This window comes from Erythrobacter sanguineus (assembly GCF_900143235.1).
Lineage (GTDB): Bacteria > Pseudomonadota > Alphaproteobacteria > Sphingomonadales > Sphingomonadaceae > Erythrobacter > Erythrobacter sanguineus.
Window position 1 is genome coordinate 40,001 of sequence record NZ_FRDF01000003.1, and the last position, 202,642, is coordinate 242,642.

The 202,642-nt window shown below is 64.0% G+C and carries 188 protein-coding genes, 3 tRNA genes and 1 other RNA gene (1 of these 192 only partly in view); 99 read left to right on the forward strand and 93 right to left on the reverse strand.

The window, feature by feature from the left end; translation table 11 throughout:
• The 11 genes from asd to BUA05_RS02720 all read right to left on the reverse strand — a co-directional run.
• Positions 1-295: the beginning of an archaetidylserine decarboxylase gene (gene asd, locus BUA05_RS02675; RefSeq protein ID WP_072673127.1), read on the reverse strand. It extends 554 nt beyond the left edge of the window; 295 of the gene's 849 nt are visible here — the first part of the coding sequence; it begins with the start codon at positions 293-295; its stop codon lies beyond the left edge, outside the window.
• A 121-nt stretch (positions 296-416) separates the two neighbouring features.
• The gene (locus tag BUA05_RS02680) at positions 417-2,279 is read right to left on the reverse strand and encodes a methyl-accepting chemotaxis protein (RefSeq protein ID WP_072673128.1); all 1,863 of its coding nucleotides are present in this window, start codon (positions 2,277-2,279) and stop codon (positions 417-419) included.
• A 94-nt stretch (positions 2,280-2,373) separates the two neighbouring features.
• Positions 2,374-4,179, reverse strand: a complete 1,806-nt coding sequence (locus tag BUA05_RS02685) for a methyl-accepting chemotaxis protein (protein ID WP_072673129.1) — start codon at positions 4,177-4,179, stop codon at positions 2,374-2,376.
• The gene (locus BUA05_RS14880; RefSeq protein ID WP_245790056.1) at positions 4,176-5,054 is read right to left on the reverse strand and encodes a putative bifunctional diguanylate cyclase/phosphodiesterase; all 879 of its coding nucleotides are present in this window, start codon (positions 5,052-5,054) and stop codon (positions 4,176-4,178) included. Before BUA05_RS14880 ends, BUA05_RS02685 begins: the two co-directional genes overlap by 4 nt.
• 90 nt (positions 5,055-5,144) lie before the next feature.
• Positions 5,145-5,687: a GGDEF domain-containing protein gene (locus tag BUA05_RS14885; RefSeq protein WP_245790057.1), complete on the reverse strand. Its 543-nt coding sequence runs from the start codon at positions 5,685-5,687 to the stop codon at positions 5,145-5,147.
• A gap of 130 nt (positions 5,688-5,817) precedes the next feature.
• Entirely contained in the window at positions 5,818-6,681 is an 864-nt protein-coding gene (locus BUA05_RS02695) for a CheR family methyltransferase (RefSeq protein ID WP_072673130.1), read from the reverse strand.
• An 11-nt stretch (positions 6,682-6,692) separates the two neighbouring features.
• Positions 6,693-7,739, reverse strand: coding sequence for a chemotaxis-specific protein-glutamate methyltransferase CheB (cheB, locus tag BUA05_RS02700; RefSeq protein WP_072673131.1), 1,047 nt, complete (start codon positions 7,737-7,739; stop codon positions 6,693-6,695).
• A gap of 71 nt (positions 7,740-7,810) precedes the next feature.
• Positions 7,811-8,176, reverse strand: coding sequence for a response regulator (locus BUA05_RS02705; protein WP_072673132.1), 366 nt, complete (start codon positions 8,174-8,176; stop codon positions 7,811-7,813).
• A 56-nt stretch (positions 8,177-8,232) separates the two neighbouring features.
• The gene (locus BUA05_RS02710) at positions 8,233-8,685 is read right to left on the reverse strand and encodes a chemotaxis protein CheW (protein WP_072673133.1); all 453 of its coding nucleotides are present in this window, start codon (positions 8,683-8,685) and stop codon (positions 8,233-8,235) included.
• Positions 8,682-11,132: a chemotaxis protein CheA gene (locus BUA05_RS02715; protein WP_072673134.1), complete on the reverse strand. Its 2,451-nt coding sequence runs from the start codon at positions 11,130-11,132 to the stop codon at positions 8,682-8,684. Before BUA05_RS02715 ends, BUA05_RS02710 begins: the two co-directional genes overlap by 4 nt.
• Before the next feature lie 60 nt (positions 11,133-11,192).
• Positions 11,193-12,560, reverse strand: a complete 1,368-nt coding sequence (locus tag BUA05_RS02720; RefSeq protein ID WP_072673135.1) for an MATE family efflux transporter — start codon at positions 12,558-12,560, stop codon at positions 11,193-11,195.
• Between the two features lie 97 nt (positions 12,561-12,657).
• On the opposite strand from BUA05_RS02720, the gene BUA05_RS02725 reads away from it, so the two are divergent.
• Entirely contained in the window at positions 12,658-13,422 is a 765-nt protein-coding gene (locus BUA05_RS02725; RefSeq protein ID WP_072673136.1) for a class II aldolase/adducin family protein, read from the forward strand.
• A gap of 31 nt (positions 13,423-13,453) precedes the next feature.
• On the forward strand, positions 13,454-13,999 hold the full coding sequence (locus tag BUA05_RS02730; protein ID WP_072673137.1) for a (2Fe-2S)-binding protein: 546 nt from the start codon (positions 13,454-13,456) through the stop codon (positions 13,997-13,999).
• A 40-nt stretch (positions 14,000-14,039) separates the two neighbouring features.
• On the opposite strand, the gene BUA05_RS02735 is transcribed toward BUA05_RS02730, so the two are convergent.
• Positions 14,040-16,229: a TonB-dependent receptor gene (locus BUA05_RS02735; protein WP_072673138.1), complete on the reverse strand. Its 2,190-nt coding sequence runs from the start codon at positions 16,227-16,229 to the stop codon at positions 14,040-14,042.
• Positions 16,230-16,382: 153 nt separating this feature from the next.
• Between BUA05_RS02735 and BUA05_RS02740 the strand changes: the two genes are divergently transcribed.
• Entirely contained in the window at positions 16,383-16,727 is a 345-nt protein-coding gene (locus BUA05_RS02740) for an arsenate reductase family protein (protein WP_072673139.1), read from the forward strand.
• A gap of 112 nt (positions 16,728-16,839) precedes the next feature.
• Here BUA05_RS02740 and BUA05_RS02745 read toward each other — a convergent pair whose 3' ends face one another.
• Together BUA05_RS02745 and BUA05_RS02750 are read right to left on the reverse strand one after the other, a co-directional pair.
• Positions 16,840-18,213, reverse strand: a complete 1,374-nt coding sequence (locus tag BUA05_RS02745; protein WP_072673140.1) for an MFS transporter — start codon at positions 18,211-18,213, stop codon at positions 16,840-16,842.
• 18 nt (positions 18,214-18,231) lie between these two features.
• Entirely contained in the window at positions 18,232-19,080 is an 849-nt protein-coding gene (locus BUA05_RS02750) for a DUF7847 domain-containing protein (RefSeq protein ID WP_072673141.1), read from the reverse strand.
• 86 nt (positions 19,081-19,166) lie between these two features.
• On the opposite strand from BUA05_RS02750, the gene lipB reads away from it, so the two are divergent.
• Complete coding sequence (lipB, locus tag BUA05_RS02755; RefSeq protein ID WP_084662430.1) at positions 19,167-19,856, forward strand: lipoyl(octanoyl) transferase LipB; 690 nt, start codon at positions 19,167-19,169, stop codon at positions 19,854-19,856.
• Complete coding sequence (locus BUA05_RS14670; protein ID WP_072673143.1) at positions 19,853-20,164, forward strand: hypothetical protein; 312 nt, start codon at positions 19,853-19,855, stop codon at positions 20,162-20,164. The genes lipB and BUA05_RS14670 overlap by 4 nt, the downstream gene beginning before the upstream one ends.
• Here the strand turns inward: BUA05_RS14670 and BUA05_RS02765 are convergent, their stop codons facing one another.
• On the reverse strand, positions 20,165-21,277 hold the full coding sequence (locus tag BUA05_RS02765; protein WP_072673144.1) for an alkene reductase: 1,113 nt from the start codon (positions 21,275-21,277) through the stop codon (positions 20,165-20,167).
• 68 nt (positions 21,278-21,345) lie between these two features.
• On the opposite strand from BUA05_RS02765, the gene BUA05_RS02770 reads away from it, so the two are divergent.
• On the forward strand, positions 21,346-22,248 hold the full coding sequence (locus BUA05_RS02770; RefSeq protein WP_072673145.1) for a DMT family transporter: 903 nt from the start codon (positions 21,346-21,348) through the stop codon (positions 22,246-22,248).
• On the opposite strand, the gene BUA05_RS02775 is transcribed toward BUA05_RS02770, so the two are convergent.
• The gene (locus BUA05_RS02775) at positions 22,245-23,555 is read right to left on the reverse strand and encodes a DUF2254 domain-containing protein (protein WP_072673146.1); all 1,311 of its coding nucleotides are present in this window, start codon (positions 23,553-23,555) and stop codon (positions 22,245-22,247) included. The two genes, BUA05_RS02770 and BUA05_RS02775, sit on opposite strands and share 4 nt — an antisense overlap.
• A 50-nt stretch (positions 23,556-23,605) precedes the next feature.
• Complete coding sequence (gene nadA / locus BUA05_RS02780; protein WP_072673147.1) at positions 23,606-24,607, reverse strand: quinolinate synthase NadA; 1,002 nt, start codon at positions 24,605-24,607, stop codon at positions 23,606-23,608.
• A gap of 482 nt (positions 24,608-25,089) precedes the next feature.
• Here nadA and BUA05_RS02785 point away from each other — a divergent pair, with 482 nt between their 5' ends.
• Positions 25,090-25,938: a response regulator transcription factor family protein gene (locus BUA05_RS02785; protein WP_084662431.1), complete on the forward strand. Its 849-nt coding sequence runs from the start codon at positions 25,090-25,092 to the stop codon at positions 25,936-25,938.
• A 58-nt stretch (positions 25,939-25,996) separates the two neighbouring features.
• Here BUA05_RS02785 and BUA05_RS02790 read toward each other — a convergent pair whose 3' ends face one another.
• Entirely contained in the window at positions 25,997-26,881 is an 885-nt protein-coding gene (locus BUA05_RS02790) for an MBL fold metallo-hydrolase (protein ID WP_072673149.1), read from the reverse strand.
• 54 nt (positions 26,882-26,935) lie between these two features.
• Here BUA05_RS02790 and glpK point away from each other — a divergent pair, with 54 nt between their 5' ends.
• Positions 26,936-28,420 carry a glycerol kinase GlpK gene (gene glpK, locus BUA05_RS02795; protein ID WP_072673150.1) on the forward strand — a complete coding sequence of 495 codons (1,485 nt, stop codon included), beginning with the start codon at positions 26,936-26,938 and terminating at the stop codon, positions 28,418-28,420.
• Positions 28,421-28,426: 6 nt separating this feature from the next.
• On the opposite strand, the gene BUA05_RS02800 is transcribed toward glpK, so the two are convergent.
• Positions 28,427-28,897, reverse strand: coding sequence for a DUF1465 family protein (locus BUA05_RS02800; RefSeq protein ID WP_072673151.1), 471 nt, complete (start codon positions 28,895-28,897; stop codon positions 28,427-28,429).
• A 245-nt stretch (positions 28,898-29,142) separates the two neighbouring features.
• Positions 29,143-29,352: a DUF465 domain-containing protein gene (locus tag BUA05_RS02805; protein WP_036798824.1), complete on the reverse strand. Its 210-nt coding sequence runs from the start codon at positions 29,350-29,352 to the stop codon at positions 29,143-29,145.
• A 285-nt stretch (positions 29,353-29,637) separates the two neighbouring features.
• Here BUA05_RS02805 and BUA05_RS02810 point away from each other — a divergent pair, with 285 nt between their 5' ends.
• From BUA05_RS02810 to tilS, 5 genes are all read left to right on the forward strand, one after another.
• Entirely contained in the window at positions 29,638-29,805 is a 168-nt protein-coding gene (locus tag BUA05_RS02810) for a YdcH family protein (protein WP_072673284.1), read from the forward strand.
• Between the two features lie 93 nt (positions 29,806-29,898).
• Positions 29,899-32,184, forward strand: coding sequence for a phosphoenolpyruvate--protein phosphotransferase (gene ptsP / locus BUA05_RS02815; RefSeq protein WP_072673152.1), 2,286 nt, complete (start codon positions 29,899-29,901; stop codon positions 32,182-32,184).
• 143 nt (positions 32,185-32,327) lie between these two features.
• A complete protein-coding gene (locus BUA05_RS02820; protein ID WP_072673153.1) occupies positions 32,328-33,434 on the forward strand; it encodes a RodZ domain-containing protein in 1,107 nt (368 codons plus the stop codon).
• A 141-nt stretch (positions 33,435-33,575) separates the two neighbouring features.
• A complete protein-coding gene (locus BUA05_RS02825; RefSeq protein ID WP_072673154.1) occupies positions 33,576-34,508 on the forward strand; it encodes a tetratricopeptide repeat protein in 933 nt (310 codons plus the stop codon).
• Positions 34,499-35,491, forward strand: coding sequence for a tRNA lysidine(34) synthetase TilS (tilS, locus tag BUA05_RS02830; RefSeq protein ID WP_072673155.1), 993 nt, complete (start codon positions 34,499-34,501; stop codon positions 35,489-35,491). The genes BUA05_RS02825 and tilS overlap by 10 nt, the downstream gene beginning before the upstream one ends.
• A 42-nt stretch (positions 35,492-35,533) precedes the next feature.
• Here tilS and BUA05_RS02835 read toward each other — a convergent pair whose 3' ends face one another.
• The gene (locus BUA05_RS02835; RefSeq protein ID WP_072673156.1) at positions 35,534-36,433 is read right to left on the reverse strand and encodes a L,D-transpeptidase family protein; all 900 of its coding nucleotides are present in this window, start codon (positions 36,431-36,433) and stop codon (positions 35,534-35,536) included.
• 292 nt (positions 36,434-36,725) lie between these two features.
• Complete coding sequence (gene rimO / locus BUA05_RS02840; protein ID WP_072673157.1) at positions 36,726-38,120, reverse strand: 30S ribosomal protein S12 methylthiotransferase RimO; 1,395 nt, start codon at positions 38,118-38,120, stop codon at positions 36,726-36,728.
• A 69-nt stretch (positions 38,121-38,189) separates the two neighbouring features.
• Here rimO and BUA05_RS02845 point away from each other — a divergent pair, with 69 nt between their 5' ends.
• Positions 38,190-38,588 carry a DUF1761 domain-containing protein gene (locus BUA05_RS02845; protein WP_072673158.1) on the forward strand — a complete coding sequence of 133 codons (399 nt, stop codon included), beginning with the start codon at positions 38,190-38,192 and terminating at the stop codon, positions 38,586-38,588.
• Here the strand turns inward: BUA05_RS02845 and BUA05_RS02850 are convergent.
• The 3 genes from BUA05_RS02850 to serS form a co-directional block, all read right to left on the reverse strand.
• Positions 38,585-39,640 (reverse strand): potassium channel family protein, encoded by a 1,056-nt coding sequence (locus BUA05_RS02850; RefSeq protein ID WP_072673285.1) that lies wholly within the window; start codon positions 39,638-39,640, stop codon positions 38,585-38,587. The two genes, BUA05_RS02845 and BUA05_RS02850, sit on opposite strands and share 4 nt — an antisense overlap.
• A 62-nt stretch (positions 39,641-39,702) precedes the next feature.
• Positions 39,703-40,467, reverse strand: a complete 765-nt coding sequence (surE, locus tag BUA05_RS02855; protein WP_072673159.1) for a 5'/3'-nucleotidase SurE — start codon at positions 40,465-40,467, stop codon at positions 39,703-39,705.
• Positions 40,467-41,750 carry a serine--tRNA ligase gene (gene serS / locus BUA05_RS02860; protein WP_072673160.1) on the reverse strand — a complete coding sequence of 428 codons (1,284 nt, stop codon included), beginning with the start codon at positions 41,748-41,750 and terminating at the stop codon, positions 40,467-40,469. Before serS ends, surE begins: the two co-directional genes overlap by 1 nt.
• A 99-nt stretch (positions 41,751-41,849) precedes the next feature.
• Between serS and BUA05_RS02865 the strand changes: the two genes are divergently transcribed.
• Positions 41,850-42,083: a hypothetical protein gene (locus BUA05_RS02865; RefSeq protein WP_086616507.1), complete on the forward strand. Its 234-nt coding sequence runs from the start codon at positions 41,850-41,852 to the stop codon at positions 42,081-42,083.
• Positions 42,084-42,131: 48 nt separating this feature from the next.
• On the opposite strand, the gene BUA05_RS02870 is transcribed toward BUA05_RS02865, so the two are convergent.
• Positions 42,132-44,474 (reverse strand): TonB-dependent receptor, encoded by a 2,343-nt coding sequence (locus BUA05_RS02870; RefSeq protein WP_072673162.1) that lies wholly within the window; start codon positions 44,472-44,474, stop codon positions 42,132-42,134.
• Positions 44,475-44,595: 121 nt separating this feature from the next.
• Between BUA05_RS02870 and BUA05_RS02875 the strand changes: the two genes are divergently transcribed.
• The 4 genes from BUA05_RS02875 (at position 44,596) to BUA05_RS02890 (ending at position 49,548) form a co-directional block, all read left to right on the forward strand.
• Complete coding sequence (locus BUA05_RS02875; protein WP_072673163.1) at positions 44,596-45,237, forward strand: TetR/AcrR family transcriptional regulator; 642 nt, start codon at positions 44,596-44,598, stop codon at positions 45,235-45,237.
• Positions 45,238-45,463: 226 nt separating this feature from the next.
• Positions 45,464-47,692 (forward strand): TonB-dependent hemoglobin/transferrin/lactoferrin family receptor, encoded by a 2,229-nt coding sequence (locus BUA05_RS02880; RefSeq protein ID WP_072673164.1) that lies wholly within the window; start codon positions 45,464-45,466, stop codon positions 47,690-47,692.
• A gap of 28 nt (positions 47,693-47,720) precedes the next feature.
• A complete protein-coding gene (locus BUA05_RS02885; protein WP_072673165.1) occupies positions 47,721-48,725 on the forward strand; it encodes a DUF6607 family protein in 1,005 nt (334 codons plus the stop codon).
• 145 nt (positions 48,726-48,870) lie between these two features.
• Positions 48,871-49,548 carry a Fe2+-dependent dioxygenase gene (locus tag BUA05_RS02890; RefSeq protein WP_072673166.1) on the forward strand — a complete coding sequence of 226 codons (678 nt, stop codon included), beginning with the start codon at positions 48,871-48,873 and terminating at the stop codon, positions 49,546-49,548.
• On the opposite strand, the gene BUA05_RS02895 is transcribed toward BUA05_RS02890, so the two are convergent.
• Both BUA05_RS02895 and BUA05_RS02900 read right to left on the reverse strand, forming a co-directional pair.
• Positions 49,522-50,268, reverse strand: coding sequence for a hypothetical protein (locus BUA05_RS02895; protein WP_084662433.1), 747 nt, complete (start codon positions 50,266-50,268; stop codon positions 49,522-49,524). The two genes, BUA05_RS02890 and BUA05_RS02895, sit on opposite strands and share 27 nt — an antisense overlap.
• Positions 50,269-50,295: 27 nt before the next feature.
• Positions 50,296-52,923, reverse strand: coding sequence for a M14 family metallopeptidase (locus BUA05_RS02900; protein WP_072673286.1), 2,628 nt, complete (start codon positions 52,921-52,923; stop codon positions 50,296-50,298).
• A gap of 423 nt (positions 52,924-53,346) precedes the next feature.
• On the opposite strand from BUA05_RS02900, the gene BUA05_RS02905 reads away from it, so the two are divergent.
• The 4 genes from BUA05_RS02905 to BUA05_RS14445 all read left to right on the forward strand — a co-directional run bounded on the left by BUA05_RS02905 (position 53,347) and on the right by BUA05_RS14445 (position 56,734).
• A complete protein-coding gene (locus tag BUA05_RS02905) occupies positions 53,347-54,570 on the forward strand; it encodes a site-specific integrase (protein WP_072673168.1) in 1,224 nt (407 codons plus the stop codon).
• Between the two features lie 228 nt (positions 54,571-54,798).
• Complete coding sequence (locus tag BUA05_RS02910) at positions 54,799-55,041, forward strand: helix-turn-helix transcriptional regulator (protein ID WP_072673169.1); 243 nt, start codon at positions 54,799-54,801, stop codon at positions 55,039-55,041.
• A complete protein-coding gene (locus tag BUA05_RS02915) occupies positions 55,038-56,441 on the forward strand; it encodes a hypothetical protein (protein WP_143150243.1) in 1,404 nt (467 codons plus the stop codon). The genes BUA05_RS02910 and BUA05_RS02915 overlap by 4 nt, the downstream gene beginning before the upstream one ends.
• A gap of 110 nt (positions 56,442-56,551) precedes the next feature.
• Positions 56,552-56,734: a hypothetical protein gene (locus tag BUA05_RS14445; protein ID WP_143150244.1), complete on the forward strand. Its 183-nt coding sequence runs from the start codon at positions 56,552-56,554 to the stop codon at positions 56,732-56,734.
• Positions 56,735-56,757: 23 nt separating this feature from the next.
• On the opposite strand, the gene BUA05_RS02920 is transcribed toward BUA05_RS14445, so the two are convergent.
• Positions 56,758-57,543 carry a hypothetical protein gene (locus BUA05_RS02920; protein WP_143150245.1) on the reverse strand — a complete coding sequence of 262 codons (786 nt, stop codon included), beginning with the start codon at positions 57,541-57,543 and terminating at the stop codon, positions 56,758-56,760.
• 56 nt (positions 57,544-57,599) lie between these two features.
• Positions 57,600-57,932, reverse strand: coding sequence for a hypothetical protein (locus tag BUA05_RS15095; protein WP_143150246.1), 333 nt, complete (start codon positions 57,930-57,932; stop codon positions 57,600-57,602).
• A gap of 68 nt (positions 57,933-58,000) precedes the next feature.
• Between BUA05_RS15095 and BUA05_RS02930 the strand changes: the two genes are divergently transcribed.
• From BUA05_RS02930 to BUA05_RS14450, 6 genes are all read left to right on the forward strand, one after another.
• Positions 58,001-59,563, forward strand: a complete 1,563-nt coding sequence (locus BUA05_RS02930) for a DNA cytosine methyltransferase (protein ID WP_072673173.1) — start codon at positions 58,001-58,003, stop codon at positions 59,561-59,563.
• 175 nt (positions 59,564-59,738) lie between these two features.
• On the forward strand, positions 59,739-59,960 hold the full coding sequence (locus BUA05_RS02935) for a hypothetical protein (protein WP_072673287.1): 222 nt from the start codon (positions 59,739-59,741) through the stop codon (positions 59,958-59,960).
• Positions 59,961-59,975: 15 nt separating this feature from the next.
• A complete protein-coding gene (locus BUA05_RS02940) occupies positions 59,976-61,928 on the forward strand; it encodes a hypothetical protein (protein ID WP_072673174.1) in 1,953 nt (650 codons plus the stop codon).
• Positions 61,929-61,931: 3 nt separating this feature from the next.
• Entirely contained in the window at positions 61,932-62,741 is an 810-nt protein-coding gene (locus BUA05_RS02945; RefSeq protein WP_072673175.1) for a hypothetical protein, read from the forward strand.
• Position 62,742: 1 nt separating this feature from the next.
• Complete coding sequence (locus BUA05_RS02950; protein WP_072673176.1) at positions 62,743-63,516, forward strand: hypothetical protein; 774 nt, start codon at positions 62,743-62,745, stop codon at positions 63,514-63,516.
• Positions 63,517-63,533: 17 nt separating this feature from the next.
• Entirely contained in the window at positions 63,534-63,836 is a 303-nt protein-coding gene (locus tag BUA05_RS14450; protein WP_143150247.1) for a hypothetical protein, read from the forward strand.
• A gap of 313 nt (positions 63,837-64,149) precedes the next feature.
• On the opposite strand, the gene BUA05_RS02955 is transcribed toward BUA05_RS14450, so the two are convergent.
• A tRNA-Val gene (locus tag BUA05_RS02955) sits at positions 64,150-64,224 on the reverse strand.
• A 118-nt stretch (positions 64,225-64,342) separates the two neighbouring features.
• Positions 64,343-66,235 (reverse strand): signal peptide peptidase SppA, encoded by a 1,893-nt coding sequence (sppA, locus tag BUA05_RS02960; protein ID WP_072673177.1) that lies wholly within the window; start codon positions 66,233-66,235, stop codon positions 64,343-64,345.
• Positions 66,236-66,354: 119 nt separating this feature from the next.
• On the opposite strand from sppA, the gene BUA05_RS02965 reads away from it, so the two are divergent.
• Together BUA05_RS02965 and BUA05_RS02970 are read left to right on the forward strand one after the other, a co-directional pair.
• Positions 66,355-67,371 (forward strand): aspartate carbamoyltransferase catalytic subunit, encoded by a 1,017-nt coding sequence (locus BUA05_RS02965; protein ID WP_072673178.1) that lies wholly within the window; start codon positions 66,355-66,357, stop codon positions 67,369-67,371.
• The gene (locus tag BUA05_RS02970; RefSeq protein ID WP_072673179.1) at positions 67,368-68,603 is read left to right on the forward strand and encodes a dihydroorotase; all 1,236 of its coding nucleotides are present in this window, start codon (positions 67,368-67,370) and stop codon (positions 68,601-68,603) included. Before BUA05_RS02965 ends, BUA05_RS02970 begins: the two co-directional genes overlap by 4 nt.
• Positions 68,604-68,674: 71 nt before the next feature.
• Here the strand turns inward: BUA05_RS02970 and BUA05_RS02975 are convergent, their stop codons facing one another.
• Genes BUA05_RS02975 through BUA05_RS02985 form a run of 3 tightly spaced genes read right to left on the reverse strand, consistent with a single transcriptional unit; the run spans position 68,675 to position 71,546 of the window.
• Complete coding sequence (locus BUA05_RS02975; RefSeq protein WP_072673288.1) at positions 68,675-70,054, reverse strand: SPOR domain-containing protein; 1,380 nt, start codon at positions 70,052-70,054, stop codon at positions 68,675-68,677.
• A gap of 55 nt (positions 70,055-70,109) precedes the next feature.
• Complete coding sequence (locus BUA05_RS02980) at positions 70,110-70,802, reverse strand: toxin-antitoxin system HicB family antitoxin (RefSeq protein ID WP_072673180.1); 693 nt, start codon at positions 70,800-70,802, stop codon at positions 70,110-70,112.
• Positions 70,803-70,826: 24 nt separating this feature from the next.
• On the reverse strand, positions 70,827-71,546 hold the full coding sequence (locus BUA05_RS02985; protein WP_072673181.1) for a ParA family protein: 720 nt from the start codon (positions 71,544-71,546) through the stop codon (positions 70,827-70,829).
• Positions 71,547-71,797: 251 nt separating this feature from the next.
• On the opposite strand from BUA05_RS02985, the gene BUA05_RS02990 reads away from it, so the two are divergent.
• The 4 genes from BUA05_RS02990 (at position 71,798) to bfr (ending at position 75,263) form a co-directional block, all read left to right on the forward strand.
• Entirely contained in the window at positions 71,798-72,811 is a 1,014-nt protein-coding gene (locus BUA05_RS02990) for an SPOR domain-containing protein (protein WP_072673182.1), read from the forward strand.
• A gap of 116 nt (positions 72,812-72,927) precedes the next feature.
• Positions 72,928-74,223, forward strand: coding sequence for a DUF418 domain-containing protein (locus BUA05_RS02995; protein ID WP_072673183.1), 1,296 nt, complete (start codon positions 72,928-72,930; stop codon positions 74,221-74,223).
• A 216-nt stretch (positions 74,224-74,439) separates the two neighbouring features.
• The gene (locus tag BUA05_RS03000; protein WP_072673184.1) at positions 74,440-74,631 is read left to right on the forward strand and encodes a (2Fe-2S)-binding protein; all 192 of its coding nucleotides are present in this window, start codon (positions 74,440-74,442) and stop codon (positions 74,629-74,631) included.
• A 149-nt stretch (positions 74,632-74,780) separates the two neighbouring features.
• Positions 74,781-75,263, forward strand: a complete 483-nt coding sequence (bfr, locus tag BUA05_RS03005; protein ID WP_072673185.1) for a bacterioferritin — start codon at positions 74,781-74,783, stop codon at positions 75,261-75,263.
• Positions 75,264-75,302: 39 nt separating this feature from the next.
• Here the strand turns inward: bfr and BUA05_RS03010 are convergent, their stop codons facing one another.
• From BUA05_RS03010 to BUA05_RS03025, 4 genes are read right to left on the reverse strand one after another with little or no spacing between them, the layout of a single operon-like run.
• Positions 75,303-75,632, reverse strand: a complete 330-nt coding sequence (locus BUA05_RS03010; protein WP_072673186.1) for a hypothetical protein — start codon at positions 75,630-75,632, stop codon at positions 75,303-75,305.
• Between the two features lie 21 nt (positions 75,633-75,653).
• The gene (locus BUA05_RS03015) at positions 75,654-76,157 is read right to left on the reverse strand and encodes a DUF2721 domain-containing protein (protein ID WP_072673187.1); all 504 of its coding nucleotides are present in this window, start codon (positions 76,155-76,157) and stop codon (positions 75,654-75,656) included.
• Complete coding sequence (der, locus tag BUA05_RS03020; protein WP_072673289.1) at positions 76,157-77,599, reverse strand: ribosome biogenesis GTPase Der; 1,443 nt, start codon at positions 77,597-77,599, stop codon at positions 76,157-76,159. The genes BUA05_RS03015 and der overlap by 1 nt, the downstream gene beginning before the upstream one ends.
• A gap of 60 nt (positions 77,600-77,659) precedes the next feature.
• A complete protein-coding gene (locus BUA05_RS03025) occupies positions 77,660-77,971 on the reverse strand; it encodes a DUF3297 family protein (protein ID WP_072673188.1) in 312 nt (103 codons plus the stop codon).
• A gap of 132 nt (positions 77,972-78,103) precedes the next feature.
• On the opposite strand from BUA05_RS03025, the gene BUA05_RS03030 reads away from it, so the two are divergent.
• From BUA05_RS03030 to BUA05_RS03040, 3 genes are all read left to right on the forward strand, one after another.
• Positions 78,104-78,188, forward strand: a tRNA-Leu gene (locus BUA05_RS03030).
• Between the two features lie 78 nt (positions 78,189-78,266).
• On the forward strand, positions 78,267-79,814 hold the full coding sequence (gene tig / locus BUA05_RS03035; RefSeq protein ID WP_072673189.1) for a trigger factor: 1,548 nt from the start codon (positions 78,267-78,269) through the stop codon (positions 79,812-79,814).
• Between the two features lie 260 nt (positions 79,815-80,074).
• The gene (locus BUA05_RS03040) at positions 80,075-81,349 is read left to right on the forward strand and encodes an acyltransferase family protein (protein ID WP_072673190.1); all 1,275 of its coding nucleotides are present in this window, start codon (positions 80,075-80,077) and stop codon (positions 81,347-81,349) included.
• A gap of 83 nt (positions 81,350-81,432) precedes the next feature.
• Here the strand turns inward: BUA05_RS03040 and BUA05_RS03045 are convergent, their stop codons facing one another.
• Positions 81,433-82,929 carry an amidase gene (locus BUA05_RS03045; protein ID WP_072673191.1) on the reverse strand — a complete coding sequence of 499 codons (1,497 nt, stop codon included), beginning with the start codon at positions 82,927-82,929 and terminating at the stop codon, positions 81,433-81,435.
• A gap of 144 nt (positions 82,930-83,073) precedes the next feature.
• On the opposite strand from BUA05_RS03045, the gene BUA05_RS03050 reads away from it, so the two are divergent.
• From BUA05_RS03050 to BUA05_RS15000, 3 genes are all read left to right on the forward strand, one after another.
• Complete coding sequence (locus tag BUA05_RS03050) at positions 83,074-83,778, forward strand: ATP-dependent Clp protease proteolytic subunit (protein WP_072673192.1); 705 nt, start codon at positions 83,074-83,076, stop codon at positions 83,776-83,778.
• Positions 83,779-83,976: 198 nt separating this feature from the next.
• Complete coding sequence (clpX, locus tag BUA05_RS03055) at positions 83,977-85,242, forward strand: ATP-dependent Clp protease ATP-binding subunit ClpX (RefSeq protein ID WP_072673193.1); 1,266 nt, start codon at positions 83,977-83,979, stop codon at positions 85,240-85,242.
• Positions 85,243-85,415: 173 nt separating this feature from the next.
• Entirely contained in the window at positions 85,416-85,538 is a 123-nt protein-coding gene (locus tag BUA05_RS15000; RefSeq protein WP_281247001.1) for a hypothetical protein, read from the forward strand.
• Positions 85,539-85,670: 132 nt separating this feature from the next.
• Here BUA05_RS15000 and BUA05_RS03060 read toward each other — a convergent pair whose 3' ends face one another.
• The 5 genes from BUA05_RS03060 to mtgA all read right to left on the reverse strand — a co-directional run bounded on the left by BUA05_RS03060 (position 85,671) and on the right by mtgA (position 89,076).
• Positions 85,671-86,225 carry a fasciclin domain-containing protein gene (locus BUA05_RS03060; RefSeq protein WP_072673194.1) on the reverse strand — a complete coding sequence of 185 codons (555 nt, stop codon included), beginning with the start codon at positions 86,223-86,225 and terminating at the stop codon, positions 85,671-85,673.
• A gap of 160 nt (positions 86,226-86,385) precedes the next feature.
• Complete coding sequence (locus BUA05_RS03065) at positions 86,386-87,204, reverse strand: anti-sigma factor (protein ID WP_245790058.1); 819 nt, start codon at positions 87,202-87,204, stop codon at positions 86,386-86,388.
• Positions 87,201-87,788 carry a sigma-70 family RNA polymerase sigma factor gene (locus BUA05_RS03070; protein WP_072673195.1) on the reverse strand — a complete coding sequence of 196 codons (588 nt, stop codon included), beginning with the start codon at positions 87,786-87,788 and terminating at the stop codon, positions 87,201-87,203. Before BUA05_RS03070 ends, BUA05_RS03065 begins: the two co-directional genes overlap by 4 nt.
• The gene (locus BUA05_RS03075; protein WP_072673196.1) at positions 87,788-88,387 is read right to left on the reverse strand and encodes a cation efflux transmembrane domain-containing protein; all 600 of its coding nucleotides are present in this window, start codon (positions 88,385-88,387) and stop codon (positions 87,788-87,790) included. Before BUA05_RS03075 ends, BUA05_RS03070 begins: the two co-directional genes overlap by 1 nt.
• A gap of 5 nt (positions 88,388-88,392) precedes the next feature.
• Positions 88,393-89,076 carry a monofunctional biosynthetic peptidoglycan transglycosylase gene (gene mtgA / locus BUA05_RS03080; RefSeq protein WP_084662436.1) on the reverse strand — a complete coding sequence of 228 codons (684 nt, stop codon included), beginning with the start codon at positions 89,074-89,076 and terminating at the stop codon, positions 88,393-88,395.
• A gap of 102 nt (positions 89,077-89,178) precedes the next feature.
• Between mtgA and BUA05_RS03085 the strand changes: the two genes are divergently transcribed.
• The gene (locus tag BUA05_RS03085) at positions 89,179-90,516 is read left to right on the forward strand and encodes an amidohydrolase (protein ID WP_072673197.1); all 1,338 of its coding nucleotides are present in this window, start codon (positions 89,179-89,181) and stop codon (positions 90,514-90,516) included.
• Between the two features lie 177 nt (positions 90,517-90,693).
• Here the strand turns inward: BUA05_RS03085 and rpoH are convergent, their stop codons facing one another.
• Together rpoH and BUA05_RS03095 are read right to left on the reverse strand one after the other, a co-directional pair.
• Positions 90,694-91,536: an RNA polymerase sigma factor RpoH gene (gene rpoH / locus BUA05_RS03090; RefSeq protein WP_425429512.1), complete on the reverse strand. Its 843-nt coding sequence runs from the start codon at positions 91,534-91,536 to the stop codon at positions 90,694-90,696.
• Between the two features lie 177 nt (positions 91,537-91,713).
• The gene (locus BUA05_RS03095) at positions 91,714-92,679 is read right to left on the reverse strand and encodes an RluA family pseudouridine synthase (RefSeq protein WP_072673199.1); all 966 of its coding nucleotides are present in this window, start codon (positions 92,677-92,679) and stop codon (positions 91,714-91,716) included.
• Here BUA05_RS03095 and BUA05_RS03100 point away from each other — a divergent pair.
• The 4 genes from BUA05_RS03100 (at position 92,678) to rnpB (ending at position 95,105) form a co-directional block, all read left to right on the forward strand.
• Complete coding sequence (locus tag BUA05_RS03100) at positions 92,678-93,103, forward strand: M67 family metallopeptidase (protein ID WP_425429510.1); 426 nt, start codon at positions 92,678-92,680, stop codon at positions 93,101-93,103. The genes BUA05_RS03095 and BUA05_RS03100 overlap by 2 nt on opposite strands.
• A gap of 140 nt (positions 93,104-93,243) precedes the next feature.
• Positions 93,244-93,897 (forward strand): histidine phosphotransferase family protein, encoded by a 654-nt coding sequence (locus BUA05_RS03105; RefSeq protein WP_072673201.1) that lies wholly within the window; start codon positions 93,244-93,246, stop codon positions 93,895-93,897.
• 10 nt (positions 93,898-93,907) lie between these two features.
• Complete coding sequence (locus BUA05_RS03110; RefSeq protein ID WP_072673202.1) at positions 93,908-94,627, forward strand: N-acetylmuramoyl-L-alanine amidase; 720 nt, start codon at positions 93,908-93,910, stop codon at positions 94,625-94,627.
• Positions 94,628-94,672: 45 nt separating this feature from the next.
• Positions 94,673-95,105: RNase P RNA component class A (gene rnpB, locus BUA05_RS03115), an RNA gene on the forward strand.
• Between the two features lie 106 nt (positions 95,106-95,211).
• On the opposite strand, the gene BUA05_RS03120 is transcribed toward rnpB, so the two are convergent.
• The 3 genes from BUA05_RS03120 to BUA05_RS03130 form a co-directional block, all read right to left on the reverse strand.
• Positions 95,212-96,522 carry a UDP-glucose dehydrogenase family protein gene (locus tag BUA05_RS03120; protein ID WP_072673203.1) on the reverse strand — a complete coding sequence of 437 codons (1,311 nt, stop codon included), beginning with the start codon at positions 96,520-96,522 and terminating at the stop codon, positions 95,212-95,214.
• 57 nt (positions 96,523-96,579) lie between these two features.
• Complete coding sequence (locus BUA05_RS03125; RefSeq protein ID WP_072673204.1) at positions 96,580-97,386, reverse strand: metallophosphoesterase family protein; 807 nt, start codon at positions 97,384-97,386, stop codon at positions 96,580-96,582.
• A 190-nt stretch (positions 97,387-97,576) separates the two neighbouring features.
• Positions 97,577-98,329 (reverse strand): SIMPL domain-containing protein, encoded by a 753-nt coding sequence (locus BUA05_RS03130; protein WP_084662437.1) that lies wholly within the window; start codon positions 98,327-98,329, stop codon positions 97,577-97,579.
• Positions 98,330-98,409: 80 nt separating this feature from the next.
• Here BUA05_RS03130 and BUA05_RS03135 point away from each other — a divergent pair, with 80 nt between their 5' ends.
• The 6 genes from BUA05_RS03135 (at position 98,410) to BUA05_RS03160 (ending at position 105,217) form a co-directional block, all read left to right on the forward strand.
• Complete coding sequence (locus tag BUA05_RS03135) at positions 98,410-98,847, forward strand: VOC family protein (RefSeq protein ID WP_072673293.1); 438 nt, start codon at positions 98,410-98,412, stop codon at positions 98,845-98,847.
• Positions 98,848-98,968: 121 nt separating this feature from the next.
• Positions 98,969-100,390 (forward strand): glycosyl transferase family protein, encoded by a 1,422-nt coding sequence (locus tag BUA05_RS03140; protein WP_084662438.1) that lies wholly within the window; start codon positions 98,969-98,971, stop codon positions 100,388-100,390.
• Complete coding sequence (locus BUA05_RS03145; protein WP_072673205.1) at positions 100,387-101,541, forward strand: hypothetical protein; 1,155 nt, start codon at positions 100,387-100,389, stop codon at positions 101,539-101,541. Before BUA05_RS03140 ends, BUA05_RS03145 begins: the two co-directional genes overlap by 4 nt.
• Before the next feature lie 213 nt (positions 101,542-101,754).
• The gene (locus tag BUA05_RS03150) at positions 101,755-102,672 is read left to right on the forward strand and encodes a sulfite exporter TauE/SafE family protein (RefSeq protein WP_072673206.1); all 918 of its coding nucleotides are present in this window, start codon (positions 101,755-101,757) and stop codon (positions 102,670-102,672) included.
• Positions 102,669-103,427 carry a TIGR02186 family protein gene (locus BUA05_RS03155; protein WP_072673207.1) on the forward strand — a complete coding sequence of 253 codons (759 nt, stop codon included), beginning with the start codon at positions 102,669-102,671 and terminating at the stop codon, positions 103,425-103,427. The genes BUA05_RS03150 and BUA05_RS03155 overlap by 4 nt, the downstream gene beginning before the upstream one ends.
• A gap of 95 nt (positions 103,428-103,522) precedes the next feature.
• Positions 103,523-105,217: an ATP-binding protein gene (locus BUA05_RS03160; RefSeq protein WP_143150248.1), complete on the forward strand. Its 1,695-nt coding sequence runs from the start codon at positions 103,523-103,525 to the stop codon at positions 105,215-105,217.
• Between the two features lie 125 nt (positions 105,218-105,342).
• On the opposite strand, the gene BUA05_RS03165 is transcribed toward BUA05_RS03160, so the two are convergent.
• Entirely contained in the window at positions 105,343-106,077 is a 735-nt protein-coding gene (locus BUA05_RS03165; protein ID WP_072673208.1) for a 7-carboxy-7-deazaguanine synthase QueE, read from the reverse strand.
• A 466-nt stretch (positions 106,078-106,543) separates the two neighbouring features.
• Here BUA05_RS03165 and BUA05_RS03170 point away from each other — a divergent pair, with 466 nt between their 5' ends.
• Together BUA05_RS03170 and BUA05_RS03175 are read left to right on the forward strand one after the other, a co-directional pair.
• On the forward strand, positions 106,544-107,077 hold the full coding sequence (locus BUA05_RS03170) for a TetR/AcrR family transcriptional regulator (protein WP_086616509.1): 534 nt from the start codon (positions 106,544-106,546) through the stop codon (positions 107,075-107,077).
• On the forward strand, positions 107,074-108,300 hold the full coding sequence (locus tag BUA05_RS03175) for a serine hydrolase domain-containing protein (RefSeq protein ID WP_072673210.1): 1,227 nt from the start codon (positions 107,074-107,076) through the stop codon (positions 108,298-108,300). Before BUA05_RS03170 ends, BUA05_RS03175 begins: the two co-directional genes overlap by 4 nt.
• 151 nt (positions 108,301-108,451) lie before the next feature.
• On the opposite strand, the gene BUA05_RS03180 is transcribed toward BUA05_RS03175, so the two are convergent.
• Positions 108,452-111,256: a valine--tRNA ligase gene (locus BUA05_RS03180; RefSeq protein WP_072673296.1), complete on the reverse strand. Its 2,805-nt coding sequence runs from the start codon at positions 111,254-111,256 to the stop codon at positions 108,452-108,454.
• Between the two features lie 119 nt (positions 111,257-111,375).
• Between BUA05_RS03180 and BUA05_RS03185 the strand changes: the two genes are divergently transcribed.
• Genes BUA05_RS03185 through BUA05_RS03200 form a run of 4 tightly spaced genes read left to right on the forward strand, consistent with a single transcriptional unit; the run spans position 111,376 to position 114,943 of the window.
• The gene (locus tag BUA05_RS03185) at positions 111,376-112,488 is read left to right on the forward strand and encodes an ABC transporter permease (RefSeq protein ID WP_072673211.1); all 1,113 of its coding nucleotides are present in this window, start codon (positions 111,376-111,378) and stop codon (positions 112,486-112,488) included.
• Positions 112,488-113,294: an ABC transporter ATP-binding protein gene (locus BUA05_RS03190; RefSeq protein ID WP_072673212.1), complete on the forward strand. Its 807-nt coding sequence runs from the start codon at positions 112,488-112,490 to the stop codon at positions 113,292-113,294. Before BUA05_RS03185 ends, BUA05_RS03190 begins: the two co-directional genes overlap by 1 nt.
• Positions 113,295-113,345: 51 nt before the next feature.
• Complete coding sequence (locus BUA05_RS03195) at positions 113,346-114,293, forward strand: MlaD family protein (protein ID WP_072673213.1); 948 nt, start codon at positions 113,346-113,348, stop codon at positions 114,291-114,293.
• Positions 114,294-114,304: 11 nt separating this feature from the next.
• On the forward strand, positions 114,305-114,943 hold the full coding sequence (locus tag BUA05_RS03200) for an ABC-type transport auxiliary lipoprotein family protein (RefSeq protein WP_245790059.1): 639 nt from the start codon (positions 114,305-114,307) through the stop codon (positions 114,941-114,943).
• Between the two features lie 18 nt (positions 114,944-114,961).
• Here BUA05_RS03200 and BUA05_RS03205 read toward each other — a convergent pair whose 3' ends face one another.
• From BUA05_RS03205 to crcB, 5 genes are read right to left on the reverse strand one after another with little or no spacing between them, the layout of a single operon-like run.
• Positions 114,962-115,663 (reverse strand): ATP12 family chaperone protein, encoded by a 702-nt coding sequence (locus BUA05_RS03205; protein WP_072673297.1) that lies wholly within the window; start codon positions 115,661-115,663, stop codon positions 114,962-114,964.
• Positions 115,663-115,902 (reverse strand): hypothetical protein, encoded by a 240-nt coding sequence (locus BUA05_RS03210; RefSeq protein ID WP_072673215.1) that lies wholly within the window; start codon positions 115,900-115,902, stop codon positions 115,663-115,665. The genes BUA05_RS03205 and BUA05_RS03210 overlap by 1 nt, the downstream gene beginning before the upstream one ends.
• Positions 115,899-116,567, reverse strand: coding sequence for an HAD-IA family hydrolase (locus tag BUA05_RS03215; RefSeq protein WP_072673216.1), 669 nt, complete (start codon positions 116,565-116,567; stop codon positions 115,899-115,901). The genes BUA05_RS03210 and BUA05_RS03215 overlap by 4 nt, the downstream gene beginning before the upstream one ends.
• The gene (locus BUA05_RS03220) at positions 116,564-117,769 is read right to left on the reverse strand and encodes an RluA family pseudouridine synthase (RefSeq protein ID WP_072673217.1); all 1,206 of its coding nucleotides are present in this window, start codon (positions 117,767-117,769) and stop codon (positions 116,564-116,566) included. Before BUA05_RS03220 ends, BUA05_RS03215 begins: the two co-directional genes overlap by 4 nt.
• Positions 117,766-118,146, reverse strand: a complete 381-nt coding sequence (gene crcB, locus BUA05_RS03225) for a fluoride efflux transporter CrcB (RefSeq protein WP_072673298.1) — start codon at positions 118,144-118,146, stop codon at positions 117,766-117,768. The genes BUA05_RS03220 and crcB overlap by 4 nt, the downstream gene beginning before the upstream one ends.
• 276 nt (positions 118,147-118,422) lie before the next feature.
• On the opposite strand from crcB, the gene rpsU reads away from it, so the two are divergent.
• The 8 genes from rpsU to BUA05_RS03265 all read left to right on the forward strand — a co-directional run bounded on the left by rpsU (position 118,423) and on the right by BUA05_RS03265 (position 123,794).
• Positions 118,423-118,629: a 30S ribosomal protein S21 gene (gene rpsU, locus BUA05_RS03230; protein ID WP_036798936.1), complete on the forward strand. Its 207-nt coding sequence runs from the start codon at positions 118,423-118,425 to the stop codon at positions 118,627-118,629.
• A 139-nt stretch (positions 118,630-118,768) separates the two neighbouring features.
• Entirely contained in the window at positions 118,769-119,359 is a 591-nt protein-coding gene (locus BUA05_RS03235; RefSeq protein WP_072673218.1) for an FKBP-type peptidyl-prolyl cis-trans isomerase, read from the forward strand.
• Positions 119,360-119,370: 11 nt separating this feature from the next.
• Complete coding sequence (gatC, locus tag BUA05_RS03240; RefSeq protein ID WP_072673219.1) at positions 119,371-119,673, forward strand: Asp-tRNA(Asn)/Glu-tRNA(Gln) amidotransferase subunit GatC; 303 nt, start codon at positions 119,371-119,373, stop codon at positions 119,671-119,673.
• Entirely contained in the window at positions 119,674-121,179 is a 1,506-nt protein-coding gene (gene gatA, locus BUA05_RS03245; RefSeq protein ID WP_072673220.1) for an Asp-tRNA(Asn)/Glu-tRNA(Gln) amidotransferase subunit GatA, read from the forward strand.
• A complete protein-coding gene (locus BUA05_RS03250) occupies positions 121,176-121,331 on the forward strand; it encodes a glutamyl-tRNA amidotransferase (protein WP_245790061.1) in 156 nt (51 codons plus the stop codon). The genes gatA and BUA05_RS03250 overlap by 4 nt, the downstream gene beginning before the upstream one ends.
• 92 nt (positions 121,332-121,423) lie before the next feature.
• Positions 121,424-122,920, forward strand: a complete 1,497-nt coding sequence (gatB, locus tag BUA05_RS03255; RefSeq protein ID WP_072673222.1) for an Asp-tRNA(Asn)/Glu-tRNA(Gln) amidotransferase subunit GatB — start codon at positions 121,424-121,426, stop codon at positions 122,918-122,920.
• Entirely contained in the window at positions 122,920-123,330 is a 411-nt protein-coding gene (locus tag BUA05_RS03260) for a GFA family protein (RefSeq protein ID WP_245790062.1), read from the forward strand. The genes gatB and BUA05_RS03260 overlap by 1 nt, the downstream gene beginning before the upstream one ends.
• 8 nt (positions 123,331-123,338) lie before the next feature.
• Positions 123,339-123,794, forward strand: coding sequence for a tRNA (cytidine(34)-2'-O)-methyltransferase (locus BUA05_RS03265; RefSeq protein ID WP_072673224.1), 456 nt, complete (start codon positions 123,339-123,341; stop codon positions 123,792-123,794).
• A 13-nt stretch (positions 123,795-123,807) separates the two neighbouring features.
• On the opposite strand, the gene BUA05_RS03270 is transcribed toward BUA05_RS03265, so the two are convergent.
• From BUA05_RS03270 to BUA05_RS03280, 3 genes are read right to left on the reverse strand one after another with little or no spacing between them, the layout of a single operon-like run.
• Complete coding sequence (locus BUA05_RS03270) at positions 123,808-125,250, reverse strand: TolC family protein (protein WP_245790063.1); 1,443 nt, start codon at positions 125,248-125,250, stop codon at positions 123,808-123,810.
• Positions 125,251-125,306: 56 nt separating this feature from the next.
• Positions 125,307-126,338 carry an HlyD family secretion protein gene (locus BUA05_RS03275; protein ID WP_072673225.1) on the reverse strand — a complete coding sequence of 344 codons (1,032 nt, stop codon included), beginning with the start codon at positions 126,336-126,338 and terminating at the stop codon, positions 125,307-125,309.
• The gene (locus tag BUA05_RS03280; protein WP_072673226.1) at positions 126,335-128,110 is read right to left on the reverse strand and encodes an ABC transporter transmembrane domain-containing protein; all 1,776 of its coding nucleotides are present in this window, start codon (positions 128,108-128,110) and stop codon (positions 126,335-126,337) included. Before BUA05_RS03280 ends, BUA05_RS03275 begins: the two co-directional genes overlap by 4 nt.
• A 309-nt stretch (positions 128,111-128,419) precedes the next feature.
• On the opposite strand from BUA05_RS03280, the gene BUA05_RS03285 reads away from it, so the two are divergent.
• Genes BUA05_RS03285 through BUA05_RS03305 form a run of 5 tightly spaced genes read left to right on the forward strand, consistent with a single transcriptional unit; the run spans position 128,420 to position 134,097 of the window.
• Positions 128,420-129,574: an FAD-dependent oxidoreductase gene (locus BUA05_RS03285; protein ID WP_072673227.1), complete on the forward strand. Its 1,155-nt coding sequence runs from the start codon at positions 128,420-128,422 to the stop codon at positions 129,572-129,574.
• A 41-nt stretch (positions 129,575-129,615) separates the two neighbouring features.
• Positions 129,616-131,754 (forward strand): FAD-dependent oxidoreductase, encoded by a 2,139-nt coding sequence (locus BUA05_RS03290; RefSeq protein ID WP_072673228.1) that lies wholly within the window; start codon positions 129,616-129,618, stop codon positions 131,752-131,754.
• Between the two features lie 15 nt (positions 131,755-131,769).
• The gene (locus BUA05_RS03295; protein WP_072673229.1) at positions 131,770-132,192 is read left to right on the forward strand and encodes a hypothetical protein; all 423 of its coding nucleotides are present in this window, start codon (positions 131,770-131,772) and stop codon (positions 132,190-132,192) included.
• 21 nt (positions 132,193-132,213) lie between these two features.
• A complete protein-coding gene (locus tag BUA05_RS03300) occupies positions 132,214-133,491 on the forward strand; it encodes a NupC/NupG family nucleoside CNT transporter (protein WP_084662440.1) in 1,278 nt (425 codons plus the stop codon).
• Complete coding sequence (locus tag BUA05_RS03305; RefSeq protein WP_072673230.1) at positions 133,492-134,097, forward strand: CDP-alcohol phosphatidyltransferase family protein; 606 nt, start codon at positions 133,492-133,494, stop codon at positions 134,095-134,097.
• A gap of 4 nt (positions 134,098-134,101) precedes the next feature.
• Here the strand turns inward: BUA05_RS03305 and BUA05_RS03310 are convergent, their stop codons facing one another.
• Positions 134,102-134,905: a DUF1499 domain-containing protein gene (locus BUA05_RS03310; protein ID WP_072673301.1), complete on the reverse strand. Its 804-nt coding sequence runs from the start codon at positions 134,903-134,905 to the stop codon at positions 134,102-134,104.
• A gap of 209 nt (positions 134,906-135,114) precedes the next feature.
• Here BUA05_RS03310 and BUA05_RS03315 point away from each other — a divergent pair, with 209 nt between their 5' ends.
• Positions 135,115-135,660: a c-type cytochrome gene (locus tag BUA05_RS03315; protein WP_245790064.1), complete on the forward strand. Its 546-nt coding sequence runs from the start codon at positions 135,115-135,117 to the stop codon at positions 135,658-135,660.
• A gap of 423 nt (positions 135,661-136,083) precedes the next feature.
• Here the strand turns inward: BUA05_RS03315 and hemA are convergent, their stop codons facing one another.
• From hemA to bchF, 14 genes are all read right to left on the reverse strand, one after another.
• A complete protein-coding gene (gene hemA / locus BUA05_RS03320) occupies positions 136,084-137,304 on the reverse strand; it encodes a 5-aminolevulinate synthase (RefSeq protein WP_072673302.1) in 1,221 nt (406 codons plus the stop codon).
• A 23-nt stretch (positions 137,305-137,327) separates the two neighbouring features.
• Complete coding sequence (gene puhE, locus BUA05_RS03325; RefSeq protein ID WP_072673232.1) at positions 137,328-138,146, reverse strand: putative photosynthetic complex assembly protein PuhE; 819 nt, start codon at positions 138,144-138,146, stop codon at positions 137,328-137,330.
• Positions 138,140-139,213 (reverse strand): magnesium-protoporphyrin IX monomethyl ester (oxidative) cyclase, encoded by a 1,074-nt coding sequence (acsF, locus tag BUA05_RS03330; RefSeq protein WP_072673233.1) that lies wholly within the window; start codon positions 139,211-139,213, stop codon positions 138,140-138,142. The genes puhE and acsF overlap by 7 nt, the downstream gene beginning before the upstream one ends.
• Positions 139,210-139,518 carry a hypothetical protein gene (locus BUA05_RS03335; protein WP_072673234.1) on the reverse strand — a complete coding sequence of 103 codons (309 nt, stop codon included), beginning with the start codon at positions 139,516-139,518 and terminating at the stop codon, positions 139,210-139,212. The genes acsF and BUA05_RS03335 overlap by 4 nt, the downstream gene beginning before the upstream one ends.
• Positions 139,518-140,003, reverse strand: coding sequence for a photosynthetic complex assembly protein PuhC (puhC, locus tag BUA05_RS03340; protein WP_072673235.1), 486 nt, complete (start codon positions 140,001-140,003; stop codon positions 139,518-139,520). Before puhC ends, BUA05_RS03335 begins: the two co-directional genes overlap by 1 nt.
• Positions 140,000-140,764, reverse strand: a complete 765-nt coding sequence (puhB, locus tag BUA05_RS03345) for a photosynthetic complex putative assembly protein PuhB (RefSeq protein WP_245790065.1) — start codon at positions 140,762-140,764, stop codon at positions 140,000-140,002. The genes puhC and puhB overlap by 4 nt, the downstream gene beginning before the upstream one ends.
• A complete protein-coding gene (gene puhA, locus BUA05_RS03350; RefSeq protein WP_072673237.1) occupies positions 140,761-141,567 on the reverse strand; it encodes a photosynthetic reaction center subunit H in 807 nt (268 codons plus the stop codon). The genes puhB and puhA overlap by 4 nt, the downstream gene beginning before the upstream one ends.
• 73 nt (positions 141,568-141,640) lie before the next feature.
• Positions 141,641-143,080 carry a BCD family MFS transporter gene (locus BUA05_RS03355; protein WP_072673238.1) on the reverse strand — a complete coding sequence of 480 codons (1,440 nt, stop codon included), beginning with the start codon at positions 143,078-143,080 and terminating at the stop codon, positions 141,641-141,643.
• A complete protein-coding gene (gene bchM, locus BUA05_RS03360; RefSeq protein WP_072673239.1) occupies positions 143,077-143,781 on the reverse strand; it encodes a magnesium protoporphyrin IX methyltransferase in 705 nt (234 codons plus the stop codon). The genes BUA05_RS03355 and bchM overlap by 4 nt, the downstream gene beginning before the upstream one ends.
• On the reverse strand, positions 143,781-144,677 hold the full coding sequence (gene bchL, locus BUA05_RS03365) for a ferredoxin:protochlorophyllide reductase (ATP-dependent) iron-sulfur ATP-binding protein (RefSeq protein ID WP_072673240.1): 897 nt from the start codon (positions 144,675-144,677) through the stop codon (positions 143,781-143,783). The genes bchM and bchL overlap by 1 nt, the downstream gene beginning before the upstream one ends.
• 19 nt (positions 144,678-144,696) lie before the next feature.
• Positions 144,697-148,338 carry a magnesium chelatase subunit H gene (locus BUA05_RS03370; protein WP_178139132.1) on the reverse strand — a complete coding sequence of 1,214 codons (3,642 nt, stop codon included), beginning with the start codon at positions 148,336-148,338 and terminating at the stop codon, positions 144,697-144,699.
• Positions 148,328-149,989 (reverse strand): ferredoxin:protochlorophyllide reductase (ATP-dependent) subunit B, encoded by a 1,662-nt coding sequence (gene bchB / locus BUA05_RS03375; RefSeq protein ID WP_072673241.1) that lies wholly within the window; start codon positions 149,987-149,989, stop codon positions 148,328-148,330. The genes BUA05_RS03370 and bchB overlap by 11 nt, the downstream gene beginning before the upstream one ends.
• 4 nt (positions 149,990-149,993) lie before the next feature.
• A complete protein-coding gene (locus tag BUA05_RS03380; RefSeq protein WP_072673242.1) occupies positions 149,994-151,319 on the reverse strand; it encodes a ferredoxin:protochlorophyllide reductase (ATP-dependent) subunit N in 1,326 nt (441 codons plus the stop codon).
• Positions 151,316-151,885, reverse strand: a complete 570-nt coding sequence (gene bchF, locus BUA05_RS03385; protein WP_084662441.1) for a 2-vinyl bacteriochlorophyllide hydratase — start codon at positions 151,883-151,885, stop codon at positions 151,316-151,318. Before bchF ends, BUA05_RS03380 begins: the two co-directional genes overlap by 4 nt.
• A gap of 247 nt (positions 151,886-152,132) precedes the next feature.
• On the opposite strand from bchF, the gene BUA05_RS03390 reads away from it, so the two are divergent.
• From BUA05_RS03390 to BUA05_RS03420, 7 genes are all read left to right on the forward strand, one after another.
• Positions 152,133-153,029 carry a cobalamin B12-binding domain-containing protein gene (locus tag BUA05_RS03390; protein WP_245790066.1) on the forward strand — a complete coding sequence of 299 codons (897 nt, stop codon included), beginning with the start codon at positions 152,133-152,135 and terminating at the stop codon, positions 153,027-153,029.
• A 13-nt stretch (positions 153,030-153,042) separates the two neighbouring features.
• On the forward strand, positions 153,043-154,464 hold the full coding sequence (ppsR, locus tag BUA05_RS03395) for a transcriptional regulator PpsR (RefSeq protein WP_072673244.1): 1,422 nt from the start codon (positions 153,043-153,045) through the stop codon (positions 154,462-154,464).
• Positions 154,465-154,704: 240 nt separating this feature from the next.
• Positions 154,705-155,631, forward strand: a complete 927-nt coding sequence (gene chlG, locus BUA05_RS03400; RefSeq protein ID WP_072673245.1) for a chlorophyll synthase ChlG — start codon at positions 154,705-154,707, stop codon at positions 155,629-155,631.
• Positions 155,631-156,992 carry a BCD family MFS transporter gene (locus tag BUA05_RS03405; protein ID WP_072673246.1) on the forward strand — a complete coding sequence of 454 codons (1,362 nt, stop codon included), beginning with the start codon at positions 155,631-155,633 and terminating at the stop codon, positions 156,990-156,992. Before chlG ends, BUA05_RS03405 begins: the two co-directional genes overlap by 1 nt.
• Positions 156,989-158,185: a geranylgeranyl diphosphate reductase gene (locus BUA05_RS03410; protein WP_072673247.1), complete on the forward strand. Its 1,197-nt coding sequence runs from the start codon at positions 156,989-156,991 to the stop codon at positions 158,183-158,185. Before BUA05_RS03405 ends, BUA05_RS03410 begins: the two co-directional genes overlap by 4 nt.
• Positions 158,186-158,197: 12 nt before the next feature.
• Positions 158,198-158,680, forward strand: a complete 483-nt coding sequence (locus BUA05_RS03415; RefSeq protein ID WP_072673248.1) for a TspO/MBR family protein — start codon at positions 158,198-158,200, stop codon at positions 158,678-158,680.
• Positions 158,681-158,690: 10 nt separating this feature from the next.
• Positions 158,691-158,954: a hypothetical protein gene (locus tag BUA05_RS03420; protein ID WP_086616510.1), complete on the forward strand. Its 264-nt coding sequence runs from the start codon at positions 158,691-158,693 to the stop codon at positions 158,952-158,954.
• Positions 158,955-159,167: 213 nt separating this feature from the next.
• Here BUA05_RS03420 and pufM read toward each other — a convergent pair whose 3' ends face one another.
• From pufM to BUA05_RS03465, 9 genes are all read right to left on the reverse strand, one after another.
• Entirely contained in the window at positions 159,168-160,139 is a 972-nt protein-coding gene (gene pufM, locus BUA05_RS03425; protein WP_072673249.1) for a photosynthetic reaction center subunit M, read from the reverse strand.
• Positions 160,140-160,153: 14 nt separating this feature from the next.
• On the reverse strand, positions 160,154-160,978 hold the full coding sequence (gene pufL / locus BUA05_RS03430; protein WP_072673250.1) for a photosynthetic reaction center subunit L: 825 nt from the start codon (positions 160,976-160,978) through the stop codon (positions 160,154-160,156).
• A 98-nt stretch (positions 160,979-161,076) separates the two neighbouring features.
• Complete coding sequence (gene pufA / locus BUA05_RS03435; RefSeq protein WP_072673251.1) at positions 161,077-161,271, reverse strand: light-harvesting antenna LH1, alpha subunit; 195 nt, start codon at positions 161,269-161,271, stop codon at positions 161,077-161,079.
• A 76-nt stretch (positions 161,272-161,347) separates the two neighbouring features.
• Positions 161,348-161,506, reverse strand: a complete 159-nt coding sequence (pufB, locus tag BUA05_RS03440; protein ID WP_072673252.1) for a light-harvesting antenna LH1, beta subunit — start codon at positions 161,504-161,506, stop codon at positions 161,348-161,350.
• Positions 161,507-161,674: 168 nt separating this feature from the next.
• On the reverse strand, positions 161,675-163,120 hold the full coding sequence (bchZ, locus tag BUA05_RS03445) for a chlorophyllide a reductase subunit Z (RefSeq protein WP_072673253.1): 1,446 nt from the start codon (positions 163,118-163,120) through the stop codon (positions 161,675-161,677).
• A 67-nt stretch (positions 163,121-163,187) separates the two neighbouring features.
• Positions 163,188-164,753: a chlorophyllide a reductase subunit Y gene (gene bchY / locus BUA05_RS03450; RefSeq protein WP_072673306.1), complete on the reverse strand. Its 1,566-nt coding sequence runs from the start codon at positions 164,751-164,753 to the stop codon at positions 163,188-163,190.
• A 5-nt stretch (positions 164,754-164,758) separates the two neighbouring features.
• Positions 164,759-165,763, reverse strand: coding sequence for a chlorophyllide a reductase iron protein subunit X (locus BUA05_RS03455; RefSeq protein WP_072673254.1), 1,005 nt, complete (start codon positions 165,761-165,763; stop codon positions 164,759-164,761).
• Positions 165,763-166,710: a chlorophyll synthesis pathway protein BchC gene (gene bchC, locus BUA05_RS03460; RefSeq protein WP_072673255.1), complete on the reverse strand. Its 948-nt coding sequence runs from the start codon at positions 166,708-166,710 to the stop codon at positions 165,763-165,765. The genes BUA05_RS03455 and bchC overlap by 1 nt, the downstream gene beginning before the upstream one ends.
• Positions 166,711-166,836: 126 nt before the next feature.
• A complete protein-coding gene (locus BUA05_RS03465) occupies positions 166,837-167,961 on the reverse strand; it encodes a methyltransferase (protein WP_072673256.1) in 1,125 nt (374 codons plus the stop codon).
• Between the two features lie 113 nt (positions 167,962-168,074).
• Between BUA05_RS03465 and crtD the strand changes: the two genes are divergently transcribed.
• Entirely contained in the window at positions 168,075-169,619 is a 1,545-nt protein-coding gene (gene crtD / locus BUA05_RS03470) for a 1-hydroxycarotenoid 3,4-desaturase CrtD (RefSeq protein ID WP_425429511.1), read from the forward strand.
• A gap of 23 nt (positions 169,620-169,642) precedes the next feature.
• A complete protein-coding gene (locus BUA05_RS03475; RefSeq protein ID WP_072673258.1) occupies positions 169,643-170,458 on the forward strand; it encodes a hydroxyneurosporene dehydrogenase in 816 nt (271 codons plus the stop codon).
• 468 nt (positions 170,459-170,926) lie between these two features.
• On the opposite strand, the gene BUA05_RS14675 is transcribed toward BUA05_RS03475, so the two are convergent.
• The 5 genes from BUA05_RS14675 to BUA05_RS03495 all read right to left on the reverse strand — a co-directional run bounded on the left by BUA05_RS14675 (position 170,927) and on the right by BUA05_RS03495 (position 176,526).
• Positions 170,927-171,091, reverse strand: a complete 165-nt coding sequence (locus BUA05_RS14675) for a hypothetical protein (protein WP_158093685.1) — start codon at positions 171,089-171,091, stop codon at positions 170,927-170,929.
• A 7-nt stretch (positions 171,092-171,098) separates the two neighbouring features.
• Positions 171,099-171,971: an alpha/beta fold hydrolase BchO gene (gene bchO / locus BUA05_RS03480; RefSeq protein ID WP_072673259.1), complete on the reverse strand. Its 873-nt coding sequence runs from the start codon at positions 171,969-171,971 to the stop codon at positions 171,099-171,101.
• Positions 171,968-173,680 carry a magnesium chelatase subunit D gene (locus BUA05_RS03485; RefSeq protein WP_072673260.1) on the reverse strand — a complete coding sequence of 571 codons (1,713 nt, stop codon included), beginning with the start codon at positions 173,678-173,680 and terminating at the stop codon, positions 171,968-171,970. The genes bchO and BUA05_RS03485 overlap by 4 nt, the downstream gene beginning before the upstream one ends.
• Positions 173,677-174,678 carry a magnesium chelatase ATPase subunit I gene (gene bchI, locus BUA05_RS03490; protein WP_072673261.1) on the reverse strand — a complete coding sequence of 334 codons (1,002 nt, stop codon included), beginning with the start codon at positions 174,676-174,678 and terminating at the stop codon, positions 173,677-173,679. Before bchI ends, BUA05_RS03485 begins: the two co-directional genes overlap by 4 nt.
• 207 nt (positions 174,679-174,885) lie before the next feature.
• Positions 174,886-176,526, reverse strand: a complete 1,641-nt coding sequence (locus tag BUA05_RS03495) for an ABC transporter permease (RefSeq protein ID WP_245790067.1) — start codon at positions 176,524-176,526, stop codon at positions 174,886-174,888.
• 74 nt (positions 176,527-176,600) lie between these two features.
• On the opposite strand from BUA05_RS03495, the gene BUA05_RS03500 reads away from it, so the two are divergent.
• From BUA05_RS03500 to BUA05_RS03525, 6 genes are all read left to right on the forward strand, one after another.
• The gene (locus BUA05_RS03500; RefSeq protein ID WP_072673262.1) at positions 176,601-177,620 is read left to right on the forward strand and encodes an ABC transporter ATP-binding protein; all 1,020 of its coding nucleotides are present in this window, start codon (positions 176,601-176,603) and stop codon (positions 177,618-177,620) included.
• 63 nt (positions 177,621-177,683) lie between these two features.
• On the forward strand, positions 177,684-178,733 hold the full coding sequence (locus BUA05_RS03505; RefSeq protein ID WP_072673263.1) for a Fe(3+) ABC transporter substrate-binding protein: 1,050 nt from the start codon (positions 177,684-177,686) through the stop codon (positions 178,731-178,733).
• Between the two features lie 156 nt (positions 178,734-178,889).
• Entirely contained in the window at positions 178,890-179,705 is an 816-nt protein-coding gene (locus BUA05_RS03510) for a ferredoxin--NADP reductase (protein ID WP_072673308.1), read from the forward strand.
• 217 nt (positions 179,706-179,922) lie between these two features.
• Positions 179,923-181,065 (forward strand): acyl-CoA dehydrogenase family protein, encoded by a 1,143-nt coding sequence (locus BUA05_RS03515; protein ID WP_072673264.1) that lies wholly within the window; start codon positions 179,923-179,925, stop codon positions 181,063-181,065.
• Positions 181,066-181,090: 25 nt separating this feature from the next.
• Positions 181,091-181,831 carry an SDR family NAD(P)-dependent oxidoreductase gene (locus BUA05_RS03520; protein ID WP_072673265.1) on the forward strand — a complete coding sequence of 247 codons (741 nt, stop codon included), beginning with the start codon at positions 181,091-181,093 and terminating at the stop codon, positions 181,829-181,831.
• 189 nt (positions 181,832-182,020) lie between these two features.
• The gene (locus BUA05_RS03525) at positions 182,021-182,695 is read left to right on the forward strand and encodes a response regulator transcription factor (RefSeq protein ID WP_072673266.1); all 675 of its coding nucleotides are present in this window, start codon (positions 182,021-182,023) and stop codon (positions 182,693-182,695) included.
• Between the two features lie 161 nt (positions 182,696-182,856).
• Here the strand turns inward: BUA05_RS03525 and BUA05_RS03530 are convergent, their stop codons facing one another.
• Positions 182,857-185,610, reverse strand: coding sequence for a TonB-dependent receptor domain-containing protein (locus tag BUA05_RS03530; protein ID WP_072673267.1), 2,754 nt, complete (start codon positions 185,608-185,610; stop codon positions 182,857-182,859).
• Between the two features lie 117 nt (positions 185,611-185,727).
• Positions 185,728-187,323, reverse strand: coding sequence for a hypothetical protein (locus BUA05_RS03535; RefSeq protein ID WP_072673268.1), 1,596 nt, complete (start codon positions 187,321-187,323; stop codon positions 185,728-185,730).
• A 320-nt stretch (positions 187,324-187,643) separates the two neighbouring features.
• Between BUA05_RS03535 and BUA05_RS03540 the strand changes: the two genes are divergently transcribed.
• The 11 genes from BUA05_RS03540 (at position 187,644) to BUA05_RS03590 (ending at position 200,123) form a co-directional block, all read left to right on the forward strand.
• Positions 187,644-188,069 (forward strand): tetratricopeptide repeat protein, encoded by a 426-nt coding sequence (locus BUA05_RS03540; protein WP_158093686.1) that lies wholly within the window; start codon positions 187,644-187,646, stop codon positions 188,067-188,069.
• A gap of 169 nt (positions 188,070-188,238) precedes the next feature.
• Positions 188,239-188,883, forward strand: coding sequence for a lytic transglycosylase domain-containing protein (locus tag BUA05_RS03545; RefSeq protein WP_072673269.1), 645 nt, complete (start codon positions 188,239-188,241; stop codon positions 188,881-188,883).
• Positions 188,884-188,911: 28 nt separating this feature from the next.
• The gene (locus tag BUA05_RS03550) at positions 188,912-189,223 is read left to right on the forward strand and encodes a TrbC/VirB2 family type IV secretion system protein (protein WP_245790068.1); all 312 of its coding nucleotides are present in this window, start codon (positions 188,912-188,914) and stop codon (positions 189,221-189,223) included.
• Complete coding sequence (locus BUA05_RS03555) at positions 189,220-189,504, forward strand: VirB3 family type IV secretion system protein (protein WP_072673271.1); 285 nt, start codon at positions 189,220-189,222, stop codon at positions 189,502-189,504. Before BUA05_RS03550 ends, BUA05_RS03555 begins: the two co-directional genes overlap by 4 nt.
• A 27-nt stretch (positions 189,505-189,531) precedes the next feature.
• Positions 189,532-191,979 (forward strand): VirB4 family type IV secretion/conjugal transfer ATPase, encoded by a 2,448-nt coding sequence (locus BUA05_RS03560; protein WP_072673272.1) that lies wholly within the window; start codon positions 189,532-189,534, stop codon positions 191,977-191,979.
• Entirely contained in the window at positions 191,976-193,160 is a 1,185-nt protein-coding gene (locus BUA05_RS03565) for a TrbL/VirB6 family protein (protein WP_072673273.1), read from the forward strand. The genes BUA05_RS03560 and BUA05_RS03565 overlap by 4 nt, the downstream gene beginning before the upstream one ends.
• A complete protein-coding gene (locus tag BUA05_RS03570; protein ID WP_072673274.1) occupies positions 193,157-193,978 on the forward strand; it encodes a TrbG/VirB9 family P-type conjugative transfer protein in 822 nt (273 codons plus the stop codon). Before BUA05_RS03565 ends, BUA05_RS03570 begins: the two co-directional genes overlap by 4 nt.
• Before the next feature lie 37 nt (positions 193,979-194,015).
• Complete coding sequence (locus BUA05_RS03575) at positions 194,016-195,146, forward strand: TrbI/VirB10 family protein (protein ID WP_245790069.1); 1,131 nt, start codon at positions 194,016-194,018, stop codon at positions 195,144-195,146.
• Between the two features lie 8 nt (positions 195,147-195,154).
• Entirely contained in the window at positions 195,155-196,198 is a 1,044-nt protein-coding gene (gene virB11, locus BUA05_RS03580) for a P-type DNA transfer ATPase VirB11 (RefSeq protein ID WP_143150250.1), read from the forward strand.
• 152 nt (positions 196,199-196,350) lie between these two features.
• The gene (locus BUA05_RS03585) at positions 196,351-198,570 is read left to right on the forward strand and encodes an RNA degradosome polyphosphate kinase (RefSeq protein WP_084662444.1); all 2,220 of its coding nucleotides are present in this window, start codon (positions 196,351-196,353) and stop codon (positions 198,568-198,570) included.
• Positions 198,567-200,123 (forward strand): Ppx/GppA family phosphatase, encoded by a 1,557-nt coding sequence (locus BUA05_RS03590; RefSeq protein ID WP_072673277.1) that lies wholly within the window; start codon positions 198,567-198,569, stop codon positions 200,121-200,123. The genes BUA05_RS03585 and BUA05_RS03590 overlap by 4 nt, the downstream gene beginning before the upstream one ends.
• Here BUA05_RS03590 and BUA05_RS03595 read toward each other — a convergent pair.
• Entirely contained in the window at positions 200,120-201,019 is a 900-nt protein-coding gene (locus BUA05_RS03595) for a queuosine precursor transporter (RefSeq protein ID WP_084662445.1), read from the reverse strand. The two genes, BUA05_RS03590 and BUA05_RS03595, sit on opposite strands and share 4 nt — an antisense overlap.
• A 61-nt stretch (positions 201,020-201,080) precedes the next feature.
• Here BUA05_RS03595 and BUA05_RS03600 point away from each other — a divergent pair.
• Positions 201,081-201,157, forward strand: a tRNA-Arg gene (locus BUA05_RS03600).
• Between the two features lie 176 nt (positions 201,158-201,333).
• Here the strand turns inward: BUA05_RS03600 and BUA05_RS14680 are convergent.
• Positions 201,334-202,642, reverse strand: a 1,309-nt coding sequence (locus BUA05_RS14680) for an MBG domain-containing protein (RefSeq protein WP_218587356.1), incomplete at its 5' end; no start/stop codon positions are given.

A 202,642-nucleotide genomic window follows, 5' to 3' on the forward strand; every position in this document is an offset into this window, starting at 1 on the left:
GCGTTATCGTGCCCAGCTGGCTGATCGCGCCATCGGCAGGGCTGAGAATGAAGCGGGATGCGTCCGCCAAGGGGCGTGCACCGGGCTTCAGTTCGCGGGTGAAGAAGTCATTGAAGCTCGCAAATTGATCGAAACCGCGAACGGCATCGGCCATGTCGACGCCATAGGAACGCGCAAACCGGCGGATCAGCCGGTCCCTCAACCAAGGACGTTCGCTTGCCGCAGCGCCGCCTGCCCACCGCGAAAGCAGGTGCTGCGGAAGGGCGTGCTGGAGCAGGACAAAGGGAGAGGGCATTGTGCATAACCGTCAGAACCATGCGCAACGAATGGCGCTGGCATGTCCGTAACCGCCCACGCCCGAGGATGATAGGCCAAAGGCGCTATCGACCCGCCTTGCAACCGCGGCAAAGAACCCGTCAGCCCGCGCGCACCCGTGACAAGAACCCGCGCACCTGCTCGCTGAGATGGCTGGCCTGTCCCTCAAGCTCGTTGGCGCTGGACAGCACCTGGCTGGCTGCGGCGCCGGTGGACAGCGACAATTGCCGCACATCTTCAATATGGCCCGCAACCTTCTCCGTGCCGCGCGCGGCGAGATCGATGCTCTGCGCCAGATCGCGTCCGGCGACCGATTGCTGATCGACTGCGGTGGCAATCGAGACGGCGGTTGCCTCCAGCTCCTTGACCTGTCCGGCGATCGATCGCAGCGCCTTGACGCTGGCGCCGGTGGTCGATTGCATCGCGCGGATCTGGTCGGCGACCTTTTCGGTGGCGCGGCTGGTCTGCATGGCGAGCTCCTTGACCTCGCTGGCAACCACCGCGAACCCGCGCCCGGCCTCGCCGCCGCGTGCGGCCTCGATGCTGGCATTAAGCGCGAGCAGGTTGGTGCGCTGGGCGATGGTCTGGATCAGTTCGACGATCTGGCCGACTTCCTCGGCCGAAGCCGCGAGTGCCGAAATCGTTTCATCCGCCTCGCCGGTGGCTTCGGTGGCAAGCCGCGCCAATTCGCTGGAGGAGGCGGCCTGACGGCTGATCTCGCTGATCGACAGCGCAAATTCGTCGCTTGCGGCGGCGGCTGCGGTGGCCCCTGCATTGGCGTCTTCCATCGATGTCGCAACCTCGCCGGTCCGGCGGCTGGCTTCCTCGGCGCTGCCCGCCATCCGGGTTGCGGTGGTGTGCAGCTGGCTGGAGGCCGCCGCGACTCCGTTGACGACATCGCCGACAGTACGTTCGAATTGCAGCGCCACATCCTCAAGCATCGCCGCCTTGCGCGCCTCGGCCTCGATCCGTTCGCGCTCGCGCTCGTTTTGCAATTGCAATTCCTGCTCGGCCTTTTCGGAACGTTCGCGCGCGCGATCCTCCATCCACTTGTTGGCTTTCTTGAACAGGTCGAGCGCGCGGACCATCTGGCCAACCTCGTCCTTGCGTTCGCCGCCCGCGATGGTGAAATGCCGGTCACCGGCGGCCAGCTGGTTCATCCCGCTGGCGATTTCGACGATCTTGCGCGAGAAATCACGCGAGAGGTAGGCAAGGCCGAGCAACAGCACCGCGCCGCCAAACGCCGCCAGCACTCCGAGGATCAGCACCATGTTGAAGAAATAGGCGATGCCGCTTGCTTCCTGGGTTTCGCCGCGGGCCGCCAGATCGGCAGCCAGACGGCTGGCTTCCTCAAGCAGAAAATCGCCCTCTGCCGCAACGCCAGAAGCAACCGCATTGGTGTTGCCACCCGTGCGGACAGCCTCGGCTGCGCGGTCGTTCTCGCTCTTCATCGCGTCAAGGCGGAGGTTGAGATCACCGCCGCGCGATTCCATGTCGGGCAGATGTTCGGCCAGAACTGCCGTGATGGCCGCAACCTGTGCCATGACGTCGGCCTCGCTCGCACGCTGCGCCTCGCGCAGGCTGGGCGAGCGGTCATACAGCGCGCGCACCGAATGGTAACGCAGTTCACCCGCTGCCGATTGCAGCTCGCCTGCGGCAATCACCGCTTCCTGCACGCGGGCCGAAGCATTGTACCGGTTCCACAATTCGCCAAGCCCAAGGCCCAGCACAAGCGACATGGCAAAGCCGACCGCGAAGAAGGTGCCGAAGATCGCATTGATCTTCCTTGCCAGGGACAGATCGCGGAACCAGCCGAGCCGTTCGAGCAGGCTGGTCTTCAGCACGGTTTCCGGGACCGCGGCGTTGGCATGGGCATCTTCGGTTTCGAAGTCGGATCTCAGATCGTGCACGAATTCGGGAACGGCCTGTTCCTCATGGCGCTCCTGCAGGGTCATCATGTTCATGCCGCAATCCCCCGGGGTTTGACTTCAAGCATTTGTGAAGGAAATTCCTTTCCAAAAGCTTGATTCCGGCGATGCGCTTCGGGGAATGTACGGATTATCCGGCGCGGATCCGACCAAGGAAGCCTTGTACTTGCTGGCGCAAGGTGGCCGCCTGGGTTTCAAGACTGGTGGCGCTGGCAAGCACCTGACTGGCGGCCGAGCCGGTCGAGAGGGCCATGGTGCGCACCTCGCAGATATGATCGGCGACCTGCTCGGTGCCGCGCGCGGCCAGATCGATGCTGCGCGAAAGATCCTGCCCTGCGACCGATTGCTGGTCGACGGCGCTGGCGATGGAGACCGCGGTGGTCTCAAGCTGGCGGATCTGCCCGGCAATGGCGCGCAGGGCCGAAACGCTCGCTCCGGTGCTGTCCTGCATGCCGCGGATCTGGTCGGCGATCTTATCGGTTGCGCGGCTGGTCTGGTTGGCCAGTTCCTTGACCTCGCTCGCCACCACCGCAAAGCCGCGCCCGGCCTCTCCGCCGCGCGCCGCTTCGATCGAGGCATTGAGGGCCAGCAGATTGGTGCGCCGGGCGATGCTCTGGATAAGTTCGACGATCTCGCCGACCTGCTGCGCTGACGCGGTGAGCGCGCTGATCGTGCTGTCGGCTTCGTGCGCGGTAACGGCGGCTTCGCGCGCCAGTTCGGCAGATGAAGCCGCCTGACGGCTGATTTCGCCGATCGACATGGCAAACTCGTCGCTCGCAGAGGCGGCGGCGGTTGCCCCGATTCTGGCTTCCTCCATTGCGCCTGCGACCTCGCCCGTGCGGCGGCTGGTATCCTCGGCCGTGGTCGCCATCAGCGTTGCAGTGGATTGAAGCTGGCCGGAGGCTGCGACCACGCCGGTCACCACCTCGCCCACGGTGCGTTCGAACTGGTCGGCCACGTCGCGCAGCATCCGCTCGCGTTCGATCCGGGCTTCTTCCTGCTCGATCTGTCGCCGGGTGTGTTCCTCGCGTTCGGCTGCGGCCCGCTCGGCCCGCTCGCGGCTCAGGCGTTCCAGCTGGCGTCCGGCACGGTGGAACACTTCAAGCGCGCGCGCCATGTCGCCGATCTCGTCGCGGCGTGTCATGCCGGTGATCGCGATATCCTTTTCGCCAGAGGCAAGCCGGGTCATCTGTCCGGCCATTGCGCGCAGCGATCCGCCAATCGTCTGATTGGCATAGCGTTGCGCCGCCAGCGTGATCAGCGTGAGCGTGGCGGCGATTGCGATCCAGGCGAACAGCAGGGTGGAAATCAGATCCGCCCCGGCATCGGACAGCGTATCGGCATCCGCGCCCAGCGATCGGGCCATGTCCCGCCCAGCCTCAAGCACCGTGCCGCCCGTTGCTGCAACTTCGCGCGCCTGGGTGTCGCGCCGGCTGGCACTGCCCGCGTTCGCGCCGAACCCGGCGATCTGGCGGCGGAAATCGGCAATGCCCTTGCGGATCACAGTCAGCTGATCGCGGTCGGGGATGTTGGAGCTGCGGGCCCGGTCTGTCAGTCCGATGACGCTGCGGTCGGCAGCGGCAAGTTCATCCAGCGCCGCGCGTCCCCGTGCGCCATCGCCGCTGGCCACCAGCATTTCGGCATGGCGCTGGCTTTCGCTGAGATGGACCAGCAGGCGCTCGGCCTCAAGCGCGTTATCATGGGTGAGGTTGATGCGGTTCGAGCGGTTGCCAAGCTCGATAAATCCGGCGATCGCGAACAGCCCGGCCAGCAGCGCGAAGCCGAGATTTACGGTGACGAAAAAGGTGATCTTGCCGCCAACCGAAAGGCCTGCGAACCACCCGTGCAGGCCGGCGAATGATTGCGTCGGGTGCGCTTGATGGGCGCCTGCATGTTCAGCCTCAAGCTCGATGGCAATGTCCTGCAGCGCGCTCATGCCACCTGTTCTCCGGCCAGCCCGGCGTTCTGCGCGGCAATCAGGCGATCAATTTCGGCTGCGGGGACGGCGCGATAATACAGCCAGCCCTGAATCTGGTCGCATCCGGCAAGGCGCGCCAGTTCGGCCTGCTCCTCGGTCTCCACCCCTTCGGCGGTGACGGCCATGTTGAGCGCGCGTGCGAGTGCGATGCTGGACAGCATCATGGCCCGGCTGCCGTCATCCCCGCCGGCCAGTTCGATCAGGCTGCGGTCAAGCTTGAGCTTTTCGAAGCGGAACCGCCGCAGGAACCCGATCGAGGCATAGCCCGTGCCGAAATCATCGAGCGCGATCCGCACCCCGAAGGAACGGATCACGTCGAGCGTGCGCTCGGCCACCATGGGGTCGAGCACGAGGCAGGTTTCGGTCACTTCGAGTTCGAGCTGGTGCGGCGGGAAGCCGGTTTCCTCCAGCACCTCGCCAAGCTTGATCGGAAATTCGGGATTGCGCAGCTGGGCCGCGGAAATATTGACCGACAAGCTGATCTCGCCCCAGCGCAGGGCATCGCACACCGCCTGACGCAGCACCCACAGGCCGAGCGGGTTGATCAGCCCCGAATCCTCGGCCACCGGAATGAACACAGTGGGGCCGAGCGGGTCGCGGTTTCCGCGATCCCAGCGCAGCAGCGCTTCGACCGCGACGATCCGGCCATCGCCGGCATCGACCAGCGGCTGATAGGCCACCATGAATTCACCGGCAGCGATCCCGGCGCGAATTTCGTCCTCGATCTCGCGCACACGCTCGCGCCGGCGGTCGAAGGTTTCGTTGAACCAGGTGCAACGCATCTTGCCGCCGCGCTTCGACGTGTACATGGCGACATCGCTACGCCGGAGCATTTCCGAAGACGGGATCCGGTTGTCGCTGGTGCTGCGGGTAAGGCCGATGCTGGCCCCGATTGCGATCTGCCGTTCGCCTACGGCGACCTGTTATGCCAGCCGTTCAAGCAGGGTGCGGCACATGCCTTCCAGGATCGTGCCGGCCACCTTGCCGGCCATCACGGCCGCAAATTCGTCTCCGCCCAGCCGGTAGCAGCGCGCCTCGTTGCCGCACACCTCGCGCAGCAGGTGGGCGCATTGTGCGATCAGCTGGTCGCCAACGGCATGGCCGTAATGATCATTCACCTGCTTGAAACTGTCGAGATCGATCAGCGCCAGTGCGATTTCATCTTCGCTGTGCGACAGCCGTTCGACATCCTCGTGCAGCGCCCGGCGATTGGGCAGCTGGGTGAGCGTATCGGTCATGCCGAGAGATTCCAGCTCGCGTATGTTCGCCATGCTGCTGCGACCAAGCAGCAGCAGCAGCGCGGCATAGACAAGCAGCGTGGAAATCATCAACGGCGCAGAGGCACTGATCGTGAACCGGTCGCTCAGACTGATCGCAAGAACCGCAATGCCGGTGATCGCGCAGGCGACTGCCAGGGGCAGCAGCACCAGCCCGAGGGGGGTCAGGCGCAATGGTTTCTTGGTCACTGACACGTGTGCATCCCTGATCAGCATGGCTTGATCGCTGTCTAATCAGGCAACATCGTAAAAGGGAGCGGCTAAGGAAGCGTAAAGCCTGTTCACCGGGAAGTTCGCCGATGTTGCGCGGCCGCCCCGCTCAACCTGCGTATTGCCTCAGCCGGTCGCGCTGCAGCGCCAGCGGTTCGAAAAAGCTGGTGCGGGCTGATACCGGCTGGAAACGCTCGGTCTGGCCGATCACGGTCTCCCCGGCGCCCAGCATCAGGAAACCGTGGGGCGATAGCGCGCTGGCAAGCCGGTCGAACGCGGTCTGGCGGGTGCTGCGCTCGAAATAGAGCAGCACGTTGCGGCACAGCACGAGATCAAAGGGCTGGCGTCCGGGATGTGGCCCGAGGATGTTGTGCTGGCGGAAATGCACCAGGCGGCGCGCATCCTCGCGCACTTGCCAGCCTCCTGCGGTTTCGTCGAAATATCGCAGCATCTGCGTTACGGGCAGCCCGCGCTGCACCTCGAACTGGCTGTAAAGCCCGCTGCGCGCAGCGTTGATCGCCCGGTGCGATACGTCGGTGCCGAGGATATCGATGGTCCAGCCCTGCCAGCGCTCCCGCTGCTCGGCGAACAGCATGGCGAGCGAATAGACTTCCTGTCCGGTCGAACAGCCCACCGACCAGATCGACAGGCGCTTCACATCGGCGCGGCGGCGGGCGAGTTCGGGCAGGATTTCGCAAGGCAGCTGATCGAAGGTGGGCTTGTCGCGGAAGAAATAGGTCTCGTTGTTCAGCAGCGCCTCAACCACTTCCTGCGCCAGATCGGGGCTTTCGGGGCCCGTGCGCGGTGAGGCCAGCAGGCATACGAGCTGATCGACATTGCTGATGCCATATTCGCGGAACAGCCCGCCAAGCGCCGAATTGACCCGCCAGCGCCGACTTTCGGTCAGATGCTGACCGGTGCGGGCGGCAAGCAGATCGGCGATGATCTGGTGCGAGGCTTCGCTGGTTTCCACGCTGCGTGCCCCTATCCGTGCCGCAGCAAAACGGCGCTGGCCTGCGCGGTGATCGCCTCGCCAAGGCGTGGCGGGCTGGCGATCAATCCGGCCAGCCCGGCCTTGGCGACCGCGCCGGGCATGCCCCAGACCGCGCTGCTTTCCGCATCCTGCGCATAGATCGTGCCGCCCGCGCTCACCAGTTCCTTTGCCCCCAGCACCCCGTCGCGGCCCATGCCCGACAGGATCACGCCCAGCGCGCGGCCATCGCAGGCAAGGGCAAGGCTGGCGAGCATCGGATCGACCGAGGGCAGGCAGCCACTGGGCGCGGGTTCCTGACAGATGCGGGCGAGCAGCCGATCGCCGCTGCGCCTGACCAGCAGGTGACCATGGCCGGGGGCAATCATGATCCGGCCCGGCTGGATGACCATCCCGTCGGCTGCGATGTCGGTCGGGCGTCCGCACGCATTCTCCACCTGCCGCGCGAAGACGGGAATGAACGATGTCGGCAGATGCTGGGTGATGAGGATCGGCAGGATGCAATCGTGCCCCAGCGTGCCCAGCATCTGGCCAAGCGCATGGATCCCGCCGGTCGAGGCGCCCACCGCGATCACTTCCGGGCGCCGCGCGCGCAGGTTGGCGGCGGGCCGTGCAAAGGAGCGTTCGGCGAGCCCTGTCGCCGCGCTGCCGGTTTCGGCATTGCGGGCGCCGAGCGCGCGGATCTTGCCCAGAAGCTGGGTGCGGTAATCCTCGGTAAAGCCGCCGGGGCGGGGTTTCCGCAGGGTATCGGCGGCCCCCATCTGAAGCGCCGCCAGCGTGTGTTCGGCCCCGTCGACGGTCAGCGAGGAAACGACCAGCACCTGCGGGCCGCCGGGCGTAGCGAGGATCGCGGGCAGGGCATCAAGCCCGCCCATACCTGGCATTTCAAGATCGAGCAGCACCACATCGGCAGGTTCGCTGGCAAGCTGGGCAATGGCGCGTTCGGCGCTGCTGGCGGTGCCGATGATCGCCAGCGCCGGATCGCTTTCGACCATGCGCTTGAAGATGGTGCGCACGGTCAGCGAATCATCGACAATCATCACCCGGATCGTGCCCTTGCGCCTGACGGGCGCAGCATGGGCGGCCAGCGGAGTCCGAGGCGCGCCCGGGCTCACGCGAAGCCGACGAGCTGCAGCTTGATCTGGAGGGTCTCGTGGTCGAACGGCTTCATGACATATTCGTCCGCCCCAGCCGCAATCGCCTCGCAGATATGCGCAACGTCGTTTTCGGTGGTGCAGAACACCACCTTCGGCGCATCCCCGCCGGGCCGCTGGCGCAGATGCACGAGGAATTCGATCCCGGTCATCACCGGCATGTTCCAGTCGAGCAGCACCACATCGGGCATCGCATCATCGCAGGCATCAAGCGCGGATTTGCCGTTATCGGCCTCCGTGACCGCGAAGCCGAGCGTTTCGAGGATATGCCGCGAAACCTTGCGGATCACCCGCGAATCATCGACGATCAGGCACGTTTTCATGGCAATTCCTGCTTTGGAGCGGATGCTGAACCTAGAAACATTGGGTAAGCATAGGATTAAGCTGCCACCTCGATTTCTCCGCGTGGGGTGTCCGGGCCAGCGATCAGCGCAGGCAGGTCGATCAGCAGCGCCGGGCCGGTAGCCGTCTCGATCATGCCGGCGGCGATGCGCGACCATTCGGGGCCGAAGCCGCCCGGAACCTGCCCGGGTTCTCCGGTCGCGGTGGTGATATCCTCGATCCCGTCCACCATCAGCGCATAGGAATGGCCGCCGTTGCCGATCACCGCGGCGCGATCATCGGTCGGCCACGGCGCGGCATCGAAACCGATCGCGCGGCGGCAATCGATCACGGTCAGCGACTGGCTGCGCAGTGCGGCGATCCCGGCGATGAAATCGGCGGCGCGCGGCACGGGGGTGATCGCGCCCAGCTCGATCACCGATTTGACGTCATGCGCACTGAGCGCGCATCGGCGCCCGGCAATCTGGACGATTACAAGCAGCTGGTTCATCGGCGGGACGCTCCTGCAATGGCCGCCCGGCGCGCGGCGGCAAGCGCGCCCAGCAATGCCGCGCGGTCATAGCGGTAGATGGTGGCGCTGCCTGCGGGCGCTGCGGGATGATCGCGCAGGCGGATAACCGGCCCCGCGGGCACGCGGCCCAGCGTCTCGGCGGCTTCGAAGACTTCATCGAACATGATCGCCACGACATCGGGATCGCCGCTGTTCTGCGGCACGATGGTGTATCCGGCCGAGGTCACGAGCGGCGCAAGGATGGTGCGGGCCCAGTCGCTTTCGGGCAGAGTGCAGCGCGGCCGCGCGCCGGGGGCGGCCTCGGGCGGTTCGCCGTGACGGGCGAAAACTTCATGCGCGTCGATCAGCGCGACCGGTTGGCCATCGATCAGCGTCATGGCCTCGACCAGCGGATCTTCCGGCACCGGGATCAGCGGTGCGTACAGCACGATCGCATCCTCGACCTCGCGCACCGCATGCAGCAGTTCGCAGTCACCGTCCGACAGCCGCAGCAGCCGCAGCTTGTCGCCCGTGAGCGGGCCTTCGGGAAGGCCGATCAGCGGCAGGATCATCCCGTCGATGACCACGCGCGGACGGGCCGCAGAGCGATTGATGGCGGATAGCGGGGTGGTTTCGATGCGCTGCACCAGTTCCAGCCGCACAGCGCAGCGGCGTCCGGCGAAATCGGTGAACAGCATGGCCCGCAGCATAGCGGCGCCCGGAGCGGCGGCCTCGTCCTCGGCCGGCTGGAGCACGCGCGCCCGCCCGTCGGAAACCAGATCATGCTGCGCAGCAATATTGGTGACATCCAGCAGGAGCACCGGCTGGCCATCATCAAGCAGGGTCGATCCGGCATAAAGCCCGGATTTCATCACCGCAGGCGCCAGCGGCTTGACCACCAGATCGCCGTTGCTGTCGATGCGATCCACCGCCAGCGCGAACAGATCGCCGCTGGCCAGCCGCAGCAGCACCAGCGTCAGCTCACCCGCAGCGGTCTTTGTGCCTTGCAGGCCCAGCACGTCGGCCAGCATCAGGCAGGCAATGCGGTTGCCGCGGAAGGTGACCAGCGCGGCTTCGCCCATCCGGGTGAAATCCAGCGCGTCAGCGCTAGCCTGCACGATTTCCTCGACATAGCCCTGCGGGATCGCGAAGCGCTGCGCCCCGACCTCGACCGTAAGCCCGGCGATGATGCTGAGCGTCAGGGGGATCTGCATCGTGAACACGGTGCCTTGTCCGGGCTGGCTCGACACCTTGATGCTGCCGCCGACCCGTTCGAGATTCTGGCGCACCACGTCGAGCCCGACCCCGCGGCCCGAGACATTGCTGACGCTGTCGGCTGTCGAAAAGCCGGGTTCGAAGATCAGGTTCAGCAGCTTGTCGCGGCTCATTGCGCTGCGTTCGGCCGGGGATACAAGCCCGGTGGCGACCGCCTTGGCAGCGATCTTTTTCTCGTCCAGCCCGCGCCCGTCATCGCTGATCATGATGGCGATGGTGTTGCCTGACTGGCGCGCCGCAATGGCAAGCAGGCCGATCTCGCGCTTGCCACTGGCGAGGCGGGCAGACGGCACCTCGATCCCGTGGTCGATGGCGTTGCGGATCAGGTGGGTGAGCGGATCGCGGATGGTCTCGATCATCTCGCGGTCAAGCTCGACATCGCCGCCGTCGCAGTCGACCATCACCAGCTTGCCAAGATCGGCCGACAGATCGCGCACCAGCCGCGGCAGGGCGTTCAGCAAGGTCTCGATCCGCTGCATCCGCATCCGCGTGATCGCATCGCGCACGTCGGACAGGATCGCGGTGAGCCGTTCGAACGGCCCGTCAATGGTCGGCTGGTTGCCCGCCTGTCGCAGCCGGTGGGCCAGATCATTGCGCGCCAGCACCATGTCGGACACGCCGCTCATCACCCGGTCGAGCAGTTCCACCGGCAGGCGGATGGTGCGCTGGGCGGCGGCGATTTCGTTGCGGCGGGCGGGGGCAGCGGAATCCTCGGCGCGCTCCAGCAGGATGCTCGCAGGGGCGTGCAGGGGTGGTTCAGACCCCTCCTTGACCCCGTCCTGACCCCTGTTTGCCGATGTTTCACGTGGATCATTGACCGCCGCGATCAGTGCATCGTCACCGTCTTCGGGCAATTCCTCGCCTGCCTCGATGGCATCGACCATCTGCGCAATCCGATCGATAATGGCGAGCACGGCGGACACCATCGCGGAATCGGGATCGCGGCGTCCGGCGCGGCAATCGGCCAGCGCATCCTCGGCGGCGTGGCTCAGCGCGGCAAGGCGCGGGAAATCGAAGAACCCGCAATTGCCCTTCACCGTATGGACAAAGCGGAAGATCGTATCGAGCCGCGCGCGATCAGCCGGATCGGCTTCCCAGGCGACGATCTCGCCGCTGGAAGCCTCCAGCATTTCGCGGGTCTCGGCGATGAATTCCGCCAGCAGATCATCCATGCGGTGCGCGCCCCTTGAACCGTGCAGGGGTCTGTATGCGGCAGGTTGGTTAATGAAGGCCTAGCGCGGGCGCGACTGGCCCTTATTGCGCGCGAAGATATACCGCACCAGCAGCACCGCGGAAACCGCGCCGAACAGGTTGGCGGCAAGTTCAGCAGTGTAGATCGCCGCGCTGCCCATGCTGCCTTGCAGCACCAGCGCCACCGGCAGCATCACCAGAAACACCCGCACCACCGACTGCACCAGCGCAAAGCTGGCCTTGTCGACCGCGTTCATGATGCCATTGCCGACGATCAGCAGCCCGAACCCGGCATAGCCCCATGCTGCGATTTCGAGATAGAGGGCGAATTCGCCGACCACCACCGGATCATCGGTGAACAGCCGCGCAAAGCTTTCTCCGGCGAGCACCATGGCGACGGCGACAATCAGTCCCCACAGGATGCAGAACCCCGCCGCCCACAGCGCGGCCTCACGCGCGCGGCCATATTGGCGCGCGCCCCAGTTCTGGCCGACGATCGCCCCGATCGCGCCCGACAGCCCCAGCAGGGGCACGATCACGAAGCTTTGCAATCGCCCGGCCGCGCCGAAGCCCGCCACCGCTGCCTCACCCTCCAGCGCGACCAGCGCGGTCAGGATCGACAGGCCCAGCGGATTGATCGCGTTGGAGAAGGCAGCCGGAAGCCCGACGCGGATGATCGCCTTGGCCGGATCGACCAGGCTGCAATTGCGCAGCAAGCTGAAATCGAGCGGCAGGGCCGTCGTCCGCGTCAGCCACACTGCCACCGCCACGCCGATCGCCCAACCGGCCACAGTGGCATAGGCCGCGCCCGCCATGCCGTAGCCTTCGATGCCAAATGCGCCGGTGATCAGCAGCGGATCCAGCACCCAGTTGGCAGCCGCATAGGCAATGCTGACGGTGCTGGTGCGCCGCGCCTCCCCCTGTCCGCGCAGCACGCCGTTGAAGCCCATGATGACCAGGATCAGCGGGAAGCCGATGGCATAGGGTTGCATATAATCGCGGATGATCGGCATCAGGTCAGCAGGCGCGTTCATCGCGGCGAAGATGTGATCAAGCGCAAACCACAGCGCCAGCCCCAGCACGGCGCCGCATCCGGCCGCAAACACGATCCCGAAATTGGCCCGCCGCGCGGCGCGTTCGTGATCGCCTTCGCCCAGCGCCCGGGCGACCACCGAATTGATCCCGACCATGATGCCCACGCCGAGCGAGGTGATCGCCACCGAGACCGGGAAGATGAAGGAAATCGCCGCCAGCGCATCGCGGCCCAGCTGACCGATGAAATAGGCATCCACCAGCCCGATCGACATGATCGCGGCAACCCCGATCACCATCGGCAGCGTCTGGCTGACGAGGTGCCCGGGGATGCTGCCGCTGACCAGTCTGGGAAGGCTTTGTTCGGGCGCGTTCATCTGGTCGCAAGGCGTAGCGGGACAGCGTCTGGCTTGCAAAGCATTCCCTGCGCGTGCGATACAGCAGCCAAAGCGCAATGCGAAGAGAGGACACGTCATGGCAACCCAGCTCAAGCCCGGAATCGAATGCAGCAAGGAAGAATGGCAGGCGCGTCTGGATCTGGCGGCGTGTTACCGGATTTTCGATCACCTCGGCTGGTCGGAATCGATCTACAACCACATCTCGCTGAAGGTGCCGGGGGAAGAAGATACCTTCCTCATCAACCCTTTCGGGCTGCTCTATTCCGAAGTCACCGCCAGCAATCTCGTCAAGATCGATGTCGAAGGCAATAATGTCGGCGGGTCGCCCTATATGGTGAACAAGGCGGGCTTCACCCAGCACGCCTATTTTCACAAGCATCTGGGCGAGCGCGCACAGGCGATCTGCCACGTGCACACCACCGCGACGATGGCGGTCGCCAGTCACAAGGACGGCTTGCTGCCGACCAATTTCTATGCCTGCAATTTCCAGGGCCGGATCGGTTATCATGATTTCGAAGGCATCACCGTGCGACCCGAGGAAGGCGAACGGCTGGTGGAGAACCTTGGCGATCACACCATCCTGATGCTGCGCAACCACGGGCCTGTGGTGATGGACAAGACCATCCAGGGCATGTTCGTGAAGATGTGGGCCTTGCAGCGCGCCTGCGAGATTCAGGTGGCGACGCTCAGCATGGGCAATCCCGCCGTCGTTCCGCAGGAAGTGGTCGACGTGCATCAGCGCGACCTGTCGGTGATGGCCGGGCAGGGTGGTGCGGGAATCTTCGATTTCGAAGCGTGGAAGCGCAAGGTCGACCGGGTCGATGATAGCTGGCGCCAGTAAGCTGCTTGCGGTCATCTGACAGGAACCATCAATGTCGCGCATGACCGTCAACGAACGGCCCGTGGAATTCGATCTCGATCCGCGCATGCCGCTGCTCTATGCGCTGCGCGAGGCGATGAACCTTACCGGCACCAAGGCCTGTGGCGGCGGCGAATGCGGCGGCGCGTGCATGGTGCTGGTCGATGGGGCGGCGCTCAGATCATGCCGCATCACCCTTGCCGAAGCGGAAGGCCGGATCATCACCACCATCGAGGGGCTTTCGCGCGATCGTTCGCACCCCGTCCAGCAGGCGATGGTGGCCGAACAGGCGATCCAGTGCGGTTACTGCACCCCCGGCATCGTCATCGCGGCGGCCGCGCTGATCCAGCGCAATCCCTCGCCGACGCTTGAGGAGATCGAAAGCGCGATCCCCAATATCTGCCGCTGCGGGGTCTATCCGCGGCTGGTGCGCGCGGTGCAACGGGCGGGCCGTGTGGCCCAGCGCCGCGAAAGCATCAGCGCGGCGCCCGCCCCCGGCATCAGCGCCGAAGATGCGGCCAAGGCCGTCCCCGCGCTGCGCGTGCCGGAGGTTGATTGATCGGGTTGGCTAACACGACCGTCTGAACGCAAACGCCCCCTCAAAACCTCCCCGTGATCGTGAACCGCGCATGGAGCGGCGGGGCCACGGTCAGTTCGGCGGGCGAATGGGCATTGGGGAAATACAACTCGTCGAACAGGTTCTCGACATTGACCTGAACCCGCAGGTTTTCCGAAACGTCGTAAAACGCCGCGACATCGACCCGTGCAAAGGCCGGCAGGGTCGCGGTGTTGGCATTGTCGGCAAAGCTTTCATCCTGCGCGGTCAGGCCGAGGCCGAAGCCCAATCGTTCGGTGGCGCGGAAATTGTTCCAGATCGAGAACATGTTTTCCGGCAATTCGCGCAAGCGCCGTCCGGTCGGCCCAGTGCGGCCCACCTGTTCGCCATCGAGATAGGAATAGCCCGCCGACAGGAACCACCAATCGGTCACCTGCCCTTGCAATTGCGCCTCGAAGCCGCGGATCTTGCTGTCGATCACGTCGAGCGTGTCGGGGTTTGCATCCGAGACCTGCGGCGAGGACTGTTCGATCTGGAACACCGCCCCGGTCAGCGCGAGGCCAGGGAAAATGTCCCACTTGATACCGGCTTCGAGGTTCGAGAAGGTATCCGGATCAAGCGCATCGGCAGGCGGGTTGATATCGGCGAACTGGTCGCCCGAACGCGGCAGGAAGGTTTCCGAATAGCTGGTGTAGAGCGACAGGTTTTCCTGCGGCTTGACGATCAGGCCAAGGCGCGGGGTAATCTCCTCGTCCTTGCGGGTGCGCACCGCGCCGTTGCGGTTGTCGAGCACGGTGATTTCAAACGAATCGAACCGCGCGCCGATCACCACGCGCAGCCAGTCGGCGATTTTCACCTCGTCCTGGATATAGGCCGAGAACACGGTGAGATCGGCCTCGGTATCGTCGTTGACTGCGGTGAACGGCCCGCGCGTGGTGCGCCCGTCGGCCAGCGTGCCGACCCCGCCGCGCAAGGGGAAGGGGCGCACCGCCGGGAAGAACTCGATATCCGGGCGGCGGCCATCGGCCACTGCGGTATCGAACACCGGATTGAAGCGGTCATTATTGTTGCTGGTATCAATGAATTCCCCGCCGACGATCAGCGTGTGGCCGATGCTTCCCGTGGCGAATTCGCCGATCAGATTGCCTGACAACACGAGGTTCTGGCGCTGGGTGGTGTCGATATAGCCATCCATTGCGATAATATTGGTCGCTGCATCGTAGCCCGCCGGGAAGTAGTTCGAATAGACCTTGTCGTAATCGCCCCACAGAGCGGTGACATTGCCCTTGAGGCTGTCGGAGAAAGAGTGCTGCACCGTGCCGCGCAGCACATGCGCGGTGAAGGTGGTGAAGTTTTCCTCCGCATCGCCGAAGGTGACACGCCGCAGGCCGCGCACCGGATCGCCATTGGCATCGGTCGGGATGCCGCGATCGATGAAGCGTTCGTGATCGACATATTCGTAGGACAGGTCGATGGTGGTCTTGCCGCCGATTTCGGCGCGGAAGGTCGGGTTGAAGCCGATCTGTTCGCCATCGAACAGATCGCGGTGATTGTTCAGGCTTTCATAGGCCGCGTTGATCCGCAGCGCCGAATTCTCGCCGGTGGCGATATTGAGATCGGCCCAGATGTCGAACGCGCCGAAGGTGTCGACCGAGGCGCGATACCCGGTGAAGTTTTCTCCCACCACGCCTTTCTTGGTCACACGGTTGAGGATGCCGCCGGTGCCGCCGCGCCCGAACAGCAGCGCATTGGGGCCGCGCAGGATTTCGACCTGTTCGAGATTGTAGAGCCCGCGGTAGTATTCCACGTCGTCGCGGGCACCGTCGACGAAGAAATCGGCGGTTGAGCGCACGCCGCGAAACACCACGGCATCGCGGTGGCCTTCGCCCTGCGAATTGGTGACGCCGGGCGTGTAAAGCACGATGTCGCCGATCGAATCAAAGCCCTGCTGGATGATCTGGTCGGCGGTGGTGATCGAAAGCGATTGCGGCACGTCGATGATCGGGGTGGGGGATTTCAGCGCGTTCAACTGGTTCGAATAGAGCACGTCGCCCGTGACGACGATATTCGATCCGCGGTCCCCCGTGTCGTCCGAACCTGCATTTTCAGCGGTCGCGCCAGCTTCAGCGGCGGAGCCAAGGGCGGTTTCAGCGGAAGCATTTTCGGCAAGTGCGGGGAAAGCGATGGTGGCGCAGCCCAGCAGCAGGGCGGTGCGCGCGAAAACGTGAATCATGAAGGGCCTTTCTCGGATATGCGGGCGAGCTATTGCAACTTACTCGCATCTGCAAGTCTTTCGAGATGAGGCAATTGATAATCATCAAACTGTGGCTTTTGGGTCGCGTGTGGCCTATCCGCGTTGCGGCCCGGCCACAGCAGGAGAGCGGCGATGAAGGCGACCATCTGGCACAATCCCAAATGCGGCACGTCACGCAAGACGCTGGCGATATTGGAAAACCTTAGCGATATCGATCTGACCGTGGTGGAATATCTGAAAGACCCGCCAAGCGCCGAAACGCTCGCCCGGCTTTATCGCGCTGCCGGGATCACCCCGCAAGCCGGCCTGCGCCTGCGCGGCACCGATGCGGCGGAACGGGGGCTGCCTGATGCCGACGATTCGGCCGTGCTGGCGGCGATGGCAGTCGATCCGATCCTGATCGAGCGCCCGCTGGTCGAAACCGAAAAGGGTGTGCGCCTGTGCCGCCCGCAGGACGTGGTGCTGGAGATTTTGTGATTGGGGCACCCGCCTTCCGCAGGTGCGTCCGCTGCGCTGTTCCTTCGCTGCGCCACGGTCGCCCAGTCGGGCTTGCGGCGGCTGCGCCGCCGTCTGGTGCCAAGCTCGGGCCTTAACTGCGTTCGCGGGTCAAATCCCCATCGGCCTGCAAGGCGAACCAGCCATGCACCAGCACCGCAGCGCACAGCGCCACGATCAGGCCAAACCCCAGCCAATCCGAATGGCCATAAAGCCACACCCCCAGTGCAGGGGCATAGATATAACTCGCCCCTGCCAGCGATGCGACAATGCCCGATGCCTGTCCCTGTTCGGCGCGGGTCACCGCGAGCGAGGTGCCTGCGGTGGTGCCGGGCCGGAACAGGCCAAAGCCCAGCGATGCGATGGCATAGCCCAGCGCGATCAGGTGCAGATCGTCCGCGATCCCCAGCACGATCGTGCCGAAAGCGGCGGTGGTGATCCCCCACAAGGTCGCCGCGCGCGGGCCGAGATCGAAGCGCGGGATCAGCCCCCACTGCGCCAGAAGGGTGGCAATCGCCCCGCTCATCAGCACCAGCCCCACCGGCCCCGCGCCCTCTGCCGGCGTGTCGCGCAGGCCCAGCCGATCCAGCACCAGAAAGCCCGAAATCCCCAGCACCATCGCTTGCGCATGGCCGCCAAAAAAGCCCGCGAAAACCCATGGGCGCAGGCGCGGATCGAGCCAGCCGAGGCGGGGCGATTCGCCCCCCGCCTCGCCGCCGGTCTCGCCATCATCGTCCGGATCGAGCGCGGCTTGCGGATCGCTTGGCGCGCCCGAACCGCTCGAATAGGGGGCCGCCTGCCCGCGTGCAGCGAATTGCGGCTCGTCATTGGGCAGCCGCCAGCGCAGCAGCACCAGCGCCACCACCCCGATCAGCGCAAAGCAGATGAACGGGCCGGTCAAGCCGAGCAGCGGCAACACCATCAGCGGCGCAAGCGCCGGGCCAATCACCGTGCCAAGGCCAAAGCTGGACGCGATCAGCGACAGCGCCTGTGTGCGCTCCGCACGCGGTGTGCGCGACGCCACATAGGCCTGCACCGCCGGCGGTGCGGCACTGCCGAACCCGCCATAGAGGCTGCGCGCAGCAGCAAAGGCGATCAGCGCCCAAACGGCCGAAAGCCAGCCCGACAGCCCGGCATAAAGCGCCAGCCCGCATAGCAGCATCGAGATGATGAAACCCACCAGTCCGAGCGCCATCATCGCCTTGCGCCCGCGCTGATCCGACCGCCGCGCCCAGAACGGCGCGCACACCACCCACAGCAGCGCCGACCAGCTATAGGCCAGGCTGATCCACACGTCCGCCACGCCCAGCGCCGTGCCGATCGAAGGCATCACCGATTGCATCGCGGTGTTGCCCGCCGCGGTCACCAGCATCACGGTAAACAGCAATGCCATGCGCGATGGCGGGATCGCACCGCGCGAACCGGCAGTTGCAGTAGCGCGGGTCAGGTCGGAATCGGAATCGGCCATGCCAGCCCGTTCTGCGCGCTATTCGAAGGTTTCGGCGAGCCGTTCCGGCGATGCCCCGGCCAGCTGACGATGGATCGCGGCCAGCACGACCAGGAAGATGACCGTGATGACCGTGTTGATCAGGGCGCTCACCAGCCCGGTGCCGATGCTCGCCACTGCGCCGCCAAAGGCCGACAGGATCAGCACGAGGATACCCTGCACCAGCGCGCCGATAATCACGATGGTAACAAACAGCAGCGCGAAGAAGGCGAGAATGCGCAGGCTGTTGCCCTTGGTCAGCCGCCATGAACGGGCGATCGCGGCAATCGGATTGCGTTCCTCGTCAATCGCGATGACCGGCGCGATCAAGGCAAACTTCACGAACACGTAAACCGCCAGAACCACCAGCACGAGGCCGGCGACCAGTGTGAGCGCCGGCGGCGCAAAAGCGGCGATCAGGCCCAGCGGCAGGCCGATCACAAGGCCCGCAGCCATCGCGCTCAGCAACTGGGCGGCGATATAGGACGGGATGCTTTTCAACCCCTTGCCCAGCGCCTCGCCCACGGTCGGATTGCCGCGGTCGCTGAGCAGGGCAAGCATGCTCATCGAACCCACGAACCCGGCAATGGTGACGCCCAGGAACAAAAGCCAGTTATCGGCATAAAACGCGCCCATCTGGTCGATCATCGCCTGCATCGCCACCTGCGGATCAGCGTTCACCGGGGCGGGCTCCGGCGGATTGATCATCTCGGGCGCAAATAATGCAGCCGCAAAGGAGGGCAGGAAAAAGAACAGCCCGGCCAGCGCACCGATCGTATCGCGGTTGCTGCCGATCAGGCCGGTCGCCTCTGTCCAGGCTCTGCCCATATCCAGCTTGCGGTTTGCCATATGCCCCTATCCGATCCTGAACCTGCAAGGGCGATGGAATTCAATCGCCTCTTGATAAGCGCGCTCAATGCCCCCACCGAAGCGGCATGGCAAGCACTGCTCCCCCGGTTGGAACTCTCGCAAGCGTGGAATGGCGCTGCGATAGCGCGCCGGTGCCTTACGTGGAGGCGATGGAGGCGATGGAGGCGCGCAATCAGGCGGTAGCGGCGGGGGATGTGCAAGAGCTGATCTGGCTGCTCGAACACCCGCCGGTCTATACCGCCGGAACCAGCGCCGATCCGGCCGAACTGGTCGATCCGCGTTTCGATGTGGTCGCGGCCGGGCGCGGCGGGCGCTATACCTATCACGGCCCGGGCCAGCGGGTCGGCTATCTGGTGCTCGATCTCAGCCGGCGCGGCAAGGACGTGCGCTGCTTCGTCCATGCGATCGAGGGCTGGGTGATCGCCACGCTGGCGCAATTTGGCGTCGAAAGCTGGCGGGCCGAGGGCCGGGTGGGCATCTGGACCCGTGATATTGACGGGGCCGAAGCGAAAATCGGCGCAATCGGCGTGCGGGTGCGGCGTTGGGTGACGATGCATGGTTTCTCGGTGAACCTTGACCCTGATCTTGCCCATTTCAGCGGGATCGTGCCCTGCGGCATTGCCGAATATGGCGTCACCAGCATGGCGCGGCTGGGGTTGAAGGTTTCGCCCGAGGTGTGGGACGCGGCGCTTGCCGCCACGGCTGAGGATTTTCTTGACGCGCTTGGCGGCCCTGCGCGAAAGGCGTGCGGATGAAACGTGCCGCCATCCTTGCCCTCGCCCTGCTTGCCGCCGGTTGCGCCGAGGAGGCCCCGCCGCCCCCGCAGCAGCAGGGCGGCGAGGCGGCGGGCGAAGTGCTGGGCGGATCAATCAGCGATGCCATGATCCCGCTTGAACAATTGCGTTCGGAAGCCCCGCTGATGCCGCGCCGGAGCGCCGCATCGCCTGCAGAGGCACAAGCGGGCGAAGCGCAGACAGAAACGGGCGAAGGCGAGCCGCAAAGCGAAGGGGCCGAAGCAGCGCCCGCTGCCCCGACCCCCGAACCGCCTCAGGCTGGCGAGTAATTATTCGGCGGCTTCGGCCTGTTCTTCGGCCAGCGTCGGATAATCGACATAGCCTTCGGGAATCGGGAAGTACCAGCTCTTGGGCACGTCCTTGTTGGGGTTCCAGTGCGCGCCGGCCGCGATCCGCTTTTCCAGATCCGGGTTGGAGATATAGGGCCGGCCAAAGCTCACCGCGTCGCACTTTCCGCTTGTCACATCGGCTTCGGCTTCTGCGGCGGTGTAATCGGAATTGAGGATCAGCGCGCCGGTGTAGATTTCCCGGATCAGCGGGCTTTGCTTGGGCACGTCGGTCTGGCCGAAGGTGCCCTCTGGCCCCGGTTCGCGCAGTTCGACAAAGGCAAGGCCCAGTTCCTCGCACACCTTGGCGGCCGCGCCGAAGGTTGCGGGCGGGTTGCTGTCATCGGCGCCTTGCGAATCGCCGTTGGGCGACAGGCGGATGCCGACGCGATCCGCGCCCCAGACATCGATCAGCGCTTCCAGTACTTCGCGCATGAAGCGGGTGCGTTTTTCGGGGGTGCCGCCATATTCGTCGGTTCTGAGGTTGCTGTTATCGCGCAGGAACTGGTCGACCAGATAGCCATTCGCGCTGTGCAGCTGCACCCCGTCAAAGCCGGCTGCCTTGGCGTTTTCGGCAGCGCGGCGGTAATCGCCGATGGTGCGCTGGATATCCTCGTGCGTCATGGCGCGGGCCTGCGCATAGGGCTGCTTGCCGACCGGGGTGTGGGCATCACCGGGCGCGGTGGTTGCGCTGGCGGAAAAGGGCGGCTCGCCATCGAGGAAATAGGGATGCACGATCCGGCCCATGTGCCACAGCTGCATGACGATCAGCCCGCCTTCTGCGTGCACGGCCTTGGTGGAGGCCTTCCACGCTTCGGTCTGTTCATCGCTCCAGATGCCGGGCGCCGATGGCCAGCCGAGCCCTTCGCGGCTGATGCCGGTCGCCTCGGTCAGGATCATGCCGGCCCCGGCGCGCTGGCGGTAATAGGTCGCCATCAATTCATTGGGCACGAACATCGGCTCGGCCGCGCGGCCGCGGGTCAGCGGGGCCATGAAGATGCGGTTCTTCGCTTCAAGGGCGCCCATCGTGAGCGGTTGGAACAGAGCGTCATGCATGTGGGAAATTCTCCTGTCTCGATATCTTTGGGTTAGGCACTTGGGGCGTGCGAAGCTAGGGCGCAAGCATGGAAAATGAGGGGGCGTCCCAAGCAAACCTTGCCGCCACGCCGGCGCGCCCCCGCAGCATTTTGCTGCTGGCGGCGCTGCTGGGCGGCAATGTGGCGCTGGCGCTGGGACCGTGGTTTGTGCGCATGGCCGATACCGGGCCAGTCTCCGCCGGGTTCTGGCGGCTGTTTCTGGCGCTGCCGTTTCTGATGCTGTTCGCCCGCGCGCGCGGCCAGCGGCTGACGGGGATGGGGCCGAAGACGCTGGCGCTGGTGGCGCTGGGCGCGGTGACCTTCGCGCTTGATCTGGCCAGCTGGCATATCGGTATCGGCATGACCCGGCTGGGCAATGCGACCTTGTTCGGCAATGCCGGGTCGATTGTGCTGCTGTTCTGGATGTTCATCGCCCACCGGATGCTGCCCAGGCGGCTGGAATGGCTGGCGATCATCTTTGCGCTGGCAGGGGCGGCGATCCTGATGGGACGCAGCCTCGAAATTTCGACGGCGACGCTGGTGGGCGATCTGTTCTGCCTTGCCGCCGGGCTGCTCTACGCGGTCTATCTGCTGACGTTGCAGCGCGCGCGCGGGCAGTTCGGATCGTGGAGTCTGCTGGTCTGGGTGTGCCTGTTCGGCTGCCCGGTGCTGCTCGCAATCGCGCTGGCGCTGGGCGAGCCGGTGTGGCCGACCGACTGGACGCCGCTGATCGGCCTGTTCATCGTCAGCCAATTGCTGGGGCAGGGACTGCTGGTCTATGCGCTTGGCCATTTTCCGCCGCTGGTGATCGGCCTTGCGCTGCTGACCCAGCCCGCGGTCGCCTCGCTTTATGGCTGGCTGGCGTTCGGCGAGGTTTTGAGCGCGCTCGACATTATCGGCATGGCGCTGGTCGGCACGGCGCTGGCCGTGGCGCGCGGGCGCAGCAGCTAGGGCTCGCTCAGGGGCGCAAAGAACCGCTCGAACGCGGAGAGCCGTTCTTCGACCAGTGCAAGATCCGGCCCGTCCAGCACCAGCCGCGCCTGATCGCCGAGCAGGCGGCCCTGTTCGCGCAAGGTCCATCGCCGCCCCCGGTCATTGATCGGCGTGGCGGCATTTTCCAGCACGTCGAGCATCACCTGCGCCGCGATCGGGCTGGTGGCCGCAGCGCTGCGGATCCCGCCAAAGCCGCGGCGCGCGAAATGTTCGAAATTGTCGGCGCAGGGCAGAACCGGGCAATCTTTCGTCTTGTCCTTGCAGACATTGCGCCTGAGATCGCGCCGCGCGATTTCCGACGTCGCCGCGCCCAGCCAGTGCAGCGCATTGATCGCGGTGAAGGGATCATTGATGCCCGGCGACAGGGCCCTCAAGGCGATCTCCGTCAGTTCATCGATCAGGAATTGCGGATCCTGTTCAGGCGTGCGGACGGGGCCGAAGGTGAAGGATTTGCGGATCTGGCTTTCGATCGCTTCGGGCGGAACACCCTCGACATCGACCAGTGCCAGCCCGCGATGGACGAAATCGCCGGTCCGCACCCGCAGCGACAGGACGCAATCCTGTTCGCGCGCGGTGCTTTCAAGCTCGGCAAAGTCGATCAGCTGCACGTAACCTTCCGTCCAGGCGTGGAGCGGTTCCCCGCCGCGCGAAGGTTCGGGCTCGCAATAGCTGTCTTCTTCGGGATAGATGTCGCGGATCGTGCGCAGCAACCGATGGCCGATCCCCTCCAGCACGATATTGATGCGGATAGATGAGGGGATGTGGTGAAGGAAATAGACCAGCACCGCCACGCACAGCGCCATCAGCAGATAGGCCACCACCAGCGAGGCCTGCGGCACGAAGCCCGCGCCCGCAGGCCCGGCGGTTTCTTCCGCCACCCGCACGGCGCGCATCACCATCAGCGCATAGACAAAGGTGCCGATCAGCGTGGCGAGGCTGAACTGGTTGCCGCGATCTTCCATGAAATTGGTGAGCAGGCGCGGGCCGTAATTGCCGCTGGCATAGGCGACCGCGGCGATGGTGATCGAAAACACCGTGGCCGCGACCCCGATCATGCTGCCGGCCATCACCGAAAGGATGGTGAGCGAGCCTTCCGGGCGTGCCGCGACGAACCAATCCGCCTCGACCAGAGGCTGCGCAAAGCCGCGCACGTCGATCCAGATCATCGTGATCGCCAGCAGCATCCCGATGATCGCGAACAGCGCCGGATAGAACCAGTAATTGGCGTTGATGCGCGCCCAGAGGAAGCGGAGTTCAGCGGTCATGGTGAAACAACGCGCGAAACCGGGGAAGGGGTTCGGGGATGGAGCAAGCCTCAATCCCCGCTGAAATGCACCTTACCCAGATCGCCCATGCCCACCGTGCCGCTCGCCATGTCGAGCATCCGGTCGAGGCTGCGCTTGGCGCGCAGGCGCAGGCCTTCCTCGATCTCGATGCGCGGTTCCAGATCGCGCAAGGCGACGTAGAGTTTCTCCATCGTGTTCAATGCCATGTAGGGGCAGATGTTGCATGAACAATTGCCGTCGGCGCCGGGCGCGCCGATGAAATTCTTGTTCGGCAGCGCCTTTTCCATCTGGTGGATGATGTGCGGTTCGGTCGCGACGATCAGGGTATCGCCTTCAAACTCCTGCGCATATTGCAGGATGCCGCTGGTCGAACCGACATAGTCCGCGTGGTCGATGATGGTTGGCGGGCATTCCGGGTGCGCGGCAACCGGCGCGCCGGGGTGCTTTTCCTTGAGCTTCAGGAGTTCGGTCTCGCTGAAAGCCTCGTGGACGATGCACACGCCCGGCCACAGCAGCATTTCGCGGTTGAACTTGCGCGACAGGTAACCGCCCAGATGCCGGTCCGGGCCGAAGATGATCTTCTGTTCGGGCGGGATCTGGGCCAGGATCGTCTCGGCGCTGGAACTGGTCACGATCACGTCCGACAGGGCTTTTACCTCGGTCGAGCAGTTGATGTAGGTCAGCGCGATGTGATCGGGGTGGGCTTCGCGAAAGGCGCGGAATTTCTCCGGTGGGCAGGAATCCTCCAAGGAGCACCCGGCGTCCATGTCGGGCAGGATCACGGTTTTCCGGGGGCTGAGGATCTTGGCGGTATCGGCCATGAACTTGACCCCGCAGAAGGCGATAACGTCCGCATCGGTCGCCGCCGCCTTGCGCGACAATTCGAGGCTGTCGCCCACGAAGTCGGCAATGTCCTGAATATCGGGCGTCTGGTAATAATGCGCGAGGATCACCGCGTTGCGCTCTTTGCGCAGACGGTCGATCTCGGCCAGCAGATCGGAGCCGGTGGGGACTTTGGTGACATAGCTCATGGGTTTGATCCCGGTAGAATGATGGTGAGGGCGATATAGGGGCAGGGGAGCCGTTACGCCACCCGCCCTTTGCGCGAAGCCGCTGCGCCCGCTGGCCTGCCCTATTGAGCGCCCTGCATCATGATCCGCGTTCGAGCCAGCGTAAGGCTGGCCCCGGATTTGAGCTGATTATGTTGCCTTAGAAACATTAGAAAAAGACAGCGGATGCGCCGCGTTGTTAAATACATTTAACTAACAACATGCGAAGCCCGGTTCCCAAATTCCAAATTACCGGCAGGGCGCACCGCAGATAAATCTGAAAAACATGGGTAATTCACCAAGTGAAGTACGGCGCTTAACATGCACGTTGTTTATATAAAACTAACAAACGTTACGCGATAATACTTATTCGTATTAACCGCCCTTTAACCAAACTTGAAAAATTTTTAATGTAATATGACTTTGGGTCGGAGTTTGAATTAAATACAAGCTTCCGAGGGATCATGGCAAAGTCTGTAAAATCTGAAGATTTCTTCTCGCCCCCTAGGGCGAGGCATGCCGCGAATGATGTCGATAATGATGTCGATGTGGACCGGCCTGACGTGTCCCTGTTTGAATTTTCTACTGAACCGGCCGAACAGCAATTTGAATATCTCATCAGGGAGCGATCTGCCGGCCCCAACGGTTCGCTGCGCGAGCTGGTGGCCAATATTCGGTTTGTGACGATAGGGACCGGGCACAGGCCGGCGTTGATGGAATTCGTCGAGGCGACTTTCGGGCCGGTGACGATCTATTCCGTCGAGAAAGACAACATCCGCGGTTTTTCCAGCCAGCCAGCTTCATTTTCGATCATTGTGGCCCTGCTGGACGATGTCACGAGAGCCAAGCGGCTGTTTCGGGAGCACAAATCGTTCATGGACAACAAGCTGTGCTACGCGATCATGACCGAATCCAATCCCAAGGCAAGGGCCAGTCTGCTGCGGTTCGCGTTCGACGATGTCTTTGACACGCGGATGAAGCCGGCGGAAATAATTGTCCGGATGCAGGCGCATCTGAACCGCCAGGGTCATTATAATCGCGCCATCAAAGAGGATGAGCATTTTCAGATCTTCTGTGATGAGAACATCGAAGGCCGGGTCTACACCACGCAGATGGAAATCCTCCGGCAGCTTTACGACAATCTGGGCAAGGTGGTCCGGTATCGCGAGCTGGCATCTTACGATTATCATTCCGGCGACTTCCGGTACAAATCGCTGAGCGTAAGGATTCACAATCTGCGCAAGAGACTGAAAAACTATCAAATACGCTGTGAACGGGGAGCCGGATACGCCCTGGTAAGGGGCGGAAACTGAGATTGGGCGGTGCCGACGGGCGCGGCTCCGCTCAGGGAAATCGGGCGGGCGGAACCGGTTAACCGCTGACGAGCCGCCATTCTTGCGCGTCACAGGTGGCCAGCCCCCTGCGTTGCAGATCGATCAGATGGGCGGTGACGCTCATTTCCGCAGCCCCGATCAGGCGCGGGTCCAGCCCCTTGTACATATCCGGGATGAAGCCGCTGACGGGCCGGGCACGTTCGCCCAGCAGGCGCAGAATCTGCGCCTCGCGCTGACGGCGGTGGCCGATCATCCCGCGCACCAGTTGGCGCGGTTTCTCGATCGCGGCGCCGTGGGCGGCATGATAGCGCACGTCATCGCGTGCCATCAGCTTTTCGAGGCTCGCCATGTAATCGCCCATGTCGCCATCGGGCGGCACGACCACGCTGGTCGACCAGCCCATCACGTGATCGCCGGTGAACAGCGCGCCACTCTCCTCCAGCGCAAAGCACAGATGGTTCGATGTGTGGCCGGGTGTCGCCACCGCGGTCAGCGTCCAGGCGGTGCCGCGTACCGCTTCACCATCCTCCAGCACGCGGTCGGGTGCATAGGTGGTGTCGAAACTTTCGTCCGAACGCGGCAGGTCGGTTGCCAGCACCAGCGGCGCGCAGCCGATAATCGGTGCGCCGGTTGCAGCGGCCAGCGGCGCGGCGGCGGGGGAATGGTCGCGGTGGGTGTGGGTGCACATGATCGCGACGAGTTTGCGCCCGGCGATGGCCGCAATGATCGCTTCGATATGGTCAGGCTCGTTCGGGCCGGGATCGATCACCGCGCAGTCAGGTCCATCGGCTGTGCCGACCACATAGGTCTGGGTACCGGTGAAGGTGTAGGGTGAAGGATTGGGAGCGAGCACGCGGTGGACCAGCGGCTCGACTTCTTCGGCAAGGCCCGTGGGCCAGGGTTGCGGAGGGATCGTGACCATGGGCTTGCATATGGAGTCTCGCGTGGCAGAAGTCACGCAAGAGAGAGGTAAGGCATGTCAGACTATCTTCTGGTGCTCGATGAAGGCACCACATCGACCCGAGCGATGCTGTTCGCCAGCGACGGGGTGCTGGTGGCAAGCGCGCAGGCGCCGCTCACCCAGCATTACCCGCAGGCAGGGTGGGTCGAGCACGACCCGCGCGAGATCTGGGACAAGACGCTGGCCTGCGCGCTGGAGGTGATCCCGAAGGCGGGCGGCGCGGCGATGATTGCGGGGCTCGGCATCACCAACCAGCGCGAGACCGTGGTGGCGTGGGACCGCGCCACCGGGGAACCGCTGACGCGCGCCATCGTGTGGCAGGACCGCCGCACCGAACCACTGTGTGCGGCGATGCGCGAAGCGGGGCACGAAGACGGCGTGCAGCAGCGCACCGGCCTGCTGCTTGATCCCTATTTCTCGGGCACCAAGATGCGCTGGATGCTCGACAATGTGCCCGAGGTGAAGGCGGCGGCGGAGCGCGGCACGCTGGCGTTCGGGACGGTCGAAAGCTGGCTCACCTTCAAGCTTACCGCCGGATCAAGTGGATATGGAGCGCATATCAGCGATGCCAGCAATGCCAGCCGCACGCTGTTGATGGGGCTGGAGGACGCGCAGTTCGATGAAGGCCTGTGCGATCTGTTCGGCGTGCCCTTGTCTGCGCTGCCCGGCGTGACCGACATGGCCGGGCCGCTTGCCATGACCGATCCTTCGCTGTTTGGCTGTGCGATCCCGATCACCGGCATGGCGGGCGATCAGCAGGCGGCAACCATCGGGCAGGCGTGCCTTGCGCCCGGCCAGACCAAGGCGACCTATGGCACGGGCGCTTTCGTGCTGACCTGCCGGGGCACGGCGATCCCGCGTTCGTCCAACCGCCTGCTGGGCACGGTGCTGACCCAGATCGACGGCAATCGCACCTATGCCATCGAAGGCTCGGTGTTCGTGGCGGGCAGTCTTGTCCAGTGGCTGCGGGATTCGCTCGGGATCGTCGATCTCGCCGAGGAGACCGAGGCGCTGGCGCGTTCCATTCCCGATAGTGGCGGAGTGGTGATCGTGCCTGCGCTGGCCGGCCTTGGCGCACCACATTGGCGGGCCGATGCGCGCGGGGTGATTGCGGGCCTCAGCTTCGCCAGCGGCAAGGCCGAACTCGCCCGTGCGGCGCTGGAGGCAATGGCGCACCAGACGCATGATCTGTGCGCTGCCTTCACCGCCGACGGAGCGCCGTGGAAGACGCTGCGGATCGATGGCGGCATGGCGGCAAACGACTGGATGGCGCAGGATCTGGCCGATGTGCTGGGGGTTACGGTGGAGCGCCCAGGCTTTGTCGAGACCACCGCGCTGGGCGCGGCGATGCTGGCGGCAACCGGGGCGGGGCTTTACGCCAGTCTGGATGAGGCGGCGAGCGCGATGCGCGGGCAGCTGGCGCGGTTCGAGCCGGGGATGGATGCGGCGGTGCGCGAAGAACGGCTGGCGCGCTGGAGCAAAGCGCTGACGGCCGCTTAGGTCAATTTACCCGATATCCCTGAGACGCCCCAGTTCGCGCCCGATGCGTTCCTGAAACGCGCGCGCGGGTGAAGCCATGTCGAAATGCTGACGCCACGCCTCGTCCAACCGGGCGATGCGCTGATGCAGCCGTTCGGTTTCGGCAATCAGTTCGCGGGTTTCCGGTTCGAGCAGGGCCAGCTGCGCCTCGTCCGACCCGCGATCGGGCGGCAATGCGCCGTGGAGACGCACCTGATTTTCGCTGAGATCGCCCGAGAATAGTGCGCGCTGGTTGAGCAGCCACGCCAGCACATGCATCATCCGGGTGGTGGTCTTCAGCCCCTCGGTCGAAAGCGCGAGGCGCATGGAGGCATCCTCGCCGATCTGCGGCTCGCGCGTGCCGGCGGCGAACACCGCGCGCACCTCGTCAGCGAGGACCAGCGCTTCGGTGTAGAGCGCCTCGATGATCGGGCGGGAAAGATTGGTCGTGCGGGCCATGTGACCGGAACGATAGGCCGCACGTGCCGCGCTCGCCACACGCACATGGTTACTTTCCAAGTAATTTTTGGTTTTGTCCCGCTGCGGAACAGATTTCAGCCTTTGCTAACCATCTCTGGTTCGAGCCACCTGCGGTGGCGCAGACCGCCCTCTCCGCTTCCCCATCCGGCCACCACAACATCGTGGTATTATTGGTGGCCGGGTCGGGAGGCGGGGCGGGAGGTCTGAGCGCGATCCAAGGCACGCTACGCGATGATATCGGGCAGCAGCGTGTCCTCGATGATCGCGATCTGGTCCTTCAGGCGCAGCTTGCGCTTTTTCAGGCGGGCGATCTGGAGCTGGTCGGCCGATGCGCTGCCGCGCGCGGCCTCGGTCAGGGCGGCGATCGCGGCATCGAGGTCGCGATGCTCGGTCCTGAGCAATTCGAGCTTTTTGCGGAGCTCCTGCTCGGTCATGCCTGCCTGTGTTTCCCTTTGATATGCCCGCACCGGGCGTGTCGTTGCGCGCCCGCGCTACGCGTTCCTGCGCGATTCGATAAGATGGCCTGCGCAATTATTCGCCGCTTTCGCCCGGCAGGCCTTCAACGGCTCGTCTCAGGCGAGCACGGATATGGCGATTTACGATGCAGTAGGGCTTTCAAAGCTAGGCTGCTTATGGTTTCAATGAAGCCTGCGGCTCGGCCGCGTCTTTGCCGAGTCGCCTTTGCGAGGGTGTTCCCCCGCGCGGACAGGAGAACTTATATGGCATCGACCGCAGTGTCTTCCCACATCCACGCCCTTCAGGCCAAGCATGCCGAGCTCGACGAGCGGCTGCATCAGGAGATGACGAGGCCCGTGCCCGACACCGCGACGATTCAGGCTCTCAAGAAGCAGAAGCTGCGATTGAAGGAAGAAATTTCCGGTCACTGACCTTTACATCGGGGCCAGCGCGGTTGCCGGGGCGCGGCGCGGATGATCTGCGCTTTTGCATTTGCGGCGAGGAATGAATAAGCCTGCAAGGTGATGAGTGCCGCCGCCTCCGCCCGCCAGATTCTTACCCGCCTGACTGAGATCATGGCTTCGCGCCTGCACGCGCAGGGCAAGCTTGATCAGGTGGTCGAGATCATCGGTGAATGCCTGTCGAGCGAGGTTTGCTCGATCTATCTCCTGCGCGAGGGCATGCTGGAACTGTTCGCCACCCGCGGACTGAACCAGAGCGCGGTCCACGTCACCCGCATGGCCATTGGCGAAGGGCTTACCGGCGCGATCGGGCAGAAGGTGGAAACGCTCAACCTGGCCGAGGCCAAGGCCCATCCCGATTTCCAGTACCGCCCCGAAACGGGGGAGGAAAAGTTCCACTCCTTTGCCGGGGTGCCGATTGTCTATCGTGAACGTGCGGTGGGCGTGCTTTCGGTTCAGCACATTGATCCGCGCCGCTACGAGGATGTCGAGATCGAGGCGTTGCAGACCACCGCGATGGTCTTGTCCGAACTGATCGCCAATGCCGAGCTGGTCGATGAAGAAGAAGCGCGCGGGTTGACCGCCGATCAGACCGGGCCGCAGACCCTTACCGGCCTGACCCTGGTCAAGGGGCTGGGCGCGGGCACGGCGGTCTATCACCAGCCGCGGGTCGAAATCACGCAGGTCATGGCCGATGATACCGAAGCCGAACGCCAGCGGGTCTATCGCGCCTTCGACCGGATGCGCGAGCAGATCGATACGCTGGCCAGCCAGGCCGAATTCGGCATCGGCGGCGAGCACGAGGAGGTGCTCGAAACCTACAAGATGTTCGCCTACGACGAAGGCTGGTCGCGCCGCATCAACGAGGCAATCGATTCCGGCCTGACCGCCGAAGCCGCGATCGAGCGCGTGCAGCAGCATACCCGGATGCGGATGCGCGAGATCGACGATGCGCTGCTGGCTGACCGGATGCACGATCTGGAGGATCTGGCCAACCGCCTGCTCCGGATCGTTGCCGGGCAGATCGGCACCGCCGCCTCGCAGGGGCTGCGCCGCGATACCATCCTGATCGCTCGCAATCTCGGCCCGGCTGAACTGCTGGAATATGACAAGCGGCGGCTGAAGGGCGTGATTCTGGAAGAAGGCTCGCTCACCGCGCATGTGGTGATCGTAGCCCGCGCCATGAACGTGCCGGTGATCGGGCGGATCAATAATGGCAAGGGCGGCGGCGTTCGCACCACCATCCGCGAGGGTGACGAGATCCTGCTTGATGCAACGGCGGGCAATGCGATTGTCCGCCCGTTGCCGCAGGTCGCCGAAGCCTTTCGCGCACGCTTTGCCAAGTCGCGCGAGAAGCAGGCGGCCTATGCAAGCTTGCGCGATGTCGAACCCTTCACCCGCTGCGGCACGCGGATCCAGGTGATGATGAACGCCGGGCTGCGCGACGACATGAGCATGCTGGCGATGACCGGCGCGGACGGGGTCGGGCTGTTCCGCACCGAATTCCAGTTCCTCGTGTCCGCCACCTTGCCGCAGCGTGATCGCCAGACCCGGCTTTATCGCGATGTGCTGGAGGCGGCCGGCGACAAGCCGGTGATCTTCCGCACGGTCGATATCGGCGGTGACAAGTCGGTGCCCTATCTTGCCTCTGAAATCGCCGCGCAGGATGAAAACCCGGCGATGGGCTGGCGCGCGTTGCGCCTTGCGCTCGAACGCGAAGGGCTGATGAAGGTGCAGGCCCGATCCTTGCTGGAGGCATCGGCGGGGCGTTCGCTTTATGTCATGTTCCCGATGGTCAGCGAACCGTGGGAATTCGATGCGGCCAAGGCGGTGTTCGACGAACAGCTCGCCTTCCTCCGGGCCAAGAAACGGCTGCTGCCCGAATGTATCCATTTCGGCGCGATGCTCGAAGTGCCGGCCCTGGCCGAGATGCTCGACGTGCTGCTGCCACGGCTCAGCTTCCTGTCGATTGGCACCAATGATCTTACGCAGTTCCTGTTCGCCGCCGACCGCGCCAATCCCAAGCTGGCCGAACGCTATGACTGGCTGAGCCCGTCGATCCTGCGTTTCCTGCGGCGGGTGATGCAGGCAAGCACGGGCAGCGGCGTCGATGTCGGCGTGTGCGGCGAGATGGGAGGGCGGCGGCTGGAGGCGCTGGCATTGATGGGCATCGGCTACCGCCGCCTGTCGATCACGCCCGCCGCGGTCGGCCCGATCAAGGAACTGGTGCGCAAGGTCGATCTGGCCGAATTGACGGCGGCCATGACCGGCTGGCTGGCCGAGCCGCAGCGCGATCTGCGTGGGCAATTATCCGACTGGGCAGCGGCGCGCGACATCGAATTTGACTGAGGCTTGCGATTGGCCGTGGCCAGCGCGGGCTGCTTTGTCGATACACCGCTTGACACAGCGGCCTGCGACAGGCTGAATCCTGTTCAAGCGCAATTCACACAGACTAACACAAACGGCCTCACAAGAAGGCGTGGACCCGGGTCATGGACAGCGAACAGGATATTAGCGCCGAAGAGCCGCAGGACGAGGCCTATGCCGGGGTCGGTGTGCGGCTGCGTACAGCGCGCGAGGCGGAGCAACTCGAACTTTCGCATATCGCCGCTGAAACCCGGATCCCCATGCGCCATCTCGAAGCGATCGAAGCCGGCGCCTTTTCCACATTGCCCTCGCGCACTTACGCAATCGGTTTTTCGCGCACTTATGCCCGCGCTGTCGGGCTGGACGAAACAGCGATCGCCGATGAAGTGCGGTTGGAGCTCGCCGATGGCGGCATGCAGCGCCTCGCTGCGGGATCAGTGATGGAGCCGGGCGATCCGGCCAAGCTGCCTTCCGCCCCGCTGGCGTGGTTCGGTGCCTTTGCGGCGCTGGTGCTGGCGGTCGGACTGATTGCCTTTTTCAGTTCCCGCTTCGGTGCCGGAACGGGCCCCGCGCCGCTTGTCGCCCCGCTGCAAGACGCCGCCCCGCTCGTGGTTTCCGCGCGCCCGGAAGCGGCAACTCTCGCGCCGGCCACAGGCGGCGAAGTGGTGTTTACCGCGCTTGATGACGAGGTCTGGGTGCGCATCTACGAAGAGGGCGGCGAAAGGCTGCTCGAAAAACGGATGGCAAGGGACGAACGCTATGTCCTGCCGGCTGATGCCACGGACCCGCGGATCAATACCGGGCGCCCCGATGCGCTGGCGATCACCGTGGACGGCAAAAGTGTTGCACCACTATCCGATATGCCGGTGATGGTTTCGCGGGTGTCGGTCTCGGCCGCAGCGCTGCTGGCGCGCACCGCTCCGACTGCCGTTACAGTGCCGACTCCCGCATTCACGACCCCTGCGTCCACGGCCTCGGCATCGGTCCGCGCACCTGCTCCGGCTGTCAGATCATCGCCGTCGCCCGCCGTCACCGCAGCCCGTGCACCTGCTCCGGCAGCGCAGCAGGATGCGGCCCCGCCCGCAGCCCGCCCGGCACCCTTGCAGACTATTGCCGAACCTGTGCCCGCCCCTGCGTCCACCACTGTACCCGTCACTGTGCCCGGTGCAATCCCGACCAGCGCTTCCGAAACATCCGTGGCTGATAGCGGTGAGGATAATTCTGCCGGTTGAACGCAAGGCATGGCGTTTTCCGGTTGATTAGGGGCTTGCACCCTCTCGACTTGCTCCCTCCGAGGCTTCAGGGATCGGGGGTGTGTTCATGTGCTCCGCTGCAAGGCGGGGCGGCCATCGAAAAGGAGCCTTTTTCCGAACATGAAAACCACCTTGTCCAAGCTTCGTCCGGGTCTGGTGCGCGTCATACTGGTCGCCGCCGTCATGATAGCAGCGCCGGTGCCTGCCTTTGCACAGGACAGCGCTGACGAAGCGCGGCTGCGCAAGATCGAGGCCGAAGTGCGCGCCTTGCAGCGCAAGGTTTTTCCGGGCGGGGATGCGCGCTTTTTCGAACCGCAGATCACGCCCGGCGCGCAGGCGGCGCGTGACAGCGGCCAGGTGATGGGGGTGATCCCGCCGGCGACCACTGCGGTCACAGACATCCTCGTGCGGCTCGATACGCTCGAAACGCAGTTGCAGACGCTTACCGCGCGGTCCGAAGAACAGGCCAATATGCTCTCCCAGATGGAGACCCGGATCACCGCGCTTGAGGGCGGGCCGGTCAGTCCGCCGCCGATTGATCGTTCGGAAGTCGCAGGCACAGCAGCCGCGTCCGCCGCTGCCACCCCTCCGCCCGCACCTGTTGCCGAGCCGAGCGCCGAGCGGCTGGTGGCGGTGCAGGCCATTGCCAAGCCGCAGACCGATGATGCGGGCGATGATGAATATTCCTACGGCTTCCGCCTGTGGAACGCGGGCTTCTATCCCGAAGCGCGCCAGCAGCTTACGCAATTCGTCGAACAATATCCCGATCATTCGCGCATCAGCTTCGGCCGCAATCTGCTGGGGCGGGCGTTCCTTGACGACAACCTCGCCGAAGAAGCCGCGCGCTGGTTCCTGCGCAATTACCAGACCGACAAGAACGGTGCGCGCGCGGCCGACAGCCTGCTTTATCTTGCCCAGTCGATGATCGCGATGAAGGACACCCGTCGCGCCTGCATCGCGCTGGCCGAATTTGGCGAGACCTATCCGCTGATCGCCTCCGGACGGCTGGCCGACGACTATCAGACGAGCCGCGCCAAGGTGACGTGCAACTAGCGGCACGTTTTGCCGCCGATCTCGCGGCGCTGTGGCCGGACGAGGAACGCTCCGGCCCGCTGGGGCTGGCGGTTTCGGGCGGGCCCGATAGCCTTGCGCTGATGTTGCTGGCCCATGCCGCACTGCCGGGCCGGATCGCGGTCGCCAGCATCGATCATGGCCTGCGGCCCGAGGCGGCGGGCGAAGTCGCGCTGGTCGAGCGGCTGGCGGGTGAGCGCTCCATCCCCTTCTCCGCCTTCACCCTTAGTCCGCAGCCGGGCAACCTCCAGGCGCAGGCACGTGCCGGGCGCTATGCGGCGCTGGCCGGGTGGGCGCGGGATGCGGGGCTGGGGGCCATCGCCACCGCGCACCATGCCGATGATCAGGCCGAGACCCTGCTGATGCGGCTGAACCGCGGCAGCGGGCTGGCCGGGCTGGCTGGTGTGCGCGCGGTCTCGGTGATCGAAGGCAGCGAGGTCGTTCTGCTGCGCCCGCTGCTCGGCTGGCGCAAGCCAGAGCTTGAGGCGGTGGTCGAAGCCGCCGGGATCATCCCGGTGCTGGACCCGTCCAATGCCAACCCCGATTTCGAGCGGGCGGCGATGCGCGCGCGGCTGGCGGCGGCGGCGGACTGGCTTGATCCGGCGCAGCTTGCCAGCAGCGCGGCGCATGTCGCCGAGGGATGGCAGGCGATCGCGTGGTATGCCGAATGCGACTGGGACGAGATGGTGGTGCGCGACGATAGCGCGCCGGGGGGCGTGGGCTTTGCCTACCACGCCAATGTGCCGCGTGTCGTTGCGATCGAGACGATCATGCGCATCATCGCCGAACTGGGCGGCCATGCCACCCGCGCGGAGGCTGCGCGTGCATGGGACCGGTTATGGCAGGGCGAGAACGCCTCTTTGGGCGGCGTGCTGGCGGTGCCGGGGGTCGAACGGGTGGAGAAGGTCGGCGTGCTGATGCGCGTCTGGCGTTTCCGCCCTGAACCGCCGCGTTCCGTGAACTGACCGCGCTGCCGGGCGGTTTGCGCCGCAGCAGGCGCCCGCAAATCACAGCACTTTGTCGCCAACCCCGATCATCTTGCCACGGGTGATGATCACCTTGTCCCCGCGCCGGGCGGCGGCAAACAGCTTGGCCGCGAATTCGTCTGGCACACCGATGCAGCCGTGGCTGGCATAGCCATTGAGAACCGGCGAGCCGTGGATCGCGATCCCGTCCCACGTCAGCCGCAGAGTGTGCGGCATCGGCGCGTTGTTGTATTTCTCGGAGATATTGTCCTTCTCCTTGGTCAGGATCGGAAAGCTGCCCAGCGGCGTCGGGTGCTTCTGCGTGCCGAGCAGGGCGACCGCAGTGCCGATTTCATGCCCGTCGCGGAACGCGCTGATCACCCGCGCTTCAAGGTCAACGGTGATCACAAGCTTGCCGGTTTTGGGCGCGGCGTCTTCATCCCAGAACCAGTCGCCATAGCGGATGCTGCCCTCGATCGGCAGGATCGACTTGATGACGAAGGGATTATTGCTGGCGGCAGGCGCGGCAGCAGGGGCAGGCGCCGGGGTGGCCACGGGGAGCGGCTGCACCACTTCGCTGGAAATCATCCGCACCGCCGGGCTGCGGGGCGGCTCGGGCGGGGTCATGGCCGGGGCCGGATCCGGCATCGCCGCCGGCGCAGCATAGGTCACTTCATCATCCCCGGCGAGCGGCGGCAGGCCGGCATAGACCATCGCCGCCTCGCTGGCAGGCGGTGCGGGAGGCAGGGCGGTGCCGATCTGCGGGGGCATTTCCGCATCGGGATCGATCCGTTCGAACGCGCGATCCGCACGCGCCGCAATCAGCTGCGCCGCGTCGGCTGCATCCTGCGCGCTGGGGCTGGTTTCAGGCTGGGCCAGCAGCAGCGCGAACGGAGCGACCAGCGCAGCAAGGGCGGCGGAAAGGACAAGAGACCGGTTCATGCGGGTCATTATGCCGCGTAAGCCGCGTTTGTGCCAGCGGTTAACGCCTGCGCGTCCCTTGCGGGGACGGTGGCGGGCGAGGGGTTAACGCGCCCTGGCCCGCGCTGCCCGCCGCTGTTGGAGACACATGAGACACTGTCCAAGGACCAGAAACATGCCCTGGCTGCGGCGATGATGGCGCGGCGGCGGTGAACCCGCAGCGGGCTGCGGCGCAGCATTGCAGGGATGGCAGACAAACAGCGCATCCCGGCAACCTAGCGCGCCCGTTGCAGGTAGGAAATCCCGCCGTTGTTCAATCCTGCGCAATCACCCCGAACAGGTCATGCGCATCGGCATCTTCGATGGTGACTTGCACGATATCGCCGGGGCCGAGGGTTTCGGGGACGTTGCGCAAATATACCGCGCCGTCGATTTCGGGCGCATCGGCCTGTGATCGGCCGGTGGCGCCAATATCGCCATCCTCGTCCGCTTCGCCGACCTCGTCGATGATGACCGGCAGCGTGCGCCCGACCTTGGCGGCAAGTTTCGCCGCGCTGATGCGTTCGGTCACTTCCATGATCCGGGCGTAGCGTTCTTCCTTGAGAGCTTCGGGCACGGGATCGGGCAGGGCGTTGGCGCTTGCGCCCTCGACCGGTTCAAACCGGAAGGCGCCGACACGGTCAAGCTGGGCTTCCTCCAGCCAATCGAGCAGGTAGCGGAAATCATCCTCGGTCTCGCCCGGGAAACCGACCACGAAAGAGGATCGGATCGCGATGTCAGGGCAGATGTCGCGCCACGATTTCAGCCGTTCGAGCACCTTGGCTTCGTTGGCCGGACGCTTCATCAGCTTCAACACCTTGGGCGAAGCGTGCTGGAACGGAATGTCGAGATAGGGCGTCAGCAGCCCCTCGGCCATCAGCGGGATGACCTGATCGACGTGCGGGTAGGGGTAGACGTAATGCAGCCGCACCCACGGCGGGATGCCTTCGGGGGTGCGCAGACCGCCGAGTTCGCGCGCCAGATCGGTCATGTGCGCCCGCACCGGGCTGCCTTTCCAGTCGCGCGGTTCGTGGCGGGTATCGACCCCGTAGGCGCTGGTATCCTGCGAGATGACGAGGAGTTCGCGCGTCCCCGCTGCCACCAGCTTTTCGGCCTCGCGCAGCACCGCGTCGATCCGGCGGCTCGCCAGCTTTCCGCGCAATTGCGGGATGATACAGAAGGCGCAGGAATGGTTGCAGCCTTCGGAAATCTTCAGATAGCTGTAATGGCGCGGCGTGAGCTTGATGTCAGGCTGGGGGATCAGGTCGATGAACGGCCCTTGGCTGGGCGGAGCGTGGGTGTGCACGGCCTCGACCACCTGTTCATATTGATGCGCGCCCGTCACCGCCAACACTTGCGGGTGCGCGGCGCGGATCGCGTCGGCTTCCTCGCCCATGCAGCCCGTTACGATCACGCGGCCATTTTCGGCGATGGCTTCACCGATCGCGGCGAGGCTTTCCTCCTTGGCGCTGTCGAGGAACCCGCAGGTGTTGACCAGCACCACATCGGCCCCGGCATAGTCGGGCGACATGGCATAGCCATCGGCGCGCAGGCGCGTGAGGATCCGTTCGGAATCGACCAGCGCCTTGGGACAGCCGAGGCTGACCATGCCGATGCGCTTCTGGTCGGCCAGAACAGTGGGAGTTATGGTGGGGCCGGTGGTGATCATTGCGGCGCGCCCCTACACCAGCGCGCGGCTTTGCGCTAGCAGGGCGTGCAACCTCGCAAGGAGATGCCCATGAACGACTTTGCCCTGTGGCCGGTGCTGGCGGGAACCGCCGCGTTCTTTGGCGTAGGCGCGCTGTGGTATGGTGTGCTGTTTTCAAAACCGTGGCAGCGCGCGGCGGGCCTTTCCGATGCGCAGCTGAAAAGCGGCAATATGGCGCTGATCTTCGGCCTGACCTTTGCCTTCGAAATGCTGATCGCGATGGTGCTGTGGCACCTCATCGCCCGCACCGATCCGCCTGCATTTGTGGTGATGATGATGGCGGTGGGCTTTGCGGTCGGGGTGATGATCCCGGCGGTGGGGATCAATTATCTCTATCTCAGGAAGCCGCTGGCGATGTTCCTGATCGACGCCGGGCATCTTCTGGTCGGCATGGCGGCAATGGGCGGCGTGTTCATCGCCCTGCGTTAGTTGCCGTTGCCGTCACCCTTGCCATTGCCTTTTCCGTTACCATTCGTGGGCACGATTTCGACCACCGTGTCGCCGGACTGGAGCGATTGGCATTCGTCCTCCCAGAACCCCAGCGCGCGGCCATTGCGGTAGATCCTGAGGCCCTGTCCGCCGCTTTGCAGGTCGGTGATCGGCTTGCCGCATTCCTCCTCGCTCACCGCCCGTTCGACCAGCTGCACCCGCCCGCCGACACTGGCGAGATCGGCAAGGTAATCGGCAATATGCGCGCCCTTGACGCTGCCGGCCAGCAGCAGCCCGGTGAAGCGCACCGGGTTGATGACATTATCGGCCCCCGCCTGCCGCGCCAGCAATTCATTATCATCGGCGCGCACCACCACGCTGATCGGCACATCGGGCGCGAGGTGGCGCACGGTCAGCACGATCAGGATCGAGGTATCGTCGCGCCCGGCAGACACCAGCACGCTTTGCGCCGATCCGATCCGCACCGCCTTGAGCGTTTCGTCGCGGGTGGCATCGGCGGCCATCACGTTGACCCCGAGCTTTTCCGCCTCGGCCAGCCGCTCATCACTCGGGTCGATGACCACGATCCGCGCCGGTTCGATCCCGCGGTCGATCAGCTCGCCCACGCTTTGCGAACCCGATACGCCGTAGCCCAGCACCACGACATGATCGGTCAGCTGTTCCTGGATACGAGCCATGCGCCATTTCTCCCAGCTGCGCTTGATGACGAAATCATAGGCCGCGCCCACGAAGATGAACAGGACAGCGATGCGCACCGGGGTGACGATCACCGCTTCGATCAGCCGCGCGCTGTCCGTCACCGGGGCAATATCGCCAAAGCCGGTGGTGGTGACGCTGATCATGGTGAAATAGACCACATCGAGAAAGCTGATATGGCCATCGACATTGTCGACCAGCCCTTCGCGGTCCCACCAGTGGATCATGATGACCATGCCCAGCAGACCCAGCGCGAGGCCGAGCCTGAGGCCCAGATCGCCCCACACGGGGATGCCCACCGCGCGGCGCAGCGGCTGGAACTGGTCGGCCAGCATCGCCTTGCGGCGGAACGGGTTCTTGCCTGGCTTGCCTGCTGCCATGCGCCCCGGCCTCCGGCTCAGTCCCCGAACCGCTCGGCGAGGATGCCGATGGTCGAATAGTGGGTGAGATCGAGCTGCAGGGGCGTGACCGCGACATAGCCATCGTCAATCGCTTCCAGATCGGTGCCGTGATCCAGCGTGTGTTCGATCGGATCAAGCCCGAACCAGAAATAGCGGTAGCCGCGCGGGTCGCGCCCTTCGACGATGCTGCCGCGCGAATAATCGTGGAAGCCCTGCCGCACGACCCGGATGCCCTTGACCGCGTCGGGGGCCAGCGCGGGGAAGTTGATGTTGATCAGCGTGCGTTCGGCCATTGGTGCGTCCAGCAGCTTTGCGAGCACTTTCGGCCCCCATTCGCGGGCTGCGCCAAACGGCACCTCGTCGCCCATGCCTTCGCGGGCATAGACCTGGCTGAAGGCGATCGAGCGGATGCCCGCCAGCGCGCCTTCGATCGCGGCGGATACCGTGCCGGAATAGGTGATGTCATCGCCCAGATTGGCGCCGCGGTTGACGCCTGACAGGATGATGTCGGGGGCCTCGGGCATGACCGTGCGCAGCGCCATCATGACAGAATCGGTCGGCGTGCCGGTGACGGCAAAGCGCCGCTCATCCAGGCTGTTGAGCCGCACAGGCCGCGTCAGCGTGAGCGAATGGCCCGCGCCCGATTGTTCCTCTGACGGGGCGCAGATCCAGATGTCGTCGGAAAACTGGCGCGCGATGTCTTCCAGCACCTTGAGGCCGGGGGCGTGGATGCCGTCATCATTGGTGAGGAGGATGCGCATTACGTGGCTGGCTCCAGTTTCGTGACGCCGCCCATGTAGGGCAGCAGGGCGTCAGGCACGGTGACGGAGCCATCGGCGTTCTGGTAATTCTCGATCACCGCCACCAGCGTGCGCCCGACCGCGAGGCCCGATCCGTTGAGGGTGTGAACGAATTGGGTCGTCTTCTGCTCGCCCGCGACGCGGTAGCGGGTGTTCATGCGGCGGGCCTGAAAATCGCCGGTGTTGGAACACGAGCTGATTTCGCGGAAGGCGCCTTGGCCGGGCAGCCAGACTTCCAGATCATAGGTCTTGCGCGCACCGAACCCCATGTCGCCGGTGCACAGCAGCAGCTTGCGATAGGGCAGGTTCAACCGTTCAAGGATGGTTTCTGCCGCGCGGATCATGCGCTGGTGTTCGGCCTCGGAGTCTTCGGGCTTTACGATGCTGACCAGTTCGCATTTTTCGAACTGGTGCTGGCGGATGAAGCCGCGCGTATCCCGCCCGGCCGCGCCCGCTTCGGAGCGGAAGCACAGGGTGAGCGCGGTGAGGCGCAGGGGGAGGGCGCTTTCATCGAGCAATTCGCCCATGACGCTGGCGGTAAGGGAGACTTCGCTGGTGGGGATGAGCCAGCGACCATTGGTGGTGCAGAAGCTGTCCTCGGCAAACTTGGGCAGCTTGTCGGTGCCATACATTGCATCATCGCCCACCAGCACCGGCGGGTTGCATTCGGCATAACCATGCTCGCCGGTCTGCACATCCAGCATGAACTGGCCGAGCGCCCGGTGCAGCCGCGCCATGTCGCCGCGCAGGAAGGTGAACCGCGCGCCCGACAGCCGCGTGCCGGTTTCAAAATCCATGCCCAGCGCTGGCGCGATGTCGGCGTGTTCGCCGGGCGTGAAGTCAAACGCGCGCGGTGTGCCCCAACGGGAAACCTCGACATTGTCTTCCTCGCCCGCACCATCGGGCACATCGTCGGCGGGCAGGTTGGGGATGATTTCCAGCGCTGCCTTAAGCTTCGCGGCGAGATCATCGGCGCGGGCCTCCAGCGCGGGCATTTCGTCCTTCAGCGCGGCGACTTCGGCCTTCAGTGTCCCGGCCGTGTCGCGATCGCCCTTGGCCATCGCCGCCCCGATCAGCTTTGATGCTTCGTTGCGGCGGGACTGCGCGGCCTGCACCTGCGTTGTCAGCGCCCGGCGTTCCTCGTCGAGCGCGATCAAGGCAGCGGCCAGCGGTTCGGCCCCGCGCCGCGCCAATGCAGCGTCAAAGGCCTGCGGATGTTCTCGGATCAGCCGTATATCGTGCATGGCGTGGCGCTATGCCCGCTGATGCTTTGCAAGGGAAGGCGCAATTGCCGGGGAACCGCCAAAGCCCCCGATCCGTTGGGCAGGCAGGAGGATATTGCAATGATCCGCAGATTGATTGGCGGCGCCATCGGCGCAAGACTGGCCAAACGCCATCCGGTTCTGGGCGGCGCGACCGGCGCGGCGCTGGCAACCGCCGTGCCATTTGTCATTTCCCGCGTAAGCCTGCCGGCCATGATGGCGCTGGGCGCGGGCGGCTATGTCGCCAAACGGTACATCGACAGGCGCGAGCAGGCCCGGACTGGTTCTGACCAGCGTTCCGCCGATCCCGAATGATCGCAAGCAGGCGGACGGGCGCGCTGCCCATCCGCCCGCTGTTGCGCATCAGAAATTGACCTGCGCGGTTACGAAGATCCGGCGCGGATCGCCGTAGAACCCGGTCAGCGTCCCTTCGAGACCCAGTGTCGGGACAAAGGGCGTGCCCGGCGGCGTGCCGCCTGCGACGAAGTTGTAACCTGCGACGATATATTCCTTGTCGAACAGGTTCTTGCCGTGCAGCCCGATCGAGAACAGCCCGCTGTCCACGGTGTAGACCATGCTGGCATCGACCAGCACGAACCCATCCTGATCAAGGAACGGGTTGGGCGATTCGAACTGGCTGGCGTCCGACCGGAACGAGGCCAGCCCGATCAGGTCGACCATCCCGCTTGCCACCGGCAGGCCGAGGTTGAAGCCCATGTGGCCGGTGAAGTCGGGCGTGTTCTGGAACACGCGGCTGTCGGCCACGTCATTGCCGAAGGCATCGATGAAGGTGTTGAAACCCGCATCGAGATAACCCAGCGACCAGTTGATGCTGAAGCGGCTGCCTTCACCGGCAAAATCCTTGCCCACCAGCGCATTGCCTTCGAATTCGAAGCCGTTGACATCGGCGCTCGCGGCGTTGGAGGTGATGCCGATGAAGCTGTCGTTCACCCCGTCGCCATTGCTGTCGAGGCCGACCGAACCGGGGATCTGGACATTGTCATACTGGCCCAGGAACCCGGCGATGGAGATGTTCAGCCGGTTGTCGAGCAGCGAGGCTTTCCAGCCCAGTTCGAAGCTGTCGACCGTTTCCGCGCCGAAGCGCAGGAATTCGAACTGGTCGTCGAAATTGATCACGCCGTCGCCGTTGAGATCGGGCGCGGCGCTGGTCTGGCCGCGCGGGTCGAACCCGCCGCCCTTGAAGCCTTGCGAATAGGTGAAATAGACATTGTGGTTGCGGTTGGGCTGCCAGCTGATCGAGGCGCGCGGGTTGAAGTCGCTGAAGGTTTCGCTGCCTTCGAAATCGCTGGTCGTGACCAGTGGCACGCCCGACCCGTCAAACAGGTCGGAAAAACCGCCGACAAAGGTGGTGCGCAGCACCCGGCTCGAACGCTTGTCGCTGGTGTAGCGCCCGCCCACCGAGACAGCGATGGTATTGGTAAGATCATAGGTGAAATCGCCGAACACCGACCATGTTTCGGTGCCGACATCGCCCAGCGTCTGGGCGTTGAGGCCGGGCAGGCCAATCGCCGCGCCGGTGTTGAACAGCGCGACATCAAACGCGGTGAAGGCATTGGCGTTGAGATAGTAGAAGCCGACCACGCCGGACAGGCGATCACCTTCATAAAGGAGCTGCAATTCCTGGCTGAACTGGTCGTTTTCATAAATCGCCGGGACATCAAGATCGGCAGCGGGCAGGCTGTCGAAATCGATCGGGGTGGTGGAGGAATCCTCGCGGTAGCCGGTGATCGACTTGAAGGTCAGCGTATCGGACAGTTCAATCGCGACGTTGAGTGCGCCGCCGAAAGCTTCGACCTCCTGATCGACGACGTTGAGGCCGGCGCGGGTGTCAAACACGTTATCAAGAACGGGTGCGCCGGTCAGCTGGCCGGGGATCAGGCGGTGGCCCTGCCGGGCTTCGCTGTCATCTTTCACGTAATCGCCCGACAGGCGGACGAACACCGGCCCGCTGTCGAATTCGATCGTGCCGCGCGCGGCCCAGACGTCCTTGTTGTAATTCTCGGTGCCGAGATTGAGGTTGCGGCCGAACCCGCCGCGCGACAGCCGCGCGCCGCTGGCGCCGATCTTCAGATTGTCGGAAACCGGGGTCGATGCGCTGACGATCAGGTCTGCCTGATCGAACGAGCCATAGGTGCCGCGCACCATGACGCTGGTTTCATCCGGCAGGCTGGCGGTGACATATTTGATCGCGCCGCCGATGGTGTTGCGGCCGTATAAGGTGCCCTGCGGGCCGCGCAGGACTTCGATCCGCTCGACCTGATAGATGTCCAGCACCGCGGCCTGAGGGCGGTTGAGATAGACATCATCGATATAAAGACCGACGCCCGCTTCGAACCCGGCGACCGGATCCTGCTGGCCCACGCCGCGGATGAAGGCGGTGAGCGTGGTGTTGGTGCCGCGGCTGACCTCCAGCGTGATGTTGGGCACCTGCTGGCCGATCTGCACCAGATCCTGCACGCCCTGCTTGATCAGGCTTTCGCCCGAAAGGGAGGTGACCGACAGTGGCACATCGATCAGCCGTTCCTCGCGCCGGCGGGCGGTGACGATGATGACGCCTTCTTCGGCCCGATCGGCGTTGCTGACGTTTTCGCTGACGTCGTCCTGCGCGGCGAGCGGCGCCGCGAACGAGGCAAATCCGGCGCATCCGGCAAGCAGCAGCGCGCGGCGGCAAAGCATATTTGTCATGGGGATGTTTCCTCTCCTACCCTCTTATGAGCCAACCAGTATTGAAAGTTGAACCACCTTTCAAGTTGAGACTTGTGCGTGACCATGTCACAGCCTACCGAAAGCGCGGAGGGAGTAGCTGATGGGCAACACTCGGGCCACCGGGACAAAAGTCGCAGACGCCGCAGTCAGCGACGCCAAGACGCCGCGCACCGAGCGCGGGCGGCGGACATTGCGCAAGCTGCTGGACGCAGCCGCCGAGGAGTTCGGGGAAAAGGGTTTTCACGAAGCGTCGGTCAGCTCGATCACGCGCCGCGCGGGCGTGGCGCTGGGCAGTTTCTACACCTATTTCGACAGCAAGGATGGCTTGTTCCGGGCGCTGGTTGCCGACATGAGCGAGAAGGTGCGAACCAGCGCGCGTTCGGCGCTGTCGGATGATATGGGCGCGCTGGAAATCGAACGCGCGGCGCTCACCGCGTTCCTGCGCTTTGCTGCGGAGCACAAGGAAATCTACCGCATCATCGACGAAGCCGAATTCGTCGATCCTGAAAGCTATCGCATGCATTACCAGACCATCGCCGAACGCATCGCCGACCGGCTCCATTCGGGCGCGGCAAAAGGCGAACTGCGCGAAGGGCTGGGTGAGCTTGAGGCCTGGGCGGTGATGGGGATGAACGTGTTCGTCGGCCTGCGCTATATCGTGTGGGGCGCGGCGGAGATGACGCCCGAACAGGTTGCTGCCGGGGTCAACCGCCTGCTGGCCGAAGGCGTCCTGCGCCGCTGATCGCGCGCCCGGCCCGCCGGATTTCCAACCAGAGAACCGCCCAAAGCGCCGGCACCGTGCGCCGCACCCTTGCGCGTGACGCAATATCTGTGCGAACAACTCGCATTAGCATTCCTATTGACTCTTATTCGCAATAAGGTCACAAGCCCGGCACTTCTCCCCTCATCAGCAGGAAGCCCGGACTTTGAACACCTTGCGCTTGACGACATCCGCCTCTGTCCTTGCCATGATCGCCCTGGCCGGGACGCCTGTTCTGGCCGCCAGTGCCGAAGCTGCCGAAGCGGCTGGCGACGCCGCAGAAGGTCAGCAGCAGACCGGGCGCATCACCGTGACCGCCACCCGCACGCCGGTGTTGCAGGAAGAGGCGCCCGCCACGGTGACAATCATCACCGACGAGGACATCGCCGACCAGCTTGCCACCGACATCAAGGATCTGGTGCGGTTCGAACCCGGCGTGACCGTGCGCCGCGCGCCCGCGCGGTTTGGCGCGGCCTTCGGTTCCACGGGCCGCGCCCGCAACGAGGATTTCGTGATCCGCGGGATCGGCGGCAACCGCGTGCTGATCCAGGTCGATGGCATTCGTAGCCCGCAGGGCTTTGCCTTCGGTGCGCAGGATGCCGGACGCGGCGGCTTTACCGATGTCAGCCTCGTCAAGCAGGTTGAAATCCTGCGCGGGCCTGCATCGGCGCTCTACGGCAGCGACGGGCTGGCCGGGGCGGTCAGCTTCGTCACCTCCGATCCGGTTGACCTGATCGGCGCGGGCAGCTTCGGCGGTTTTGCAACCTCGCAATATTCGAGCGAGGACAATGAATTTGCTCAGACCGCAACCCTTGCCGGACAATCGGGCAATGTCTCGGCCATGGTCGCCTACACCCGGCGCGATTTCAGCGAGCTTGAAAATCAGGGGGTAAACAACGGCACCGGCCCCACCCGCACCGCGCCCAATCCGCAGGACGGAACCAGCAATGCGGTGCTTGCCAAACTGGTGTGGGACAATGGCCCGCACCGCATCCGCCTGACCGGCGAATGGCTCGATGCGGCGGTCGAAACCGAGGTGCTGACCGGTCTTGGTCCCGCCTTCCTGTTCGGCCCCGCGCCGGTGTGGAACGTCGATGCGCTCAATGCCCGCGACACCAACGAACGGGTGCGGGCCTCGCTCGACTGGACCTATGATGGCAGCCCGGAAAACCTGATCGAATATGCCTTTCTGTCGGCCTTCTGGCAGGATGCGGAAGATCGTCAGTTCGCCTTCGAGGAGCGCACGCCGTTCGGCTTCATCCCGGCGCCCGATCGCGAACGGCTCAACACCTTCGAAAACCGCGTCTACGGCGCGGTCGGCGAGGCGCGGTCGTCCTTCGATCTGGGCGGGATGAAGCACCGCATCGCGTTCGGCGGCGATGTCAGCTGGACGCGGCAGGAGGGCCTGCGCAGCGGCACCTTCCCCGGACGCGGCGAAAGCTTCCCGACCCGTGCATTCCCCGCTACCGATTTCACGCAGGGCGGCGTGTTCCTGTCGGACGAGATTTCGCTGCTGGATGGCGCGCTGACACTGTTCCCCGCGCTCAGGTTCGATTTCTACGACTTGAACCCGACCGATGATCCGCTGCTCACCACCTTCAATCCGCAAGGGCAAAGCGACAGCCGTCTCAGCCCCAAGTTCGGCGCGACGGTGAAGCTGGCCGACAACGTGATCCTGTTCGGCAATTACGCGCAGGGCTTCCTTGCGCCGACGCCAAGCCAGGTGAACAATTTCTTCGAATTCATCGCGGGCGGCTACACTTCGATCCCCAATCCCGACCTGCGTCCTGAAACCAGCGAAAGTTTTGAAGTGGGCGCGCGCTATGTCGGCGACATCTTCTCGCTTCAGGTGGTCGGATTTACGGGTGAGTACGACAATTTCATCAGCCAGCAGATCATCAGCGGCGCCTTTACCCCGCAGGACCCGGCGATCTTCCAGTTCGTCAATTTCAACGCGGTCGAAATCGAAGGGATCGAAGCGCGCGCCGAAATGAAGCTCGACAGCGGCTGGAATGCGCGTTTCGCGATGGCCTTTGCCAATGGCGACATCATCAATCCTGGCGGGGCGCGGGTGCCGCTCGACACGATTGACCCGTTCAATCTGATCGCCGGGCTGGGTTATCGCGATCCGGGCGGGCGGTTCGGCGGGGAACTGATCCTCACCCACAACGCCCGCAAGGAAAAGGGCGAGCTGGAACGCGCCGCTGACGGGACCGACCTGTTCGTGCGACCGGAGGCTTCGACGATCGTCGATCTCACCGCCTTCTTCGCGATTACCGACGCGCTCAAACTGCGGCTCGGCGTGTTCAATCTGACCGACGAGAAATACGCCGTGTGGTCCGATGTGCGCGGATTGCGGACGCAGGATGCGGGGATTCTTGATGCCTTCACCCGGCCGGGCAGAAATGTTAGCGTGTCGGCCAGCTATCGATTCTGAATTGCATTAACAACTCATGAGGGACGCCATGAACAGACTGACCAAAACCCTTTTCGCATCCGGCCTTGCCGCGCTCACGCTGGCCGCAGTGCCCGCTCCGGCGCTGGCCGATGATCCGATCATCCGCGCCGAAGACGCCGCCAGGGCCGCCTTCGAGGCTGATCGCCAGACCATCCTCGCCATGGCGGGCGATTTCAAGGTCACCTTCGACATGCAGGAATCGACCGCGTGGATGGAGGGTTACGAGCCGCTTGAGCGCAAGATTTCGGGCGGGTACGAATCCGTCCGCGTGATCGAGGATACGGGCACCAAGATCGTGCTTCAGCATCTGTTGGTGACCGGCGATGATGCCAACCCCTATATCGTCAAGCACTGGCGGCAGGATTGGCAGTACGAGCCTGAAAAGGTCCTGACCTTTTCAGGCGGTGACAGCTGGGAATGGACCGCCGTGCCGGACAAGCTGCGCGCCGGGCGCTGGTCGCAGACGGTCTATCAGGTCGATGACAGCCCGCGCTATGCCGGCTGGGGCCAGTGGGAAACCACGCTGGGGGTCAAGCGCTGGCGTTCCAACTGGACTGCGCGCCCGCTCGCCCGCCGCGATGCGATCCGCAACCCGGTCTATGATCGCTATGTCGGCATCAACCGCCACCAGCTGACCCCGAACGGCTGGATCCACTGGCAGGACAACACCAAGCTGATCACGCCCAAGGATGGTGAGGGCGAGGCGACGCCGGTGGTGCAGGAATATGTGCTCAACACCTATGAACGCTTCGACGGCTATAATGTCGCCGCAGCCGAGGCCTACTGGGACAAGACCAAGGGTTTCTGGGACAAGGTGCGCGGCAAGTGGGACGAGGTGGCCGAAGCCAATGGCGGGGTCCGGATCGAACAGGAACCGGGCGCCGGCACGGCGATTGCCAATGAACTGCTGATCCTTGCCGATCTGATCAAGGCCGGCAAGACCACCCCCGACGAAGCGACCGACAAGGCGCTGGCGATGATTGCCGAAGGCACCGCGCGGGCCGGTGGCTGATCCGGCTTGACCGGATCGGGTGGCAGCCAGTTTCCGGTGGAGGCCAAGTTCCGGCGGAGGCCAGTTTCCGGCGGAGGGACGTGTCCTCTCCCTCCGCCGGTTCCGGCGCTTTCCTCGCGGCCCCGCTCGCGATAAGGCATGATGCATGATCATTGCCATCAATGCCCTTGACGATCCCGGTCATCTTGCCGCCCTGCGCGAACGGATCGCCCTGCTCGAATGGCGCGACGGGCGTGAGACCGCCGGGAACATCGCGCGCGAGGTCAAGCGCAACCTTCAGGCCGCGATGGACAGCACCGCCGGACGAAGGCTGCATGATGAATTGCTGCCGCTGATTGCCGAAAATGCGGTGGTGAAGGCCGCCGCCCAGCCGCGGCGTTTTTCCCCGCTGATCATCAGCCAGACCGGTGTTGACGGGCAATATGGCGCGCATGTCGATAATGCCCTGATGGGCAAGGGCGCTGCCCGCCTGCGCACCGACATTTCCTTCACCCTGTTCCTGACCCCGCCCGAGGAATATGACGGCGGCGAACTGGTGATCCATGCCGCCGGGATGACGCAGGAGATGAAGGGCGAGGCCGGGCATCTGGCGCTCTACCCTTCCACCAGCATCCATGAAGTGCGCCCTGTCACGCGGGGCACCCGGATCGTGTGCGTCGGCTGGATCGAAAGCATGATTGCCGATCAGGGCCGCCGCGAAATGCTGTTCGATCTGGAAAACCTGCGCGCTGCCCTGCGGCAGAAGCTGCCCAGCCAATCGCCAGAGCTGCTGACGCTCGACAAGGCCATCGCCAATCTATTGCGGATGTGGGCGCACGCCTGAGGCCTTGGGCGCGGCTGCGCGCTTGGCCTTGAGCGTGAAATACAGGATCAGGCTGACCCCGATCACGCTTGGCCCGGCCCAGATCGCGGGGTTGAACACGTGTTCGGGCACCATCCGGATCAGCCCGACCGACATGAACGCGGTGTAGGCCGAAATCCCCATCCCGATCAGCGCGCGGAAATGCTCGCCAATATAGGCGTTGCGCGGCGGATCGCTTGCCCGCCAGATGTAAACCTGCTGGATCGCCATTGCGACGATGCCGATGAAGGCGACCAGCACCATCAGCGGATGTTCCACCCGGATGCCATACCAGCCGCACCACGCCCCTGAGATCACCACCGCCGCAATCACCCCCTGATAGCGCAGCGAACGCAGCGCTGTGCGGTTACGCGCTTGGCGCACAACGGCGAGGCCATAATCGACAAAGCCGATGGTGAGCGTGCCGAGATAGAGCATCATCCAGCCGAACAATCCGGCGAACAATTCGCGGTCGGTCACCGACGGGATGCGATCTTCCGGGCCGTAAAGCGAGATGAGGGCCATGGCGATCGCCAGCGCGCCCGCCCCCAGAAAGCCGAAACTAGCGGCCTTGCCCCATTTGCGGTGATTGGCCGCGCCCTTGCGGGTGACGATCGGTCCCCAGAATGCCACCAGCCCCACCGTTCCGGTGATCACATGGAGGACGACGATGGCTTCGAACAGCGCCATGGCCCAAGGCATGGCACAATCCGCGCGTTTAGCCTAGCCTCAGCGAACCCGCGACGGCGCAACCAGCACCGCGTTGGCAATCAGCAGGTCGAGCCCGTCGAGATAGGCGCGGGTCGAGGGATCATGGGCAAAGCCCACCACCAGCCCGCGTCCCTGCCGCTGCGCCATCAGGTATGGCTTGTAGGCCAGCTGCCGCCGGTTCTCGTCCCACACATAGCCGCTGGCGATAAGGTCCTCCGGCGCGGCAAAGCGCAGCACGTTGACCCCGTCGTCACGGCCCAGCGGCGTGAAGATCCGCGTGCCTGTCGCCAGCACCACCGCCCCGCCATCGTAACCGGCGGAAAGGAAGTGATCGCGCTGCGCCACGACATTCAGCAGCGCGCCGGGCAGGGTATCGGGCAGGGCGCGCTGATCCTTGATCACCTCGCGATAATCGGCGTCGGTCGCGATTTCGACCGCCTCGGCCAGCGAAGTGTCACCATCCTTGCCGGCCTCGCCCGGCTCGCGTCCCAGCGCGGCCTCGCGCTTGACGGCAAGCATCGGGCTGTCGCCGCCGCTGAAGGTTTCGACGCTGTCGCCCACCGCCACCAGCACACCGCCCTTGCGCACGAAATCGCGGATGGTGCGTTGTCCGGCTTCGCCCAGTGCCGCCGAAGGATTGCCTTCGGGCACCAGCAACACATCATAATCGGAAAGGTCCGCGCGGGCCAGCCGCTGGGTGCGGATCGGGGTGACCGCCAGGCCGAGCCGCCGTTCGAGCACATAGCGCATCGCGCCCGCACTCAATTGCGAGATACCGTCGTCCCATGCGATGGCGACACGCGGCATGGTCAGCCGCACGAAGCTGTCGCTGCCAAGGTTGGGGCCGTCATCGACCCAGCCCGAATCAAGCGCCACCGTATGCGCGCCGACTTCGCTGGCGAGCGCGGCAAGGCGGGCCATCTGTTCCGGCGTGTTGCTGCCAGCCGGGAACACCACGGTGCCGCGCGGCAAGGTGCGGCCTGCCGTGGTAAAGGCCTTGTCGGTAACGCGGGCCTCGATCCCTTCGCGCAGCGCCAGCGTGACAAACCGCGCCTGCCCGCTGTCGTTCCACGGCACGGCCACGGCAAAGGCACCCGAACCTTCGGAAAGCGGGGCAATCGGGGCATCGGGCGAAAGCGCTGCGCCAGTGGCGGCCGCCTTGCACAGCGTCACATCCGCGCCCGACATCAGCCCGACCGACCATGCCGTGACATCATACAGTTCGTGCGGCAGATCCTGCGACCGGCGGCGTTCCTGTTCTGCAAGGAAATCGGGCGGCAAGGGCGTGTCGCGGTCAAGCAGGCTGCGCACCAGCCGCGCGGCCGGCTGGGCTTGCGGGATGGCAAGATAGCCCTGCGGGAAGCTGCGTCCGCAGGCGCTCACCGTCCCATCGCGGCGCAGCACGGTGATGCCCTGCGCGGCCAGCCGCCGCCCCAGGCTTTCGGCATTCCAGCGCCGTTTCGACAGGTCGATCAGATAGGCCCCGCGCCCGGCTGTCCCGCTGGCATTGGCGGCGCGGTACTGGGCGAAATCCGACAGGAACCGCTGCGGGTTGTCAGCCACCGCGCCTGCGGTCGCAAGGCTGGCGGCGAAGTGGTTACGCACCCCGTCGGCATAGGTCAGCTCGGTCCCGTCGCGCCGCGCGAACACCAGCCCGCGCGCCGATCCCTGTTCATAGGTGCTGCCGATCGCGCCCTGATGCGCATTCCAGGTGTCGCCATAACCGGGATAGAACAGGTCATAGACCTCGCGCGTGAAATAGGGCTCACCCATTGCATCAAACGTGGCGGCATTGGCCCGCCCGATCACTTCGTAGGCGCGTTGCTGCGCGGCGGTGAGATTGGGGTTGAAGGGCTGGGCTGCGGGGGAGAAGAAATAGGTGTTGTCGCCGCCCATTTCATGCAGGTCGACCACCACCACCGGGTTCCAGCTGCGGATCGCGGCGATCTTGCCGCGGGTTTCGGGCTGGGACAGCGTGAACCAGTCGCGGTTGAGATCGAACATGTAGTGGTTGACCCGCCCGCTCGGCCAGGGTTCGTCATGCTCGGCGGCTTGCCGGTCGGCAGCAGGATCGATCCCGCTCGCGGCGAGGAAATTGTTCACGAACCGCGCGCGTCCATCAGGGTTCTGCATCGGATCGATCACCACGATGGTTTCGGCCATGATCCGCGCGGCGCGTTCATCGCCTTGCGCGGCGAGCAGGTGATAGGCGGTCATCAGCGCAGCATCGGTCGAGGATATCTCGTTGCCGTGGACACCATAGGCCAGCCACGTCACCGGCAGCGCCGCCCCGTTCGACCCGCGCCCCGCGGCGACATTGGCAAGGTCGGCCTGAATCGCGTCAAGCCGGGCGATGTTTTCCGGCGCGGACAGGATCACGTAATAAAGCGGGCGACCTTCCCAACTGGTGGCATATTGCACCATCCGCGTGCGATCCGGCGCAGCGGCAACCAGCGCCTTGAGATAGGCATAGGTCTGATCGGGCGAGGTAATGCGGGTGCCGGGCGCATGGCCGACAGTGTCGGTCAGGGTCGGGATGGCAGGATCAAAGCTGCCTTCCACGAAGGACTGCGCCCCGGCAGGTTGCGTCATGGCCCAGATGGCGGCCAGCATGAGGAGGCACCGGCCCCAAAGATTGTTGCGCATTCGCTGTTCCCGCTTGTTCATCGCATCCCGTCCACCACGAGCCTTGCCGCGAAGTCGCCTGCGCGGTCAAGCATGGAGGGGCGTTTGGCTTATAGGGGCGCATGCAGAACAGGCCACTATCCGCGCCGGAACTGGCAGAAATGGTGGGCGCGACAGGGATTGAACCTGTGACCCCACCCGTGTGAAGGGTGGATGTAGATGTTACTGGGGTTGTAGTTCGTTACTGCCGTTCCCAGATTTCCGCCGCTCATGAAATATCTGTGTTAATAGGGTTTTTGCTCGTCACTTGGGTTTATGGGCGTTGCCAGTGGGGAAAGAGTGGGGTAGACTTTTGAGCCTTTTTGTGGTATAATATTACCATACCCCACTGAGTACCCCACTATGAGAATTGTGGGGCTCGGTCAACAAGGAGTGACCCCATCAATGCAACAACCTAAACGTCCAGCAGGACGTCCCCGTCGCTTTTCTGAGTTTGATCGTTTTGAGGCAGAACTGCCGAACGTGATGGCGAAGCGCCCGAAATACCTTCACGGCATCGGCCTGTTTAAGGGCGCCACGGGCTGCACGGTATGGCTCAAGATCAGGCTACCCCACGGCGGCAGTTACAACGGCCGTATGGTACCCGCTGGGGGCTCTGTCGAAATCAAGAAGGGCAAGCGCTCGTCATGGACATGGCAGGAATTGATTCAGGAGCGAGACCGGCTGCAAAGGCTTGCCGACCACGGAGAGCCGCTTGAGGCTGTCCAAATGCCATCCTTTGCCACCTACGCGGCTGAATGGTTGGATCGCAAGAAGACAATGCTCAAGAGTTTCGGCGTCACCCAGGGCAACGTGAACCGGTCATTGATTCCCGCCTTCGGGAAGATGGCGCTTGATGCTATCGCCGTTGGCGACGTCAACAGGTGGATTGGCAATCAAAGGGCAACGCTCAAGCCCGCTACCGTTCAGCGCGAGTTGAATACTTTTAACGCCATTATGAACGATGCAGTAAAAAATGGTCTCATCGATCGGAACCCTGCGACACTCGCTGACAAGCCCAAGGGTGCCGAAGCTCGACAACGCTTCATCACGGCGGAAGAGTATAATGTAATCCTTGCCACCTGTGATCGGATCGAGTGGGAGCAAGAAGAGCGGCGAGAGCAAACGCCGCATCGGATCAGAGGGTGGTTGAGGCACTTTATTGCGTGGGCGTATAACTCTGGAATGCGACGTGCGGAGATCTTAGCCTTGCGCTGGGAAAACATCCGCGAAGTGGATCAGGATCACACAGTGGTTGAGGTGCTCAACACCAAGAGCAACAAGTCGCGTTTTGTCAGCTGTACTCCAGAAATGAAGGCGATTCTTGCTGCGCTACGGGAGTTGCCGCGCGACCCGGAGGATGATCGGCTATTCCCTCTTTCTATGGCAACCTTGAAGCGGAACCTTCGGGCTCTGTGGAAAGCGACAGGCCTCAAGGACGTACGATTGCACGATCTGCGACGCAGTCACGCTACGATCCTTATGAGCAATGGCATTGACCCACGCACCATCGCCGGACGGCTTGGCCATAGCGGCACTGCTATGTTGGCGAAACACTATGCGGTGGACAGGGGAGACAAAGAGGCTGCGGCGAGGTTTGCGGAAGCAACGGAGGTAAGGCTGAGCTAGGCATTGTCTAGCAAAGTCTAGTTTGGCAGTCGGCGAAGCAGGTCAGGCTAAACGCATTTTTGCGACCGCGTTCAGAATTCACTTGACATTTCTGAACAATTATGATATAATATATCATAGGAAGGGAGAGAAAACTCCTTTCCATTCACAAAACCATAGAGCCATTGCTCCGTTCGAAGCAGCCCGCTTTTGAACGGGGCTTTTCCTCGTCCAAGCAATGGAGAAATAATGCAGATTAGAACCACTCACCCAAATGCAAAGCCCAGCTTTTTCAACGATAAAGAAGTTGCCCGGAAACTCAGCTTGTCGCCGTCATGGGTAAGGGTGCAAAGGCACAAGCGTGCCAAGGGCTTGCCCCATATCTTGACGATCGACCCCCGATACATCGGCAGGTGCCCTCGGTATCTCGCCTCCGAGGTTGAAGAGTTTATTGCGGCGATTGCTGCTCAAAATGGCGGAGAGGCTGCGTGAACGCCTTTTCTCGCCCCGATACGACCCCCTTCGCCGCATTCGTTGATCAATCTAGCATCCAACCTGACGCCATTGAGGCACAGCGCGTACGAGCAAAAATTGAGCCATGCACACATGGAACATGGCTTGTTTCATCAATCGATCTTCGTAATCCGGAGGGCGATCTGCTGACCCGTGCCGTATTCGACAAGATCGAAGCGGCCAGGCAGGTTGGAAACCCGCGCAAGCGTCGCCAACCTGAGAGTGGCAAACTCAGGCAGGAAAGGCTTGTGCGTGCCATTCTTGCAAATGGTTTAGCATGCCGTTTTCATCGTGACCCGCCGCTAGTCGCCTATCGCAGAACTTCTGGCTTCTACGGCAAGGAACCGCGCTGGTTGTCCGCTAGGGCCTTGGCGCGGACCGTCGATCAAATGGCATCGCTTGGCCTCCTATACACGAGGCGAGGGAAATGGGGTGACGCATCGTCCACCTACAGCCTCTCTCATAGCCTTTTGGAGCTCTCCGAACAGGTTGGGGTGGTGCTGCATAGCTTGACGTCCAAACTGCCTTCAGAACGGCTTATAAGGCTGCGTGAGGCCAATGCGGGCGGACCAGAGATCACTTTCGAGCACAACCCTGAAACCGAAAGTTGGGCGAAGCAGCTTGCTGCCTACAATGCCTTCGTTGCCCGCCATAATTTGGCAATCGAGCCTTCAGAAATTGAGCTAGCTGGCTGGGTGAAAAAGGTCAACGACTCTCGGAACGAGGGTAAACCGAAATTGGTCAAGCCTGAGCTCTTTAAGACTGACCTATACCGCATGTTCAACAACGCGTCCTTTACCCAGGGTGGGCGGCTGTATGGTGGCTGGTGGATTGGAGCTCCAAAGCATGTCAGGGCTAAGATCACTATCGACGGTAGGCCGACGGTCGAGGCGGATTACTCCGGTTGTGCCATTCGAATGCTCTATCACGAGAAGGGTATCGATTATCGGGATGATCCATACGCCATCGCGCCTCTGGTTGCGTATGCCGAGGAGAATGGACTTGCGCCGGAACACTTTCGTGAAGGCGTAAAGCGGTTGATGCAGGCGTTGATAAATGGCGATGAAGGTGGAGCACCGGAGTTGGCAAGGATTGAAGGCTTCACATTCAAGCCATTTCTCAGGCGGGACGTACGGGCCATGATCGAGCAGGCGCATCCGCACATCGCCGACGCGTTCGGTGGCGGATCAGGCTTGAGATTGCAACGAGCGGATTCAGATTTGGCGCTTACCATAATCTCAAATTTGATGGAGAAGGGGATATTGGCACTTCCTATCCATGACTCATTCTTGGTTGCAAAAGAAAATAAAGACCAATTGATATTTGAAATGAATAATTCATATTTTAATAAATTTTGTTTTAATCCAGTGATTAATTAAATAAATCATGACACCACCCATGGCCGACTTCAATAAACAGAAACATTAAGGCCAGTTCTGAGCCGCCTTGGGGCGCAAGAGTCTAGTGAATCCAGCCTGGATTACCAGTGTTGGCTATGCTGGAGCTTGCGTTCCCTTTGTATCTCTTGTTTAATCACGCGCTGCTGCTGATCGGGCGGAAAGCGGCAGTCTGCAAAGCGCCGCCCAGAGTCCGCGTGATCGATTGCCAGATTGCCAAGATCACCGAAAATGGCGGGTTTCGGGCTGGTTCAGGCAAAAAGATCGATGGCTGAGAGCTGCCGACCCTAAAGCCGTCCTAAGGGAGCTCGGCAAGCTTGGCTGCGAATCTATGCTCGGACAAACCAACCTTGACGACAATGGTCACAGGGCCTCGGCCCATCGCTTTGCGCAACTTCCGAGGAGGATCAAATGCCAAAATTCCGCTAGTTACCTCGCCTGGTTGCAAAGTCGTTTGCCTGAGCATTCCATTCAATGCCTCAATACCTGCGAGTTGCCGGACTTGAATCGCATTGAACGTTGCTTGGCTTTGTTCCGCCGCTGCTATTTGTTCATGCATAGCGAGAACCGGATCATAAGCTGAGTAGGTACCAAAGCCACTGAAGGAGGTGCCGTTGGACGTCGTACCGCTATAGTTAAAACTCCCGCTTGTTTGGCCATTTGCCGAGCCGGCTGCCATTGCACCTGCAAACACAGCCAACGCTTGACGCCTCTTGACGTCTCGGCGGTGCCGCCCCTCAAGTTCTTCGGCGCTTAGCATAGTGAACCGGCCACCATCGGCATCTTCGATCCAGATGTTTTCGGGACTGACAAAGATAGAGGCTTCGCTGGTGTTGAGCACAATCACGCGGAAAGTAGTTTGATTGTCCGGAAGCTGATCCTTTGAGTTGATGACACGGACTACGGTTTCCGGTGTTATACCATCGACATATTGAACTCCTTTGTTCCACGATACCGTTTGCCCTTGGGCGGAGTTGAAATTGAAATTATACTGGTCTTTCGCTTGAACCACTGGTGCGACAGTCAGGGCCGCGAAGGCGCAGGCCATCGCAGACACCGTCTTAAATGTGCTGGTGAAAGTCATTTAGGCCTCCGTGCTTTAGTCGCGCTTAAGGTCACTCAGAAGCTTTAATATACTGTTTACTCGAATTTTCGTTGGCTGAAAGGTCGTCGCCCCCAGAGCCTTTGATCTGATCCACTCGATGCCTTGATAGTGGATGTTACGCCGTTTTTGTGAAGTGACGCATAGCGACAGCCTTCATGACGATGCCAGAAGCAGCCATGAACCTCGATGGTGACCGGCCATTTCGGCAGAGTAATGTCGAGACGACGACGCAGCCGCTTGTTATGAACCTGGAGCCGGAAAGCCATTGCTTGTAATGTCTTGCGTAGCCTGATCTCGGGCTTCGTATCCTTGCAACGTATCCGGGCCATCATCCGAGACCTAATTTGCTTGTCCACCACAGCAGCCACGTTGTGACTGCCCTTGCCTCCAGAACCTGGTATGTCGCCAGACTAGCTGAATTTGTGAGGAGCCGTCGTTGCCTTCGACCTATGGCGTGATTGATTTGTTTGCTGGACCTGGTGGTCTTGGCGAAGGATTTGCTGCGCTTGAGGTGGATTTGCATCACCCTTTCCGGATCGGGATTTCGGTCGAGAAGGAAGCGTCGGCGCATAGGACGCTGACGCTTCGCGCCTTTCTCCGGGAATATCGAGAACGTCATGGGATCCTACCCGAAGAATACATCGCCTTCCATGCTGGGGAGCGGGAGGAACCTGACTGGGAACAGGTTGATGCCGAAGCTTGGCTGCACGCATGTTCCGAGGCTCGCAAGCTTGAACTCGGAACGGAACAGGCAGCGCAAGAGATCGATCTCGCAATCGACCTCATCAGACTGGCATACGCCGAGACCATTCTGATCGGCGGTCCGCCCTGTCAGGCGTATTCGTTGGTCGGTCGGGCCCGGTCAAAGGGCAAGAAGGACTATGTGCCTGAACAGGATGAGCGGCACTTCCTTTTCAGAGAGTATATCCGCGTGCTCGATCGGCTTCGTCCTGCGATCTTCGTCATGGAAAACGTCAAGGGCATGCTCTCCGCCATGGTGAAAGACCAGCGCGTGTTCGAGATGCTCTTGGGGGACCTCGCTTCGCTGGGGCACGAGGGTAAGGCGCTGTATGAGCTTAGGGCAATTTCTCTCGAGGGCGATCAGATCAAGCTGAAAGCAGCAAGGAATCCCCGTGACTTCATTGTCAGGGCCGAGAATTTCGGTGTGCCCCAGAAGCGGCATCGCGTCATCATTGTTGGCATTCGCTCTGATCTAGCCGCCTGCGCAGTGGGTGCCTCGATCACGCTTCCCAGTCCGAGGGGCGCAAGAGTTGAACAAGCAATCGGAGGCCTTGCTTCTCTGAGGAGTGGGATAAGTCCACAAAAGTTTGACGGCACCGAGGCGTGGTCAAAGACTGTTTTGAAGGCTGCCGAATTTTTGGCCAAACTTGCCAGTCAAGAGGGTGATTCGGACCTGGAGACGGCCCTTGAGGAGGCTGCAGCAAGAATGGATGAACAAGCTGCCACGGCCCGGACAAGCCGAATTCTTCCTGCCGAATACGGCAAGTCGAACGACCCGCTCATGCAGTGGTTGGAGAACGACGAGTTGCGAGCGCTCGCGCAGCACCAGACACGCGGTCATATGCAAAGCGACCTTGCCCGTTACCTTTTCGTGTCGGCCTTCGGTAGGGCCCATGGCAGGAGTCCAAAGGCAAGCGAGTTTCCTTCCGAACTAGCCCCCGATCACGAGAATTGGGCATCTGGCAAGTTCGCCGATCGCTTCAGGGTCCAATTGGACAATGAGCCGGCTACAACAGTTACGAGCCATATCTCGAAAGATGGACATTACTTCATCCATCCGGATCCTGCTCAGTGCAGGAGCCTGACCGTCCGTGAGGCCGCGCGACTTCAGACCTTTCCTGATGACTATCTGTTCCTGGGTAATCGCACGCAACAATACGTGCAGGTTGGCAATGCGGTGCCGCCCTACCTTGCATTCCAGATTGCCCGGCTGCTGCATGCTGCACTTGAGGCCAGTTCAGTTGCCGCGGATCCATAAGCAGGCGAAGAGGCGGGATTTGCTTTTTCTTAATTATTGCAAAGCATTAAATTCAAATTGTCGTATGTTCCGGGCCCAATCGCTGCGAGCAAGATATGCACATTTGCAAAATGTTTATCATATGTGTTGAAAATATCGCCAAAATATGATCTATTGCGATCAGTGGAGGCGAATTATGTCGGAAAAGCGTCAAAAATTTATACGATTGGCTGAAAACAGAGTGAACAAGGCGCTCAAGGATATCCAGTTGGTTGGAAATCTTTGTAACAGAAATGCGTATGAGTACACTGACGATGATGTGCGGAAGATGTTCCGCGCGCTTCAGGAGGCGCTCGAGTCCTCGAGAAAGCGCTTTGCCGAAAGCGGGACGCAAGCCCGTGGTGAATTCAAGCTCTGATGGGTGAACTGCTTCATGTGGGTATTTCCAAAATCCGGTCCCTTTGACAGCAATCGAAAATCGAAGCTGGACGAATTTTTCAGCGCGCAGAATGCAGCGACTTCGGTCGTTAGAGAGGCAATTCAGAACTCACTGGATGCAAAGAGAGACGACCATGATGGTCCGGTGCACGTAAGGTTCTCCCTTTCTCAACATGGTTGGGATGAGATCGAGCCTTTTGCATCAACCCAAGACGATGGCCTCAACCTCAACGATCACGCCAACTGCGACGATCTTGGTCGATACGCAGAAGATCACGAAGGTAAGCTCATTCGATGTTTGGCAATCGAGGATTACGGTACGAAAGGCCTGACGGGCTCAATCGACAAGGATAAGGCGCTTTCGGGCAGCAACTTCGTCGGGTTCTGGTGGAACGAGGGGATAACCGGGAAGGGCAAGGGCACGCTGGGTAACCATGGCGTCGGCAAGACGACACTCACGCGGGTTTCGGGCATGTCCACATTCTGGGCAATCACGAAGCGCCATGATGACAATCAATCATTCATGATCGGTTTCTCCAACCTTCCTTTCCACCAGCTTTGCGGCTGCAGCTATCTAGGTTACGGTAGGTTCGGTAAGACCGCAGATGATGGCAAGAGGTTCCTTCCCCTCGACGACAATGGAACGATTGACTCATTCTCCAATACCTTTGGGCTGGACCGAAAGGATTACGGTCTCTCGGTACTGATACCAGCCGTGCATTCCAGCATTGGGCATGACGCCATGCTGGAGGCGGTGCTTGAGGATTATTACTGGCCGATTCTCCGCGGCAACCTCACTGTATCAATCCGCGATGTCGTCTCCGGTCATCAAACGCATGTCTCGGTCGACACTATCGATGGCGCAATCATTGCCTTGAAGGACAAGTTGAAGGCGGAAAAGCTCACTCTGCTAATTGAACGTGCTCGCTCCGTGATGGTGATGAAGGAGGGGCACCAGAACTATTTTCCGGGTATTCAGCCAATTGTTGATGGAGTGGAGGAGAGCGACAAGCGAGCCACGCTTAAGGCATCTTGCTTCACCGTCGACAATCTCAATCTGATTAAATCCTCCTTCGAAAAGGGTGAAATGGTTGGCGCCCAGTTCAGCGTGGAGCTGGTGCCATTGGTTGGCCAGTCCGTTACTGGTGTCTTTGAGGTGTTCCTTCAGGCGGCGACGGAAAGCAGTCGCAATGGAGCCACTCAGTTCATCCGTAATGGCATTATCATCTCCGATCAGCGAGACAACATAACCGGGAGTTTCGGGAGTTGCTTCGTGATCGTCGAGGACCGTGAAATGTCCGATTATCTTGGACTTGCCGAGGGGCCTGCTCACACGAAATGGCTCCTTGGCAAGCTGAACGAACAAAAGAAGTTCAAATCGGATTGGCCACTTCGCTTTGTAATGGATGCGGCAAGGGAACTCTATCGCATCCTCGTGGGTGAGGACGAAGAAAAAGAAAAGCTTGAGAATTTTGCCGCTGATATCTTCTCGATCAGTAAGCCGTCGAGCGATCCTGGAAAGAGCACAACCAAAAATAAAGGCAAGAAGACAGACAAGCCCACGCCACCAAAACCCGAACGCTCGGCTGAGCTTGTGAGGGTGGAAAGAGAGCCAGCGAAGACCGGTTTTGCCATCGTGCCCGTAAAGGACATTGACGAGCTTATGAAGGAAGAAGGTCTTGTCTTTCCTCTCACGATCAAGCTCAAAGCTGCCTATCTGTCGGTCGGCGGGAATGCGCGGTCTTTCAAGGACTACTCCTCGATCGACTTTGATTTCGCCGAAACAATTGAGGTAGAGGCCTCACCACTCGGTGCAACCAAGATATGCGCTCGCTCGGGGAACAAGCTCGAAATCGAAGTGCTGGCTTCCGAGTTCGAGGTGGTCGTGAGCGGCTTTGACAAGCATCGTGACCTCCTGATTAAGACCGACCTTAAGGTAGGAGGGTGATCGATGGCAGTCCGCACAACTTTTGTAGACAAGTGGAATTACACTAACCGCAAGCGGATCAAGCAGAAACCCGAGCTATTCTTCGTGGAGCAGATCAGTCGTACTTCCGACACGGTCACTCTGAAGGTCCAATGGGATGAGGCTGGTATTCTCAAGGAGACTCGAGTTGACCCAGCTGCGAAACGGGTGCTCGTCCTCGATGTTCTTTTCCTTGGGAACACGCAACGGCTCGAGCTGCCTTCGGGCGGAGCAGCCCAGGAATTCGTTCTCGAGGAATGTCCCGATAATGTGGTCTTGGAATTTCGTCTCAAGCTGGTTTCCAAGGAAGAGGAAACTCAAGGCGTACTGCTGGCAGCGACCTCGCCTTTCAATCTGAAGACTGGCTCGGGTCCCAATGAAGGATCTCTCGTTACGAGTGGGTTCTTAGATCTAAACAAGTCGGATAGCCTAGGGTCGAGGATATGGGCGGTGACTTGGCCTTCTGAGGGACCGATGATTTTCATTAACCGTTCATACTTCGAGAAATCGAAGGAAAGGCCCTACTTCGCGGCCCATGTGTTTCCAGAGATCCTGCGGGCGGTGATGACAGGCATATTGCTGAGAAACGATGATCTCGACCTGATCGAAGATCAGCCTCGAGCGGATGAATGGCTCACTTTTGTCGAGCAGGTTCTCGAGTTCCCTCTTCGCGGTGACGATGCCGAGCTCGAAGATGGGATCGAAGAGCGTCTGGAGCTTGTCGAAAAGATCGTAACGGCCTTTGCTGACAGGAAATGGCGGAATGGGAAAACCCTCCTTGAGGAGCTGATCTGACATGGAGCTACGTCAATTCAACTATCAGGGCATCGAGGCATTCAAGGCATTGATTGAAGAGGAGCGCGAGAAGGTTGAGCCGCGGAAGCCAGCGCTGGTGACCGAACCATTTTTCTCAGAAGTGGATGCAATCGCAAACGATCCTGAAATGATTGTCCCTGTCCCGGGTGGCGAGGAAATAGATCCGAAAATCCAGTTCAAAGACCGCTTCCATATGGGGGATTATCTTTCGCAGGTTCTGCCATCGGACCTTTCGATAGTGCAGCATTCCAACGTTGGGCTCTGGGCATGGATTTCAGCAATTTATCTTCGGCAGCTGCTCGAACCGCAAATGAGTGGCGGTCGCTCGAAGCTTTGGAGCTCCTATCGCTATATTCCCGTCGAATATCAAAAGTTCAGGTACTACCGCCACCTCGCTTTCATGGCGTTCTGGCTGCGTCGGGCTTTTGGCGAAGAGGTTGCAATGTTTTTCCTCTCTCGGCCTGCATATGCTCACTCGGATGCAATTGAGCAGCTCTACACGCAGGATCGCGATTTTCTCTCGTCGAAAGGGCTAATGAAAGCAGCAGTAGAAATGTACATCGATCCGAAAACCGGAGAGATGAAGCGAAATGCCCTAGGGAAAGCCACGCCTGGGAGCGCTAGGCGTCTCGCCACTAAAATCGCTAAACAGCTTCAGATGAATTACGATCTTCAATCGATGGGCAAAGACGAAATCTACGCATTGCTGCCTTCCGAGTTTGACGGCTGGCGATCATCGATCAGTACGAAATAAATACTAGGGGTGTCGGAATGAATAACAGCGATGAGTACCGGCAAGCTCAACTGGCAATCGCTGAGCTCAAGGCGGCCGTCCTATCCCTGCTTCGGAAAGTGCCTAGTGGCATGTCGAATGCGGCCATCGGACGCTCGCTTGGGATCTATGCTGGCCATAAGGGACATGAGGGTCATATCTCTAGAACGTTGCTGGCGATGCTCGAGGCGGAAGGGCTGGTTCAGCAGAATGCCGATGATCAACATTGGTCGGTTCGAAGCCATCAATCGAACAAATTGATGTCAGATCGTGATCACTCGGACCCGTCGAAGTCTGCTTAAGCCTATCGGGCTACTGAATGCCTCCATGCTGTATTGCGCCAGCATCTGACCACTCTGATGTAAGAGAGGATCTGCGAGGCTTTATCGGTAAGGCCCATCTTCGGATGTTAAGAAGCCTTGATGAGGAATCGCCAGTCGTTTTTTTTGGAATTTTTCTCTGGGTCGATAGACGACTCTTTACGCCGTAGCATACTGCCAGAATTTCCCCTCCCCCCCCCCTAGTGCAAAGCGACATTTCCCCATGAAGAGGTGGGGATGCGGTGGGGTAAAAAAGAATCCATCAAAATCTCAAGGTCTAAGCCATTGAAAAAGATGGTGGGCGCGACAGGGATTGAACCTGTGACCCCACCCGTGTGAAGGGTGTGCTCTACCGCTGAGCTACGCGCCCGTCCGGCTGGGCCGTGAGGCCGGGACAGGGGCGCGCCTTTACTGTGGTCGTGCGCGCTTGGCAAGCGTTGGCGATCCTTGACCGGCCGCTTTTTCGGCCGGTTTCAGCTGGTCGCGGTTCAATCGGCCGCGAGCAGCCTGACCAGATCCGCCCACCCCATCAGCTTGGCCCCGCCGGCTGCGGATGGCTGCGCGTGGGCCGGGCATTCGAGGCAGAGGGCCTGCACCCCGCTCGTGCCCATCATCCGTTCGGTGTGAAGCGTCAGGCGGGCGGCGAGTTGGCCCTGCTGGCGGGCGACGAGCGCGAACGGGTCCCCACCTTGCGCCACCGCGTGGCTGCGGGCCTCACTGGTCAGCAGTCGCCGGATCAGCGGATCGAAATTGGCCTCCTTTTCGCCGAGGAACACCGGATGCCACTTGCCCTTTTCGAGCTTCGCCTGCTCTGCCGCCCAGGCCAGCGCATCTTCCAGCCCGCCAAACTGGTCGATCAGGCCAACCTGCCGCGCCGCGCCGCCGTCCCAGACACGCCCTTGCCCGATGGCGTCGACCCGCTCGGTTGTCAGCCCCCGCGATTTTGACACGCGGGTGACGAAATCGCGGTAGCTTGAGGCAACGCCGGCCTGCAGCACCGCGTCCATCTCTGGGGAGAAGCCGCTGATGATATCGGGCTGACCGGACAGCGGCGTGGTGCGATGGCCATCGGTGCTCACCCCGATCTTCTGCGCCGCCTGTTCGAAGGTCGGGATCACGGCGAAGACGCCGATCGAGCCGGTGATGGTTTCGGGCTGGGCGAAAATCCGGTCGCTGGCGGTCGCGACCCAATAGCCGCCGCTTGCCGCGACATTGGCAAAGGATACCACCACCGGAATCTTGCGATCATGGTGGCGCTGGATCGCGCGGCGGATTTCCTCGGACGCGATGGCCGAACCGCCCGGTGAATCCACCCGCACCACCAGCGCGGCGAGATCATCGTCGAGCGCCTCGTCAAGCAGATCGGCAATCCGCGTCCCGCCCGCAACCCCGGGGCCGGCCTCGCCATCGACAATCTCGCCCGCGATGGTGACCACGCCGATCGCCTTGCCGCTGCGTTCGGCGCCGAGATCGGCGAGGAACGCGCCGAGGTCGCTTGCGGCAAAGGCGCCGGGCTTGTCGCTGAACCGGTCCTTGCCGGCGATTGCAGCAACCCGCGCGCCGAAGGCCACCCGGTCGCCCAGCTTGTCGACCAGACCGGCCGCCTGCGCCGCTTTTGCAAGATCGCCGCCGGCGGCATCGATCCAGGCTGCCGTGTTGCCGGTTACCTGCGCGAGATCGGCTTTGGGCCGCGCCTTTCTGACATTGGCCTGCCATTCTTCCCACAGCGCGCCGTAAAGCGCGGTGAAATCCTGCCGGGCCTCATCGGAGAGCGAATTGCGCGAATAGGGTTCGGTCGCGGACTTGTATTCACCCGCGCGATAGACCCGGGCATTGACCCCGATCTTTCTGAGCAGATCGCCGAAGAACAGGAAATTGCCGCCCGGCCCCCTGACCAGCGCCGCGCCTTGCGGGTCAAGCCAGACCTCGTTGGCATGGGCAGCCAGCAGCATGTGATCATCCCCATAGCCGAGCGCGAAGGTCAGCACCGGTTTTTTCGCCGCGCGCACGCGGTCCATCGCCTCGCCGATTTCGGTCAGGTGCACCTGACCGCCGCCGATGAAGGTGGTCATGTCGATCACCACCGCCTTGATCCGATCATCGGTGGCGGCTGCATCCAGCGCGCGGACAAGATCGCGGGCGCGGAATTCCTCAACCGGGGCCGAACCGCTCAGCAGGGCGGCGATCGGATCAATCGCCGATTTTTCCTCGACCACGAAGCCCGACAGATCGATCAGCAAGGCGCCGTCGCGCACCTGGCCGGCGCTGGGACGGGATGACAGGATGCCGAACAGCGCGATGAAGAACAGCAGCATCAACAACAGCACCAGCCCGTCCTTGACCCCGACGAGCACTTTCCACACCTTGCCGACAAAACTCATCAATCATCCCTTTTGGCCTATATGGGCAGATCTAGACCTTGTGGTGCATAACTTCCATGGCAAAGCACTGATGGAATGGGTTGAGTGGCCGATGGGCCTCGACTAAGGGCGTGGTCTCAATGAGTGCGAGCGATCCTATCCCGCCTTCGGGCCGCTTTCCGGCGGGGCGGTTGGCGTTCCCGCATCGCAATCTCACCGCCATTGCCCAGCTTGAACGGCACGAGATCCTGTATCTGCTCGAACAGGCCGAACAATGGGTGCAGTTGAACCGCCAGAGCGCCAAGCACACCGACCTGCTTTCGGGCCTGACGATCATCAACGCCTTCTTCGAGAATTCGACCCGCACGCTGCTGAGCTTCGAGATCGCGGGCAAGCGGCTGGGGGCGGACGTGGTCAACATGCACGCCGCCACATCCAGCGTGAAGAAGGGCGAGACGCTGATCGATACCGCGATCACGCTGAACGCGATGCGCGCCGATGCCATCGTGATCCGGCATGGTTCGTCAGGGGCAACCGGGCTGATTGCGGACATGGTTGATTGCCCGGTTCTGAACGCGGGTGACGGCAGCCACGAACACCCGACGCAAGCCTTGCTTGATGCGCTGACCCTGCGCCATGCCTTGCGCGAACGGGGCGAGGCGGCGGATGATTTCACCGGCCTCAAGGTCGTGATCTGCGGCGATATCCTGCACAGCCGGGTGGCGCGCTCGAACATCCTGTGCCTGACCGCATTGGGTGCAATTGTGCGCGTCTGCGCACCGCCCGCGCTGATGCCGGCTGGGATAGAGGCGACAGGGGTTGAGGTGTTCGACCGCTTTGACGCAGCGCTTGACGGGGCCGACGCGGTGATGATGCTGCGGCTCCAGTCGGAACGGATGAGCGGGCAGTTCATCCCTTCGGCGCGCGAATACCGCCACCTATACGGGCTGACGATGGAACGGCTTGCGCTGGCCCGTCCGGATGCGCTGGTGATGCATCCCGGACCGATGAACCGGGGTGTGGAGATCGACAGCGAGGTCGCCGACATGGCTGGCCGTTCGCTGATCACGCGGCAGGTCGAAATGGGCGTGGCGATCCGCATGGCGTGCCTCGATATCCTCACCCGCGAGACGCGCGGGCTGGAGGGCTGGGCATGAAGCAGGCGCGGCCGCTGACGATTGCCAATGCGCAGCTGGTCACGCCGCAAGGCGTGGTGGCAGGCGCGCTGCGATGCGCCGATGGCGTGATTGCGTCGCTTGGCACGGACGTGGCCGCGCAGGAAGGCGACGGGACGATCGACGCGCGCGGCAAACTGCTGGCGCCGGGCCTTGTCGATCTGGGCGTGTTCGCGGTCGACAAGCCGGCGTTTCATTTCGGCGGGATCACCCGCGCGGCGCTGATGCCGGACCAGTCGCCCGCGCTTGATCTGCCGAGCCGGGTCGGCTTCATCGCGAAAAGCGGCAAGCCCGATCTGTGGGTGCATCCGCTGGCTGCGGCGACCCGCGGGCTGGAAGGGGCAGAGCTGGCCGAGCTGGCGCTGATGCAGCAGGCCGGTGCGCGCGGGATTGCCACCGGGCGGCGCTGGATCGCGGATTCGGGCGTGATGCTGCGGCTGCTGCAATATGCCGCCATGCTCGATCTGGTGGTGGTTGCCCATGCCGAGGATGCCGGGCTGACGGGGGCGGCGGTGGCGACATCGGGCGAGATTGCGACCCGGCTGGGCCTTCCCGCCGCGCCCGCCGAGGCCGAGGCGCTGGCCATCGCCCGCGATATCGCCCTGGCCGAACTGGCGCGCGCGCGGCTGCATTTCCGGCAGGTGACGACCGCGACCGGGTTTTCGCTGGTCAAGGCGGCCAAGGAGCGGGGGCTTCCGGTTACCTGCGGCATCACGCCAGCACATTTCATGCTGTCCGATCTGGCGACTGCCGATTACCGCACCTTCACCCGCCTTTCGCCCCCCTTGCGCAGCGAGGCTGACCGGCAGGCCGCGCTGGCTGCGATTGCCGACGGAACTGTCGATGTGATTGCCAGCGGCCATGATCCGCGCGGGGCCGAGGACAAGCGTCTGCCCTTTGCCGATGCCGCGCCGGGCATGGCCGGGGCCGAGACGCTGCTGGCGATAGTGCTCAATCTGGTGCGTGACGGGGTGATCGATATCCCGCGCGTGTTTGACTTGCTGGCGCGCAACCCGGCGCGGCTGCTTGGCGTGCCTGCGGGCGTGCTTGCCGAAGGGCACGAGGCCGATCTTGCGCTGATCGATGCCGACGCGCCGTGGATCATCGACCGCCGCAAGATGGCAGCGACCGCCGACAACACCCCGTTTGACCGGCAGGGCGCGCAGGGCCGGGTGCTGGGCCTGTGGAAGGGCGGCGTCGCTCTCGGCAAATAGAAAAGCTCCCGGAAAAGCATGAGCCTTTCCGGGAGCAGTTTCGCTGAAACAGGAGTGTTTTGCAGCGCCGGTCAGCGCGAACGTGCGGCCATCCGGACGCCGCGATCCACCGCGCCTGCGGGCGGGTTGGTGGCGGTATAGGCAAAGCATCCGCGCCCGGCCGACTTGACGGTGCCGCACATGCCGCGCGCGCTCGTCGCGCCAAAGCCCGCTGCTGCAACGCGCCAGAAGGTGCGGCCGTTCACCACCGCTTCGGTGATGACGACATCGTGATCCTGCAATTGCGGGAACTTGCGCTTGAGCACGGTCCAGCCGCGTGTCGCCTCGGCCTTGCTGCTGAAGGATCCGAGTTGGACGAGATGGGTATTGGCGGCCTTGTCGCTCGCCACCGGGGCGGGCGCAGCGGCGGGTGCCATGCGGCGCTGCGAACTGGCGGCCACGCGCGGCGCGGCAGCTTCGCTGCGGGCGGGCAATTGCTGCACCACCGGATTGGAAACAAAGCGAACGCCTGCGGCCTTTGCCGGGGCCGGGGCCGAGGACCGGGCCGGGGCCGATGCTCTGGTCGCGGCGGCGGCGACCTTCGGAGCCGGAGCGGCAAAGGCTTCTGCCACACTTGGCTTCGGGCTTGGCTTGGCCGCCGGCTTCGGGGTGGCTGCGGCCACCACCGGCACCTCGGCCTGCGCAGCGGCCTGAGCCACCATCACCTCCTGCGCCGGGAAATTGGCAAGCGCGAGGCGCTGCGGCTGGCCCGCATCCGTACGCGGGGTCACGTTGAGCATCGCTGCAACGCGCTGCTGGAAATGTTCGGGCGCGGACATCGTTGCCCAGTCGGTCATCCGTGCGTCAAGCTGGTCGGCGGACACGTCTTCGGCCGCCATCACCCGCGCCGCGCGCCAGTTGCCTGCCAGCGCATAGGCATAGGCAAGGTTCTGGCGGTGCTTGGCTGTCACCTGGTCGCTGGTGCGCACCGCATTGATCAGCACATGCGTGCCGCGTTCAGGCTGCCCGGCCAGGGCATAGGCGAGGCCGAGATCCGCCGGATCGATCAGGCGGGCAAATTCGTCGAGCACCTGCACCGCAGCGTGGCCTTCGCCCACCGCAGCCTTGGCCAGCGCAAAGCTGAGCACGGTGCGCGGATCTTCATTGCCGAGGTCAAGCGCATCGCTGAAACTGGTCGCTGCCGACTGGAAGCGCCCGCCCTCAAGATAGGCGGCGCCCAGCAGCGCACGGTAACCCGGGTTACGCGGCTCGGCCAGCACGGCGGCTTCGGCATGGGCGATGGCCTTTTCGGTCTGCCCTTTTTGCAGCGCCACCTGCGCGTTGGAAAATGACACGTCGGCGCGCGGGGCGGACGACGTGCTGCAGCCAGCGAGCGCCAGCCCGGCGATTGCGGTGGTAACGGCCAGCGCGAGGCGCGGCGCGGCGATGCCGGTCTTGGTGCTGCGGTCCATGGTCTTGGTCCCCCTGTTCATCCTGCTGGTTCGCTTAGGTTGTTTGCGGTCGGTATCAGTGGCGGTTGAGATGGGCGGCGATCACATCGAGATCGTCGAATTCGGCGAGCATGGCGTCGAGCGCCTCGGTCAGCAGCGCTTGGGCGCTGACACCCTGCATGGTTGCGGCAAGGCGCAGTTTGAGATGACGTTCGGGATCAAGCCGCAGCGTGAAGGCAGCGCGGCGCTCTGTGTTGTGCAGCGGTGCACGTTTTGCCGGGCGGCGCGCGGGCGCAGCGACCAGCGCGGGAACCTTGACCGCAGGAATTACCGGGGCAAGGCTCTGCTCGGCCTCGTCATCTTCCGCCGCATCGGCATCATATTCGTAATCCGCTTCGGGCTCGTGCTCGTTATCGACGCTGTCGAGCGCTTCGGCGGTTTGATCCTCGGGGCCGGTCATTACCGCATCGGCAAGAACGCGTTCTTCAAGGCGGCGTTGCTGGCGGCGCACGATCGGGCTTTGCGATGCGTCCGAATCGGCAGCGGCGACCGCGGCATTGATCGGCACCACGTCAGCGCCATCCCCGTGTTCGCCTTCGCCATCGCCCATGTCGTTCCAGCCGAGATCCTCGAGCTGTTCGTCGGCGAGCGCGGCGACCTCCTCCTCGTCCGCGACCAGCGGCGCGATCTGCGGACGCATTGCGGGCTTGGCGCCGCCCTTGCGGGCGAGCAAAGTGGGGCCGAGCGAGGCAAAACCGGGTTCGGACATTGTCCTTGGTCCCTTTCCCCGCGCTTACTGCGCCACCCGGCGACCGAAGCCGCCAGCGGGACGCGGCACGCCGCCCATCTGCACGGCGCCATTGGGGGCGGGGGCAAACACGGTGCGGCGGAAATTCTTTTCGAGCCGGTCGGCGATATAACGCCACAGCGCGGCGATCTCGGCGGCGCTGCGGCCTTCGGGATCGACTTCCATCACGGTGCGGCCGTCGATCATCGAGGCGGCAAAATCGGTGCGGTGGTGCAGCGTGATCGGGGCGACGGTGCCATGCTGTGACAGCGCGACCGCGGCTTCCGAGGTGATCTTGGCCTTGGGCGTGGCGGCATTGACGACGAACACCAGCGGCTTGCCGGCGCGTTCGCACAGGTCGACCGTGGCACCCACGGCGCGCAGATCATGCGGGCTGGGCCGGGTCGGCACCACGATCAGTTCGGCCACCTGGATGACCGACTGGATCGCCATGGTGATGGCCGGCGGGGTATCGATCACTGCCAGCTTGAAGCCCTGCTGACGCAGCACCTGAAGATCATTTGCCAGTCGTGAGACAGTGGTCTGGGCGAAGGCGGGATATTCCGCCTCGCGTTCGTTCCACCAGTCCGCCAGCGAGCCTTGCGGATCGATGTCGATCAGCACGACCGGGCCGGCGCCCGCACGCTGGGCCTGGACGGCCAGATGTCCGGACAGGGTGGTCTTGCCCGATCCGCCTTTCTGCGATGCCAAAGCGAGTACACGCAACGCCTGGGTCCCCCTGGATTGATGCCGCCTCGTGTCGCCCCATTGCGACCCCGGTTTGCGGCCGGATGACAATGGGATCGCAGGATACCCCTAATTTTGGGTTAAAGCCTTTGCGATTGGCGCAAGCGCGGATTTGACCGGATTGGATCTCCGCGCGTCCCGCAGGAAGGCTGATCGCCCGGCAACCTTTTGCTAACCGTGTTGTGCTTAAGAAAGCTTCATCCGAACCGCAGGAAGGTACGAGACGCTTTATGACTGGCAAGATCGCAGCGACGACAACAGGACTGGCTGGAACACTGGCTGCCATGCTGCTGGCGGCTTCACCCGTGCTGGCCGATGTCAAGACCGGGGTCGATGCCTGGAGCCAGGGCGACTTCACCCGTGCCGTGGCCGAATGGGAAGCCCCGGCGGCTGCGGGCGATGCCGATGCGCTGTTCAATCTGGCGCAGGCCTATCGCCTTGGACGCGGGGTTCCGGCCGATACGGCCCGCGCCCGCGCGCTTTATCAGGAGGCCGCAAGCCTCGGGCACGTGAAGGCCTCGGACAATTATGGCCTGATGCTGTTTCAGGAAGGCGAACAGGAAAAGGCCATGCCGCTGGTCAGATCCGCGTCCGAGCGCGGCGATCCGCGGGCGCAATATGTGATGGCGCTGTCGCACTTCAACGCCGATTTTGCCCCGCGTGACTGGGTGCGCGCCTATGCGCTGATGACGCTGGCACAGGGTCAGGGATTGCCGCAGGCGCAGGACGCGCTGGCGCAGATGGACGTCTATATCCCGCTGGTGCAGCGCCAGCAGGCCCAGTCGCTCGCCCGCCAGCTTGAGGCCGAGGCCGGGGCCCGCCGCGCCGCTGAAATGACCGCTGCCGATCTGGGGACGGATAATCCCGTTGCCCCTGCGCCAGTTCCTGCGCCGGTTCGGGCGCGTGCTCCTGTGCCAGCGCCAGCGCCAGCGCCTGCGCCTGTCGCTGTTCCAGTTCCCGCACCGGTCACTGTCGCCGCTGCCCCTGCGTCTGCGCCTGCCACCCGTCCTGCGGGCAACTGGCGGGTTCAGCTTGGCGCGTTCGGTGTGGCGGGCAATGCCGACCGCTTGTGGAACCAGCTTTCCGGTAACCCCGCGCTTGCGGGGACGATGAAGACCCTCATTCCCAGCGGCAAGGTGACCCGCCTGCTCGCCACCGGCTTTGCCAGCAAGGCCGCCGCCGCACAGGCCTGCGCCAGTCTCAAGCGGCAGGGGCAGGCCTGTCTGGTCATGGGGCAAGGCTAGACCGGGGTCGCCAATCCACCAACGCCCGGCAGGGTTCGACGAGGCATTGGCAGGCGTGCTTTTCAAAAGCGCCTGACTTGCTAGTTTGCGGCGACCGACAGGCACGGGGATCGGCCATGGATGATACATTGAGTGCGCGCGCGGCGCAGGACATTTTCGGCGACAGCGATGCGGCTGTCGCGCCCATCGCGGCTTCCGAACGGATTGATACGCTCGATTTCATCCGCGGGCTGGCGGTGATGGGCATTCTGGCTGCCAATATCGTCGCCTTCGGACAGCCGTTCGAGGCCTATATGTACCCGGCCGCCTTCAAGGTCGATGCGGGCGATCCGGGCGGGTGGATGTGGATTGCGCAATTCATCCTGATCGACGGCAAGATGCGCGGGCTGTTCACCCTGCTGTTCGGCGCGGGGCTTTACCTGTTCATGGAAAAAGCTTGGGCGCGCGGCGCGACCCGCAAGCTGCAGGCGTGGCGATTGTTCATCCTGATGATCTTCGGGATGATCCACTTCTTCTTCATCTGGCCGGGCGATATCCTGTTCTATTACGCATTGTTCGGCTTCCTCGCGCTCGCCTGCATCGGCTGGAGCATCAGGACGCAGCTGGTGGTCGGGTTGGCGGGCTACATGCTGGGCGTGCTGGTTCTTGGCGTGGGTATGTCGATCCCGTGGGCGGTGATGTCGGGGGCGATGGGCGACGGTCCGGAAATGGCCGAGGCCCGCACCGGACTGGTCGCCGGGATGGAGGATGCCATGGCCCATGGAGCGGTGCCCAATGCCGCGATCGCCGCTGGCGATTACGGCACGCTGGTGACGCACCGGCTGACCGAACAATGGTACGAACCGATCAGCAATGCGTTGCTGTTCGGGTTCGAAACCCTGTCCTTGATGCTGGTCGGCATGGCGCTTTATCGTCTCGGCTTCTTTTCTGGCGGCTTTGCGCGGGCAAAGCTGGTGCGCTGGGGCTGGGCCGGGGTTATCCTTGGCGGGCTTGTGCATCTGGCGATCGGGTTGGCGATGCGCGCCGACGGGTTCAGCTATTACGGCACGCTTGCGGCCTTTGTCGGCTGGAGCCCGCTGCCGCGGCTGTGGATGGTGCTGGGCATGGCGGCCCTGCTGGTCGTCTACGCGCCGCCGGCCACCGGATGGCTGGGCGATCGGGTAAGGGCGGCGGGCCGGGCCGCGTTCACCAATTATCTTGGAACGTCGATCGCGATGATGTTCGTGTTCCACGGCTGGGCGCTGGGGCTGTTCGGCGAACTCAATCGCCCGCAGCTTTATGTGGTGGTGGCGCTGACCTGCGCTCTGATGCTGGCATGGTCGAAACCGTGGCTCGATCGCTACCGCTACGGCCCGCTCGAATGGCTTTGGCGCTGTCTGACCTACCGGCAGGTCTTTCCGCTGAGAAAGTGAGCGCCAAGCGCCCGGAGCAAAGTCTCCGACAAGCGCTGGACCGGTCGCCAAGGACGACCGCAAGCGCGACTGCGCGCCCGCAGCGACGCGACCTTCAGGTCGCATGAGCGAGGATTTCGCATCGCCGAGGCGGTGCGAAGCAGAAAAGAGTTGTTATTGAGAACAATTCGCATACATTCACTTCTGCAAACGCCTCGCAGGAGTGATTCGGCGCCCATGTACATCTGCATCTGCAATGCAATCCGCGAGACAGACCTGCGCCGGGCCGCAACTCGTTGCGAAGGCGACGCTGAAGCGACCTATGCCACGCTCGGCAAGCGTCCCAATTGCGGCCAATGCCTTGAGGAAGCGCAGGAAATCATCGAACAGGAACGCGCAGCCGCCTCCTGCGAGATATTCGCAGTATAAGGGTTCCCTGCCGCGAATGCGAACGTCTCGCAAGCAGCTGATTCATAACGAATTTTTCTCGCGCACCCCTTGCGGATGCACCCCTGCAGGGTCTATCTAGCCCCCAAGGCGCCAAAGCGCTTTGATCTATCGCAAGGAGCATTCCCGCCATGAAGGGCGATCCCAAAGTCATCGACTACCTCAACGCGGCGCTCACCAACGAGCTGACTGCGATCAACCAGTACTGGCTGCATTACCGCGTGCTCGACAACTGGGGTCTGAAGAAGCTGGCCGCCTATGAACGCCACGAATCGATCGAGGAAATGGAGCACGCCGACAAGCTGGCCGAACGCATCCTGTTCCTTGAAGCGCTGCCCAACTTTCAGGCGATCCACAAGCTGAAGGTGGGCGAAAATGTCGAGGAAGTGCTGAAAGCCGACCTCGCGCTCGAACACGAAGCGATCCCGTTGCTCAAGGACGCGGCGGAATATGCCCGCAGCGTCAAGGATCACACCTCGGCCCAGATTTTCGAGGACATCCTCAAGAACGAGGAAGAGCATGTCGATTTCCTTGAAACCCAGTTCGAGATGATCGATCGCATGGGTCTGCAGAATTACGTGCAGCTGCAAAGCCAGGCGGCAGGCGAGGGCTGAACAAGGTCTGGCAACGCTGCGCCTGCGGTGTGTCGGAACCTACAAAGGGGGGGCCGGTTTCAGCAAGATCGATCCGACCATCAGCGCGAAGGAGGCCGCGACGAGCCAGCCGTTTGCGACGGGTTCATCCGGGCCCTTGAGCAGGATCGACAGCAGAAACGCCACCACCGCAACCCACACCCCGTGGAGATTGGCCAGCTCCACCTCGTAAAGCCACGCCAGCAGAACGCCCAGTACCGCGACGAGCAGCACCGCCAGCGCCGGCGATTCGGGCGCGGTCATTGCGAGCACGCCGGCCGGCAGCATATAGGATCTGAGGCACAGCGAGATTCGGTTGCTGAGGGCAATCAGCCCGCCTTCGTCTTGCATCGCTCCGTCGCCCTTGCTCCGCTACGCCTCGCCGGTCTCGTGCGCCTTTGCCCGGTGGCCCCGTGCCGCCAGCCGCGTTTCCAGCAGGAAATAGGCAAGCCCCGTCACCAGCAGCACCATCGTCAGCACCCACAGCAGCGCAATGAGCGTACCGATCTGCGCGGTGATGTAGGCCGAGATGAACAGCAGGCCGATCACGGCGCTGATGATCACCGCCGATGCGGTCGAGAACAGGATCGCGCCCTGCGCCAGCTTGCGCCGCTGCTGGAGCCAGCCGTGTTCGGCAGCCCGCCAGTCCTCGGGCTGGCCGTCGCGCGCGCGGGCATCCTCGATCTTTTCGATCCGCTGGGCGATCCAGATCATCCGGCTCATGATGACATTCATGATCGCCCCGATCCCGCTGAGCAGGAAGGCGGGCGCAAGGCTCAACTGCACCACTTGCTGCACGCGCGGGGTGGAGGCGGTGCGTTCGAGAATCTCGAACGCAAAGGCGGGTGAGGTCGCAGCGGAAAGCAGGTCGAACATCACCCGTCCTTGGCGTAGGGGTTCTTGGGGCTTTTCAGCGTCACCCGCACCGGCACCGCGTCAAAGCCCAGCTTGGCGCGGATGCCGTTGACGAGATACCGCTCGTAACTCTTGGGTAGCGCGTCGAGGCGGCTGCCGAAGATGACAAAGCGCGGCGGGCGGGTGCCGGCCTGCGTGATATAGCGCAGCTTGATCCGCTTGCCGCCGGGTGCGGGTGGGGGATTGGCTTCCAGCGCGTCGTCGAACCAGCGGTTCAATGCGGCGGTGGAGACGCGTTTCGACCAGCTGTCGCGCAGTTCGAAGGCGGCGCCCAGCATCTGGTCCAGTCCCTTGCCGGTCTTGGCCGAAACCGCGATCAGCGGCAGTCCGCGCACCTGCGCCAGCCCATCGTCCAATGCCCCGCGGATGCCGTTGAACAGCTTGCTGGGGTCTTCGTGGCCGGTTTGGCCAGCAACGTCCCACTTGTTGATCGCGATCATCAGCGCGCGGCCTTCTTCCAGCACCAGCGATGCGATCTTGAGATCCTGATGTTCAAGGCCCTGCGTCGCATCGAGCAGCAACACCACCACCTCGGCAAAATCGACCGCCCGGCGCGCATCCGCGACCGACAGCTTTTCCAGCTTTTCGGTGACATTGCGCTTCTTGCGCATTCCGGCGGTGTCGATCAGGCGGATGTCGCGCACATCGCCGGTCTTCGGGTCGGTCCACTTCCAGTCGACCGCAATCGAATCGCGGGTGATCCCGGCTTCCGGCCCCGTCAGCAGCCGGTCTTCGCCCAGCAGGCGGTTGATCAGCGTTGATTTGCCCGCATTGGGCCGCCCGACGATCGCGAGCTTGAGCGGGCCGGACGGGCGGTCTTCCTCATCCATCGCGGCGGCATAGGCCGCTTCGATCTCCTGCGCTTCTTCATACAGGTCGGCCTTGTTGCCGATGATCGGGAACAGCCCGCCGAACAGATCGGCAATGCCTTCGCCGTGTTCTGCTGAAAGCGGTACCGGATCGCCAAGACCCAGGGCGTAGGATTCCAGCACGCCGTGTTCGCCTGCCGACCCTTCGGCCTTGTTGGCGACCACCACGACCGGCACCGATTGTTCGCGCAGGTAACGACCGATTTCCTCGTCGAGCGGGGTCAGGCCGGCACGCGCATCAACCACGAACAAGGCCGCGTCCGCGCCTTCAAGGCTGGCTTCGGTCTGGGCCCGCATCCGGCCCGGCAGGGTGTGGGCGTCCACATCCTCCCACCCGGCGGTATCGACCACGGTGAAATGCAGCCCGGCAATATCGGCATCGCCCATGCGCCGGTCGCGCGTTACCCCCGGCTGATCATCGACCAGCGCGAGCTTCTTGCCCACCAGCCGGTTGAACAGCGTGGACTTGCCGACATTGGGGCGGCCGATGATGACGACTTCGGGTTTTCCCGAAGAATATGGGGTTGCGGACATGATCGCCGCCAAGTGGGCGCAAACGCCCGATTTGGCAAGCTGTGCAGCAGCAAGCGGGGTCTAGCCCTTTCTGGCGACCGGCGGGTTCTCGCCCAGATCCTCGTACCATGCTTCGACCGGGCCGTTCAGCCTGATGGTAAGCGGCTGACCCTTGCGGTCCATGGCCTTGCCCGCCTGCACCCGTACCCAGCCTTCGGAGATCGAATATTCCTCGATATCGGTGCGCACGCGGTCCTTGAAGCGGATGCCGACGCCGCGCTGCAGTTTATCCGCGTCGAAATGCGGGCTGCGCGGATTGACCGAAAGGTGATCGGGCGGGACATCCGTTCCGGATGTCGGTGCAGGGGCGGCTTGTGGGGTTTCGTCGTTCATCGCTGCGCCTTTAATCGCCAAGCCGCGCGCCTTCAAGCGTGTTGCGCTTGCCCTTTTGGCTTGGGGGGATTAAGGGCGGCGGCTGATACGCGCGGGGGGCCTAACGCTTCCCGCGCGGCTTCGTTCGGGCATGCGGGCGTGGCGAAATTGGTAGACGCGCCAGATTTAGGTTCTGGTATCGCAAGATGTGGGGGTTCGAGTCCCTTCGCCCGCACCAAATTCGCCCCGGAATGCATTTGTCACGGATGGGGCCGTACCCACGAATTTTTGGCAAGAAGGCTTCAGACCAGTCCCCATGCAAACCAAGCAGACCGTCAATGAAGGGCTCAAGCGCGCCTATCTGATCACGATCCCCGCCGCCGATCTCACCGCGAAGATCGACGCCGAGATCAAGAAGGTTGCGCCGCAGGTGCGCATGCCCGGCTTTCGTCCCGGCAAGGTGCCCGCCAACCTCGTCAAGAAGATGCACGGCGAAGCCCTGCACGCGCAGGTGGTTAACGACACCATCAGCGAATCGGTCGACAAGCTGATCCGCGACGAGGCGATTCGCCCTGCGATGCAGCCGCAGATCGCGCTGGGCGAAGATTACGAACAGGGCAAGGACGCCGAAATCACCGTCAGCCTTGAAGTGCTGCCGGCGATCGAAGCGCCGAGCATCGACGGGCTGAAGCTCGAAAAGCTGGTCGTGCCGGTCACCGATGCCCAGATCGAAGAAGCGCTGGCCGGGATCGCCGGACAGAACAAGAGCTACAAGGATGCGGCCAAGACCAAAAAGGCGGCGGACGGCGATCAGCTGATCGTTGATTTCGTCGGCAAGCTGGACGGGGTCGAATTCGAAGGCGGCAAGGCCGAAGATGCCGCGCTGGTGTTGGGTTCGGGCACCTTCATCCCCGGTTTCGAGGAAAGCCTCGTCGGTGTGAAGACCGGTCAGGAAAAGACCATCACCGTCACTTTCCCGGCAGAATATCAGGCCGAACATCTGGCCGGCAAGGAAGCCACTTTCGATGTCACCGTGAAGGCGGTGAAGGTCGAAACCGAAACCAAGATTGACGAGGAATTCGCCAAGAGCCTCGGTCTCGACAGCCTCGACAAGCTGACCGAGATCATGAAGGCCCAGCTGGAGCAGCAGACCGCGGGCCTCACCCGCACCCAGATGAAGCGCGCGCTGCTCGACCAGCTTGCGGCGGGCCACAGCTTCGAAGTGCCCGGCACCATGGTGGAAGCCGAATTCGCCCAGATCTGGCAGCAGCTTCAGCAGGAAGCCGCAGGCGAGGAAGATCCTGCCGCTGCGCTGAAGCAGATCGACGACGAGAAGGACGAATACAAGGCGATCGCCGAACGCCGCGTGCGGCTGGGCCTGCTGTTGTCGGAAATCGGTCAGGCCAATGGTGTCGAAGTGACCCAGCAGGAAATGTCGATGCTGATCCAGCAGGCGGCGGGGCAGTATCGCCCCGAGGATCGCCAGCGGTTCGTCGAATACATCCAGTCCGAGCCCATGGCCGCTGCCCAGCTGCGCGCGCCGCTGTATGAGGACAAGGTCGTCGACTTCCTGTTCGACAAGGCCGAAGTGACGGAGCGCGAGGTGACCGTCGAGGAGCTTCAGGCCGCGATCGAAGCGGAAGAAACCGCCGAAGCCGCGCCTGCGCCCAAAAAGGCCGCCGCCAAGAAGAAGGCTCCCGCCAAGAAGGCCGCAGCTCCGGCTGACCCAGCCCCTGCCAAAGCCAAGCCTGCTGCCAAGAAAGCGCCGGCCAAGAAAGCGCCGGCCAAAAAGGCAGATGCCACCGAGGCTGAAGCCAAGCCTGCAGCCAAGCCTGCAGCAAAGAAGGCTCCGGCCAAGAAATAATCTGCGGCGCGGCGGGGCCTGATCCCGCCGCAGGTCGCCGTCGATGCAAAACGGGCGCGGGCAGGTGAACTGCCTGCGCCCTTTTCGTTTTCCTTGGCCAGACAGGTCGCGATAGAAGCGCAAGATTAAGCCTTTCCCGCCGTCTGTGTCATTTCAAGACCCGGGCATCTCTCGCGATTGCGCGCTGTTTGAATATGCAGAAGAAGGCATGCTGATCAGCGCACACGGCCATTCCCGCGACGCGCCAGCGAGGCATCATCTTGACCAAATCTGCCATCACTTCGCGCAAGCATTATCACGATATTGACGGGGCGCGTTCGGTGCTGATGTTCCTGTCCGTGGCATTGCATGCGGCCACGGTCTACGCCCCGGCGCGGCCGTGGATCACAGGCAACCTTGACCGGCACGACTTTTTCGACTGGCTGATCTTCGGCTTTCACCTGTTCATCACCCCGACGTTTTTCTTTGTCGGAGGCTTCTTTGCAGTGCTGCTGCTGTCGCGCCGCGCGGTGGGCGATTTCATGTGGAATCGGTTTCTGCGCACGGCTGTGCCGCTGATTGTCATCGCGCTCACCTTCAACATGATCGAACATTATCTGCGTTGGAGCGATGCGGGCGGGTCAGGCACGATGCTGGACTGGATTGCCAGCCCCGGGTTCATCAAGATCTGGGCGTCGGGCGAATGGCAATTGCATCTGTGGTTTCTCGTCAGCCTGATGCCGATGTTTGCATTGGCGGCGCTGGTTCAGGCGATTGTGCCCAGGGATGCGGCCATTCGCGCACGTGTGCTGGTGTGGATTGATCGTTCGGCAAAGTGGATTGCGGGCAGCTTTCCCTTTGCGCTCGCCCTGATTGCGTTCGGGCTGGCCAACACCGCGAATTACGCGGTCGCATCGGTGGTGCCGGGTTCCTATGATCTGATTGTCCCCGGCTTCCAGAGCTATACCAAACTGGTTTCCGAATTCCCGTTCTTCGTGATCGGCATAATGGCCGCGCTCAGCCCGCGCTTTCTGGCCGCCTTGCTGGAATGGCGCTGGTGGATGCCGATGGCGGCGGCTGCTGCCCTGTTGTTCCAGCCCTATCCGGAAATCGAACATGGCCGTGCGCTCGGCACGGTGATGCTGTTCCTCAACCAGTTGGCCATCTGGACGCTGGTGCTGTTCATCCTGCAATTCTTTCACCGCTACTTTGCTGCGGGCGGCCCGCGCACGCGCTGGCTGGCTGATTGTGCGCTGTCGATGTACCTGTTCCACCACTGCTTCGTGTACATGTTCGGCCGGGCGTTGACCCATGTGTCATGGCCCAGCGGGGTGGAGTTTGCCGTGCTGACGGTGCTGGCTGCCGCGACGGTGATTGCGATCCACGAATTGCTCGTGCGCCGCTTTGCGATCATCCGGCTGCTGTTCAACGGCAAGACGGATATCGCCGAAGTGCGCCGATCGCCGGGGCTGTTCGGCGCTTTTGCCCGGGCGGAGAAGCTGGACGCGCCGTCCAACCCAGTTCCGGATCGTGCCACGGCAAGCGGGCCGCGCTGACGATCAGGGCTTATCCGGGGCAAGGCGGCGGTGGCGGATCAAGGCCATGATGCGGCAACCGGCTGCAATGGCGTGCCAGGGGGTTATTCCCCCGCCGGGCTCCACCGTTCAAACGAAGGCGCGGGCAGTCTGGCTGTCCGCGCTTTTTCGTAGGCCGCGCCCGCTTTCAGCACGGCGTGATCATCCCACTTTGCGCCCAAAATGCTGAGCCCGACCGGCAGGCCTTCGATCGCGCCCATCGGCACGGTCAGGTGCGGATAGCCGGCAATCGCCGAAGGGCTGCCGAACCCGACCGAGCCGGTGTAATTATCGCCATTCACAAGGTCGCTCATCCAGCTTGGCCCGCGGGTCGGGGCGAGGAGAAACCGCACGTCGTTATCCGCCAGCAGCTTGTCGAGCGTTTCCGGCCCGGCGATCTTCAACGCATTGGCGCGCGCCTTTTCATAGGCCTCACGGTCTGTGGTGGCTTCGGCCTGTTCGAACAGATCCTGTCCGAACCAGCGCATCTCCTCCGCCGCGTGAGCCGTGTTGAAGGCGATCAGGTCGGCAAGGCTGCGCGGGGTCTGTTCCCCGGCAAAGGCGGGGATCGTGCCGAGATACTTGCCCATCTCCTCGCGCAGTTCGAACATCAGCACGGTGAAGCTGTCGCGATACATTTCGCCATCGGGGTCGAATTCGATATCGACCAGCACCGCGCCCGCGCGTTCCAGATCGGCAAGCGCGGTGTCGAACACGGCGTTGAGATCTGCGCGCTTGCCGGTCTGTTTGCGCATCACCCCGATCCGCACCCCGGCCAATGAGGCGGTGTCCAGCCCGGCGGTGTAATCGGCCATCCGGCTGGCTTCCAGCGTGACCGGATCGGCCGGATCCTCGCCCGCGATCGCGGTCAGCAGCAGGGCGGCGTCATGGACGCTGGCGGTCATCGGCCCGGCGGTGTCCTGTGTGCTGGAAATCGGCACCACGTGGGTGCGGCTGACGATCCCGACGCTGGGCTTGAACCCGACGATGCCGTTGATGCTGGCGGGGCAGGTGATCGACCCGTTGGTTTCCGTGCCGATCGCGCCCCAGGCAAAGCCTGCCGCCACCGCCGCGCCGCTGCCGGATGATGATCCGCAGGTGTTGCGATCAATCGCATGGGGATTGCGGGTCAGCCCGCCCACCGCGCTCCACCCGCTGGTCGAATCGTCGGAGCGGATATTGGCCCATTCCGACAGGTTGGCCTTGCCCAGCACCACGCCGCCTGCTGCGCGCAGGTTGGCGATCAGCGGTGCATCGCGCCCGGTCATGTTGTCCTTGAGCGCAAGGCTGCCGGCGGTGGTCGGAAATTCGCGTGTGTCGATATTGTCCTTTACCAGCACGGTGCGGCCCTGCAGGATTCCGGTTTCGGCCAGCGCGCCCGCCTTTGCCGCTGCATCCGGATCATAGGCGATCACGGCGTTGATCTGCGGTCCGGCATCATCCAGCGCGCGGATGCGTTCGATCCGGGCCTGCGCGTCTGCCGACGGGTCGGCCCAGGCGGCGGTTGCGGTGGTTGCAAGGAGAAGCGGCAGCGCCGCGCGCGCGATGGCTGAGATGGTCATGGGACAAGGGTTTGCCACGGGAATGGCTGCACGCAAGCGGGAAAGTGACGTGGCAATTCACAGCCGACAAGGTAAACGCCCTTGAAATTGCCCCCCAGCCTCCGACATAGCCGTATCGACACTTACGAAGGACACGAACCCCCCATGATCGATCTGTTCGGCAATTCCGGCGACACTTACGGCTCCCAAGGCCAGTTCACGCGCGATCCCTACACCGGTGCGCTGGTGCCTGTGGTGGTTGAACAGACCAGCCGGGGCGAACGCAGCTTCGACATTTTCAGCCGTCTGCTGCGCGAACGCATCGTGTTCGTGACCGGCCAGATCGAAGACGGGATGGCCAGCCTTGTAACGGCGCAGCTGCTGTTTCTCGAAAGCGAAAACCCTTCCAAGCCGATCAGCATGTATATCAACTCGCCCGGCGGCGTGGTGACCGCTGGCCTGCAGATTTACGACACGATGCAGTACATCAAGCCGCGCGTGTCGACCGTGTGCATGGGGCAGGCTGCCAGCATGGGCAGCTTCCTGCTCGCGGCGGGTGAGCCGGGGATGCGGATTGCGCTGCCCAATGCGCGAATCATGGTGCACCAGCCTTCGGGCGGGGCGCGCGGGATGGCATCCGACATCGAGATCCAGGCGCGTGAGATCCTGCGTATCCGCAGCCGCATGAATGATCTTTATGTGAAGTTCACCGGCCGCAGCCTTGAAGAAATCGAAAAGGCGATGGATCGTGACACCTTCCTTGAAGCGGAAGAAGCCAAGGCCTTCGGTCTGGTCGACAAGGTGTTCGAAACCCGCCCGGAAAACGAGGAATCTTCGGGCGAGGATGGTTCGGGCGGCGCGCCTGAATAAGGTCTTGCCCTCGCACCTGCCCCGCGGCGGGACAGTGACCGGAAGGCCGGGTGCCTTCCGGTATTTCGCGGTCTCCTGCACCATGCCGGAGCGATTAAATCTTGCCCCATGTGTTGATTCATCTGGTGCCATGGATACATTTACCGAATCCACGCGAGGAATCGCGACGCTTTTCTGCGCGGATTCGAGGACACAGGAATGACCAAATTGAGCGGATCCGATAGCAAGAGCACCCTGTATTGCAGCTTCTGCGGCAAGTCCCAGCACGAGGTGCGCAAGCTGATCGCCGGCCCCACCGTGTTCATCTGCGATGAATGCGTGGAGCTGTGCAACGACATCATCCGCGAGGAAACGAAGGCAGGGATCGCCGGCAAGAAGGAAGGCGAGATCCCCACGCCGATGGATATCTTCACCACGCTCAATGACTATGTTATCGGGCAGGACCGGGCCAAGCGCGTGCTCTCGGTCGCGGTGCACAATCACTACAAGCGGCTGAAGCACAGCGGCAAGGCGGGCGATGTCGAGCTTGCCAAGTCCAACATCCTGCTGGTCGGCCCGACCGGTTCGGGCAAGACGCTGCTCGCCCAGACGCTGGCGCGCACCTTCGACGTGCCCTTCACCATGGCCGATGCGACCACCCTGACCGAAGCGGGTTACGTGGGCGAGGATGTGGAAAACATCATCCTCAAGCTGCTCCAGTCTTCCGACTATAACGTCGAGAAAGCGCAGCACGGGATCGTCTATATCGACGAGATCGACAAGATCACCCGCAAGGCGGAAAACCCCTCGATCACCCGCGATGTTTCGGGCGAGGGCGTGCAGCAGGCGCTGCTCAAGCTGATGGAAGGCACCACTGCCTCTGTGCCGCCGCAGGGCGGACGCAAGCATCCGCAGCAGGAATTCCTGCAGGTCGACACCACCAACATCCTGTTCATCTGCGGCGGGGCCTTCGCCGGGCTGGACAAGATCATTGCCGATCGGTTGCAAAAGCGCAGCATCGGCTTTGGCGCGCATGTCGCCGATCCCGAAAAGCGCCGCGTGGGTGAGCTGCTGGAAAAGAGCGAGCCGGAAGATCTGCTCAAGTTCGGCCTGATCCCCGAATTCGTCGGCCGTCTGCCGGTGATCGCCACGCTGCATGACCTCGATGTCGATGCGCTTGTGACCATCCTGAACGAGCCGAAGAACGCGCTGGTCAAGCAGTACCGCAAGCTGTTCGAGCTGGAAGACGTCGAACTCACCTTCACCGACGACGCGCTGCGGGCGATTGCCGAACGCGCGATCAAGCGCAAGACCGGCGCACGCGGCCTGCGTTCGATCGTCGAAGGCCTGCTGCTCGACACGATGTTCGACCTGCCCGACATGGACGGCGTGACCGAGATCGTGATCGACAAGGAAGTGGTCGAAGGCAAGAAAGAGCCGATCCGCGTGATCGGTAGCGAAGAGAAGAAGGAAGAAGCGGCGTAACTTGTTACGCCCTCAAACGGCGGGCGGCGGACATCCGTCCGCCTTGCCTTTCCTCGCATAAGCTCGGGCGACCGGTCGGCCTTGCGGTCGCTTAGCGACCGGTGCCTGCCATCGCGCACCGGCTCGGGCGACCATGCGACCCTACCTATTCGTCTGTAGCCAGAAGAAGCACAATGGCCGCGCTGAAGGTTAAGCGTGTGGTGGTGCTCGACATTCCCGACGAGTTCGCGTTCATGGACCCCGCGCTGGTGCGGCTGCTGCGCGCGCGTATGAGCCGCTGGTTGCCTGGTGCCTGATCCCTCCACCGGCCCAAAACAAAACCCCGCCCGGCCCTTGGAGGAGAGGCCGGACGGGGTCGCTAGCAGCGCCGCCCCTCAGGGGGGAGGGGATGGGGAATCAGAGCGGCGCTAACCGTTGGATCTTGCGGTTCAGGCGGGCAGGAACACGCTGTCGGTGACGTGGATCACGCCGTTCGATGTCATGACGTCAGCCTTGACCACGGTGGTCTTGCCGCCCTTTGCATCGGTGATCACGACATTGCCGTCTTCGATCGCCGCGCTGAGCGTGCCGCCGCCGACGGTGGAGATGGTGGCGGTGCCGCCATTATCATTGATCAGCTTGATCAGGTCGCCCGCGGTCACCGCGCCAGCAACCGCGTGATAGGTGAGGATTGCGGTCAGCATGCCCTTGTTTTCCGGCTTTACCAGCGTTTCCACCGTCCCGGCGGGCAGCTTGGCAAAGGCCGCATCGGTCGGCGCGAAGACCGTGAACGGACCGGGGCTGGCAAGGGTGTCGACCAGACCAGCGGCCTGAACGGCAGCGACCAGTGTGGTGTGCATGCCGGTGCTGATCGCGGTTTCGACGATGTTGGCTTCGGCCTTTTCTTCCATGTGATGATCGGCCAGCGCGGGCGCGGCGGTAACACCGGCGGTGGCGGCGAGTGCTGCGGCGATGATGGTGGTAAGCTTGGTCTTGGGGGTCACAGTGGGGATCTCCTGTTGGGGGAATGTCTCGTCTGCAAGCCCTCCCACTTGCACGCACAGCTACGTCCGCCCGGTCGCAGCGGATGCGTGAGCCACTGCTTATGCGGATGAAGTGCCGCGCTGGTGCGGCAAAGCGAGGTGATATGAGATCGAGGCGATCTCAGACGCGGGTAAAGGCGCCCTCTGCCACCACCGGCCCGGCATCGATGCCTTCGGGCTTGCCGCCAATCGGTTCGCGGGTGAGCACCAGGCGCGATCCGTTGTGCAGTTCGGCGGCGATATCCTGCGGCACGGCCATGCTGCGCACTTCGCCCGGCGCGACCACGCCGAGCGACAAGGCATCGCCGCCGCCTTGCGGGACCAGCCACAATTCGTGATCGTGCACCCCGTCCGCACTAAGGCCGAGCGCGGCGATCAGCATCTTGTCGCTTGCAGGGATCCAGGTGACATCCAGCCTGAGGCCGGTCTCGCCGATCGGCACGGTCGCCACCATCGGATCGGCGGCGGCGATCTGTGCAGGCACCGCGCCCGGCGCTGTCACCGGGGCATTGTCCGGCGCAAAGGCCAGCAGCGCCAGCGCGACGGCCGCCGCAGCCGAAGTCAGCCCCGCAACCCATTGCCAGCGCCGCAGCCGCACCTTCAGTTCGATCACATCACCGCCCGATGCGGCGTCTAATCCGCCGCCTTCGGTGCCTGCCTGCGCTGCGATCCGCCCGGCAATGCCCTGCCAAACGTGGTCGCCCGGCTCGGCAGCGCCGGCCATGTCGTCGGTCCACGGAGCGAACCAGTTGTCCCACCATTCCTTGCGCCACGCGAATTGGGGATCGGTCGCATACTTGCCGCGCGCGGCGAGCAGATCCTCGCCTTCCAGCAGACCCAATGCCCATTCGGCGGCAAGCATCGGATCGTCGCGCATCGGCTGGGCGCCAGTTCCTTCAGGGCCAGTTTCTTCCGGCAGGATGTCTTCGGGACCGTTCATGCCATTTCGCTCGCTTCGAGGCAGGCGCGCAGGCGTTGCAGCCCGCGGCGGATCCAGCTTTTCATCGTGCCCAGCGGCACATCGGCCTGCTCGGCCAGCTCGGCATAGGTATGGCCATCGAAGAACGCCGCACGGATATGGGTCTGGGTGCGTTCGTCGAGGCCTGCGATGCACTCGCGAATCTGCGCTGCCTGCTCGGCATCCACCAGCAGCGCATCGGCCAGCGGCGCTTCGTCGGGCAGCGGCGCGGCTTCTTCTATCCCCACAGCCCCGCCACGCACCTTGCCGGTGCGCAAACGGTCGATCGCGCGGTTTCGGGCAAAGGTCGCCAGCCACGAAATCGGGCTCGCCCGCGCGGGATCATAGCGGTCGGCCCGCTGCCACAGATTGATGTAGACGTCCTGCAAGGCGTCCTCGGCTTCCTTCCTGTCGCCCAATATACGCAAGGTAATGCCGAACAGCTTCACCCGCGTCATGCGATAGATATCTTCCAGCGCCGACTGGTCGCCCGCGGCAAGGCGTTCCATCGCCTCGCGCAGGGCTTCGCGCGCTTCGGCGCTGGCGGGGCGAGGGCGCGCGGCCATCAGCAATATGCCCCGCAATGATGCTCGTCGCTTTCGCTCTGGAGCGTGGCGTGATCGACCCCGAAACGGGCGCGCAGGCTGGCTGCGACAGCGTGCAGAAAATTGTCCGAGGCAGGCCGTTCGGGCATCACCAGATGCGGGGTGAGCAGGTCCATCGCCGCGCTGTCGCGCGCCAGCCCCGATGTGCCCCACACGATCACCGCGACGATCACCGCGACGATCACCAGACTGACCGCCGCATCGATCCGGACGAGGCCGGTCAGCAGGATTGCCGCCCCTGCCAGCAGCACGCCCACCGACACCAGCGCATCGGCGGCCATGTGGAGATAAGCCCCGCGAATATTGAGATCCTCCTGACCGCGCACAAACAGCATGGCAGTCAACGTCTTGATCCCGATCCCGATCCCGGCAACCACGATCATCGCCATGCCCTGCGGCGCTTGCGGCTCCATCAGGCGGTGGATGGTCTCTAACAATATCGCCCCGATCGTGATCGCCAGCAGCAGCACATCGGACAGAATGCGCCCGCCATGCGCGCCATGACAGGCCCCTTGATGGGCGGAACCGTGATGATGATGATGTGCGTGCGCGTGACCCATTGGCGTTACTGATAGACGCAAGCATCGAGCCCGTCACGCCTGACGATGCCGATGCGGCGTTCGATGCTGTTGCCGTGGCGCGCCAGCCACCCGCCGGGGTTCTTGACGCTGCGTTTCTTGGGGCTGGGCAGGGCAACGGCCATGCGGCTCGCCTCGTCGGGCGAAAGCCGCGCGGCAGAATGGCCGAAATAGCGCTGCGCTCCGGCCTCTGCCCCATAGGTGCCGATGCCCGTTTCGGCGACGTTGAGGTAAACCTCCATGATCCGCCGCTTGCCCCACACCGCCTCGATCCAGAAGGTGAACCACGCCTCCAGCCCTTTGCGCAGCCAGCCGCCGCCCTGCCACAGGAACACGTTCTTGGCGGTCTGCTGGCTGATGGTGGAACCGCCGCGCTGACGCTGGCCCGCAAGCCGTTCTTCCAGCGCCTGCTCGATCGCTTCGCGGTCAAAGCCGAAATGGTCGCAGAAGCGCGAATCCTCTGCCGCGATCACGGCCGAAACCAGATTGCGGTCGATATTGTCCAGACTTTCCCAATCTTTCGTGATGCCGTTTTCGTCCATCACCATGGTCGCGGTGACCGGCACCGGCAGCCATTTGAAGGCGGCCACCAGCACGAAGGTCAGCCCGACAAAGCCGAGGATCGCTTTGGCAAGGATGCGGGTGATGAGGGCGACAGGACTGCGCATCATCTGCGCGTTTAGGGGCGGTGCGAGGTCGGCGCAATCGCCTCGCTGCTTGCAGTGCGCGAAAGGGCGTGCTTACCGTGCCGCCACGACAGGGGAGATTTTCCGATGCACTTGCTTCGCACCACCACCGCCGCCGCCTTCGCGCTTGTCGCTGCCGGGCTTGCCGCGCCGCTGCTGGCCGATGACCGCGAAACCGCGCGCGCGGTCGAGGCGGATTATGACGGCTATCTTGCGCCGCTGTTCACCCATTTTCACCAGAACCCGGAACTGTCCTACCTTGAAAACAACACTGCCGCGCGGATGGCCGCCGAACTGCGCGCTGCCGGGCTGGAGGTGACGACAGGCGTCGGCGGGACCGGCGTGGTCGGTATCATCAGGAACGGCGATGGCCCGCTGATCCTGCTGCGCGCGGACATGGATGGGCTGCCGGTGGAGGAGAAGACCGGCCTCGCATATGCATCCAAGGCGATGCAGATCGGCGAGGATGGCAAGGAATATCCGGTGATGCACGCCTGCGGCCATGATGTGCACATCACTGCAATGGTGGGCACGGCGCGGCGGCTGATGGCGATGAAGGACCAGTGGCGCGGCACGCTGATGTTCGTCGTCCAGCCGGCCGAAGAGCGCGTCGGCGGGGCCAAGGCGATGCTGGCTGACGGGCTGTACGAACGCTTTGGCAAGCCCGATCATGCGCTGGCCTTCCATGTCGCGGCGAACCTGCCGACGGGCAAGATCTCTGCCGCCGAGGGCATCCAGTATTCCAGCTCGGATTCGCTCGACATCCGCGTGCCGGGGGTTGGCACCCACGGGGCCTCGCCGCATCTGGGCAAGGACCCGGTCTATATCGCTTCGCAGATCGTCACCGCGCTGCAATCGATCGACAGCCGCGAGATCGGCCCGCTCGATCCGGTGGTGGTAACGGTCGGCTCGTTCCATTCGGGCTCCAAGCACAACATCATCTCGGATGAGGCGAAATTGCAGGTGACGGTGCGCGCCAATGACGAAGCGACGCGCGCGAAAGCCATCGCGGCGATTGAACGGATCGCGGTGAATATCGGCAAGGCCCACGGCTTGCCCGACAATCTGCCGGTCGAGATCACGCATGTCGCGGGAACGCCGGTGACCAATAATGATCCCGAACTTGCCCAGCGGCTCAACGCGGTGATGAAGCGCGAGCTGGGCGAGGCGGCGGTGGTGCCCTTCGTGCAGCAGAACATGGGGGCCGAGGACTTCACCTATTTCGTTTCGGAGAAGACAGGCGTTCCGGGCTATTTCTTCGCGGTCGGCGGCACCCCGCAGGCGGCGTTCGACGCGGCGAAAGATGGCGGCCCGGCGGTGGCGGGGCACCATTCCCCGCTGTTCAAGATCGCCCCGCGCGAAAGCGTGACGCTGGGCACGCGGGCGATGGTGGCAGCGGTGCTGGATCTGGCTCCGGCGAGTTAGGCAGGCAGCAAAAGCCCTCCCCGATCGTGCTGGGGAGGGCTTTTGCTTCTACCGCGCCGGACTTCTCCCGCGCTGGACGATGCTGTCGGTTCAGCCGAAGGCCGACCGACCGCTGCGCCTTATGGCTCGCAAGCCCAAAGGGCCGGATGCCCGAGTCGGCGCTTGCGGCAAAACAAACTACGCCGCCCCGGGCAGCAGCCTTTCGCCCGCGATCCGCTGCATTGCCTTTTGCAGCTTTTCAAAGGCGCGCACCTCGATCTGGCGGATGCGTTCGCGCGACACGTCATACACCTGCGACAGCTCTTCGAGCGTCTGCGGCTTGTCGGTCAGGCGCCGTTCGGTGAGGATGTGGCGTTCGCGGTCATTCAGGCTGTCCATCGCTTCGGTCAGCATTTCATGGCGCATGTGCGATTCTTCCGCATCGGCCACGGTTTCGTCCTGCAAGGGGCGATCATCGGTCAGCCAGTCCTGCCATTCGCCAGAGCCTTCCTCGCCCCCGCGCATCGGCGTGTTGAGCGAGCCGTCGCCGCCCATCATCATCCGCCGGTTCATGTTGACGACTTCCTGTTCCGGCACGCCCAGATCGGTTGCGATCTTGGTCACGTCCTCCGGCCTGAGATCGGTGTCCTCATAGGCTTCGAGCTGCTTCTTCATCCGCCTGAGGTTGAAGAACAGCTTCTTCTGCGCGGCGGTGGTGCCCATCTTCACGAGGCTCCACGAGCGCAGGATGAATTCCTGAATCGACGCCTTGATCCACCACATCGCGTAGGTCGCGAGGCGGAATCCGCGATCGGGTTCGAATTTCTTGACGCCCTGCATCAGGCCCACGTTGCCTTCGGAGATCAGGTCGGCCACCGGCAGACCATAGCCGCGGTATCCCATCGCGATCTTCGCGACGAGGCGCAGGTGAGAGGTCACCAGCTGTGCGGCGGCATCGGGGTCTTCATGTTCCTGATAACGCTTGGCGAGCATGTATTCCTGCTCGGCGGTGAGCACCGGGAACTTCCTGATTTCCGACAGATAGCGATTGAGGCTCTGCTCGCCGCTGAGGGCCGGGACCGAGGGGCTTTTCGTCTTCGTCACTTGGGTTCCTAACCTTTCTTGTGTCGACCGCCTGCGCCGAACCCCTGATGGGCATCCGGCAAACTGGGCCACGAGGTTATATATACGCCAAAACCGGGCCGCTGTATGCGTAATTCATCGATTATAACGCCGCAGTTCGTCGATGAGTTCCGCCATGTCGGGCGGCAGATCGGCCTGAAACCGGAGCGTTTCGCCGCTTGCCGGGTGGACGAATCCCAGCTCCGCGGCGTGCAGCGCCTGACGGGCAAAGCCAAGCTGATCGAGCAGCGGCCTGAGCGGTTTGGGGGTGCGTCCATAGACAGGGTCTCCCATTAGCGCATGGCCGATTGACGCAAAGTGAACGCGCACCTGGTGGGTTCGACCGGTTTCCAGCCGGCATTCGATCAGCGCGGCATCGGTGAAGCGCTCCTGCACGGTATAATGGGTGACGGCGGTTTTCCCGCGTGAGGAATTCTTGGGCAGCACGGTCATTTTCTTGCGGTCCGCATCCGACCGGCCCACCCGCGCATTGATCGTGCCTTCGGGGGGCAACGGGTGTCCCGCGCACACCGCCAGATAGCGGCGGTGGACGGTATGCGCGGCAAACTGCACGGCAAGGCCTTCATGCGCGGCATCGTTCTTGGCGACCACCAGCAGGCCCGATGTGTCCTTGTCGATCCGGTGGACGATGCCGGGCCGTGCGACGCCGTTAATGCCCGACAATTTCCCCCGGCAGTGATGCAGCAGGGCATTGACCAGCGTGCCGGTGATGTTGCCCACAGCCGGGTGCACGACCATGCCCGCCGGCTTGTCCACCACGACAAGATGCTGGTCTTCGTAAGCGATGGTGAGCGGGATATCCTCTGGCCCGGCCTCGGCGGGCATGGCCGCGGCGATAATGATGCGGAACGGCGCACCTTCGGCGACCTTCATCGAAGCGGAGGTCGCAGTCTTGCCCGCGACATCGATCCGCCCCTGGTCGATCAACCCCTGCACTCGTGAGCGGGAAAAGCCCGTCGCCTCGGCCAGCACCTTGTCGAGACGGGCCCCAGAACCTGCGGCGGCCGGGATGGTGCCGGTGATGATTTCGTGCTCGGACATGGTATGGGCATGCGCGATGGATGTCGAAGTGACAAGTCAGGCCCTTGCCGCCATGCGCCTTGCCGCTCGCAGCGCCCATCCGCGCGAAGCTTGCGGGATGTTGTTGGGCGAGGGCGGGCGGATAATCGAAGCGCGCACGACCGCCAATGTCCACCCCGCGCCTGAAACGCATTTCGAAATCGATCCGCAGGCGCTGGTCGATGCGCATCGCGCCGCGCGCCGGGGCGGGCTGCAGGTCATCGGATATTTCCACTCGCACCCCACGGGCGATCCTGTCCCCAGCATCACCGACCGCGCCATGGCGGCGGGCGATGGACGGGTGTGGGCGATCATCGCCGGGGAGCAGGTGCGGCTGTGGAAGGACGGGGGCAGCGATGCGGATGCGGGCTTCACGGCCCTTTCCTACGTCGTCACGGAGCGCTAGAATCGGGCGATGCTTTCGCATTTTCTGCCTTTTTCCGGGTATTGTGCGCTGCCTGCGCCAGGCCGACGCTGGCAAGCCGGGCGTTTTGCCCCTAGACAGTGTCTCATGTGTCTCCAACAAGGTCGGATCAACCACCAGCCATGACCTCGCAGACCGATCTTGCCGCGCTGCTGTGTTCGCGCCTGTGCCATGACATGCTCTCGCCGGTTGGCGCGCTTGCCAACGGGCTGGAGCTACTGGCTGAAGAGCAGGACCCCGAAATGCGCGCCCGCTGCATGGAACTGCTCGAACAATCGGCGCGGATCAGCACCGACAAGCTGAAGTTCTTCCGCCTCGCTTTCGGTGCCGCCGGGGGGTTTGGCGAAGCAATCCCGATCGACGAGGCGCAAAGCGTGATCGATGCGCTTGCGCCTGAGGCCAAGCGGGTGACGATCAACTGGGCGATTGCCGAACCGAGCCTGCCCAAGCCCGCGGTCAAGGTGCTGCTCAACCTTGCGCAGATCGCGCTGGATGCGCTGGTGCGCGGCGGCACGCTCGATATCGGGGCCGAACGGCGCGACGGCGCGGTCGAGATCGTCGCCCGCGCGCGCGGTGACCGGATCGCTTTCGATGAAACCATCGGCCGCGCCTTGCAGGGCGATCTGGCGCAGGCCGAAATCACCAGCCGCACGGCGGCGGCGCACATGATCGCGCTGGTCGCCGAGGAACTGGACGGCGGGCTGCAATACAAGCTTGGTGACGGCGTGCTGGTGCTTGGCGCGGTGCTGCCCGAGCCTGAAGGCCTGATCGGCTAGGGCTGCGTCGATGCCGGGCGCTGACGACGCAGAACTTGTGCACCGCGAGGTTCCCTCGCCCAACCACAATGAACGCAATCTGCCGATCAGCATGGTGGTGCTGCACTATACCGAGATGAAGCCGGTCGAAACCGCGCTGGAACGCATGTGCGATCCCGCCGCCTCGGTCAGCGCGCATTACTGCATCACCGAGGAAGGCGAGGTGATAAGGCTGGTGCCCGAACACGCCCGCGCCTGGCATGCGGGCCAATCGTTCTGGCGCGGCATTCCGGATGTGAATTCGGCCAGCATCGGGATCGAACTGGATCATCCCGGCCATGCGCTCGGCTATCGTTCCTTTGCCGATGCGCAGATCAACGCGCTGCTTCCACTGCTGGGCCGAATCGTGAAGCAGTATGACATCCCGCGCGCCAATGTGGTGGGCCATTCCTGCGTCGCGCCGATGCGCAAGATCGACCCGGGTGAGCTGTTCCCGTGGGATCGTCTGGCCCAATACAAGCTGTGCCTGCCGCGCCCGACCAATCTGGCCGCGGGCGATCCGTTCCACAACGAGGGCGCGTTCTTCCTCGCGCTGGAACGGTTTGGCTATGACATCACCGACCAGCGCAAGGCGGTCGAGGCGTTCGAGCGGCGCTGGCGGCCTGAACATATCACCGGCGTGGTCGATGGCGAGATCGCCGCGATCCTGTGGCAATTGCTGCTTGACCGCGATCAGGGTCGGACCCGTTAAGGCGGGGCTTTCCTACCACCCGAACAATGCCTATATCGGCGCGTATCAGGGGGCCTGAGGCAGCCGCGTGTGTTCGTGCGAAAGCACGGGCGCGCGAGGAAAGTCCGGGCTCCACGAAACAAGGGTGGCGGGTAACGCCCGCCGGCTCTGCTGAAAGGCGGGGCAAGGGAAAGTGCCACAGAGAGCAAACCGCCGATGGCCCGTTTTCGGGGACAGGCAAGGGTGAAAGGGTGCGGTAAGAGCGCACCGGGGCGCTGGCAACAGGGTCCGCATGGCAAACCCCACCCGGAGCAAGGCCGAATAGGGGCCGCGCGCCCGCCGCAAGGCGGGCAGGGGTGTTTCGCCCCGAGCGGCCCGGGTTGGCTGCTAGAGCACAGGAGCAATCCTGCGCCCAGATGAATGGCTGCCACCGCGGGGCCGGTCCGTCAGGATACCGCCCGCGGAAACAGAACCCGGCTTATGATGGCCCCCTGATGTTGTTGTCTAGTATTCCGCACCGCCTCCGCGATGCGAAATTCTCGCTCATGCGACCTGAAGGTCGCGTCGCTGCGGGCGGGCCGCAAGCGCGACCGCGCGCCCGCAAATCAGGAGCGCCCCACGCTCACATATTCGAACCCGGCAGCGCGCATGTCATCCGGATTGTAGACGTTGCGCAGGTCGACCAGCACCGGCGCATTCGCCAGTTCCTTCACCCGCTTCAGATCGAGCGCGCGGAAGGCGTCCCATTCGGTCACGATTACCACCACGTCGGCGTCTTCGATGGCTTCATAGGCGTTGTCGCACATGGTCACGTGCGGAAGCAGCGGGCGGGCCTGCTCCATGCCTTCGGGATCATAGGCGCTGACCGCAACGCCCCCATCCATCAGCGTCTGCGCCACGGCGATCGCGGGCGAATCGCGCATGTCGTCGGTATTGGGCTTGAACGTCAGGCCGAGCAGAGCCGCCTTCTTGCCGCGCGCCGCTTCCGGCCCGCCGAGCGCATCGATGACCTTGCGGCCCATTGCCCGCTTGCGGCTGTCATTGACCTTGACCACGGCTTCCACGATCCGCGTCGGGCTGTCGTAATCCTCGGCGGTCTTGAGCAGTGCGAGCGTGTCCTTGGGGAAGCACGAGCCGCCGTAACCCGGCCCGGCGTGCAGGAACTTGGAACCGATGCGGTTGTCCATCCCGATCCCGCGGGAGACGTCCTGCACATTCGCGCCGACCTTCTCGCACAGGTCGGCCATCTCGTTGATGAAGGTGATCTTGGTCGCAAGGAAGGCGTTGGCGGCATATTTGATCAGCTCGCTGGTGCGGCGCGAAGTGAACAGGATCGGGCTTTCATTGAGGAACAGCGGGCGATAGACCTCGCGCATCACTTCACGGCCGAATTCGTCCTCGGCGCCGATCACGATCCGGTCGGGCCGCTTGAAATCGCCGATCGCCGCGCCTTCACGCAGGAATTCGGGGTTGGAAACGACCGCAAAACGGTGCGGACTGCCTGTTCCGCGGATGATCCGTTCAACCTCGTCGCCGGTGCCGACCGGCACGGTCGACTTGGTGACGATCACCGACTCATTGGCGAGATGTTCGCCCACTTCGCGCGCTACCGCGTGGACGAAGGTGAGATCGGCATGGCCATCACCCCGTCGGCTGGGCGTGCCGACCGCGATGAAGATCGCCGCAGCATCCTTGATCCCTTCGGCCAGATTGGTGGTGAAGGTCAGCCGTCCGGATTTGACGTTGGTTTCCACCAGCGCATCAAGACCCGGCTCATAGATCGGCATGATCCCGGCGTGCAGCCGGTCGATCTTGCTCTGATCCTTGTCGATGCAGACCACATCATGCCCGAAATCCGCAAAGCACGCCCCCGACACGAGCCCGACATAGCCCGAACCCACCATCGCAATCTTCATGGATACCTGCCCTTGACCGAAACCGTCCGTAGTGCCCCCGCGATCATCTGCGCGAGACTAGATCGCCCGGTCGCCGTGGAAGATCCGCACCGGTCCGCCATTGCTGGCACAGGCCTGAATGATCCGCCGCTGGTCGCCCTCGAGCACGAGCGCTGTAAGCACACCCGAACGAAAAGCGCCAGTGTCAATGCCGATGCGGTTGCCGCAATCCATCACCCGTTCGAAGATGGTGTGGCCATGCACCACCACCTTTTCCAGCGGGCCTTCGTGATTGAGAAAGCGTTCGCGGATCCACAGCAGGTCGGAACGCTTCTGTTCGGCGAGCGGGCGGGCCGGATCGATCCCGGCGTGGACGAAGACATAGTCGCCGGCGCGGATCATCGGTTCGAAGGCGGCGATGTAGTCGCGTTCGGACTGCGGGACGAGCGCGGGCAGGCGTTCGAAGATATCCTCCAGCGGCAGCGTGGCAAGCTGCTTCTTCGACAGCCCATAGCTGATCAGCGTCTCGCGCCCGCCATGTTTGAGAAAATGCCGCAGCGCCTCGGGCTTTTCGAAGGCGGCGAGGAACATTTCCTCGTGATTACCGGCCAGAATGCGCACCTTGCGGGCCTGCTGCCACGCCCGGGCGCGGGCGATCACCCCGGCGCTGTCCGGCCCGCGGTCGACGAGGTCGCCAAGCAGCACGATACGGGTATCGGCGCTAGCCGCGATGCGATCGTCTTCCTCGATTGCGGTGATCATCGCCTCGAACAGATCAAGCCGTCCGTGGATATCCCCGATCGCGTAATGGCGCGTGCCCGCCTTCACCGCGGGAAGGCGCGGTGGCGGCTGGGGACGGAAAAGATCGCGCAATCGCTTGAACATAGAGTGGCTGCAGATCCGGTTCTGGCGGGGTGGCAGGCGGCAACGAACCCCGTGGCGCACCGTTCTCCTGCAAGACCGCAGCCTTTAGCCCTGCTGCGGACGAACCGCAACCGAGTGGACCGGGGCAAGTGGACAGGGGCAACTCGACCGGGGCGGCACCCAGCAGTGCCAGATCGGCGCTGGCACGCATTCAGTCGAGCGAGAAGCTGACGGTGGTGACCACGCGCACCTTCTTGTACGGGCTATCGGCCATGCCCCAGCCGCCTGCCTCGCCATCACGCGCCTCGATGGTGAAGTAGCCCTGTGTCGCATCGCGGATCTTGCCCACGGCAGAGCCCGAATCCTCGGCGAATTGCTGCGCGGCGGCGCGTGCGTCCCGGGTCGCCTCGGCCACCATCTCGGGCTTGACTTCATTGAGCTTGGTGAAGGTATAGCTCATGCCCGAACCCTCTTCCAGAAACACCCCGCGCCCGACCAGGTCGAACTGCCGCGCGACCGCTTTCTGCGCGCGGGCGATATCCTCGCTGCGCAGCGCGAGCCGCTGGCGCACAGTGTAGGTGGTGACACCTTCATTGGTATAGCTGGAGACATTGGCGCCGGTCGGCTGGAGCGCGCCCTCTGGAAAGCCCAGCTCCTTGAAGAAGCCCTCGATCGCCCGGGTATCGCGGCGCACCTTGTCCTGCGCTTCGGCAAGGCTGGCGGAGGAGGCGGAATAGGAGATCGTCCAGGTGGCCAGATCGGCGGTGACATCACGCTCGGCCAGACCACGCACGGTGACCGCACGTTCGGCATCCTTGGCGCGCAGCAGCCCGTCGCCCAGCAGGTATCCGCCAGCGATGATCCCGATGCCGGCGATTGCCGCGGTGCCGAACCAGCGCAAGGTGGTTGCATCGCGCGGAAAGCCGGGTTCGTCGATCACCGGTTGCGCCGTGGGTTCGCTCATCGCATTATCCTTCAGGTGTGGGAATTGATACGACGAGTTGTGCATCAGCGTCGATGAACCGTTTTTGAATGGAAGTTGCCATGGTAAAATATCTCCACTCCATGATCCGCGTCACCGATCCGGATGCGACGGTCGCGTTCTTCAAGCTGATCGGGCTGGAGGAAGTGCGCCGTTTCGATGTCTCCGCCGGGCGCTTCACGCTGATCTTTCTTGCCGCGCCGGGTCAGGAGGGGCTCGCGGAGGTCGAACTGACCCATAACTGGCCCCCCGAAGACGGCAGCGAACCTGAAACCTATGATGGCGGACGCAATTTCGGCCATCTCGCCTACCGGGTCGAGAATATCTACGAGACGTGCCAGCGCCTGAAGGATGCCGGCCATACCATTCACCGACCCCCGCGCGACGGGCATATGGCCTTTGTCAAATCGCCCGATGGAATCTCGGTCGAACTGCTGCAGGAAGGGCATCTCCCCCCGCAGGAGCCATGGGCGAGCATGGAGAATGTCGGCAGCTGGTAAAGCGCGCCGCACAACTTGGCTGAATCAAGTATACCTTATGTAAACCAACAAAAAATCAGGCCCGGTTGCAAGCGCAGCCCGGGCGCGATAGTTTGCTGGCTTACACGGGGAAGGGGTCGCCTTGTGCATTGCAGAGCCTGGCCTGTGGCAGTTGCTCGCGCTGCTACAGCATGAACTATTGCTGTTTGCAGGGATATTCTTCCTGATCGGTGCCGTGGACGACCTGGCGCTGGATGTCCTGTGGCTGTGGCTCTGGGCGACCGGACGTGCGCGAACCCGCCGCGATCTCCGTGCCGCATTGCAATCCCGCCCGCTGCATGGCCCTGTCGCCGTGCTGATTCCCGCATGGCACGAGGCAGCGGTGATCGGCGATACCATCGCGCATCTTCTGGCCAGCTGGCCGCAACCGCAGCTGCGGCTGTATATCGGCTGCTATCGCAACGACCCGGCCACGCTCGCAGCGGCGACGAGTGCGGCAAGGGGTGACATGCGCCTGCGGGTTGTGATCCATGACCGTGACGGGCCGAGCACCAAGGCCGATTGCCTCAACCGACTATATGCAGGGCTGGCGACTGACGAGGCGCGTTCGGGCCGGCAGTTCGCGACGGTGGTGTTCCATGATGCCGAGGACATGGTCGATCCGGCCGCGCTCGGCCTGCTTGACGAGACCATCGCCGGCGGGGCCGATTTCGTGCAGCTTCCGGTCGAGCCGCTGGTGCAGCGCCACGGCGGCTGGTTCGCGAACCAGCTGGGCAGCCATTACTGCGAGGAGTTTGCCGAGGCCCATGGCAAGGCGATGGTGGTGCGCGACTGGCTGGGCGCGGGGTTGCCGGGGGCGGGCGTGGGCTGCGCCGCCGCTCGCGCCGCGCTCGCAGGGCTGGCCGCGCGGCGTGCCGATGGCCTGCCCTTTGCCAGCGATTCGCTGACCGAGGATTACGAGCTTGGCATCGGGATTGCGTCGGGAGGCGGACGCTGCCGCTTTGTCCGGGCGCGCGGCGAAGACGGGCGGCTGGTCGCCACCCGTGCGTTCTTTCCCAACCGGTTCGAACATGTCGTGCGCCAGAAAAGCCGCTGGGTGCTGGGGATTGCCTTGCAGGGCTGGGACCGGGTGGGCTGGGCTGGCGGGCCGATCGAAGGCTGGATGCGCGCGCGCGACCGGCGCGGGCCGCTGGCGGCGCTGGTGCTGCTGACGGGCTATGTGCTGGTGCTGATGACTGCGCTGGGCGGGCTGGCGCTGCTGACAGGGGTGGGTGAGCCGGTGCCGCTGACCCCGCTGCTCAAGGCTCTGCTGCTGGTTAACTTGCTGGCCTTCGGCTGGCGCGCGGTCATGCGCTTTGCCTTTGCCGCGCGCGAATATGGCCCGGGCGAGGCCTTGCGTGCGGTGCTGCGCCTGCCGCTCGCCAATCTGGTGGCCATCATCGCCGGGCGACGGGCGGTGTTTGCCTATGCCGGCACACTCGGAGGGAAAGCCGCACCGTGGGACAAGACCGACCATGATGTTCACCCGCTGCGGATGGGCCTTGCCGGGTCGCCGCCGCAATGAAGCCAGCGGCGGGGGGCGCACCTGCGCGCGGCGTGCCGCTGCTGATGATCGGACTGGTGCTGGCCGGCTGGGTCGCTGGTCGCGCCTTGCTGTGGGAAAGCCCCTTTCTCGCCGCCGCCGTGCCATCTGCTACGGCTGCCGCTGGCGCGCCTTCTGTCCCTGTGCCTGAGCAGGGGGCCACCGTGACTGACCCGCTGCCCGCAGCCACTGACGCGCCGCCCCCCGCTCCGGCGCAGGCTGGCGCGTCTGCCGGGCGGGTGTCCCGGCTCGCCAGCCTGCGCTTGCCTTCCCCGCGCAAGCCGGCCGGGCTGTTGCCCCGGATGCCGACCGGGCCTGCCGCGCCGCCTCAACGCCCCGGCAAGGCAGACGCGGCAATGGCGATTGTTCCGCGCCGCTTGTCGGGCATGGCTGCACCCACATCCGCACCGGCACCCGCACCCGTATCGCCGTTGTCCCCGCCCGCAGCGCCTGCGCCGCGCGGGGACCGCTGGTCACTCGATGTGTGGGGCTTCTGGCGGCAAGGTTCGGATGCTGCGCCGATCTCGCAAGGGCGGGTGCCGGTCTATGGGGCGAGCCAGATTGGCGCGGTGCTGCAATATCGGCTCGCGCCGGGATCGGAGCGCGAACCGCGTCTGTATGCCCGCGCCTATCGCGCGCTGGTGCGGCGCGGGGAAAACGAACTCGCGCTCGGCGCCTCGCTGCGTCCGCTGCCGCGCGTGCCGGTGCGGGTGCTGGGCGAGGTGCGGCTGACCGATGGCGCGTTCCGCAACGAGCTGCGCCCGGCGGTGTTCGCGGTGACCGAGATCGCGCCGATCAGCCTGCCACTCGGCACCCGGCTTGAAGCTTATGGCCAGGCCGGCTGGGTTGGCGGGGCCGATGCCACGCCCTTCGCCGACGGGCAGGCAAAACTGACGCGCGAGATCGGTGCGGTGGCAGGCGCAACCGATGGCAGCCTGCGCCTGAGTGTCGGCGCGGGGGCATGGGGCGGGGCACAGGAAGGCGCGCAGCGGATCGACATCGGCCCGACAGTGCGGCTCGATTTCGCGGTCGGTGAGGTTCCCGCGCGCCTCGCGTTCGATTGGCGCGAGCAAGTGGGCGGTGATGCCGGGCCGGACTCCGGGCTGGCAGTGACCTTGTCGACACAGTTCTAGCGTTATACCAGCGCGCCAGGATGCTGACGCATCACGCGCTGGAAATGCTCAAGCGCCGCACGGGCTTAACCAATGCTCGATGAGTCAATCTCATCGAGCATTGGTATTAGGGTGCGCTGCGACCGGAACTTCGGACGAAAATCCGCATCTCGCGCACAATAAGGCGTCTTGCGCGGCTTTCATCGCCTGTGCCACTCGGCTAATCGCTATGGCATGGACGTTTACCTGCCCATTGCGAATCTTTCGGTCAACGGCCTCTTCATCGTGTTGTTGGGCGGCCTGACCGGCATTCTTTCCGGTCTGTTTGGTGTGGGCGGCGGGTTTCTGACCACCCCCTTGCTGATCTTTTACGGCATCCCCCCAACGGTGGCGGCAGCCTCTGCCGCGACGCAGGTGACCGGCGCAAGCGTTTCCGGCGTGCTGGCCCATTCGCGCCGCAACGGGGTCGATTACCGGATGGGCACGGTGATGGTCGGCGGCGGGGTGATCGGGGCGCTGATCGGTGCGGTGCTGTTCCGGCTGCTGCAGGCGCTGGGGCAGATCGATGTCGTCATAAACATCCTCTACGTTCTGATGCTGGGATCGATCGGGGCGCTGATGATGCGCGAGGCGATCGTTGCGCTCAGGCCGGCATTGCTTGGCAAGGGCGGGGCGCCGGTGCGCAAGCGGCGCCATCACCCGCTGGTGGCCAGCCTGCCCTATCGCTGGCGGTTCTATGCTTCGGGTCTCTATATCTCGCCGCTGGCGCCGCTGATCCTCGGGATGCTGGTCGGGATCCTGACCATGCTGATGGGGGTGGGCGGCGGCTTTCTGCTGGTCCCGGCGATGCTGTACATTCTGGGTATGAGCGGCAATGTCGTGGTCGGCACCTCGCTTTACCAGATCCTGTTCGTCACCATGGTCACCACCATGACCCACGCGCTGACCACCAAGGCGGTGGACATCGTGCTCGCAGCGCTGCTGCTGCTGGGTTCGGTGATGGGGGCGCAGTTCGGCACCCAGATCGCCTTGAAGGCGCGGCCCGAATATCTGCGCCTCGCGCTGGCCGCTCTGGTGTTGGTGATCGCGCTGCGGATGCTTTACGGGCTCGGCGTGCAGCCTGACGAGATCTACACGGTGGCACCGCTGTGAAACGGTCATTTGCCGTCCTCCTGCTGCTGTTGGCTGCGCCGTTCCTGACCGCTCAGAGCGAGCCGATTCTGGTGCCCGAGGTCAGCCAGTCGCGGGTCGAGGTGCGGCAGGGCTTCACCGGTGCCAACCTGCTGCTTTACGGCGCGGTCATCGCCCCGCGCGGCGCAGCGGAAGATTACGACATTGTGGTGGTGCTCAAGGGTCCGGCCGAGCCGGTGCGCATCCGCGAGAAGGAGCGCCTCGCCGGGATCTGGATGAACGCAGGGGCGAGCGATTTCCGCTCGGCGCCCTCGTTCTTCGCAGTCGCCTCCTCGCAGCCCGTGAGCGAGATCGTGGATGAACGCACGGCGGCCATCTATGAACTGGGAACCGACTTCATCCAGCTCTCCCCCTCGGGCCAGATCGATCCCGAGGAGCAGAGCCGCTATGCCAGCGGGCTGGTCGAGCTGCGCCGTCGCCAGGGCCTGTACAAGCAGGATCCGCAAGGTGTGCGGATCAGCGAGGGCGTGCTCTATCAGGCGCGCATCGCGTTGCCATCCAATGTCACCACCGGCGCCTATACCGCCGAGACCTTCGCCATTGCCCGCGGCCGGGTGCTGGCGAGCGCGACTGCGCGGATCGAAGTCGAGAAAGTCGGGCTTGAAGGGCAGGTGGTGGTGGCCTCGCAACGCTGGGCGTTGTTCTATGGCATGGGCGCGATCGCCCTGTCGCTGGCGATGGGCTGGTTGGCCGGAAGGGTTTTCGCGCGCGGCTAGGGCGCTGGCCGAAGTTGCCATCATTGACCCGATTTTAACCCCGTCTGCCCTATGCCGGCTGCCACGTCCCGACGCGGGCGCAAGGAAGGGAGCGCATGACCGATCACCCCAGGCAGGATTTCGAACGCTTCACCGGCCCGGAGCTGGCAGCAGAAGATGACGCGCCGGCTGCCAGCAGCGGCCCGCCCGACAATGCCCGCCTGCCGATCGGCGTGGTGCTGGAGATTTCCGGCTCCGGTTCGCAGATCGCCTTTGACCTCCAGCGCATCAACGAATGCATGGCCGATCCCGATCCCTCAGTGGCGCTGGCCGGACAGGTCGGCAGCCAGATCAAGATCCGCGTCGGCGATGCCTGGCTGCTCGCCAGCGTGCGCGACCAGCGCAAGGACCGCCGCACCGAAGGCGGGATCATCGCCCATATCGACTTCCTCGGCGAAGGCGGCGAGGAAAAGCTGACCGGCCGCATCCACGGCTTCAAACGCGGGGTCACACGCTATCCGGTGCCGGGCGCATTGTGCTATCCTGCCACCACCCGCGATCTTGAACAGATCTACGCCAGCGACGGGCGCGCCAGCGTCACCATCGGCAAGGTCTTCCCCACCAAGGACATCCGCGCCGGGCTGTATATCGACGCGATGCTGGGCAAGCACTTCGCCCTGCTCGGCTCGACCGGCACCGGCAAATCGACCAGCGCCGCGCTGATCCTGCACCGCATCTGCGAAGCTGCGCCCAAGGGTCACATCGTCATGATCGACCCGCATGGCGAATATTCCGCCGCCTTCCGCCAGACCGGCCAGATCCTCGACGTTTCCAACCTGCAGATGCCCTACTGGCTGATGAACTTCGAGGAACATTGCGAAGTCCTCCTGTCCAGCAGCGGCAATGAACGCCAGGTCGACAGCGACATTCTGGCCAAGTGCCTGCTGGCTGCGCGGGGCCGTAACCGGCTGGCCCAGACGATGGGCAAGATCACGGTGGATTCGCCGATCCCCTACCTCCTGTCCGACCTCAGCAACATTCTGCAGGACGAGATGGGCAAGCTCGACAAGGCGACCTCCTCTGCGCCCTATATGCGGATCAAGGGCAAGCTTGACGAATTGAAGGCTGATCCGCGTTATCAGTTCCTGTTTTCGGGCATGCTGGTGGGCGACACGATGGCCAACTTCATCGGCAAGATCTTCCGCATGCCCGGCAATGGCAAGCCGATCTCGATCATCGATGTCTCCGGCGTGCCGTCCGACATTACCTCTACCGTGGTTGCCGTCCTTTCCCGGCTCGTGTTCGATTTCGCCATCTGGGGCCGCGAGGAAAAGACCCGGCCCGTGCTGCTGGTGTGCGAGGAAGCCCACCGTTACGTCCCCAACGAAAAGAACTCTGATGGATCGTCTGTCGCCAAGATCCTCAGCCGGATTGCCAAGGAAGGGCGCAAATACGGCATCAGCCTCGGCCTGATTACCCAGCGCCCCTCCGACCTTGCCGAAGGCGTGCTGTCGCAGTGCGGCACGATCATCGCGATGCGCCTCAACAATGATCGCGACCAGGCCTTTGTGAAAGCCGCCATGCCCGAAGGCGCGCGCGGCTTCCTCGATTCGATCCCGGCGCTGCGCAACCGCGAATGCATCATCTGCGGTGAAGGCGTGGCGATCCCGATCCGCGTCACCTTCGACACGCTAGAGGAACACAAACGCCCCGCTTCCGAAGACCCGAGCTTCGTCGACCTGTGGAGCAGGGATGGCGGCGAGGAAGAACTGGTCGAGCGCGTGGTGATGCGCTGGAGAAGCCAGGGTTGATGCCTTTGTGTTCCGCACCGCGTCCGCGGTGCGAAATCCTCGCTCACGCGGCCTGAAGGCCGCATCGCTGCGGGCGCGCGGTCGCGCTTGCGGTCGCTGCGCGACCGATTTGATCTCCTTTCTCGTCACGTGCCTCTGGTATCGCCGTACAAATGAATATGCAGCCGGTCGCTCATCCTGAACCCGTGTTGCAAGCACAGGCCTGACAGCCACGCCTGCCGTTCCCGCTGGGCCGCGCTGTCCGTGCCCTCCGCCATCAGGAACACGCGTTCGGGCCGGAAGCGATAGCGGCGTTGGAGTTCGAGCACCTCGGCCACATCCTCCGGCGCGGCGATCACGAACTTCATGAACGCGCGCGGATCGGCAGCCCATGCGTCCAGCCGCTCGGGGATCAGGGCCAGATCGCCGGGGTTGCCGCTATGGGCAAGCTTGGGGCTGACATTATACTGATCGACCCGGATATCGAGCCGGACGGGCGGCGCGACCGTTCCGTTGGTTTCGATCTCCACCGCGATGTCCGGCAGGTGTTCCAGCATTTCCGCCAATGCGCCCGCCTGAAGCAGCGGCTCGCCCCCGGTGATGACAAGGCGGTTCTGGCCCAGCGCCGCGATCCGTGCCGCGACCTCGGCAGGCGAAAGCGTCACCTGATTGGCTCTGCGATCAAACACGATCCCGTCGCGGTGCGGCCTGTTGTCCCCTTCAAACCGCCACGTATAGGCGGTGTCGCACCACGTGCAGGCGAGGTTGCAGCGCGACAACCGCACAAAACCGACCGGCACGCCTGCGCTCGGCCCTTCGCCTTGCAGGCTCGCGAAAATCTCAGGCCCGCCGGTATCGTCGGTGGCAAGAGTAAGGTTCATGGCTTTTGCCCCGCACAAGCTGACATAGGCGACAAAGGCGACACCCTGCCAACTTCGGAAGATAGAGCAAAATCGTTTTCTACCAGAAGGATACTGGCTGACCGGCCAAGCGGACGGGCAGGGGAGAGGGGGCTGTTCTGCTGATCAAGGGCGCACATCGTGCAGCGCCTATGGCACGATTTCAGGCGGTAGGAAATTTTTGCCACAGCGACCCGCCCGTGCGGCAGCTTCTGGGCGGTTCGCGAAAAAAGCTGCCGTTCCGCTAGCGACCCCGTTTCGGACATTTTCAAAATCTAGCATGGGTTTGGGCCCGACACATGGAACGAAACTCAGCCATTCTTGTCATTATTGACAAGAATGGCTGGTTCACATAGTTGTCAGCGATGACAATGAAGGTGGCGAGATGGCTAGAGCTCAGATTGGCGACAAGCGCCGTGAACAGATATTAGCCGCTTGCGAGACCTGTGTGGTTCGCGAAGGCTTGGCCAAAACCACTTTGCAAAAGATAGCGGACGAGGCGGATTTGCCCCGTTCGCTGGTGCGCTATTTCATCGGGAATAAGGGCGATATCATCCCCTTGCTGATCGACAGGATGATCGCCCGCGCCGATCATGATTATGCCCAAATCCGGGCCAAGACAGGCTCTGTGACAACTCAGGATGCGATCGATTTCCTGTTCGAAACCGCGTTTTCGAATGAGGTGACAAACACGATTGTCGCCGAACTTTGGAAGCTGGGCGAGCGCGATGAGAGTGTTCGGCTGCGGCTGGCGGAAATGTATCGGAAAATGCAGCAGGCGTTGGCAGACCAGATGGCCGCCGACGGCATCGTAGGCGATGGTTCCCAGCGCATGTCTACGGCCCATGCCCTGATCTGCCTGGCTTACGGCAGCGCCAGTTTTGCGTCTCTCTACAGGCGCAAGGGCGAGATGAAATCGTCGAAGCAGGCTGCTCAGGCTCTTGTTACCGGCATGATGACGCAGAAAGAAAAAACAGCATGAAAAAGGTATTGATCGGACTGGGAATAGCGGCCCTTGCAGCTGTTTGTGCAGCCGCCTGGTTCTGGCCGAACATTCAACGCGCCCAGATGGCTGCAACGATGTTCTCCGGAGCCGAGCAGGTGGATAATTTCAGCCGCGCGCATGAGCTATTCCCGACCGCGACGATGACTGCCTCGGAGGCTCCATTCCAATTCCCCCGAGGCGAACCGATCAGCTTGCCCGAAAAATTCAGCTATCGCACCGCCGAACTTGATACTGCGCAGTTCCTCGAAGACACTGACACATCGGCATTGCTTGTAATTCACGACGGCAAGCTGCGCTTTGAAGACTATTGGCGCACGGGCGGTCGCGATGTCGAATGGCTCTCCATGTCGGTGGCGAAAAGTTTCACCTCAGCTTTGGTCGGAATTGCTGTCGATGAAGGGCACATCAGATCGATCGAAGAACCGGTTACCGATTATGTCCCATCGCTAAAGGGCTCTGCCTATGATGGGGTCCGGATTAAAGATGTGCTGCAAATGTCCTCTGGCGCAGCATGGGAGGAAAACTACGGCGACCCTGAATCTGATATTCGCCGCTTCGGTAATATTCTGGCGTTTGGTGGTTCCTACGAAGAGTTTTTGAAAACCGTGAGGCGCGAACGCGAGCCTGGCACATTCAACCGATACAACAGCGCCGAAACGCAGGTCTTGGGACTCCTGCTGGTTGCAGCGACCGGTCGTCCAGTGGCCGATTATATGGAGGAGAAGTTGTGGCAACCCTTGGGTACGGAAAACGATGCTCATTGGCTGGTGGATGATGAAGGGCTGGAAATGGTCTTCGCCGGGCTCAACGCCACGGCGCTTGATTACGCTAAGATGGGCGAACTCTTCCGGCTGAATGGCGCGTGGCAGGGCAGGCAGATAGTGCCCGCCGACTGGGTTAAAGCGTCAGTTACGCCAGATGCGCCCCATCTGATGCCGGGCGACAACCCGGCCTCCGATTTTGCCTTGGGTTACGGATATCAATGGTGGGTGATGGACGGCGATGAAGGCGAATATTCCGCCATTGGCGTCTACAACCAGTTCATCTACGTCAACCCAAGCCGCGATCTTGTGATTGTAAAGCTATCGGCCAACAGCGACTATGGCACATCCGAGGATGGATCCAGCGACAAGGAATTTGAGACCATCGAGCTTTTTCGGGCAATCGGTGAGGCGCTAGCTCCCGAAACGGCGGATTGACCAAAGTTCCATAGGACCAAGGCTGGCAAAGGGCAGCGGCGAGCCGACTTTTCGTCAGCTGCCCAACCACTTCCCGCCATTCGCGCGCGGTCCGCCGCTTCCCGAAAGCGGACATTTGCGCGCGCGCTTTGCAAATGGCGGCGAGGGTAGCCTAGCCCAGCCGTGCCAGTGCTGTTGTCAACCGCTCGACTTCGCCCTGATGGTGGGCGAGGTCGGCGCGGGCTTTTTCGACTGCTTCGGGTTTGGCCTTGTCCACGAAAGCCGCGTTGCCGAGCCTGCCTTCGAGGCTCTTGGCTTCCTTCGTGCTGGCCGCCAGCGCCTTTTCCAGCCGGGTCTTTTCGGCCGCCAAGTCGATGATCCCTTCGAGCGGGATGATGAACACGTCGCTGCCTGCGGTCACCTGCATCGCCGGGCCTGCGGGGGCCTCGCCGATGGTGATGGGCGTCAGACGGGCGAGGCGTTCAATCGCGGCGGTGCTGCGTTCGATGGTGCGCGCGGCCACATCCGAAGGCGCGGCCAGATAGGCTGCCAGCTTGGCCCCCGGCGCAATGCCGAGTTCGTTTTTCGCGCTGCGGGTGTTGGTGGTGAGGTCGATCACCCAATCAATCGCGTCGGTCGCTTGCCTGCTGATTTCCGCTTCCGGCGCGGGCCATTGGGCGAGGATCAGTTCGTAGGGTCGGTCGCCCAGCTTGTGCCACAGTTCTTCGGTGATGAAGGGCATGAAGGGGTGCAGCATGACGAGAATCTGGTCGAGCGCCCATCCGGCGACTGCGCGGGTTTCTTGCGCTGGCGGGCTGTCGGCGTCACTGGCAAAGACGGGCTTGATCAGCTCCAGATACCAGTCGCAGAACTTGCTCCATGTGAACTGGTAGATCGCGCTCGCCGCCGCATCGAAGCGCAGGTCAGCCATCGCGGTTTCGATGGCGGTGACGCAGCCCGCGACCTCGCCGATGATCCACTGGTTGGCGGCAAGGCGCGCAGGCGGGGCCTTGACGCTGGCTGACGCACCGATGCCGTTTGACTGGCAGAACCGCGCCGCGTTCCACAGCTTGGTGGCGAAGTTGCGGTAACCCTCGACCCGGCGTTCATCCATCTTGATGTCGCGGCCCTGGCTTTCCATCGCCGCCATGAAGAACCGCAGCGCATCCGCGCCATACTGGTCGATAAGGCCGAGCGGATCGACGACATTGCCCTTGGACTTCGACATTTTCGCCCCGTCCGCCGCGCGCACGAGGCCGTGGAGATAGAGCGTATCCCAGGGCTTTTGGCCCATGTTGTAATAGCCCATCATCATCATCCGCGCGTCCCAGAAGAACAGGATGTCAAAGCCGGAGATGAGCAGCGAATTGGGGTAGTGTTTTTGGAGCAGCGGCGCGCCGTCTTCCGGCCAGCCAAGCGTCGCAAAGGGCCACAATGCCGAGGAGAACCATGTGTCGAGCACGTCCTCGTCCTGCGTCAGCGCCACGCCTTCGCCCGCCTGCGCCTGCGCTTCTTCGGCGCTCGGCGCGACGTAGATCTTGCCCTCTGCGTCGAACCACGCCGGGATGCGGTGGCCCCACCACAACTGGCGCGAAACGCACCACGGCTGGATATCGTTCATCCAGTTGAAGAAGGTTTTCTCCCACGTCTTGGGCACGATGCCGATTTCGCCGGATGTGACCGCTTCGATCGGCTTCTTGGCGAGTTCGGCGGCGTTCACATACCACTGATCGGTCAGCATCGGTTCGATCACCACGCCCCCGCGATCACCAAAGGGCTGCATGATCACCTTGTCCTCGACCCCGAGCATCAGCCCCTCGGCGTCGATATCGGCGACCACGCGCTTTCTCGCCTCATACCGGTCAAGCCCGCGATATTCGTCGGGCACGAGGTTGAGCGTGTCGACGTCCTTGGAGGTGAAGGCTGCCCCGGCAGCGATTTCGCGGGCGAGGACGGCGACCTCGGCATAGGGCGCGCCGTCGCTGCGCATGGCGGCGACTTCATCCATCAGGCGGTACATCGGGATGTTGTTGCGGCTTGCCACGCCGTAATCGTTTTCGTCATGCGCGCCGGTGATCTTGACCGCGCCCGAACCGAAGGCGGGATCGGGGTAATCATCGGTGATGATCGGGATCAACCGGCGGTGTTCCTTGGGGCCAACCGGGATTTCGCACAGCATCCCCACGATCGGGGCATAGCGCGCATCATCGGGATGCACCGCCACTGCGCCATCGCCCAGCATCGTTTCGGGCCGGGTGGTGGCGATGGCGATATAGTCGCGCTCCTCCTCCAGCACGACATTCCCATCATCATCACGCTCGACATAGGTGTAGGTCGCGCCGCCTGCGAGCGGGTATTTGAAGTGCCACATGTGGCCCTTGACCTCGCGGCTCTCGACTTCGAGGTCGCTGATCGCGGTCTTCAGCTTCGGGTCCCAGTTCACCAACCGCTTGTCGCGGTAGATCAGCCCGTCATTATACAGGTCGACGAAGGTCCTGATCACCGCCTTGGTAAAGTGCGGGTCCATGGTGAACTGTTCGCGGCTCCAGTCCATCGAACAGCCCAGACGGCGCAGCTGGTTGGTGATGGTGCCGCCGGATTCGGCCTTCCATTCCCACACCTTGGCAATGAAATCCTCGCGGCTGTAATTGGTGCGCTTGTCGCCTTGCGCTTCCAGCTGGCGTTCGACCACCATCTGGGTCGCGATCCCGGCGTGATCCGTGCCGACCACCCACAGCGCATCCTTGCCGCGCAGCCGTTCATAGCGGACCACCACGTCCTGCAGCGTGTTGTCGAGCGCGTGGCCGATGTGCAAGCTTCCGGTGACGTTGGGCGGCGGGTTGACGATGGTGAAGGCTTCCGCGTCCGGGCGTTCCGGGCGAAACAGGCCATTGGTTTCCCAGTGGCTGTACCAGCGCGCCTCGATTTCGGCGGGGTCGAAAGTGGTGGGCAAGGTGGAGGCGATGGTGTCGGTCATGATGCCCCGCGCCATGCCAGCAGCCATGCTGCGATGCAACGGACAAGACAGGCGCGTGGCCCAGGGAATGGCGCGAGAGCCTTGTCGGCGGCGGAAAATCTCCCCATAGCTCACCCGCGATGCAGGAAACCGCGCAATATTCGCTGGTGGAAGACAGCGTGGGCGGCCCCCGGCTGCTGCTGTCCGGGCCGTTGACGCTGGCGGCGATCGGCCCGCTTGAACGCGCGTTGCAGGGCGTCTCGGGCCCCATTGCCACGATTGACCTGACCGGGGTCGAGGATGTCGACACCGTCGGCGCGTGGATCGTGTGCCAGCTGGCCCGCCAGCACGAGGCCGAAATCACCGGGGCAAGCGAAGCCGCCGAACGCCTGCTTGGCGCGGTGCGCGGGATCGATGCCAGCAGCGATATCGGCCCGCCGCGCCTGCCGGTGTGGGAACGCGTGCCGGTGATGATGGGCGAAAAGGTCTATGCGGCGCGATCCGGCATCTATGGCGTGGTCGGCTTTCTCGGGCAGATCCTGATCGGCATGGCCAGCCTTGTGCGCCACCCCTCGCGCTTTCCGATCCGGGCGCTGGTGCATCAGATGGAGCTGGTCGGCGTCACCGCGCTGCCGATCATCGGCTTGATGAGCTTCCTGATCGGCATCGTCATCGCCCAGCAGGGCTCGGTGCAGTTACAGCAATTCGGGGCTGAGGCGCTGACCGTCAACCTTGTCGGGCGGATCACCTTGCGCGAACTGGGCGTGCTGATGACCGCGATCATGGTCGCAGGCCGATCAGGCAGCGCCTTTGCCGCGCAACTGGGTACGATGAAGCTGACCGAGGAGATCGACGCGATGCGCACCATCGGCATCTCGCCGATCGAGGCGCTGGTGATCCCGCGCATTCTGGCCGCGACCTTCATGATGGTGCTGCTGGGCTTTTATGCCTCGGTGGTGGCGATTGTCGGCGGGGCGGTGGTCGGCGACCTTACGCTCGGCATCCCGTTCTGGACCTTTCTTGACCGGATACACGACGTGGTGCCCGAACATGACCTGTGGGTGGGCCTGATCAAGGCACCGGTGTTCGGGCTGATCGTCGCGCTGGCGGGCTGTTACAACGGGCTTCAGGTGCGCGGCAATTCCGAAGAGGTCGGGCGGCGCACAACCATGGCAGTGGTCTCGGCGATTTTCGCGGTGATCGTGCTCGATGCCTTTTTTGCGGTGTTCTTCACCGAGATCGGGTGGGGTTGATGACCGGGGATCAGCACAACGACGACGAACCGCCCCCTATCATGGTCGAGGGGTTGGGGATCCGGTTCGGCGATTTCGTCGTCCACGAAAACCTCGACCTGACCGTGCGGCGCGGCGAGATCCTTGGCGTGGTGGGTGGTTCGGGCAGCGGCAAATCGGTGCTGATGCGCGCCATCATCGGCCTGCAACGCGCCAGCGAGGGCCGGATCGACGTGCTGGGCCGCACCATCACCGGGGTCGATCTGGATCGCGGCATCGGTGTGCGACGGCGTTGGGGCGTGCTGTTTCAGGGCGGGGCGCTGTTTTCGACGCTCACCGTTGGCGAGAATGTCGAGGTGGCCTTGCGCAAGTACTACCCCGATCTCAGCCCCGAACTGCGCCGGGAAATCGCGCGCTACAAGGTGATCCTGTCCGGTCTGCCCGATAGCGCGGTGGCCAAATATCCCTCCGAATTGTCGGGCGGCATGAAGAAGCGCGCCGGGCTGGCGCGGGCGCTGGCGCTCGATCCCGAATTGCTGTTTCTTGATGAGCCGACGGCGGGCCTTGATCCGATCGGCGCGGCCAAGTTTGACCGGCTGACGCGCGAGTTGAAGGAAACGCTGGGCCTGACCGTGTTCCTGATCACCCATGATCTGGATACGCTGTACGAAATCTGCGACCGGGTGGCGGTGATCGCCGAAAAGAAGATCATCGCAGTCGGCACCATCCCCGAACTGATCGCCACCGGACACCCGTGGATCGAGGAATATTTCAACGGCCCGCGCGGCCGCGCTGCCAAGGCCTCGCACGAGCGCGCGGCGGAGTGAGGCGAGAGAATGTTGGACATTGACGCCCAGCGGGCTTCATAGGGAACGCACATGGAAACAAGAGCGAACCATCTCTGGGTCGGTGCGGTGACGCTGGTATTGCTGGCGGCGCTGGCCGCGTTCATCATCTGGATCGCCCGGCTGGGGCAAGGCGATCAGGATGAATATGACATCTTCTACGGCCAGTCGGTCTCGGGCCTTGCCAATGGCAGCCAGGTCAGTTTCGCCGGGGTGCCGGTGGGGCAGGTGACGGGAATTGCGCTGGCCCGGGACAATCCCGAATTCGTGCGGGTGCGGATCAAGGTGCGCGATGATGTGCCGATCCTGGTCGGCACGCGGGCGACGATCGAGGCGAGCTTTACCGGCGTTTCCACCATCCTGCTTGATGGCGCGCGCAAGGGTGCGCCCGAAATCACCTGCGAGACCACCGCCTGCCCCGAAGGCCGCCCGGTGATCCCGCCGGGGCGCGGCGGGTTCGGCGAGATTGTGGCCAACGCGCCGGTGCTGCTGGAACGGCTGGCGACCCTGACCGAACAATTGAACACCATTCTCGGGCCTGACAATCAGGATCAGTTGTCGGGCATCCTGCGCAATTCCAACCGTCTGACCGCCGGGCTGGCCGATGCGACTCCGGCGCTGGTCGCCAATCTGGAGGATTTCCAGACCACGCTCGAAGAATTCAACCAGACGCTGGATGCGATCGAGCAGCTGACGCTGACCACTGACAGGCTGGTGCGCGAAGAAGGAACGCCGCTGGCCGCCGAACTGCGCGGCACGCTGAAATCGGCCAATGACGCAGCCGCCGCGCTCGCCGCGACGCTGGAGGATACCCGCCCGGCGGCCAAGCAATTGCGCGAAAGCACCCTGCCCAATGCCGAGACGACCTTGCAGGATCTGCGCGCCACCAGCCGGGCGCTGCGCTCGATCACCGAAAAGCTCGAAAGCGAAGGTGCGGGCGCATTGGTGGGCGGCAAGGCGCTGCCGGATTACAAGCCATGAGGAATTTGGCCGTGACACGAACAGCCCAGATGAACCTTGCCCGGCGCACCGTGCGGGCTGCTGCGCCGGCGCTGATGGCACTGGGGCTGGCCATGGGGCTGGCAGGCTGCATCAGCCTTGGCGGACCGCCGCCCGAAAGCCTGCTGACCCTCAGCCCGACCACACGCGCGCCGGTGGGCAGCGGGGTGGCGGCGGGGCCAGATCGTGCGGTGATCACCGTGCTCGCGCTCGACACCCCGGCCAAGCTCGATGTGCTGCGCGTGCCGGTGCAGGTGTCCGCCACCGAACTGGCCTATCTTCAGGAAGCCTTCTGGGTGGAAAAGCCCGCGCGCCTGTTCCGCAGCCTGCTGGGCGAAACGCTGCGCGCGAAAAGCGGCGGATCGGCGCTGGTACTGGATAGCGACGAGACGGTGGCGCCGGCGACCACCAGCTTGCGCGGCACGCTGATCGACATGGGCTATGATGCGTCGGCTTCGGCGGTGGTGGTGCGTTTCGATGCAATCCGGAAGGATAGCGAGGGGCGGGCGATCACCCGCCGGTTCGAGGCGCGCGAAAGCGGCATCCCGGCTGAGGCGCGCGCCGTGGGCGCAGCGATCAACCGCGCGGCCAACACCGTTGCAGGCGAAGTGGCCGACTGGGTGGTGGAGTAGGGAGCCGGTCTGCGGCGTTCAGGACCGCGCCAGCCTTGCAAATCCGCAGGCGCGCAGGAAATCACCCTCGCGCCGCGTGCGGCGCTGTTCGGCTTCCTCGTCGCGGCCCCACAGGTCTGCCTGCCAATCTTCTTCCAGACAGGCCATGCGCCACAGCGCCAGCGGTTCATCTTCCTGCTGAGCATCGAGCGCGCAGAGCGCGGTGACGAGCGAGGCGGCGAGCTTGGCCATTGTCTCCACCCCGGCCAGCGCAAAGGGATCAAGCGCCAGCAACCGCGATCTGATCGCTGCCATCGCTTCGGGGGGCTGGGGGCGGTGGAGCACGCCGTTGACCCGCACCAGCGTGATGCCGTGCGCGGCCTCGAACGCGCCAAGCAGCGGCTCCCACAATTCCTGCTGGCGGGTGTGGAGCGGTTCGTCCGGGTCGGCGCGGTAACACAGCGTGTCGGTTTCGGCGTAGGCGATCAGGCCCTCGGCCAGCGCTGCCGGATCGGGCGCGGCGACGTCGATCGCGTAATCGGCCATGTCGCGCAGCGGCAGGCTGGCGGGGTCGATCTTTTCGCCCTGCCGCCGCCATTCCGCCGCCAGTGTCTCGCCCAGTGCCTGCGTCGGCACGATCTGCGGTGCACCGCCGACCGTCTTCAGTCCGCGCCCGTCAAGCAGCACCTGCCAGCCGCCCGGCTGCTGCCCAAGCGTAACCTCCTTGTAGAACCTGCGGATCATTCCCGGCGTCCGGCTTTCGCTTTCCATGCGCGGGCGATGAAGCGCGGCAGGAAGAAGAATTCGAGCAATCCGGTCACCGCCAGCACCACTCCCACTACCCATGGCAGGCCGATCAACCCGCGGGCAATCGCGAGACCGAACATAAGCGTGGCGATCCCGCCGAAGCGTACTGCGTTTAGGATGATGAAGCGTTGCCGCGCCAGCGCCTCGGCCGCTTCCTGCGCGGAACGGGTCATGGCAGCGCCGCCTCCAGCGCTTGTGACAGGGCTGCGGCGCTATCCGCCACGCTGATCGCGCCGCTCGCCAGCAATTCGGCCGGTGCATGATAGCCCCAGGCCACCCCGACCGCGCGCACCCCGGCGCTGCGGGCCATCGCCATGTCGAAGCTGGTATCGCCGATCATCACCGCTTGCGCGGGCAGCGCGCCAGCTTCGAACAGCGCGGCTTCGAGCATGGCGGGATGGGGTTTGGAAGGGTGGCGGTCGGCGGTCTGGAGCGAGACGAACAGATCGGCGATCCCGTGGGTGGCAAGGCAGGCGGCAAGCCCCCGGTCAGACTTGCCGGTGGCCACCGCAAGGCTCCAGCCGGCGGCGTGCAACCCGCCGAGCAATTCGGCAATGCCATCATAGAGCGGTTCGTCAAGCAGGCCTTCCTCGCGCCGGGCGCGGAAGCTGGAACGGTAGAATTCGGTCACCGCGCGGGCCTGTTCGTCGGGCAGATCGGGGGCAAGCTGGCGCACGGCGACCGGCAGGCTGAGCCCGACCACGCGCCGCACGATCTGCGGATCGGGCGCGGTCAGCCCGGCGCGGGCAAAGGCACGGTCCATCGCCCAGCAGACATCGGCCTGCCCGTCGACCAGCGTGCCGTCGCAATCGAACACGGCAAGGCGGGGGGCGCTCACTTGCGCGGGCTCTTGGGCTTGGGCCTTCCTGCGGCGGGGCCCTTGGGCTTGGCCTTCGGCTTGGCCGCCGCCGCACCGCGCGCGCGCCGGGGGGCACGGGTTTCCTTGCGCGCCTGCTTGAAGTGGCGGCGGGCCGCCTGCTTCTTTTCCTCTGCCGAGCGTTCCGGCGCCTCTTCGCGCAAGGGCGAGGCATCGGACAGGCCGGGATCGAAACCCAGCACGTCCATGCTGGCGGCAAAATGATGCGGCAGGTCGGCGGTCACATCCAACTTGCCGCCGGTGCCTTCTCCTGCCTTGGGTTCGGAGATGATCAGGCGGCGCGCGTGGAGGTGCATCTTGCGGCTGACCGCGCCGGTCAGGAAGGCATCCGGCCCGCCATATTTGCCGTCGCCCACAATCGGATGGCCGATCGCGGCCATATGCACGCGCAGCTGGTGGGTGCGCCCGGTCAGCGGTTCCAGTTCCACCCAGGCGGCGCGCTCTCCAGCATGGTCGACCACGCGGTAGCGGGTCTTGGCCGCCGCGCCACCTTCCTCGTCGATATGCATCTTCTCGCCGCCGGTCCCCGGCTGCTTGGCAAGCGGGGCGTCGATCACGCCTTCGGCAAGGTCGGGATGGCCCACCACCAGCGCCCAATAGACCTTGCGCGCCGAACGGCTGGCGAAGCGTTTGGAAAAGCTTGCGGCGCTCCCCGGTGTGCGGGCGATCAGCAGCACGCCCGATGTATCCTTGTCGAGCCGGTGAACCAGCCGCGGTCGCGGCGTCTTTTCGTCCGTGACGAAGGCGTCGAGCAGCCCGTCGACATGCTTGGTCATCTTGCTGCCGCCCTGGGTGGCAAGGCCCGGCGGCTTGTTCAGCACGATTGCGGAGGGGGTTTCGCGGATCACCATCGCCTTGGCCTCGGCGATCTGTTCGGGGCTGAGCGTGCGGGTGCGCGGCGCGGTTTTGCGCGCGGTGGGCGCATCCTCTCCGCCCGGTGGTACGCGCAGCACCTGACCGGTTTCGAGGCGATCCTCGGGCTTGGCGCGCTTGCCATCGACCCGGATCTGCCCGGTGCGCGCCCAGCGAGATACTGTCGCAAAGCCGATCTGCGGAAGATTGCGCTTGAACCAGCGATCCAGCCGGATGCCGTCATCATCCTCGCCGACCGTAAACTGGCGGACGTTGTCGGTCGGGGCGCTGTTATCAGGCACCGGGGTCATGGCACGCTCTGCGCGGCGACGAGGCCGACGATCACGGCTGCCATTCCGGCGATCAGCGAGGCCGCGGCATAGCCCGCCGCCAGCCCCACCTGCCCGCGGTGAATCAGCGTGACAAGCTCGGAGCTGAAGGCGCTGAAGGTGGTAAAGCCGCCCAGCAGACCGACACCGACAAAAAGGCGCCAGGGTTCGGCGGACTGCGGGTTGAAACTTCCCCGCGCCAGCCAGCCGACCAGCGCGCCCATGGCGAGGCTGCCGACGATGTTCACCGCGAGCGTGCCCCAGGGAAAGGCGTTGCCCGGCCCGGAGAGGTTCGTCACGACGCGGCCCACATGATAGCGCAGCACCGAGCCGACTGCGCCGCCCACGGCGACAGTCATGCTTGCAAAGAGAGGGGAAGGTTCACCGGCCATCGCCCGCCCATAGCGAGGCATGGCCGCTCTGCCTAGCGTGGCTGCACCACTCTTCGGGCGGCTTTGTATGCTGACGGGCATGCTGACGGCTTGCCTTTAGGGCGCTGTTGGACTATCGGGGCCACCATTCGTGGGCGGCTCCCTGTGGGAATCGCCCGCATTTCATTGGCAAATCACCGCGCATCCCCGCGTAGAATCGCAGCGGGGCTCTGGGCGTTTTTGAAACTGAGGTAGTCGTCGTTTATGCAAATCATCGTTCGCGATAACAATGTCGATCAGGCCCTGCGCGCGCTCAAGAAGAAGCTGCAGCGTGAAGGCGTTTATCGCGAGATGAAGCTGCGTCGCCACTACGAAAAGCCGAGCGAGAAGCGCGCCCGTGAAAAGGCTGCCGCCGTACGCCGCGCCCGCAAGATGGAGCGCAAGCGGATGGAGCGTGACGGGGCCAAGTGATCCTGTCGCCGGGCGGCCTGCGTTTGCGCGCAAGCTGCTTGAATCCCCCTTTCCGATAAGCCATCAGGGCGCGGCTCATACCCGCGCCCTTTTGCCGTCATAGCGCGGTGCAGGTCGCGCTGCCACTCAGGACCATATCATGACCGAGATTACCCGCGTTCCGATCCACCCCGTCGCCAAAGGTTCGCTGACCAAGCTGTGGATTGGCGTCATCCTTGCCATCGCCATCGGGGCGGGGCTGGCCTGGGCCGCTGTTCCGCGCGGGCTGAATGTCGATACGATCACCGCCGGCACCGGCCCGATGCCGCAGACCGGCGATGTCCTGTTCATCAAGTACACGGGTAAGCTGGCCGCAGACGGCACGGTGTTTGACGAATCGCGCGACATCCCGCTGCCCGTCGAAGGGATCTTCCCCGAAGGCACGCCCTTCCCGATCGAGGAAGGCGCGACCATTCCCGGCTTCTTTGAAGGGCTTCAGCAGATGCAGAAGGGCGGCAAGTACACGCTCTTTATCCCGGCCGACAAGGCCTACGGGGCGGAACCGCCGCCGGGTGCGCCGATCCCGGCCAATGCCGATCTCGAATTCGAGATCGAGGTGGTGGACGTGATGAGCCAGCAGACCTTCGAGCGCAATCTCGCCATCCTGCAGCAGGCGATGCAAAGTCAGATGGGCGCAGGTGCGGGCGGCCCCGGCGGCCCTGCTGGCGCGCCGCCTGTACCGGGCCAGTAAGGAGGCTGAGCATGTCGGTGGACAAGGCAACGGTCGCCAGGATCGCCAGCCTCGCGCGCATCCACATGGAGGATGCCGAGCTTGAACGCATGGTGCCCGAACTGAACGGCATCCTCGAATGGGTCGAACAATTGGGCGAGGTCGATGTGACCGGGATCGAGCCGATGGCGGCGGTGATCCCCAACAGCCTGCGCCTGCGCGATGACGTGGTCGATGCCGATCCGCGGACAGGCGGCGGGCGGCGCGCGGATGTGCTCGCCAATGCCCCTGTGGCCGAACACGGGTTCTTTGGCGTGCCGAAGGTGATCGAGTAAATGACTGACCTTACCCAACTCGGCGTAAAAGACATTCGCGACGGCGTGCGCGACGGCACCTTCACCGCGCGCGAAGTGGCGGAAAGCCTCAACGCGGCCGTGGCGGATGCCGCCGCGCTGAACGCCTTCATCGTCACCACGCCCGACCACGCGCTTGCCGCCGCCGATGCGGTTGATGCGGCGCGCGCCTCTGGCGAAACGCTGGGCGCAATGGCAGGCGTCCCGATCGGGATGAAAGACCTGTTCGCTACCAACGGCGTGCAGACCACGGCGGCCAGCCACATTCTCGAAGGCTTCACCCCCCGCTACGAATCGACTGTCTCGCAAAAGCTGTGGGATGCGGGCGCGGGGATGCTGGGCAAGCTGAACCTTGATCAGTTCGCGATGGGATCGTCCAACGAAACCAGCTATTTCGGCAATGTCGCCTCGCCCTGGCGCAAGGATGGGTCGAACCAGCCGATGAGCCCCGGCGGCTCCTCGGGCGGGTCGTCCTCGGCTGTGGCGGCGCGGATTGCGCCTGCTGCGACCGGCACCGACACCGGCGGATCAATCCGGCAACCGGCGGCCTTCACCGGCATCTGCGGGATCAAGCCGACCTATGGCCGCTGTTCGCGCTGGGGCGTGGTTGCCTTTGCCTCCAGCCTCGATCAGGCCGGGCCGATGGCGCGCTCGGTGGAAGATTGCGCGATCATGCTCGGTGCGATGGCCGGGTTCGATCCCAAGGATTCGACCAGCCTCCAGATGGACGTGCCCGATTGGGAAGGCGCGCTGAGCGCCGACCTGCGCGGCAAGCGCGTCGGCATCCCGCGCGAATACCGGATGGAGGGCACCGATCAGGCGATCCTCGATTCGTGGGAGCAGGGCAAGGCGTGGCTGAAGGACGCGGGCGCGGAAATCGTCGACGTCTCGTTGCCGCACACCAAATATGCGCTGCCCGCCTATTACATCATCGCCCCCGCCGAAGCATCGAGCAACCTTGCCCGTTATGACGGGGTGCGTTACGGGTTGCGCGATCTGCCCGAACCCGGCTCGGGGGCCGGGGCAAGCGGCAGCGGCTTGCAGGACATGTACGCCGCCACCCGCGCCGCCGGGTTCGGGGACGAGGTCAAGCGCCGCATCCTGATCGGCACCTATGTGCTCTCGGCGGGCTTTTACGATGCCTATTACACCCAGGCGCAAAAGGTCCGCGCGCTGGTCGCGCGCGATTTCGAGCGCGCGTTCGAGCAGTGCGACGTGATCCTCGCGCCCACCACGCCGACCGCGAGCTTCCCGCTGGGTTCGATGAACGCAGACCCGCTGACGATGTATCTCAACGACGTCTTCGCCGTGCCAGCCAGCCTCGCAGGCCTGCCCGCAATGAGCGTGCCTGCGACGATCAACGCCGATGGCTTGCCGCTTGGCCTGCAACTGGTGGGCCGACCGTTTGATGAGCAGGGCGTGCTGAATGCCGGGCTGGCGATCCAACAGCGGGCGGGCTTCGCGGCGAAGCCGGAGAAGTGGTGGTGACCCCCGATACCGCGCTGTGGCTTGCCGGGATCGGCATCGCCCTCGCGGTGCCGCTCACCTTCATGGTCGCCAATTGGGTGAGGAAACACGTCGATCACGGCGAAATGCGATTCGGGCCTGATGGCAAGGTGATCGAGGACGACAAGGATTAGGGCTCTGTGCGCTCCTGCGAAAGCAGGAGCCCAGCGGCGCAAGGTTCGATGGGACTCCTGCTTTCGCAGGAGATCACGAAGGTAGAGCAGACATGAGCAATTATCGCATTCAGGGTGCCACCGGCGAATGGGAGGTCGTGATCGGCCTGGAAGTCCACGCGCAGGTGACCTCGAACTCCAAGCTGTTCTCCGGCGCGGCGACCGCCTTCGGGGCCGAACCCAACAGCCAAGTCTCCCTTGTCGATGCCGCGATGCCGGGGATGCTGCCCGTGCTCAACCGCGAATGCGTCCGGCAGGCGGTGCGCACCGGGATGGCGATTGACGCGCAGATCAACGCGTGGAGCCGGTTTGACCGCAAGAATTATTTCTACGCTGATCTGCCGCAGGGCTACCAGATCAGCCAGCTTTACCACCCGATCGTAGGCGAAGGGCAGCTGCTGATCGAGGCGGACGAGAAGGCGGGCATCCCGGAAGACAAGATCATCGGGATCGAGCGCATCCATATCGAACAGGACGCAGGCAAGCTGATGCATGATCAGCACCCGACCATGTCCTATGTCGACCTCAACCGCTCGGGCGTGGCGCTGATGGAAATCGTCAGCCGCCCTGACATGCGCTCGCCTGCCGAGGCGGGGGCCTATGTGCGCAAGCTGCGTGCGATCCTCCGCTATGTCGGCTCGTGCGATGGCAACATGGAAGAAGGCTCGATGCGCGCCGACGTGAACGTCAGTGTGCGCCGTCCGGGCGAGGAATTCGGCACCCGTACGGAAACCAAGAACGTCAACTCCGTGCGCTTCGTCATGCAGACGATTGAGCATGAGGCGATGCGGCAGGTCGATGTGCTGGAGGCAGGCGGAAAGATCGTGCAGGAAACCCGGCTGTTTGATCCCGGCACCGGCACCACGCGGACCATGCGCAGCAAGGAAGACGCGCATGATTATCGCTACTTCCCCGATCCCGATCTGCTGCCGCTGGTGCTGGAGGAGGATTTCCTCGCAGAATGCCGCGCGTCCCTGCCCGAACTGCCCGATGCCAAGCGCACGCGTTACACCGATGTGCTGGGCCTCACCCCCTACAACGCCCGCGAACTGACCGCCGAGGTCGAGACCTTCGCGCGGTTCGAAACCCTGCTGGCTGAAACCGCCAAGGCGATCGGCAAGGACGAAGCCAAGGTCGCCACGCAGGTCGCCAATTGGTCACTCTCGGTCGCGCCGGGGGTGATGAAGGCGATCGGCGATGAAGGCGACCCCGCCAACGCCACCGCCGCTGCGCAGGCAAGCATCCTCGCGATGGCTGACAAGGGCGAAATCAGCGGCGGGCAGGCGAAGGAAATCTTTGAAATCGTTCTTAAGACCGGGCGTGAACCGTCTGAGATTGCAGACGCCGAAGGGCTGAAGCAGGTCAGCGACACCGGCGCGATCGAAGCGGCTGTCGACGCAATCATCGCTGCCAATGCCGACAAGGTCGAACAGTACCGCGGCGGCAAGGAGGCACTGTTCGGCTTCTTCGTCGGCCAGACGATGAAGGCAATGCAGGGCAAGGCCAATCCGGGCGTGGTAAACCAGTTGTTGAAGGACAAGCTGGGCTGATGACGCTCGGATGTTTCTGCGGCGCGGTCAGCTTGACGACCGCCAGAAAGCCTAATTTTGTCCACGCCTGCAATTGCGACTTGTGCCGCAAGGCCGGTGCGCAATGGGGCTATTTCGATCCCGCCGAGGTCACTGTCACCGGCCCGACCTCCACTTATCAGCGCTGTGACAAGCCAGAGCCGGGGGTCGATGTCCATTTCTGTCAGGCGTGCGGGTCGACCACTCACTTCCGTCTGACCGAGGCAGCGGCGCAAAAGCATGGCGATTTAGTGATGGGTGTCAACGCGGGGCTCGCCGACGAGGCAGAGCTCGCCGGAACCGAACTGCGATACCCCGACGGCAAGAATTGGTCGGGCGAGGGCGAGTTCGGCTATGTTCGACCCAGCCGGATAATCGGCTCTGTTGCCTGACACGGGCAATGACCGCCATCATCCTAGTCCAGCCCGAAATCCCCGGCAACACCGGCGCAGTCGGGCGCACCTGTGTGGCGTTGGGGATGGAGCTGATCCTGATCCACCCGCTCGGCTTCGACATTTCGGACAAGCGGGTGAAGCGGTCGGGCCTTGATTACTGGCCGCATGTGCGGCTGAGCGAATATGCCAGCTGGGAGGCTTTCCTGGACGAGCGCAGCCCGCGCCCGGACCAGCTGTTCCTGTTCGAGGAATTCGGCAGTCGCAGTTTCTACGAGCCGGAATACCCCGATGATGCCATGCTGGTGTTCGGGCAGGAAACCAAGGGGATTCCCAGGCCCATTATCGACCAGCATCCGGGCCGACTGTTCCACCTGCCGATGCGGTCCGACGTGATCCGCTCGCTTAACCTCGCCAACACGGTTTCCGCGGCGGCCTATCAGGCGCTGCGGGGCACGTTCTGATGTTTGGTCGGGTTCACTCCAGACCTAACGCGTCAAGGTTCATAGTCGCGGCATTATAGCTCGCCTCCGCCAGCCGTCCGGCCAGTTCAGCGCGGATCGCGCGGATCTGCGCATCGGCGGCGCTTTCCTCGCGCAGGTTGACGAGGAAGAAATCGCCCGCGCCCAGCCGGAAGCGGGTGCGTTCGGCCTGCACCATCTGGCTCGCCTGCTTGACTTCGGCATCGGCCAGATCGCTCAGCCGCAGGGCTGCGCCGAGGTTGGCGAGGATGTTATCGACCTCGGTGGTGATCTGGTCGGCAGTGCGGCGCTGGCGCAGTTCAGTCTCGCGCAGTTCGGCTTCGGCGCGTTGCAGCCGGCCTTGCGCTTCGCGGCGCTGCAAGGGGATGCTGAAGGTCACGCCGACCAACGCCCCTGCCGTATTCCCCGTCGGTGACCCGATCTCGCCGATCCCGTCAGACACTTCGACCTTGGCCTCCAGCCGCGGCTGGAGGTCGTTGCGGCGCAGCTCCACCCGATTGGCGGCACGTTCGAGTGCAAGCCGGAAGTTCGCCAGTTCGGGGCGGCTCTGGATCACCTCGCTGATCGGCACCGCCAGCATGGTTTCAAGCGGCGGGATTTCCTTGAGCTTGGCGATGTCGGGCAATTGTTCGCGGGTTGGCACGATCAGTTCCCCGCTCGACCCCCGCAGATAGAAGCCAAGCGAGTTCGAGGCGGTCTCGAAGTCGCGCTTGGCCTGTTCGAGCAGCGTCCGGCGCCGCAGCAGGTTCTGTTCGTTCTCGACCAGAGCGATGCGCGGGCGGGCGCCCTCGCGCACTTCGCGCGCAAGACCGACCTGGCGCGCTTCGGCGATTTCGAGCAGTTCCTCGAACACGCGGATTTCCTCGCCTGCCGCGACCCAACGCCAATAGGCGCGCAAGGCCTCCTGCTGGACGTTCAGTTGCACCAGCATGACATCGAGCCGCGCCTGACTGGCGGCGAGCCGGGTGTCCTCGATCGCGAAGCGGCGCGGATCAATGTCGCGGTCGCGCAGCAGCGAAAACAGCGCGCCAACATTGAACCGGCCGAATTCGGGGGAGTTGAAACTGCTCTGCGAGGTCGGCAGGGGCCCGCTCGAAAGAGTGTAGCCGCCGAACAACTGAGCGCCAAAGGGCCGCAATGGCTGGACCGCTTCGGCACGAACCGCCCCGCCATCATTGAAGCCGGTGATCCGATCGAATGCCTCGGCGCGCAGCATCAGATCGAACGCCCCGTCGGCTGCCAGCTGATCGCTGCGCGTCGCGGCCTCGCGCTCGAAAGCCTCAAGGATCGAGGGGAAGGTCAGCGCCGATGAACGCAGCACCTCGCCGGGAAGCAGCGGTCCCTGTCTGAGCGCGACCTCAAGCGGATCGCCCACCGGCGCGATATCCTGCGCCAGCGCCGCCGCTGGCGCAATCGCCAGCAACGCTGCGCTGCACACTGCCTGCGCCCATCCGCGTTGGACCCATCCGGGTTGTGCAAGGCGGGACGTCATCGTCAGTTCGTCTGCCCCATGTTTTCCCCAGGAGGCAGTTCGGGCGGGAAGTTGTTGAGCTGACGCCAGATTTCGTAACCGACTGGCACGGTTTCGAGCAGCACCCAGGCCTGCGCCTTGGCCCCGAAGCGGACAAACCGTTCTTCCGGCCAGGGGTGCGCATCGGTCTTGTCTTCGGCGATCAGCACCCGGAAGCGGCCATTGGGCTGGGCCGACTGGTCGACCGCCACCACGACCCCGCCAAAGGTGCCAACCGCGACCGAAGGCCAGCCGGAAAACTGCACCGCGGGCCAGCCTTCGAACATGATCCGCGCCTTGTCGCCGCGCTTGACCAGCGCGACGTCGCGTCCGTCGATGAAGATTTCGACCACGCGTTCGGCGTTGTCCGGCACGAAGGTGGCCAGCACGTCGCCGGCGTTGATATAGGTCGCTGCGTCGCCGGCATTGAGGCTCTGGATAAAGCCATCGCGGGGGGCGCGCACGATCTGCACCGACTGGCGCGACAGGTTGACATCGGCGCGGTTGAGATTGGCCTGCGCGGCGGCGACCCGGCCTTCCATCTCGGCAATCCGGATCTGCGCCTGTTCATAGTCGCGGCGGGCGGCAAGCCCGGCTTCGAACAATTCGCGCGCCCGGCGTTCATCGAGCCGTGCGGTGGCAAGCGCGCTGCGTGCGGCCTGCAATTGCAGTTCGACCTGCTGGCGTTCGGCCTGCAGCCGCTGGATCAGCTGGGGATCAATATCGGCAATCCGCACAATTGGGTCGCCCTGCTTGATGGCGCTGCCATCGCGCACGTACCATTCCTCGATCCGGCCCGGCACCAGTGCGTTGATATCCTGCTTGCGTTCGTTGGGGTTGAGCGTGTTAACCGCGCCCCGGCCCGTGGCAGTCTGCACCCAGGGCGCATAGATCAGGAACACCAGCGCCGACAGGAAGGCAATCAGCAGCATGAAGAAGATTGCCCGCATCACGCGCGGGATCTTGATCGATTCGAGCGCGGTGAAGCGGTGCGATGTTTTCGGCACGGAGGTCATGCCTGATCTCCGTCTGATGATGAGGCAATCTGAGCCCGCAGCCGGGCAACATCGGTTCCGGAACTGCGCCTTTCCTGCCGGGCCTGCGTAAACTCGGCGAAATCATCGAACCAGCGCTGTTCCTGTGCGCCCATGTGCAGGAACCGGTCACAGCCCAGCGGCACTTCGCGGTTGGAGAAATAGATCACCGTGGCAAAGGTCTGTTCGCGCAGCGCGGCCAAGGCGCGGGCGAGGTCTTCGGCATCGATCAGGTCGAATAGTCGCGTCAGCACCAGCACGCGCGGCTTGGCAAGGATCGCACTGGCGAGTTTCAACTGGAGCAGTTCGACCGTCGAAAGCGGGTAGCCGGTCGCCGCGACCTTGGTATCCAGCCCCTTTTCCAGACCCGCAATCGCCGGGGCAAGCCCCACCGCTTCGAGTGCGTCGAGCATCCGCCAGCTTTCGCCCGGGGTGCACGACAGGCTGAGATACTGTCGGATCGTCATCGGCACGAAGCTGGGCCGGTCAAGCACGTAGATCGTCATGCGCAGGTGATGCGTTTCGATCTCCTTGAGATCGGTGCCGCCCAGCGTGCAATAGCCGGTCGCCGGGAATTCATACAGCTTGATCACATTGGTGAACAGGCGCTGGAGACCATGCTGGCTGGTCGATGCCATCACGATCGCGCCGCTGGGGATGGTGAAATCGAACTGGGCATCTTCGAACCGGGCCTTGCCGCGCACCTGCCGGAACACCAGCGCGTGATCATCGCCGCTGATCGGGTCGGCGCCGGTGGGCGTTTCCTGTTCGACGTCGAAGAACAGCGAGACTTCTTCGCCGGCGGCACACATCTCGTAGAAATAATTGAGATAGGTGCCGAGCTGGGCGACGCCGAAGAACGCTGCCGAAAGCACCAGTTCGGCTGCCACCAGCTGGCCCAGCGTCAGTTCGAACTGGATCACCAGCCAGCCGCCCAGCCCCAGCAGAACCGCGCTGGCGGTGGCGTACATCAGCAGGAAGGAAATCGTCTGCGAGAAATGCTGGCGGAAATAGCGGCGCCGGGCGGTGAGGTAGTTATGGGTGCTGCGGTCGGTTTCGGCGATGGCGTAATCGACCCGCTGCTGCGACTTGAAGAAACCGCTCGATTCCCCGATCTGTTCCAGCCAGACAGCGGTGCCGTGCTTGGCGTGAGAGAGGTCGATCGCGGCGCGGATCGCGCGTGCGCCCCAGATCAGCCAGACCACCCAGATCAGCGCGATGATGACCAGCGTGAAGATCAGGAACAGCGGGTGGTAAAGCGACACCAGCACGAACCCGACCGCGATACCCAGCAGGATCGAAAAGCCATCAAGGATCAGGATCGGCAGGCGCGACATGATCACCATCACGTCAAAATAGCGGTTGAACAGCGCGCCGCGGGTGGTGTCGGTGAAGAACGGGTTCTGCGCATAGATCGCGATCAGCGAGATTTCGCTGACAAGACGGGCGTAGAAATGCCGCGCGAACAGCTCCATCAGGTGAATGCGCAGGGCGTAGAGCAGCGACGAAAACAGCAGCAGACCGAACAAGGTGAAGGACAGCATCACCAGCGGCGCCGGCATAGCGGTGTTGGCGACCGTGTTGATCAGCATCTGCACCGAGATCGGCGTCGCGAGGCTGAGCAGGCTGATGCCGATGCCATAGACCACCGCCAGCCAGTAAAAGCTGGCTTCAGGCTTCAGGATCTCGAAAAAGATCCGGAAGAACTTGGTCAGCGATAGCTGCGAGCCGTAAGTGGGGCCTTCAACCGCCATGGCAGCCTTTCCGTTCAGAACCTAGGTTCACGCGATGAGTCATGCACATGAAAACGCATGCCGGAAAGCATCAGGTTGCCTCCGGCGCGCCTTTGCTTTTGTCGTGGGCGGATCAATGCCCCGCAACACCCGCTGCTGCAATCGTTTAATGGGTGGAACCGCCTGTGGTTCCACAGGACAGAGTATGTTCAAATTCATGAAGATACGAACCTAGGAGAGGATATTGCGAGGCAATTGCGCTGGAAGGTGCCCGTTAGCGAACCAACCTTGCCGCTAGCTGAACCGCACGCAATCAGGCATGAGGCGGGCATGATCAGGGGCGCACACATCTCGCCGGATGACAGCCCGCAACCCAAGCTGCTGCTGGTCGGCGGTGGCCATGCCCATGTCGCGGTGCTGGCCGACTGGATCCGCAATGGGCCGCCGCCGCCGGGCGGCGCTGCGCGCCTGCGCACGCTGCTGCTCACCCCGCACCCCACCCTGCGATATTCCGGCATGGTGCCGGGCTGGCTCGCCGGGCAGCACGCGCGCGACCAGGGGCTGGTCGATCTCGCCGCGCTGGCGGCACGCGCCGGGGCAGTGTGGGTGCAGGGCCGCTGTGTGGCGCTCGATCCGCAAGCGCGGGTGGTTCACACCGAAACGGGCGAGACGATCACCTTCGACCTTGCCTCGTTCGACACCGGAGGGGTGGGGCGCGGCCACGCAGTGCTGGGGGATGATCCGCGGCTGATCGACATCCGCCCGATCGATGCCTTTGTTGCGCGTATTGCAGCACGTCCCGCGCCGCGCCGGGTGGTGGTTGCGGGCGGCGGTGCGGGCGGGGTCGAACTGGCCTTCGGCTTGCGCAACCTCGCATCGGCCGAGGCGCGGCCCGAGGTTGTGCTCGCGACAGGCGCGGCTGGCCTGCTGCCGGGCTTTTCGCAGGCGGTGCGCAAACGCGTTGCCCGGGCGCAGGCGCGGCAGGGCATCATGGTGATTGCCGAGGACGCGCGGCTGGCGGATGGCGCGATCATGGCCGGCAATCGCTCGCTCGAACCGGCTGACCTGATCGTCGCAGCGCTGGGCAGCGCCGCGCCCGATTGGGTGCGGGAAAGCGGTTTGGCGGTTGACGATGCGGGCTTTGCGCTGGTCGACCGGCATCAGCGATCATGTTCGCACCCGCACATTTTCGTCGCCGGGGATGTTGCCGCCCGCGCTGACCTGGCGCTGGCCCATTCCGGGGTGCATGCCGTGTTCGCAGGGCCGGTGCTGGCGGCCAATCTGCGCAAGCTTCTCGCCGGCGAGCCGCCACGCCGAAGTTACCAGCCGCGCTGGAACAGCCTCTATCTTATGAACACGGGCGACGGCAGCGCGATTGCCAGCTATGGCCGGCTTGCGGCACAGGGGGCTTTCGTGCTGCGGCTCAAGCACTGGATCGACAAGCGCTGGATTGCCCAATACGCCGCGCTTGCGGGAACGGCGTAACCGCCAGCGCGCTACGGGCGAAAGCAGGGCAAGGAGGCCCCTTGAAGAAACTCATCATCCTTGCCGCGCTGGCCGCTATTGTTGCTGCCTATTTCCTGTTCGATCTGGGCCAGTACCTTACGCTGGAAGGGATCAAGCAGGCGGTTGGCCAGTGGGAGGCTTTCTATGCAGAAAACCCGGTGGCGGTGCTGGCGGGGTTCTTTGCGATCTATGTCGCGGTGACGGCGGCCTCGCTGCCCGGAGCGGCGATCATGACGCTGGCGGCGGGCGCATTGTTCGGGCTGGTGACGGGGACGATCCTTGTCTCCTTCGCCTCGACGCTGGGGGCAACGCTTGCCTTCCTGTCGGCGCGCTATGTGCTGCGCGACACGATCGAGGCGCGTTTCGGCGAGCGATTGAAGGCCATCAATGCCGGGCTGAAGCGCGACGGGGCGTTCTACCTGTTCAGCCTGCGTATGATCCCGGCCTTTCCGTTCTTCGTGGTCAATCTGGTGATGGGCCTGACCCGCATCCGCATCTGGACCTATGTCTGGGTGAGTCAGGTCGGGATGCTGCTGGGCACGGCTGTCTATGTGAATGCCGGAACCCAACTGGCGCGGATCGATAGCCTGTCCGGCATTGTTTCGCCCGAGGTGCTGGTGTCCTTCGCGCTGCTTGGCATCGCGCCGTGGCTGGCCAAGCTTGCGGTCGGCATCATCAAGCGCCGCCGGGTCTATGCCGGGTTCACGCGTCCGGCGAAGTTCGACCGCAATCTGGTGGTGATCGGCGCAGGCTCGGCCGGCCTCGTCTCGGCCTATATCGCCGCGCAGGTGAAGGCGAGCGTTACGCTGGTCGAGGCGAAAGACATGGGCGGCGATTGCCTCAACACCGGCTGCGTGCCGTCCAAGGCGCTGATCAAGAGCGCCAAGGTCGCGGCCACCATGCGCCATGCCGACCGCTACGGCCTCACCGCGGTTCAGCCGCAGGTGCCCTTCAAAGCGGTGATCGCGCGGGTGATGGACACGATCAAGGCGATCGAACCGCATGACAGCGTCGAACGTTACACCGAACTGGGCGTCGATGTGGTCAAGGGCTATGCCAAGATCATCGATCCGTGGACGGTGGAGATCGCGCGCGGCGATGGCACAACCCAGCGGCTGACGACGCGCAGCATCATCATCGCTTCGGGTGCGGAGCCGGTGGTGCCGCCGATCCCCGGCATCGCGGATAGCGGCTATCTCACCAGCGAGACGATATGGGATGCCTTTGCCGAGATGGACGCTGCGCCCGCGCGCGTGGTGATCCTTGGCGGCGGGCCGATTGGCTGCGAGCTGGCACAGGCGCTGGCGCGGCTGGGATCACAGGTGACGCAGGTGGAAATGGCGGACGCGGTGCTGGGGCGCGAGGATGACGATGTCTCCGCGCTCGCCCGAGCGGTGCTGGAGGAGTCAGGCGTCACCGTGCTCACCGGCCACAAGGCGGTGCGGGCCGAACAAGGCGCGCTGATTGCCGAACATGGCGGGGCCGAAACACGCATCGCCTTTGACACGCTGATCGTCGCTGTCGGACGCAAGGCGCGGCTGACCGGCTTTGGCCTTGAGGATATCGGCGTGGACACTGACGGCACCGTCAACACCGACGAATTCCTCGCCACCAAATTCCCCAATATCTTTGCCGCCGGCGATGTTGCCGGCCCCTACCAGTTCACCCATGTCGCCAGCCATCAGGCGTGGTACGCCAGCGTCAACGCGCTGTTCGGGCAGCTGAAAAAGTTCAAGGCCGATTACCGCGTGATCCCGGCCGTCACCTTCATGGACCCCGAATTCGCCCGCGTCGGCCTGAACGAGCGCGAGGCGGCCGAACAGGGCATCGCGGTCGAAGTCACGCGTTACGACATCGACGATCTCGACCGCGCGATTGCCGAAAGCGAGACGCGCGGTTTTGTCAAAGTGCTGACCCCGCCGGGCAAGGACACGGTGCTGGGCGCGACGATCGTCGGCGCGCATGCGGGCGAATTGCTGGCCGAATATGTACTGGCGATGAAGCACAGGATCGGGCTCAACAAGATCCTCGGCACGATCCATTCCTATCCGACCATGGCCGAGGCCAACAAGTTTGCCGCCGGCAACTGGAAGAAGGCGCACAAGCCCGAAGGGCTGCTCAAGTGGGTCGAACGCTACCATGCATGGCGGCGGAGATAGGTGGGAGAACGCGCAATGCTTGCCAAAATCGCCTTGCTGATCATGCGGATCGGAACCGGGATGCTGCTGGTGCTGTGGGGCGGCGTGCGCCTGCTGAAGGACGGGATGGGGCCGGACCTCGCCAACAAGTATTATGGCGGGATGGGCGCGGACAGCACCCTGCAACTGGGCTTTGCCGGGTTCGAGGTGGCGTTGGGCCTGCTGGTGGTGCTGGGGCTGTTTCGCCAATACACGCTGATCGGTTCGGCGATCATTCTGGTGGGCGGCGCGCTGCCGATCTGGCGGCATTTCCTCGATCCCTATGGCCTGTATCTGCACGAAGATGCGAACCTGCTGTTCTTCCCTTCGCTGACCGTGGCAGGCGCGGCGCTGGCGCTGATTGCGCTGCGCGATCTGGACACGCTGGCGCTTGACTGCGTGATCGGCAAGCGGCGCTGAAATCGCAAGGGAGGGTGGGAATTGGAACTGTTCGACCAGTTTCGGGGGATCATCGGCCTTGCGGTGCTGGTCGGCCTTGCATGGGCCTTCAGCGAAAATCGCGCCCGCCATCCCGGCTGGCGCTGGATGCTGGGTGCGCTGGCATTGCAGGGCGTGCTGGCGCTGCTGATCGTGCGGGTGCCGCTGGTGTGGGAGGTGGTGGGCCTCGCCAATTCTGCGGTCAGCGCGATCGAACAGGCAACGCTCAAGGGATCGACCTATATGTTCGGCTATCTCGGCGGAGCGGAATTGCCGTTTGCCTTGAAAGAGGGCGCGCAGCCGCCGCTGGTGATCGCCTTCCAGATCCTGCCGCTGGTGATCGTGTTTTCCGCGCTGGCTGCGCTGCTATGGCATTGGGGCGTGCTGCGCTGGCTGGTCAATGGCCTGTCGTTCCTGCTGCGCCGCAGCCTTGGGGTGAGTGGCGTGGTCGGCCTGTCGGGCGGGGCCAACATGTTCCTTGGCGTGGTCGAAAGCCCGCTGGTGGTGCGCGCCTATCTTGACCGCATGACCCGCGCCGAACTGTTCCAGGTGATGGTGCTGGCGATGGCGACCATATCGGGCGCGATCCTGATCCTTTATGCCACCACCTTGCGCGCTACCGTGCCTGATGCCGTCGGACACATGATTGCCGCCTCGCTGATCTCGCTGCCCGCCGCGCTGTTGCTCGCACGTCTGCTGGTGCCCGGCACGCCCGAGGATGCACAGACCGCGGTCGAGCAAGACGAGCCGGGGCTGCGTTACGAATCCAGCATTGATGCCATCGTCAAAGGCACGATGGACGGGATGCAGCTGTTCCTCGCGGTGATCGCCGTCATCATCGTGGTGTTTGCTCTGGTGGCACTGGCCGATCAGGCGCTGGGCGTGCTGCCGCTGGTCGGAGGCGAGGCGGTGAGCCTCAAGCGGGTGTTCGGCTGGCTGTTTTCGCCCTTCATGTGGCTGCTGGGCGTGCCGTGGGGCGATGCGCAGGCGGCAGGCGGATTGATGGGGACCAAGGCGATCCTCAACGAATATGTCGCCTATCTTGAACTTGCAGCCCTGCCCGAAGGCACGCTGGGGCCGCGCAGCCTGCTGATCGTCACCTATGCGCTGTGCGGGGTGGCGAACCTTGCCAGCGTGGGCCTGCTGGTATCGACCATCGGCACGCTTTGCCCGGAACGCCGCGCCGAAGCCGCCGGGCTGGGGATGAAAAGCTGGCTGGCAGGCAATCTTGCCAGCGCGATGACAGGCGCGTGGATCGGGTTGGTGAGCTGGGGCGGCTAGATGCTGGATGCGAAACTCCGCCCGCTGATCGATCCGCCGCTGAACCGCGCTGGCGCTGTGCTCGCGGGGCTGGGGGTCACCGCCAATGGCGTGACCTTCACCGGGCTTGCCCTCGGCCTTGCAGGCGCGGCGGCGATTGCCCTGGACCAGATCGGCTGGGGCCTTGCGCTGATCCTTGCCAATCGGCTGCTCGACGGGTTGGACGGGGCCGTGGCGCGGGTGCGCGGGCCATCCGATCTGGGCGGCTATTTCGACATTGTTGCCGATTTCGCGTTTTACGTGAGCATTCCGCTCAGCTTCGGCATTCTCGGCGCGGCCAATGCGCTCCCCGCGCTGGTGCTGGTAGCGAGCTTCGTGCTGACCGGGGTCAGCTTCCTCGCCTTTGCGGTGATCGCGGCCAAGCGCGGCGACACCACCGAGGCGCACGGGCGCAAGAGCTTTTTCTATTCGACCGGCTTGGCGGAAGGCACCGAAACCATTGCGGTGTTCATCGCCATGTGCCTGTTTCCGGCATGGTTCGGCTGGATCGCTTATGGCTATGCGGCGCTGTGCGTGCTGACCGTGTTTCAGCGCAGCGCGATGGCGGTGGCGGCGTTCCGCGGTTGAGGCCTCAGCGCTGGCCGATCTGGCCTGCGACCTGCTCCCGCAAATCGGCAATGCGCTTGGCATTGGCGCCGAGATCGCTGCGACCCACGCGGCTGACCGAGCGGAAATCGATCTCGTTCTCCGCGATCCGGGCGACCACATCGTCCTTGAACCCGAACCAGAAGGTTTCCGCCACGCCTTCGACCGTGCCGGCGGCCGCATCGGTGCGAATATCTTTGAAGCCCATGTTGCCCATCGCTGCCGCCACGGCGGCGACCGCATCGGCACGGCTGGCGCCGGCCAGCGGCAGCGGCGCAAGGCCCGCGTAACGATCGGTGATGATCTGCGCGTGCGACTTGATCGCCAGTTCGGGCGCGGCACCCTCATACAGTTCCAGCTGCCCCAGCGGGGTCTGGTAATCGCTCAGCGGGTTGGCCCCGGCGGCCTCGCGTGCGGCCAGTGTCTCGGCCGAGAAGGCGGGCGGATCGGCGGTATCGGTGGCGACATCGTGGATCGGATTGTTCGCCGCCGTGCCGCGCGCCGAGGCAAACATCACGAACACCGCACCGGGCACCAACAGGCCGATGATGGCCACAGCCAGCACGCCGTTGCGGCGCGGTTTGGCGATCATCGCCATGATAAGCGAAACCAGCGCGGCCACCGCCTCGATCCCCAGCAGCATCACGCCCCCGCCGAAAGTCAGCGCCATCAACCCGGTCTGCCAGCTCCACAACCCAATCTTGGTGCCCAGCGCGGACACCACGAAATAGAGCGGAAGAAAGGCCAGCAGGGCGAGGACGATCTTGGTGTGCCAGGGTAGATGGGTCATGCCCTGTTGTTTAACGCCGATGCGCGCCAAGGCAATCATGTGTTCACACATTCGCGGGAAACCCTTTGCCCTTCGCGCGTTGGCACGATACGGCGACGGAAGGGGTGGAGCATGAAGGCTCGCTGAAGTCTCGCTTTCCATGCCGGAAAAACTGGGTTATGTCGCGCGCTGATGCGGGAGGACATAGTTGTTCAGAGGACGAAACGACCATGAAGCGTAATTTCCTGATGGGTGCGGCTGCACTGGCTGGCCTTGCAACTCTTTCGGCTTGTGGCGGCGAGGCTGGCGATGCCAGCGCTCCGGCGGCTGAAGAAACTGCGGCTGCTCCGGCTGCCGAAGAACCGGCCGCTCCGGCGGAAGGCGAAGCTACCGAAGCAGCAGAAGCAACCGAAGCTGCGGCCACCGATGCTGCTGCTGCGGGTGGCACCTTGCAACTCGCTGGCATGACCACCGACGTCGCGCGTGGTGAGAAAGTGTTCGCGCTGTGCCGTTCGTGCCACGTTCTTGAAGAAGGCGTGAACCGCGTCGGCCCGTCGCTGCACAACATCGTTGGCCGCCAGTCGGGCTCGGTTGCCGGCTACAGCTATTCGGACGCCAACAAGAGCAGCGGCGTGACCTGGACCACCGATGTGTTGTTCGAATATCTCGAAAATCCCAAGGGCTTCATGCCGGGCACCAAGATGGCCTTCCCGGGCATCAAGAACGCGCAGGACCGTGCGAATCTGGTGGCCTATCTCGATAGCCAGACCAACTGATCAGACGGTTTTGGCCCTGTCCGGGGCCGCGACACGACAAAAAAGGGCGGTGTGGTCATCCCACGCCGCCCTTTTTCGTGGGGCCGCGCGGTGCTGCCCAAGTGGGGAGGCAGGCCGGTTCTGGGCGAGGCAGTAAGGCTGTCCGGCATGTGCGGCATTATGTGCCGTTGCGGGCCTTCGCCCGGATGCTCGCCGGTTCACCCCGGGCATTTTCGATCTGCGCCGCGGCGCTCCGCGCGATCGGGGAGAATCTCGTGACCAGCGGTGCAAGCTCTGCCCGTGCGGCATGCCGAATCGGGCGCAGCGGCCGCGGGCTTGGATGCGGCAGGCCGGGGGGACCATGACGCAAAAAGGGCGGGCATCGCCTGATACCCGCCCCCTGTTTCTTCCCGTCCAAGGGAAAACTTGTGTCTCGCATTCAGTCTAGGCGGCGGTCGCCATCCGGGCGAGTTCGCACTGCGACCAGATTTCCGAAAGCGCCTTGATCAGCCGGTCGATGTCGCCATCATTATGCACCGGCGAAGGGGTGACGCGCAGCCGCTCGGTGCCCACCGGCACGGTCGGATAATTGATCGGCTGCACATAGATCCCGTGATTGTCCATCAGCCAGTCGCTGATCATCTTGCACTTCTTGGCGTCGCCAACCATCACCGGGATGATGTGGCTCGGATTGTCGAGGTGCGGGATGCCCATGATGTCGAGCGCGCGACGGACCTGCGCCACGCGCTTCTGCTGCAATTCCCGCTCGGCACTGCTGACCTTCAGATGACGGATGCTGGCTGCTGCGCCCGCCGCCACGGCGGGGGGCAGGGCGGTCGAAAAGATGAAGCCGCTGGCAAAGCTGCGCACGAAATCGATCAGGTTGCTGCTGGCCGCAATATAGCCGCCCATCACCCCGAAGGCCTTGCCCAGCGTGCCCTCGATCACGGTGATTCGATCCATCAGCCCTTCGCGTTCGGCAATCCCGCCGCCGCGCGGGCCGTAAAGGCCGACAGCGTGAACCTCGTCGATATAGCTCATTGCCCCGTGCTTCTCGCAGACGTCGAGAATCTCGGCGATGGGGGCGATGTCGCCATCCATCGAATAGACGCTTTCGAAGGCGACCAGCTTGGGCACGTCGGGCCCGTATTGCGACAGCATTTCGTCGAGATGCGCTGCATCATTGTGCCGCCAGATCTTGTAGGGCGCGCGCGAATGGCGGATACCCTCGATCATCGATGCGTGATTGAGCGCGTCGGAAAACACCACGCAGCCCGGAATCTTGCCCGCCAGCGTGCCAAGGCCCGCCCAGTTCGAGACATAGCCCGAGGTGAACAGCAGCGCGCTCTCCTTGTTGTGAAGATCGGCGAGTTCGCTTTCGAGCAGCACGTGATGGTGGTTGGTGCCCGAAATATTGCGCGTGCCGCCCGCGCCTGCGCCGCATTCGTCGAGGCATTCGTGCATCGCTTCGAGCACCGCCGGGTGCTGACCCATCCCGAGATAGTCGTTCGAACACCACACGGTCACTGCCTGGGTTTCGTCCTCGATGAAGCGGGTCGCGTGCGGGAAGCGGCCACGATGGCGCTTGATATCGGTGAACACCCGGTAACGGCCATCGGCGCGCGCGGTGTCCAGCTCGCCGGCGAAAAAGGCTTCGAAATCCATCGGGTATTCCTCGTGTCTGTCAGTCATGTCGTTATGTTCCGGGCCCGCGCCGCAGCATCATTGCGCTGCGGCCCTGAACGCTTGGGTAATGCCCAGCCCCACAGCATCCCATCACGGAAGGGAAGGGCCAGAAAAAAATGTTCGAGCACGCCAAGGAGGCTCAGGGTGAACAGCAGGCTCGCCCCCACCATTGCAGCGCTGCCCACCGGGGCGGACAATGCCAGCGAAGCGAACCATGCCATCATCGCCGCGATGCCCGCGATCGATAGCGCCAGCAGCACTGTCATGCGGTTGCGGCCGAAATAGGTCTTCAGATAGGCCAGATGTTCGGGCAGCATTTCCGAAGTGGTGTTGGGCACGCCGACGAACAGGTTGATCTTCGAGGTTATGCGCATGCCGAACATCAGCACAAACACGGTCGCGCCGATCTGGTTGGGCGCGTTCCACGACAGCGAGATCAGCAGCAGCGCGGTCAGCGCCAGCGCGACCTCGTGGTGCATCACCGTGGCGGCGGCCTGGCGAAAACGGGCGATACCGGTCAGTGTCGGATCGCTTGGCCCCCGGCGCGGGCCGGCGGCGGCACCGGTCAGGAAGCTGAGTTCGTGCCAGCCCCACACCATCAACGCGCCGACAAAGGCGAGATAGACCGCCCAGACCTCTGCCGAAAGCGAGGCGAACAGGATCACCACTAGGCCGACGATCCCGGCCACGCTTCCGATCATCATGCTGCGCGAGAAGGTGGAACGCTCGCGGTTGTCCGCCCAGGCAATCAGCCCGGTCGCGATGAACCAGATCGCCACCGTCACGATGAACGGCACAACATGACCGATCCAGCTTACCACGCGGGCTGCAGCCTGATCGAACCCGGCAATGCGTTGGACTTGGTGGGATGGAGATACAGCCGAGCGAAGTTAAGCGCCGCACCGGCCATGCCCGAAGCGCGCAGCGCGAACCCGGCGATCCCGCGACGCTCCTTGCCGTCCTCGATCCGCCGCGCAGCGCGCAGCAGCGCGTCCATCTTGGCGCGGAAACCCGGGCTGTCGATGTCCAGTTCCACCGGGAAGACCTGACGGCTGATCTGGTTGGTGATCGCGAACACCTTGTAATCATACTCGGTCGGATCGACGCCCAGCGCCTTGTGGAACACGGGCCGCGCATGGTCGCGCACGAACATCGTCGCGTAGACCGAAACGAGGAAGAACCGCACCCACAGCTTGTTCATGCCGGTCAGCAGGTTGGGATCGGCGCGCAGCAGCATGGCAAAGGCCTCGCCATGCCGGAACTCGTCGTTGCACCAGTCCTCGAACCAGCGGAAGATCGGGTGGAAACGGTTCTGCGGGTTGGCCTGCAGATGGCGGAAGATGGTGATGTAACGGGCATAGCCGATCTTCTCCGACAGATAGACTGCGTAGAAGATGAATTTCGGCTTGAAGAAGGTGTATTTCTTGGTCCGCGTCAGAAAGCCCAGATCGATGCTGATGCCGGAATCCTTCAGCGTTTCGTTGATGAACCCGGCATGGCGGCTTTCATCGCGCGCCAGCAGCTTGAACAGCTGCTTCACGTCCGGATTCTTGGTGCGCTTGGCGATTTCGGCATAAAGCACGCAGCCCGAAAATTCCGATGTCAGCGAACTGACGAGGAAATCGACGAATTCGGCGCGCAATTCCGACTCCAGCCCTTCGATCACGCCATGGAAGGTGTCATCCTGCTTGAAGTGCTTCTTGTTGGGATCGCCGATCATGTCATTGATCAGGGCATCCCACTCCGCGCGCACGCTCGAAACATCGATCGCATCCAGCGCATCATAATCGGTGGTGTAGAAGCGCGGGCTCAGCATGGTGCTTTGCTGGGCGATCTCCATCGCATGCTCGCGGGTGAGCGTTGGATCGATCTTGGTATGCGCGTTCATCTGACCCTCCCTGGGGTGAAGCTGACTTCGTAAAGTTCCTTGAGATCGAAATAGGCCGCAACCCGCGTCATCGCGCGTTCTACCGCGGTTGCACGGGTGACGGTGGCAGCGCGTTCGACCACTACGCTTTGCCCGAACGTGATCTGGATCGGATCGCCATGCACCCGCACCTTGTCGCCCGGCTGGATCTCGACATCCCCGTCAAGTTCGACATGGGCGTGGAAGTGATCGGGGCTCTGCTCGACCGTGATGGTGCAGGCGACATCGAACGAGCGCAGGCTCTGGCCAAGGAACAGCAGGGCCATCAGCGTGCGTCCCTGGGCGGCAGCATGTTGGCAAAGATCGCGCGGTTGTCCGGCCCGAAGGAGGACACCTCGATGCTGTCATTGGTGACCGGGTCGTTGAGCGTCAATGCGCCCGTTTCCCATTCGGTCAGTTCGAACGGAACCGCCGGGCCTTGCCCCCGGATGCGGCGCTGGTGGACAAGGCTGCGCACGCTGGCTCGGATAAAGCCGCCTTCGCCCGGTCCAAAGCGGCCCAACACCTCTGCACTGGCGCCATCTTCGACCCGCACGGTGCCGTCGGGTTCGTCGAAGAAACGCAGGGTGCGCATGGCAGCGGGCTTGATCCCGGCCTCGGCGCGCGCCTGTTCGGGGATGGAGCTGCGTTCGAAGAACCCGAGCTGGACCGAGGCGGTGAGCGCGAGCGAGATCAGCACGATCCCGCCCATCAGCATCAGCGGCACCTTGTGGACCGTGACTTCGTCCTTCTCGTATTCGCGCACGATCATGCGGGTGCTCCCTCCATTCCCTGATCACCAAGGCCTGCATCGCCTGTCCGGGCCATCACCGGAGCGCGGCCCGTAATCGGACCGCTTACCGGTCCCTGATGGCGGGCCGTAGCAGCCTCATCTTTGATCTCGGTCAAATTCCGGTCGATTTCGCCATATTGCGCCCGCACATCAGCGATCATCTGCGCAACACGCGCGGCATCCGCGAGGGCGCGCAGCATCGGCTGCGGACGGGTATAGTGCCACGGACGCACATGCGGCCACAACAGCACATGGCCCAGCAGGCGGTCGCCGCTCAGTTCAAATGCGATGTCGCCATGATCCTTGCCGCGGGCGCGGTAATGGGCGGCCGTTACCTGCTTGAGCGGAATGTTGATCCGCGTCTCGATCGCCATGCCGATGCGCATGATCAGGCGCACATCGGTGAGGATGTAGAGCGTGCTGCGCGCGCTGAGCCAGGCAAGCATGTAAAGCAGCGCGATCAGCACCACACCGAGCCCTGCTGTCACCATTGCGGCATCATTCCGGCCGGTCGCCAGCGCAATCACGATCAGCGCGGCCATGTAAAGCCCGAGCGTGCGGGTATGGAATGCTGTGCGGGCCAGCATGCCGAGGCCCGGACGGCCCTTCCACAGCACCGTCTCGTCGGGTGCCGGGGTGCCCAGCCGGTCGCCGTGCGCGGTCGGCCCGTCGTTCTCGAGCTCGGCGTGATCAATGCCGCCGGGCAACGGCGCCGCTGCCCGGTCCCTGGTATCGCTCAAAGCCACGGTTCGGCCCTTTCCGGCATCGCATACATGTAACCGCCGCCGAAATAGGCCTGGACGCGGTCTTCTTCGTAGCGGGTGATGATGCCTGGGGTTTCCAGCGCGGGCACATCCTCGAACTGGGCGGCGGTGATCGCATCGATCTCGACAAATTTGGGCTTGTCTTCGACGATGGGCAGCAACGCGTCAATCAGGCTGTTGCCGTGAACCGATGCAACCATCATCGGGGCCAGCACCTTCTTGCCGGTGGTGGTCTCGACTTCGAGATAGCGGATCATGTGTTCGGCCTGGTCAACCCAGATGTCGCTTACCTTGCCGACCATCTTCTTGTCGGCCGCCATCACCGGCCAGCCGATCAGCTGCGGATCATTGGGGGCGATGATCAATTCGTGGCTCTGCGCGATCGGCACGATGCGCGGGCGGCCATCGAAAGTGAGATCAGGATACTTGGAGCGGTTGGCCCATGCGGCCGGCCCCATGCCATCCTTCATCGGGTCGCCGGTCGGCACCCAGGGCGCGCCGGCGGAACGGAAGCTCCGTACGCCGGGGACGTTGATATCGTCGCGCGCCACGTTCTCGGGAACATAGGTGCCGCGGCCATGCGGCAGCTGGAAGGCTTTCTTGTCGCCGTCGAACAGGCTGCCGGGGTGGATCTTGCCGGTCTGCTCGTCTTCCAGCGGATAGCCTTCGCGACGGCTTTCGCGGTTGAGGTAGAACACCAGCGCGATGAAAAATCCGAAGAACAGCAGGAAGGCGAGCTCGGCAACATCGAATGTGCCGACAATATAGGCGTGGTTCATTTCACGTTCCTCTCATGAAGTGGGTCGGCTGAGGCGGAGCCGGGCAGGATCGGGTAAGGGTGGTTACAGGTAATCACGTCGGAAACTCCCTCAGGCCGAAGGGCTGCCCATGCGGGTCGGCCTCATCGGGAGAATGCATGCGCCGCGGGCCGACCAGGGGCCCCAGCGCGGCAAGACCTGCCAGCAGCAGGGCAATTTCGAGCATGTAGACGGCGGCGTAACCACTTGCGCGGGTGGCGATGCTGGCCAGGGCATCACCGCTCTGCACCAGCACGGCGACAAGGTCGCGCAGCAAGCCGCCGATCGCAATGCCCGCACCGGCGCAGCTCGCCTGCACCGCGCCCCAGGCGCCCAGCGCCAGACCCGCGGTTTCGGTCTTGGCGATCGCCATCGCCTCCATCAGCGTGCCGACAGAGAACAGGCCCAGCCCGAGCCCGATCCCGAGCGCGCCGAGATATAGCATTCCGGGAGCCGAAAACGGCCCGGCGAACAGCACCAGCAAGAAGGCATTGATGCCAATCACGAGACCCCCACCCGCCAGCCGCAGCGGATCCCATCCGCGCGCCAGCCAGCGGCCCGATAGCATGAAGCCGATCAGCGAACCCAGCGCCCATGCGCCGGTCAGCCCGGTGGTCGCGCCGACCGACAGGCCAAGAATTTCGCCGCCATAAGGTTCGAGCAATGCATCCTGCATCGCGAAGCCCGCCGCGCCGATGCCGATGGCGGTTAGCAGCCGGGCATTGCGCCCGTCGCGCACAAATGACTGCCACAGGTCGGAAAAAACTGGAGTTTCACGGTCAGGCGCGGTCACTGCGGTATTGCGCGCTTCCTGCTTCCACAGGGCGATGACGTTGAGGATGATGGTCAGCACCGCGCAGCCCTGAATCACCTGCACCAGCATGGTCGCGCTGTAATCCATCAGCAGGCCGCCGATCACGAAAGCGGCAAACATCATGCCCACCAGCAGCATCACGTAAAGCAGCGCGACCGCGCGCGGACGCTTGTCCTCTGGCGCAAGGTCGGTGGCGAGCGCAAGGCCCGCGGTCTGGGTGACGTGAAAGCCGGTGCCGGTCAGCAGGAAGGCCGCGGTTGCGGCAACAAGGCCAAGCTCGAAACGCTCGGGCGCGCCCAGCAGCAAGAGCGCAAAGGGCATGATCGCAAGGCCGCCGAACTGCATCAGCGTGCCGAACCAGATATAGGGCACGCGCCGCCAGCCGAGCACGGAACGGTGGGTGTCGGACTTGTGCCCGATCAGCGCGCGGAACGGCGCAACCAGCAGCGGCACCGCGATCAGCAGCGCAACCAGCCAGGTGGGCGTTCCAAGTTCGACGACCATCACCCGGTTCAAGGTGCCATTGAGCAGCACCGTGGCCATGCCCACCGTCACCTGAAACAGCGACAGGCGCAGCAACTGGCCCAGCGGCAGGTCCGCACTGGCAGCATCCGCGAACGGAAGCAGGCGAAACGCCAACTCCGTCCAGTGCGGTGCAGCAGGGCGGGCCGGACGCTTCATCCGTGCCGCACCAGTTCCAGCGCCTGCGAGGTGTAGAACCCGCTCGAAATGCGCTGCGTGCGGCCGATGGTCCAGCCGGGCAGGCTGGCGAGCCGCTGACGCAGATCGCCTTCGGCGGTCGGCACGATGGCGGGCGAACGATCGGACTTCGGGAACACCTTGCCGACCTGATGCATCGTCGCCAGCAGCCGCGTGCGCGGGGCGAAGGTGAACAGGATCGAACGGGTGGTGCGCTGTGCCAGTTCGGACAGCGCCGCCACCAGATCCTCGGGCTGGTAATGGATCAGCGAATCCATCGCCACCACATGGGCAAAGGTGCCGAGATCGGGATCGAGCATGTCGCCAGCGCGCCAGTGAATGCGCCCATGGCCGAGGAACGAAGGCGCCCGCTCCCGCGCGACCTCGACCAGCCCTGCGGCCACATCAATGCCGGTTACATCGGCCCCGCGACACGCCGCCGCGACCGCCAGAGCGCCGGTGCCGCAGCCCGCGTCGAGTACCTTGGTGCGGCGCAGGTCGACCGGCAGCCATGAAAGCAGCGTGGCGCGCATGTCGTCACGCCCGGCGCGCACGGTGGCGCGGATGCCGCTGACCTTGGTGTCCGAAGTCAGATCGATCCACGCCTGACGCGCGGTGCTGTCGAAATAGGTCGCCAGCGCCTCGCGCTGGTTGTCATACCCGGAAGGCAGCCGCGTTGCCATTATTCAAACCCCAGGAAATCAAAGATGTCGCGATCCTTCATCGGCTGCGCGGTCGACGGATCGACGCCTGCCCACAGCATCGCTGCCAGCCGCAGATATTCGTCCTGCGCGGCGACCACTTCGGGATCGTCGCCCATTTCGAACAAGGTGCACTTTTTCAGGCGCGACCGGCGGATCGCATCGACATCGCGGAAATGGGCGAGGCGCTGCATCCCGATCTTGTCGCAGAAGCGGTCGATCTCGTCGGTTTCGCGGCTGCGATTGGCCACCACCCCGGCAAGCCGCACGTCGTAATTCTTCGACTTGGCCGCAATCGCCGCCACGATCCGGTTCATGGCGAAGATGCTGTCGAAATCATTGGCCGCCACCACCAGCGCGCGTTCGGCGTGCTGCAAGGGCGCGGCAAACCCGCCGCACACCACATCGCCCAGCACATCGAAGATCACGACGTCGGTTTCTTCAAGCAGGTGGTGCTGTTTCAGAAGCTTCACGGTCTGCCCGACCACATATCCGCCGCAGCCGGTGCCTGCCGGAGGCCCGCCCGCCTCGACGCACATGACCCCGTTATAGCCTTCGAACATGTAATCTTCGGGCCTGAGTTCCTCGGCGTGGAATTCGACCGTCTCCAGCACGTCGATCACCGTCGGCATCAGCTTTTTGGTGAGGGTGAAGGTGCTGTCATGCTTGGGATCGCAGCCGATCTGCAGCACCTTGTGACCAAGCTTGGAGAAGGCGGCCGAAAGGTTGGAGGACGTGGTCGATTTGCCGATCCCGCCCTTGCCATAGACCGCGAACACCTTGGCACCCTTGATCTTGTCGGCCGGGTCAAGCTGGACCTGAACCGATCCTTCGCCGTCGGGCTTGCTGAAGCTGGATTGGGGGCTGTGCAGGTTCATAGCTTACGATTCCTCGTTTTCATTCGCCCGCGAACACGCCTTCAAGGCGGTCCTCAAGCTCGTCATTGGCTTCGCGCAAGGCGGCGAGTGTGGCGTCGTCAGGCTCCCACAAGTGGCGGTCACAGGCTTCGAGCAGGCGGTTCGCCACCCGCGCCGAAGCCTTCGGGTTGAGGTCGGAGAGGCGCCGCCGCATCGCCTCGTCGAGGACGAAGGTCTCGGAAATCTTCTGGTATACCCACGGGGCGACCTGTCCGGTGGTGGCCGACCAGCCGAGTGTGCTGGTGACGTGCCCTTCGATCTGGCGCACGCCTTCGTAGCCATGTTCGAGCAGGCCTTCGAACCACTTGGGATTGAGCGTGCGGGTGCGGGTTTCAAGGTCAATCTGTTCGGCCAGCGTGCGCACCTTGGTGTTCCCGCGGGTGGCATCGAGGATGTAGACCGGGGTCTCCACGCCCTTGGCCCGCGCGACCGAACGGGTCACCCCGCCAAGTCCGTCGACATATTGATCGACATCATTGATGCCCAGTTCGATGCTCTCGAGGTTCTGGTAGGTGAAATCGACCGTGCCGAGCGCGCTCTGGAGCAGTTCGCGCTGCTGCATCGGCTTGCCCGAGACCCCGTAGGCAAAGCCCTTGTTGACCTCGAAGGCATTGGCCAGTTCATCAGGATCGGCCCAGACGCCGCCCGCGATCATCTGGTTGACGTTGGCCCCATAGGCGCCCTCGGCATTGGAGAACACCCTGAGCGCTGCGGTTTCGAATTCGCAGCCGTGCTGCGCCATATGGGTTAGCGTGTGCTTGCGGATGAAATTGGCTTCGTTCGTTTCCTCCGCCGCGCTGGCCAGCAGCGCGGCTTCGGCCAGCATCCGGGTCTGCATCGGCAGAAGATCGCGGAAGATGCCCGAAAGCGTCATCACCACGTCGATCCGCGGGCGACCGAGTTCTTCGAGCGGGATCAGTTCCGCCCCGCACAGCCGGCCATAGGAATCGCGCCGGGGACGAGCGCCCATCAGCGTCATTGCCTGGGCAATCTGCACGCCTTCGGATTTCATGTTGTCGGTGCCCCACAGCACCATGGCGATGCTTTCGGGGAAGGGCTGGCCGCCATTGACGTGGCGGGCGATCAGCTGCTCGGCCTGTTCGCTGCCCAAGCGGCAGGCATAGGCCGATGGCATCAGGAACGGATCAAACCCGTGGATATTGCGCCCGGTGGGCAGCACATCGGGGTTCACCACCACATCGCCGCCCGGCGCAGGCTGGACATAGCCCCCATCAAGCGCATGGATCAGCGCGCCCATTTCATCCGAGGAATCGAGTTTCTCGGCCAGCGCTGCACGATCTGGGGTGCCTTCGCCATGGCCGGCGGCCTCCATCATCGCGTCGAGCATGTCCTCGCGTGCCTGCCCTTGCGGATTGCTGCCCAGAATGTGCAGCCCGTGCGGAATCAGCGATTCTTCCATCTCGTAAAGCCGCGCGGGCAGCTCGCCGATATCGTCATAGGCGACATCCAGCGCCTCGCACTGATCGGCGATCAGCTGGGCGAGATCTGCGCGCTCGTCGGCGTGATCGGCATCGTCGATGGTGGCGCGCCAGCGTTCGACGCTTGCCTTCAATTCGGACAGGCCCTTGTAGAGTCCGGCCTGCGCCAGCGGCGGAGTCAGGTAGCTGATCAGCGTCGCGCCCGAGCGGCGCTTGGCCAGCATGCCTTCCGACGGATTGTTGGCCGCGTAGAGGTAGAAATTGGGCGTGTCGCCGATCAACCGGTCGGGCCAGCACTTGCCCGACATGCCCGCCTGCTTGCCCGGCATGAATTCCAGCGCGCCATGCGTGCCGAAATGCAGGATCGCGTGGGCGCCGTAATCCTCGCGCATCCAGCGATAAAAGGCGCTGAAGGCGTGGGTCGGGGCAAAGCCGCCTTCGAACAGCAGCCGCATCGGATCGCCTTCATAGCCGAAGCCGGGTTGCACGCCGATGAAGATATTGCCGAAATGCGCACCCTGAATGAGGATATGGCCACCATCGGCGAGCTGCTTGCCCGGCGCCGGGCCCCATGCGGCCTCGATATCCGCAAGATAGGTCTCGCGCCGCACGTGTTCGTCAGCGGGAACGCGGTGCGCGACATTGGCATCGGTGCCATAGCGTTCCGCATTGCCCTTGAGCAGGATGTCGCGCATCGCATCAAGGTTTTCGGGCACTTCGACGTTGTAACCTTCCGCCGCGAGCCGTTGCAGCGTGGCGTAGAGCGATTCGTGCACCGCCATGAAGGCTGCGGTCGCTGTTGCGCCTGAATTGGGCGGGAAGTTGAACACCACGATGGCCAGCTTGCGCTGCGCACGCTCGGCCTTGCGCAGTTGCACCAGCCGGACAGCGCGCGCGGCCAGTGCTTCGGCGCGTTCAGGGCAGGCCTGCATCGGCTTGGCCTTTTCCGAGGCCGGACGCGGGCAGTGCCGGTCGCAACCGGTGCAGCACGGGCCGGAATTGCCCGCCCGCCCGCCGAACACGCTCGGCACGGTCGAACCGTCAAGCTCGGGCAGGGCGACCATCATCGTCGATTCAAGCGGAAGCAGCCCTTGCGCCCGGTGCGCCCAGTCCTCGATCGTCTGGAATTCGATCGCATGGGCGGCAAGATAGGGAAGGTCGAGCTTGCCCAGCACTTCGCGCGCTGCGGCCGCATCGCTGTAGGCCGGCCCGCCTACCAGCGAGAAGCCGGTGAGGTTGACCACCGCATCCACAGTCGGGCGGCCATCGGGGCCGATGAAATATTGCTCGATCGCCGGGCGCGCATCCAGCCCGCTTGCGAAGACCGGCACGACCTTGAGACCGGCGGCTTCGAAGGCTTCGATCGCGCCGTCATAATGCGCGCTGTCGCGGCCCAGCAGGTAGGAACGCAGCAGGATCAGCCCGACCGTGCCCTCACGCCCTTCTTCGCGCGGAAGCAGACGCAGGCTTTCGGAAATGCGCTGCTGGGTGCGCGGGTGATAGACCCCGGTTTCGGGATAGTCGATCGGGGCTTCGGCCTTGGTGATACCGCGGCGATACATCCGCTCGCCCGCGGCATAGCGATCGATCAGCGCGCGGACCATGGCGACCACGTTCTCGTCAGATCCGGCCAACCAGTATTGCAAGGTCAGGAAATAGGCGCGCACATCCTGTGCAGTGCCGGGAACGAACTTGAGGATCTTGGGCAGGCGGCGCAGCATCTTCATCTGTCCGGCGCCCGAATTGGGCTTGCCGTTCTTGCCCGCGTTGCCGCGCAGTTTCTTGAGCAGCGCCAGCGGCCCCTTGGCTGGGGCGTCCATCCGGTAGCCGCCCATGCGGGTGAGTTTCACCACCTCGCCCGCCGACATCAGACACACCATCGCGTCACATTCCTCGCGCCGCGCTTCGAGCGCGGGCAGGATGGTGCGGATATGATCGTCGAGGAACAGCATCGTGGCGATCACGATGTCGGCTTCGGCAATGGCGGATTTGCACTTTTCCAGCTCCGCCGGTTCGCTTCCCCATTCCGAGGCGGCGTGGAGGCTGAGTTCGATGCCTTCGGGTGCCAGCATGGCATCGGCCCGGTCGACCGCGCCCTTCAGGTGGTTGTCGAGCGTGACGATCACCACCCTGACGGGGGCGTGCGGGTCGAGCGAGGAAGCCGAGGGAATGCTACCGTGCATAATGCGCCTTCGCGTCATAGAGGGTTTCAAGGTCGATCCGTGCCCGTCCCTCGGCAGCGGCATAGTTTTCGGTGTTGCGGCGCGCCTTGCCGCGCACGAAAAACGGAATTTTCCTGAGCTCGCGCTCGGCCTCGTCGGTCCAGGCAAACGCGCCGGTCTGGGCAGTATCTGCTGCCGGAGCGGGAATATCCGACAGTGGTGCTTCGGCCAGATCCGCCACTTGCGCGCCGATCATCGCCGGTTCCATCGCTGGTTCCATCGCCGGTTCGATTGCCTGCGCCATCGCCGGACGCGGCATCGGCCGCGGCGAATGGGCGGCGTGGTGCGATGCGCCGGCTTCGTCGGAGAATTCGAAATCCTCGCGGAACATGGTGAGCAGGTGCTCTTCCAGCCCCATCACCAGCGGGTGAACCCAGGTGTCGAAGATCACGTTGGCGCCTTCAAAGCCCATCTGGGGCGAATGGCGCGCGGGGAAATCCTGCACGTGAACCGGGGCGGAAATCACCGCGCAGGGCAGGCCCAGACGCTTTGCGATGTGGCGCTCCATCTGGGTGCCCAGCACCAGTTCGGGCGCGGCTGCGGCAATCGCATCTTCCACCGCAAGGTGATCATCGGTGATCAGCGGCTCGACCCCGCAACGCGCGGCCTCGGCCCTGATGTCGCGGGCGAATTCGCGGTTGTAGCAGCCAAGGCCGCAGACCTCGAAACCCAGTTCCTCACGCGCGATCCGGGCGGCGGCGACGGCATGGGTGGCATCGCCGAAGATGAACACGCGCTTGGAGGTGAGGTAGGTCGAATCGACCGAACGGCTCCACCAGGGCATGCGGGAAGAGGTGTCGCCGAGGGCAGGCGTGGGATCTGCACCTGCCAGCTCGGCGACGTCGGCGATGAAGGAGCGGGTGGCTCCCACGCCGATAGGGACGGTCCGCACCGCGGGCTGCGCGAAAGTGCGCTCAAGCCAGCGGGCGGCCTCATCTCCGATTTCGGGATAGAGGACGATGTTGAAATCGGCAGCGCCGATCCGTTTGATGTCCTCAGGCGTCGCGCCCAGCGGCGCGACAAGGTTCACTTCGACCCCGAGTTGGTCGAGGATCTTGTGAATTTCGACCAGATCATCGCGGTGGCGGAAGCCAAGCGCGGTCGGGCCGAGGATATTGGCGCGCGCCTTGCGGGCATTTTCGCCTTGGCCGCGCGGTTCGCGCACCAGGTTCTTGTCTGCAAGGTTGCGCACGATCTGGTAAAAGGTTTCGGCCGCGCCCCAGTTTTCCTTGCGCTGGTAGCTCGGCAGTTCAAGGGCGATGGCAGGGCACGGCAGGTCCATTGCCTCGGACAGGCCGCCGGGATCATCCTGAATCAGTTCTGCCGTGCAGGATGCGCCGACGATGATCGCCTGCGGATTGAAGCGGGCCACCGCCTCGCGCGCGGCATCCTGAAAGATCTGCGCGGTATCCTTGCCCAGATCGCGTGCTTCAAAGGTGGTGTAGGTGACCGGCGGACGCTTGCCGCGGCGTTCGATCATCGTGAACAGCAGATCGGCGTAAGTATCGCCCTGGGGCGCGTGAAGGACATAATGCAGCTTTTCCATCGCCGTCGCGACCCGCATCGCGCCCACGTGGGGCGGTCCTTCATAGGTCCAGACGGCCAGCTGCATTGTTCTAGACCTCCAGCAAGTCCCGGCGCCGCAGCGGCCGGGCAAAGAGTTCGGCAAGATCCGCAGCCTGGTCGAAACCATGGATCGGCGAGAAGACGAGTTCGATGGCCCACTTGGTGGTGAAACCTTCAGCCTCGAGCGGATTGGCAAGGCCAAGTCCGCAAACGGTGATGTCGGGGCGATCGGCGCGCACGCGATCAAGCTGGCGCTCGACATGCTGGCCTTCGCTGATGCGCACCTGCGGCCCGATCAGATCAAGCTCGCGGGCGAGATGGGCGCGGTGGAGATAGGGCGTGCCGACCTCGACCAGTTCCATGCCCAGCTCTTCCTGCAGGAAGCGTGCGAGCGGCACTTCGAGCTGCGAGTCGGGCAGGAAGCTGATGCGCTTGCCTTCGAGCTGCGGGCGCAGTTTGGACAAGGCGATGCGGGCACGTTCGCGGCCCGGCGCGACGACCTTGTCGAACAGCGCTTCATCAATGCCGAATTCGCTTGCGGCGGCACGCAGCCAGCTGGTGGTGCCTTCCGCGCCGAACGGGAACAGCGCATCGAGCCGCTTCGCGCCGCGCCCTTCCAGCGCCATCGCGGTTTCACCCAGGAACGGCTGCGCCAGCAGATAGCGGGTGTTGGGGCCGACGCTCGGCAGATCGCGGGCATTGCGCGCCGGCAGCACGCCGACCTTGTCGATGCCAAGCTGTGCGAGGATGCGGGTGAACTGATCTTCGACGATGTCGGGAAGGCTGCCGACGATCAGCAATTCCTTGGCGGCATCAGGCGCGCTTGCAGGCATCACCGGCACCAGCGCCGAAAGACACGCGTCCTCGCCTTGCGTGAAGGTCGTTTCGATCCCGCTGCCCGAATAGTTGAGGATGCGCACCCGCGGCATGTGGACCGCGCCCAGACGCTGGGCGGCCTTGGCCAGATCAAGCTTGATGACTTCTGAAGGGCACGAACCGACGAGGAACAGCGTGCGGATGTCCGGACGGCGTTCGAGCAGGCGGTTGACGACCCGGTCAAGCTCGTCCTGCGCATCGACCATGCCGGCCAGATCGCGTTCTTCCATGATCGCGGTGGCAAAGCGTGGCTCGGCAAAGATCATCACGCCCGCCGCCGATTGCAGCAGGTGCGCGCAGGTGCGCGATCCGACCACAAGGAAGAAGGCATCCTGCATCTTGCGGTGCAGCCAGATAATGCCGGTAAGACCGCAGAACACCTCGCGCTGGCCGCGCTCGCGCAGGACCGGGCGCTGGCTGTTCTGGCCGGGTGCCGTTTCGGGCGTATCGGCGCGGGCCAGTTCGGACGCGCAGCCATCAAGGGTGGCAAGCGGGCTCATGCGGCCACCGCCTTGTTCGAGGCTTCGCGAGCGGCGGCGGGCTGGGCGCCCTCCAGCCGGGCCATGCGCAGCTTCCACAGGAACTGCGCGGCATTGACAACGTAGACTGCATAGGCGGCGAGCGCGACTAGCATGCGCTGATCAAGGGTGCCAAAGCCGCCGAACAGCATCGTCAGGTAAAGCGTGTGCAGCGCCAGCACCAGCATCGAGAAGACATCTTCCCAGAAGAAGGATGCAGCGAACAGCCACTTGCCGAACACCACCTTTTCCCAGATCGAACCGGTAATCATGATGGTGTAGAGCACCAGTGTCTTGACCACGATCGAGACGTCGGCGGCAAAGGCGCCTTCTCCGGTGGAGAGCGTGCGCACGACCAGCGCCAGACTGACAAGAAACACCAGGAATTGCAGCGGGGCGAGCACACCCTGAACAATCGTCCAGACCGATTCGTCGCGCCGCACCCGCTCTTCAGCGGTGTAGAGCGCCCGGCTCTTCCCTCTCTCTTGGCCCACACCCTTCACCGTGGTTCCAGGTTCGACCGGGGATGCCTGATCCTTCCGAGTCATTGGTCGCAGTAGCCTTATGCTGTGTGACTCGGAGATTACGCCTGTTCCAACATGAGTGTCAACTAGATTGGACGTTTAGTTTTGTTGACGATTTTTGTCGTGGGAGTAACGTTGTTTGCGCCGCTCCCGAAAAAGGCGTAGACAGGATTCGCTGGCTATAGGGATCAGGGCCAAGGGCGCGTCGTTCGGGTGCGTTCATTACCTCCTGCGGAAGGGTGTTCCGCACGACCTGGGGAGGGTCTGGCGAATGGGAGATTCCAAGGCTTCGGGCATGTTCGGTGCCGGTTCGGCGGTCCTGCGAGGGGTGATTGCCGCACCGCTTGAACGGGTTCGCAAGAAAGCTTCGGGTTCCCGGGACGAGCCTCACGATTCGGTCAATGCCATGATCGAGGGCGAAATCATCCCGCGCCTGCTGATGGCCCACAACACCGGCACAGTGCATGCCATAGGCAAGCGCGACCGGCCGATAAGCCCCGATGATGCCTCGCGATTTGCCATGCTGCCATTGCGGCTTGAAGCGGCAAGCCTGCTTGAGGAAGTCGATGCGTTTATCGCCGATGGTGCCAGTGTCGAGACCATCTGCCTCGATCTGCTCGCCCCTGCAGCCCGGATGCTGGGCGTGATGTGGGACCGCGACGAATGCGATTTCATCGATGTCACAATGGGCCTGTGGCGCCTGCAGGAAGTGATGCGTGAAATCGCCGCGCGCTCGCCTGCCGACCTGCCTTCGCTCAACGTCCCGCGCAGCGCGCTGTTCGCGCCGATGCCGGGCGATCACCACAATTTCGGCACCCTCATGATCGAGGAAGTGTTCTCGCGCGCCGGCTGGCAGAGCGAGGCGCTGGTCAAGCCGGAGCGTCGCGAACTGCTCGATCGGCTTGCCCAGCGGCCCTTCGATCTGGTCGGATTGACGCTTGGCCGCGATTGCCCTAGCGCCGCGCTCGCAAATCTTGTCAAGGCGATGCGCAGTGCATCGGCCAACCCCGGGATTGCCGTGTTTGTTGGCGGACGAATGATCAACGAAAACCCGGCTATCGTCGAAGAAGTCGGGGCAGATGGCACAGGCGCTGACGCGCTTGCAGCGCTCGAAATGGCTGAAAGTCTGGTGAAAGCTCCCTCCCTCAGTTCCCAGAACCTGCGATAGGTTCGGCCCACCCATGCTCACCCGCAAGCACAGCATCGAAGGCAAGCACCCTTTTGAAAAGGCGGCTGACCTTTTTCAGTCACTGGATTCCGATGCGGCGATGAAGCTGGCCATGGTGGCGGGTGATGTCACATTGGTGCTCGACGATACCGGCACGATCCTGGACGCGGCGTTCGATCCGCGCGAATTTCCGGCCTTCACCGACTGGATCGGCAGCAACTGGATCGAGACTGTCACGGACGAAAGCCGCCCCAAAATCATGGAGATGCTGGCCGCTGCCCGGCGCGGCGAGGTGCAGCACTGGCGTCAGGTCAACCATCCTTCACGCGATGGCGAAGTGCCGATCCGCTATGCCGTGCTCAGCATCAATGGCGGCGCGAACCGCATCGCTTTCGGGCGGGATCTGCGCGAGGCGGGCAAGCTTCAGCAACGTCTTTTGCAGGTACAACAATCACTTGAACGCGATTACCTGCGGATGCGCCAGCTTGAGGCGCGGTATCGCATGCTGTTTGAACGCTCGACCGAGGCGGTGCTGATCATCGAGGCAGCGACCTTGCGCATCCGCGAGGCCAATCCGGCGGCACACACGCTGGTCGGCGCGCGTGCTGGCAGCCTGTCGGGCAAGAAGCTTCCGACGGTGCTCGACAAGACCTCGCATGATGCGTTGCAGGGGCTGGTGGGCGCGGCGCTGGTTTCCGATACGGTCAGCCCGACGCGGATCAGGCTGGCTCGCGGGGCGCGCGACGTGATGGTTTCCGTCACCGGATTCACCCAGGATCGCGGCCAGTTCCTGCTGGTGCGGGTGATCCCCGCGAGCGAGCGGGCGGTCACGCCTTCATCGCCGGTGCTGGATCTGGTCGACCACATGCCCGATGCTTTTGTGGTGGCCGACAGCAATCTTGAAATTGTCACCGCCAATGCGGCTTTCGTCGAGCTGTTGCAGGCCGCCAGCGTCGATCAGCTGCGCGGGCGTCACCTGTCGGAATCGATCGGTCGGCCGGGGATCGATCTCGACCTGATCGAAGGCCAGATCGACCAGCACGGCGCCGCGCGCAATGTCAGCACGGTGCTGCGCATCGGCCACGATGTCGAAGGCGAACCGGTTGAATTGTCAGCCGTAAGAACCGGCGGCGATGATCCCTATTATGCCTTCGTGATCCGCCCGATCGGGCGGCGCTTGCGTGACCTTCCACCGGGCTCGCAGGAACTGCCGCGCTCGGTTGAACAGCTCACCGAACTGGTCGGGCGGATGAGCCTCAAGGATATCGTGCGCGAAAGCACCGATCTGATCGAGCGGTTGTGCATCGAGGCGGCGCTTTCCTACACCTCGGATAATCGTGCCTCGGCGGCGGAGATCCTCGGCCTTTCGCGCCAGAGCCTGTACTCCAAGCTGCATCGCTACGGGCTCGGCAACCTCGCGGGCGACAACGACTGAATCGGACCTTGCGGCAGGCAAGCCGCCCCGTGGAACCGGCCCGTGGCACAGGTCTGGTGCGACTCAGGCCGCCCGAACCCTCGAATCACTGCGATTTGTCTGCTTGTCCAGCCCGGTTGTGTCCCGGATTGGACACCCATGGCCGATCCAGGGCAAAAAAAGACGTCAAAATCGGGCTTGTCCGATTGAATAGTGTCAAAATAAATTGACGCTTTGCATTGTCAGGCATAGCCTTGGTTTATGGAACATTCGGTGTCCTCGACTCGCTCCGCGCCCGTTCCGGCGGCGCGTCCCAGGCTGCGCCCCAAGCCGCGCGATGTGTTGCAGCTTCTTAAACCGATCACCTGGTTCCCGCCGATGTGGGCCTTCATGTGCGGGGCGGTATCGTCCGGCGCGGGATTGGACGGGCGCTGGTGGTTCGTGGCGGGCGGCGTTTTGCTGGCCGGGCCTTTGGTCTGCGGCACCAGTCAGGCGGTGAACGACTGGTTTGATCGCCATGTCGATGCCATCAACGAGCCTGACCGGCCGATCCCCTCGGGCCGGATCCCCGGTCGCTGGGGGCTTTATATCGCAATCATCGCGAGCCTTGTCTCGGCGGCGGTGGGCTGGTTGCTCGGCCCGATCGTGTTCGTTGCTGCGCTGATCGGCCTCGCCTTCGCATGGGCCTATTCGGCGCCGCCGTTCCGCTTCAAGGCCAACGGCATGCTCGGTCCGCTGGTGTGCGGGCTGACCTATGAAGGGCTGAGCTGGTTCACCGGCGCTGCCGTGATGCTGGGCGCGATGCCGTCTGTCGAGGTGGTGATCATCTTGTTCATGTATTCACTCGGCGCGCACGGAATCATGGTTCTCAATGATTTCAAGGCGGTCGAAGGTGACCGCCAGACGGGCCTCACATCGCTGCCGGTGGTGATGGGGGTCGAGGTGGCGGCGCGGTTTGCCTGCATCACCATGGCCTCTGCACAGATCGTGGTGATCGCGCTGCTGGCACTGTGGGGCTATGGCCTGTCGGCCTTGATCGTGACCGGGGTGCTGGCCGCGCAGATCGCCGCCATGCCGCGGCTGATCGGCGATCCGGCAAAATATGCGCCCTGGTATAACGGTGTGGGCGTGACGCTGTATGTGCTGGGGATGCTGGCATCGGCGCTGGGCCTCGGAGGCTATATCTGATGCATGCCCCGCTCGCCTCTCCTCCTGCAGAGGCGGGGAATGCCGGTTTTGGCTGGCTGGCGATTGCCCGGATCGGGCTGGTTCAGGCCTCGATCGGCGCGCTGGTGATGCTGGCGACTACGGTGCTGAACCGGGTGATGGTGGTCGAACTGGGGCTGCTGGCGGCGATACCGGCAGGGCTGGTGGCGTGGCACTATGCCGTGCAACTTGGCCGCCCGCTGTGGGGTCATGCCTCGGACAAAGGCAATAACCGGACCAAATGGATCATCGGCGGCGTGGCGGTGCTGGCCGCTGGGGCGTTGCTGGCGACGCAGGCGACGGTGCTGATCGCGACATCTTTCGTGCCCGGTTTTGCGCTGGCGGTGCTGGCCTATACGCTGATCGGTGCAGGCGTTGGGGCAGGCGGGACGTCGGCGTTGGCGTTGCTCGCATCGGGCGTTGCGCCGCAGCGGCGGGCGGCGGCGGCGGCGGTGACGTGGATCATGATGGTCGCCGGGATCGTCAGTTCGGCCTTCGCTGTCAGTCCGTTGATCGAACCCTTCACCTACGAGCGGTTGGTGGTGGTGGCAGGCGGGCTGGCGCTGGTGATGGTGACGCTGACGGTGCTCGCCACTTTCCGTCTGGAACGGCAGGCAGGCCGGTTTGGCAATGCGGCCAAGGATCTGGCCACGCCCGATTTCCGGGCCGCGCTTTCGGAAATCTGGCACGAACCTGCCGCGCGGCGCTTCACAATCTTCATCTTCGTGTCGATGATCGCCTTTTCCATGCAGGATCTGATCCTTGAACCCTTTGCGGGCCTGATCTTCGGCATGTCGCCGGGCGAATCGACCAAATTGGGCGGGCAGCATCAAGGCGGCATTCTGCTGGGCATGATCATCACCGGGATCGGCGGCAGCGCCTTTTCGGGAAAGCGGCCCGATGGCTTGCGCATCTGGGTGGTGGGCGGCTGCGTCGCCTCCGCTATTGCGCTGGGCGCGCTTGGAGTGGCCGCGATCAATGGTCCGCCCTGGCCGCTCGGCATCAATGTCTTCATCCTCGGCCTCGGCAATGGCGTGTTCGCCGTGGCCGCGATCGGCGCGATGATGGGGCTGGCAGGCGCGGGGGAGAACACCCGCGAAGGCGTGAGAATGGGTGTTTGGGGCGCTTCGCAGGCCATTGCCTTCGGATTGGGCGGCCTGACCGGCGCGGTCGGGGTTGATCTGGCGCGCAGCACCCTGGTTGACGATGGCGCGGCGTTCCAGCTGGTCTTCAGTATCGAGGCTGCCGCGTTTCTGCTCGCCGCTGTTCTGGCGGTCAAAGCAACAGGAGCGGCTGCCATGCGCGCGGGCGTTCAAGAGGTTAAGAGGGAGGTCTTCGCATGAACCAGACTATCTATGATGCGGTCATCATCGGCGGTGGCCCGTCCGGCGCGACTGCGGCGACAGATCTCGCCCTGGCAGGCCATTCGGTGCTGCTGATCGAGCGCGGCGGGCGGATCAAGCCCTGCGGCGGCGCAATCCCGCCGCGGCTGCTGGCCGATTTTGATATTCCGCAAAGCCTGCTGGTGGCCAAGGCGCGTTCGGCCCGCATGATCGCGCCTTCGGGCCGGGCGGTCGATATGCCGGTGGGCGAAATCGGCTATGTCGGGATGGTCGACCGCGACGAATTCGACGAAGCCTTGCGTGAACGTGCGCGCCATTCCGGGGCCGAACGCCTGACCGCCACCTTCGAGAAGATCGAGCGCGATGACGAAGCGCATCCGATCGTCACCTTCCGCCGCGCCCGCGGGGGCCCGATCGAAAGCGTGCGGGCACGCGTAGTAATCGGCGCGGACGGGGCGCGTTCGGCGGTGGCCAAGCAGTGCCTGCCGGGCGCCGAGCGGGTGCCTTGTGTCTTTGCCTATCACGAAATCATCAAGTCGCCCGAACAGAACACCGATGCCTTCGATGCCTCGCGCTGCGACGTCTTCTATCAGGGCCGTCTGTCACCCGATTTCTATGCCTGGGTGTTCCCGCATGGGGATACCGCGAGCATCGGGGTGGGCAGCGCCAACAAGGGCTTTTCGCTGCGGGGCGCGATCGCGACCATGCGCGATGATCTGGGGCTGGAACGCTGCCAGACCGTGCGCCGCGAAGGCGCGCCGATCCCGCTCAAACCGCTGAAGCGCTGGGACAATGGTGCCGACGTGATCGTTGCCGGGGATGCTGCGGGGATTGTCGCCCCGGCATCGGGTGAAGGGATCTTTTACGCCATGGTCGGCGGGCGCCTGGTGGGCGAGGCAGCCGGTGCGTTTCTCAAGACCGGGGATGCCAAGCAGCTGAGAACCGCCCGCAAGAAGTTCATGCGCGAACACGGCATGGTGTTCCGGGTGCTGGGGGTGATGCAGTATTTCTGGTATTCGTCCGACAAGCGCCGCGAGCGGTTTGTGACCATGTGCGATGACAAGGACGTGCAGGAACTGACCTGGCAAGCCTATATGCACAAGAAGCTGGTGCGCGCGAAACCGATGGCGCACGTGAAGATCTTCCTCAAGGATACTGCGCACCTGCTAGGCTTGAGGCCCGCAACGCGCTAGACCGGCATTCGTATGAACCGGATGATGATCTTTCCCGTCACGGTTGCGACCGTGGCGGCCGTGTGTGTCGCTGCGCTTGGGGCGACCATAACCGATCTTGGGCCGTGGTATCAGGCGCTGGAGAAGCCGGGCTGGAATCCGCCCGATCTGGTGTTCCCGATGGGCTGGACGCTGATTTATGCGCTGATCACGATTTCCGGGATCACCGCATGGCGGGCCGCGCCCACCGCTGCGAAATCCGAATGGGTGATCATGCTGTTTGCGCTGAACGGCTTTCTCAACATCACCTGGAGCCTGATCTTCTTCCGCATGCAGCGCCCTGATTGGGCCTTTATCGAGCTGATCGGCCTGTGGCTGTCGATCCTTGTTCTGATCATCTATTGCGGGCGTTTCTCGCGGACGGCGGCAGCGTTGCTGGTGCCTTACCTTGGCTGGGTCAGCTTTGCCGGGGCGCTCAACTGGGCGGTGGTGCAGCTGAACGCGCCGTTCGGCTGAGGCCGGAGCGATGGAGTGGCTGTTTGCCTCTGGCCACGCGGCTGATCTGATCCTGGGCGTGCTGGTGATCGAGGCCGCATGGCTGCGCCTTGGGCGCGGCTGGGGCTGGGGCGCGATGGTCCGATTGCTTGGCCCGGCGGCGCTGATCGTGCTGGGCCTGCGGGCGGCATTGACCGGCATGGACTGGTGGTGGATTGCGCTGCCGCTCGCCTTGTCGTTGCCGCTGCATCTGATGGACTTGCGCGTGCGGCTGGCGGCGCGGGCCGACCGCTAGGGCAGTTGCCCAACAGATCAACCGCTCTGACTTTTTGAATTGCCGCGAATTCAGGCGCGCGCAGTGTTTACCCTGTGTTCGACTTCGTTCCGGACGCCTTCCCACCGCCCTATCTGAAACGCCCAAACGAAAACCCGGCCTGGCCATGGGGCCAAGCCGGGCTTTCTTGGATGCCAGGTGGCAAGCAGCCGGGCCGCATGGCCCGGCCTGCCCTTACTGCCCGGTCGAGCCTGCGATTGCGCCGCTCGGATCGTAGTTGAAGGTTTCGGGAGCGTAGTAATGCTCCTGCGCCCACAGATACCAGTTGTCGACCACGGTTCCAGTGATCAGGATGCCGATCCCGCCGGTCAGCGTGGTCAGCACCGCAAACCACCAGGCCCAGCGGTGGATCGATTCGAAGGTGGCATTGAAGCCCATCACCCAGCGCCAGAACAGTGCACCGCGTTCGGCTGCGGTTCCGCGGTCGGTGATCTGCTCGATCTCGCGTTCCCCGCCATAGCGGCCGAGCGCAAGGATGGTTGCCCCGTGCATCGCGAACAGAACTGCCGAACCATACAGGAAGACGATCGAGAGCGCGTGGAACGGATTGTAGAACAGGTTCCCGTAACGCAGCGAGAAATTGTTCGTCCAGTCGAGGTGGCTGAAGATGCCATAGGGCACCGCTTCCGACCAGTCGCCCAGCAGCATCGGGCGGATGAAGCCCAGTACCAGGAACAGCCAGATCGCCGATGCGAAGGCCCAGGGGATATGCATGCCCATGCCCAGCGCCTTGGCGCGGGTATAGGTGCGTGCCCACCAGGTCAGCACTGCGATGGTCAGGAACGCGCCGGCCATGATGAACCAGCCGCCTTCATTGAGTGGGACAAACGGGCTGAAGCCATATTCCGGCCCCGGCGGGTCAAGCGAGAGCCAGAAGAACTCGCGCATGAAGGTCTGCGGGCTCCATCCGGCCTGCGCCCAGAAGTTGAGCCCGATGATCATGATGGCCGCTGCCCCGAAAGTCAGCGAGATCGTGCCCAGCAGTCCGAGATAGATCGGCCCGATCTGTGCCTGCCCGATCTTGCCGAGCCAGTAGTTGTGCCCGGTCAGCTCAACCCGGCCTTCGCTCCCGTCGAGGTGCGGGACGCCCATTTCGGGCGGCCCTGTCACTTGCACCTGGGTGAAGATATTTTGATATGTCGCCATGGTTCAGGTGCTCCTTACGACCAGATCGGGATCTTCTTCCAGAAATCCCAGAATTCGATCCAGCTGCCGACATACAGAGTGCCGGAAATGACGATGCAGATGGCGCTCCAGAACCCCGCATTGAGCGCGAGGAAGAGCCCCACCCGGTGAATGCCGAGCGTGCCGACCGAATAGCCGATGAAGTCCCGGAAATAGGTGTCTTCATATTCCGGCGTCTTCACGTCGGTTCCGCCGGTCGGGTTGACCGCCGAAAGCACCAGGCCGCCATGCAGCGCGAGCGCGAGACAGTTCGTGAAGAAGAACGTGATCGCGAGCATGTGCACGGGGTTGTAGTGGAAATTGCCGAAGGCGTAGCCCACGTTGGAAACCCAATCGAGGTGCGTCCAGATCCCGTAAGGGAAGCCGTTGCCCCAAGCGCCCATCCACAAGGGCCGGATGACGTTGAGCGTGACATAGGCGAACACGGCGACGCCAAAGGCGATCGGGACGTGATAGCTCATGCCCAGCTTGCGCGAGATTTCCGCCTGGCGGAGCACCCACGAACTGAAGGCGACCACCGCGCATGCGGTGATGACTTGCCAGTATCCGCCCTCACTGAGGGGGGCGAATGCCAGACCGGCTTCAATCGATGGTGGATTGATCGAGATCAGCCAGGGGTTGAGGGTCGGACCCTGGGCGGCGGCGGCGAAAATCAGCGCCGTGCCAAGCAACGCACTGATTGCCGTCGTCACTCCAAAGAATCCGACATAAAACGGCCCGACCCAGAAGTCGAAAAGGTCTCCGCCGATTAATGTACCACCGCGTACGCGGTATTTCCGCTCGAAACTAAGGAGCGCCATAAGTCCATCCTCCCCACCTGTGCGGTGGGTGCTTGAATTGCCGAAAGAATGTTAGGAGGCAGGCAGGCGAACCTGCCCCCTCACAATTCGAGCAGGTACTATCCCGCCGCCGGAGCTTCCGACGATTCGATAGCGGCCTGCACCGGCGCGGGTGCGCCAGGAGCGCGCTCGAGCCAGTTGTAGCGATCCGTGCTGAGCAGGATGAAGTGGATGGTGAACGCCAGCACGGCGAGACCAACATGCAGCGCAACCAGGGCGCGGCGGATGTCAAAATAGAACCAGATTCTCCACATGGGAAAATTCCTTTCTTGAGAAGGCGATCAGACAATCACCGGAATGCCGGAAGGCAGCCGGTAAGGTTTTGTCAGATCAGCCGAACCAGGGCTTGTAAGCCCACATCAAGGCATGAGCGACCAGTGCGATCGCCACATAGAGGACGAAAGTCCCCATGAAGCCCTTGTGGATTTCCTGAGCCTCTTCGGGCGTCAGGTAAGTCCCGACGCGTTCTCCGGGAGTCGGATCAGCCATAAGTATGTCTCCGTTCAGTTGGGTGTGATTGGGAGCCCGAAGGCCCCCGTCGGCATCCCCGCGTGATCCCCCACGTGGATTGGAGAGCCCCCTTGCGGGGGGCATTGGAGAGCGCGGTTGCGGCAATGGGCCACAATCGCGCATTCAAATCTGGGCGGCGCATGGTCATCATGCGGTTGCCCCTTCCAGCAGCGCCTCTTCGAGGCAGTCTGCGGTAACGATCGCCTCGCCGCGCTGGCGTGCGGCCCGTTCGGCCGCGTCGCGCAACCGCTTGGCGGCGGAAATGCGGATCAGCACCGGCTGGGCTTCAACCAGACTATCGAGCCGTGCCTTGGCGTCATTGTCCCAGGTCAGTTCGGCCAAGCTGCGCGCCGGGGTCGGATCGACCTTGTCCATCTCGGTGCCGAGCGGCAGGATGTGGAACAGCGCATCGAACAGCGCATTGCACACTTCCTGCACCAGATAGGTTGCCCCGCCATAGCCCATGAACGGCGTGCCGGTGTGGCGGCGGATCGCGGCGCCGGGGAAGCTTGCCGGAATATACATTCCGCGCGCGCCGCATTCGGCCATGTACATGCGTTCATTATAACTGCCGAACATCACCAGCGGCGGGTTGGCGTAGATCGCGGCGCGCACTTCCTCGTTCACCGGCTTCACCCCTGCGCAGCGCGAAAACGCGAAGTTGCAGGGCAGGCCCATGTCGTCTTCAAGGAAGTGGCGGATGCCGCGCGCATAGGTTTCATTGGCAACGATGCCGAAGCTTGCGGTGCCGAAGAAATCCTGCGTGACTGAGCGCCACAGATCCCACAAGGGCTTGATCGTGGTGTGCTTTTCGCGCTCGATGAAGGGTTCCGGGTCAAGGCCCAGTTCGGCCCCCAGCGCGCGCAGGAACTTGGTGGTCTGCGACAGGCCGACGGGGGCCTGAAAATAGGGCCGCTCCAGCGTTTCGCACAGGTTCCGGCCAAATTCGCGGTACATGCAGACATTGGCGTCCGAGGTCGCCAGATCGCGGATATCGGCAAGGTGGCTGCCCAGCGGGAACACCATGCCCACCTCCGCGCCGATGCCTTCGATCAGGCGGCGGATCTCGGCCAGATCGGATGGCATGTTGAACATGCCATAGGACGGCCCGATGATGTTGACGCGGGGCTTTTCGCCTTCGCGGCGCTCACGCTTGGCCGGCATTTTCTTGGGGCCGAATTCGGTCCACAGCCAGGTCAGCGCACGATCAGCCGATTGCCACTGGTCTTCATCAATGGTGCGCGGCAGGAAGCGCTTGATATTGGTGCCTTCGGGCGTCACGCCGCCGCCGATCATCTCGGCGATCGAGCCGGTGACGACCACGCAGGGCAGTTCGGGATCGAGCGTTTGCCATGCGCGCTTCATTGCCCCTTCGGTGCCGGTCTTGCCGAGCTCTTCCTCAGCCAGCCCGGTGACGACGATCGGCAGTTCATGCGGGGGCAGGGCGTCGGTATAGTGCAGCACCGAAGTCACCGGCAGGTTTTCGCAACCCACGGGGCCATCGATGATGACCTGAAGGCCCTTCACCGCGGTGAAGACATAGGTGGCGCCCCAGTAGCCGCCTGCCCTGTCGTGATCGAGAACCAAGGTCATGCCTTACCTCCCGCGCAAGGTGATGAGAGCACGACCAAACCAGAAACACCGTGATCGAGAACGAGGGTCATGTGCCGATCGCCTCCGATGCCTTGCGCGCTGCCTCGTTCAAGGCGGCGTATTTCTTGCGGAACTTGGGCCTGTCGACCGGGGTTTCTTCCCACACGCCCGCGGCATGTTCGGTGCCGACGCCTTCGAAGAAGTCGCGCATCGCATCAAAGCGGGTCTTGTTCGCCATCGCCGCATTGATCACCGTGGCAAGGCTGCCGGCGCCCGCCGGGCCCATCAGTGGCCGGGCCGAGATGAGGTTGGTGAAGTAGAGCGAGGGGATCGCTTTCGACTTCGCGTATTGCACCACCGGGGTGGTGCCGATCGCGAGATCGGGGCGGTATTCCTCGACCGCGGCAATATCCTGTTCAAGGCTGGCGCGGAACTGCACATGCACACCGCGCGCCTCCAGCCATTCGCGGTCGGGGTCCGACCACTTCGTCTTGGGGCAGGCGCTGCCGACATAGGCAACATCGGCCCCGCTTTCGACCAGCAAGCGGGCGACAAGCAGTTCCGAGCCTTCATAGCCGGAAACCGTGATCCGGCCCTTGATCGGCATCTTGGCGAGCGCGCCCTTGCAGGCGCCGATCATCGCGTTCTTGACGCCGTCGACCTTGTCCTGCGGCAAGCCCAGCGTGTCGCCGATGGCCTGCAACCACGCCGCCGTGCCATCCGCGCCGACGGGGGCCGAACCGATGATCGGACGGCCTGCGGCTTCGAATTCGCGGATGCTGGCGGTGTAGAACGGGTGGATCGCGGCGACCACGGCGCAATCGAGCGCGGCGTAAAGTTCACGCCATTCGCGGGTCGGTACCACCGGCCCGGCAGCAAGGCCGAGCGGTTCGAGCATCTGTCCGATCACCACCGGATCGGCCGGGAACATCTCGCCCAGCAGCGTGACCGTTGGCTTGTCGGTGCGTTCGCGCGGAGCGGCAACCGGGCCGGCCTTCACTTCTTCGCGGGCATATTGCAGCATTGCGCCGGCCAGCACGTCCTTGGCCTCGGCATGGGTCGGAATGCCGAAACCCGGCACGTCGATGCCGATGATCCGCACACCGTTGATATCCTTCTTGAGCAGCCGCAGCGGCACGCCGCTGGCGGTCGGCACGCAAAGGTTGGTAACGATGATCGCATCGTAAAGTTCAGGATCGGCGAGGTTTTCGACCGCTTCCTTGATATCCTCGAACAGCTTGCCGGTGACCAGCGTTTCGCTGGAGAAGGGCACATAGCCGACCGTCCGCCGCGCGCCGTAGAAATGCGAGGTGAAGGTCAGGCCATAGACGCAGCAGGCCGAGCCTGAGAGCACGGTCGCGGTGCGCCGCATTCTCAGGCCCACCCTAAGCGATCCGAAGGCCGGACACATTGATTGCGGCTGGTCATGCGGGCCGGCTTGCGGATCGACCGGATAATCGGCGGCATAGCGATCGAGAATGTCGCTCTTGCCCGCAGCGCGCGCGGCTTCGAGCATGGTGTCCTTGCCGCCGTGGCAGCCGGAGCCGGTGTCTGCGGGCACACCCTCAGGAGCAGCGGAAAGATCGATCCGGTCCGGGGCGCGTGAGGCGTCTTGGGGGGTGAGATCGTCCATCGCCATTACGCCTCGTCGTAGACCACTTCGAGGCTTTCGCGGGTTTCGAACACGCCGCCGCGCATGTCGGCCTGGGTCGCAGGGACCAGTTCGACATTGCCGCCGGTCACGTCGGCGCTGAACAGGCCAAGCAAGCCGTCCTGCGTCAGCGGCGCGGGGCGCACTGGTGGCGCGGTGGCGACATTTTCGGCCAGTTCCTCGAACAGGCTGCCCCATTCGCCACCGGGCATGCCGATGATCTGGTAATTCGCGCTCTTGCGGCGGATGTCCTCATTCGCGGGGATCGCGGTGAGCACCGGAATGCCTACGGCTTCCGCGAAGGCATGGGCCTCGCCCGTGCCGTCGTCCTTGTTGATGATCATGCCGGCCACGCCGACATTGCCGCCCATCTTGCGGAAATATTCGACCGCCTGACACACATTGTTGGCGACGTAGAGCGATTGCAGGTCGTTCGATCCGACCACGATCACCTTCTGGCACATGTCGCGGGCAATCGGCAGGCCGAACCCGCCGCACACCACATCGCCAAGGAAATCGAGCAGGACGTAATCGAATCCCCAATCATGGAAGCCGAGCTTTTCGAGCGTTTCGAACCCGTGGATGATACCGCGACCGCCGCAGCCACGGCCGACTTCGGGGCCGCCCAGCTCCATCGCGAACACGCCGTCGCGCTGGAAGCAGACATCTTCGATCCGCACTTCCTCGCCCGCGAGTTTCTTCTTCGACGATGTTTCGATGATCGAAGGCGTCGCCTTGCCGCCGAACAGCAGGCTGGTGGTGTCGGACTTGGGATCGCAGCCGATCAGCAGCACGCGCTTGCCCTGCTGCGCCATCATGTAGCTGAGGTTGGCGAGGGCAAAGCTCTTGCCCGAACCACCCTTGCCGTAGATCGCGATGATCTGCGTTTCCTTGGTCACCTCACCAGTGTGAACCGGATCCGGTTCGTGGCCCGCTTCGTCGCGCAGCGAGGCGGCCTGGTCTTCCAGAGTGCGGGTTTCGAGTATCGACATTAGCAATCGCTCCAATCGAGAACCATCTTGAGACAACCGGGATCGGTAAAAGCCTGCGGATAGGCTTCGGTCGCCTCGACCGCCGGGCGGCGGTTCGTGACCAGCCCTTTGAGATCGAGACGTCCGCATTCGATAAGCGCGCGGGTTTCGGCGAGGTCGCCGGGCTGCCATTCGGCCGCAACGCGGAAATGGGCTTCCTTCATGAACGCCGCCGGGAAAGCGAAGCTGACCCGGTCGGAATAGAAGCCCGCCAGCACGATCTCGCCACCCTTGGCGAGTCGCATGATCAGCGTATCGATCAGATTGGCATCGCCGCTGGCATCATAGATCGCGTGATAATCGCGGCGATCGTCTTCCGACGGGTCGATGGCGTCGTAACCGATGGCACCGGCGCGGCGCGCGGGGTTGGTTTCCCACACCGTCGGCGGTTTTCCGCCAAGCGCGAGCGTGAGCCGCGCGATCAGGCGGCCCAGCACGCCGTGGCCGATGATGAGATCGGGCAGCGCATCGCGGTGATGAAAACCGCCCTTGATGGCGTGGAGCGCGGTCGCAGCCAGCGCGCACAGCACACCGGCATCGCCGAGATGTTCGGGGATTGGCAGGGCGCGCGCCGAAGGCACGATCACGCGCTGTGCCGTGCCGCCGAACAGGCCGCGCGCGTCGGTGTAGCAATTGGCGCCGGGAACAAACACCCAGTCACCAACCCGGGCGCGGGCATCGGGCCCGGCATCGACAATGCGGCCGACCGATTCGTAACCGGGAACAAGGGGATAACCGAGGCCGGGGAAGGGCGGCATAGTGCCGGTCCACAGCAGCTTTTCGGTGCCGGTGCTGATACCGCTCCAGGCGATATCGACGACGACGTCGGAGGCCTCCACCGGCTTCATCTCAAGCGCCCGCAGAGCGAGGCGCTCTGGTGCTTCGAGAATGACTGCCAGCGTGTTCATTGGTCTTGCTCTCCGCCCGGACTTTCGAGGCTGAAAACGCCGACTCGAAAAGTCCGTTGATACGTTCTCCCGACTGTTTGCTACGCTTTACGCTAAGGACTGTCAATTTATTTGGACAAGTTTCCCTCAGGCCCGCGCGATGATCACGCTTGCGTTGACCGGTTGCGCAGTTGCGACAGACCGAGCGCTGGCGAATCCGGCTTTTTTCGCCATGGCAATGATTTGCGCCGGGCTGCGCGGGCGGCCGGAACCCATCGCCCACAGGTAAAGCCCGAAGAACGCCTCCCCCATCGGCTCCGCACCGCGAATCTGCGCCATCGGCTCGGCGATCAGCAGCCGCGCGCCGGGGGCAAGGGAGGTGCGGATATTGGAAAGCAGCGCCTGCGCGGGTTCATCATCGTGATCGTGCAGGATCCGGATCAACGACACCATGTCATAGCCCCGGGGTATGGTATCCTTGAAGAAATTGCCCGGGTGGCCCGTCACCCGCGCCGCGCCGACCGCTTCGCCGAGCACGTCGCGGCCGGTTTCCACAACTTCGGGAAGATCGAACAGCCCCAGCTCCAGATGCGGCCAGGCCGTGCCGATCGCCTCAAGGAAGGCCCCGTGCCCGCCCCCCACATCAAGCAGCCGCTTTACCGGCCTGAACGACACCGAGGCCAGCACCTCGTCAGCAACAAAATGCTGCGATGCGGCCATAAGCTGCGAATATTCAGAGGTTTGCGTACCGCGTGTCCCCGCGCCGTGCAGCGCCCCGGCATAGGTCCAGAAGCGCGAAAGCCCGGTCGGCTCGCACCGGTCTCGACGCAGCAGGGCGACGGGATCGGCAAGGTCGGCATAGAGCAGCCGGTGGTGGCGAATCATCGCCTGCACCCCGGCATTGGCCGCAAACACCGCGCCCTGTTCGCCCAGCATCCAGCGATCCGGCCCGGCTTCTTCTGACAGCATCAGCGGGCGCGCGGCGCGCAGCAGGGTAAGGGCGGCGTCCTCGGTCAGTTCCATCCGCGCCGCAACCTCGGCGGCGCTGACTGGCCCGTCCTTCAGAATGTCGAACAATCCGCCTTCGACGCAGGCGCGCAGCACCTGCGAATAGGCAAAGCCCGCCAACAGGTTGAACGCGGCATCCGCCCGGCTGCGCGCGATCCAGCGGATCAGCGGCAGGCGCGCGGCCCAGTACTGGAAGCGGGGATTGGCGAAAACCCCGTTGCGACGGGCGATCCAGCCGGTCCGGATGGCGGTCCAATCGATCATGGACGGGAAAATTCACGGGTCATATGTCTAAACAATTGGACAGATGGACTGACAAGGTCAATGATATTGTCACTGGAATTGCTCGGGGAGGACGGGTGAGCGCGCGAGTCGCCGTGATCGGAGCCGGAATGGGCGGGCTGGTAAGCGCCGCCCTGCTGGCCGCGCGCGGCCATGATGTCACCGTGTTCGAGAAAGAGGCCTGGGTCGGCGGCAAGGCGCGGCGTGTCAGCGTCGACGGGGCCGAAATCGACGGCGGCCCGACGGTGTTCACCATGCGCGACGTGTTCGACGAGGTGTTCGCCGCCTGCGGGGCCCGGCTCGATGACCATGTCACGGCCCGCAAGGCCGAGGTTATCGCCCGCCACGCCTGGGATGCCGGCCAGCGGCTCGATCTCCATGCCGATCCCGCACGCAGCGAACAGGCCGTGGGCGATTTTGCCGGAGCGGATGCCGCGCGCGGTTATCGCGCCTTCCGCCAAGAGGCGCAGCGCATCTTCGAGGTGCTGGAAGACCCGTTCCTGCGCGGCGACAAGGCCTCCACCCCTTTCCCGATGATGTGGCGGATCGGGCCGTGGAAGATGGGTGACATGCTGGCGATGCGCCCGTTTGACCGGATGTGGAATGCGCTGGGCGAACATTTCGCCGATCCGCGCCTGCGCCAGTTGTTCGGGCGCTATGCCACCTATTGCGGATCCTCGCCCTATGCCGCGCCTGCCACGCTGATGCTGATCGCCCATGTCGAAGCGCGCGGCGTGTGGCTGATCGATGGCGGGATCCACGCGCTGGCCAAGGCGATTGCCGGGCTGGCGGAACAGCAGGGCGCGCGGGTGCGGTGCCATGCGCCGGTTGCCGCAGTCCTGACCACCAATGGCCGCACGAGCGGGGTGCGGCTGGCATCGGGCGAGGTGATCGCGGCCGATATCGTGATCTGCAACGGCGATCCCGCGGCGCTTGCCACCGGGCGTTTTGGCGATGGGCCTGTGCGCGCCGTGCCCAGGCTGTCGCCCGCCAAACGCTCGTTGTCGGCGCTGGTGTGGTATGCGCATGCCCGCACTCAGGGTTTTGATCTCAGCCATCACAACGTGTTCTTCTCGCCCGATTACGCCCGCGAATTCCGGCAGATCGGCGAAGGCGCGCCGCCGTCCGACCCCACGGTCTATGTCTGCGCGATCGATCGCGGCGCGAGCGATCACGGTTCGGCACCGGAAGGCCGCGAACGCATCCAGATCATCGTCAACGCCCCCGCCAACGGGGACACCAATGCCTATTCACCCGAGGAGAGAGAGCGATGCACCCAAGCCATGATGGCCACGCTCAGGCGTTGCGGTCTGACATTGGAAGATCCGCTGCCGCACCAGCTCATGACCCCGCAGGACTGGGAGGGGCTGTTCCCGGCCACGGGCGGCGCCCTTTATGGCAGAGCGTCGCACGGCTGGGCGGCCTCTTTCCAGCGGCAGGGGCCCAGGACCCGGCTGCCCGGTCTGTATTGCACGGGCGGGGCGACCCATCCGGCGGCTGGGGTGCCCATGGCAGCCTTGTCCGGGCAGCTGGCAGCGCGGGTGATCGGACAGGACCTCGCTTCGATGAAGCTGTCCCACCGGGCGGCTACAGCTGGTGGTATGTCGACGCGATCAGCGACGACGGGCAGCACGGGCTGACGATCATCGCCTTTCTGGGCAGCGTGTTCTCGCCCTATTACAAGCGTAGCGGGCGCGGCGATCCGCTCAACCATTGCTCGCTCAACGTGGCGCTTTACGGCCCGCAGGCGCGCTGGGCGATGACCGAGCGCGCTTCCGGCGCGGTCGAGCGTGATGCCAGCAACCTCGTGATCGGGCCAAGCTGCGTGCGCTGGGACGGCGAGGCGTTGACGATCGACATCGTTGAGGGCGACACCCGGCTGTTCGTGCCATGGCAGCGGCAGGTAACGGGCCGGGTGCGGGTCTTCCCCGAGGCGCTGAACCGCGCCGCCTTCGCGCTCGACGGGAAGGAAAGCCACATCTGGCACTGTCTTGCCCCGCGCGCGCGGATCGAGGTGGAGATGACATCGCCCGGCCTGTCGTGGAGCGGCAAGGCCTATCTCGATCACAATCGCGGGGCCGAGCCGTTGGAGCAAGGCTTCAACACCTGGCACTGGTCGCGCGCCCATCTGAACGAAGGCGCACTGGTCTGTTACGAAGGCGAGCGCGGCGATGGCTCGCTGTTCGCCAGCGCGCTCAGGTTCAGCAGGGACGGCGCGCCCGAACCGGTCGATCTGCCGCCGATCGCGCAGTTGCCGCGCAGCAAGTGGCGGATCGAGCGGCGGACCCGTTCGGATATCGGCGTGGCCGAAGTGCGCCGGACATGGGAGGATACGCCGTTCTACGCCCGTTCCGAACTCGCCTCGCGCTTTGCGGGCGAGGAGGTGGTGACGGTGCAGGAAAGCCTCGACATGCGGCGCTTTTCTGCGCCGCTGGTGCAGTTCATGCTGCCTTACCGGATGCCGCGGCGCAAGCGATAGGGCTGACCCCGCGGCCGCCGGATCGCCAACGCACGCCCCTCCGCCGGCCCGCGCCCGGCGCGTGTTGGAGACACATGAGACACTGTCCAGGAAAGGAAAACCCCCCGCCCCGATTGCGCTGGTCGAACAGCAGCAGAGGCGGGGATCACAGGACATGCGCGCCACGCTGCCGGCTTTTGCACAAGTAGGAAAGGGCTCTGCCGCGCAAGAAGCTGCGTCCGCTTTCGGGATGAGGGCTGGAGCGGGTGGATGACCGTTTGTGGGTGGTTTTCTGCCGCCCCCTCCTCGTCGCCCCGTGCTTGACACGGGGTTCGGCTTTCTTCGTTCCCGCCCTTAGTCAAAGGTAGCCAAGCCCCGTGTCAAGCACGGGGCGACGAGTTCTGGAATGTCGTAAACGGGGTCGCTTCCCGCAAGGCAGCTTTTTTCGCAGATTGACCATAAGCGGACATGCGCTGTCCGGTTCTGGCCCTACTGGGCAGGCGGCTTGCCATCCCGCTCCGCCGCTTCCTTTGCGGCCCGTTCGGCGCGGGTTTTCTTCAGCTTGCGATCCATCGACACATATTGCCACACGCCAAAGCCGATCGCGACGCCGTAGAACAGCACGATCTCGATCCAGCCCATGTCGCCCATCATGCGTCTCCTATCCGTGCTGCGCGAGGAAGGCGGCGATCAGCGCAGCGGCTTTTTCGGGGGCTTCCTCGTGGGCAAGGTGGCCGAGGCCGGGCAGCACTTCAAGCCGCGCGTTAACGAGCCAGCCCTGCGCCTCGCGCGCCCAGGCAGGGGGGATGGCAGGATCATTGCCGCCATGCACCAGCAGCATCGGATTGGGAGCCTCGCCCATCCGTTCCCGCAAGCCGGGCAGATCCCAGTTGGCCATCATCGCCAGCGCCCCGCCCGCATGGCCGGGATGCTTCAGCAGCGTGCGGTAACAGGCCAGCCCTTCGGCATCGATGCGCGAATGGGTTGAGCGCCACAGAAACCGCCCCGCGCCGCCGGTAAGATCGACCGTGCCCGAAAAAATGCGCGGCACCAGCGGGTTGATGAACAATGCCTTGGCCACCGCCGGAAAGATCTGCGCAAACGGGCCGGGGAAGGGGCGGAGCGCCGAGGCAAGGCCGATGATCGGCCCGCCATAGCCATGGTCCAACGCCAGTTGCAGCGCCACCGCCGCGCCTGCCGAATGGCCGATGATCGCGGCAGGTGTCACCTCCATCGTCTGGAGCAGCCCTGCGATTTCGCGCGCCATCGGGCCAAGGCCCATCGCATAAGCATTGTGCCCGGTGGTGAAGGCGTGGCGCGGCAGGTCAATGGCGATGACCTCGTTGGTGTGCGCCAGCAAGGGCATCAGATCGCGCCATGAATGGACCGACGCGCCTGTTCCGTGGAGCAGCAGCAGCGGCTTGCCCGCTCCCATGCGCTGGACATGCCAGCGCGCGCCGCCTGCCTCGATGAACTGGCTTGCATTGCGGTGCGGCCAGATCAGCCCTTCGCGGTTCCAGTCAAGCGCGCTCATGCGGCGAGCGCGGGCTGCGCGGCGTTGATCGCGGCCTGCAGCATCCGGGCATCGGCGCGGGGCAGGGCGAGGAAGCGACCGCCCAGCGCCTGCGCCAGCGCTGCGCCTTCGGGCCCGGGGCGGGCCGAGATATCCACCACCAGCGTATCGATCCCGCGGGCGTAGATCGCTTTCGCAGCAGCCTCGGCATCAGCCTTGGCTTGGGGTCGTCCGGGTGAGCCATCGGCGGCGATATTGGCGCGGCCATCGGTCAGGATGACGAGGGCAGCGCTGCGCCCGCGTGCAATCACAGCTTCGGCGCATTCGCGCGCGGCGTTGAGGCCCGTCGCCAGCGGCGTGCCACCCCCGCCGGGCAGTTCCGACAGCGCCCGGCGTGCGCGGGTGAGCGAGCGGGTGGGCGGCAGCAGCAGTTCGGCGCTCTCACCCCGGAAGGCGACCAGCGCCACTTCGGAGCGGGTGACATAGGCCTGTGCCAGCATCAGTTCGACCGCGCCCTTGGCCTCCGCCAGCCGCGCCGCCGCTGCCGAGCCGCTGGCATCGACCGCGAAGATCGTGACCCGTGCGGCGCGTTCCTCGAACCGGCGGATGCGCAGGTCTTCCTTGCGCATCAATATCGGCGCGTCGGGGCTTGCGCCCTGTTCCTGGCGCCTGACCTGTTGCCACGGCACGGCGGCGCGCAGGCTGTCGATCAGCGCCAGCTTGGCCCCGCCGCGCGGCATCCCCGGACGTGCGCCCAGCGGCTTGCCGCGGGTTGCGGCCTTGCGTTTTTGCCCGGTGCCACTGCTGGACGAGCGGCGCGGCGCCTTGCCCTGCGCCAATTGCGCGAGCAGATCCGCCGGGATCGCGGCCCTGGCTGCTTCGACAAGGATTTCGGACAAGTCCGGTTCCTGCTGCTGCTGGTCGGAATCCTCGGCATTGTCACGCTCGCCATCGGGGGGCGGAGGCGGGGGTTCCTGCTGTTCTTCGGGCGGCGGTTCTTCGGCGTCCTGCGGCGGCAGACGGGTGGCGCGCGGAGCCAGCACCAGTCGCACCGCGCCCGACAGATCGGCATCGATGATGCTGCCGCGCCCGGCCAATGCTGCCAATCCCCGCGCCGCCTCGCCCGCGAAGATCAGCGCCCGCAGGGAATCCACCCCCAGCATCGCAGCCGTGGCGGCGAGCGCCTTCATGGCGTCATCATCCAGCGGCGCGACATCGGCGAGGTTTCCCGCCGCCGGGGCCAGTTCCACCCCCTGCCAGCGGCGCGAGGCCGAAAGATCGCAGAGAAAGGCGAGGCGTTCCATCAGGCTGACCGGCGGGGCTTCATCGGGCTCGGTCGCATCATCGCACAGCACCAGCGCGGCCTGCCCTTCGTCCAGCGGTGCATCCAGCATCTGGGCCAGCCGCCCGGCAATGCTCGCATCCAGCCGTTCGGCCATCCCGGCGATCAGCGCGCCGCCCGATGCTTCCTCGATCAGCCCGCTCTGGCGCACCGGCTTTCCGGCGGAGAGGCTGGCGGCCAGATCGATCCCGCCCAGCAGCCGTTCATCATCGACATGGCCCGGCATCCGCCTGAGCGCGATCGCCTCCCCCAGCGCCGCCACCAGCGCATCGCGTGCGGGGCTGGAACCGCGCAGCACCATCCCGCCGAACAGTTTCGGCGCGAGGGTGAACAGGCGGGCCGCAACCACCGCGTTATCGAGCGGGTCGTCAGCGTCCGGCAAATTCATCCAAACAGCTCGTCAATCGCCCGCATGATCCGCACGGTCGAGCCGGTTTCATCCAGCACATCGCGCCGCAGCCGGTGGCGCAGCGCGGATGGTGCGATGGCGATCAGGTGCTTGCGGGTGACAGCCCTTGCCCCGTCGAGCGCCGCCAGCGCGCGGGCGGCGCGCATCAGGGTGAGTTCACCGCGCAACCCGTCCGCGCCCACCGCCATGCACAGTTCGGCGGCATCGCGCAGCACGTCTTCGCCCGCCGTCAGCTTGGCGAGGCGGGCCTTGCCGCGGGCGATCCTTTTCAGGGTCTTTTCGTCCTCGCCCGCCCAGCGCGCGGCGAAGCCTTCCGGATCGGCCTCGTTGGCGGCGACGAGGCGCATGATTTCGATCCGCACTTCGATGTCTTTAGGGCTGCGGACCTCCACCGACAGGCCGAACCGGTCGAGCAATTGCGGGCGCAATTCGCCTTCTTCGGGGTTGCCGCTGCCGATCAGCACGAATTTGGCCGGGTGGCGCACCGACAGGCCTTCACGTTCCACCACGTTCTCACCCGAGGCGGCGACATCCAGCAGCAGGTCGACGAGGTGATCTTCGAGCAGGTTGATCTCGTCGATATAAAGGAACCCCCGGTGCGCTTTCGCCAGCAGGCCGGGTTCGAACGCCTTTTCGCCAGACCGCAGCGCGCGTTCCAGATCGAGGCTGCCGATCACCCGGTCCTCGGTCGCGCCCAGCGGCAGGTCGACGAAGGGCACGGCGCGCTTCACCATCTTGCCCCTGCCGCATACGTCCGGGTAACGCGCCTGATCTTCCTTCGAGGCACCATAGGGGCAGCCATCTGCTGCCATGATCGGCGGCAACAGGCCGGCAAGCGCGCGCGCGGCGGTGGACTTGCCCGTCCCCCGGTCGCCGAACACCATCACACCGCCCACACTGGGATCGACCGCTGCAATCAGCAGCGCCTGCTTCATCTCGTCCTGACCGACGATCGCGGAAAAAGGAAAACGTGCCATAGGGCTTGCCTTGTGGCCGTTCCATCGGCGGCGGACAAGCCCCCGAACTGGCCCAACTGACAAGCGGGTTGCACAGTTTCTCGCTTGCGCGGTTCGCTTTTGTGAACCGTCAGCCCTCCCGCCCGCCTCCCCACAAGGCCGCCATAACGTAGTGATACTATTGCTGGCCTTGTGGGGAGGCGGGGTGGGAGGTCTGCCCCCGACGCCTCAGCGCCGGGACAAGCGGTTCAGCAGCAGCACCGGCAGCAGCCCCGCCGCCAGCAGGATCAGCGCCGGGATCGAGGCTTCGACCAGCCGTTCATCGCTGGCAAGCCGATAGGTGCGCGTGGCCAGCGTTTCGAGATTGAAGGGCCGCAGGATCAAGGTTGCGGGCAATTCGCGCACCGTGTCGATGAACACCAGCGCCGCAGCGCCCGCAAGGCTGGGGGCAAGCAGCGGGGTATAGATCCGCGCCAGCACCCGCGCAGGCCCCGCGCCAAGCGATCGCGCCGCCGAATCGAGCGCCGGAGGAATGCGCGCCATCCCGCCGCTGACGCTGTTATAGGCCACCGTCAGGAACCGTACCGACAGGGCATAGACAAGAATGGCGCTGGTGCCGGTCAGCAGCAAGCCGCCGGTCCAGCCCAGTGCATCGCGGGCGAACCGCGTCAGGCTCTGGTCGAGCGCGCCGAGCGGGGCCAGCAGCCCGACCGCCAGCAGCGCGCCGGGCAGGGCATATCCCAGCGTGCCCAGCCTGATCGCGCCCGCTGTCAGCCGCGAGGGTGAGCGCGCGCGGGCAAAGGCCAGCAGCAGTGCGGCGACAAGGCATACCCCGCTGGCCGCCAGCCCCAGCCACAGGCTGTCAGCGGCATAGGCGGCAAGATTGCCCGTGGCGGCAAGGGCGACATCGCTCATCGCCATCATGCCCAGATATCCTGCCGGGACAACAAAGCCCAGCAGCACCGGCGCGAGGCAGGCGATGAAGGCCAGCGCCTTGCCCAGCGGCGAAAGCGCCACCAGCGGCTCTGCCCCGGCGCGTGCGGTCAGCCCGTCGCGGCTGTCGCTGCGGCCGGCCCGCGTGGCGGCTTCGAGCGCGACCAGCGCGACCACGAACAGCAGCATCACCGCCGCCAGCTTGAGCGCGGCGGGCTTGTCCCCCATCGCCAGCCAGCTTCTGAAGATCCCGGTCGAAAAGGTGGGGATGGCAAAATATTCGGCCACGCCGAAGTCCGCCAGCACCTCCATCAGCACCAGCGCCAGGCCGCCCGCGATGGCCGGGCGTGCGGCGGGCAGGGCGACCTGCCGGAACGCCCGCGCCGGGCCTGCGCCAAGGCTGCGCGCGGCGCGGAACTGGGTCAGGCTTTGGGTTGCAAAGGCGGTGCGGGCGAGCAGGTAGACATAGGGGTACAGCACCAGCCCCAGCACCAGCGCGCCCCCGCCCAGCGAACGGATTTCGGGGAAGGCGTAATCGCGTGCCCCCCAGCCGGTAAAGCCGCGCAAGGCGGTTTGCACCGGCCCGGCAAAATCGAGCATGTCGGCATAGATATAGGCGGCGATATAGGCCGGCACCGCCAGCGGCAGCACCAATGCCCAGCCGAGCACGCGGCGTCCCGGAAAATCGCTCGCCGCCACCAGCCAGGCGCAGCCGGTGCCGACCAGCGCGGCAAATGTGCCTGCCAGCAGCATCAGCAGCCCGGTGTTCCAGACATATTCGCCCAGCATCGTGCGCGCGAGATGGGCGAGCGCGCCGATCCCCCCGCTCAGCGAAGCAACAAGGATCGCGGCGATCGGCAGCCCTGCCAGCGCGGCGATCACCAGCGCGGCGATGATCCAGCCGCCCGCCCAACCTGCGGGCATGCTGGTCGGCATGCTTGCCTGTGCTTGTGCAAATTGCCTAAGGCGGCTCACCGGCAACCCCCGACAGCCATGGGCAGGATCAGACTTTGAGCCTCGAATTTCGTCATATTGCCCATGCTTATGGTCAGGTCAGGGCGCTGGAGGACATCAGTTTCACCGCGCCGACGGGAGAGATCACGTGCCTGCTTGGCGCGTCGGGTTGCGGGAAGTCAACTCTGCTCGGCCTGGCGGCGGGATTGCTGCGGGTGCAGCAGGGCAGCATCCTGATCGATGGCGAGGTGCTGGCCGATGAACGCCGCAGCCCGCCGCCCGAAGCGCGGCCCGTGGGGCTGGTGTTTCAGGACGGCGCGCTGTTTCCGCACATGACCATCGCCGCCAATATCGCCTTTGGCCTGCCCAAGGGGCGGCGCGGCGAAGTGACCGATTGGCTGGCGCAGGTCGGGCTGGCGGGGCTGGGCGCGCGTTATCCGCATCAATTGTCGGGCGGCCAGCAGCAACGCGCCGCGCTGGCCCGGGCGATGGCACCGGGGCCGCAGGTGCTGTTGATGGACGAACCCTTTGCCAGCGTCGATATCGTGCTCAGGCGCAAGCTGCGGCGCGATTGCCGGATCCTGCTGCGCACACGCGGGGCGACGACGGTGCTGGTCACGCATGACCCCGCCGAAGCGCTCGACATAGCAGACAGGATCGCGGTGATGGAGGCCGGGCGGATCGTCCAGTTCGCCACCCCGCAGGAACTGCATGATGCACCCGCCAGCGCGGCCGTGGGCGCGATGTTCGGCGGGGCGCAGATCGTCTCCGGCACGCGCAACGAGGGCGGCTTTTCCACCGCGTTCGGCGCATGGCCGGTGGATTGCGCGCTGGGCGATGTGCCTGATGCAGTCGCGCTTGACCTGCTGGTTCATGCCGATGCGCTCGATCTGGCGGAAGACCCTGATGGCTTGCGGGTGCGCGATTGCCATGTGCAGGGCAAGGGGGTGCGGGTGGTGCTGGTTGCAGCTGACGGCACCGAAATCACCGCTGAGACCGCCGAACCGGTCAGCATTGATCGCCGTTACCGCGTCATGCCGCACGCGGGCAGCCTGCGGGTGTTCGCGCGGACTTAAGGCTTGCGCGGCAAGGAATAATATTGCAAGTCATTCGCAAGTTGTAACGGGAATTCCTCTTTCATGAAAAAACTGCTCCTTGGCCTTGCCTTCTGCGCCAGCCTTGGCGGGCTTGCCGCCTGTTCCGAAACTCCGGAGGGCGAGGGCGATGCTCCGGCCAATGCGGGCGAGGTCAATCTTTATTCCTCGCGCCATTATGACACCGATCTGGCCTTGTATGATGACTTTACCAGCCAGACCGGGATCAAGGTCAACCGGATCGAGGCCGATGCCGATGCGCTGATCGAGCGGATCCAGTCCGAAGGCGAATTCAGCCCGGCTGATATCCTGATCACCGTCGATGCCGGAAGGCTGTGGCGGGCCGAGGAAGCGGGCGTGTTTGCCCCGGTCGAATCGGATGTGCTGGAAGAACGCATCCCTGCGCACCTGCGCCATCCGGAGGGGCTGTGGTTCGGCCTGTCCACCCGCGCGCGGATCATCATCTACAACAAGGCCGCCGGAAAGCCGGAAGGGCTGGAGAACTACGCCGATCTTGCCGACCCCCGGTTCAAGGGCGATATCTGTATCCGGTCTTCGTCCAACATCTACAACATCTCGCTGCTTTCCAGCATCATCGCGCACAAGGGCGCAGCCGAGGCGGAAAAGTGGGCCAGAGGCGTGGTCGCCAATTTAGCGCGGCCGCCGCAGGGCAATGACACCTCGCAGATCGAGGCGGTGGCCGCGGGCGAATGCCGCATTTCGGTGGTCAACACCTATTACCTCGCGCGCTATGCGGGGGGCGAAGGGGCCGACCGCGCAATCTTTGACGCGATAGGCGTGATCTTCCCCGATCAGGACTGGACCGGCACCCATGTCAATGTCAGCGGCGCGGGTCTGGTCAAGACCGCGCCCAACCGCGAAAACGCGGTGAAGTTCCTCGAATATCTCACCTCGCCCAGCGCCCAGCGCTATTTCGCCGATGGCAATAACGAATATCCGGCAGCGCAGGGCCTCAAGGCGAATTCCGCGGTCGAGCAGCTCGGCAGCTTCAAGCCCGACACGCTCAACGCCGCCGAAATCGGCAAGCGTCAGGCTGAAGCCGTGAAGATCTTCGACCGCGCAGGCTGGAACTGACGGGGGCGTGAAAGCGGGTGCGCGGATTGCGCCAGATCAAGGCCCGCTTTCACCCCTTAACACTAAACTGTCTTGAAGGCGCGCCGCGAAACGTTCATCTGCGCCACCATCCCGGCCGCTGTGACAGTGGCGCAGACCTGTATCCGAGGCCCACCAGTGCACCAGCCCATCATCGACCGCAGCCAGTTCACCGAAAGCGCGGCGCTCTCCGTCGAGACGATTACCCACGTCCACCACTGGTGCGAGGGGCTGTTCAGTTTCAAGATCACCCGGCCTGCGTCCTTCCGCTTCCGTTCGGGCGAGTTCGTGATGATCGGCCTGCCTGGTGACAACGGCAAGCCGCTCCTGCGCGCCTATTCGGTCGCCTCGCCCAGCTATGACGAGGAATTGGAATTCCTGTCGATCAAGGTGCAGGACGGCCCGCTGACCTCGCGGCTCCAGCACATCAAGGTCGGCGATCCGATCTACCTCGGCAAGAAGCCGACCGGCACGCTGGTGACCGATGCGCTGCTGCCGGGCAAGCGGTTGTTCATGCTGTCGACCGGCACGGGGCTGGCGCCCTTCATGAGCCTTGTGCGCGATCCCGAGGTTTACGGGATGTTTGAAGAAGTGTTCGTGGTGCATTCGGTGCGCAACGTGACTGAACTCGCCTATCGTGAGCTGCTGGAAAGCAGGCTTGAAGGTGACCCGCTGCTCGAAGACGAAGACCGCGCCAAGATCATCTACGTCCCCACCGTGACCCGCGAACCGTTCCGCACGCAGGGCCGCATTCAGGCGCTGATCGACGATGGCCGGCTGTTCGAACAGAGCAAAGGCCCGCAGCGGTTTGTGCCGGACGAGGACCGCGTGATGCTGTGCGGATCAATGGCGATGATCAAGGACCACGCGGCTGATCTCGAAGCGCGCGGCTTTGAAGAGGGCGCGAACAACAAGCCCGGCCAGTTCGTGATCGAACGGGCGTTTGTGGGTTAAGACCTTTCCCACGGCGTCTCCCCGGACTTGATCCGGGGCCCCGCTGCCTTTCAGCCCGAATCAAGAAAGAAGCGGCATCCCGGGTCAAGCCCGGGAAGACGATCGGTGAGCGGTCGCTCACCCCGTCTCGCCCACCCCCACTTTCGCGCTTGACCCTTTGCAAGCGGCGGGCTTTGATCGTGGCAAATCAAAACCCATTTGCCCGGAGAGAACCACCATGCTTGCGACCTCCTATCGCACCGCTTATAACGAAGACCACGAAGCCTTCCGCGACACTGTCCGCAAGGTGTTTGCGGAAGCCCTGACCCCGCACATGGACGAGCACGAGGCGAACGGCATCGTCCCCCGCGACGTGTGGAAAAAGATGGGCGACGCCGGGATGCTGTGCATGACGGTGAAGGAGGAAAACGGCGGCCTCGGCCTCGATTTCGGTTTCAATTGCGTGCTGACCGAGGAGCTGTCCTACCTCGGATCATCCGCCGGTTTCACGCTCCAGAACGACATCACCGCCAATTATTTCGAGCGCCTCGGCAACCCCGAACAGCGCGCCAAATATCTCCCCGGCATGGTCAGCGGCGACATCATCACCGCCATCGCCATGACGGAACCGGGCGCAGGCTCTGACCTTCAAGGCATCCGCACCACGGCCAGGAAGGACGGCAACCACCTCGTCATCAACGGCTCGAAGACCTACATCACCAACGGCCAGAACGCCGATTGCGTGATCGTGGTGGCGAAAACCGATCCGACGCTGGGATCGAAGGGCATCAGCCTTGTGCTTGTCGACGCCGACACGCCGGGGTTTGAGCGCGGGCGCAATCTTGACAAGATCGGCCAGCACGCCGCCGACACGTCCGAATTGTTCTTCAATGATTGCCGCGTGCCGATGACCAATATCCTCGGCGCGGAAGGCATGGGGTTTGTGCACCTGATGGAAGAGCTGCCGCAGGAACGGCTCGGCATCGCGGTCGGGGCGCAGGCGGCGGCGCAGCGGGCGTTTGATGAAGCGGTCAAGTTCACCAAGGACCGCAAGGCCTTCGGCAAGACCGTGTTCGAATTCCAGAACACCAAGTTCACCCTCGCCGACCTCAAGGCCAAGCTGCAGGTCGGCTGGGCGCATCTCGACTGGGCGATCAGGAAGCATCTCGCGGGCGAACTCACCACCGACGAGGCTTCTGCGGCCAAGCTGTGGCACACCGACCTGCAGTGGGAAATGTGCGACGCGTCGCTGCAACTCCACGGCGGGGCGGGTTACATGAATGAATACGCCATCGCGCGGCTGTGGCGCGATGCGCGCGTGACGCGGATTTTCGGCGGCACGAACGAGATCATGAAGGAAGTGATTTCGCGCAGCATCTGATCATGTCCTTGGGAGAGGAAAACCATTGACCGAACCACTCGACTTCACCGGCAAACGCATCCTCGTCATCGGCGGGTCGAGCGGGATCGGCAACGGCATCGCGCATGGCTTTCGTGCGCGCGGGGCGGCTGTCACCGTCACCGGCACGCGGCCCGATTATGGTGATTATCTTGAGGCGGAGGACGCCGATTTCACCGGGCTGGATTACCGCCAGTTGAACCTGACTGACCGTGATGCCGCGGCGCGGCTGGCGGCGGATCTGGGCGCGGTCGATGTGCTGGTGCTCAGCCAAGGCACCGTGCGTTACGGACGGCAGGAATTCGCCCGCGAAGGCTGGGACGCGGTGGTCGACATCAACCTCAATTCGGTGATGGACGCGGCCCGCGCCTTCCACCGCGCGCTGGCACAGAGCAAGGGCGCGATTATCATCGTCTCCAGCGTGGCCGCGTTCAAATCGACCCTTGGCACGCCTGCCTACGCCGCCTCGAAAGCGGGCGCGGCGAGCCTGACCAAGACATTGGGCGAGGCCTGGGCGCGCGACGGCATCCGTGTGAACGGTATCGCGCCGGGACTGGTGCCGACCAAGCTGACCAGCGTCACCACCGAACATCCCGAACGCCGCGAAGCCAGCCTCAAGGCGATCCCGCTGCGGCGCCTTGGCACGCCCGATGACATGGCCGGCGCCGCGCTGTTCCTCGCCTCGCCCTTATCATCCTATATTACCGGGCAGACGCTGGTGGTGGATGGGGGGCTGACGCTGTCCTGATTTGAGGGGCCTGATTCGAGGGGCCTGAGTCGAGGGGTCTAATTCGAGGGGCTTGATGCCGGGGGCCGGAATCGGGATGTCGGGCAGCCCCGGACAAGCGGATTTTGCCTTTGTCGCATTGCTGCAATCCAGTCACGAACGCGTCACACGACGCGCTCAATCCGCCTTGCATCACCATGCGGGGCAGACATGGACGTCATCAATATTTTCCTCACTGGCGAGCTGGGCGAAAGCCTTGATGATTTCGTCCATGACCAGCACCGTTTCACCTTCGACCACTTGGGCCCCGATGGCCCGCGGCGGCTGGTCGAAGGGCCGATGTGGGCCTTTGTCGACTGGGTGATGGACGATCTTGCGGGGCTTGAAATGTGCCGCCGGTTGCGCGCCGATCTGCGCACCGCCGATGCCCATGTGACGATGGTGCTGGAGGAGGACGATCCCGAAGACCGCCGCCGTGCATTGCGGGCCGGGGCGGATGATTACGTGATCGGCCCGCTGACGCGCACCGCGGTGCTTGACCGGGTCCTGGCGCTGCAATCACGCGGGGCTGAACGTCACGCCACCCGCCGGTTCGAGGCAGGTGCGCTCAGCATCGACATGGCTGCATTGCAGGCGCGCTGGAATGGTGAGCCGATCATGCTGCGCCCCAATGAATTCCGGCTGCTGCGCTTCTTTGCCGAAAATCCCAACCGGGTGCTGACCCGCGAGGATCTGATCAGCGGTCTCGGCAAGCGCGAACCCCCGATTGACGAACGCACCGTCGATGTCTGGATCGGCCGGTTGCGCCGCGCGATCAAGGCGGCAGGCGGCGGCAATCCCTTGCGCACTGTAAGATCGATAGGCTACGTCTTCGATCTGAATTGAGGGGCGTGGATTGACCACCCCAAAACCAGCTCACCCCCCAAACGCTCACCAACGTAAACACGCTGGAACGGACCCGAAGGGTCCGCAAGCGCGCCCGCAGCGACGCGGCCGTCAGGCCGTGGGAGCGAGGAAGGCGCGGCCCATCGGGGCCGCGCCCAAGATCAAAACATCGCCTTCAGCCCGAAGTTGAAGGCCGTGCCGACCTGAAAGGTGTTGATGTCGATCCGGTTGCCCTGGAACTCCTGGAATTCGAAGTTGTCACGGCCGAAAATGTTGCGCACCTCGAAGCTCAGTTCCAGCGGTTGCCCGGCCAGTTTGAGTTCCGAACGCGCCACGAAATCGACCGTCAGGCCGGGATCCTCGACGATGTCGGGCAGGCGGTTGAAGCCGCGCGCCGTCACCCGCTCGCTCGCATAGTTCAGCAGCACGGTGAGCTGCTGCACCTTTTCGGTATCTTCAAGGCTGAGCGCGAGGTTGCCGACATGGTCCGACTGGCCCACCAGCGATGCGCCGTCGATGAACAGCTCGGCCGCACAGCGGCCCGGATCTTCCGGCGTGGGCGCACGCTGCGGACAGCTGGCGCGGTCCACGCTCGGATCGACGTTGAGGCTTGATCGGGTCCAGGTGTAGTTGGCCATCACCAGAAACTGCTTGGTCTCGAAGAAGCCGCCCCAGTCATAGAGGTCGAACCCGTAGGCGATGTCGAGTTCCGCGCCGTAAAGTTCGGCGGCGGGCGCGTTGGCAAAGCTGGTGCGGAATTCGCCGGGGGTGATGGTGGCGAAGCTTTCGATCGGATTGTCGATTTCCTTGTAGAAACCGGCCAGACTGATGCGGTTGGGCCCGCCCATGTAATATTCGAGCCGGGCTTCCGCGTTGATCAGCTGGCTGTCCTGCAGCAACGGGTTGCCGACGAAGCGGCGGTTCGATTCCGGATCGAAATACAGCTGTTCGACCAGCTCGCGGAACTGCGGACGGGCGATGGTCTTGGACGCGGCGACGCGCAGCTGCAGATCGTCCATCAGCTCCCAGGTGATCGTCGCGGCCGGCAGGAAATAGTCATTGGCGATATTGGTCGGGGTCGCGCCGGGGATGGGGGTGGTGAAGATCGACTGGTCGAGCGCCACGGCCTGCACCGCGTCTTCGTAACGCGCGCCGACCTCGATGGTGACGGCGTCCACCGGCGCCCAACGCAGCTGACCATAGCCCGCATGCACTTCCAGCGCGGCGTCGAACACGGGGAAAGGCGTCCGCTCGTTAAGGCGGACGTTGAACCCGGCCAGGGTTGCGCCGTTGATGATGTCGCCCGGCTTCCTGAGGCCCAGTGCTTCGATCGTCAGGGATGCTGCCTCGTCGGGCAGGCTATCGCAGATCGGCCCGCAACCCACCAACACCTGGATCCCGCGGCTGGACGAACGGCGCCCGACGTCGGAATAGGCATAGCCGATGGTGACATCGAGATTGTCCAGCAATTCGTAGGACAGATCGATCCCGCCGAAATAATTGTCTTCCTGAAGGTCATCGAATTCGACCAGCGCGCGAATGCCGGTCTGCCCGCGCAGGCCGCCAATATCGACCCGGAACTGGTCGCCAAAGGGATCGCCCGGGTTGTTGGTGCGGACATAATTGAAGGTGGCGTTGAAGGGCGCTTCGCGATTGGTGCGGGCGAAGCCGCCGCGTAGGTCGATATCAAGCTTTCCGAAATCCAGTTCGGCCACCATCTGGGTGTCGATCAGCTGGCGTTCGAACCATGCGGTCTGCTGGTCGAAGAAATCGAACCCGCTGTCACCCTGCTGGATATCGGTGCGGTCACCCAGACGCGCGGTCTTGAGCGAATCGCGGATATACAGATTGGTCCAGCGGATGGTGTGTTCGCCGATGTCGAGACCAAAGCCGAGCAGCGCATTCACCAGCACGTTGTTATCGGTGATGAAGGTGGTGCTGGTTTCGAACACCTGGCTGAGATCGGCGCTGCCCGCCTGGCTCAGGACCGAGCGGTTGCGCCAGTTGTTGCTGATCCCCGCCGTGGCAATCACCCCGAGATAGGCATCCCCGCCCAGATCGAAGGATTTGCCGCCGGTGATGTTGGCGCTGAAGTTGATCGGCAGATTGTCGTTTCGCTGCAGGGTCACAAGGTTGGTTGGAAACAGCTGGCCCGCGATGCCGTTGGAGGTCGCCGGATCGAGCGCTTCGAGCCGGTCGCCGCTGTCGAAGAAGGCCTGCAAGTTCGACGGGATGTCGCGGTTGCCATTGTCGAAGCCGAAGGTGTCCCAGCGGCTGCCGAAATAGGTCAGGCCGTTCTCGAAGGTCGTTTCGGTATCCCCGCCGCCGCCGAAGCTGACGGTGAGGAAGTCCTCGGTCGGCACGGCCTTGGTGGTGAGGTTGATCACCCCGCCGCCGAATTCGCCCGGGAAGTTGGCCGAATAGGTCTTTTGCACAAGGCTGGAGGAGACCACGTTGGTGGGAAAGATGTCGAGCGGAACCACCCGGCTGAGCGGTTCCGGGCTGGGCAGCGGCAGGCCGTTGAGCAGCGCCAGCGAGTAACGGTCGCCAAGGCCGCGCACGAACACGCGGCCATTGCCGACCAGGCTTAGCCCGCTGACGCGGCTGAGCGCGCCGGCAATGTCGCCTTCGCCGGTGCGGGCGATGTCGGCTTCGGACAGGATGTTGAGCACCTGGCTTGACGCGCGTTCCGGATTGCGGCCGCGCCGCCCGGTCACGATGATCCCGCCGCCGGGAATCGAGATGTCAGGCTGATCGAATTCTTCTTCGGGCGAAGCGTCTTCGACGTCGGCGGTCAACGCGTCCTGTGCCGACGGCTCAGCTGCCGGATCAGCGGACTGGGCATGAACGACTGCGGGAAGAGTGAGCGACGTGGTGAGAAGCAGCAGCCCTGCCAGGCGCATGCCGGTCGACATAATGCGAGACCCCTTCATGAATAGGCCTTTGAAAAGTGCCGGCCATTGGGGACCGGGCAGAATGAAAGGGGGAGGCGCGCGCAAAATGCGGCGCCTCCCTCAATCCGGTCGGCGCGATCAGGCGTCGGTGTAGACCGGCAGCGTGGTGCAGGCACCGGTGCTGCTGCCGAAGTCGAGGATCGACGAATTGCAGGTCCAGTTGCCGAAGGTCGATTGGAACTGGGCCGCATTCTCCATCGCGCCAACATAGGTGCGGTCGGGGAAGAAGGTCGAACGGCCCGAAGCAGCGAACGGGGTCACGCCCGCTTCGCCGGTGCCGTTGATGACTGTGCCCGTCAGCGTGATGGTGAAGGCCAGATTGACATTGCTGCCCGCCGTCACCGCCGCCAGAGCTTCGGCATCGGTGGTGGCATTGGCGCCCGAACCACGGTCGCCCCGGGCCTGCCGGTTGGTGCCGCCGTCGCAGACGACGGAGTTGATCCCGATCAGCGCGTCGAGCGTTTCCTGTTCATCGAAGCGGAAGCAGAAGGTGGCATCGCCGTCGATCTTGTCCATCACGCCGTTGGTGAGGCTAAGCGCCGCGCCGCCGCGCGCGCGCACCATCTGGGCCGAGCCGTTCGAACGTTCGACAAAGGTGAAGTTGTTCACCTGCAGGCGGGTGCGCGGGAAGGCGGCGAGCGGGGTTGAGACGCCGTTGGGCGAATCGAGTTCGATGTTCGCATCACCGGTGGTCGAACGCTGGACCACGACAACGGTATCGAGATCGGCCTGCGCGCCGGTATCAACGTCGAGCGAATCGTCCGACGCGCCGATCACAGCAAGATTGCGAACGCGCACGGTGCCGCCGAAGAACTCCACCCCGTCATCTGAACTGTTGAACGACTGCAGATTTTCGATCACCGTGCCAGAACCGATGCCGCCGGTGGTCAGCGACTGCAATTCGTTGCCCGGCGCCAGTTCAAACCCGGAGAAGCGGATCTGGTTGAAGGTGAATGAACCGGAATTGTCCGCATCATTCGCACCGCCATAGGGAATGGCAACCGCCGCCCCTTCAAGGTTCTGCTGGCAGGTGGGGTTCTGCGAGAAGGTCGCATCGGTGTTGATCCCGCCGGTGGCGCAATCCGAAACCCGCGCCCGGCCGAGCAGCACGACGCCGCCCCACTGCTGCTGGCTGTTGTCATTGGCAAGGCCGATGACGTTATCACGGCTGGTCCACACGATCGGGCGATCAGCAGTGCCATTGGCGTTGAGACGGTTGCCGCGGTTGACGATCAGCGCTGCCTGGCCCTGCGCAAACACGATCACGCCGGGTTCGACCGAAAGCGTCACATTGTTGCCGGTGCTGGAAAAGCCTTGATCAGTGCCGACAAGGGTCTGCCCGCCGAGCTGGTAGAGCAGGCCCGGAATATAGGGCAGCGTGTCGCTGGCGTCGACGGTGCCCGGCAGCGTGCAGACGCGCCATTCGCCGGTCGGGCCGGTGATGGTGCCGGCATCGGTCAGGCCGCCGGTCGAATTGATGGTCGGGCAGCCTGCCGCCGGCGTGACGAGCGATTCGGTCGGCGTCGGGGTGGGCGTCGGAGTCGGCGCGGGCGGGTTGGTGATGTTGACGTTGATGTCGCCGCTGGTGCCGGGCGAGACGATTTCATCCGCGCCGCAGCCGGCAAGAGCAAGAAGGCTGCAACCCAGGACGAGAGTGCGTTGAATGTTTTTCACAGCGAGCGGTCCCCTCAAAAACCGAGAATCAAGAAAGCGCCGAAACAGGAATTCGAATTGCGCAGGGTCTCGCTAGGGGGGCTGCATGACAGAATTCTTGCAGCATGACAGCCGCGTGGCATTTATAGGAATATGACCGAAGAAAGACATTTGTGACAATTGCGGTCTGCGCCAGAATGGCAAATGTTACAGCAGTGAAGCACCTAAAATCAGATATTTAAGCTGATTAATTGCAGAAAAATTACAATATTACGGTTTTGTTGCATTCATTGAAAAGCTGAGTCACTATGCTTCTCGCACAGATAGAGGAGCCTATGCCCATGTCCGTTACCACCTTTGCGATTGCCATGATCGCCGCTGCCCCGCTCGCCGCTACCCCGATGGCCGATGCGCCTGTTGTCCGGATGCAATCATCCGCACAGCAAGGCGATCTGGCGGCGCACACGCTGGCCGCCGGACGCGAGGATGAGGCGTTGGCCGTGCTCCAGCGTGCCAGTGCCACCAATCCGCATGATCCGGCGGTGCTGATCAATCTTGGCATTGCCTATGCCCACAAGGGTGATGATGCGAAGGCGCGCGCCGCGTTCCAGTCCGCGCTGACCTGCCACGAGGTGGTCGAACTCGACACCGCCGATGGCAATGCCACCGATTCGCGGCGACTGGCACGCAAGGCGCTCAGGATGCTTGAGCGCGGCGAATTCCGCGCCGGGAACGCGCGCACTGAACATCTGACCTATCGCGACTGATCAGGCTGCGGCCCGCGGGTCGCAGCCGAGCTGCTGCGGGCGGGCTGTCGCGGGGGCAGTCCGCCCGTTTTGCCGCCTGCAAACAGCTTCCCCGGCCTGCTCAAGTCAAAGGCTGTCACCCGCTTGTCATTTAGGATAGACAAAGGGAGACATTCTGGAGGGCCCTGGAATGATTCTCGCCGCGGCGGGCCGCGTCACCATTGCTGCCACCTTGCTGATCGTCGCCACCGCGGCGCGGGCTGACGTGCTTGAGCTCGGCGCAGATGGCGCGCGCTGGGTGGCCGGGCCCTTGGCTGGCGCGGCGGCGGCAGGCGATCTTGCGCCCGCGGCAGAGCGCGCTGGTGCCCCGGTCATGTTTGACGGCCTTGCCTTGCCCGAATCGATGATTGCCGATCCTGCCCGCCACGCCGCCGGGGTGCCTGCGCGCTATTCCGCCAAGATCCACGAACTCAGCCAGCGTTTCGACCTGTCGCCCAGCCTGCTCGAAGCGGTGGTGTGGCAGGAAAGCCGCTGGCGCGAGAATGCGGTCTCCCCGGCTGGTGCGCGCGGTCTTGCTCAGCTGATGCCGGGCACGGCGCGTTATCTCGGGGTCGATCCGTCCGATCCGTTCCAGAACCTTGAAGGCGGGGCGCGCTATCTGCGCGAACAGCTGGATCGGTTCGATGGCGATCTGGAAAAGGCGCTGGCCGCCTATAATGCCGGGCCGGGCCGGGTCGAGCGGGCCGGCGGCATTCCCAACATCCGCGAGACACAGAATTACGTGGCCTCGATCATGGGGCGCCTTGCCAATCACGCGCGCCCGGCTGGTCAATGACCTGCCGCGCCCAATTTCTTCAAGGATAATGAGACATTCCATGACTTCGCTGTTCCGCTTTCCCACCCGTCTTGCTGCGCTGCTGATGCTGGCGCTGACCCCTGCCGGTGCCTCGGCGCAGACGGCGCAGGGCGATGATCCGATCACCAGCGCGCTGCTGTGGATGCAGAACATCCTGCTCGGCCCGGTGGCGACCAGCCTGGCGGTGATGGCGGTGGCTGGAGTCGGCTTCATGATGCTGACCGGGCGGATGAACTGGCGCTATGGCGGCACGGTGATTGTCGGGGTGTTCATTATCTTCGGCGCACCACGTCTGGTGGCGAGCATCAGCGGCCTATGACCGATCTGGTCCGCCATCCGGTTCACCGTAGCCTGACGCGCCCGCAGATGTTCATGGGCGTGACGATGAATTTCTTCATCATCAATCTGATGGTGACGACGATTGCCTTCCTGATCCTCGACTCGTTCTGGATCATTCCCGTGCCGATCGTGATGCATGTGATCGGCTATTTCGCTTCGCTGCGCGAACCGCGCATTTTCGACCTGTGGATCACCAAGGTCAGCAAATGCCCGCGCGTGCCCAATTTCAAACGCTGGGGATGCAATTCCTATGCCCCGTGACTCTATGACCTTCAAGGACGCCCTGTCATGGTGAAATGGCTCGGAGCTGCTGCATGGAGCGCGAAGGAAGCCCGCGTGGGCGATCGCTTGCCCTATGCGCGGCTTATCGACGAAAGCACCGTGCTGCTGCGCGATGGATCGGTGATGAGCGCGATTCAGGTGCCCGGCCTGCTTTTCGAAACCGAGGATTCCGACGCGCTGAATGCCCACGCCGCCACGCGGGAAGTGATGCTGCGGAGCACGCTGGATGCGCGCTTCGTGATGTATCACCACGTCATCCGCCGCCGGGTGGAAGTGGAGCTGGACGCCGAATTTCCTGATGCCCTGTCGCGCCATATTGATGCGCGCTGGAAACAGCGGCTGGCGGGCGGATCGCTGTTCATCAATGACCAGTTCGTCACCCTGATTCGCCGCCCCGCACGCGGCAAGACCGGCCTGCCGGAACGCATGAGCAAGCTGTTCTCGCGGCGCGGGCAGGACGAGTTGGAGGCCGATCCCAGGGACATCCGCAGCCTCAAGGCCGCGATCACCGGCCTTGTCGCCAGCTTGCAGAATTACGGCGCGGCGGTGCTGGGCGATTATCAGGCGCCCGGCTCCGAGCGCGGCGGCGCGAACTCCGAAATGCTCGAATTGCTCTCGGCGCTGTATAATGGCGAGATGCGGCCGGTGCGCCGCCCTGCGCCCGAGACCGATATCGGTCACATGCTGCCCTATCGCCGCGCCTCGTTCGGTCTCGATGCAATGGAACTGCGCGGGTCGGCCGCGCCCGATTTCGCCGCGATCCTCGGGCTGAAAGACTACCCCGAGGCGACATCGCCCGGCCTGCTCGACAACCTGCTGCGCCTGCCGTTCGAGATGGTGGTTTCCGAAAGCTACGCCCCCAATGAACGCACGACCGCCAAGGAGCGGATCGACCTCGCCCTGCGCCGCTCGCGCTCGGTGGATGAAGAAGCCGCGGCTGAACGCGGCGAGATGATGGCCGCGCGCGATGCGCTGGGCAATGGCGCGGTTGGGTTCGGCGATCATCACCTCACCGTGCTGGTGCGCGAGACGACGCTGCCCCGGCTCGATGACGCGATGGCGTCCTGTGCGGCCGCATTGGCGGATACCGGCGCGATTGCGGTGCGCGAAGACACCAATCTTGAACCCGCGTTCTGGGCGCAGTTTCCGGGCAACGAGGAATTTATCGTGCGCCGCGCGCTGATTTCCTCGGCCAATATGGCGGGCTTCGGCTCCTTCCACGGCTTTGCGCTGGGGCAGGCGGCTGGCAACCACTGGGGCGATGCGGTGACGCTGCTGGAAACCACGAGCGCCACGCCGTTCTTCTTCAATTTCCACAACGGGGACTTGGGCAATTTTTCGGTCATCGGGCCGTCGGGTTCGGGCAAGACCGTGGTGATGAACTTCCTTGCAGCCCAGGCGCAGAAGTTCAAACCGCGCACCATATTGTTCGACAAGGATCGCGGGGCGGAACTGTTCATTCGCGGGATCGGCGGGCGTTACAGCCGGATCGCGCCGGGTGATCCGACCGGGTTCAACCCGCTCTCGCTCCCCGATAGCCCCGCTAACCGCGCCTTCCTGCGCGATTGGCTGGCCGTGCTGCTGCAGGCTGACGGGCCGGAGGAATTTTCGACCATCAGCGCCGCGGTCGATGCGACTTACGCCAATGATCCTTCGCTGCGCCGCCTGCGGCATTTCAAGGAATTGCTGGCAGGGGCGCGGCGGCCTGAGCCGGGCGATCTGGCGGATCGGCTCAGCGCATGGATCGGTAGCGCATCCGGGGATGGCGGCGAACATGCATGGCTGTTCGATAACGAACGCGACCGGCTCGATCTGGGTGAGCGCGTGCTCGGCTTCGACATGACCGCGCTGCTCGAAAATCCGCGCCTGCGCACGCCGACGATGATGTATCTGTTCCACCGCATCGATGAACGGCTGGACGGGCAGCCCACCATGATCCTGATCGATGAAGGCTGGAAGGCGCTGGATGATGAGGTCTTCGCCGCGCGCATCCGCGACTGGCTCAAGACCCTGCGCAAACGCAATGCGTTGGTGGGCTTTGCCACGCAGTCGGCGCGCGATGCGCTCGACAGCCGGATTTCGACCGCGTTGGTCGAACAGACCGCGACCATGGTGTTCATGCCCAACAGCCGCGCCCGGCCCGAAGATTACTGCGACGGGTTCGGCCTGACGGATCACGAATTTGCGCTGATCCGCTCGCTGCCGGCCCATTCGCGCTGCTTCCTTGTGCGCCAGCCCGATGCATCCGTGGTGGTGCGGCTCGACCTGTCGGGCGCGCCCGAAGTTCTCACCATCCTGTCGGGCCGCGAAAGCGCGGTGCGCAGGCTCGATCTGCTGCGTGAGGCGGTGGGGGATGAACCTTCGGCATGGTATCCCGCGCTCACCGGCCAGCCGTGGCCCGATGGCGCAGCCCTCGACGAAGACGGGCATCCCGTCTGGCAGGCGGCGGAATGACGACCGCTTGCGATCTTGCCGCCCAGTCGATGGGCACCGGGGTTTCCGCCGCGCTGTCGGCGGTGGACTGCATCGCCAGCGGGATGAGCGAACAGGCCTTCAACCGCCTGTTCGGCACCGAAGGGCAATTGGCCTTCGCGCTGACGCTGCTGCTGGGGCTGTATGTCGGCTTTTTCGGCCTCTCGCTGATGCTGGGGCGGTCGAACCTGTCGGTGCGCGCATTGTTGCCGAAGATGATGACGCTGGGACTGGTGCTGACCTTCGCCACCAGTTTCGTGGCGTTTTCGACCATCTTCTACAACATCTTCATTGGCGGGCCGGATCAGATCGCGGGCATCCTCACCGGCACGCAGGGTTCGGCCACGGCAACCTTCGCGCAGAAACTCGATATCGTCTTCATCGCGATCCAGCAGGCGAGCGGGGATACCAAGGATATCAATGCCTTTTCCCCGCCCGGCATGATGTGGTTGGGCGCGATGCTGTTGCTGCTGGGCACCGTGGGCCTGCTGGTCACCGCGCGCATCGGGCTGGCGCTGCTGCTGGCCTTGGGGCCGATCTTTGTGGTGCTGGCGCTGTTCGACGGCACGCGGGGGCTGTTCACCGGCTGGCTCAAGGGGCTGGTGATGCTCGCGCTCGCGCCGCTGTTCGCGGTGCTGGGCGGCACGATCATGCTGGAACTGGCAGTGCCGATTCTGGCGGCGCTGGTGGCGGTGCCGGGGCAGATCGATCAGCAGGCGGCGATGGCGTTCTTTCTGGTGGGCGCGGTGCACGTTGCGCTGATGTTTCTCGCGCTGAAGGTTGCCGCGACCATGGTTGCAGGCTGGCAGGTGTTTGGCCTCGTCCCCGAAAGGAACGCTGGTCGTTCGGGTGATGCCCCGCGGGCGCTGCCTGCGCCCGCGGCCGCCTCTTCCGCGCCGCGCAGCGCCAATGTGGCCCCGGCAAGCGCCGGTTTGGCCCCCCGCAGGGTCGATGTCGCGGCCGCCATGCCCGTGCTTGCCGCCAATGACGGCGGCCCGGCTGCTGTTTCACGTGAAACCCGTGTCTATGCCACTTCGGGCGGGGGCGGGCAGGTCGCGCCGCTCAATCCCGCCACCTCGCGCACCCGCGGCATCGGCAATCGCTTCCGTTCGGCAGGAGGCGCGGCGCCCGCCAAGATGACATCCCCGGAGAAATATCAATGACCCGCGCCGACAGCTTTCGGCTGAGCCTTGCCGCCTTCGCGCTTGCCTTTGCCGCGCCTGCGCTGGCCGAGGATTCGCGCCTCCAGACGCTCGTCTTCGATGAGGCCGCGGTGGTGCGGATCGATGGCAAGGTGAAGGTGCAGACCACCATCAAGTTCGCCCCTGACGAGGTGATCGAGAATGTCGCGATCGGTGACAGCGCAGCCTGGCAGGTGCAGCCCAACAAGGCGCAGACGATCCTGTTCGTGAAGCCGCTGGAACCGGCTGCGCGCACCAACATGACGGTGGTAACCGATCGGCGCACCTACCTGTTCGATCTGGTTGCCAGCCCCCGCAACGCGCCGCTTTACGTGCTGCAGTTCCGCTATCCCGAGCTGGAACGGGCCGCCGAGGAAGCCCGCCTTGCCGCCGCTGCCGAGGCCGAGGCGGAAGCTGCGCGTCTGGCTGCCAGCCCGGCCGAAATGGCTGCCGCGAATGATCCCTATGCCGTCGCCGATCCGGCCAGCCTCAATTTCGCATGGGCCAGTGCTGGCACGCCCGAATTGCTGCCTGCGCGCGCCTATGATGATGGCGATGCGGTGTTTCTCACCTGGCCTGTCGGCACCGCGCTTCCGGCGATTCTCGTGATGAACGAGGATGGCGATGAAGGCCCGGTCAACTTCACCGTGCGCGGGGAAACGGTGGTCGTGGACGGGGTGCCGCCGCAGATCATCCTGCGGTCGGGGCGCGATACCGCCACGCTCACCAACACCGGCCCCGCAGCGATGTCGGCCCGCAGCGCCGGGTTGACTGCGCCGCGCAAGAAGGGGTCGCAATGATGCGCCGCCTGTTCCATCCTGTCACGGAGTTCTACTGATGCGTCTTGCCATGCGTCTGCCGCCGAAAAAGGGCGACACTACTGCGGGAGACAGGATCGACCCGCGCGAGCAGGAATCCGCCGAGATCATCGATCTGGCCAGCCGCGCCGCCTTCCCCGCCGTGACCGACCGCAAGGCCAGGGGTGACGGGCTGGGCCTTGCTGCGGGCGTAGCGCTGATCGCCGGGATCGGCGCGGTGACCTTCTGGGCGATGAATTCCGCCCGCCTGCCCGATCCGCAGGGGGTGGGCAACCCGGCGGTCGCCCCGCCGCAGGCCGCCGCCGCCGCGCCTGCCGAAGTGCCTGCCGTCGATCCCGCCACCGTGACGCCGCAGCCCGATCCCGCGCCCGCACCGGCGCTGGCCAACCAGCCCGCGCAGGTAGCGATGCCGGTCACCAATCCCTATGCCAGCCCGACCATGGTGTTTGATGCCAGCCGCGCGGCCAATAGCGCGCGCCTGGCCGAAGCGCCGGTGGGCGCGACTGCGGCGACCGGTGCGCAGGCTGCTGACCTTGGCAGTTCCAGCGCGGCGGCCTTTGCCAGCCGGATCGGCGGGGTCGGCGGTGCGCCCGCACAGGCCCGGCCGATGACCAATCCCTCGACCACGGTGACCGAAGGCACGTTGATCCCCGCGATCCTCGAAACCGCGATCAACACCGATGTGCCGGGCTATGTCCGCGCGGTGGTGAGCCAGGATGTGCGCAGCTTTGATGGCAAACGCGTGCTTGTCCCGCGATCATCGCGCCTGATCGGCCAGTATCAGGCCGGTGTGCAGCAGGGCCAGCGGCGCGCCTATGTGATCTGGACGCGGCTGATCCGCCCCGATGGCGTCTCGGTCAACCTCGCCTCGCCCGCTGTCGGGTTTGACGGCACGACCGGGCTTGAAGGCGACGTCAACAGCCACTTCTTCCAGCGTTTCGGATCGGGGCTGCTGCTGTCAGTCGTGGGCGGATTGGGCGCGCTGGCGACCGGCGGCGTCGGCGGCGTGATTGTCGCGGGCGGGGCGCAGGGCGCGGCCAATTCGGCGGTGCAGGTGCAAGGCCAGATCAGCCCCACTATCCGCGTGCGCATGGGCGAACCGATCCGGGTGTTCACCGCGCGCGATCTCGATTTCAGCACGGTCGGCTGAGCACAGCGATGAGCGCGGATATCCACCGGCTGACAGCAAGCGGCGAGAGCGCCGGAAAGAGCGCGGAGGCTGCGCCTCTGCCCGCCGAACGTTCTGTCTATCTCGACGCCTATCTTGCCCCCTTCCGCCGCTGGCTTGACCGCGACACCGTGACCGAGATCATGGTCAACCGTCCGGGCGAGGTGTGGATTGAGGATGCCTCCAATCCCGGCATGCAGCGGATCGAAACGCCTGAGATTGATGACCGGCTGGTGCAGCGACTTGCCGAACAGGTGGCGCGGGTCAGCCATCAGGGCATCAACCGCGAACATCCGTTGCTGGGCGCGACGCTGCCCGCAAAAGATGGAGGGAGAGGCGCGCGCGTGCAGTTCTGCGGCCCGCCTGCCAGCCGCAAGCATTGGGTGATGGCCATTCGCCGCCACCGCCGGCTCGACTTGCCATTGGACGCCTATGACACCGGGCCATTGGTGGGTGAGGGGCATGTCGACCTGCCCGATCCGCAAGCCGAGCCGATTGCTTACCTGCGCGCGGCGATCCGGGCGCGGCGCACGATCCTGATTTCGGGCGGCACCAGCACCGGCAAGACCACCTTCCTCAACGCCATGCTGGGCGAGATCCCGCGCGCAGAACGCGTGGTGTTGGTCGAAGATACGCCCGAACTCAAGTTCCCCGGTGAAAACGCGGTCGGGCTGGTCGCGGTCAAGGGCGAGCTGGGTGAGGCCAAGGTGACCGCCAACGAATTGCTGCAAGCCGCGCTGCGGCTGCGCCCTGACCGGATCGTGCTGGGCGAATTGCGCGGCGCGGAGAGCGTCAGCTTCCTGCGCGCGATCAACACCGGGCATCCGGGCAGTTTTTCCACCATCCACGCCAATTCCCTGCGCGGCGCGCTGGAACAGTTGTCGCTGATGGTGATGCAGACCGGGATCGGTCTCACCCGCACCGATACCATCGCCTATGCCGCCAGCGTGATCGACGTGATCGTGCAATTGGGCCGCGATGCCAATGGCAAGCGCGGCATCACCCGGATCGCGGAGAGCCGGGATTTGTTGTGAGCGGGCCGCTGATTGAAACGGCCCCGTTCCTTCCGCGCAAATTGACAGCAATGTGACGGGCGCTTCATGGTGATTTACACTGCGCCCGCATGCGAACATGGAGCGCACGGCGACCCGTGACGAATGGGCGGGGTTGGCGTAACAGGGAAGCGATGAGCACGTCACCGATCGAGAACGGGGAACTGTCCGAAGCCGGGGGCGCATCCCCCTTTGCCGGGCTTGGCCCGGACGAATCACCCTATTTCAACCGTGAGCTGTCGTGGCTGCAGTTCAACCAGCGGGTGCTGGCCGAAGCCTGCAACGAAGCCTACCCCCTGCTTGAACGGCTGCGGTTTCTGTCGATTTCGGGCAGCAATCTTGATGAATTCATGATGATCCGCGTTGCCGGCCTCGTCGGGCAGGCGCAGCGCGGGATCGAACGGCCCTCGATCGACGGGCTTTCACCGACCCAGCAACTCGCCGCGATCCGCGACAAGCTGGCCGAATTGTCGGCTCGCCAGCAGCGGATCTGGCGCACCTTGCGCGATGCGCTGGCCAGCGCCGATATCCATGTCGCCGATGAACAGCGGGTCAAGCCTGCCGCGCACAACTGGTTGAAGAGCTTCTTCCTTGAAGAAATCCTGCCGATCATCACCCCGCAGGCGCTGGATCCGGCGCACCCGTTCCCCTTTGTCCAGAACGAAGGCATGGGCCTGCTGTTCACGCTGACCCGTGATGCGGACAAGGAACAGCTGATCGAAATGGTGCTGATCCCCAGCGCGCTGCCCCGTTTCGTGCGCGTGCCGGACGAGGTGACGGCGGCCGAAACGGGCGGGGGCGGGGCGCTGTATATCTCGATCGCCAGCCTGATCCAGCGCTATGCCGCGGCGCTGTTTCCCGGTTTCACCATACAAGGCGACGGCTTGTTCCGGGTGCTGCGCGACAGCGATATCGAGATCGAGGAAGAAGCCGAAGACCTTGTGCGCACCTTCCGCAGCGCGATCCAGCGGCGGCGGCGCGGACAGGTGATCCAGCTTGAACTGGAGGAGGATTTCGATCCCGCCGCGGAAGATGTGCTGCTCGAACAGCTCGGCGTGCATGAAGCCGCAGTGATCAAGACCGACGGGATGATCGGGATCGACGGGCTGGCCGAAATCGCCAGCGAAGACCGGCCCGATCTGAAGTTCGATGCCTATTCCCCGCGCTTTCCCGAACGTGTCCGTGAACATGATGGCGATGCCTTTTCCGCGATCCGCGAAAAGGACATCATCATCCATCACCCCTATGAAAGCTTCGAGGTGGTGGTCGATTTCATCCGTCAGGCCGCCGCCGATCCGGACGTGGTGGCGATCAAGCAGACGCTCTACCGCGCCGGTTCGCAATCAGCGGTGATCAATGCCCTGATCGAAGCGGCCGAAGCCGGCAAATCGGTGACCGCGGTGGTGGAATTGAAGGCCCGGTTTGACGAGGAACAGAACCTCAAATGGGCAAGCAAGCTGGAACGCGCGGGCGTGCAGGTGATCTACGGTTTCACCGACTGGAAGACCCACGCCAAGGTGGCGATGGTGGTGCGGCGCGAGGGCAGTTCCTTCCGCACCTACTGCCATTTCGGCACCGGCAATTATCACCCCGTCACCGCCAAGATCTACACTGATCTCAGCTTCTTCACCGCCGATCCCAAGCTCGGGCGCGATGCGGCCAAGATGTTCAACTTCGTCACCGGCTATGTCGAGCCGCACGCGCTGGAACGTATCCACATCGCGCCGATCGACCTGCGCAAGGAAATCTACCGCCGGATCGATGCCGAGATCGCCGATGCCCAGGCCGGCAGGCCCGCAGGCATCTGGATGAAGTGCAACCAGATCACCGATGAAGGCATCATCGACCGGCTCTATGCGGCCAGCAATGCGGGGGTCACGATCGAATTGCTGGTGCGCGGGATCTGCTGCCTGAGGCCGGGGATCGCGGGCCTTTCCGAAAATATCCGGGTCAAGTCGATCATTGGCCGCTTTCTGGAACACAGCCGCATCTATGCCTTTGCCAATGGTGCCGCCATGCCAAGCCCGAAGGCGGCGGTCTATATTTCCTCGGCCGACCTGATGAGCCGCAATCTTGATCGCCGGGTCGAGGCGCTGATCCCCATCCTCAACCGCACGATCCATGATCAGGTGCTGCAACAGGTGTTGCTCGCCAACATGCTCGATACCGAGCAGAGCTGGTGGCTCAATCCCGATGGCTCCTATTCACGGGTGGAAAGCGCGATGGAGGGTGGGGGCAAGCCTTTCAATTGCCATCGCTATTTCATGACCAACCCATCGCTGTCCGGGCGCGGCGGGGCATTGGAGGCAGGCGCTGTGCCCAAGCTGTCCTTGCGCCGGGGCGCTGCTGCATGACCTATCGCAAGCGGCGGGACGACCGCGACGGGGCCTTTGCCGGCAACACGCCCGAACGCGCGATCATCGATATCGGCTCCAACACGGTGCGGCTGGTGGTCTATGGCGGGGCGATGCGCGCACCGATGGTGCTGCTGAACGAGAAGGTCACAGCCAAGCTGGGGCGCGAGATTGCCGCAACCGGGCGGCTGGCTGATGAGGCGATGGCGCTGGCGCTGCGCGGGCTGAAGCGGTTCGCGCTGCTGCTGGATGATCTCGGCATCGAGGATGTCGAGACTGTCGCCACAGCGGCCGTGCGCGATGCCAGCAACGGGCCGGAATTCGCGGCGCAGCTGCGCGCCATCGGGCTCGAACCGCGCGTCATTTCGGGCGAGGAAGAAGCGCTGCTGAGCGCCCACGGCGTGATCGGCGCCTTTCCCGATGCGCGCGGGATCGTGGCCGATCTGGGCGGTGGAAGCCTTGAACTGGTGCGGGTGGCGAGCGGCATGGCCGACGGTGCCAGCACGCTGCCGCTCGGCACCTTGCGCCTGCCCGATTACCGTCCCGATCAACGCAAGGGAATGGCCGGGCGGGCCGAGATGAAGCAGGCGATCGACAAGGTCATCCGCAAGGCCGGGTGGGATCTGTCTGCCAGCCCTTCCGGGGCTGATAACGCGCTTTATCTGGTCGGCGGCACATGGCGGGCGATGGCGGTGTTTGCGATGGCGCTCCGCGGCCATCCCCTTAGCGATCCCCATGGTTTTGAACTTGACGCGGCTGCCGCGCAGGAACTGGCCGAAACGCTGGCGGACAGCGAAAGCGAGGCGCTGAAGGGGCGTGACCGGATTTCGTCGATGCGGGCCGAAAAGCTCCCCGATGCTGCGGTGCTGCTGTCCGTGCTGCTGGCGCGGATCAATCCTGCGCGCGTGGTGTTCTCGTCATGGGGTCTGCGCGAAGGGCTGCTGTATGATCGCCTGCCCGCGCCCAGCCGCGCGCAGGATCCGCTGCTGGCCGGGATTGCGATGTTTGCCAGCCAGCGCGGCGCCCCGGTGACGCTGGCGACCCGGATGGCAGCCTGGACGCTGGATGCCGCTCCGGCGCGCGAACATGGCAGCGAACGGCTGCGGCTTGCGGCGATCATGCTGGGGCTTGCCTCGATGCAGGTGGAACCCAACCTGCGCCTGCCGCAGGCGATTGACTGGGCGCTGCACAAACGCTGGGTGGGGGTGGATGGCATGGGCCGGGCGATGATGGCGGCGGCGGTTGCGGCCAATGGCAACAGCCTGGACCTGCCCGCCCGCGTGCGCGCGCTTGCCAGCGAGGAGGCGCTGGAAGAGGCGGCGCGCTGGGGTCTGGCGCTGCGGCTTGCCCGGAGGCTGGGCGCCCGCTCGCGCCGCTCGCTTGAGGTCAGCCGGCTGGTTGTTCAGGACGGTGCGCTGCTGCTGAAGCTGGCGGAAAGCCACGAGGCGCTGTTCGGTATCCCGTCCGAGAAGGACATGAAATTGCTGGCAGGCCGGCTTGGGCTGGAATGGCGGATGGCGATCGTGCCCGACGCGCAATTGCGCGGCGATTAATCCGGTTTGCTGCTGGCGAAAGGCGAAAAGTCGGTTTCAAGATCGTAGAGATCGACCCCTTCGGCTGCCTTCAGCTTGTTCACCACCACATAGGTCACCGGGGTCAGCGCCGCTTCCCACAATACTTTCAGCGCCCAATTGGTGACCATTACGGTCAGCACTGCCTCGGTCGTCCAGATGCCGTAGAAGGCGACGGGATAGAAAATCAGGCTGTCCACGCCTTGCCCGACAAAGGTCGATCCGATGGTGCGGCTCCACAGGGCGCGGCCTCTCGTCCAGACCTTCATCTTGGCCATTACGAAGGAATTGACGAACTCGCCCGCCCAGAAGGCCGCGATCGAGGCGACCACAATGCGCCAGGTGCTGCCGAACACGCTGACATAGGTTTCCTGACAGATCGCGCCATCGGGGATGACCGCATCGCTGCTGGAGGTCAGCGGGCGCGGTCCGCCAAAGCCGCTGGCGCTGCACGTCCAGCCATCGAAGGCAGGCAGGCTCACCACGACATAGGACATGAAGGCGAGGAACAGCATCGCCGCCGACCCCACCCAGATGACCCGCCGCGCCTTGGCAAAGCCGTAGATCTCGGTCAGCACATCGCCGATCACATAGCCTAGGGGAAAGAACAGGATTCCTGCGCCGTAGATGAAGGTGCCGGTCGGCGCGGGCCACCAGCCTTGGGGCCAGAACGGCACATCGACAAAGGTCAGCTTGGCCGCGCCGATCAGGTTCGACAGCAGCAGGATCGCGACAAAGGCGGCCATCACCAGATCGTAATAGCGGAAGGTGAGCGGTGGCCGCGAGGTTGCGACAATCCCGTCGTTCGGATCGGCATCGAAGCTGGCGGCGGGATCGGGCTGGGCGGCGGCAGAGGCAGGTGGCGCGGTGTTTTCCATCGCCCGATGGGTTAGCGCGATTCCCATGTCGCGCAAAGCGCGCTATTGGCGGGTCCGGCGCGCGCCCGTAGCTCATCTGGATAGAGCGCGAGACTTCTAATCTTGAGGCAGCAGGTTCGAGTCCTGCCGGGCGCGCCATTCCCACGCTTTTCTGGCGCAATTGCACCCAGCGTAACGACCGGCCAAGCCTTGGCCGATGGAACGGTGAAGTCCAGCCAGCATGATCGCAATGTCTTCAATAGAAAATTCCGTATTGAAAATTTTTCCAGCTATTTATTCTTTGTAACAAATAAATCACTAATAAAAATGCAATTTTATTGGATCAAAATAGAATCTATAGATGAAAATCCGCTATCCACTTTATTTGTGACATTGTTTTGTGGCCGTGGTGATACCGAAATTGATGGTGTAAGTACAACAATTCCTGATTGTTGGTTTGTGGTGAGTGTCGCCGGAGCGTTATCCTCGATCGATGCTGCAGCAAGGACCGGATCTCCCTCGTCCTCGGGATCACTCGGCGTTGGGGTCGGCTCTTCACCGATCGGTGAGGGTGGCAGGGGTTCCGCCGCCTCGACTTCCACGACCACAACGCTTGGTGCGGATTCTTGCAAGGGTTGCTGATCTATCGATTGGCTATCGCCACCAGCATCGGTTGCATCGGTGCCACCGCTCTGTTGGCTGCCTGATTCGCCGGTAGCGGTTCCAGAAGACGTTGTCCCTTCCGCTGAATCTGTGGTTGAGCCTTCATCTGATGGTTCGGAGCTATCAGTTGTTGAACCTTCATCTGATGGTTCGGAGCTATCAGTTGTTGAACCTTCATCTGATGGTTCGGAGCTATCGGGTGATGATGAATCATCCGAAGCAGTCTCAGAGTCGGAACTTGGCCCTGAATCGGGGGCCGAACCCTCATCTGATCCGGCCTCGGAGCCTGATGCCGATCCTGAGTCTGCCCCCGCACCCGAATCCGAGCTTGGCGCTGTACCCGGATCCGACGTTGGCGCAGGACCCGCCTCCGCACCCCCAGACGCACCGCCCCCAGAGCCCTGTGATTGCGCATTGACGTTGGAAACTTGATTGATGACGTTCGGTTGAACGGTAAGAGCTGTCGCATTTTCCGGTGCCTGAACAAAGACGTAATTGACAGCAGACAGCCCACTTCCCGTTATGGGGTACAGGCCAAGTTCCGATTCATTTGTTGCAGGCGTGGTGAAAACCAGCGCTCCGGCTGTAGCTGTCTCAAGCGTCTCGCCGCTCAGAAATCCTGTCACGGTACCTGTGAAGTTAGGGTTCGGTGCCCCGATGAAGCGCACCGCCGGATCGGCGCGGTAAGTTAGCGTAAGCGGCAGGATGGAGCCGATGGCTCCGCTGGCGGTGACGGGCAGCAGGTAGTTGGCAAGATCGGTGCCGCTGCCGCCGACAAAGTCGTTGCTGGTCAGGCTGGTGCTGACCGACAAGTCGCTGCCGACGTTGGGAGTGGCAAAGGCGCCGGCGGTTTGCGTGACGGTGATGGTCTCGCCTGCAACCAGACCATCAAGAGCATAGTTGCCGCCGGACAGCAGCGCTGCGGTGGTGCCATCATAATCGCGGCTGACGCTCCCGATCAGGGAAGCCAGCAGCGGGCGC

Coding starts and splice junctions, on each gene's coding strand:
- BUA05_RS03550 (WP_245790068.1), top strand. CDS start 188,912: ATGAGACATTCCATGACTTCGCTGTTCCGCTTTCCCACCCGTCTTGCT.
- bchF (WP_084662441.1), bottom strand. CDS start 151,885: ATGACTCGGAAGGATCAGGCATCCCCGGTCGAACCTGGAACCACGGTG.
- BUA05_RS02735 (WP_072673138.1), bottom strand. CDS start 16,229: ATGATTCACGTTTTCGCGCGCACCGCCCTGCTGCTGGGCTGCGCCACC.
- BUA05_RS03000 (WP_072673184.1), top strand. CDS start 74,440: ATGTACATCTGCATCTGCAATGCAATCCGCGAGACAGACCTGCGCCGG.
- BUA05_RS02945 (WP_072673175.1), top strand. CDS start 61,932: ATGGCAGTCCGCACAACTTTTGTAGACAAGTGGAATTACACTAACCGC.
- BUA05_RS02900 (WP_072673286.1), bottom strand. CDS start 52,923: ATGCGCAACAATCTTTGGGGCCGGTGCCTCCTCATGCTGGCCGCCATC.
- BUA05_RS02890 (WP_072673166.1), top strand. CDS start 48,871: ATGATCATTGCCATCAATGCCCTTGACGATCCCGGTCATCTTGCCGCC.
- BUA05_RS03015 (WP_072673187.1), bottom strand. CDS start 76,157: ATGTTCGACCTGCTTTCCGCTGCGACCTCACCCGCCTTTGCGTTCGAG.
- BUA05_RS03310 (WP_072673301.1), bottom strand. CDS start 134,905: ATGACCCATCTACCCTGGCACACCAAGATCGTCCTCGCCCTGCTGGCC.
- BUA05_RS03120 (WP_072673203.1), bottom strand. CDS start 96,522: ATGAAGATTGCGATGGTGGGTTCGGGCTATGTCGGGCTCGTGTCGGGG.
- bchO (WP_072673259.1), bottom strand. CDS start 171,971: ATGAGCGCGCTTGACTGGAACCGCGAAGGGCTGATCTGGCCGCACCGC.
- puhA (WP_072673237.1), bottom strand. CDS start 141,567: ATGAACCACGCCTATATTGTCGGCACATTCGATGTTGCCGAGCTCGCC.
- BUA05_RS03165 (WP_072673208.1), bottom strand. CDS start 106,077: ATGAACCTTACTCTTGCCACCGACGATACCGGCGGGCCTGAGATTTTC.
- glpK (WP_072673150.1), top strand. CDS start 26,936: ATGTCAGACTATCTTCTGGTGCTCGATGAAGGCACCACATCGACCCGA.
- BUA05_RS02810 (WP_072673284.1), top strand. CDS start 29,638: ATGGCATCGACCGCAGTGTCTTCCCACATCCACGCCCTTCAGGCCAAG.
- BUA05_RS02920 (WP_143150245.1), bottom strand. CDS start 57,543: ATGACTTTCACCAGCACATTTAAGACGGTGTCTGCGATGGCCTGCGCC.
- gatB (WP_072673222.1), top strand. CDS start 121,424: ATGAGCAATTATCGCATTCAGGGTGCCACCGGCGAATGGGAGGTCGTG.
- der (WP_072673289.1), bottom strand. CDS start 77,599: ATGTCCGCAACCCCATATTCTTCGGGAAAACCCGAAGTCGTCATCATC.
- BUA05_RS03525 (WP_072673266.1), top strand. CDS start 182,021: ATGGACGTCATCAATATTTTCCTCACTGGCGAGCTGGGCGAAAGCCTT.
- bchL (WP_072673240.1), bottom strand. CDS start 144,677: ATGAACCTGCACAGCCCCCAATCCAGCTTCAGCAAGCCCGACGGCGAA.
- sppA (WP_072673177.1), bottom strand. CDS start 66,235: ATGAGTTTTGTCGGCAAGGTGTGGAAAGTGCTCGTCGGGGTCAAGGAC.
- BUA05_RS03390 (WP_245790066.1), top strand. CDS start 152,133: ATGGGAGATTCCAAGGCTTCGGGCATGTTCGGTGCCGGTTCGGCGGTC.
- BUA05_RS02765 (WP_072673144.1), bottom strand. CDS start 21,277: ATGCATGACGCTCTGTTCCAACCGCTCACGATGGGCGCCCTTGAAGCG.
- BUA05_RS03070 (WP_072673195.1), bottom strand. CDS start 87,788: ATGGCCGCGCGCCCTCGCCCCGCCAGCGCCGAAGCGCGCGAAGCCCTG.
- hemA (WP_072673302.1), bottom strand. CDS start 137,304: ATGGATTTCGAAGCCTTTTTCGCCGGCGAGCTGGACACCGCGCGCGCC.
- BUA05_RS02785 (WP_084662431.1), top strand. CDS start 25,090: ATGGCAAAGTCTGTAAAATCTGAAGATTTCTTCTCGCCCCCTAGGGCG.
- BUA05_RS03585 (WP_084662444.1), top strand. CDS start 196,351: ATGAGCACGTCACCGATCGAGAACGGGGAACTGTCCGAAGCCGGGGGC.
- BUA05_RS03595 (WP_084662445.1), bottom strand. CDS start 201,019: ATGGAAAACACCGCGCCACCTGCCTCTGCCGCCGCCCAGCCCGATCCC.
- BUA05_RS03025 (WP_072673188.1), bottom strand. CDS start 77,971: ATGAACGACGAAACCCCACAAGCCGCCCCTGCACCGACATCCGGAACG.
- BUA05_RS03295 (WP_072673229.1), top strand. CDS start 131,770: ATGCTTGCCAAAATCGCCTTGCTGATCATGCGGATCGGAACCGGGATG.
- BUA05_RS02835 (WP_072673156.1), bottom strand. CDS start 36,433: ATGAACCGGTCTCTTGTCCTTTCCGCCGCCCTTGCTGCGCTGGTCGCT.
- BUA05_RS03125 (WP_072673204.1), bottom strand. CDS start 97,386: ATGTTCAAGCGATTGCGCGATCTTTTCCGTCCCCAGCCGCCACCGCGC.
- BUA05_RS03175 (WP_072673210.1), top strand. CDS start 107,074: ATGAAAAAGGTATTGATCGGACTGGGAATAGCGGCCCTTGCAGCTGTT.
- bfr (WP_072673185.1), top strand. CDS start 74,781: ATGAAGGGCGATCCCAAAGTCATCGACTACCTCAACGCGGCGCTCACC.
- BUA05_RS02940 (WP_072673174.1), top strand. CDS start 59,976: ATGTGGGTATTTCCAAAATCCGGTCCCTTTGACAGCAATCGAAAATCG.
- BUA05_RS03010 (WP_072673186.1), bottom strand. CDS start 75,632: ATGCAAGACGAAGGCGGGCTGATTGCCCTCAGCAACCGAATCTCGCTG.
- BUA05_RS03150 (WP_072673206.1), top strand. CDS start 101,755: ATGGACGTTTACCTGCCCATTGCGAATCTTTCGGTCAACGGCCTCTTC.
- BUA05_RS03260 (WP_245790062.1), top strand. CDS start 122,920: ATGACGCTCGGATGTTTCTGCGGCGCGGTCAGCTTGACGACCGCCAGA.
- bchM (WP_072673239.1), bottom strand. CDS start 143,781: ATGGCAACGCGGCTGCCTTCCGGGTATGACAACCAGCGCGAGGCGCTG.
- BUA05_RS03570 (WP_072673274.1), top strand. CDS start 193,157: ATGACCCGCGCCGACAGCTTTCGGCTGAGCCTTGCCGCCTTCGCGCTT.
- BUA05_RS02845 (WP_072673158.1), top strand. CDS start 38,190: ATGAACGACTTTGCCCTGTGGCCGGTGCTGGCGGGAACCGCCGCGTTC.
- BUA05_RS14450 (WP_143150247.1), top strand. CDS start 63,534: ATGAATAACAGCGATGAGTACCGGCAAGCTCAACTGGCAATCGCTGAG.
- BUA05_RS03220 (WP_072673217.1), bottom strand. CDS start 117,769: ATGACCCCGGTGCCTGATAACAGCGCCCCGACCGACAACGTCCGCCAG.
- BUA05_RS02825 (WP_072673154.1), top strand. CDS start 33,576: ATGAAAACCACCTTGTCCAAGCTTCGTCCGGGTCTGGTGCGCGTCATA.
- BUA05_RS03145 (WP_072673205.1), top strand. CDS start 100,387: ATGAAGCCAGCGGCGGGGGGCGCACCTGCGCGCGGCGTGCCGCTGCTG.
- BUA05_RS14675 (WP_158093685.1), bottom strand. CDS start 171,091: ATGATGGGCGACATGGGCTGGATCGAGATCGTGCTGTTCTACGGCGTC.
- BUA05_RS02705 (WP_072673132.1), bottom strand. CDS start 8,176: ATGAAAACGTGCCTGATCGTCGATGATTCGCGGGTGATCCGCAAGGTT.
- BUA05_RS03530 (WP_072673267.1), bottom strand. CDS start 185,610: ATGTCGACCGGCATGCGCCTGGCAGGGCTGCTGCTTCTCACCACGTCG.
- BUA05_RS03280 (WP_072673226.1), bottom strand. CDS start 128,110: ATGGCGGTTGAAGGCCCCACTTACGGCTCGCAGCTATCGCTGACCAAG.
- mtgA (WP_084662436.1), bottom strand. CDS start 89,076: ATGATGCGCAGTCCTGTCGCCCTCATCACCCGCATCCTTGCCAAAGCG.
- pufM (WP_072673249.1), bottom strand. CDS start 160,139: ATGGCGACATATCAAAATATCTTCACCCAGGTGCAAGTGACAGGGCCG.
- BUA05_RS03075 (WP_072673196.1), bottom strand. CDS start 88,387: ATGGGTCACGCGCACGCACATCATCATCATCACGGTTCCGCCCATCAA.
- BUA05_RS03420 (WP_086616510.1), top strand. CDS start 158,691: ATGGAGTGGCTGTTTGCCTCTGGCCACGCGGCTGATCTGATCCTGGGC.
- BUA05_RS03110 (WP_072673202.1), top strand. CDS start 93,908: ATGCCGGGCGCTGACGACGCAGAACTTGTGCACCGCGAGGTTCCCTCG.
- BUA05_RS03455 (WP_072673254.1), bottom strand. CDS start 165,763: ATGTCGATACTCGAAACCCGCACTCTGGAAGACCAGGCCGCCTCGCTG.
- BUA05_RS02885 (WP_072673165.1), top strand. CDS start 47,721: ATGAACAGACTGACCAAAACCCTTTTCGCATCCGGCCTTGCCGCGCTC.
- BUA05_RS03380 (WP_072673242.1), bottom strand. CDS start 151,319: ATGAGCCCGCTTGCCACCCTTGATGGCTGCGCGTCCGAACTGGCCCGC.
- lipB (WP_084662430.1), top strand. CDS start 19,167: ATGGCAAGCACTGCTCCCCCGGTTGGAACTCTCGCAAGCGTGGAATGG.
- BUA05_RS14880 (WP_245790056.1), bottom strand. CDS start 5,054: ATGCTCCGGCGTAGCGATGTCGCCATGTACACGTCGAAGCGCGGCGGC.
- BUA05_RS03415 (WP_072673248.1), top strand. CDS start 158,198: ATGAACCGGATGATGATCTTTCCCGTCACGGTTGCGACCGTGGCGGCC.
- BUA05_RS03235 (WP_072673218.1), top strand. CDS start 118,769: ATGACCGAGATTACCCGCGTTCCGATCCACCCCGTCGCCAAAGGTTCG.
- BUA05_RS03485 (WP_072673260.1), bottom strand. CDS start 173,680: ATGAATTTGCCGGACGCTGACGACCCGCTCGATAACGCGGTGGTTGCG.
- BUA05_RS02740 (WP_072673139.1), top strand. CDS start 16,383: ATGAAGGCGACCATCTGGCACAATCCCAAATGCGGCACGTCACGCAAG.
- gatA (WP_072673220.1), top strand. CDS start 119,674: ATGACTGACCTTACCCAACTCGGCGTAAAAGACATTCGCGACGGCGTG.
- BUA05_RS03495 (WP_245790067.1), bottom strand. CDS start 176,526: ATGCCGACCAGCATGCCCGCAGGTTGGGCGGGCGGCTGGATCATCGCC.
- BUA05_RS02710 (WP_072673133.1), bottom strand. CDS start 8,685: ATGAACCAGCTGCTTGTAATCGTCCAGATTGCCGGGCGCCGATGCGCG.
- BUA05_RS02880 (WP_072673164.1), top strand. CDS start 45,464: ATGATCGCCCTGGCCGGGACGCCTGTTCTGGCCGCCAGTGCCGAAGCT.
- BUA05_RS03305 (WP_072673230.1), top strand. CDS start 133,492: ATGCTGGATGCGAAACTCCGCCCGCTGATCGATCCGCCGCTGAACCGC.
- BUA05_RS03135 (WP_072673293.1), top strand. CDS start 98,410: ATGGTAAAATATCTCCACTCCATGATCCGCGTCACCGATCCGGATGCG.
- BUA05_RS02720 (WP_072673135.1), bottom strand. CDS start 12,560: ATGAACGCGCCCGAACAAAGCCTTCCCAGACTGGTCAGCGGCAGCATC.
- BUA05_RS02980 (WP_072673180.1), bottom strand. CDS start 70,802: ATGTCCGAACCCGGTTTTGCCTCGCTCGGCCCCACTTTGCTCGCCCGC.
- BUA05_RS02990 (WP_072673182.1), top strand. CDS start 71,798: ATGACTGGCAAGATCGCAGCGACGACAACAGGACTGGCTGGAACACTG.
- BUA05_RS03100 (WP_425429510.1), top strand. CDS start 92,678: ATGGTATGGGCATGCGCGATGGATGTCGAAGTGACAAGTCAGGCCCTT.
- clpX (WP_072673193.1), top strand. CDS start 83,977: ATGACCAAATTGAGCGGATCCGATAGCAAGAGCACCCTGTATTGCAGC.
- BUA05_RS03105 (WP_072673201.1), top strand. CDS start 93,244: ATGACCTCGCAGACCGATCTTGCCGCGCTGCTGTGTTCGCGCCTGTGC.
- BUA05_RS02870 (WP_072673162.1), bottom strand. CDS start 44,474: ATGACAAATATGCTTTGCCGCCGCGCGCTGCTGCTTGCCGGATGCGCC.
- ptsP (WP_072673152.1), top strand. CDS start 29,899: ATGAGTGCCGCCGCCTCCGCCCGCCAGATTCTTACCCGCCTGACTGAG.
- BUA05_RS03335 (WP_072673234.1), bottom strand. CDS start 139,518: ATGGCCCTGCTGTTCCTTGGCCAGAGCCTGCGCTCGTTCGATGTCGCC.
- BUA05_RS02750 (WP_072673141.1), bottom strand. CDS start 19,080: ATGGCAAACCGCAAGCTGGATATGGGCAGAGCCTGGACAGAGGCGACC.
- BUA05_RS02715 (WP_072673134.1), bottom strand. CDS start 11,132: ATGGATGATCTGCTGGCGGAATTCATCGCCGAGACCCGCGAAATGCTG.
- tig (WP_072673189.1), top strand. CDS start 78,267: ATGCAAACCAAGCAGACCGTCAATGAAGGGCTCAAGCGCGCCTATCTG.
- BUA05_RS03540 (WP_158093686.1), top strand. CDS start 187,644: ATGTCCGTTACCACCTTTGCGATTGCCATGATCGCCGCTGCCCCGCTC.
- bchI (WP_072673261.1), bottom strand. CDS start 174,678: ATGGCACGTTTTCCTTTTTCCGCGATCGTCGGTCAGGACGAGATGAAG.
- cheB (WP_072673131.1), bottom strand. CDS start 7,739: ATGATTGTCGATGATTCGCTGACCGTGCGCACCATCTTCAAGCGCATG.
- BUA05_RS03160 (WP_143150248.1), top strand. CDS start 103,523: ATGACCGATCACCCCAGGCAGGATTTCGAACGCTTCACCGGCCCGGAG.
- BUA05_RS03275 (WP_072673225.1), bottom strand. CDS start 126,338: ATGACCTCCGTGCCGAAAACATCGCACCGCTTCACCGCGCTCGAATCG.
- BUA05_RS02775 (WP_072673146.1), bottom strand. CDS start 23,555: ATGACCGCTGAACTCCGCTTCCTCTGGGCGCGCATCAACGCCAATTAC.
- BUA05_RS03590 (WP_072673277.1), top strand. CDS start 198,567: ATGACCTATCGCAAGCGGCGGGACGACCGCGACGGGGCCTTTGCCGGC.
- BUA05_RS02905 (WP_072673168.1), top strand. CDS start 53,347: ATGCAACAACCTAAACGTCCAGCAGGACGTCCCCGTCGCTTTTCTGAG.
- BUA05_RS02725 (WP_072673136.1), top strand. CDS start 12,658: ATGGCAACCCAGCTCAAGCCCGGAATCGAATGCAGCAAGGAAGAATGG.
- pufL (WP_072673250.1), bottom strand. CDS start 160,978: ATGGCGCTCCTTAGTTTCGAGCGGAAATACCGCGTACGCGGTGGTACA.
- BUA05_RS03465 (WP_072673256.1), bottom strand. CDS start 167,961: ATGATCGATTGGACCGCCATCCGGACCGGCTGGATCGCCCGTCGCAAC.
- BUA05_RS03505 (WP_072673263.1), top strand. CDS start 177,684: ATGAAAAAACTGCTCCTTGGCCTTGCCTTCTGCGCCAGCCTTGGCGGG.
- BUA05_RS03315 (WP_245790064.1), top strand. CDS start 135,115: ATGAAGCGTAATTTCCTGATGGGTGCGGCTGCACTGGCTGGCCTTGCA.
- BUA05_RS15000 (WP_281247001.1), top strand. CDS start 85,416: ATGGCCGCGCTGAAGGTTAAGCGTGTGGTGGTGCTCGACATTCCCGAC.
- BUA05_RS03265 (WP_072673224.1), top strand. CDS start 123,339: ATGACCGCCATCATCCTAGTCCAGCCCGAAATCCCCGGCAACACCGGC.
- gatC (WP_072673219.1), top strand. CDS start 119,371: ATGTCGGTGGACAAGGCAACGGTCGCCAGGATCGCCAGCCTCGCGCGC.
- BUA05_RS03065 (WP_245790058.1), bottom strand. CDS start 87,204: ATGAACGGTCCCGAAGACATCCTGCCGGAAGAAACTGGCCCTGAAGGA.
- BUA05_RS03185 (WP_072673211.1), top strand. CDS start 111,376: ATGCAGGAAACCGCGCAATATTCGCTGGTGGAAGACAGCGTGGGCGGC.
- rimO (WP_072673157.1), bottom strand. CDS start 38,120: ATGATCACCACCGGCCCCACCATAACTCCCACTGTTCTGGCCGACCAG.
- bchZ (WP_072673253.1), bottom strand. CDS start 163,120: ATGACCTTGGTTCTCGATCACGACAGGGCAGGCGGCTACTGGGGCGCC.
- BUA05_RS02790 (WP_072673149.1), bottom strand. CDS start 26,881: ATGGTCACGATCCCTCCGCAACCCTGGCCCACGGGCCTTGCCGAAGAA.
- BUA05_RS02730 (WP_072673137.1), top strand. CDS start 13,454: ATGTCGCGCATGACCGTCAACGAACGGCCCGTGGAATTCGATCTCGAT.
- BUA05_RS02910 (WP_072673169.1), top strand. CDS start 54,799: ATGCAGATTAGAACCACTCACCCAAATGCAAAGCCCAGCTTTTTCAAC.
- bchC (WP_072673255.1), bottom strand. CDS start 166,710: ATGAACACGCTGGCAGTCATTCTCGAAGCACCAGAGCGCCTCGCTCTG.
- BUA05_RS02970 (WP_072673179.1), top strand. CDS start 67,368: ATGAAGCAGGCGCGGCCGCTGACGATTGCCAATGCGCAGCTGGTCACG.
- BUA05_RS03180 (WP_072673296.1), bottom strand. CDS start 111,256: ATGACCGACACCATCGCCTCCACCTTGCCCACCACTTTCGACCCCGCC.
- BUA05_RS02770 (WP_072673145.1), top strand. CDS start 21,346: ATGGAAAATGAGGGGGCGTCCCAAGCAAACCTTGCCGCCACGCCGGCG.
- BUA05_RS03210 (WP_072673215.1), bottom strand. CDS start 115,902: ATGACCCGTTCCGCGCAGGAAGCGGCCGAGGCGCTGGCGCGGCAACGC.
- BUA05_RS03085 (WP_072673197.1), top strand. CDS start 89,179: ATGCACTTGCTTCGCACCACCACCGCCGCCGCCTTCGCGCTTGTCGCT.
- rpsU (WP_036798936.1), top strand. CDS start 118,423: ATGCAAATCATCGTTCGCGATAACAATGTCGATCAGGCCCTGCGCGCG.
- pufA (WP_072673251.1), bottom strand. CDS start 161,271: ATGTGGAGAATCTGGTTCTATTTTGACATCCGCCGCGCCCTGGTTGCG.
- surE (WP_072673159.1), bottom strand. CDS start 40,467: ATGCGCATCCTCCTCACCAATGATGACGGCATCCACGCCCCCGGCCTC.
- BUA05_RS02865 (WP_086616507.1), top strand. CDS start 41,850: ATGATCCGCAGATTGATTGGCGGCGCCATCGGCGCAAGACTGGCCAAA.
- BUA05_RS03405 (WP_072673246.1), top strand. CDS start 155,631: ATGCATGCCCCGCTCGCCTCTCCTCCTGCAGAGGCGGGGAATGCCGGT.
- BUA05_RS02800 (WP_072673151.1), bottom strand. CDS start 28,897: ATGGCCCGCACGACCAATCTTTCCCGCCCGATCATCGAGGCGCTCTAC.
- BUA05_RS02935 (WP_072673287.1), top strand. CDS start 59,739: ATGTCGGAAAAGCGTCAAAAATTTATACGATTGGCTGAAAACAGAGTG.
- BUA05_RS03095 (WP_072673199.1), bottom strand. CDS start 92,679: ATGTCCGAGCACGAAATCATCACCGGCACCATCCCGGCCGCCGCAGGT.
- bchB (WP_072673241.1), bottom strand. CDS start 149,989: ATGCAGCTGGCCGTCTGGACCTATGAAGGACCGCCCCACGTGGGCGCG.
- BUA05_RS03130 (WP_084662437.1), bottom strand. CDS start 98,329: ATGAGCGAACCCACGGCGCAACCGGTGATCGACGAACCCGGCTTTCCG.
- acsF (WP_072673233.1), bottom strand. CDS start 139,213: ATGAACGCGCATACCAAGATCGATCCAACGCTCACCCGCGAGCATGCG.
- BUA05_RS02850 (WP_072673285.1), bottom strand. CDS start 39,640: ATGCTGGCCGACCAGTTCCAGCCGCTGCGCCGCGCGGTGGGCATCCCC.
- BUA05_RS02965 (WP_072673178.1), top strand. CDS start 66,355: ATGAGTGCGAGCGATCCTATCCCGCCTTCGGGCCGCTTTCCGGCGGGG.
- BUA05_RS14670 (WP_072673143.1), top strand. CDS start 19,853: ATGAAACGTGCCGCCATCCTTGCCCTCGCCCTGCTTGCCGCCGGTTGC.
- BUA05_RS03370 (WP_178139132.1), bottom strand. CDS start 148,338: ATGCACGGTAGCATTCCCTCGGCTTCCTCGCTCGACCCGCACGCCCCC.
- puhC (WP_072673235.1), bottom strand. CDS start 140,003: ATGATCGTGCGCGAATACGAGAAGGACGAAGTCACGGTCCACAAGGTG.
- BUA05_RS02895 (WP_084662433.1), bottom strand. CDS start 50,268: ATGCCTTGGGCCATGGCGCTGTTCGAAGCCATCGTCGTCCTCCATGTG.
- nadA (WP_072673147.1), bottom strand. CDS start 24,607: ATGAGCTATGTCACCAAAGTCCCCACCGGCTCCGATCTGCTGGCCGAG.
- BUA05_RS02950 (WP_072673176.1), top strand. CDS start 62,743: ATGGAGCTACGTCAATTCAACTATCAGGGCATCGAGGCATTCAAGGCA.
- BUA05_RS03050 (WP_072673192.1), top strand. CDS start 83,074: ATGATCGATCTGTTCGGCAATTCCGGCGACACTTACGGCTCCCAAGGC.
- BUA05_RS03560 (WP_072673272.1), top strand. CDS start 189,532: ATGGTGAAATGGCTCGGAGCTGCTGCATGGAGCGCGAAGGAAGCCCGC.
- BUA05_RS02975 (WP_072673288.1), bottom strand. CDS start 70,054: ATGGACCGCAGCACCAAGACCGGCATCGCCGCGCCGCGCCTCGCGCTG.
- BUA05_RS02995 (WP_072673183.1), top strand. CDS start 72,928: ATGGATGATACATTGAGTGCGCGCGCGGCGCAGGACATTTTCGGCGAC.
- bchY (WP_072673306.1), bottom strand. CDS start 164,753: ATGGACGATCTCACCCCCCAAGACGCCTCACGCGCCCCGGACCGGATC.
- BUA05_RS03565 (WP_072673273.1), top strand. CDS start 191,976: ATGACGACCGCTTGCGATCTTGCCGCCCAGTCGATGGGCACCGGGGTT.
- pufB (WP_072673252.1), bottom strand. CDS start 161,506: ATGGCTGATCCGACTCCCGGAGAACGCGTCGGGACTTACCTGACGCCC.
- crcB (WP_072673298.1), bottom strand. CDS start 118,146: ATGACTGTCGCCGTGGGCGGCGCAGTCGGCTCGGTGCTGCGCTATCAT.
- BUA05_RS02820 (WP_072673153.1), top strand. CDS start 32,328: ATGGACAGCGAACAGGATATTAGCGCCGAAGAGCCGCAGGACGAGGCC.
- BUA05_RS03555 (WP_072673271.1), top strand. CDS start 189,220: ATGACCGATCTGGTCCGCCATCCGGTTCACCGTAGCCTGACGCGCCCG.
- BUA05_RS02685 (WP_072673129.1), bottom strand. CDS start 4,179: ATGAGCGCGCTGCAGGACATTGCCATCGAGCTTGAGGCTGAACATGCA.
- virB11 (WP_143150250.1), top strand. CDS start 195,155: ATGAGCGCGGATATCCACCGGCTGACAGCAAGCGGCGAGAGCGCCGGA.
- BUA05_RS03195 (WP_072673213.1), top strand. CDS start 113,346: ATGGAAACAAGAGCGAACCATCTCTGGGTCGGTGCGGTGACGCTGGTA.
- BUA05_RS03410 (WP_072673247.1), top strand. CDS start 156,989: ATGAACCAGACTATCTATGATGCGGTCATCATCGGCGGTGGCCCGTCC.
- BUA05_RS03515 (WP_072673264.1), top strand. CDS start 179,923: ATGCTTGCGACCTCCTATCGCACCGCTTATAACGAAGACCACGAAGCC.
- chlG (WP_072673245.1), top strand. CDS start 154,705: ATGGAACATTCGGTGTCCTCGACTCGCTCCGCGCCCGTTCCGGCGGCG.
- BUA05_RS03355 (WP_072673238.1), bottom strand. CDS start 143,080: ATGAAGCGTCCGGCCCGCCCTGCTGCACCGCACTGGACGGAGTTGGCG.
- BUA05_RS03575 (WP_245790069.1), top strand. CDS start 194,016: ATGCGTCTTGCCATGCGTCTGCCGCCGAAAAAGGGCGACACTACTGCG.
- BUA05_RS02875 (WP_072673163.1), top strand. CDS start 44,596: ATGGGCAACACTCGGGCCACCGGGACAAAAGTCGCAGACGCCGCAGTC.
- ppsR (WP_072673244.1), top strand. CDS start 153,043: ATGCTCACCCGCAAGCACAGCATCGAAGGCAAGCACCCTTTTGAAAAG.
- BUA05_RS03190 (WP_072673212.1), top strand. CDS start 112,488: ATGACCGGGGATCAGCACAACGACGACGAACCGCCCCCTATCATGGTC.
- BUA05_RS03545 (WP_072673269.1), top strand. CDS start 188,239: ATGATTCTCGCCGCGGCGGGCCGCGTCACCATTGCTGCCACCTTGCTG.
- serS (WP_072673160.1), bottom strand. CDS start 41,750: ATGCACGATATACGGCTGATCCGAGAACATCCGCAGGCCTTTGACGCT.
- BUA05_RS02745 (WP_072673140.1), bottom strand. CDS start 18,213: ATGGCCGATTCCGATTCCGACCTGACCCGCGCTACTGCAACTGCCGGT.
- BUA05_RS02805 (WP_036798824.1), bottom strand. CDS start 29,352: ATGACCGAGCAGGAGCTCCGCAAAAAGCTCGAATTGCTCAGGACCGAG.
- BUA05_RS03285 (WP_072673227.1), top strand. CDS start 128,420: ATGATCAGGGGCGCACACATCTCGCCGGATGACAGCCCGCAACCCAAG.
- BUA05_RS02680 (WP_072673128.1), bottom strand. CDS start 2,279: ATGAACATGATGACCCTGCAGGAGCGCCATGAGGAACAGGCCGTTCCC.
- BUA05_RS03045 (WP_072673191.1), bottom strand. CDS start 82,929: ATGACCATCTCAGCCATCGCGCGCGCGGCGCTGCCGCTTCTCCTTGCA.